Below are 227,200 nucleotides of genomic sequence, written 5' to 3'. Positions count from 1 at the left end.
GGTCGCGGACGACCACGTCGAAGCCGACCGCGACGGACTCGCCGCCGGTGGCCGGGACCAGTTCCCAGCCGAAGCGGACCAGGTCGTGGTGGCCGTCGACCGGCCCGTGCGGGCGCAGCACGTGCCCTGGGAAGGCCTGCTGTACCCCGGCGACGGCCGCCGCGATCTGCCCGTGGCCGCGCACGTCGGCCAGTGGGTCGACATAGGTGGCGTCGGGGGTGAAGAGGGCGGCGACCCCGGCCGCGCGGGCGTCGGCGTCGGTCTCGTTCCAGACCGCGAGGTAGCGGTCGACCAGCTCGGTGTACTCGTTCATGGGATGGTCCCTTCGTCGGTCGGTGACGCCGGGAACTCTGCCGCCGGCCGGGCCGGCGTGTCGATTACCTCTCGGGTAAGGCCCGCCGGCATGACCCCCGGGGTAATCGACACGGCGCGCGCCGTCCGGCAGGGTGGTGCCGAACCGCCCATTTCCGCAGACGGGGAACCGATGTCGACGTACCGCACCCCGCGCCCGCCCGCCCCGGTCGGCGCCCCCTCCGTCGGCGAGTCCCTGCGCCGGTGGCGGGATCTGCGCCGGCTCAGCCAACTCGAGCTGTCCATCCGGGCGGAGGTGTCGACCCGGCACCTGAGCTTCGTCGAGACCGGGCGCTCCCGGCCCAGCCGGGAGATGGTGCTGCGGCTGGCCGATCCGCTCGACCTGCCGCTGCGGGAACGCAACCGGCTGTTGCTGGCCGCCGGCTACGCCCCGGCGTACCCGGAGACCGCGCTGGCCGCGCCCCGGATGGCCGCGGTCCGCGCGGCGGTCCGGCAGGTGCTGGGCGGCCACGAGCCCTACCCGGCGGCGGTGGTGGACCGGGGGTGGCACCTGGTGGACGCCAACGACAGCCTGGCGGTGCTCACCGAGCGGGTGGCGCCCGAACTGCTGGCCGGCCGGGTGAACGTGCTGCGGGCCAGCCTGCACCCGGAGGGGCTGGCCCCGCACATCGTCAACCTCGGCGAGTGGCGCGGGCACCTGCTCAACCGGTTGGCCCGGCAGGTGGAGCTGACCGGGGACGCGGAGCTGGCCGCGCTGGAGGAGGAGCTGCGCGGCTATCCGGGCGGCGGGCCGGACCGGTCCGTGGACCAGCCCGGCCCGGACGAGCTGGTGGTGCCGCTGCGGGTGCGGCACGACGGCGGGGAGCTGTGCTTCCTCAGCACGGTCGCGACCTTCGGTACGCCGCTGGACGTCACGCTGGCCGAGCTGTCCATCGAGTCGTTCTATCCGGCCGACGAGCGGACCGCCGCCGTGCTCCGGGAGCGCGCCGGGAACTGACGGTCACGCCGTGGCCGGCGCCCGCCCGGCGGTGCCCGCCGGCGATCCCTCGCGCCGGGCCGGCCAGGGGATCTCGGGGGCGGGGTGGAACGTGATCCCGGCGGCGGTCCAGCGCGGGCCGTGGCCGGCGAGCCGCTCCCGGAACCCGGCCCAGTCGTGCGTCGAGCGGGGCGACCACCCCAGCTCGGCGACGGCGGGCAGGCGCGGGAACATCATGAACTCGATCTCGGCGCGGGTGGTGACCGACTCGGTCCACAGCGGCGCCTCCACCCCCAGCACGGCCTCCGCCGGTACGCCGTGGACGTGCGCGCCCGGGTCCCACTCGTACGCCCGGCGCACGTCGACGAGCCCGGCCCAGTCGTGCCCGATCGGGGTGTCCGGGGCGTACTTCATGTCCAGGTAGGCATGGTTGCCGGGGGAGAGGACGAGCCGGGCGCCCCGGCGGACCGCGTCGGCCGTCTCGGGGTCGTCGCCGTTGGTGCCCCACCACTGCACGACGCGCCCGTCGACGTGCCCGGCGGGGGCGATCTGGTGCCAGCCGACGACCGTCTTGCCGGTGGCGGCGACCAGCGCCTGGGCCCGGTCGACGAAGGCGCGGTAGCTCTCCGCCGGCACCTTGAACGCCTCGTCACCGCCGAGGTGCAGCCACGGGCCGGGGGTCAGCGCGGCCACCTCGCCGACCACGTCGGCGACGAAGGCGTACGTCCGCTCGTCGTCCGGGTCGAGGTAGCTGAACCCGACGTCGGTGCCGGTGTACGGCGGCGGCGCGGTCTTGCCGGGCGCCAGCTCGGGACAGGCGACGAGCGCTGCGTTGGTGTGCCCGGGGAGGTCGATCTCGGGCACCACTGTCACGTGCCGGCGGGCGGCGTACGCGACGATCCGCCGGTAGTCGTCCCGGGTGTACCAGCCGCCGGGCGCGCCGCCCACCGCGGTGGCGCCGCCGACCTCGGCGAGCCGGGGCCGGGAGTCGACCGCGATCCGCCAGCCCTGGTCGTCGGTGAGGTGCAGGTGCAGGTGGTTGAGCTTGTAGCGGGCCAGGTGGTCGACCACGCGCAGCACGTCGTCCACGCCGAAGAAGTGCCGGGCGACGTCGAGCATCGCGCCCCGGTAGGCGAAGCGCGGCCGGTCGACGATCGTGCCGCCGGGCAGCACCCAGCGCTCCGCGACCGGGGTGGCGCTCTCGATCGCCGCCGGCAGGAGCTGCCGCAGCGTCTGCGTGCCGTGGAACAGCCCGGCCGGGGTGGCGGCGGTGATCCGCACGCCGCCGCCGGTGACGTCGAGCCGGTAGCCCTCGTCGCCGAGCGCCGCGCGGTCGGCCGGCCCGGCGTCGCCCGCCGGCGCGCCGTCGGCGGGCGCGTCCCCGGCCGGTGCGGGTGGGGCGGTGGCCGGCGACAGCGTGAGCGTCAGCGGGGCGTCCGGCCCCGGCTCGGCGTGGTCGGTCACCGGGAGCGGGTAGCCGGTGGCCGGGCGCAGCCAGTCGGCGAGCTGCCCGGCCACGTCCCGGCCGGCGGGACCGACCCGGATCGCCGCGTCCGGCGGCAGCGTGAAGTCGCCGGACGGGTCGGGCCGCACCTGCGCGGGCGCCGGCACCACGTCCTGGAGGCGGACCGGCGCGGGCGGGGCGAGCTGCCCGGTGGCCCGGTCGGCGGCGACGCGGGCCAGCTCGGCGGCGGTGGCCGGCGCGGCGGGCAGGTCGACGCGGGGCGACGGGTCGGGCGCGTCGGCGGCGGGCCGGGGGCGCGGCTGCGGCCCGGTCTCGGGTACTGCGGGGTTGGTCGACACGGCGACGGCTCCGAGGGGGGTATTCGTGCGGGATATGGCAAAGGTCAGGTTCGGCGATATCCGGTGCCGTCAAGAGTACGAGGAAAATCGGAATTGCGTGATCGTGCTCGTGGAAGCGTTCCCAAAAACCCGTACGAACGCGGACTGTGGTGACCGTTGTGCCGAAAGTCACCGAACGCTCCCAGGTTTCTCGAAACTCGCCTAGCCTTCGCCCCACCGACGCTGACGAGCCGGGATTACCGGTGGTCACTACCGGGGTATGTCGGACTGAACCTTCGTTAAGTGTCAATGGCGCGCGTGGGAGGCTCTGGTGGCAGCGCACGATCCGGTCGAGCAGAAGTACGTCTACGACTTCGCCGAGGGCAACAAGGATCTCAAGGATCTGCTCGGCGGCAAGGGGGCCAACCTGGCCGAGATGACGAATCTCGGCCTGCCGGTTCCGCCCGGCTTCACGATCACCACGGAGGCCTGCAAGGCGTACCTGACGACCGGGCGCGAGCCGGACGGCCTGGCCGGGCAGATCGAGGCGCACCTGGAGTCCCTGGAGCGCGAGATGGGCCGCCGCCTCGGCGACCCGGACGACCCGCTGCTGGTCTCGGTGCGCTCCGGCGCCAAGTTCTCCATGCCCGGCATGATGGAGACAGTCCTCAACGTCGGCCTCAACGACCGCAGCGTCATCGGCCTGAGCGCCCAGGCCGGGCAGAACGACCGGTTCGCCTGGGACTCCTACCGCCGCCTGATCCAGATGTTCGGCAAGACCGTCTGCGAGGTGCCGGGCGAGGAGTTCGAGCACGCACTCGACGAGATCAAGCGGGCCAAGGGTACGCACGACGACCTCGACCTGGACGCCGACGACCTGCGCGGGCTGGTCGACGCGTACAAGAAGATCTTCGCCAAGCACACCGGCCGCGAGTTCCCGCAGGAGCCGCGCGAGCAGCTCGACCTCGCCATCCGCGCGGTCTTCGACTCGTGGAACGCGGAGCGGGCGATCCTCTACCGCCGGCAGGAGCGCATTCCGGCCGACCTGGGCACCGCCGTCAACGTGGTGGCGATGGTCTTCGGCAACCTCGGTCCGGACTCCGGCACCGGCGTCGCGTTCACCCGCGACCCGGGCAGCGGCGCGCAGGGCATCTACGGCGACTATCTGGCCAACGCCCAGGGCGAGGACGTGGTCGCCGGGATCCGCAACACGGTGCCGTTGCAGGAACTGGAGCAGCTCGACAAGACCTCCTACGACCAGCTGCTCGACATCATGGCCCGGCTGGAGGAGCACTACAAGGATCTCTGCGACATCGAGTTCACCATCGAGCGCGGCAAGCTCTGGATGCTCCAGACCCGCGTCGGCAAGCGCACCGCCGCCGCCGCGTTCGTCATCGCCGGGCAACTCGTCGACGAGGGCCTGATCGACCTGGACGAGGCGCTGCACCGGGTCAACGGCGCGCAGCTCGCCCAGTTGATGTTCCCGCGCTTCCAGCTCGACCACGAGTTCGAGGCGGTCGCCAAGGGCATCGGCGCCTCCCCAGGTGCGGCGTCCGGCAAGGTCGTCTTCACCTCGGCCCGGGCGGTCGAGCTGGCCGCCGAGGGGGAGCCGGTGATCCTGGTCCGCCGGGAGACCAACCCGGACGACCTCAACGGCATGATCGCCGCCAAGGGCATCCTCACCTCCCGGGGCGGCAAGACCAGCCACGCCGCGGTGGTGGCCCGCGGCATGGGCAAGACCTGTGTCTCCGGCGCCGACGAGCTGGACGTGAACGTGCCGGCGAAGAAGTTCACAGTGGGCGACCACGTGGTGAACGAGGGCGACGTGGTCTCGATCGACGGCACCACCGGCAAGGTCTACCTCGGCGAGGTGCCGGTCATGCCGTCCGAGGTGGTGCAGTACTTCGAGGGCGAACTCGACCCGGAGAACACCGACGACGCGCTGGTCCGCTCCGTACACCGGATCATGACGCACGCCGACGCCGCGCGGCGGCTGCGGGTACGCACCAACGCCGACACCGGCGCGGACGCGGCCCGGGCGCGGCGCTTCGGCGCCGAGGGCATCGGCCTGTGCCGCACCGAGCACATGTTCCTCGGTGACCGGCGGGAACTGGTCGAGCGGCTCATCCTGGCCTCCGGCGAGCGGGAGCGGGAGAACGCGCTCGCCGCGCTGCTGCCGCTGCAGCGGGCCGACTTCATCGAGATCTTCCGCGAGATGGACGGCCTGCCGGTCACCGTGCGGCTGATCGACCCGCCGCTGCACGAGTTCCTGCCCCCGCTGGAGCAACTCGCGGTCAACGTCGCGGTCGCGCAGGAGCGCGGCGAGGACGTCGCCAAGGAGGAGGCGTTGCTCGCCGCCGTGCGGCGGATGCACGAGGAGAACCCGATGCTGGGCCTGCGCGGCGTCCGGCTCGGCCTGGTCATCCCCGGCCTGTTCGCCATGCAGGTCCGCGCGATCGCGGAGGCCGCCGTCGCGGTCGTCCGCGACGGCGGCAAGGCCTGCCCGGAGATCATGGTGCCGCTCGTCGGGGCCGTGCAGGAGCTGGAGACGGTACGCGCCGAGGCCGAGCGGATCATCGCCGAGGTGGTCGGCGACAGCGGCGTCGAGGTGCTGATCGGCACGATGATCGAGGTGCCCCGGGCGGCGCTGACCGCCGGGCAGATCGCCGAGGCGGCCGAGTTCTTCTCCTTCGGCACCAACGACCTGACCCAGATGGGCTGGGGCTTCTCCCGCGACGACGTGGAGGGCGCGTTCTTCTGGCGGTACCTGGAGCTGGGCATCTTCGGCATCTCGCCGTTCGAGTCGATCGACACCGACGGTGTCGGCCGGCTGGTGCGCATCGCCGCCGAGGAGGGCCGGGCGGCCCGCCCGGGGCTGAAGCTCGGCGTCTGCGGCGAGCACGGCGGTGACCCGGACTCGGTGCACTTCTTCCACGAGGTCGGCCTGGACTACGTCTCCTGCTCGCCGTTCCGGGTGCCGGTGGCCCGGCTGGAGGCAGGCCGCGCGTCGATCACCACCACCGGTTCGGACTCCCGCTGACGCGGTCGCGGGGCCGCCGGTGCTCGCCGGCGGCCCCGCGTACGCCCGGCGCGCCTTTCCGGCCTCCTCGGCGTAACCTGAGCTTCCGCCACGTGTCGATCAGGAGGGGAGGCCGCATGACCGCCGTCTGGGAGAACCTGACCATCGACGCCCGGGATCCGTCCCGGCTCGCCAGTTGGTGGGCGGAGGCCCTCGGCTTTCAGGTGATCACCGACAAGCCGGACGAGGTGGAGATCCGCCGGACCCCCGACACGACGCCCGGTCTCGTCTTCGTCCCGGTCGTCGGGCCGAAGGAGGGGAAGAACCGGCTGCACATCGACCTGCGCCCGGCCGACATGGAGGCCGAGGTGGAGCGCCTCGTCGACATGGGCGCCCGGCACGTCGACATCGGCCAGGGGGACGTGGAGTGGACGGTGCTCGCCGACCCGGAGGGCAACGAGTTCTGCGTGTTGCGGGAGCGCGAGGAGTGAGCCGGTCCTGCGAGCCCCGCAGTCGCGACCTTGTCGGTACGGGAGCGCGAGGAGTGAGCCGGTCCTGCGAGCCCCGCAGTCGCGATGTTCCGCGTGTCGCGTCAACGCGGTGACCGGGGCTGACGACGCGGCGCGGCTGGTCGGCGAGGCGCCCAAGGACACCGGGTACGGCCGGTCGCCGTTCGAGCGGGACCGCGCCCGCGTGCTGCACTCGGCGGCGTTCCGCCGGCTCGCCGCGAAGACCCAGGTGCACACCGCCGGGACGAACGACTTCCTGCGTACCCGGCTGACCCACTCGCTGGAGGTCGCGCAGATCGCCCGCGAGATGGGCGCCCGGCTGGGCTGCGACCCGGACGTGGTGGACACCGCAGGGCTGGCGCACGACCTGGGCCACCCGCCGTTCGGGCACAACGGCGAGTACGCCCTGGACGAGCTGGCCGCCGACTGCGGCGGCTTCGAGGGCAACGCGCAGACGCTGCGGGTGCTCACCCGGCTGGAGGCGAAGGTGCTCGCCCCGGACGGGCGCTCGGCCGGGTTGAACCTGACCCGGGCCGCGCTGGACGCGGTGAGCAAGTACCCGTGGCCGCGCCGCCCCGGCGAGCGAAAGTTCGGCGTGTACGCCGACGACCGGCCGGTCTTCGACTGGCTGCGCGACGGCGCCCCGCCCGGGACCCGGCGATGCCTGGAGGCGCAGGTGATGGACTGGGCCGACGACGTGGCGTACTCGGTGCACGACGTCGAGGACGGCATCCACGGCGGGTACGTCGACCTGCGCCCGCTGCTGGCCGACGCGGACGAGCGGCGGGCACTCTGCGCCGACGTGGCCGCCGCGTACTCGGGTGAGGCGCCGGAGGATCTGGGCGAGGTGCTCGCCGGCCTGCTGGCCGATCCGGTGCTCGCCCCGCTGGCCGCGTACGACGGCAGTCACCGCGCGCTCGCCGCGTTGAAGGGCACCACGAGCGTGCTCACCGGCCGGTTCGTCGCCGGCGTGGTGGCCGCGACCGGGAAGCGCCACGGTCCCGGCCCGCACCGCCGCTACGACGCCGACCTTGTGGTGCCGCGCCGGATCCGGGCGCAGTGTGCGCTGCTCAAGGGCATCGCGCTGCGGTACGTGATGCGCCGCCCCGGCGCCGAGGACCGCTACGCGCGGCAGCGCGACGTCCTGACCGGGCTGGTCGCGGCGCTGCTGGACCGGGCGCCGGACGCGCTCGACCCGGTGTTCGCGCCGCTGTGGCGGGACGCGGCGGACGACGCCGCCCGGCTGCGCGTGGTGATCGACCAGGTCGCCTCGCTCACCGATCCGGCCGCGCTGGCGTGGCACGCCCGGATGGTGTCGCCGAGTTGACCGGATCACTCCTGCGGAGCTTAGGCTAGCCTAAGCGCATGACGGATCGCCCGAAGATGCTCACCGCCGCCACGGTCGTCCGAACCACGCGGCCCACCCCGCACCTGATCCGCCTCGTGCTGGGCGGGCCCGAGCTGGCCGGCCTGCCGGTGGGCGCGTACACCGACCACTACGTGAAGTTCGTCTTCCCGCCGGCCGGGGTCACCTACCCGTACCCGGTCGACCTGGCGACGATCAAGCGGGAGTTCCCGGCGGAGCAGTGGCCGCGCCTGCGCGCGTACACGGTCCGGGCCTGGGACGCCCCGGCCGGTGAGATGACTGTCGACGTGGTGCACCACGGCGACGAGGGCCTGGCCGGGCCGTGGGCGGCGGCGCTGCGCCCGGGCGACCGGGTGTTGTTCGCCGGCCCGGGCGGCGCGTACGCGCCGGACCCGGCTGCCGACTGGCACCTGCTGGCGGGCGACGAGAGCGCGCTGCCGGCCATCGCCGCCGCCCTGGAACGGCTGCCGGTGGGCGCGCCCGCGAAGGTGTACGTCGAGGTCGGCGGCCCGGCCGACGAGCTGCCCCTGACCAGCGCGGGTGAGGTCGAGGTGTGCTGGTTGCACCGCGATGGGCGTCCGTACGGCGAGCTGCTGGTCGAGGCGGTCCGGGCGCTGGAGTTCCCGCCCGGCCGGGTGCACGCGTTCGTGCACGGTGAGGCCGGGGCGATGAAGGAACTGCGGCGGCTGCTGCGCGTGGAGCGCGGCGTGCACAGGGGCGACCTGTCCATCTCCGGCTACTGGCGGCGTGGCATGGACGACGAGGGCTGGCGCTCCACCAAGCCGGCCTGGAACGCCGCGGTGGAGGCCGAGGAGGCCGCGGTCGTGTCCTGACGACTCCATCGCCCGTCCCGTAGTGAGCGGGTGTACCCCGAGATGTAGTAGAGGTGCTACATTCCGGGGTATGACTGCGGTCGAACTCCCGGGGGCCGTCGCGTCCCCCCGACCTCCCGACGAGGATCTCGTCCTCGACGTGCAGGATCTGCGCATGCGCTACGGCGCCGTCGACGTGCTGCACGGCGTCGACCTGACCGCCCGGCGGGGCGAGGTGGTGGCGCTGCTCGGGCCCAACGGCGCGGGCAAGACCACCACCATCGAGATCCTCGAAGGCTTCCGGCTGCCCTCGGCCGGCACTGTGCGCGTGCTCGGCACCGACCCGGCCCGCGGCGACGAGCGATGGCGCGCACGGTTGGGCGTGGTGCTCCAGTCCTGGCGCGACCACGGCAAGTGGCGGGTGCGGGAGCTGCTCGCGCACCTCGGCGACTTCTACGCGCCGTACGCCACCGACCGGATCCCGCGCCCGTGGCCGGTCGACGAGCTGCTGGAGACCGTGGGCCTGAACGCGCACGCCGACAGCCGGGTGGCCCGGCTCTCCGGTGGTCAGCGCCGCCGGCTCGACGTCGCGGTCGGCATCGTCGGCCGCCCGGAACTGCTGTTCCTGGACGAACCGACCGTCGGGTTCGACCCGGCCGCCCGGCGCGAGTTCCACGAGCTGGTGCACCGCCTGGCCGACCTGGACGAGACCACCATCGTGCTGACCACGCACGACCTGGCCGAGGCGGAGAAACTGGCCGACCGCATCCTCATCCTGGCCGGCGGCCGGATCATCGCCGAGGGGTCGCCCGACCAGCTCGCCCGGCGCGTCGCGGGGGACGCCGAGGTGCGCTGGACCCGCGACGGCGAGCGGTACGTGCACGCCACCCCCGACGCCACCGCGTTCCTGCGCGACCTGCTCCGCGAGCACGGCGACCGGGTACGCGAGCTGGAGGTGCGCCGGGCCAGCCTGGAGGACGCGTATCTGGCGCTGGTGCACGAGGAGGAGACCGGCATCCGTACCGGCCGGGCCGAGCGGGTGTGGCAGCAGGAGGCGAACCGATGAACCCCACCACCAACGCGCTGCGGGCCGGGCTGCGGCGCGGCGTGATCGAGCTGCGCGCCACGTTCACCAACGGCCAGGATCTCTGGACCTACTTCTTCCCCACTGTGGTGCTGCTGGTCGCCGTGTTCTGGATGCGCGGCTCGACGGTGCCCGGCACCGACTTCTCGCTCGGCGCCCGTACGCTGCCCAGCGCGCTCGGCATGGGCCTGCTCTTCGGCGGCCTGCTCGGGCTGGCCAACCAGCTCGTCATCGACCGGGAGGACGGCACGCTGCTGCGCGCCAAGGCCATCCCGGACGGCATGCTCGGCTACCTGGTCGGCAAGATCGTGCTGGTCTCGGCGGTCGCGCTGATCGGCGTGGTCATCCAGCTCACGCCCGGCCTGTTCTTCCTCGACGGACTGCGGCTCGGTGACCCCGGCGCCTGGCTCACGCTGGCCTGGGTGGTGCCGCTCGGGCTGGTGGCGACGCTGCCGCTGGGCGCGGTGATCGGCTCGCTGGTGGAGAACCCGCGCAACATGGGCCTGGTGGTGATGCCGATCTTCGGTCTCATCGCGCTGTCCGGCATCTTCTACCCGATCAACGGCCTGCCCGGCTGGCTCCAGGGCGTCGCCCAGGTCTTCCCGCTCTACTGGCTAGGCTTGGGCATGCGCTCGGCGCTGCTCCCCGGCGACCTGGCGGCTGTCGAACTCGGCGGCTCCTGGCGGCACCTGGAGACGGTCGGCGTGCTCGGCGCCTGGGCGGTGCTCGGGCTCGTGCTGGCCCCGGTGGTGTTGCGCCGGATGGCCCGCCGGGAGTCCGGCTCGCGGGTCGCGGCCCGGCGGGAGCGGGCCATGCAGCGGGTCGGATGAGAGGGCGTCGATGAGCGAGACCGTGCACAACCGGATCGCGGTGCTGCGCGCCGAACGGGGCATCTCCCGGCGGCAACTGGCCGACGCGCTCGGTGTGCACTACCAGACCGTCGGTTACCTGGAGCGCGGTGAGTTCCGGCCCAGCCTGCACCTAGCGCTGCGCATCGCCGCGTACTTCGAGGTGCCGGTCGAGGTGGTCTTCTCCATCGAGCCGTTCCCGCGTATCGGCGACCCCGCGGCGGCCCGCTCGGCCTGAGCCGGCGGGGCCGGGCGTGGTCGGCCACACGCCCGTCCCCCCGGCCGCCGGAACGTCGGTCCGGCAGGGCAGGATGTACGCCGAGGGGGGTGGCGGACATGGCGGGGCGGATCCGGGACGAGGACATCGCGCTCGTCCGCGAGCGCACCGCCATCGCGGACGTCATCTCCGAGGTGGTGACGCTCAAGTCGGCCGGGGGCGGCAACCTCAAGGGGCTCTGCCCGTTCCACGACGAGAAGAGCCCGTCGTTCAACGTCTCGCCCGCCCGCAACGTTTTCTACTGCTTCGGCTGCGGGGTCGGCGGCGACGCGATCAAGTTCCTGATGGACGCCGAGCACCTCAGCTTCGTCGAGTCCGTCGAGCGGCTCGCCGCCCGCGCCGGCATCCAGTTGCGCTACGTCGAGGACGACAGGTCCGCGCCGCGTACCCGGCCCCAGCAGGGGCAGCGGCAGCGTCTGGTGGCCGCGCACGCCGCCGCCGTCGAGTTCTACCGGGCGCAGCTCACCACCGCCGGCGCCCGCCCGGCCCGCGAGTTCCTCGCCGGGCGCGGCTTCGACCGGGCCGCCGCCGAGCGGTACGGCTGCGGCTTCGCCCCCGACGGGTGGGACCTGCTCACCAAGCACCTGCGCCAGCAGGGCTTCACCCACGACGAGCTGGTCACCGGCGGCCTGTCCCGTCCGGCCCGCTCCGGTTCGCTGATCGACCGGTTCCGCCGCCGCCTGATGTGGCCGATCCGGGACATCACCGGCGACGTGATCGGCTTCGGCGCCCGCAAGCTCTTCGACGACGACGACGGCCCGAAATACCTCAACACCCCCGAGACGCCGATCTACAAGAAGTCGCACGTGCTCTACGGCATCGACCAGGCCAAGCGGGAGATCGCCAAGCAGGGCAAGGTGGTGGTGGTCGAGGGCTACACCGACGTGATGGCCTGCCATCTCGCCGACGTGCCGACAGCGGTCGCGACCTGCGGCACCGCCTTCGGCGGCGACCACATCTCGGTGCTGCGCCGGGTGCTGTTCGACAGCGACGAGCGGGCCGGGGAGATCATCTTCACCTTCGACGGCGACGCGGCCGGGCAGAAGGCAGCGCTGCGCGCCTTCGAGGACGACCAGCGCTTCGTCGGGCGTACCTTCATCGCGGTCAGCCCCGACAACATGGACCCGTGCGATCTGCGCCTGGCAAAGGGCGACCTGGCCGTACGCGACCTGGTGGCCCGCCGCGAGCCGCTCGTCGACTTCGCGCTCCGGCACATTGTGAGCCGTTACGACCTGGACACCGTTGATGGGCGTATCGAAGCTATGCATCGTGCCGCGCCCGTCGTCGCCATGATTAAGGACCGCGAGAAGAGAGAAGGCTACGGCCGTAGGCTCGCTGAAGACCTACTAGGCATGGAGATCGATGTGGTGCAGCGCGCTGTGCGTGCTGCAAGCTCTCCGACTGCCGCCAAGGGCTCAACGCCCGTTGGCAAGTCAACTGCGACTGGCCCTGTTGTTGACAGCCCTCAGGCTAGGGTGGAGCGCGAGGCGTTGAAACTCGCACTCCAAGAGCCCGCCCTGGCTGGGCCGATGTTCGACGCGGTAGAGGCATCGGAGTATCGCGACCCCATTCATTCCTCGGTGCGTACCGCAATTGCGGCAGCTGGCGGTGCCTCCGCTGCGGCGAGCGGCGCAGTATGGATCGAGAAGGTCCGGGACTTGTGCGAGGACCTGGCGGGACAAGCCCTCGTAAGCGAACTTTCGGTTGAACCGCTTCGTTTGGACGGTCCACCGGACCCTCGTTACGTAGCGATCCAGCTGGCAGGCCTGCAGCGTGGGTCAGTCACTGCCCGAATCCGCGAGGTCAAGTCGAAGCTCCAACGGGTCAACCCGGTCAATAACAAGGACGAGTATTTCGCGTTGTTCGGAGAGCTGCTATCGCTTGAGCAACATGCGCGTGCGCTCGGCCAGCAAGCTGCCGGAGAGTTGTGATGGGTCTGTTCAACCGCCGGCCGAAACTGCCCTCGGCCGACCGACCGCCGCTGGCCGCCGACGAGCGGGTGCTCGCCTGGGCCGCCGCGGGCACCGGCGAGGGCGGCAACGACGGCGTGCTGGTCGCCAGCAACCGCGGGCTCTGGCTGCCCGGCCGGGTGGACCGCCTCGGCTGGCACGACATCCTCAAGGCGGTCTGGTCCGGCCGCGAGCTGACAGTCACCCCGGCCGAGCCGGTCGCCGAGCGCGACGGCTACCTGGTGGTCGCGGACGGCCTGCCCGAGACGTACCTGCTCGTCGACGCGGGCGACCTGCCGCACCAGGTCCGGGCGCGGGTCACCGGCTCGGTGGCGTACACCTCGCACCACGAGGTGCCCGGCGGCTCCGGGCGGATCGCGGCCCGGCGGGTGCCCGGGGTCGACGGCCTGACCTGGACGGTCCGCTACGACCCGGGGACGCCAGCCGACGACGAGCCGGTGGCCGCCGAGACCGCCCGGCTGGTCGCGGCGGCGCGGGCCGCCACCACCCCCGCCGACGCCTGAGGTCGCGCCAAATCCGGTTGTCGACCCGCCCAGCCGTCGTTAGCGTCGCGGCATGTTCGCCACCGACCGGGTCCGCCTGCGCCCGCCCACCCCCGACGACGCGCCGGACATGTTCCGCCTGCACGCCGACCCGGAACTGCACCTGGTCACCGACGACGAGCCGTTCCTGCCGCGCCACGTCGGCCAGGTCCGGGCCCGGCTGGAGAAGCGCGCGGCCGAGCAGCCGGAGGCCGGAGCCCCGGTGTCGCTGCTGGCCGAGACAGTGGCCGACGGCACGTTCCTCGGCAGCGGCGTGCTGTGGGGGATCAACACCTTCAGCGGGTACGCCCACCTCGGCATCACGCTGCTGCCGGAGGCGCGCGGCCAGGGCTACGGGACCGAGGTGATCCGGCTGCTCTGCCGGTACGGCTTCCGCAACCGCAACCTCCGCCGGCTGGAGATCGAGACGCTCGCCGGCAACACGGCCATGCGGCGCACCGCCGAGCGGTGCGGCTTCGTCCACGAGGGCACGCAGCGCGACCGCGAGTACGACGGCGACGGCTTCACCGACCTGGCGATCTACGGCCTGCTGCGGCGCGACTGGACGCCGTAGCCGGCGGCCGGGACCGCCGGGGGCGTCGCGACGCTTGCCGCCAATCCCGCGGACACTGATTGCCCGTGCCGCGATCAGGAGAGATCCCCTGTGGAGGGCGTGGCCGCCGGTCCGATTCCGTGGCGCTCGCCGATGCGACCGGAAGTGCCGGCCGAAAACGTGGTGCAGCGCGCGCGGGCAATCCGGAGTATGCATTAACACATTGACATCCCTGAACGGGTAATTCCTCGCGGCGCCCGCCGCCCCGGGCGGGGGTCACCCATGCCGGAGCGGCGGGTGCTCCGTCCACGCGGGCCGGACGGGCGGGCCGGCGGTGCCCGAACCGTGAGGTGGCAGATGCTTTGCGCGGCATGGACAAGTGATCCCAAGTCTCCCTGTGTGCAAGACCGGAGATATTGAAGGCCGCATGACCGGCCGATGGTCGATTCGGCAGAGTCTTTAATGAACGCCAATGCCGCACAACGCATCGCAAGCCCTTGGCCGGCCTTTTCCCCGGTGCTAGCGTGCCTTGCGATCTCGCGAATTGTGCGCCCCTTCCCGGAACACCGCCGTAGCCGGACAGGAGTTCTCCATGACCGCACACCAGGCGACGTTCCTGCTTCTCGATCTGGCCCTGATCCTTCTCCTCAGCCGGACCTTCGGCGCCCTGGCCGGCCGGCTCGGGCAACCAGCGGTCATCGGTGAGGTGATCGGCGGCATCCTGGCGGGCCCCACCCTGCTCGGCAACGGCTTGTCCACCGCGCTGTTCCCGATGGAGGTCCGGCCGTTCCTCGCCGGCCTGGCGAACATCGGCGTCGCCGTCTTCATGTTCATGGTCGGTCTCGAGGTGAACCGCAAGGCCATGCGGGGAAGGGGCCCGATCGCGGTGACGGTGTCCCTGAGCTCCATCCTGTTGCCGCTGGGCCTGGGCGTCGCGCTCGCCACATTCCTCTGGACCCGGCACCCCGGCGAGCACCGGCTCGGCTTCCTGCTCTTCGTCGGAGCGGCCATGTCGGTCACGGCGTTTCCCGTGCTGGCCCGGATCCTCACCGACCGTGGCCTGAGCCGGACGTCCCTCGGCGGGCTCGCCCTCGCCTGCGCGGCCGTGGACGACGTACTGGCCTGGACGTTGCTGGCCGGCGTCATCGCCATCGCCGGCACCGGCTCGTCCGATCAACTGCTGTTGCTGATGGTGGTGCCGTACCTCGGGGTGATGGTCGGTGTGGTGCGACCGCTCCTGCGGCGGATCCTCTCACCGTCGGCCGTGCTCACACCGGGGCTGCTCGCCACCGTCTTCATCGGCGCGCTCCTGTCGGGCGCCGCGACCGAGTGGATGGGCCTGCACTTCCTCTTCGGCGCATTCCTCTTCGGCGTCCTGGTGCCGAGAGAGGGCACCGACCGCCTGCGCGGCGAGATCCTCGGCAGTGTCGAGCGCTTCAACGGGACGCTGTTGCTCCCGGTCTTCTTCGTCGTCGCAGGCTTCAAGGTGGACCTGTCCGGCATCGGCGCCGGAGGGCTGGTGGAGTTCGCGCTCATCCTGCTCGTCGCCATCGCCGGGAAGTTCGGCGGCGCGTACGCGGCGGCCCGCCTGCACCGCCTGCCGGTGCGGCAGTCGGCGATGCTGGCGACGCTCATGAACACGCGAGGGCTCACCGAGCTGATCATCCTGAGTGTGGGACTCCAACTGGCCCTGCTGGATCAGGAGCTCTACTCGATGATGGTGGCCATGGCGGTGATCACGACGGCGATGGCGGGACCGCTGCTGCGGATCTGGCATCGCGACACCGACAACTCCGCGGATCCTCTGCCCGAACCACTCACCGGCGCCGGCCGGCCCGCCTGACCGGGCGAGGACTCAGCCGGTCCGATAGAACCGCTGCGCGCCCGGATGCAACGGGATCGGCCGGGTCGCGGCGGCACTGGACCGGTTGAAGTTCGCCGCCTCCGGGTGCACCTGGATCAGCTCGCCCTGCCAGGTGAACAGCACACGGGTCAGGTCGTACGCGAGCTGCTCCGGCATGTCCGCCCCCACCAGGATCACGTTCGCCACCGTGATGGTCGGCGTCGGCTCGGGTGTCCCGTAGACCTCCTTCGGCAGCGTCGCTGTGGTGTAGACAGCGCCGAAGCGGGCGCTCAACGGCTCGATCAGCTCGTCGATCGGCAGCAGCCGGAACGTGCCCGGTGCGGACGAGAGCAGATCCTTGACGCCCGGTGTGGGCAGGCCGCCGGAGAAGAACATGGCGTCCAGGCCCTTGGCCCGCATCCGCTTGACCGTCTCCGGCAGCGACAGGTTGAACCGCTGGATGTCCCGGCTCGGATCGATGCCACCGGCGGTGAGCAGGCGCCCGGCGATGATGTCGGTGCCGGACTTCGGCGAACCGGTGGAGATGCGCTTGCCGCGCAGGTCGGCGAAGCTGCCGATCTTTCCGTCGGCGCGGACGATCACGTGGGTGTAGTTGCTGTAGACCCTTGCCAGCGCCCGTACCGGCTGCGGCTGCCTGTCGAACGCCCCGCGCCCGTCGACAGCGTCCGCCGCCGTGTCGGCCAGGCTGAACGCGATCTCCATGTCCCCGCTCGCCACCCGGGTGATGTTCTCCACCGACGCGCCGGTCGGCTCCGCCCGCGCCTCGTACCCGGGCAGGTGGCGGGTGATCAGGTCGGCGTACCCGCCGCCGAGCTGGTAGTAGACGCCTGTGGTGTTGCCGGTGGCCAGGAAGATCCGCCCGCCGTGCCACGCCTCCGGCGCGGAGTCCTCGGCGGCGCAGCCGGCGACGAGCACCGCCGTCATCAGCGCGGCCAGCAGCCGCAGCGGGCGGCCGGTCACCGTCGGGCCGCCGGTTCCAGCGCCTCCGCCACCCGCTGCACGAGCGTCGCCGTCTCGTAACCGATCTGCCCCAGGTCGCAGCCGGGGGCGGCCAGCACGCCGAGCAGCGCCCGCTCACCCACCGCCATCACCAGCATCACCCCGCCGTCCATGTCGACGATCTGCTGGCGTACCCGGCCGGCGGACATCAGCCGGGCCGCGCCCACCGTCAGGCTCGCCAGGCCGCTGATCACCGCCGAGAGCTGGTCGACCTGGTCGGGGGCGAGGTCGGGTGAGGACGCCAGCCGCAGCCCGTCCTCGGAGACCGCGAGCGCGTGCGAGACGTCCGGCACCTGCTCGGCGAAGTTCGCCAGCAGCCAGTCCAGGCCCGCGGAGGACGGTGAGGTCATGGTCTTCTCCCGTTGGGTGTGGTGTTCGGGGCACGGCGGGTCGCGCTGGCCACCCCCTCGGCGAGGGCGGACAGCCGGGCACGTACCACTTCGGGGTCGAGCAGGTCGGTCGCCGGCGGCGGCGCGGTGGTGTCCGGCATCGGCTCGGGCAGGTGGCCGCCCACCTGCCGCCGGGGCAGCCCGGCGGCAGTGGTCGGGGCGGGCGTCGGCGGCACGCTCGCCGGCCGGATCCGCGCCGCGGTCGGCGCCAGCAGCGCGCCACCGGGCGTGCGGACCGCGGCGACGCCGCGCACCGGCCCGACGGTCGTGGCGCTGGTGACCAGGCTGCGGCCACCGGCAGGCCCGGACTTGAACCAGGCGGCGGCGCGCGGTCGCCGCTCGGCCGCCGGCCGGGAGGCCACCGACTCGACCCGGGTCAGCACCGACTCCGGTACGTCGACCTGCGCCACGGTGCCGGTGCCCGGGTTGTGCAACTGCACCCGGATCCCGTGCCGGGCGGCCAGGTGGGCGACCACGTGCAGGCCCATGCTGCCCGCCGCCGCGCTGGACAGCGTGGCGGGCGCGGCCAGCCGATCGTTGATCTCGGTCAGCCGGCTCTCGCTGACGCCGATGCCCTGGTCGCGGACGTGCAGCACCAGCCCGTCGACTGTGCGCCGGCCGTCGACGAGCACCCGGGCCTCCGGTGGCGAGTAGACGGTGGCGTTCTCCAGCAGCTCGGCCAGCAGGTGCACCAGGTTGCCGGCCGCCGTGCCGTGCACCGCAGCCGTCGGCACGTCGATCTCCACCCGCGGGTAGTCCTCGATCTCGGAGGCCGCCGCCCGCACCACGTCGTCCAGCAGCAACGCGCCCTCGTGCCCCCGGCCGGGCTCGCCACCGGCGAGCACCAGCAGGTTCTCCCCGTTTCGGCGCAACCGGGCGGCGAGGTGGTCCAGCGCGAACAGCCGGGCCAGCGCGTCCGGGTCGGTCTCCTCGCGCTCGAAGTCGTCGAGCAGCCGTAGCTGCCGGGTGATGAGCGTCCGGATGCGCCGGGCCAGCGCCTCCGCCATCCGGGTCACGTCCAGCCGCAACTCGGCCTGCTGACCGGCCAGCCGCAACGCGGCCCGGTTCACCGTGTCGAACGCCTCGGCGACCTGCGCCACCTCGTCCCGGCCCCGCCTGATCCCGTCGGTCATCCGGGTCGCCGGGCCCTCCGCCGGGGCCCGCTCGCCCGCCGCGATCGCGGTGATCCGTTCCGGCAGCTCCCGGTTCGCCATGGTCAGCGCGGCCACCCGCAGCCGGCGCAACCGGCGGCTCGTACGGACCGCCAGCAGCACGGCTGTGACGAGCGAGCCGAGCGCGACGGTGCTCGTCGCGCCGGCCGTCAGAACCGCACGCAACCGGGCCGCCCCGGCCAGGTCCGCCGCGTCCCGGTCCAGCTCGTCGGTCAGGTCCCGGCCGAGCAGGTTGTACCGGCGGATCGCGCCGCTCTGCGCCACGTACCAGGCGTCGCCGTCGGTCTTCAACGCGTCCGGCGCGCCGTCGGAGTCGAGCACGGCGTCGCGCATCCGCCGCGCGGTGGTCACGTCGGCGCCGTCGACCAGCCGGTACCAGGCCGTGCTCGCCGGCCCGGAGGCGATCCGGAGGAACTCGGCCTGCCGCTGCTCCAGGGCACCCCGCAGCCGGCCCAGCCGGGCCAGCTCGCCGCGTTCCAGTCCACCCCTGACGAACACCGCCCGCAGCAGGTCGCGTTCCAGCGCCGACAGGTGCTCCTGGGCGGCCACCGCTGCCACCTCGCGCGCCTGGTTGGCCAGCTCGGCGTCGCGAAGCTGGCTCGGCAGCGCGTCGGCGACCGCGAGCAGCGACTCCACGAGCGACACGTACGCCGGGTCGCCGCGCTCACCGGCGAGCGCCAGGTCCCGCGTCGGTGCGAGCTGCGCCAGGCGCCCGCCCACGTCGTCGAGCACCCGGCCCAGATCCGGGGCGGCCCGGCGCGCGTCACCCTGCGCCGAGCGGTAGCGCTCCACAGCCGTGTCCACCCGGCGGCGCTGCGCGTCCACGAGCGGGCGGCCGGACGTACCGCCGCGCTGGCGCAACGCGGCCGTCTCGCCCAGTTCGCGTTCCAGCTCGTGTACCAGCCGTACGGTCGCGGTGGCGGTACCGGCCAGCACGCGGGCCCGGTCGGCGTCGACTGACGCGTCGAGCGCGGCGCCGGTCTGCGCCGCCCCCAGCACGACCAGCCCGGCGGTGGCCACCAGGATCGGCGCCAGGAGTTGGACGCGGACCGAGCGGAGGCGTCCGGTGCGGTCCGCGGAGCGGTGATGCCGGCGTACGCGGGCCGGGTGGGGCAGCGGCACGGGGGTCTCCGGGTCGGGTCGGTGGGCCGGGCCCGGACGCACGTCCGTGCCCGGCCCGTTCGGGTCAGCTCGCGCCGAGGTCGCTCAGCGCCCGCTCCGCGCCGCGGTGCAGCGGCACCGGGTCCGTCTTGCGCGCGTTGCCCAGCTCGATGCCCTTCGCCGCCGGGTTCGCCTGGGCCAGGGCATCCTTGGAGTCGAAGACCGTCCGGGTGATCGCGCAGGCCACGTCGGCGTCCAGGTTGTCCCGCACCAGCAGCACGTTCGGCACCACGATGGTGGGTACGTCGGCCGGGGTCCGGTAGATGTCCTTGCCGATGGTGCCCGCCTGGTACGCCGGGTTCAGCTCGGCCATCTTCGGCAGCAGCGGGCTGATGTCGACGAACTTCACCTTGCCGCCGGACGTGGTGAACAGGTCGGTGACCCCGCCGGTCGGCACGCCGCCGGACCAGAAGAAGCCGTCGATGCTGCCGTCCTTCATGCCGTCGACGGTCTTGGTGAGGTCCAGCCGCTGCGCCTGGACGTCCTTGGCCGGGTCCAGCCCGGCGGCGGTGAGCAGCCGGTTGGCGATGACCTCGGTGCCGGACTTGGGCGATCCGGTGGAGATCTTCTTGCCCTTCATGTCGGCCACCGACGTGATCCCCGCGTCGGCGCGGACCACCACCTGCGTGTAGTTGTCGTAGATCCGGGCCAGCGCCTTCACCGGCTGCGGCGAGCTGAAGCTCCCCTTGCCCTGCACCGCGTTGACGGCGGTGTCGAACAGCGAGAACGCCACGTCGTACTGGCCGGCGACGAGCTGTTCGACGTTCTGCACCGAGGCGCCGGTCTCGGCGGCCGTTCCGGTGAGCTTGCCGTCGGTGGACTTGCTCAGTTCACCGGCGAGCGCGTTGCCGACCACGTAGTAGACGCCCGTGGCGTTGCCGGTGGCGATGCCGACCCGGGTGTCCTTGGTGACCTTGCAGCTGACCTCGCGGGCGGCGTCGTCCTTCGCCGCGCCGTCCTGACGGCCTCCGCAGCCGGCGGCACCGGCGGCGACCAGGACGAGCGCCCCGACACCCGCCACTATCCTCGCGTCGATCCGTCCCACTCTCTCTCCTCCCCAAGGTCCACGGATTCTTCGACCGCCGGGCGGCCGGGGTGTCCGGCGGCGCCACGTCGGACGTACACGCCCGCGACCGCGAGCGCGGCGAGCGCCGCGCCGATCGCCATGGGCAGCGGTTCCAGCCAGAGCAGCACCAGCCCGGCGACCGCGCCGAGGATGCGTTCCGGCACTCCGGCCGGGCCCACGCCGGGCAGCCAGCCGCCGGCCGCGACCGCCAGCACTGCCACGCCGAGCGCGGACACCAGACCGGCCGTCAGGATCCGGCCGGGCCCGCCGATGCCGAGCAGCCCGAGGCCGGTCGGCGTGATGACGAAGGCCAGCGGGATCAGGTACGCCGGCAGCGCGTACCGCAGGGTCTGCCACATGGTCGGCACCAGCCGGCCGCCGGTGACCGCGGCGGCGGCGACGGCGGCCAGCGCGGTCGGCGGCGAGACCTCGGACAGCACCGCGAAGTAGAAGACGAACATGGCCGCGGCGGGCGCTTCGACGCCCAGGTTCAGCAGCGCCGGTCCGATGATCACCCAGCCGATGACGAACGAGGCGGTGACCGGCACGGCGAGGCCGAGCAGGCTGAGCGCGACGGCGGCGAGCACGGCGGTCAGCGCCAGCACCACCGCCGGCTCGGAGCTGACCGCCTGCGCCCCGTCGATCAGCAGTGCGGCGGCCTGCGGCCCGAGGCCGGTCTTCGTGGTGGTGGCGGTGATGATGCCGGCCGCGGCGCAGACGGCGCTCACCGCGAGCACCCCGCGTACGCCGTCGCGCAGCGCCGTCACCAGCCGGGCCGGCGTGAGGCGGTGCCGGCGGTCCAGGAAGGACAGCACCGCAGCGACCGCCGTGGCGATGACCACCGCGCGCATCGCCGACGCGCCGAGCGCCAGCACCACGATGATCACGAGAAGCGAGAGGAAGTGGTAGCCGAAGCGGGCCAGCAGCCGCCACGCCGAGCCGGTGTCGATGACCACCGGCCGGACCCCGGAGCGCCGGGCGTCGATCTCGACGGAGAGCAGGATGCCCAGGTAGTAGAGGATCGTCGGCACCGTGGCCCAGCCGAGCACCTGCAGGTAGGACACGCCCAGGTACTCGGCGATGATGAACGCGGCGGCACCGAGCGTCGGCGGCGACAGGATCGCCCCCACACCGGCGGCGGCCAGCATGCCGCCCGCCCGTTCGGCCGGGTAGCCGGCGCGGCGCAGGATCGGCCAGGTCACCGCGCCGATGCTGACGGTGGTGGCGGCGCCGGAGCCGGAGACCGTGCCGAGCAGGAAACCCGAGGCGACTGCGGTACGCCCGGCGGCCGTCCGGGAGCGGCGGAACGCGGCGGCGGACAGCTCCACGAAGAACCGGCCCGCGCCGGACAGGTCGAGCACCGCGCCGTAGATGGTGAACAGCACGATGTACGAGGCGGCCACGTCCAGCGGGGTGCCGTAGAAGCCGCTGTCGGAGTTGTAGAACGCGTCGACGAGCTGCCCGAAGTCGAGCCCCGCGTGCGCCACCGGCCAGGACTGCGGCAGCAGCCCGCCGTAGTAGCCGTACCCGAGGAACAGCACGCACACCGCCGGCAGGATCCATCCGGTGGTACGCCGGCACGCCTCCAGCAGCAGGAGCAGCAGCCCGGTGCCGAACGCCACGTCCAGCGGATCCAGCAGGCCCTGCCGGTCGAGGAAGGCGTCGTATCCGCCGCCACCGGCGCCGATGGCGACCGGCAGCACCGGGTAGAGGCAGACGACGAGCGCCGCGAGGGCCAGCAGCCAGTCCACGGGAGTGGGTCCGCGCCGGTCGTCCGGGTCGGTCGCCGTGCGCCGCAGCCGCACCCCGGAGGGGTACGCGAGGAACACCACCGGCAGGACGCCGGCCAGGAAGAAGATGAGGTAGTACTTGCTGCCCTGGGACAGCGGGAGGAACACCTGCCAGAGCGTCAGCAGCCCGACCGCGACGGTGATGCCGGTGAAGAGGACACCGACCGGTCCGGCGAGTACGCGTCCCGGCTTCTCCTCCTCGAACCGGGCGGCCAGTTCGCGGGCGTCCTGGGTCTGTTCCGGGCTCTCGTTCTCGCCCGGGGTGTGGTGCTTGCCCACGGTGTCGCGCTCGTCCGCGGTGTGGTGCTCGCCCGCGGTGTGGTGCGCTGCTCGACTGTGATGGTGCGTCTCACCCGGCCCGTCGTCGGCCCACTCGGGTCCGCCGACCCTTCCTTCGTCCGGCGGTAGCGCCACCACCTCGGCGTCCACGTCGGACCCCGGTCGCCCGTCGGACGGCGGCCGGGGTTTGGGGGGAGTCGCGTCGGAGGGGCGAACGGGCGGCACGAGGGGGCACGATACGCGAATGGCGCGCATGTTGGGAACATTGCTGATCGTGATAGCAATGAGTGACGGAATGGAGCTTCGCTCACTCGCGTCGCACTTTCTTGAAACTGTTTCGCAATAGCGGGAGAAGGGGTTCTCCCGGCTCTCTCCCGATATCACCTACAACGATGAAGAATGGACGTGCCCGGGATGCTTGTCGTCACGCAACGTGTCCACTGAAGGTGGTGGCGTCTTCCGTGGCGGCTCGCGCGGACGGCGCCCGTAGCACCCCGCTCGCCCACCGCTGTGTGCGCTCGCGCACCCCGTAGGGAGATGGCCGGAAGGCGTGTTCGCCGTCTCGCGTTTCCACGATCGACTCCACTTCGCCGAGGTGGTGGCATCGGAAGACGGATCACGCGTCACCTCAGCGCCCCGGCCTTCGTCGCCCGTGCGCCTCCCTCTCGCTTCCGCACACGCTGGCCGGTCGACCGGTGGCCGGCCCTCGGTGAGTGGAACGTGATGGGTGCCTCCGGCCCCGTTTGACACCCATGACGTTCCACTCGTCGTGACGGTCGCCGAGACTTCGGCGATCGGTGGTCGCGGCGCAACGGCCGCTCGCCGAGATCTCGGGCGGGGTGCGGTGGGCCCGGTGGGAGTGGTGTCCTCGCCGCGTTCGCTCTGCATCCATCGCCGCACATGGTTACGGAGCGTGTCTGTCGCGCGCGTGGCTGCAGAGCAAAGGCGGCGGGGGAGCGGGTGGGTGCGGCCGGAACCGAGGGCCGGGCGCGCCTGCGGAAGGGGCCGGCAGGAAAGTGGGTGGGTACGGTCGCCGGCGGCAGAACGGCCGGTTTGCGGATGCGGTGGTTATCGCTGCCCTCGTCAGGGCATGTCGTGCGGGACGACATGACGACGAGGAGGTGTGCCATGGCCGCCCGCGACAACGCCCACGACGTCCACGACGACACCCGCGACGGGCGCGAGGACGCCCTCGCTGCGCGCGACGACGGCCCCGCCGGGCAGGACCGGCCGGACGGGCGGGAGCGCACCGGACCGGTGGGGCCGGACGACGGGCCGGACAGCCCGGCCGACCTGTCGGCCACGGGCTGGATGGCGACGCTCAAGCGGACCGTCCGGGAGTTCCAGGACGACAGCCTGACCGACTGGGCGGCCGCGCTCACCTACTACGGCGTGCTCTCCATCTTCCCGGGCGTCCTGGTGCTGATCTCGGTGCTCGGCCTGCTCGGCGACCGGGCCACCGAGGGGGTACGGGACACCGTCGGGCAGGCGGTGCCGGAGGAGAACATCCGCCGCATCATCGAGAGCGCGATCGACCAGGCCGGCCAGTCCGGCGGGCTGGCGAGCATCGCGGCGATCGTCGGTCTGGTGGCGGCGTTCTGGTCGGCCTCCGGCTACGTCGCCGCGTTCATGCGCGCCTCGAACAGCATCTACGACGTGCCGGAGGGTCGGCCGATCTGGAAGACGCTGCCGGTGCGCCTCGGTGTGACCGCTGTGATCGGCGTGATGCTGCTGATCAGCGCCGTGATCGTGGTGTTCACCGGCGGGCTGGCCGAGCAGGCCGGAAACGCGATCGGGCTCGGCGAGACCGCCGTGACGGTGTGGAACATCGCCAAGTGGCCGGTGCTGCTGGTGCTGGTGAGCCTGATGTTCGCGATCCTCTACTGGGCCTCGCCGAACGCCCGGCACGGCGGCTTCCGCTGGGTCAGCCCCGGCGGCGTGCTCGCGGTGGTGCTCTGGCTGGTGGTCTCCGGCCTGTTCGCGCTCTACGTGAGCAACTTCGGCTCGTACAACAAGACGTACGGCGCGGTGGCCGGCGTGATCATCTTCCTGGTGTGGCTGTGGCTGAGCAACGTCGCCATCCTGCTCGGCGCGGAGTTCGACGCCGAGTTGGAGCGCAGCCGCGCGATCGCGGCCGGGCACCCGGCCGACGAGGAGCCCTACGTCGAGCTGCGCGACGACCGCAAACTGCGCAAGAAGGGCCGCGCGTCCTCCCGCTGACCCGAGATCGCACCGCCCTGCCCGGAAGTCGCACGGGCAGGGCGGTGCGTTTTCATGATCCGGAACTCGCTTTTGTTCGGATGGACAAAAGTTTGCATCAGACGTGCCGAAACTATGGACATGCGGCCCGGAAGGCTCCTACTGTGTCGGACACAACACACATCGCCGACGTCGATGTGACGGACTTCCGATGCGGAGGTGACTGCCGGTGCGGACGGTCGACCCCCTGCACGTACGGCTTCTGCGGCTGCTCCGGGACGAGGGCGCGGTGTCCCGCGCCGAACTCGGCGACCGGCTCCAGATGCCCCGCCCGCGCCTGCTCGCCGAGCTGGAACGCCTGGTCTCCCTCGGCTACGTGGCCGAGGCCGGGCTGGCCGCCTCCCGGGGCGGGCGGCGCTCCACCCTCGTCGAGCTGAGCCCGCACCTGCGGTTCGCCGCCGTCGACCTGGGCGCCAGTTCGATCGACGTGGAGGTGGTGAACGGCCGGCTGGAGACGGTGGCCGCCTACGCCGAGACCGCCGACATCCGCTCCGGCCCGAAGGTGACGCTCCAGCGGGTCAACGAGCTGCTGCACAAGGCCAAGGTGGACGGCGCGTACGAGCGGCTCGACGCGGTGGGTATCGGCGTACCGGGGCCGGTCAGCTTCCGCGACGGCGTGCCGGTCTCCCCGCCGATCATGCCCGGCTGGGACCGGTTCCCGGTCCGCGAGCTGCTCACCCGCGAGCACGGCTGCCCGGCCGTGGTCGACAACGACGTCAACATCATGGCGATCGGGGAGCGGCACGGCGGCGTGGCCCACTCGGTCGACGACTTCCTGTTCATCAAGATCGGCACCGGCATCGGCTGCGGCATCTACCTGCACGGCGAGGTCTACCGGGGCACCGACGGCTGCGCCGGGGACATCGGCCACATCCAGGCCGACCCGAACGGCCCGATGTGCAGCTGCGGCAACCTCGGCTGCCTGGAGGCGGTGTTCAGCGGCGCCGCGCTGGCCCGGGAGGCGACGGTCGCGGCCCGCACCGAGGTGTCCCCGGCCCTCGCCGAGCGGCTCGCGGCCCGGGGGGTGGTGACCGCGCTGGACGTGGCGCAGGGGGCGATCGAGGGGGACGTCACCTGCATCCAGCTCATCCGCGACGGCGGCCGGCGGGTCGGCAGCGTGCTGGCCGGGCTGGTCAGCTTCACCAACCCGTCGATGATCGTCATCGGCGGCGGGCTCGCCCAGCTCGGCCACATCCTGCTCGCCGAGATCCGCAGCGTGGTCTACCGCCGCTCGCTGCCGCTCGCCACCGGCAACCTGCCCGTCGTCCTGTCCGAGCTGGGCCCGCGCGCCGGCGTCGCCGGTGCCGCGGTGCTGGCGAGTGACCTCGCATTCGGGGAGGCAGCGTGAGCGAGACCGGAAAGCCGCTCGTCGAGGCGCCCGCCGACGCCGTCGCGGGCGAGGTCGTGCTGCGCCTCACCGACGTGGTCAAGACGTTCCCGGGGGTACGCGCGCTCGACGGCGTGCAACTGGAGGTGCGGGCCGGAGAGGTCCACTGCCTGCTGGGGCAGAATGGCGCCGGCAAGTCCACGCTCATCAAGGTGCTGGCCGGGGTGCACCGGCCGGACTCCGGCGAGGTGATCTGGCGCGGCGAGCCGGCCTCGTTCGCCAACCCGCAGGCCGCCATGCGCGCCGGCATCGCCACGATCTACCAGGAACTCGACCTGGTCGACGACCTGTCGGTGGCGGAGAACGCGTTCCTCGGCCACGAGCCGCGCCGGTTCGGCTTCGTCCGGCGGGGGCACATGGCCCGGCGTACCCGGCAGATCCTGGCCCGGCTCGGCCACCCGGAGATCCCGCCGGGACGGCTGGTGCGGCACCTGCCCGCCGCCGGCAAGCAGATCGTCAGCATGGCCCGGGCGCTGTCCCACGAGGCCCGGCTGATCATCATGGACGAACCGAGCGCGGTGCTGGCCCACGACGAGGTGGCGAACCTGTTCCGGATCATCCGGGAACTCACCGCGCAGGGCATCGCGGTCATCTACATCTCGCACCGGCTGGAGGAGATCCGCGAGATCGGCGACCGGGTCACCGTACTCAAGGACGGCCGGACCACGGCGGCGAGCCTGCCGGCCCGCGAGACGCCGACCCGCGATCTGGTCGCCCGGATGACCGGGCGGACCATCGAGTACGTCTTCCCGCAGCGCCCGGCCGACCACGGGGGCGGAGCGGAGCTGTTGCGGGTGGACGGGCTGACCCGGCACGGCGAGTTCGCCGACGTCTCGCTCGGGGTCCGGGCGGGAGAGATCGTCGGCATCGCCGGGCTGGTCGGTTCCGGCCGGTCGGAACTGCTGGAGACCATCTTCGGCGCGCGCCGGGCGCACGCCGGTACGGTCCGGGTGGACGGCCGTGCGCTGCGTCCCGGCAGTGTGGGCGCGGCGGTACGGGCCGGGATGGGCATGGCGCCGGAGGAGCGCAAGAGCCAGGCGCTGCTGCTCGGCGAGCCGATCTACCGCAACGTCACGCTCGCCACGTTCAGCAGGTACGCCCGCCTCGGCTTCACCGACACCGGGCGGGAGCGCGCCGAGGCGGACCGGATCGCCGCGTCGCTGGAGCTGCGGCCCCGGGACGTACGCCGGCCGGTGCGCACGCTGTCCGGCGGCAACCAGCAGAAGGTGGTGGTCGGGCGGTGGCTGCTCGGTGACACCCGGCTGCTGCTGCTCGACGAGCCGACCCGGGGCGTGGACGTGGGCGCCCGCGCGGAGCTGTACCAGGTGATCCGCGATCTGGCCGCCCGTGGCGTCGGGGTGCTGCTGGTCTCCAGCGAGGTACCCGAGGTGCTGGGCCTGGCCGACCGGGTGCTGGTGATGCGGGAGGGCCGGGTGGTCCGCGAGGCCCCGGCCGGCGAACTGGACGAGAACACAGTGCTCGACCTCGTCATGGCGGGGTCTCTCATGGAAGGGGCGCCGGCATGAGCGACGTCACCGACACCTCGCTGCCCGCGCAGTCGCCGCCGGTGGAGCGGGCGGAGACCGCGAAGGCCGGCGCGCCGGCGAAGCTCTCCTGGTGGCGCGGCGACGGCGGGGAGGGCGCCAAGCGCAACCTCGGCCTGCTCGCCACGCTCGTCGTGCTGGTGGTCATCGGCATCCTGACCCGCCCCGACCTCTACGGCGACCCGAACTGGGTGTGGGGCAACACGCTCACCATCCTCAAGCTCGCCTCGGTGGTCGGCGTGGTCACAGTCGGCATGACGTTCGTGATCATCGGCGGCGGCATCGACCTGTCGGTCGGCGCGATAGTCGCGCTGGCAGGTGTCTGGTGCACCACCGTGGCGACGCAGAGCTACGGCGCGGGCGGCATGATCTTCACCGCGCTCACAGTCGGGCTCGCCGTCGGTGTGGTGAACGGGCTGCTCGTCTCGTACGGCCGGCTGGTGCCGTTCATCGCCACGCTCGCCATGCTCGTCGCCGCCCGGGGGCTGGCGGCGGAGATCTCCGACAAGCAGACCCAGGTGTCGGGCAACACGTTCATCAACGGCATCGCCAGCACGAACGTGCTCGGCATCCCGCTGCTGGTCTACATCCTGGTGGCGGTGGTGGCGGCCGGCTGGGTGCTGCTGAACCGGACCACGTTCGGCCGCCGTACGGTGGCGGTCGGCGGTAACCCGGAGGCGGCCCGGCTGGCAGGTATCAACGTCCGCCGGCACACAGTGCTCCTCTACGCGCTGTCCGGCCTGTGCTGCGGCATCGCCGCGGTCATGCTGACCGCGCAGGCCACCTCCGCGCAGGCGGCGATGGCCAACCTCTACGAGCTGGACGCGATCGCCGCCGCGATCATCGGCGGCACGCTGCTCAGCGGCGGGCGGGGCACGATCATCGGTTCCCTGCTCGGAGTGATCATCTTCTCCACCATCACCAACCTGTTCGCCATCAACAACCTCTCCGCCGAGGCCCAGAACATGGTCAAGGGCGGCATCATCGTCGCCGCCGTCCTGGTCCAGCAGGTGCAGTTCGGCAGCCTGACCCAGTTCCTCGCCCGCAACCGCGCCACCACCACCTGACCCCACCCGCGCACATCCCGGCTGCCGTCGTACCGACTGTGGTCCGGCCCGCCACACCCGAAACCACCCCACCACCTCATCCCAGGAGGCGTCATGAGAACACCGCGCCATGACCTGTCCCGTCGCCGGCTGCTCTTCGGCGGGGCCGCCGTCTCCGCCGGGGTGCTGCTCGCCGGCTGCACCGGCAACGAGCAGAACCCGACCGAGGCGCAGACCAAGGCGGCCGGTTCCGGCGCCAACACCGAGCCGGGCAAGAAGGTGAGCATCGGCTTCTCCGCCCCGGCCGCCGACCACGGCTGGATCGCCGCCATCACCAACAACGCCAAGGCGCAGGCCGGGGCGTACCAGGACGTGGAGCTGAAGTCGGTCGAGGCCGGCGCGGACGCGGCGGCCCAGCGGGCGGCGCTGTCCACGCTGATCTCGCAGAAGCCCGACGTGATCGTGCTGCTGCCGCACGACGGCAAGGAACTCAACGCGTTCGGCCTGGAGGCGATGAAGGCCGGCATCCCGGTGGTCAACCTGGACCGGGCCTTCCCGGACGCGCGCGCCTACCGGCTGCAGATCAAGGGCGACAACTACGGCATGGGGGTGGCCGCCGCCACCTACATCGCCGAGCAGCTCAAGGCCAAGGGTGTCAGCAACCCGGTGATCGGCGAGATCCCCGGCATCGAGTCGCTGGAGCTGACCCAGGAACGCTCCAAGGGGTTCGCCGACACGCTCGCCTCCTACGGGTTCAAGGTCGCCAACCGGCGGCCCGCGGAGTTCACGGTGGACTCCGGGCAGCAGGCCGCCACCGGCCTGTTCCAGGCGCTGCCGAAGATCGACGCGGTCTGGAACCACGACGACGACCAGGGCATCGGCGTGCTCGCGGCGGTCAACCAGGCCAACCGCAAGGAATTCCTGATGGTCGGCGGCGCCGGCTCCAAGAAGGCCATGGAGGACATCGCCGCCGACAACACCGTCCTCAAGGCGACAGTCACCTACAGCCCGTCGATGGCCTCCTCGGCCATCTCCCTGGCCCGCCTGATCGGCCAGGGCAAGGGCATGTCCGACCTGGTCGAACTCCAGGTACCGAAGGAGATCGTGCTCGCCTCCGAGACGATCACCAAGGAGAACGCGAGCGACTACCTGAAGCTCGGGTTCTGACACACGGGGGGAGACCCACCTTGTCCAGTCACGACAGCATCCTGCGGGTCGGCATGGTCGGCTACGCGTTCATGGGCGCCGCGCACTCCCAGGCGTGGCGCACCGTGAACCGGGTGTTCGACCTGCCGGCGCGGGTGCGGATGGCGCTCGTCTGCGGCCGCGACGAGCCGAAGGTGGCCGAGGCCGCCGACCGGCTCGGCTGGGACGGCTACACCATTGACTGGCGGCGGCTCGTCGAGTCCGACGAGATCGACGTGGTCGACATCTGCACGCCGGGGGACAGTCACCGCGAGATCGCACTCGCCGCGCTCGCCGCGGGCAAGCACGTGCTGTGCGAGAAGCCGCTGGCGAACAGCGTCGCCGAGGCCCGCGAGATGACCGAGGCCGCGGCCCGGGCACGCGAGTCCGGAGTACGCGCGATGTGCGGCTTCAACTACCGGCGGGTGCCCGCTGTCGCCCTGATGCGGCAGCTCGTGGCCGACGGGCGGATCGGCGAGATCCGGCACGTCCGGGCGACCTACCTCCAGGACTGGATCGTCGACCCGCAGTTCCCGCTGGTGTGGCGGTTGCAGAAGGACAGGGCGGGCTCCGGCGCGCTCGGTGACATCGGCGCGCACATCATCGACCTGACCCAGTACGTCACCGGTCAGCTCGTCACCGGGGTGAGCGCGCTCACCGAGACGTTCGTGCGTCAGCGGCCGCTCGTCGCCGGGTCGAGCGGCCTGGCCGCGCAGGCCGACGGCAACGGCAACGCGATGGGTCAGGTGACTGTTGACGACGCGGCGGTGTTCGTGGCCCGGCTCGACGGGGGAGCGCTGGCCACGTACGAGGCGACCCGGTTCGCCACCGGCCGCAAGAACGCCCTGCGGGTCGAGATCAACGGCTCGCGCGGCAGCGTCGTGTTCGACCTGGAACGCCTCAACGAACTGGAGTTCCTGGACGCCACCCGCCCCGCCGCCGAGCAGGGCTTCAACCGGATCCTGGTGACCGAGCCGGACCACCCGTACCTGGGTGCGTGGTGGCCGCCCGGCCACATCATCGGCTACGAGCACTCCTTCACCCACCAGGCCCGCGACTTCGTCGAGGCGGTCGCCACCGGCGCCGACCCGGCACCGTCGTTCGCCGACGCGTTGCAGGTCCAGCTCGTGCTCGACGCGGTGACCCGCTCGGCCGAGCGGGCCGCCTGGACGGAGGTGGAGCCCGCCCTGGCCGAAGCTTCCGCGTGACGCGAGACGGGCCCCTGCGGGGTCCGTCGACACTCACCGGCGCCGGCCGGCGAGGGCCCGCCGCGGTTGCGCCCCGCGGCGGGGACGAGGCCGGCTCCGGGGAGCGTGCCGCCGGTGTCCGCCGGCACGACCAGCACGGCCCTCCGGTGCGGCCGGACCGGGATTCCCCGGCCGCACCGGCGGACCGGCCATACCTGGGGAGGTAGCGCGAATGCGTACGGGTGTCTGGCTGGTGGGTGCGCGCGGCTCGGTCGCCACCACGAGCGTGGTCGGGGGACTGGCCCTGCGGGCCGGGCTCACCGCACCGACCGGCTGCGTGACCGAGCTGCCCGCCCTGCGCGGGCCCGCCCTGCCGGGCTTCGCCGATCTCGTCTTCGGCGGCCACGACGTGGTCGCCACCCCGCTGACCAAACGCGCCGAGGCGCTCGCCGCGGCAGGGGTGCTGCCCGCCCCGCTGGCCGACGCCGTGGCGCCCGACCTGGCCGTCGTCGAGGCGGCGTTGCGGCCCGCGCCGACCGAGGGTGGCCCGGGTGAGCGGATCGCCGCGGTGGTGCGCGACCTGACCGAGTTCCGCGCCCGGCACGGGCTGGACCGGGTGGTGGTGGTCAACGTCGCCGCCACCGAACCGGCACCCGCCCCGCACCCGGCCCACAGCGACCTGGCCGTGCTGCGCGACGCGCTGACCGGACCGGCCGACGTGCTGCCGCCCAGCTCCGGGTACGCGTACGCGGCGTTCACCGCCGGCTGCCCGTACGTGGACTTCACCCCGTCGACGGGCGCCCGGCTGCCGGCCCTGGCCGCGCTCGCCGCCGAACGAAAGCTGCCGTACGCCGGGCACGACGGCAAGACCGGCGAGACGCTGCTCAAGTCGGTGCTCGCGCCGATGTTCGCGATGCGGCACCTGGCCGTGCGCTCCTGGTCCGGCACGAACCTGCTCGGCGGCGGCGACGGCGCCACGCTCGCCGAACCGGCCGCCAACGCCGCGAAGGTGGGTAGCAAACAGCGGGTGCTCGCCGAGACGCTCGGCTACCTGCCGCAGGGCCACACCCGGATCGAGTACGTCGAGGAACTCGGCGACTTCAAGACCGCGTGGGACCTGGTCACGTTCGCCGGTTTCCTGGGCACCGGAATGCGGATGGAGTTCACCTGGCACGGCTGCGACTCGGCGCTCGCCGCGCCGCTCGTGCTGGACCTGGCCCGGCTCACCGCCGCCGCGCACGCGGCCGGTCGCCACGGCCCGCTGACCGAGCTGGCGTTCTTCTTCAAGGACCCGCTCGGCGCGACCGGCCACGCGCTCGGCGAACAGTGGACGGTGCTGCGGGAGTTCGCCGCCGGCCTTCACGCCCGGGTGACGCCGTGACCCGCCTGACCGACCTGGCCGAGCTGGTCCGGGCGCCCGCCGCGCTCTCCGTACCAGGGGACGTGCTGTCCGGCGCGGCGGCGGCCGGTGCGCTCGGTTCGCGTACACCGGCACTGGCCGGCGCGTCGGTGCTGCTCTACTGGGCCGGGATGGCCGCCAACGACTGGGCCGACCGGCGGCTGGACGCGGTCGAGCGGCCGGAGCGGCCGATCCCGTCCGGCCGGGTGCGCCCGTCGGTGGCGCTCGGCGTCGCGTCCGGCCTGACCGCCGCCGGGCTCGCCGTCGCCACCGCCGCCGGGGGCCGCCGAGCGGCAGCTGTCGCGCTGCCACTCGCGGCCACCATCTGGGGGTACGACCTGCGCGCGAAGAACACCGCCGCCGGCCCGGCGGTGATGGCCGCCTGCCGGGGGTTGGACGTGCTGCTCGGCGCGTCCGGCGGGCGGGTGGTCCGGGCACTCCCGGCCGCGCTGACTGTCGCCGCGCACACCTGGACCGTGACCGCGCTGTCCCGCCGCGAGGTGACCGGTGCGGACCGGCGTCTGCCCGGCCTCACGCTCGCCGGCACCGCGCTGATCGCGCTCGCCACCCCGGCCCGGCCGACTCCACCGGCCACTGCCGCTCACACCGGCCGCGCCGCTCATCGGGGCCACGCCGGCGCCTCCGGGCGCGCCGCCCGGCTCGGGGAGCTGGTGCCGGTGGTGCTGGCCGCCGGGTACGCCGCCCGCTACGGCCGGGCACAGGCCCGGGTGCTCGCCGACCCGTCACCGGCCCGGGTACGCGCCGCCGTGGGCGCCGGGATCACCGGGCTGCCCGCGTTGCAGGGCGCGCTGACCGCCCGCGCCGGGGCCCGGCTGCTCGGCCTCGCCGTGGCCGGCGCGGCCCCGCTCGGCCGCCGCCTGGCCCGACTGATCTCACCGACATGACAGCCGCGCCGGCCACCCGGGCCACCGCCGGCCCGCTGCCCGGGCCGGGCGGGCTGCGTTTCGGGTACGGCACCAACGGCTTCGCCAACCACCGGCTCCGCGACGCGCTGACGGTGCTCGCCGACCTCGGGTACGTGGGCGTCGCGCTCACCCTCGACCACGACCACCTGGACCCGTTCGCCCCCGGCCTGGCCCGCCGGGTCGCCGCCGTCCGTCGCCGGCTGGACGCGCTCGGGCTCGCAGTGGTGGTCGAGACCGGCGCCCGGTACCTGCTCGACCCGCGGCACAAGCACGCGCCGACGCTGCTGCACGACGACCCGGAGCGGCGGGTGGGGTTCCTGCGCCGGGCCGTCCGGATCGGCGCCGACCTGGGCGCGGAGGCGGTCTCCTTCTGGGCCGGCGTACGCCCGCCCGGCGTACCACCTGACGTCGCCGCCGACCGCCTGGTAGCGGGCTGCGCGGTCGTCTGCGCCGAGGCGGCGGAGGCGGGCGTGCCGCTGGGCTTCGAACCGGAGCCGGGCATGCTCGTCGAGGACATCGCCGGGTGGTGGCGGCTGCGCGAGGCGCTCGGAGCGCCACCAGGCTTCGGCATCACGCTCGACATCGGGCACTGCCGCTGCCTGGAGCCGATGCCGGTGCCGCAGTGCGTGTCGGCGGTCGCCGAGCACCTGGTCAACGTGCAGATCGACGACATGCGCCGGGGCGTGCACGAGCACCTGGAGTTCGGCACCGGCGAGATCGACTTCCCGCCGGTGCTGCGTGCCCTGACCGACGCCGGCTACCGCGGGCTGGTTGCCGTGGAGCTGCCCCGGCACTCGCACGCCGCCCCGGCCGTCGCCGCCCGCTCACTGGACTTCCTGCGCGCCGCCGCCTCGCGCGGCGAGGGGCGGTGACCGACCACCTTCCACCCGGCAGAGGGGAGACGGCATGACACCCGACCGACTGCGCGCCGCGCTTCGGGGCGTACCCGATCCGCAGTGGCTGGACGCGGCGCTGCGCCGCGTCGCGACCGAACCCACGGCGATCGGGCGGTTCTTCGCCACCGCCGCCCGGCGGTGCGGTCGCCTGCCGCTGCCCGGTCCGCCCGGCTGGACCGCGGACGAGGCGGCCCGGGCGCTGCTGCTGACCGCGCTGCCCGACGGCCACGCCGCAGCAGCGGAGACGCTCTACCGGCAGGGCGACGCCGCCGAGAAACGCGCCGTGCTGCGTGCGCTGCCGCTGCTGCCGATCGGCGCGGAGTGCGTGCCGCTGCTGCACGACGCGACCCGCACCAACGACACCCGGCTCGTGGCCGCGGCGCTCGGCCCGTACGCCCGGCACCTGGAGCAGGCGGCCTGGCGCCAGGCGGTGCTCAAGTGCGTGTTCACCGGCGTGCCGCTGGCGGTTGTCGACGGCCTGCCGGAGCGGGCCGACGGCGAGCTGGCCCGGATGCTCGCCGCGTTCGCCGCCGAACGGCACGCCGCCGGCCGCGACATGCCCGCCGACGCGGCCGACCTGCTGCGCCGGCTGACCATCCCCACCACGGAGGCGTGACATGCGCATCTTCGACCCGCACATCCACATGACGTCCCGCACCACCGACGACTACGAGCGGATGGCCGCCGCCGGGGTCCGCGCGGTGGTCGAGCCGGCGTTCTGGCTGGGCCAGCCGCGTACCAGCGTGGACAGCTTCGTGGACTACTTTGACTCGCTGATCGGGTGGGAGCCGTTCCGGGCCGGCCAGTTCGGCATCCGGCACCACGCCACAGTGGCGCTGAACCCGAAGGAGGCGAACGACCCGCGCTGCCGCCCGGTGCTCGACCTGCTGCCCCGCTACCTGGACAAGGACGGCGTGGTGGCGGTCGGCGAGATCGGGTACGACGCGATGACGCCGGCCGAGGACGCCGCGCTGGCCGGTCAGCTCGCCCTGGCCGTCGCGCACGACGTGCCCGCGCTGGTGCACACGCCGCACCGGGACAAGGCACGCGGCGTCGAGCGCACGCTCGCGGTGGTCGCCGAGTCCGGCATCGCGCCCGGACGGGTGCTCGTCGACCACCTCAACGAGGTGACAGTGGAGCTGGTCCGCGACACCGGCTGCTGGCTGGGCTTCTCGATCTACCCGGAGACGAAGATGTCGCCGCCGCGGATGGTGGAGCTGCTGAGGCGGTACGGCACCGAGCGGATGCTGGTGAACTCGGCGGCCGACTGGGGCCGGTCGGATCCGCTGCTGACCCGGGCCACCGGGGAGGCGATGCTGCTGGCCGGGTTCGACGCCGACGACGTGGACCGGGTGCTGTGGCGCAACCCGGTGGAGTTCTACGGCCAGTCCGGCCGGCTCGACCTGACCGACCTGGAGGCGAGTGACCCCACCTTCGCCGGCAACTCGATAGCGCGCGGGGGGCAGTGATGCGGCTGCGCCACACCGACGGCACGACCGTCCATCTCGGCTACTGCACGAACGTGCACCCGGCCGAGGACCTGCCGGGCATCGTCGCCCAGCTCGACACGTACGCGGTGGCGGTCCGCCGGGCACTCGACGCCGACCGGCTGGGGCTCGGCCTCTGGCTGGCCGCGCCGGTGGCCGCCGCGCTCGCCGCCGACCCGGCGGCCCGCCGCCGGCTGCGTCACGAACTGGCGGTACGCGGGCTGGAGGTGGTCACGCTCAACGGCTTCCCGTACGCCGCGTTCCAGGCCCCGGTCGTCAAGGGCGCCGTGTACCACCCGGACTGGACCACGCCGCAACGGTCGGCGTACACGCTGGACCTGGCCCGGGTGCTCGCCGACCTGCTGCCCGACGACGCCGTCCGAGGTTCGATCTCGACGCTGCCGATCGCCTGGCGCACCCCGTGGGACGCCGGGCGGGCCGCCGTCGCGCGGCGCCGGCTGGACACGCTGGCAGCGGGCCTGGCCGCCGTGCAGCGGGAGACCGGCCGGGTGATCCGGGTCGGCTTCGAACCGGAACCGGGCTGTCTGGTGGAGTCGACGGGACAAGCACGCGAGGTGTTCTCGGACATGGATACCGACCGGCTCGGGATCTGCCTGGATCTCGCGCACCTGGCGTGTGCCTGGGAGCAGCCGGCGGATTCCCTGGCCGGGCTGCGCGCCGCCGGGCTGCCGCTGGTGAAGGTCCAGGTGTCCGCAGCGGTCGAGGCGCCCGACCCGGTCGGCGCGAGCGCTGCGCTGCACCGCTTCGTCGAACCGCGTTTCCTGCACCAGACGCGGGCTGCCGGTTGCGCAGGCGCCGCCGATCCGGCCGATCCGGCGTACGCGGCCGACGACCTGGACGCCGCACTCGACGCGCGGCTGCCCGGGGCGTGGCGGGTGCACTACCACGTGCCGTTGCACGCCCCGCCCGAGCCGCCGTTGCGCTCCACGGTGCCGGTGCTGCGTGAGGCGCTCGCCGCGTTGTTCGCCGGTCCGGTCGCCGGCTGCGACCACCTGGACGTCGAGACGTACACCTGGGGGGTGCTGCCGGAGGCGCGGCGGCCGCGCGGCGACGCGGAGCTGGCCGCCGGCATCGCCGCCGAGCTGGCGTTCGCCCGCGACGAGCTGACCGCCCTCGGCCTGGACACGACGGTGGGGGCGCCCTCATGAGCCGGCGGCTCGTGGTGCTCGACGTGGTCGGGCTGACGCCGCGGCTGCTGGCGCACATGCCGCGGCTGCGCGCGGTGGCCGACGCCGGGTTCGCCGCCGAGCTGGGCACCGTGCTGCCGGCGGTGACCTGCTCGGCGCAGTCCACGTTCCTCACCGGTGAGCTGCCCGCCGGGCACGGTGTGGTGGGCAACGGCTGGTACTTCCGTGACCTGGGCGAGGTGCTGCTCTGGCGGCAGCACAACGGGCTCGTCGGCGGCGAGAAGGTGTGGCAGGCGGCCCGTCGCGTCGAGCCGGGCTACCGGGTGGCGAACGTCTGCTGGTGGTACGCGATGGGCGCGGACGTGGACTGGACGGTCACGCCGCGCCCGGTCTACCGCGCCGACGGGCGCAAGGAGCCGGACTGCTGGACCGACCCGCCCGAGCTGCGGGACACCCTCACCGACGCGCTCGGCACGTTCCCGCTGTTCAGCTACTGGGGGCCGGGCGCCGGGCTGCCGTCCTCGGCGTGGATCAGCCGGGCGGCGCAGCGCATCCTCGCCGACCACGCCCCCGACCTGACGCTGGTCTACCTGCCGCACCTGGACTACGACCTGCAACGCTTCGGCCCGTCCGGCCCGCAGGCCGCCGCCGCGGCGGCCGAGCTGGACACCGTGCTCGGTCCGCTGCTCGACGCCGCGCGGGAGCGGGACGCCACAGTGGTGGCGCTGTCCGAGTACGGCATCACCGACGTGTCCCGCCCGGTGGACGTGAACCGGATGCTGCGCGCCGAGGGGCTGTTGCGGGTCTACACCCAGGCCGGGATGGAGTACCTCGACCCGTGGACGTCGCGGGCGTTCGCGGTGGCCGACCACCAGGTGGCGCACGTCTATGTCAAGGACCCGGCGGACGTGCCGGCGGTGGCGAAGCTCTGCGCGTCGCTTGCCGGCGTGGCCGAGGTGCTCGACGCCGCCGGGCAGGCCGGGTACGGGCTGGCTCACCCCCGCTCGGGTGAGCTGGTGCTGGTGGCCGAGCCGGACGCCTGGTTCACGTACTACTACTGGCTCGACGACGCGCGGGCACCCGACTTCGCCCGGCTGGTGGAGATCCACCGCAAGCCCGGCTACGACCCGGCCGAGCTGTTCTTCGACCCGGCCGCGCCGGGTGCGGCGAAGCGCCGGGCGGCGGTGGCGCTGGCCCGTAAGAAGCTCGGGCTGCGTTACCTGATGACAGTGGTGGGGCTGGACGCGGGCGCGCGTGCGGTGCGTGGTTCACACGGGCGCCTGCCCGCCGACCCGGCGGACGGCCCGGTGCTGCTCTGCTCCGACCGGGCCGCGATCCGGCCCCGGGTGGAGGCCACCGACGTGAAGGCGTTGCTGCTCGAACTCGCCGGACTGGCCAGGGGGGCACCATGACCGTAACCGTCGGATGCGCCCGCTGTTCTGCTACTGGGGCTGGCGGGGGTTCGGCGGCCCGGACGCCGCAACGATCGTGGTCGCCGCGGCGTCGCTGGAGCTGTTCCACGCGTTCGCGCTGATCCACGACGACATCGTGGACCGCAGCGAGCGCCGCCGGGGCGCGCCGACGCGGCACTGGTCGCGCTGGACGCGTTGCCGCTGGCGGAGCCGGCGCGACGGGTACTGGCGGCGCTCGCCGAGCGGGCGGTCGACCGCCATGAGTGACACCTACTTTTGTCGTAGAGCGTCGAAAGTCAAAGCCGATCGATCAGAAGCTATGGACAGGCTGATCGAAAGGTCTTACTGTCGTGCACAGCACAACGCTGTTTCGCCGAGGCGACCGCCCCGCACCAGATCGCCCGCACCGCCCGCCTCGGCGAGGTGACCTCCGGTCCCGACCGGAGGTCGCGGCCCGCCGACCTCCCCGGCAGGCCGGCGCAGCATCCCCCTGCTCGGCATCCGGCGCGACGCGCGCCCGGTCCTGGCTGCGCGCGTCAGGAAGGGACAGCACAGCATGTCCAGCCACCACCACCCCCGTGCCCGACGACCGTTCGCCGCTGCCGCAGCGCTGCTGCTCGCGGCCACCGCCGGCACCGTCACACTGGCCGCGGCGTCCGTCCCGGCGTCCGCCCACCCGATCTCGGCGAGCGACTTCCAGCAGGTCGAACTCGCCCGCGGTGTCGCCGAGACCGGCGAACCGATGTCGCTCGCGGTACTGCCCGACCGGTCGGTCCTGCACACCGCCCGCAACGGCACGCTGCGCCGCACCGACGCGGCCGGCGCCACCACGGTCATCGGCACGCTGCCGGTCTACACCCACGACGAGGAGGGGCTCCAGGGCGTCGGCGTCGACCCCGGCTTCGCCTCCAACCGGCACATCTACCTCTACTACGCGCCGCCGCTGTCCACCCCGGCCGGCGACGCACCCGCCACCGGCACCGACTTCTCCGCCTGGCAGGGCGTCAACCGGCTCTCCCGGTTCACGCTCAACGCCGACTTCACGCTCAACCAGGCCAGCAAGGTCGACGTGCTCGACGTACCGGCCGACCGGGGGCTGTGCTGCCACGTCGGCGGCGACATCGACTTCGACGCCGCGGGCAACCTCTACCTGTCCACCGGCGACGACACCAACCCGTTCGACTCCGCCGGCTACGCGCCGATCGACGAGCGCACCAACCGCAACCCCGGATACGACGCGCAGCGCAGCGCCGGCAACACCAACGACCTGCGGGGCAAGATCCTGCGGATCAAGGTGAACGCCAACGGCACGTACTCGATCCCGGCCGGCAACCTCTTCGCGCCCGGCACCGCGCGGACCCGCCCGGAGATCTACGCGATGGGCTTCCGCAACCCGTTCCGGATCAGCGTCGACAAGGCCACCGGCATCGTCTACGTGGGCGACTACGGGCCGGACGCCGGCACCACCACGGCACGCGGCCCGTCCGGGCAGGTCGAGTTCAACCGGGTCACCGGGCCCGGCAACTACGGCTGGCCGTACTGCACCGGCACCAACACGGCCGCCGAGACGTACGCCGAGTGGGACTTCGCCACCGGCACCGCCGGCCCGAAGTTCAACTGCACCGGCGGCCCGACGAACAACTCGTTCCGCAACACCGGCCTGGCCACGCTGCCGGCGGCGAAGCCGTCCTGGATCCGCTACGCCGGTGACGCGGGCAGCCCGCCCGAGTTCGGCGGCGGCTCCGAGTCGCCGATGGGCGGCCCGGTCTACCGCTACGACGCGGCGAACCCGTCCACCACGAAGTTCCCGCAGTCGTTCGACGGGCAGTTCTTCGCCACCGAGTTCGGCCGGGGCTGGATCAAGCCGATCCACGTCAACGCGGACGGCTCACCCGGCACCATCGACAGCTTCCCGTGGACCGGCAAGCAGGTGATGGACTCGGCGTTCGGCCCGGACGGCGCGTACTACGTGCTCGACTACGGCACCGGCTACTTCAACGGCGACGCCAACTCGGCGCTGTACCGCTTCGACTACCTGGGCGGCGCCAACCGCGCCCCGGTGGCCCGCGCCGCCGCCGACCGGACCTCCGGCGCCGCGCCGCTGACCGTGGCGTTCTCCTCGGCCGGCTCGTCCGACCCGGAGGGCGGCGCGCTGACGTACGCCTGGACGTTCGGCGACGGCGGCACCTCGACCGCCGCGAACCCCTCGCACACCTACACCGTCAACGGCAGGTACACCGCCACGCTCACCGTGCGCGACCCGCAGGGCGCCACCGGCACCGCGAGCGTGACGATCACAGTGGGCAACACCGCGCCGACCGTGGTGATCGAGATGCCCGGCAACGGCAAGCTGTTCTCCTTCGGCGACACCGTGCCGTTCCGGATCACCGTCACCGACCCGGAGGACGCCACGATCGACTGCACGAAGGTCAAGATGACCTACGTGCTCGGCCACGACCAGCACGGCCACCAGATCACCTCGGCGACCGGCTGCACCGGCTCGATCGCCGTACCCGTCGACGGTGAGCACGACGACGCGGCGAACATCTTCGCCGTCTTCGACGCCGAGTACACCGACTCCGGCGGCCTCACCACGCACACCCAGCACACGCTCCAGCCCCGGCACCGGCAGGCCGAGCACTTCAAGACCTCGTCCGGGATCAACACGTTCGACAAGGCCACCGCCGAGGGCGGCAAGACCGTCGGCGACATCCACAACGGGGACTGGATCGCGTTCCAGCCGTACCTGCTCGCCGACGCCACCGGGTTCACCGCCCGGGTCTCGTCCGCCGGGGCCGGCGGCACGCTCCAGGTGCGGGCCGGCTCGGCCACCGGCACCGTGCTCGGCTCGGCCACCGTCCCGGTCACCGGCGCCTGGGACACGTTCACCACGGTCACCGGCACGATCGCCAATCCGCCGGCCGGCACCACCACGCTCTACCTGACGTTCGCCGGTGGCACCGGGGCGCTCTACGACCTGGACGCGTTCACGCTCACCACGTCGGCGGTCCGCACCGGCCCGGTGAAGGGCCTGGCCGGGAAGTGCCTCGACGTACGCAACGCCGCCACCGCCGACGGCACCCAGATCCAGCTCTACACCTGCAACGGCACGACGGCGCAGTCGTGGACGGTGACGCCGAACGGGCCGGTGAAGGCGCTCGGCAAGTGCCTGGACGTGTCCGGCGGGGCCAGCGCGGACGGCACGAAGATCCAGCTCTACACGTGCAACGGCACCGGGGCGCAGAACTGGTCCGCGCAGGCCGACGGCACGGTGCGTAACCCGCAGTCGGGCAAGTGCCTGGACGTGTCCGGCAACAACTCGGCCGACGGCACGGCGGTGCACCTGTGGACCTGCACCGGCGCGGCGAACCAGCGCTGGACCCTGCCGTGAGGATGAAGGAGAACCAGATGAAACTCGTGCGTACCGCGCTGGGGGCGGTGACCGCCGTCCTCGCCACCATCGCCTGCACCGTCCCCGCGGGCCCGGCAGCCGCCGCCGACGCCCCCTACGACGTGCTCGTCTTCTCCAAGACCGCCGGCTTCCGCCACGACTCCATCGCGGTCGGCACGCAGGCGGTACGGGAGCTGGGCGCGGCCAACAACTTCACCGTCACCGCGACCGAGGACGCCGCCCAGTTCACCACCGTCAACCTGGCCCGCTTCGAGGCGGTGATCTTCCTCAACACCACAGGGGACGTCCTCAACGCCAGCCAGCAGTCGGCGTTCGAGGCGTACATCGGCGCCGGCGGCGGGTACGTCGGCGTGCACTCCGCCGCCGACACCGAGTACGACTGGCCGTTCTACGGCAACCTCGTCGGCGCCTGGTTCGCCTCCCACCCGGCCATCCAGCCGGCCACCGTCAAGGTGGAGGACCGGGCCCACGCGGCCACCGCGCACCTGCCCCAGCGGTGGAACCGCACCGACGAGTGGTACGACTACCGCACCAACGCCCGCTCCACCGCCCACGTGCTGGCCAGCCTGGACGAGTCCACGTACTCCGGAGGCTCGATGGGCGGCGACCACCCGCACGCCTGGTGCAAGACGTACAGCGGCGGCCGGTCCTTCTACACCGGCGGCGGCCACACCCAGGCGTCCTACGCCGACGCGGCGTTCCGGGCGCACCTGCTCGGCGGCATCCGCTACGCCGCCGGGCGCGCGAAGGCCGACTGCCGGCCGGAGACCGGCTACACCGCGCTGTACAACGGCAGCACCACCGGCTGGTCGCAGGCCGGGCCGGGCAGCTTCACCAACACCGACGCCACGCTCACCTCGGTCGGCGGCATGGGTCTCTACTGGTACAGCGCGAAGCAGTTCACCAACTACTCGCTGAAGCTGGACTGGCGGCTGGCCGGTGACGACAACTCGGGCGTGTTCGTCGGCTTCCCGCCGTCGAGCGACCCGAACTCGGCTGTGAACAACGGCTACGAGATCCAGATCGACCCCACCGACGCGGCCGACCGGACCACCGGCGCGATCTACGGCTTCAAGTCCGCCGACCTGGCGGCCCGGGACGCGGCGCTCAACCCGGCGGGGGAGTGGAACACCTACGAGATCCTGGTCGAGTCCGAGCGGCTCCAGGTCTTCCTCAACGGCGTACGCATCAACGACTTCACCAACACCGACCCGGTCCGGTCGCTCGCCGGGCACGTCGGCATCCAGAACCACGGCACCGGCGACGACGTGTCGTTCCGCAACATCCGGATCAAGGAACTCGGCGGCACGCCGCCGCCGACCGGCAACACCACCGTCCAGGCCGAGGCGTTCGGTTCGGCGAGCGGCGTCAGCGCGTACCCCAAGGCCGGCGCCAACGGCGGCCAGACCCTGGGGTACGTGGACCCGGGCGACTGGGCCGCGTACCCGGGGCTGGACCTCACCGGTGTGACGTCGCTGCGCGCCCGGGTGGTCTCCGGCGGCCCGGGCGGCACGCTCCAGGTGCGGACCGGCTCGCCGACCGGCCCGCTGCTCGGCCAGGTGGCGGTGCCGAACACCGGTAGCTGGACCACGTTCGCCGACGTGAGCACCGCGCTCACAGGTGTGCCGTCCGGTACGCAGACGGTCCACCTGACGTTCACCGGCAGCGGCTCCGGGCTGTTCGACGTCGACGACTTCACGCTGGTCCGCTCGACCGGGACCGGCGGCGCCGGCCCGGTCAAGGGCCTGGCCGGCAAGTGCCTGGACGTGCGGAGCGGGTCGTCGGCCGACGGCACCCAGATCCAGCTCTACACCTGCAACGGCTCGGCGGCGCAGTCGTGGACGGTGACGCCGAACGGGCCGGTGAAGGCGCTCGGCAAGTGCCTGGACGTGTCCGGCGGCGGCAGCGCGGACGGTACGAAGATCCAGCTCTACACGTGCAACGGCACCGGGGCGCAGAACTGGTCCGCGCAGGCCGACGGGACGGTGCGTAACCCGCAGTCGGGCAAGTGCCTGGACGTGTCCGGCAACAACTCGGCCGACGGCACGGCGGTGCACCTGTGGACCTGCACGGGCGCGGCGAACCAGCGCTGGACCCTGCCCTGACGGAGGCCATAGAGTGGAGGCGGCGACCGCGAGGTGGCCGGTGACCCGGCGGGAGGCGCAACCCGTCCGGGAGCAGACGCTCCGGCGTCCACCGGTTCCCACGCGCCGCCGCCTCCGGTCGTCCTCGCCCCGGTCCGCGACGGAATCCCCCATCACCACAGGGGAGAAGGACAATGGCGCGACCCATCACGCTCTTCACCGGCCAGTGGGCCGATCTGCCGTTCGACGAGGTCTGCCGGCTCGCCGCCGAGTGGGGCTACGACGGGCTGGAGATCGCCTGCTGGGGCGACCACTTCGAGGTGGACAAGGCGCTCGCCGACGACTCGTACGTGGAACGCAAGCGGGCCACCCTCGCCAAGCACAACCTCCAGGTGTTCGCCGTCTCCAACCACCTGGTCGGCCAGGCCGTCTGCGACCACCCGATCGACGAGCGGCACCAGGACATCCTGCCGTCCCGGATCTGGGGTGACGGCGAGCCGGAGGGCGTGCGGCAGCGGGCCGCCGAGGAGATCAAGGACACCGCGCGGGCGGCCGCGAAGCTCGGCGTACGCACAGTCGTCGGCTTCACCGGCTCGTCGATCTGGCACACGGTGGCGATGTTCCCGCCGGTGCCGCCGGCCATGATCGAGCGCGGCTACCAGGACTTCGCCGACAGGTGGAACCCGATCCTCGACGTGTTCGACGAGGTGGGGGTGCGGTTCGCGCACGAGGTGCACCCCAGCGAGATCGCCTACGACTACTGGACCACGAAGCGCACGCTGGAGGCGATCGGGCACCGGGAGGCGTTCGGGCTCAACTGGGATCCGTCGCACTTCGTCTGGCAGGAGCTGGACCCGGTGAACTTCATCTTCGACTTCGCCGACCGGATCTACCACGTGGACTGCAAGGACGCGAAGGTCCGTACCGGCGACGGGCGGCGCGGCCGGCTCTCCTCCCACCTGCCCTGGGCCGACCTGCGGCGCGGCTGGGACTTCGTCTCCACCGGCCACGGCGACGTGCCGTGGGAGGACTGCTTCCGGGCGCTGAACGCGATCGGCTACGACGGCCCGATCTCGATCGAGTGGGAGGACGCCGGCATGGACCGCCTGGTCGGCGCGCCGGAGGCACTCCAGTTCGTCCGCCGCCTGGCCTTCGACGCCCCGAGCGCCGCCTTCGACGCCGCCTTCAGCACCCGCACCTGACCCCCACCCCACCCCGTCCCCGCCCCTCACCCCGCGATCTTGCAGTTTCTGTCCTCCCAAAACGGGTGTAACCGGCATATCGCGGGCCGCAACCGCAAGATCGCCGGGGTGGGGCGGGGTGGGTTAGCGGGCGGCGTAGGACTGGTCGCTTACCAGGTGGGCGGCGCCTATCAGGGCGGCGGTGTCGCCGAGGTCGGACAGGACGATCGGCATGCTGCCGGTGGCCAGCGGCGTGGAGCGCCGGTAGACCACGCCCCGGATCTCCGCGAGCAGCACCGGCCCGCACGGCGCTCACCGCCTCGCGCACCAGTGCGACATCCCCGCAGTACGCCTCGACGCACCCGTTGTTGCCGCAGCCGCAGAGCGGCCCGTCCTCGGTGAGCTGGAAGTGGCCGATGTCGCCGGCCCCGCTGGCCGCGCCCCGGTAGAGCGCGCCGGCGAGCACCAGCCCGCAGCCGATCGACTCGCCCAGCTTGACGTAGAGGAAGTCGTCGAACGGGCGGCCGGTGCCCGCGTGCCGTTCGCCGAGGGCCATCGCGTTGGCGTCGTTGTCCACCTGCACCGGGCAGCCCAGCTCGGCGGCGAGCGTGTCGCGTACCGGGAAGCGGTGCCAGCCGGGCAGGGCCGGCGCCGAGACCGGCGAGCCGTCGCGGACCTCGACCGGCGCGGGCAGCGCCACGCCGACGCCGGTGAGCGAGGACGGTCCCGCCTCGACGCGCAGCTTGCCGAGCAGTTCGCCGATGCGCCCGACCACCACGTCCGGGCCGAGCCGGACGTCCACCGGCTCGTCGTGCCGGGCGAGCGGGTTCAGTTCGCCGTCGGTGAGCGCCACCCGCAGGAGGCCGTCGCCGACGAGCACCGCGCCGAACCGGACCTGCGTGCCGACCCGCAGCAGCGACGACCGGCGGCCGCCCCGCGACGCGGCCGGCCCGGCGCTCTCCACCAGGCCGAGCGTGGTCAGCCGGTCCACCTCGGCGGCGAACCGGGCCCGGGGCAGGCCGAGGAGGTCGGCCAGCTCGACCCGGGAGCGTGGGCCGTCGTCGCGCAGCAGGCGCAGCAGCCGCGCCTGATCCGCCGTCTCCGGTCCGACCATCGGCATGTGGTCACCTCCCCCACGGAGAATGTGCCACATCCGTGCCCGCGCACACGGGAGCGGGCCGGTCACCCGGAGGTGACCGGCCCGCTGCCCGCTGGTGTCAGAGCGTGTTGCCGGTGCTGGACGGCTTGGTGCTGGTGCCGGTGGTGGTCGAGCCGGACGCGCTCGTCGAGCCCGTCCCGTTGGCGCTGCGGCTGCCGACCGCGGCCGGCGTGCCGGCGAACGGCTTGTCGGCGTCGGTCATGCCCGGCTTGCCGCCGTTGGTGGCGAGCTTCTCACCGAGCTTGGTCTGCCCCAGCTTGTCCTTGCCCTCCGAGTAGAGCCGGGTCGCCTGGGCCTGCGCGACCCCGGCCGCCTCCTGGACGGTCGGGTGGTCGAGCACCTTGCGCCCGCGGACCACCAGCTCCTCGTACTTCTCCCGGCCGGCACGGGCGCCCAGGACGAATCCCGCAGCCAGCCCGCCAAGAAACATGATCTTTCCGCGCATGGCGGCTCCTTCCGTACCTGACGCTCTCGCCGGTTTCCCGCCAGCTCGGCGGAACGACCGTCTCGCGCCTGCTTTCTCTGTCGACGGCTAACTACCCATCCTGCTCTCCGCTCATGCCTCCCTGTGCCGAGATGACGATTTGTCCGTAATCCTGGCGCGTCAGCCGGTCAGGTCCTCCTCCGGTAACCCCCTGGCGCACCACCCCCCGATGTCCTGTACTCTTGTCCCCGTCGCACGGAGCGGAGAGATCCGAACCGAGCGGTTCTCGGTCCCCTGTAGCTCAATTGGCAGAGCAGCCGGCTGTTAACCGGCAGGTTATTGGTTCGAGTCCAATCGGGGGAGCTTCGCTCCACGTCACGCCCGTCGGCATCACCGACGGGCGTTCGTCGTTCCGGTGGCCGCTGCGAATGCCCGGCTGCCCGGTTTCCGCCCCCGAGTCCTCGTTCGCCCGGCAGGATGGTCGGCGTCGACTTAGACTTCCGCTGCGTCGATTGATGCGTCGATTCGAGGACGGTGGAGATGGCCGCAGGACGCAGCCGCTGGACCGCGACGCTGATCGCGCTGGCTGCTGGTGCCCGCGCTCGCGTACGACATCGGGCCGAAGGTCTGGTGGCCGGGCCGGTTGTCGCGGTCGCACCGCGAGGGCGACCGGGCCGGGGCGGGGTGGACCGTGCCTGACACGGACGTGGTGATCGTCGGCGGCGGCCTGGCCGGTCTCGCCGCGGCCCGGCGGCTGCACCGTGCCGGCGTGCCGTGGCGGCTGCTGGAGGCGGGCGACCGGCTCGGCGGGCGGGTCGCCACCGACCGCGTCGACGGGTTCCTGCTGGACCGGGGGTTCCAGGTGCTCAACACCGCCTACCCGCGGCTCACCGGCCTGGTCGACGTCGGCACTCTCACGATGGGCTGGTTCACCTCCGGCGTGCTGGTGCGCCGCGGCGACCGGCTGGAACGCCTGGTCAACCCGCTGCGCGAACCCACCGGCGCACCAGGCACGCTCACCGCGGGCATCGGATCGCTGACCGACCGGTTGCGGTTCGCCACGCTCGCCGCCGGCTGTGCCACTGTGCCGGTCGGGCGGCTGCTCGACACGCCCGAGACCAGCGCCGAGAAGGCGTTGCGCCGGGCCGGGCTCTCCGACGCGATCATCGAGGAACTGCTCCGGCCGTTCCTGTCCGGCGTGCTGCTCGACCGCGAGCTGGCCACCTCCAGCCACGTCCTCGCGGTCGTCATGCGCTCCTTCGCCCGCGGCCGGATCGGTCTGCCCGCGGACGGCATGCGGGCGCTGCCCCGGGCGCTCGCCGCGCCGCTGCCCGCCGAGCTGATCGAGCTGAACACCCCGGTCACCGAGGTCGCGCCCGGCCGGGTCCGCACCCCGGCCGGCGAGATCACCTGCCGCGCCGTCGTGGTCGCTGTGGATCCGCCCGCGGCGGCCACGCTGCTGCCAGGGCTGCCGAGGGTACGCATGCATGCCTACACCACCTACTACCACAGCACCGGCACGGCGCCGCTGGACGAGCCGATCCTGCTGCTCGACGGCGACCGGCGCGAAATGATCGCCAACACGGTGGTGGTGAGCCGGGCCGCGCCCACGTACGCGCCGGACGGCCGGCACCTGGTCGCCACCTCGGTGGTCGGCCCGCAGGCCCCGCCGGAACCGGTGATCCGGCGCGAACTGGACCGCCTCTACGGCCGCTCCACCGCCGACTGGACCCACCTCACCACGGTCGCCGTGCCGGACGCGCTCCCGGCGGCACCGCCACCACAGGGCCGGCTGCGCAAGCCGGTCGCGCTCGGCGACGGCCTGTACGTGGCCGGCGACCACCGGGACAGCCCGTCCATCCAGGGGGCGCTCGCCAGCGGATGGCGTACGGTCGGCGCGGTCCTCGCGCAGTTGCGGCGCGGGTGAGCGGTCGGCGGGTAGCGCGTTGTTATCCTCGCGTTGCCCATCGTGCTGTCGCGGCCGTGTTTCCGCCCGGTAGGTGGTGGTCCACGCAGCGATCGGCGGGTTACGATCCGGCGCGGTCAGGGGGCGGTAGCTCAGCCGGTTAGAGCAGGGGACTCATAATCCCTCGGTCGCGGGTTCGAACCCCGCCCGCCCCACCACTTTTACCAGGGCAGACGTAGATCGCCATAGCCTTCCGTCTATCGTCCGAAGATCCTTTCCGCTGAAGTTCCGGTCTCGTGCTTCCCGAACCGTCCGGAAAAGTTGATCATGATCTCTTCCGAAATATGCAATTCGTCCGCGAGGATCCTTTTCAGGAGTTGATCAACTTCGGGAGGGACCGACGATGGCGAACGGGCATCCGGCCTGGTGCGAGACCGATGAGAACGGCGTCCACCGCTCGCGGCTCTGGCGCACTTCTCGACCGGGAGACCGGGCGGTGGAGGTTCACGCGTTCTTGTGGGCGTCCGGCCCGCTCCTCGGCATGGGGCTCGACTTCACAACCGGCACCGAGCGGGACACGTACCACCTCGACCTCGGGCAGGCGCGCGTACTCTGCCACGTTCTGATGCGGTTGCTCGACCTCGCCCGCCGGGTGGGTTAGGTCCATACTGGTCGGCATGTCTCGTGACGCTGAGGATGACGACCACACGACCTTCATCCAGCTTGGAGGCCTGTACAACGAAAGCGGCGAGGAGCCGGTGTTGTCGCGGGCTGCCTTTCAGCTCCACGGCTTTGGGGTTGTCAACAGCGTCCGCGACGGTCACCCCGGATTCATCTCCGGCGACTACCTCAACGCCATATCTGCCGAGACCTCCGTCACCGCGACGGAGCTGTGCATGGCCGGAATGTGGCGTCGCGTAAAGGGCGGCTATGAGGTCCTGGACCGCACGATGTTGGACGTGGCGGTAAAGGCGGACCGCCAGCAGACGGAGATGGCCGAGAAGTGCCGGGAGACCGGCGGGCACGAGCCGGATCCGGAGGAGCCGAGCATCTGCCACAAGTGCCTCGCCCGGCTCCCCTGATCGTCGTCGCGGCGAGGGTGCCCTAGCGTGGAGCCTCCTGTGCCGGGAGCGCTCCGTACGCTCTCGGGCTAACCGTCGCTAGACCTTGCGCGGCAGGATTCGCTCCTCGGCCGTCTTGCTGCCCAACGGTGACAGGGTCACGTCGCCCGTGGTCTCGTTGTACTCCACTAGCCGGGTTTGGTGTAGCTGCCTGAGTACCCGCCTGTAGTTGGGGAGCCGGCCTTGTTCGAGGTGTTTCGCCAGGGTCTTGTCGTTCAGCGGCGACGTGGACGAGTGCAGCAGTAGCAGCGTCGCGTCGGCGAGCTTCATGGTTGGATCCAGCACCCGCTTCACGTCGCCGACCTCCCAGATCAACGGCACGGTCCGCTCCACGAGCGCATCGACGATGCGCGTCGCGGTCTGGAGATCAGTGCCGTGAAAGATCCGCACGAACTCGGCCATCACCCACTGCGCAGCGTGCAGCACAAACTCGGAATCCATGTGGTTTGCGCTCACGTCGCCGCCAACGTGCCCGACACCTCGGTTGTTGCGGATGTCGTACAGGGCAACAAGAACACGCGGCACGGTCACCCGCGCAGACTTCGGGTAGCCGCTTGTCGACTCCAGCGCCTTGCAGGCTTGATCGAACTTGGCGGGCTTGCTGGCGGTCGGCGGATAGTTGCCACCGTTGAGGTAGCCCGCAACGACCGTGTAGGCGACCTCGGAGAAGCGTCCGCCGTCCAGCTCGGCGGCCTCCCACCTCCGCTCCCGATAGTTGGTGACGATCTTCTGAAACTCGGCGAGGAGCTCATCTCGAAGGGTGACGGGTAGGTGAGCGAGAGCAGTCGTGGCGTCCAGCTTCACCGCTTGCTCTTCTTCGCGGCCGGCTCCTTCACGATGGGCATGTCGTGCTCGACAGCAACCCGGCCGCCGTGGGTCGTCCTGATCGCCTTCATGTCTCCTGTGTCGAGCCATCGCGTCCGGCTGGCGGTGGACTGAAGCGAGTTCTCAGGGTTGCTAGCCTCGCGCCACCTCACGGCCTTGTAAGCGGCAAGAACATGCCCAGTCCCGATAGCCTCCGCCTCGGCGATCTGTTCGAGCCAGTACACGGCCACCAGGTTCTTCTCGTCGAAGTTGGTCGGCTTCTTCTCTTGGACGAAGTCCGGAAACGCCTGCTTGTTCGGCGGCCAGAAGTTGAAGTCTCGTACCGGCGTCACTGGCTTGGCCTTGGCTTTCGCCTTGCGCGGGGACGCTTTCGTGGCGCTGCTCGCGGTGATGGTCTTTCGCGCCCGGCCGTTCGACGTTGGCTCCACGTCGTCATCGACCGAGTCGGGCTCGCTGCTCTCAAGCTCCACATCTGGTGCAGGCGATGGCTTGGGGACCGCTGCCGGCCGCGACGGTGCCCCCTTGTACGCGGCCATCATGTCGTCATACGCGGCTTGTCGTACCTCTGGCGGGAACGCCTGCACGGCCTCGGCAATCTTCGCGGTGACTGCCAGCAGCCGGTCCAAGTCCTCCTCGGGCACCGAACCCCCTCGATCTAGGCGACATTCCGTCACCAGACCCCCCTAGTGACGTGAGAGACAAGGTACGCCGACAGACAGCCGTGCGGAAACCGACCAATTCGGACTTTGCCAAGAATCTCACTCTGTGAATTAGTCCAAAACAGACAATTAGTCGAAGAAGTGTGGCCGCGATCACTTGCGCTATCTGGAAAATTATGAACGCGCATGCGCAGCTGCGCCCCGTGTCGCTCGATGCAGGCGGCGTGAGCGGGTGCTATATGCCGGGCTCTGATTCGCCCACATCTACCCGGCTCAGGCGGGGCGGAGCTGGCGGACGTTGGCCGGGGCGGCGAGTTGCCCGCTGAGCCAGGCGTCCGCACGCTGCGCATCCTCCTCGGCCCGGGTGTGTAGCTGGTGGATGTAGGTCCGGCGGGTGAAGTTGATGTCGGCGTGGCCGAGCCGCGCGCTCACGGTCTCCAGCGACACCCCCGCCTCGATCCACCAGCTACCGGCCGTGTGCCGGAGGTCGTGGAACCGCACCCGCGGCAACCCCAGCTTTATGGCGGCCGGCTTGAACACCCGCTTGTAGAACGTCCCAGGGTCAAACCGCCGGTCTGGATCCGGCCGGGCGTTGTTGTCCCGCCCGTAGAACAGGGGAGCGGTGGGGATGTCGCCTCGCGGGTGCTCCTCCAAGTACGGCTTGAGCCGGTCGGCCAGCGCCGCGCCGTAGTCCACCCGCCGGTCCCGACTGCGGCGACTCTTCGTGCCGCGGACGGTCAGGAAGCGGTGGAGTGTGTTGAGGTCCGCCAGGTCTACCCGCGCCAGCTCTCCGGCTCGGACGTCGGTCAACGCCACGAACCAGACCACCAAGTCTCCGGCGTCGCGATGGGCGCCGCACTCGGTAGCGATGGCCTGGACCTGCGCCGGGGTGAGCGCGATGCCTCAAACTCCTCCTGGCCGAGCGTGGCCGGCTCCGGGTTGGCGACCTTCCGCGCCGGGTTGCGGATGATGTACCGCTCGATCCCGCCGGCTGCGTGAGGCTGGCCAGTCGCCGTCGTGTACAGCGACTCCACGAACCGCCCGACGTCAGCGGCGGTGATGCTGGCGATGCGCCGGGAGCCGAACATGGGGATGGCGTGGTTCTCCAACTGCGCGCGGTACTTGGCCCGGACGGCCTACCGGGATCCCGGCGGAGACGGCGTCACTCCCACGGCGAGGGATGCCGGTTCACGTAGTCGCGGGCGCGCGTGCCGGTCTGAACCGGATTGACACGCGGGGCGGTCCGCAGGGGAGAGTCGGGCATGCGCTTTCCGTTGTCGACGCCGCCCGCCGTTCCGGCGGGCACGCTCACCACCGGTCCGCAGCCCAAGCTGTTCGCGGCCGACGGCCTGGTCCTGCGCCCCTGGGCGGACGAGGACGCACCGGCTGTGCTGTCCGCGTACCGGGATCCGGAGATCCGCCGCTGGCACATCCGGCGGCCCGCGTCGCAGGAGCAGGTCCTGGAGTGGTTCGCGCACTTCCGCCGGGCGTGGCGGCAGGCGACGGGCGCGAGCTGGGCGGTGACCCGCGACGGCGGGGTGGTGGGCCGCATGGTGCTGGGCGGTGTGGACCTCGACGACGGAGTGGCCGGGTGCGCGTACCGGGTGGTTCCGGCTGGAGGGCACCAAGCGCAGCGCGGCCGTGCACGACGACGGACGGCACGACATGCACCTGCACGCCCGCGTCCGCGGGGACGACTGACGCGGGTCGTCGAAGACGTCCCAGCACCGGCCCAGGTCCGCGCCGATCGCCTGCGACCGGCTCAGCGCCGGCCAGCTCATGGTCGCGTCCGTCCTGGTCAGCCGCCCGGTTCGAGGTACGCGGCCAGGTGCGCCAGCGAGGACGCGATGCCCTCCTCGTGCACCGCCTGGTCGATGCCCGGCGGCACGCCGGTGGCGGTCACAGTCACAGCGGTGCCGTCGCCTGCCGCCGCGAGGTGCCAGGTCATGGTCATGGTGCCCGCGTACGCCGGGTCGTCGGCCTGGAACACCGCGGTCTGCACCACCCGGAGCGCCGGTACGAGTTCGGCGAACCCGACGTCGACCACGTCCGTCGCGTCCGACGTCTTGCCGGGGCTGCCGGCCGGGTCGAGGTAGGTGAGCACCATCCGGAACCCGCCGCCCGGCCGGGGATCCCAGTGCTCGATCCGCCCGCGCATCCCGTCCGGCGGCAACCACGCCTCCAGGGCGGCCCGGTCGACGAGCGCGTCGTACACAGTTGTCGGTGGCGCGGCGATCGTCCGCCCGGCCCGATCGATCCTGCTCACCCCCCAACCCTAGGCCCCCGCGCCCTCCCCGCCCGCGGATGTGCTCGTCGATCTCGGAGTTGTGGCAGGTGACGGGCGCGGCCGAGGAGGGCGGTTCAGGCGCCACAACTCCGAGATCGGCGGGGAGCGGGAACGGGCCGCGCCCGGTACGCTGCCGCGAATGCCGGTACGACAGCACCCCGACGACTCGCTGCTGCTCGGCGACGACGACACCCCGCTGGCCCGGATGCGGCTGCGGGACGACGACGGCACGCGGGTCGCGGCCGACGTCCGGCCGCTGCCCGAGGCACCGCTCACCCGGCTCGTCGCGCAGGTGCGGTGCGACCTGGCCGGGTACCGGCTGGAGACGCCGGACGAGGCGCTGGCGGCGGCACTGGTGGCCGACGGGCTGCGCCTGGACCGGGCCGCCACCGACATGCGGCACGATCTGACCGACGTACCCGAACCGGTGGCGCTGCCGGACGGCTGGTCGCTCGGCGCCCCCGGCTGGGACGACGACCTCGCCGCAGGGCTGGACGCGGCCTACGGCCCGGATCACCCGGATGGCCGCTGGCAGCCGAGCGACACCGACGAGGTACGGGCGATGTTCGGCACCGGCGAGCCGGTGCCGCCCCTGGTGCCCGCCTCGGCCCGGCTGATCGACCCGGACGGCCGCAGCGCCGGGCACATGCTGTGCGCCGGGCCGGTGCCGTGGACCGACGACGACTGCGTCTGGATCCTCAACCTGGGTGTGGCGCCCCGCGCGCAGCGTCGCGGGTTCGGCCGGGCGCTGCTCGTGCACGCGTTGCGCGGCGCGCGTGAGGTCGGGCTGCCGTCGGTCGGCCTGTCGGTGGTCGACGGCAACCCGGCCCGCAGGATGTACGACGCCGCCGGCTTCCGCGTCCTCACCCGGGTGCTCACGGTCCGGATCCCCGAGGCGTAGGCCGCCCCGACCGGCGGCGCGGCACCGGTCGCGGTCGCCGCGCCGTTCCGCTGCGGTCCCTTCCCCGCCGGTACGAGCCGCGGCAGCGGGCGGGGCACACTCGTCACCCCCGCGATCTTGCCACCATCGGGTCGGCGGGGGATGAGAGAGTGGCACGGTGCGGGTGGGGATCCTCGGGCCGCTTGAGGTCCGCGACGGCGATCGGCCGGTCGACGTCGCCGGGGCGCGGCTGCGGGCGCTGCTGATCCGCCTCGCCCTGGACCCGGGCCGGCCGGTGAGCGTGCCCGCCCTGGCCGAGGCGCTCTGGGGTGACGAGCCGCCGACCGACACCGCCAACGCCGTGCAGACGCTCGTGTCCCGGCTGCGCCGGGCGGTGCCCGGGCTCGCGGTACGCAGCAGTCCGGCGGGCTACCGGCTCGACCTCGACCCGGACGACGTGGACGCCGGGCGGTTCGAGCGGCTGACCCGGCAGGGGCGGGCGGCGTTGCGCGACGGGGACGCGGCGACGGCGCGGACGACGTTGCGCGACGCGCTCGGGCTGTGGCGAGGGGCGGCGCTGGCCGAGGTCGCCGACGCGCCGTACGCGGCGGCGGCCGTGGCGCGGCTGGCGGAACTGCGGCTCACCGCGCAGGAGGACCGGATCGAGGCGGAGCTGCGGACCGGGCGGCCGGAGCTGCTGGTCGCCGAGTTGGACGAGCTGACGGCCGCGCATCCGCTGCGGGAGCGGCTGGCCGAACTGCACCTGCGCACGCTCGCCGCCGCCGGGCGGCCCGCCGAGGCGCTGGCGGCGTACGAGCGGATCCGGCAGCGGCTCGCCGACGAGCTGGGCGTGGATCCGTCGCCGCAGTTGCGGGCCGCGCACCTGGAGCTGCTGCGCGGCGAGGCGGCCCCGCCGCCGCCGACGGCCGGGACGCGGGGCAACCTGCGGTCGGCGCTCACCACGTTCGTCGGGCGCGACGGGGACCTGCGGCGGCTCACCGAACTGCTCGCCGGCAACCGGCTGGTCACCCTGCTCGGGCCGGGCGGAGCCGGCAAGACGCGGCTGGCGAGCGTGGCGGCTGCCCGGCTCGCCGACGGCGTACCCGGCGGGGCCTGGCTGGTCGAGCTGGCGCCGATCACCGACCCGGCGGACGTGCCACGGGCCGTGCTCGACACGCTGGGCCGCCGGGACCGGACGCTGGAACCGGTACGCCCACCGGCCCGCGACACGCTCGGCCGCCTGCTGGAGACGATCGCCACCGACGAGACGCTGATCGTGCTGGACAACTGCGAACACGTCGTCGAGGCCGCCGCCCGGCTCGCCGAGGAGCTGCTCGGCCGCTGTCCGGGACTGCGCGTGCTGGCCACCTCGCGGGAGCCGCTGGGCATCGTCGGCGAGGCGCTGGACCCCGTACCGCCGTTGCGCCTGCCACCCGCGGACGCGACGCCGGGCGACGCGCTCGCGTACCCGTCGGTGCAGTTGCTGCGCGACCGGGCCGCCGCCGTGCGGGCCGGGTTCGCGGTGACCGGCGACAACGTGGCGGCCGTGGTGGAGATCTGCCGGCGGCTCGACGGCCTGCCGCTGGCCATCGAACTGGCCGCGGCGCGCCTGCGGACGCTGTCGCCGCAGCAGGTCGCGGCCGGTCTGGACGACCGGTTCCGGCTGCTGACCGGCGGCAGCCGCACCGCGCTGCCCCGGCACCGCACGCTGCGGGCGGTGGTGGACTGGAGCTGGGGGCTGCTCACCGACGACGAGCGCCGGCTCGCCGAACGGCTCGCGGTCTTCCCGGCGTCGGTCACCGCCGACTCGGCGGCCGGCGTCGCCGGCCCGGCCGCCGCCGCGCTGCTCGACGCGCTCGTGGACAAGTCGCTGCTCCAGGTGGTCGGCGACGGGCGGTTCCGGATGCTGGAGACCATCCGGGAGTACGGGCTGGAACGGCTCGCCGCCGCCGGGGCGACGGCCGGGGCGCGCGCCGCGCACGCGGCGTACTTCCGGGAGCTGGTCCGGACCGCGGAGCCGCACCTGCGGACGGCCGGTCAACTGCCGTGGCTGCGGCTGCTGGAGGCGGAACGGGAGAACATCGTCGGCGCGCTGCACTACGCGTGCGACGCCGGTGACGCCGACACCGCGCTGCGGATCGGTGCGGGGCTCGTGTTGCCGCTGGTGATCTGGGGCGACGACGGCGGCATCGGCGGCGACGTGCTGGCCCGCGCGCTGGCGCTGCCGGGCCCCGCTCCGGCGGAGGAGCGGGCAGTGGTGCTCGCCGTCCGCATCGGCGCGGAGCTGGTACGCGGCGAGCACGGGCCGACGCCGGAGCAGATCGCCGAGCTGACCACGGCCCTGCGGGCGGCGGAGGGGACCAAGCACCCGATCGTGGGGCTGCTGGCACCGATGCTGTCGATCTTCGGTGGCGACACGGCGGCCGGGATCGCCGCGATCGACCGGGCGCGGGGGCACCCCGACCCGTGGACCGACGGCACGCTGCTGGCGATACGCGGCAAGTTCAAGGAGAACGACGGCGACGCCGAGGGCATGCTGCGCGACCTCACCGGCGCCGCCGCGGAGCTGCGCGCCGTCGGCGAGCGCATGAGCCTGTCGCACGTGCTCAGCGAGTACGCGGACGCGCTCACCAAGCGCGGCGACTTCGACGCGGCGACCGCGGCGCTGGAGGAGTCGGTGCGGCTGGCCCGGGAACTCAACCCCGCCTCCGAGCCGGGCTTCCAGCTCATCTGGCTCGCGGCCATCCGCGCCCGCTCCGGCGACGTGGCCGGCGCCAAGGCCGAACTGCGCCGGTTCGTGACCGACCGGGACGGCCGGGACGGCGCGTTCGGGCTGATGATGCTCGGCAGCATCGCCCGCTGCGACGGCTCGCTGGACGAAGCCGACGAGTGCCTCGCCGAGGCGATGCGCCGCCAGGCCGAGACGCCGCTTGTCGCCCCGCAGTTCCGCGGCCTGCTGCTGGCCGAGATGGGCCACCTGGCGCTGGCCCGCGGTGATCTGCCGGGCGCGCGCCGGTGCCTCGACGAGGCGACCACGCGGACCCTCGCCGCCCGGGACATGCCGGTGGTCGCGATCATCGCGGTCGGCTGGGTGGCGCTGGCCGCCGCGGAGGGCCGGTACGAGCGGGCCGCCGAACTGCTCGGCGTCTCCGACTCGCTGCGCGGCCGGCCGGACCGCTCCAACCCGGACGCACAGCGGCTCGCCGAGCGGCTGCGCGCCGAGCTGGGCGAGGACGGATACGCCGCCGCGTACGCCCGGGGTCACGGCCTGAGCCGGGCCGACGCCCTCGCGTTCGTGGGCGGCGACCCGGCTCGGTGATCGTCGTGCCGCCCGGTCAGGGTCGGCGCGGCCGGTCAGGCCCGGCGGCGGTAGGCGCGGACGGCGAGCGGCGCGAAGACCGCGATGATCGCCACGGTCCAGAGCAGCGACCGGGTCACCGGCCCGGCCACCGGGCCGCCGACCATCAGGCCCCGGGCCGCCTCCATCACGTCGGCGACCGGGTTGACCCCGACCCACCACTGCAACCAGCCGGGCAGCGTGTCCGTCGGCACCATCATGTTGGTGCCGAAGGTCAGCGGGAACAGCAGTAGGAACGCCGTGCCCTGCACCGCGCCCGGGCTGCGCATCAGCACCCCGAGCAGCACGCCGATCCAGCTCACCGCGAACGCGAACGCGATGGTCAGCAGGCACGCGGCGAGCGCGGACAGCGGATCGGTGCCGATCCGGAAGCCGAGGGCGTAGCCGAACCCCAGCAGGACCACGATGGAGACGACGAACCGGACCAGGTCGCCGACCACCGAGCCGACGAGCGGCGCGGACCGCGCGATCGGCAGGCTGCGGAACCTGTCGAAGACGCCCTTCTCGACGTCGGTGTTCAGGCTGACGCCTGTCGCGATGGACGCGAACAACACGGTCTGCACCATGATCGCGGGGAGCAGGAACTGGAGATAGTCGTGCTGCGAGCCGGAGATCGCGCCGCCGAGCAGGTAGACGAAGATCAGCACGAAGACGATCGGCTGGAGCGTGACGTCCAGCAGTTGCTCCGGAGTCCGGACCGTCTTGACCAGGCTGCGGCCGGCCAGCGCGAGACTGTGCCGGGCCAGCCCGAACGGACGGCCGGCGGCGTGGGCGGTGCCGGTCCGGGGCGGCGTCGCCGCCGCCGTACGAGTGGTCGTGGTCATGCCGCCACCTCCGTGGGCTCCTCGGCGCCGTGGCCGGTCAGCGTGAAGAACACCTCGTCGAGGCTGGGCAGCCGTAGCGCCAGCTCGACCACCCCGATGCCGGCGTCGTCGAGCCGGCGGACCACTGTGGTGAACGTGGCGTCGCTGTCCACCGGCACGGTGAGCAGACCCGGCCGGGGCAGCTCGGGATCCGCCCCGGTGCTGGCGCGCAGGATCTCGGCGACAGCGCCGATCCGGCCCGGATCGGTCGGCCGGACCACGATCGTCTGACTGCCGGCGATCCGCTTCAGCTCGCCGGGCGTACCGTGCGCGATGACCCGGCCGTGGTCGATCACCGAGATCTCGTCGGCGAGCGCGTCGGCCTCGTCCAGGTACTGCGTGGTCAGCAGCACCGTCGACCCGTCGTCGACGAGCGAGCGGACCACGCCCCACATCTCCTCCCGCTTGGCCGGGTCCAGGCCGGTCGTCGGCTCGTCCAGGTAGATCACCTCCGGCCGGCCGACCAGGCTCGCGGCCAGGTCCAGGCGGCGGCGCATGCCACCGGAGTACGTCTTGGCCGGGCGCCCGGCCGCGTCGGTCAGGCCGAACCAGGCGAGCAGTTCCGCCGCCCGCGCCCGCGCCTCGCGGCGGTTCAGGTCGAGCAGCCGGCCGATCAGCACCAGGTTCTGCGTACCGGTCAGGTCCTCGTCGACCGAGGCGTACTGGCCGGTCAGCCCGATCAGCCGGCGTACCCGGGCGGCGTCGGTGACCACGTCGTGGCCGCCGACAGTGGCGCGCCCCTCGTCCGGGCGCAACAGTGTGGCGAGGATCCGCACCGCTGTGGTCTTGCCGGCGCCGTTGGGCCCCAGCACCCCCAGCACGGTCCCCCGGCGTGCGGCGAGGTCGATCCCGGCCAGCGCGGTCGTCGTACCGAACCGCTTGACCAGGCCCTCCGCCTCGAATGCGTAACTCATGACGCCGACGATGACCGGGCCCGCTGGCACCGGGCGCACACGCGGCGCACACCGCCGTGTGCGCGGGGCGGAATCGAGTACGCGTGCTCATTCGCCCGCCCCGCCGACCGGGGGAGGATCGGAGGCGTGACGACGAGACGTACGCTGCTCGGCGGTCTGCTCCTGGCGCTGGCCACGGCCGGTGCCTGGGTGGCCTGGCTGAGCTGGGAGTCCGGCTGGACCGTGGACCCGCAGACCGGCGACATGAGCGGGCCGTACGCGGTCTGGCAGGTCGCCGCAGCGGTGCTGACCCTGGGCGCGCTGGCCGCGGTCGGCGGCTGGTGGCTGAACATCTGGCTGGTGGCAACAGTGATGACAGTGGCGTTCACCGTGCCGTGGGCGGTGCACGCCGCCTCGACCGACGACACCGGCCTGTGGGCGGTCGGGGCGGCGCTGGTGGCTATCGGCACGACCATCGGGACGACCCTGGTCGGCGGCGCCGCCGGGTGGCTGCGCCGCCGGACCGCGTGACTGCCGTCGTCAGCCGGCGCGGGGCCCACACCTTCTCCGGCGGGTGCCGAAGGTCGCGGTGCCCCGGCCCGGCGGGCTCCATATGCTCGGGGGATGGAACTGCGGATCTTCACCGAGCCCCAGCAGGGGGCCACGTACGACCAGCTCCTCGCCGTGGCCCGCCGCGCGGAGGAGACCGGCTTCGCCGCGTTCTTCCGCTCCGACCACTACCTGAAGATGGGCTCGGTGAGCGGCGACCCCGGCCCGACCGACGCGTGGACCACGCTCGCCGGGCTGGCCCGCGACACCACCCGGATCCGGCTCGGCACGCTGATGAGCGCCGCCACGTTCCGGCTGCCGGGCCCGCTGGCGATCACCGTGGCGCAGGTCGACCAGATGAGCGGCGGCCGGGTCGAGCTGGGCATCGGCACCGGCTGGTACGCCGAGGAGCACTCCGCGTACGGCATCCCGTTCCCGGCCCTGGGGGAGCGGTTCGACCGGCTGGAGGAGCAGCTCGCCGTCATCACCGGGCTCTGGTCCACCCCGGAGGGCGCCACGTTCGACTTCCCCGGCAGGTACTACCCGGTCAGCGACTCGCCCGCGCTGCCCAAGCCGGTGCAGCGCCCCCGCCCGCCGATCCTGCTCGGCGGCATGGGACCGAAGCGCACGCCCCGCCTGGCCGCCCGGTACGCCGACGAGTTCAACCTGCCGTTCGCCTCGGTCGAGGACACCGTGGCGCAGTTCCGGCGGGTGCGCGACGCGTGCGCCGAGATCGACCGCGACCCGTCCACGATGACCTGGTCCAACGCGCTCGTGCTCTGCTGCGGCCGCAACGAGGCCGAGGTGAAGCGCCGCGCCGAGGCGATCGGCCGTGAGCCCGACGAGCTGCGCGCGAACGGTGCCGCCGGCACGCCCGCCGAGGTGGTCGAGACGCTCGGCCGGTACGCCGAGGCGGGCAGCTCGCGCATCTACCTCCAGGTGCTGGACCTGAGCGACCTGGACCACCTGGAGCTGGTAGCCGCCGAGGTGATGCCCCAGGTCTGACCCCCGGCTATCCTATTTCGCGGAACGCCAATCTCATATGGCGGGAGGCGCCCAGTTGCGTCAGCGGCGGTGCGTCAGCGTGGGGTTGCGCGGCGGACGGTGTCGAGGCGGCCGTCGCGGTCGCTGTCCAGGTACGTCACGTCGGGCACACCGTCGCCGTCCAGGTCGACCTGCACCACGTCGGCCACGCCGTCGCCGTCCAGGTCGGTCACCACCTCGACGGAACCGTCCAGATGCCGGGTCACGATCGACCGGCCCGAAGCCTGGCGCGGCGGCGGCCCCGGGTGGGGCACCGGGTCCGGCTCGGGCTCCGGCGTGGGCCCCGGCACCGGCGCGGTCGCGGCGGGCCACACCTCCGCAGCGGCAGGCGGCATCTCCGCAGCCTCGGGGTCTACGCCGGTCGGGTCGATCTCCTCCTCCGACGGGTACACGTCGCCGCGGAGGCTCGGGTCGCGGTAGCTGCTCATCCCGCCTGGATTCCCGCTGGGCGGCCGGGGCAACCCTGCCGCCGCATGATGGCGGATGATGCAGCGCATGGCGGACACCAACTGGGCCGGAAACGTCGGCTGGTCGGCGCGTACCCGATCGCGGCCGACCTCGACCGACGAGCTGCGCCGGCTGGTCGCGGAGGCCGACCTGGTCCGGGCCGTCGGTACCGGGCACTCGTTCAACCGGCTCGGCGACACCACCGGCACGCAGGTCGCGCTGGACGGCCTGCCGCCCGCAATCGCGCTCGACCCCGACCGCGGCGCCGTCACCGTCGCGGCCGGCCTGCGCTACGGCGACCTGGCCACCGCGCTCCAGGCTCAGGGGTACGCGCTGGCGAACCTCGCCTCGCTCCCGCACATCTCGGTGGCCGGCTCGGTCGCCACCGCCACCCACGGATCCGGCGCGCGGAACCGCAACCTGGCAGCCGCCGTCGCCGCGCTGGAACTGGTCACCGCCGACGGCGACCTGATCACCGTCGACCGCGGTGACCCGCGATTCGCCGGGCTGGTGGTCAACCTGGGCGCGCTGGGCGTTGTCACCCGGCTCACGCTCGACGTGGTGCCCACGTACGCGGTGCGTCAGCATGTGCGTCTCGGCCTGCCCCGCGCGGTGCTGGACGAGGCGCTCGACGCCGCGTACAGCGTCAGCGTCTTCACGTCGTGGCGCTCGGAGCGTTTCGACCAGGTGTGGGTGAAGCAGCTCGCCGACCAGGCGCCGCCGCCCGCCGACTGGCTGGACACGGTGGCCGCCGACTCTGCCCGGCACCCGGTGCCGGGCATGTCGCCGGAGCACTGCACGGCGCAGTTCGGCGAGCCCGGGCCGTGGCACGAGCGGCTGCCGCACTTCCGGCTCGGCTTCACCCCGAGCAGCGGCGACGAGTTGCAGTCCGAGTGGCACGTGGCCCGGGCCGACGCGGCGGCCGCGCTCGCCGCGCTCGATCCGGTCGCCGACCGGATCGCCGCCGTGCTCCAGATCTGCGAGCTGCGTACGGTGGCCGCCGACGATCTGTGGCTGAGCCCGAACTTCCGGCGCGACTCGCTGGCGCTGCACTTCACCTGGATCGGTGACCCGGTGGCTGTGGCGCCGGTGCTGGCCGAGGTGGAGGCGCGGCTCGCCCCGTTCGCGCCGCGCCCGCACTGGGGCAAGCTGTTCGAGCGCGATCCCGCCGCCGTGTACCCCCGGCACGAGGACTTCCGCGCCCTGCTGCGCGAGTTCGACCCGAAGGGGAAGTTCCGCACCGCCGAGCTGGACCGCTACTTCCCCCGGGACTGACGGGGCTGACCGGGCATGCGCTCCCGGCCCTCGCTTCGCTCGGTGCGGTCGCTCATGCGGGGCCGACCGGGCATGCGCTCCCGGCCCTCGCTTCGCTCGGTGCGGTCGCTCATGCGGGGCTGACCGGGCATGCGCTCCCGGCCCTCGCTTCGCTCGGTGCGGTCGCTCATGCGGGTCACCGCCCCGCCGGCACCTGCTGGCGCAGGCTGCCGCGTTGCACCGCGCGGCTGATGTCGCTGGGCGAGACGATGCCGACAAGCTGGTCGTCGACCACCACGAGCGCCCGGCCGTCGGTGCATTCGTTCAGCCGGGGGAGCAGGTCGGTGAGCTGCTCGTCCGGGCGGGCGAGCACCAGTTCGTCGGCCCGGCAGGACACCTCGGCCAGCGTGGTCGAGGCGCGGCGGTCCGCCGCGATGCCGCGTACCCGATCGAGCGTGACCAGACCGACCGGCCTGCCGTCGACTGTGAGCGGCAGCGCCGAGTGCCGGTACGCGAACAGGTAGTGGTCGACGAAGTCGGCCACTGTGAGGTCGCCGGACGCGGTCTGCGGCTGCGGGGTCATCACGTCGCCGACCCGGATGCCGCGCAGCGCGTCGCCCATTCGGGCGGCGCGTTCCTCCTGGCCGGCGGCCCCGAGCAGGAACCAGCCGATCAGCGCCAGCCAGAGCCCGCCGAACCCGGCGCCGGTGAAGAACCGCCACAGCCCGAGCCCGATCAGCACGACGCCGAGCACCCAGCCCGCACGGGCCGCCACCACAGACGCCTTGGTCCGGTCGCCGGTGAACTTCCAGACCGCCGCGCGCAGCAGCCGCCCGCCGTCCAGCGGGGCGGCGGGGAGCACGTTGAAGATCGCCAGCAGCACGTTGATGCCCGCCAGCCAGGCCAGCGCGCCGAGCAGCAGCCCGTGCCCGCCCGCCGCGGCGACCGCCACCGCGATCGCCGCGAAGACCATGCCGATGATCAGGCTGACCAGCGGCCCGACCCCGGCGATCCGCAGCTCGGCGCCCGGGTCCTTCGCCTCGCCCTTCAGCTCGGCGACGCCGCCGAACAGCCACAGCGTGATGCCCTCGACCTCGATGCCGTTGCGCTTGGCGACCACCGCGTGCGCCACCTCGTGGGCGAGCAGGCCGAGGAAGAAGACCACAGCGGCGGCCAGGCCGGCCGCGACGTAGGCGACGGGCGAGTGACCGGGGTACGAGGCGGGGAACAGGCTCGCCGACAGCGCCCACGCGATCAGCACGAAGATGACCAGGACACTCCAGTTGACGCCGACCGGTACGCCGGCGATTCGACCCAGACGGAAACTCGCCCTCATGTTCCCGTCATACCCGGCGGACCCACCCGCACACCAGGGCCGGGTGGCATCTCACAGGGCACCAGGGCAGAGCCATCAGGGCGTCAGCGGCGGAACGACCGCTGTTTGACGCTCGCGATGAAGGTCGACCAGGCTGCCTGGTCGAAGGCGAGGGCCGGACCGGCGGGGTCCTTGCTGTCGCGCAGCCCGACCACGCCGGGGAGGTTGTCGGCGACCTCGACGCAGTTTCCGGAACCGTTGCTACGGGTGCTCTTGCGCCAGGTCATCGTCGCCTGGTTGACCTCTTCCACCTGCGCCGTCCCTCTCATAGCTCGTCGATCGCCCCCAGGATGAGGTCGCGCGACTCGCGGGCACCGGCCGCCGTGGCGACCAGGTGCTCGAAGACGCGGCTGTACTCCCGGACCTGTTGGCCTTCGAGATAGAGGCTACCCGCGCGGGTCTCGACGTAGACGACCCCCGGATCGGCCGGCTCGGGGAAGGCCAGCACGCTGAAGGCGCTGCCCATCGACCCGTACTCGCCCGCGCCGAAGGTCAGGATCTGGATGGTGCGGCCGGGCCGGTCCGCCTCCTCGGCCAGCCGCCGCAACTGCGCCGCGAACAGCTTCGTGCCGCCGACCGGCCGCCGCAGGGCCGCTTCGTCCAGCACCACCCAGAGCTTCGGCGGAGTCTCGGTCTCCTGACGGCGCATGCGCAACTTCACCCGCCGGTCCACCTCGTCGCCCGGGGCGTCCGGGTGCTCGGCGCGGATGACCGCGCGGGCGTAGTCGGCGGTCTGGAGTAGGCCCGGAACCAGTTGGGGCTCGAAGGCGCGGATCTCCGACGCCTCGGCCTCCAGCCCGACGTAGACCTCGAACCAGTCCGGCAGCACGTCGTCGTACGCCTGCCACCAGCCGCGCTTGCGGGCGTCGCGGGCGACCTGGACGAGCGCGTCCACCTCGTCGCCCTCCACGCCGTACAGCTCAAGGAGTCCACGGGCGACCGGCGGCAGGACGGACACCTGCGCGTTCTCGATGCGGCTGATCGCCGACTTCGAGATCCCCACCTCCTTGGCGGCCTGGTCGGCTGTCATGCCGGTCTGCTCACGGAGGCGGCGGAGGGCAGCGGCCAGTCGTCGACGTCGGACGGTCGGGCTTCCAGTCATGCCGGTCAGTGTGGCGGAACCGGACGAGCTTCGCAATGACACTCTCCCTAATCGGGAGTTGCGCAGAGGCTGTGGTCCGTTGCACGATGAGTGAGTGGCCGGATCGCCTGAGTCACCGGGTGTCGACCTGGGCCACGCGTTGTGCCCTGCTGACGTACTGCTGGTCGAAGGCTGCGGTGGCAGGTGCCGGGGTGGGTCCGCCGGTGCGCGGCGGATCGGCGGGCCCGCCCTTCCACGGTTCGATCTCGATGGTGAGAGGCAGGTCTTGTCATGCGCGTCTTCCTTGGGCGGGTCCGAGGTCGCCGCCGGTCGGTCCTCGGATCGACCTGCTACCGCTCGTCGGCCTACCACCCGCTACGCCCCTGGCAGGTGCGTGAGCGGAGCTTCCGGCCGGCCCCGCTGGGCCGGCGCGGGCTCGACCCGCAGGAGGTGCGGGAGTTCCTCGACCGGGTCGCCGGTGACCTGGCCGTCGTCTACGACGCACTGGCGCAGAGCCGCCGGGAGACCGACCGGATCAAGAACGCGCTGCGCCGCTGGCAGTCGGCACAGGCCCAGGCGCGCAACGAACGGGGATACGACAGGTGACCGAGCGCTGGGTGATCCACCTGCCGGTCGTCGTCAACGACCTGCTCTCCGCTCAGCGGCTGGCCCGGGTGGTGGCGCACTGGACCCACGTCCTGCCACAGACCGAGCCCGGCGGCACCACCGTCTCGGCGGAGGACGACCAGAACGTCCGCCACTGGGTGTTCTGCGACCGGTTGCTGCCCGGTGGGCAGCGGTGTCTGCTCCGGCCCGAACACGACGGTGAGTGCTCGCGGCGGTTCCGGCCGCGATGAGCATGCGCCGGAGCGGGGTCGGACGCCCGCGTGCCGCACCGGAAGCGGCGTATGCACGAGCCGCGGCCGAGAACGTCGGTTGTTCGGTTACCGACGACGACGTCGAGCGGGCCCGCCGGAGGCTGGCACAACAGCCGCCGATCACCGACGAGCAGCACGATCGGAACATGGAGTGGCTGCGCCAGTTCGGGGGCGACGGGGCGGCCGGCGCGTGAATGGGCTTGTCCTGGACACCTCGGCGCTGATCCCGGCGGCCCACCCGACATCGAGGACCGGAGTCGGTCAGTCGGCCGTTCCGGCCGGGACGACCCACGTCGTCGGCTGGCCGGTGATCGCGGTGATCAGGTCGAAGTCACCGTCGTAGTGCAGAACTGTCACGCCATGCCGTTCGGCCGTCGCGGCGATCAGCAGATCGGCCATCGAGAGCGCGCGGTGGTTGCCCTTGTGCAGCGCCTGCACCTGGACGTCGATCGCACGATCCCAGATGTCGTCGGGCATGGCGAGCCAGTCGAAACCGCGGAGCAGCCATCGAGCGCGCTTCGCGTCCTTGGCCGAGCGGGCGCTGTGTACGACCTCGATCTCGATGGCGCCGCAGACCGCCAGCAGACCGCGATCGGACAACTCGTCCAGGACCGGCGCCACGGCGGGCTTCGGCCACCTGGCCAGCGCCGACTTGTCGAGGAGGTAGCGCTCCCGCGTCACGCCGCTTCGGGCTTCGACGCCCGCCCCGGGTCGGTGAGGTCCGGCAGGCCGCCGCTCTTGAGCCAGTCGGCGAACTCCCGGCGCTTCTCCCGGTTGACCACTTCCTGCAGCGCGGCGTTGACAGTGGCCTTCTTGGTGCCCGTGCCGAGGATCTCGGCGGCCTCGGCCAGGAGGTCGTCGTCGACATCGAGAATGGTGCGGGACATGGCGTGCCTCCTCGTCCAGCAGGCGAACGAGGCGATGATATCAATTTCTCGGCTTCTTGATATACCTCTGCGGCGGTGTCGGGCGTGGTCAGCGGCGTCGAGGGGCTTCGGCGACCACCGTCGGGGAGAACTCGTTCGCCGCCTCGACCGCCCACTCCAGCGCGAAGTCCGCCTCCTCCTCCCAGCCCGGCTCACCGCCGACGAAGTGCGACCGGCCGGGGAACTCCCGGTAGCCGGTGAGCGCCGTGGAACTCCGGTAGAGGTTGGCGATGCTGGTGGCCAGCGACGCGGGCACCACGTGGTCCTCGCCGCCCGCGGTGATGAGCAGCGGGGCACGGTCGCTGCGCCTCTTGTCGATCTCGGTGGCGGCGCCCGGGTCCAGGTTGGCGAACGCGGCCTCGAACAGCACGTGCCCGGCGCCCGGTACGGCGTACCGCTCCCAGGCCGCGTCGGACTGCTCCTGGCTGATCGTGTTGCCGAAGGCGTACCGGAAGTCCTCCGGGGTGAACGGCACCGCCCGGTGCCGGTTCGCCGGGTTGTGCAGGATGGAGTACCCGGAGCGCAGCGTGCTGGGCGGCAGCTTGAGCACGCCCCGTACCGGCGCGGGGTGCACGGCGACCACTGCGGCGCCGAGGCGCCGGTCCGCCAGCAGCTGGGCGATCAGGCCGCCGAACGAGTGGCCCATGATGATCGGCGGGCGCGGCAGGTCCCTGACGATCGCCTCGTAGTGGCCGGCGATGTCGGCGATGCGCTGCGCGGCGATCGGCGCCGGATCGGCCCGCAACTCCTCCACCTCGCGGTCCATGCCGGGCCAGGCGGGCGTGAGCACCTGGAAGCCGCGCCCGGCGTACCGCTGCGCCCAGTGCTCCCAGCTCCGCGAGGTCATCCAGAGCCCGTGGATGAGCACGATCGTGTCGACCCGTCCCGTCGGTGCGCTCATGTCTGACCTCCCGGGTTCGCCGCTGGACGGCCCGCGCGTACCCGGACTGGCTGCCTGCAATCCTGCCTGATCGAACGGACAGGAAATGGACCGGTGACCCGGATGATCGCTGTCCTGAGTCGACTGTCAGGATGACGACATGACGGTCAGACTTGCCGACAGGGTCGCCCTGGTGACGGGCGGGAGCCGGGGTATCGGTGCCGCCGTCGCGCGCCGGCTGGCCGAGGACGGCATCCACGTCGCGTTTACCTACCGCACCGCGGTGGACAGCGCGAAGTCAGTGGTGGCCGAGATCGAGGCGTACGGCCGGACCGGCCTGTCGATCAACGCGGACAGTGCCGACGCGACGGCGGTGGTCGGCGCCGTGGAGCGGACCGTCGCCGAGTTGGGGCGGTTGGACATCCTGGTCAACAACGCCGGGGTGTTCGCGGGTGGGCCGATCGACTCGGTCGGCCTCGACGCCCTGGACCGGGCTATCGCGGTGAACGTGCGCGGGGTCTACCTCGCCACTCAGGCGGCGGTACGCCACATGGGCGCGGGCGGGCGGATCGTCAACATCGGCAGCAGCTTCGCCAGCCGTGTCCCGGCTCCCGGGGTGAGCGCGTACGCGATGACCAAGAGCGCCGTGAACGGGCTGACCCGGGCGCTCGCCCGCGAACTCGGTCCGCGTGGGATCACCGTCAACCTGATCCTGCCCGGCTCGACCGACACCGACATGAACCCGGCGGACAGCGCCGGCGCGGACGGGCAGCGGTCGCACATCGCCCTCGGCCGGTACGCGACTCCGGACGACGTGGCGGCGACGGTCGGTCACCTGGTGGGCGACGGCGGACGGCACATCACCGGCGCGTCGATAGCGGTCGACGGCGGCGCGACAGCCTGAGCGGATCCCGGGCGTCCGGCAGAACCGTGGCAGGGCCGCCGGTAGGGGCACGAGGACTGCTCGCCTGACAAATGTCACGGCCGGAAGGTGACTGCCGCTCCGGGGAGCCGGACCCCGTACGCCGGAGCATCGTGGGCATGACCGAACCCGCACCGGCCGTGGACCTGGCCGGACTCACCAAGACCTTCGGCCCGGTGACCGCCGTCGACGGGCTCGACCTGCGGATCGCCCCGGGCGAGGTGGTGGCGTTCCTCGGCCCCAACGGCGCCGGCAAGACCACCACCGTCGACATGCTGCTCGGCCTGGCCCGCCCGGACGCCGGCACGGTCCGCCTCTTCGGCGGCGACCCGGCCGACGCCGTCCGGCTCGGCCGGGTCGCCGCCGTCATGCAGACCGGCGGCCTGCTCAAGGACCTCACCGTCGCCGAGACGGTACGGATGACCGCCCACTTCTACGGCCACACCCGGCCGGTGGCCGAGGTGCTGGAGCGCGCCGGCATCGCCGGGATCGCCGACCGTGCGGTGGGCAAGTGCTCGGGCGGGCAGCAGCAGCGCCTGCGGTTCGCGCTCGCGCTGCTGCCCGACCCGGACCTGATGGTGCTGGACGAACCGACCACCGGCATGGACGTCGAGGGCCGCCGCGACTTCTGGCAGGCGATCCGGACCGACGCCCGCTCCGGCCGGACCGTCCTGTTCGCCACCCACTACCTGGACGAGGCCGACGCGTACGCGGACCGGATCGTGCTGATCCGCCAGGGCCGCGTGGTCGCCGACGGCACCACCGCCGAGATCAAGAACCTGGCCGCCGGCCGGGTCGTGCGGGCCACGCTGCCCGGCGCCGACCAGGCCGCACTCGCCGCGCTGCCGGGCGTGCGGTCGGTCGAGGTACGCGGCGACGTGGTGCTCGTGCACGGCGAGGACTCCGACGTGGTGGCCCGGCACCTGCTGACCCGCACCGGCGCCCGGGACCTGGAGATCACCTCACGCAACCTCGAGGACGCGTTCCTCACCCTGACCGCCTCCGCCTGAACCGACCCTCGGGGAGTCCTGCCATGACGGCCACGACCACCGCCACGACCTCGTCCACCACCGGCACCCGCGCGGCCGACCGCCGCCCGCCCGCGCTCGGCGGCTTCTGCGCGCCGGTGCTCGGCATCGAGATACGCCGGGTGCTGCGCAACCGCCGTACGCTGCTGTTCATCCTGGTCATGCCGGCCGTGTTCTTCCTGCTGTTCGGGCTGCCCACGCGCGGGGAGAAGCTGGACAACGGGCTGCCGGTCACCGGCTGGATCATGATCAGCCTGGCCGTGTACGCGGCCATGGTCGCCACCACCAGCGCCGGCGCGGCTGTCGCCACCGAACGCGCGCTGGGCTGGAGCCGGCAACTGCGGCTCACCCCGCTGCGCCCGGCCGCGTACGTGGCGACGAAGGTGGCCACCGCGATGGTGCTCGGCCTGTTCGGCGTCCTCGTGGAGTTCGCTGTCGGCGCCGCATCAGGGGTCCGGCTGCCGGCGCACGTCTGGGTGGAGTCCGGCCTGACCGCCTGGATCGGCGCGCTCGTGTTCGCCGCGTTCGGGCTGTTCGTCGGCTATCTCGCCCCGGCCGAGAACGTCATGCAGTTCATGGGCCCGGTGCTGGCGATCCTGGCCATGCTGGGCGGCCTGTTCGTCCCGCTGGAACTGCTGCCCGACGTGATGCGGCAGATCGCCGAGTTCACCCCGGTGTACGGGGTCGGTCAGCTCGCCCGCGCGCCGCTGACCGGCACCGGGGTGGACTGGGCGGCGGTGGCGAACGTGACCGCCTGGACCGTGTTCTTCGGACTCGGCGCGGCCCGGCTGTTCCGCCGGGACACCACACGGGTCTGAGCGAGGGCTAGCGTGATCGGCGTGACGTCGCCGCCCGTACCGGCCCGGCCGGTGAACCGCCACTGGCGGTTCACCGGCTGGCTGCTGGCGGCGGTCTGGCTTTTCTTCCTCAACATCCCGTTCGCCACCGCACTGCACCAGCCGCAGGTGTGGCGGCGGCTGGTCGGGATCGGCGCGCTCGTCGCGTTCGCCGTGGCGTACGTGCTGATCTTCGAGTGGTCGCGGGCCCGCAGGCAGCGCCACCAGCCGGTGCCGCCCGGCCGGGCCCGGCTGCTGATCGCCGTGCTGCTCGCGCTCGGACTCGCCGGGATCCCCGGCACCGGCGGCGACTGGCTGACCACGCTGGTCTTCGTCGCGGCAGCCGCGGTGTTCCTGCTGCCGTCGGCGGAAGCGCTGGTCGTGGTGGTGCTCGCCGCGGCGGCACCGCCGGTGACCGCGCGTCTGGTGCCCGGCTGGGAGCACGAGAGCACGCTGGTCTTCGCGGTGCTGCTCGCCTCGTTCGCGATGTTCGGGGTGAGCCGGCTGGCCCAGCGCAACGGCGAACTCCAGGCCGCGCAGCAGGAGATCCGCCGGCTGGCGGTGGCGGAGGAACGCGCCCGCGCCGCCCGGGACCTGCACGACATCCTCGGGCACTCGCTGACCGTGGTGGCGGTGAAGGCCGAGCTGGCCGGCCGGCTGATGGAGCTGGACCCGGCCCGCGCCGCCGCCGAGATCGCCGACGTGGAGCGGCTGGCCCGGGAGGCGCTGGCGGACGTGCGGGGCACCGTCGGGGCGTACCGCGGTGTGGATCTGGCCTCCGAACTGGCCGGCGCCCGGTCGGCGCTGGCCGCCGCGGGCGTCGTCGCGGAGCTGCCGGAGTCGGTGCCGCCGCTGCCGGTGGACCGCGACGAGTTGTTCGGCTGGGCGGTCCGCGAGGGGGTGACGAACGTGGTGCGGCACAGCGCCGCCCGCCGGTGCGTCATCCGGGTGGAACCGTCGGCGGTGGAGGTACGCGACGACGGCCGGGGTCCGGCGGACCAGCGGGGCACGACGGCCGGGCACGGCCTGGCCGGGCTCCGGGAGCGGGCCCGGCGGCTGGACGCGACGGTGACGGTGTCGCGGCCGGACGACGGGCGTGGTTTCCTGCTCCGGGTGGCGGTGCCCGGGGCGGTTGCGGACGGAGGGGCGCACCTGTGACCGAACCGATCAGGCTGCTGCTCGCCGACGACCAGGCGCTGGTCCGGGGCGCGCTGGCCGCGCTGCTGTCGCTGGAGCCGGACCTCACAGTGGTGGCCGAGGTGAGCCGCGGCGACGAGGTGGTGCCGGAGGCGCTGCGCACCGGCCCGGACGTGGCGTTGCTCGACGTGGAGATGCCGGGCCTGGACGGGGTGGCCGCGACCGCCGCGCTGCGGGCCGCGCTGCCGTCCTGCCGGGTGCTCGTGGTGACCACGTTCGGGCGGCCCGGCTACCTGCGCCGGGCGATGGAGGCGGGTGCGAACGGCTTCGTGGTCAAGGACACCCCGGCGCGGCAGCTCGCCGACGCGGTCCGCCGGGTGCACGCCGGGCTGCGGGTGGTCGACCCGGCGCTCGCCGCCGAGACGCTCGCCACCGGGCCGAGCCCGCTCACCGAGCGGGAGACCGAGGTGCTGCGGACGGCGCGCGGCGGCGGCACTGTGGCCGAGCTGGCGGCGACGTTGCACCTGTCCGAGGGGACCGTCCGCAATCATCTCTCCGCCGCGATCGGCAAGACCGGCGCCCGCAACCGGGCCGACGCGGTGCGGGTGGCGGAGGCCAACGGCTGGCTGCTCGGGTGAGCCCGGTCAGGGCAGGCGGTCGACCACGACGAAGGCGGTGCCCGGCTCGACCTCGGCCAGCAGCAGGCGCTGGGCGCTGCGGGTCAGCCGGATGCAGCCGTTTGTGACGTTCTTGCCGAGCGTGTCGTCGTTGTACCAGCTGTGCAGTCCGATGTGGGCGCCGCGCAGCCCGGTCGGCACCGCGCCCGGGTCGTCGGGGATCGCGCCGAGGGCGAAGATGTCGACGCCGCCGTAGACGGCCTCCGGGGGCGGGGTGCGGCCCAGCACGAACGTGCGGCCCAGCGGCGTGAGCTGCCCGGACATGCCGAGGCTGACCGGCCAGGTGCGCATCGCGCGCCCGTCCCGGCTCCAGGTGAGGCGGTGGGTGCGCCGCTCCACCACGATCTGGTCGCGCAGCACCACAGTGGTCCAGCCACCCGACGGCAGCCAGGCGATGGTGCGGTTCGCCGACGGCAGCAGCACAGCGGTCCAGCCGGAGCGGCGGTCGACGATCGGCACCGTCAGCCGTACGCCGCTGATGGTCGGCGCGAGGAACGCCAGCGGGCGGCCGCCCGGTGCGTCGTACGCGGCCACGTTCCGGTTCGGGCGCAGCCCCTCGCTCAGCGGGCGGGTGCCGGCCGGGTCCGGGTCGGGCGGGAAGCCGCGGGGCGCCGGGTCGTAGGTGACCACCGGCAGGTCGTCCGGCGGCGGCGCGGCGGGCGGCACCGACTCCATCGGCGACGGGCTCGGCGCGGCGGTCGTGGCCGGGGGCGCGGCGGCGGGTGGCGCCGACTGGCGCGCGGGCGTGGCGGTGAGCGCGCGGCCGACCAGCAGCGCGGTGACGAGCAGCAGCGGTACGGCGAGCGCGGCGATCAGCCAGCCGGGAGGCCGGCGCGTGGCGAACCGGTCGAACAGCACAAAACCGACTGTAACCGACCGGAAGCCCCCGTACCCGGTACTACGGGTACGGGGGCTTCGCGGCCCGGGTGGCTCAGCTCAGCTTCGCGCCGACGTGGATGGCGACCGCGTCGTGGGCGGGGACGTTCGCGGCGAACCAGCCGGCCGAGTCCACGGTGATCACCGGGCCGCTGCACGAGCCGTTGCTGAACGTGCCGTGGATGACGTCGCAGTAGCGGCCCGCGGGCAGCCCGGTGTAGTACGACCGGCCGTTCACCGCGCCGTCCTCGTCGTTGACCGTCAGGTAGCCCTTGCCGGTACGGCTGAACGCGATGTGCTGGTAGCCGTTGTCGTACCAGTTGGAGACCCCGGCGCCCTCGGTGGCGTTGCGGAAGCCGACCATGTTGGCGATGACCGGCCAGCGGTGCTCGCACTCCCAGCCCGAGTAGCAGGTGACGTTGGTGATCCGGTTGCTGCCGTCGGCGGGCGGTCCCTGGTCCCGGCCGCTGTAGGTGAAGCTCGACATGACCGCCGGGGTGCCGTACGGCCAGGCCAGCATGAACGCGTTGGCGAGCGCGTACGTGCCGCGGTTGCGGTAGGTGAGCACGCCGCCCTCGCGCTGCGTGTCGTGGTTGTCGGTGAAGACCACGGCGGAACCGCCCGGCAGGTAGCCCCAGGACTCGCCGAAGTTCCTCAGGTACGCCAGGCGCTCGTTGTTGAACATCCGGGCCAGGTCCTTGCCGTACCGGAACTCGTGCACGTCACCGTTGCCGGTGTACTCGGTCGGCTGGATCGGCTCACCGGCGCCGTAGATGACCTCCTGCACCAGGTACGCGCTGCGGTTCAGCTTGGCCTTGATCGCCGCGATGTCCGCGGCCGGCATGTGCTTGCTGCCGTCCAGCCGGAAACCGTCGACGCCGAGCGAGAGCAGGTCGTTGAGGTACGCGGCCAGCCGGCCGCGCACGTACTCCGACTCGGTCTTGAGGTCGGCGAGGTTGACCAGCTCGCAGTTCTGCACCTCGTACCGGTCGTTGTAGTTGGCGATGTCGTTGTTGCCGTTGCGGCCGCAGTAGTGGAAGTCCTGCGCCGAGTAGACACCCGGGTAGTTGTAGTGGCCGTACGACGAGCCGGCCCAGCCGGTGCCGCCGTTGTCCTGGCCGGACATGTGGTTGACCACGGCGTCGACGATCACCTTGACGCCCGCGGCGTGGCACGTGTTCACCATGGACTGGAACTGCGCGCGGGTGCCCTTGCGGGACTCGATCCGGTAGCTGACCGGCTGGTACGACACCCACCAGGGGCTGCTGTTGACGTGTTCCTGGGGCGGGGACACCTGCACGTAGCCGTAGCCCTTCGGGCCCAGCGTGCTGGTGCACTCGGCGGCCACCGAGGTCCAGTTCCACTCGAAGAGCTGGACGATGACCTTCTTGGCGCCGGGGGTGGCGGCGGCGGCCGGGGGTGCCGCCGCGGTGAGGGGGACGAGCAGGCTCGCGGCCAGACCCAGGGCGAGCGCGGCGGCGCGGCGTCGGCGTCGATGCATCAGGACTCCTGCGGGGTGCGGGGGATGCGGGGGAGTGGAGCCTGTATCAGTGCCGGCTTCTTGCAACCAGCCTGAAATTTTGCGGCAAGGTTACGAGGCTGTTGCAAAGTCTGTCAACGCATGGGCATCCGTCGTTGCGTCAGGCGCTACACGCGCGTCCGGTGCGGACGGTTCGAGAAACCGGCCGAGAAATTCGCCACCGGAGGTGATCCGTCCGCGCCGCCCCTCCGTACCTGAGGTGGGAGCAGGGTCGGCCGGTGGGGGCGCCGCCGCGAGACGATCGAGGAGCAGATGGCCCGGGCACAGCAGAACGAGAAGGCGACGACCGTCCGGACCACCACCACCAGTCGTGGTGCCCGGACGATGTCGAAGTCCGCGATGGTGGCGCTGACCGCCTCCGCGCTCGGCCTCGCGTGGGCCGGTGTGGAGCTGGCCGGCGCCGGCGGCGTCATGTACTCGTACGGATTCTTCTTCACCGAGTTCTTCGCCGGGGTGGTCGCCCTGGTCTCGCTCAGCATCACCGTGATGCTGGGCCTGCTCGCCACCGACCGCCTGGTGCTGCTCATCCGGCACCGCGTGCTGCTCCAGTCGGCGCACCGCGCCACCGGCGTGCTCGGCGTGGCCGGGCTGGTCTTCCACGTCATCACCAAGGTCGCGATCGGCCGGGCCGGGCCGACCGACGCGGTGGTGCCGTTCATCAGCGGCAGCGGCCTCTACATCGGGCTCGGCACCGTCGCCGCGCTGCTGATGGTGGGCGTGCTCTGGACCGGCCTGATCCGGGTCCGGTTCGCCGGCGTCGGCCCGAAGTGGTTCTGGCGCGGACTGCACTCGATGGCGTACGTGTCCTGGCCGTTCGCGCTCGTGCACGGCCTCAACGCCGGCCGGCCCGCCGCCGGCTGGGTGGTGCTGAGCTACCTCGCCTGCGTGGTGCTCGTGGTGATGGCGCTGCTGGTCCGCGTCTCGGTCCACCTCGGCAAGCGCAGCCGCGAGCAGCACCAGGCCGTCGCGCTCAACAAGGCGATGGCCGGCAAGGGCGAGGAGCGTACCGGCGTGTTCGCCGCGCTCACCCGGAAGAAGGCCGCCGACAAGGAGGACAGCGGCGCCGGCCGGGGCCGCTGGGCCGAGGCGACAGCCACCTGGACCGCACCGGCGGGCACCGCCCGGCGGCGCGACCCGGAGCGGTTCGCCGTACCCGTGGTGCCGGAACCCGGGTCGCTGCGCGAGCCGGTCCGCGCGGCCGCCGCCCGGCGGCGCGACGCCGAACCGGACGCGCCCGCCCGGCCTGCCCGCACCCAGGAGACCACCCGCCGCCGTCGCCGCGACGACGAGGAGCGCGTGACCCGCCGGCCCCGGAACGAGGAGCGGGTCGCCCGTCGCTCCCGGGACGACGAGGATCCGGCCGCCCGGTACTCCGCGCCGCCGGAGAGTGGCGGCCGGCACTCGGCGCCGCCGGACACCGGCGGTCGCCACTCCGCACCCCCGGACAGCGGCCGGTACGCCACCGCGGCCGAGGTGGCCCGCTACTCCGCGCCGCCGCGCGCCACCGACGAGCCGGAGGAGCCGTGGGACAGCCCGCGCCGCTGGGAGACCCGCCCGGTCTCCGGTGAGCCCATCTCGGCCGGCCCGATCTCCGGCACCCCGCTCTCGGCCGAACCGCTCAGCGGGTCCGGCCGCCGCTACCGGGACGAGGAGGACGTGCCGGAGGAGCCGGACTACTGGCGCCCGCCGGCCCGCTACGCAGCCGACGAGGCGTTCGTGGACGACACCCCGACGCTCGTCGACCTCGCCTCCCGCCGGGCGATGCGCGCGGGCAAGGAGAGCCGCTCCGGCCGTCGCAAGCGGGCCGACGCGGACGCGGTCGACGGCGCGTACTGGGCCGGGCTGCGCGGTGAGGCCCGGTGACGCGCACGACGGTCCCGCCGGTCGCCTGTGTCGGCGAGCCCCGCCTGACCGCCGGGTTCGCCGAGTTCGGCCGGCTCGACCTGCCGGCCCACGAGGAGGTGCACGGCCCGATCGGCCCGATGGAACCGGCGGCGCTGCTGCGGCTCGCCGAGGCGATCGACCTCAAGGGCAAGGGCGGTGCGGGCTTCCCGTTCGCCCGCAAGCTGCGCGCCGTGCTGGAGTCCTGCGAGCGGCAGGACCTCGGCGCCGTGGTGGTGGTCAACGCCACCGAGGGGGAGCCGGCGAGCTGGAAGGACAAGGTGCTGCTCACCCGCGCCCCGCACCTCGTCCTGGACGGCGCCGCGCTCGCCGCGTTCGCGCTCGACGCCGAGGAGATCGTGATCGGGGTGGCCGACGACGACGTGGGCCGGCCCTCGCTGACCGCGGCGTTGCAGGAACGGCGGATGCCGGTGCCGACCACCGTCGTCACGGTGCCGCACCGGTTCATCTCCGGTGAGGGCGGCGCGCTGGTCAACGGCATCAACGGCCTGCCGCACATCCCGCCCGGCACGAAGAAGCGCTCCAGCGACTCCGGCGTCGGCGGCCTGCCCACGCTGCTGTCGAACGCCGAGACGTACTCCCAGCTCGCCGTCGCCGCCCGGATCGGCCCGTACGAGTACGCCGCGCTCGGCACCGACGACGAGCCGGGCACCGTGCTGCTCACAGTCACCGGGTCGGCGAAGCGCCCCGCCGTGGTGGAGTGCGCCGCGGGCACCCCGCTGCGCGAGATCCTCGACCTGTGCGAGGTGCCGCCCGGCCCGGGCATCCTGATGGGCGGCTACCACGGGAAGTGGATCACCGCAGCGGCAGCCGAGCGGGCCGAGGTGTCCCGCAAGGGACTCACCGCGGTCGGCGGCACGCTCGGCGCCGGCATCATCGTGCCGCTCGGCGCAGACACCTGCCCGCTCGGCGAGGCCGCCCAGGTGGTGCGGTACCTCGCGGGCGAGTCCGCCGGGCAGTGCGGCCCGTGCAAGATGGGCCTGCCCGACCTGGCCCGCTCGGTCGACCTCGCGGTCTCCGGCAGCGCACCGGTCGAGCTGGTCCGGGCCGCCGCGGGCGACGTCAAGGGACGCGGCGCGTGCAGCCACCCGGACGGCACCGCCCGGTTCGCGCTGTCCGCCATGGAGGTGTTCGCCGACGACCTGCGGCTGCACGCCACAGGCGAGGGCTGCGGCAAACGGGTCAAGGGCATGATGGGCCTGCCCGGCGCGCCGGACGCCAACCCGCAGAAGCTCACACTGGACTGGTCGCGCTGCGACGGCCACGGGCTCTGCGCGCACGTCGTACCGGACTTCATCCGGCTCGACGGCAACGGCTACCCGGCGTTCCCGCCCACACCGGTGCCGACGTGGCTGCGCGAGGGCGCGCTCAAGGCGGTCAAGGTCTGTCCCGAACTCGCGCTCCGCCTGGTCCGGGCCGAGTAGAACCAGGAGCCGCCGATGCGTACCGCCGTTCGTGTGACAGCCGCCGCCGTCCTGACGCTTGCCGCCGCGACCGCCTGCGCCGCCGGGCCCGAGCCCGGGGCCCGGGCCGGAGCGGTCGCCCCGGCGCCCCCGGCCGCCGCGTCCCCGTCCGGTCCGGCGTCCGCGTCACCGGTCGCGGTGCCGGCCGCGCTGTCGTTCACCGGCAAGACCCTCGACGGTACGGCGTTCGACGCCGCCGCCCTGGCCGGGCGGCCGGTCGTGCTCTGGTTCTGGGCGCCCTGGTGCGCCACCTGCGCCGGCCAGGCATGGACGGTGGCCGAGATCGCCCCGGCCTACCGCGACACGGTCCCCATCGTCGGCGTCGCCGGGCTCGGGGAGCAGAAGGCCATGAAGTCGTTCGTCACCGAGTTCGACCTGGGCGGCACGACACAGATCGACGACCGGGCGGGCGCGCTGTGGCGCCGGTTCAAGGTGGCCGAGCAGAGCACGTTCGTCGTCCTGGACCGCACCGGCCGGGTCGTCCACCAGGGATTCCTCGACGGCGAGGCACTGACCCGGCAGGTCGAGACGCTGGCCCGGGGATGACCGGCGCGCTGCTGCTCGCGCTCACCGCGGGCATGCTCGGCGCGGTCAACCCGTGCGGCTTCGCGATGCTGCCCGCGTACCTGTCGCTGCTCGTCGCCGGCCCCGACGGCGGACGCGGCGCGGTCGGCCGCGCGCTCACCGCGACGGCCGGGCTCACCCTCGGGTACGTGCTGGTGTTCGGCGCGTTCGGGCTCGCCCTGGCACCGGCGGCGGACTGGCTGCGGCCCCGGCTGCCGTGGCTGACAGTGACGCTCGGCGTGCTGCTGGCGCTGGCCGGTTGCTGGCTGCTCGCCGGCCGGCGGCTGCCCGCGCCGCGCCCGCTGCGTGTCGCGCCCCGGCTCACCCGCACCTGGCCGTCCGTGGCGCTGTTCGGCGCGGCGTACGCGCTCACGTCGCTGACCTGCGCGATCGCGCCGTTCCTGGCGATCGTGGTGACCAGCCTGCGGGCCGGGTCGCCGCTGCGCGGGCTGGCGCTGTTCGGCGCGTACGCGCTGGGGATGGCGCTCGTGGTCGGCGTGGCCGCGCTCGCCGTGGCGCTGTTGCGCGGTCGGGTCGTGGCGCGGCTGCGTGGTGCGGGCGCGTGGGTGCCGCGGCTGAGCGGCCTGGTGCTGCTGATCGCGGGCGGTTACGTCGCCTGGTACGGCTGGTACGAGGTACGCCTCGCCCAGGGCCGCTACGACGCCTTCACCGACCCGGTCATCCGTACCGCCGCCGGTATTCAGCAGACCTTGGTGAGCGCCGTCGCCACCACAGGCCCCGCCGTCCTCACGGCGCTGCTCGCCGCGCTGCTCGTAACAGCCCTCGCCGTCTCCCGCTCCCGCCGCCCCCGCGATCTTGCACTTGGTGCCCGGGCAGAAGGGGTGAACCGGACTTCCCGGGGGTCGAACGTGCAAGATCGCGGGGGAGCGGCGGGGACGCGGGTCAGCGCGGGGTGAGGCGGTCGGTGCCGAGCTTGTCGCGGAGGACCTCCGGGACCACCACCGAGCCGTCGGGCTGCTGGCACTGCTCCAGGATGGCCGGGAACAGGCGGCTGGTGGCGAGCGCCGAGCCGTTGAGCGTGTGCACGAAGCGGGTCTGCTTCGCGCCCGGCTCGCGGTAGCGGATCGCCGCCCGGCGGGCCTGGTAGTCGCCGGCCCAGGAGACCGACGACACCTCCTTGTACTTGCCGGTGCTCGGCATCCACACCTCGACGTCGAGCGTCTTCTTCATCGACGCGCTCGCGTCACCGGCGGCGAGCAGGCTGGTCTGGAAGTGCAGACCGAGCTTGCCGACCAGGCCCTCGACGTGCCCGACCATCGCCTCCAGCGCCTCGCCCGCCTGCTCCGGCAGCGTGAACTGGAAGATCTCCACCTTGTTGAACTGGTGGCCGCGCACGGTGCCGCGCTCGTCGGAGTGCGAACCGGCCGCCTCGCGCCGGTAGCACGGCGTGTACGCGAACGCCTTCAACGGCAGCTTGGGCGTCTCCAGGATCTCGTCCTGGTACGCGCCGAGGATCGCCGTCTCCGCCGTGGGCAGCAGGAACTGGCCGCGCGAGGACGACTGCTTGTCGATGTGGTAGACGTCGTCGTGGAACTTCGGGAACTGCCCGGCGGCGAAACCGGCGCTGTCCAGCAGCAGGTGCGGCGGGAGCAGGAACTCGTAGCCGGCCTGGATGTTCTGCTCGATCAGCCAGTTCACCAGCGCCCACTCCAGCCGGGCGCCCAGACCGGTGTACATCCAGAAGCCCGAGCCGCCGAGCTTCACGCCCCGCTCGTGGTCGACCAGGCCGAGCGCGCGGCTCAGCTCCACGTGGTCGCGTACCTTCTCGATGGCCGGCGCCTCGCCGAACGTCCGCACCACCCGGTTGGCCTCCTTGCCGCCGGGGACCACGTCGTCGGCGGGCAGGTTCGGCAGCTCGCTCATCGCCGAGCGGAGCCGGGACTGCACCTCGTCGAGCTGGGACTCCAGCTCCGCGAGCTGCTTGCGCTCGGCCTCCGGGGCGACCGGCTGCGGCGTGCCGCCGGACCGTTTCGCCTCCGCGTACGCGCGCGCCTCGGCCTTGCGGCGCTGCCGCTCGGCGTCGATCTCCGTGATCAGGGCGCGTCGTTCCTGGTCGAGCCGCTGGATGTCGTCCAGCGCCCGGGTGACCTCGGCGGGATCCAGACGCTTCGCCAGCGCGGTCGCCACCGCCTCGCGATCCTTCCGGATCAACTCCATGTCGAGCATGCTGCTCGTACGCCTCCGTCCAGGCAGTCAGGTGGGACCTCCAGATGCTACCGTCGCGCCCCCGCCGCCCCGGCCCGGCCCGCGCAGCCCGCCGCCGCGCTCCCAGAGGGCGAGCCCAGCGAGGTGCCGCCCGACGCCGGCACCGGCGCGCGGAACGTCAGAGGCGTACCGGCATCAGCACCGAGAAGGCGTGCGCGTCGTCGGGCCGCCGCACGGCCAGCGGGGCGATCGGGCCGTCCAGCTCCAGCACGAGCTGACCGTCGCCGGACCCCAGCGCGTCCAGCAGGTACTCCCGGTTGACCGCCACCCGAAGCGCATCCTGCCCGCCCGCGCCCGCGCCCGCCGCGCCGTCCACGCCGCCGGCGTCGACCGCGCCGTTCGGGTCGACCAGGCGCAGCTCACCCCGGCCGTCCAGGCCGAGCGCGACCACCTCGTGCTCCACGCCCTCGTGCGCGCGGTGACAGACCGGGACGCCGTCGGCGGTGAGCGCCGCGCGCAGCGCCGCACCGTCGAACGGGATCCGGTACGCGGGCACGTCGCCGAGCTGCGCCCGCAGCAGCCGCCGGTAGTCGGGGAAGTCGTACGGCAACGGGACGGCGGTCAGCGGCCGGCCCGCCACCGTGACAGTCACCCGGTCGGTGGCGACGACGACCTCGGCGGCGTCGGCGCCGTCGAGGTCCAGCAGCGCCCGCAGGTCGTCGACGGCGGCCACCGGCAGCAGCGCGCTCACCGGCGGACCGTCGACGGTGCCGCCCACCCGGGCCACGGCGAGCCGGTGCCGGTCGGTGGCGACCAGCCGGACACCGTCCGGCTCGACCTCCACCAGCACGCCGGACAGCACCGGCAGGCCGGGGTCGGCGCCGACGGCGAAGCGTACGGCGTCCACGGCGGCGGCGAGGTCGGTGCGGGACAGCACGAGGCGGGTGGTCACGATGGTCTCCTCCGGGTCGATCAGGCTGCGGATCCGGGAGAGTTCGCGACGCGCGTCGGCCAGGCCGTCCTCCAGACGGCGCAGGTGCGCGTCCAGCAGCCGGTGCACCTCGGCCGGCCGGTGCCGGTGCCGCAGCGCCTCGGCGATGCCGGCCAGCGGCATCCCCACCCGGCGCAGCCCGGCCACCAGGCGGGCCGGGCCCACCTGCTCCTCGGTGTACCAGCGGTAGCCGGTCACCGGGTCCACCCGGGCCGGGGCCAGCACGCCGGAACGGTCGTAGAACCGCAGCGCGCTGACCGTCAACCCGCTGGCCCGGGCCAGTTCGCCGATGCTGCGAAGCTCGCTCTCCACGGCCGTCATCCTGTGACCTCAAGCGGGTCGAGGGTCAACCTCACGCCGGCAGCGTGCGGAACGTGATGCCCGCGCGTACCAGCCGGTCCAGCAGCGCGTCACCCATCGCCGCGACCGGCGTGACCTGCCCGGCGGTCTCCGGCAGGTCGTCGAAGGCCAGGCAGAGGGCCGACTCGGCGAGCATCTTGGCCGTCTCGTCGTAACCCGGGTCGCCGCCGGCCACCTCGGTCACCACGCGCCGGTCGCCGGCGGTGCCCACGAACCGCACCCGGAACCACGACTCGGCCCGCTGCTCGGCGGTCGGGCCCTGCCCGGAGGCGAGCCGCCCGAGCAGCCAGCGCCGCGTCGGCGCCACCTTCACCAACCCCACCACACCGGCCAGCCCGACGCCGGCGACCAGCACAGTGGGCAGCCGCTTCATCGCCGCGAAGTGCCGGTAGCGGAAGTCCGGGCCGTACTCCGGGCGGGCCGCCGCGGACCGGCGGACCACCTGCGGGTCGATGGTGGGCAGCGGAACCGCCCACTGGCCGAACTCGCGTACCCGGCCGACCTTGCCCGGCACCGCGCGGACACGGCGTCCGTCCGGGCCGGGCTCCATCGCCCGGCGGGCCCGCGCCGCCCGGCTCATCTCACCGGTACGGGAGAACGCGGTGAGCGCCGAGTGGTACGTCCCGGCGGAGAACCGGCCACCGGCCCGCACGTAGCCGTCGACGGCGATCGGCCCGTCGGCCGGCAGTTGCTTGACCGTGTACCAGACGCCCAGGTCGTGCGGGATCGAGTCGAAGCCGCAGGCGTGCACCAGGCGTGCCCCGGTGCGCACCGCCTCGGCGTGGTGCCGCACGTACATCCGGTCGACGAACTCCGGCTCACCGGTGATGTCGAGATAGTCGGTGCCGGCCGCGGCACAGGCGGCCACCAGCGGCTCGCCGTGGTGCACGTACGGGCCGACCGTCGTGGCGACCACCCGGGCGCTCTCCGCCACCGCCCGCAGCGACGCCGGGTCGGTCACGTCGGCGGTGAGCAGCGGCAGGTCGGCCAGGGCCGGGTCGATCGCGGCCAGCCGGTCCCGCACCGCGGCCAGCTTGTCCGGGTTGCGCCCGGCGAGTGCCCAGCGCAACCGGTCCGGCGCGTGCCGAGCGAGGTACTCGGCGGTCAGCCCGCCGGTGAAGCCGGTGGCGCCGAACAGGACGAGGTCGTACGGACGGTCTGCGCGCATCCGCCGAGTGTGCCATCCACGGCGCTCACCTTCACGGGGTGAAGACCACCCGGACGCAGCCGTCGGCCCGGTCCCGGAACAACGCGTACCCCTCGGCGCCGCGCTCCAGCGGCATCCGATGGGTGGCCAGGTGCTCGGTGACCAGCTCGTCGCGGGCCATCCGCTCCAGCAGCGCCGGGATCGCGGCACCGCCCCGGCGCCGGGCGGCGCGGACGGCGAGCCCCTTGCCGGTGAACGCGCCGAGCGGGAACCGGTCCACGAACCCGGGCCGGGCGTCGAGCACCACCACCACGCCGCCCTTGCGGCAGGCGTGCACCGCCTCGCGCAGCGCCGCCCCGCCGTCCGGCTCGGCCACCGGCCACCGGCCCGGCGCGGCCGGCACCCCGGAGGCGTCGACGCACACGTCCGGGCCCCGGCCGCCGCTGCGTTCGCGCAGCTCGGCGAGCACGTCCACGTACCTGTGGTTGAGCGCCTCCACGCCGTCGTGCCCGGTGACCATCCGCAGCCGGTCGTCCCGGTCGTCGACCACCACCACCCGGTCCGCGCCCCGGGCCACTGCCGCGTCGGCGGTGAGCTGACCGACCGCGCCCGCACCCCACACCGCCACCACGTCGCCGGGGGCGACCTCGCCCAGCTCGGCGCCGTACCAGCCGGCCGGTGCGGCGTCGGCGGCGAACACCGCCCGCTCGTCGCTCACCGACTCCGGCACGGCGAACGCGCCCACGTCGGCGTACGGCACCCGCACGTACTCGGCGTGACCACCGGCGAAGCCGCCCAGCCGGGCCGGCAGGCCGTAACCGCCGGCCGGGGGTTGCCCCCACTCCGGCTCGGCCGCCACGCCGCTCGTGCCGTTGTCGCAGCAGGCGGGCAGCCCACGGCGGCAGAACCAGCACGCCCCGCAGGCGACCGCCGCGCCCACCACCACGCGGTCGGCGACCCGGTGCCGGCGTACCTCCGGACCGACCTCGACCACGTCGCCGAGGAACTCGCGTCCGAGCACCTCCCCGGCGGACGCCTCGGGCACCTGCCCACCGAGAAGCGGCAGGTCCGCGCCGCAGGTAGTGCTCCGCCGGACCCGGACGATCATGTCCTGGGCGTTGCGCAGCTCCGGGTCCGGCACGCGGCGCACCTCGACGAGGCCGGCTCCGGCCCAGCACAGCGCCCTCACGTCACGGTTCCCGGCCGGTCCAGCGGCGAGCGGTCCGCCCGCAGCACCTCGCCGGTCTCCAGGAGCTGCTTGGTCTGCCGCAGCACGTGGCGCAGGAACCGGCCCGGGTCGTCGCCGACCAGGTGTGCGGCGAACCCCGGGAGCGTGCACTCCCCGCCCAGCGGGCGGGCCGCCAGCTCGGTGCCGCGACCGCCGGGGGCCGGACGGGCCCAGACCTCGATCGCGCCGTCGAGGCGGCGCAGCGGCTCGGGCCACCGCCCGGCCGGGAGCACCTGTTCGGGCGCCCCGGTCACTGTCACCACCTGCCACCGGCCCGGCCGCGGATCGGCGCCGGACCGTCGCGCGCGACGACGGGCCAGCACCCGCGCGCCCGCCGGAGCCAGCAGCCGTACCCCCGCCAGCGCCAGCGCGCCCGCCGCCAGCCGTCTGCTCCGCGCCACCTGACCTCCCGCCGTCCCCGGGCGGCCGGCCAACCCGGCCGGTCGCCCCGCGTGCCTACAGGGTGCGCGCCGCCCGGGTGAGCGGGGTTCGCCCCGAAGGGGTGAACCGGCGCGGTGCGGGTAACCGCTGCCCGCACCGACGGGGGGAGGGACGCATGCCGGAGGAGGCAGACCAGGTCGTCACCGCACCGAGCGGCACGAGCGACATCACCGGTACGCCCGATCTGCCCATCACCGGCCTCGATTCACCCGATGTCGCCGGTGGTGCGCTGCCGGGTGGCCCGCCGCTGCTGGCGTCCCGGTTGACGCCGCCCGCGCCACCCGAGCCGGTCCTGCTGCGTCCCCGGCTGCTCGACCGGCTGGAACGGGGCGCGTCCGGGCCGGTGACGCTCGTCTGCGCGCCGGCCGGCTGGGGCAAGACGACGCTGCTGTCGACCTGGGCGCAGGGCGAGCGGGACGGGCCGGCACCGGCCTGGGTGACGGTGGCCGAGGGCGAGACCACCCGGCGGCTCTGGGGCTATCTCGCGGCGGCCCTGCGTACCGCCGCCGCCGACGACCCGGACGACGGGCCGCCACCGGTGCCGGACGGGCCGCCCCGGCCCGAACAGCTGGAAACGCTCGCCGCCGCGCTCGCCGCACGGGAACGACCCGTGCTGCTGGTCCTGGACGACCTCCACCGGGTCACCGACCCGGCCGCCCTGACCGGGCTGGAGTTCCTGCTCCGGCACTCCGACGGCCGGCTGCGGCTGGTGGCCGGCGCGCGGGGCGAACCACCGCTGGCGCTGCACCGCTGGCGGCTGGCCGGCGAGCTGACCGTGATCGGCGCCGACGACCTGGCGTTCAGCGCCGACGAGGTGGCCGACCTGCTCGTCGCGCACGGCGTGGCCGTACCCGCCCCGGCCGTGACCCGGCTCGTCGAGCGGACCACCGGCTGGCCGGCCGGGCTGCGCTTCGCCGCGCTCGCGCTCGGCGACGGTGCCGACCCGGCGCGCGCCGTGGAACGGTTCGCCGGTGACCAGCCGGACGTCGCCGCGTACCTGCGGGACGAGGTGCTCGCCCCGCTGGAACCGGCGACCCGCGACGTCCTGCGCCGGGTGGCGGTGGCCGTCGCGGTCCACGCCGACCTGGCCGCCGCGCTGACCGGGCGGCCCGACGCCGGGCACCTGCTCGCCGAGGCGGCCCGGGAGGGTGGTTTCCTCCACCAGGACGGCGGAAGCCCGCCCTGGTACCGGCCGCACCCGCTGCTGGCCGACGTGCTGCGCGACGAACTGGACCGGCTGCCCGCCGACGAGGTGCGCGAGCTGCACCGGCGGGCGGCCGGGTGGTACGGCACCCACGACCGCCCGGCCGAGGCGCTGCGGCACGCGCTTCTCGCCGGTGAGTGGGCCGGCGCCACCGAGCTGCTCGTCACCCGGTGGCCCGAGCTGGCCCCGGACGAACCCGCCGCCGCGCCGGCTCCACCCGAGCCGCCCGCCGAGGCGGTCCGCCGGGATCCGGAGCTGGCGCTGGCCGCGGCCGCCGAACGGGCGTACGCCGGGGATCGGGCCGCCGCCGACGCACAGTTGCGGCGGGCGCTGGCCGAGGCCGCCGGCCTGCCCGCGCCGCGCCGTGACCGGTTCGGCCGGCTCGCAGCCGCCGTGGAGCTGAGCCTCGCCCGGCTCGGCGGCGACCACGAGGAGGTACGCCGGGCCGCCGACCGCCTGCTGGCCACCATCGCCGCTGACGAGTCCCCGGGCGGCCCGGACGCCGACAGTGCCGTTGCCGGTGATGCCGGCGATCCGCGCGCCGGGACGGCCGAGCGGGACGACGTGCGCGCGGTCACCGGCGCCGCGCACGGGCTGGCCGCGCTTGCCGAGGGGGAGCTGTCCACCGCCCGGGACCGCTTCGCCAGCGCGCGGGAGGCGGCGCGGCGGGCCGGGCGACCGCGTACCGAACTGCTCTGCGTCAGCCGCTCGGCGCTGCTGGAGGCGGCCCGGGGCGCGCTGCGGGCCGCCGAGGAGCTGGCCCGGGAGGCGCTGGCGATGCCGCCCTGCCAGGGCTGGTCGTCCCGGTCCGACTGCGGCTACGCGTACCTGGCGCTGGCGTTCGTGGACTGGGAGCGGGACCGGCCGGCGGAGGCCACGGCCCACCTGGCGTTCGCCGGGCCGGCCGGCGCGGAGCCGGGCGGCGCGGCGCTCACCGCACTGTGCCGGGCCGGGCTGCTGGCCGACGGCGGTGACCCGGGCGGCGCGCTGCGCACGCTCGCCGGGGCGCGCACGGTCGCGCCGCCCGGCCCGGAGCTGGGCGAATGGCTCGCCGCCGACGAGGCCCAGGTACGCGCCGCCGTCGGCGACGTCGACGGCGCCCGGACGCTGCTCGACGCGGCGGGCGACGGGCCGGCGCCGGCGCTGGTGGCCGCGCGGCTGCGGCTGCGCGCCGGTGACGCCCGCGCGGCCGAGCGTGCGCTGCCCGACTGGACCGCGTCCGGCGCGGCGGACTGGCCGCTGCCGGTGCGGCTGGGCGCCGGGCTGCTCGACGCGGCGCTCGCCGACGCCTCCGGTGACGCCCGGCGCGCCGGGCGGCTGCTGGAGGAGGTGCTGGCGCTCGCCGAGCCGGACGGCTTCCGGCGCGTCTTCACCCGGGCCGACCCGGGGGTACGGAATCTGCTCGCCGCACGCCTGGACTCGGGCACCGCGTACTGGGCCACTGTGAGCGAGCTGGTCCGGGGCGTGGACGCGCAACCGGCGGCAGCGACTGCCGACGGTCCGGCCCGGACGCTCGACGAGCCGCTCACCGAGCGGGAACTGACCATCCTGCGCTACCTGCAGAGCATCCTGTCCAACGTGGAGATCGCCGCCGAGCTGTCACTGTCGGTCAACACGGTCAAGACGCACGTGCGCAACATCTACCGCAAGCTCGACGCGACCCGCCGGCGGGACGCCGTCCGGCGGGCACGCGAGCTGCGGCTGATCTGACTGTCAGCCGTCGTCGGTGGCGGCGTCCACCACTGCCAGCAACTCGGCCAGGTCGTAGCCGCCGTCGTGCCGGACGTCGTTGACGAACAACGTCGGGGTGCCGTTGACGCCGCTGCGGATGCCGCCGACGAAGTCCTGCCGGACCCGGTCGGCGTACTCCTGCCGGCCGACCTCCGCGGCGATCTCCTCCGGCGACAGGCCGACCTGCTCGACGCCCAGCGACAGGTGCACCGGGTCGAGCTGGTCCTGGTGCTGGTAGAGCCAGTCGTACATCTCCCAGAACCGGCCCCGGGCGGCGGCGGCCTCGGCGGTCTCCGCGGCGCTCTCCGCGTACGGGTGGACGTTGGTGATCGGGAAGTGCCGGTACACCAGACACACCATGTCGGCCCGCTGGCGCAGCACCTCGGCCAGGTTCGGGTACGCGGCGCCGCAGAACCGGCACTGGAAGTCGCCGTACTCGACGACGGTGACCGGCGCGTCCACCGGCCCGCGGACATGGTCGCGTTCGGTCACCGGGATCCGCAGCCGCGCGGTGGTGACCTGGAGGGGCGTGGTCATCCGGCACTCACCCGCCGATCCGTGTCCAGCCGAACCAGCGTGTCGAGCCCGTTCGGATCACTCATGCCCTCCACCATGGCCGCGGCCCGGGTGAGGCGGGCTCACCCGGGCGGGGTGGTTCCGTCAGCGCACGGCGAGGTGGTTGCGCACCTCCCGGATGCCCGGGGCGTTCCACACCACCCGCTCGATCTCCTCGCGCTCGCCGGCGGAGTGGACCTGCCCGTCCAGCAGCACCGTGTCGCCGTGCACCCGCACGCCGACCTCCTCGGCCTCGGTGGCGGCGTTGCGGGCCAGCGCGTCCACGATCCGCTCGGCCAGGTCGCGGCCGTCGGCGTGCACGGCGGGACGTACCGCGATGCCGTTGCTCACCCCGCACACGCCGGTGAGCCGGGCGACCGAGCGTTCGGCGGCCCGCCGCTGGTACTCCCACTCGACCTCGCCGTGCAGCGTGACCCAGCCGTCGGCCACCGTCACCTGCAACGCCTCGATCGGCACGAACGCGTCCCACTCCAGCGCCCGTACGGCCGCGACCGCGATCTCCGGGTCCTCCCGCCCGGCCGCGGTGTCGATCCGGACGGCGAGGTCGTTGGCGACCGCGCGGACGCGGGCGACCCGGTGCGCGGCCCGCTCGGCGGCCCACTTCTTGGCGTAGCTGTCCACCCGGCCGGTGAGCGTCACCACCCCCTCGGTGACTGTCACCCCGATCTCGTCCGGGCCGACCCGGGGCTCCCAGGTCAGCTCGTCGAGCACGGCGGACTGGATGTCCCGGTCGGTACGCGTGATCGTGTCGGTGGCCATCCGGCTCCCCCTCCCGTCGATCGCGGCGCGGGCACGTGGTCCCGCACCAGCGATCCTGCGCGCGCCCCGGGTGAGCGGGCCTCACCCGGCCCGGGTGAGGCTGCACGACGGCCGTCCCCGGGAGTCGCGGGGGCGGCCGTCGTCGTGTCGTACGGGCGGGTCAGCCGTCCAGGTCGGCCGGGGAGTTCGGCCGGTCCACGTCCACGAACTCGATCTCGTCCGCGGCGCGGTCCCGGCTGCCGGCGGCGCGTGCCGCCGTGCCGGCGGCCCAGCCGATCGCCGCGCCGGCGAGCGCCGCCGCGATCAGCAGCGTCCACGGCAGCGCGGGCCGGCGGCCGGCGAGCGCGTCGAACGCGAGGCCGGCCCGGCGGCGTGCCTCCTCGGCGGCGGTGCCGACCATGTCGGTGGCGTCGTCGGCGAGGCCGGAGGAACTGCGGCGGGCGGTCCGGGTGGCGTCGCGCACGCTGTCACCGGCGGAACCGACGGCCGAGACCAGGTGCTGCCACGCCTGGTCGGCGACCCGCTCGGCCTTGCCCCGGCGGTCCAGCAGGTTGGATCCGAACATCGTTGTACCTCCTCGGGTGCCGAAGGCCGGCGGCCACTTCGGACTCCGGTGTCCATCCGGCGGGTTCACTGTCTCCGGCAGTGCCCCACCGGCGCGCCCGGCAAACCATGCCGCGTTCGCGGCCCGCGAGCGGCGAACGGGACGAACCACCCTAACGTGCCGGGACCGGTGCCCGCGGGACGTGCGTGCGCCCGCTACCCTGGTCGGCGGATCGGCGGGTCCGCCCGGCCGCACGGCTGGTCGTGACCCGCCTTGAAGGGGAAACTGGAACCCGGAGGTCCGGATTGGGTACGCCCAGGTGTGCCCAGTTCGCGAATTGCTCATCCCGGGGGGTGGCGACCGGGCCGTTGGAGGAATACTCTCGGTCGCGGCCCGCGTACTGATGAGGCGCCCGTTTCGGGCGAGTGGAGGTGCTCGCGTGAGCCTGTCGATCGTGAAGTCGGTGCGGCCGGGTGGTGTCGTCCAGATCGCGCCCCGTGGGGAGATCGACGTCGACACCGCGTACGAGGTGCGGGAAGCGATCGCCGAGGTGCTCGCGAAGGGCCGCCCGGCGCGGATCGAGCTGAACATGCGGCTCGTCACGTTCATCGACTCGGTCGGCATCAGCGCCATGGTCGCCGGCTTCCAGACCTGCGAGGTCAGCGGCGTCAAGCTCGTGGTCACCGAGCCGAGCCGGTTCGTGCACCGGCAGCTCTGGGTGACCGGCCTGCTCGGCCTGTTCGGCGCGCCCGAGCCGTGGTTCGCCGACGACACCCCCGAGGTGCTGCCCGGCGCCTGAGCGTGCCGCTCACACCCCCTGCGGCCAGGGGACCTTCTACCCGTTGCCAGTCCGGCGTCGGTACGGGACGATCGTCGCGACGCACGACGGCGAGGGGGCCCCGCTTGCAGAGCAGCGACAGCTTCAGCTACACCGTGCAGGCCCGGTGCAGCCGGGCCGAAGCGGTGGCCCTGCTCGGTGACCTGAGTCGCCAGGGTGAGCTGCATCCGCTGATCGTCCGGGTCCGGAAGCTGCCGTCCCGGCCGGGCGCGCTGGCCAGCTACGCGATCACCGACCGGCTGCAACTCGGCCCGCTGCACTTCCCGGTCACGTACCAGGCGGACGTGCTGATCGCCGGCGAGGACGAGGTGGTCACGGTGGCGCGGCAGCAGCCCGCGACGACCGTCCGCAACCACACCCGGCTGCGCGACGAGCCCGACGGCACGGTACGCATCGACGTGGAGATCACGCTCACCGCGCCGGCGCCACTGTTCGGGTACGCGTTCCGCCAGGCCCGGGCGGCTCACCTGGGCCTGGCGGCGCGTCTCGGAGCGACCCTGGAGGGTCGGCCGGCCTGATCCGGCCGGCCCTCTCGGGGCGGCTCAGTACACCGACAGGTGCACGTGGTTGGTGTGGTCGCTGGACGGGTCGCCGTTGCCGCCGCTGTACGACTTCCACCCGCTGCTGGGCAGCCAGATCTGCTTGAACCAGATCACGTAGAGCACGGCGAGCGGGTCGGCGTTGCGCACGAAGTACGCGGCCAGGTTGTTGCCGTACGTCCGGTCACCGCCGGTGGCCACGCCGCCGAAGCCGTTCTTCTGCGCGGCGAAGTCGCAGGCCCGCCCCTTCGGGTGCTCACCCGAGCCGCTGGGCCGGTGGCACGAGACGTACCTGGTGAAGCCCGCCGCCTTGGCCTGTTGCAGCGCGTGCAGCGTGCGCGGGGTGATGCAGCCGTTCGCCGGGGTGGGGTCGTTGACGCTGCACGACTCCGACGGCCAGGAGCCGTCCGAGTTGCGCGGTGCCGGCTTCGCGTTCTTGCCGGAGGTGCCCTGGACGCTGCCACCGCCGCTGCTGCTGCGCGAGGTGCTGTCGTTCGCCACCTCCAGGGCGCGCTCGGCCTGCTCCTTGCGCTTGGCCATCACCGTCACCTGCTTGCGCTGTTCGCGGATCTCTGCGTCGAGCTGGGCGCGGGTGCGGGTGGCCTCGTCCCGGGTGGTGATCAGGTCGCGCAGCGTACGGTCCTCGTGCGCGGCGACCTGCTCCAGCGCGGCGGCCCGGTCCATGAAGCCCTCCGGGCTGCTGCTGCCGAGCAGCGCCCCGGCGGTGCCCAGGCGGCCGTTGCGGTACGCCACGACGGCGATCTCGCCGACCTTGGCGTCGCGGACGGCCAGTTCGGCGCCGACCGTCTTGAGCTGGTCGTTGAGCTGCTTCTGGCGGGTCACCGACCGGTTGAGCGCGGCCTTCGCCTCCAGCCAGCCCTTGCCGGCCGCGTCGAGCTGGGCACGCAGTTCGGGCGTGCCACCCTCGTCGTCGCCGGGCGCTGCGGCGAGCAGGCCGGTCACCGGCGCCGCGGAGGCGGGGGAGGCCGGAACGGTCGCGACGCCGAGGGCCAGCGTCGCGACGAGCAGGGCCGCCAACCGGGCGGCCGTCCGTCGTACAGGTGCCACTGCGGGCATGCACACGTCCTTCCGTCAACGCCGACCGGGTTAGCTGACGGGTTCGGGACGGAAAATCCCTACCGCTGACGCGGATGCACCCCACGTACGTGGTTCCCCGGCTCGTCCCTGCGGACGATTAGGCGACGGCCGCCCCACCGGGGCCGGGTGGCGTCCGCGGGTGCGGCCGCGACCGAGACTACCGGCGCTGCCCGGGCGCGGCTCCGTCGAGCAGCGCCACTAGGCGGGGCAAAACCGGCATAAGACTACATTAGCCACAGGGATTTAAGTGTGTCCTAATCACCACTCGGTCTGTCCGCACACTCCGGCCGACGCTCCGGGTTCGACCTGCAACGTGGCGTGATCGATGGAGAAGTCCTCGTGCAGGGCGGCCCGCGCGGCGGCCAGCACCACGCCCGGGTCCACGCCCGGGTCGGTGGTCAGGTGCGCCGAGGCCACCTCCATGCCCGAGGTGAGCGTCCAGACGTGCAGGTCGTGCACCTCGGCCACGCCGGGTACGGCGGCCAGCCGGTCGTGCACGGCTGTGACCTGGAGGTGCTCCGGCGCGGCCTGCACCAGGATGCGCAGCGCGGCCCGGCCGAGCCGCCAGGTGCGCGGCAGGATGAACAGGCCGATCCCGACGGCGACCAGCGGGTCCGCCCACCACCAGTCGGTCACCGTGATGACCAGCGCGGCGGCGATCACGCCGAGCGAGCCGAGCAGGTCGCCGAGCACCTCCAGGTACGCCCCGCGCAGGTTGATGCTCTCCTTCGACCCGGCGCGCAGCAGCGCGAACGCGATGATGTTGGCGAGCAGGCCGAGCACCGCCACCACGAGCATCGGGCCGGCCAGCACCTCCGGCGGCTCGCCGAACCGGCGTACCGCCTCGACCAGGACGTAGATCGCGACGGCGCCGAGCAGCACGGCGTTGGCGAGGGCGGCGAGCACCTCCAGCCGGTAGAGCCCGAACGTGCGCTGCGGGTCGGTGCCGGCGCGGCGGGTGGCGGTGATCGCGGCCAGCGCCATGCCGATGCCGAGGACGTCGGTGAACATGTGCCCGGCGTCGGAGAGCAGGGCCAGCGAGCCGGTTGTGAACGCGGCCACCGCCTCGACCACCATCAGGGCGGCGAGCAGCGCGAAGGCGGCCCAGAGGCGGCCCCGGTGGCGGTGTGCCGCGTTCGTCACCGCGCCGCTGTGGTCATGACCTGCGCCCACGCCAACACCCTTCCTGCCCCGTACCGGCCAGGCTCAATGTATGTTCACATCGCTATGTATGCAACTGAACTGTGGGTGACTTCCGGATCACTGCCGGGTCTCCGTCAGGTGGGGTCGAGCGTGGTGAGACGCTGGGTGGCCCGGGACAGCGCCACGTAGAGCGTGCGCACGCCCGAACCGGGATCGGCCCGGATCTCGCTCGGCGCCACCAGCACCACGCCGTCGTACTCCATGCCCTTGGCCTGCAGGCTGGTCACCACCTGGAGGCGGCCCGCGCCGAGCCCGCCCAGCCAGCCGGCCACCTCGTCCCGGCGCGGCACCGGCGTGATCACGCCGACGGTGCCCTCCACCTGCGCGAGCAGCGCCTCGGCCGCCTCGACCGTGGCCGCCGGCAGGTCGGCGGCGGGCACCGTGCGCTCGACCGGCGGCACGCCGGTGGACCGCACCGCGTCGGGCAGCGGCAGGTCCGGGTAGAGGCGGCGGATCTCCGCCGCCGCCACCGCGAAGATCTCCGCCGAGTTGCGGTAGTTGGTGGTCAGCTCGTAGCGGTGCCGCTTGCGCCGGCCCAGCGCCTGGTCACGGGCCCGGTCCAGCTCCTGCGGGTCGCCGGTCCAGGCGGTCTGCGCCGGGTCGCCGACCACCGTCCAGGACGCCAGCCGCCCGCGTCGGCCGATCATCCGCCACTGCATCGGCGAGACGTCCTGCGACTCGTCCACCACCACGTGCGCGTAGTCGCGGTAGTCGTCCGGACGCTCCCGCGCCGCCGCGCGGGCGGCGCGCTGCCGATCGGCGTACGTGCTCAGCTCACGCACGCCACCGGCGAGCTGGTACGGGTCGCGCTTGGGCCGGGCCCGCCGCACCGGCTTGCCGAGCAGCGCGTCCAGCTCGTCCAGCAGCGCGATGTCGGCCACCGTCAGTCCCTCGGCCGCCAGCGTCCGGTACGCGTCGCCGAGCAGCCGGATCTCCGCCGAGGAGAGGATGCCCCCGGCGTAGCGGCGCAGCCGGTCCGGGCGGGCCAGCCAGTCCAGCACGTGCCGCGGGTGCAGCCGGGGCCACCACGCCTTGAGGAACTCGCGGAACTCGGGCCGCTCGATGATCTCGTCCTCGAACGCGGGCTGCTCCGGCAGGCGGCCCACCCGCAGCGTGCGGGCCTGCGCGTAGAGCGCGGCGAGCACCGCGTCGAACGCCGCCCGGCGTACCTCGTTGCGGCGCGCCCCACGGGCCAGCGTCCGGTCCCGGACGGCGTCCAGCGCGGGGCGTTCCAGGCGCAGCAGCTCGCCCCGGTAGAGCAGGCGCAGCTCGGCGGGGGAGTCCGGCACCGCGTCGCGTACCGCGCGTTCCAGCACCCGGCGCATCCGCAGCGATCCCTTCACCGCCGCCACGTCCGGCGGGTCGGTCCGGGACGCGGACAGTCCGGGGAACAGCGAGCCGAGCGAGTGCAGCGTGGCGGTCTCCTCGCCCAGCGAGGGCAGCACCGAGGCGATGTACTCGACGAACACGCCGGACGGGCCGACCACCAGGATGCCGCCGCCGGCGTACCGGGCCCGGTCGGAGTAGAGCAGGTACGCGGCGCGGTGCAGCGCCACCGCCGTCTTCCCGGTACCCGGGCCGCCGGAGACGATCGTGACGCCGTTGCCGGGGGAACGGATCGCCTCGTCCTGCTCGCGCTGGATGGTGGCGACGATGTCGCGCATACCTCGGCCGGTGGCCCTCGACAGCGTGGCCAGCAGAGCCCCGTCACCGACCACCGCCATGTCCGGCGGGGCGGCCTCCGGGTCCAGCAGGTCGTCCTCGATCCGGGTGACCTTCTCGGACGCGGACTGGATCGTGCGCCGCCGCACCACGCCGCGCGGCTCGGCGGGCGTGGCCTGGTAGAACGCGGCGGCGGCGGGTGCCCGCCAGTCCACCACCAGCGTCTCCGCGTCCACGCCCCGCACACCGAGCCGGCCGACGTGCAGCACCTGCCCGGTACGCAGGTCCAGCCGGCCGAACACCAGCCCCTCGTGCTCGGCGTCCAGCACGTGCCGGCGCTGGGCGGCGTGGAAGACCATCGCGTCCCGCTCGACCAGCGCGCCGAAGTTGCCGACCCGGGCCAGCTGGTAGCCCTCCCGCTCGGCGTCGGCCGCCGACCGGCGCAGTTCGGCCAGCCGGGCGTACACCCGGTCGAGGTGGCGCTGCTCGGCGGCGATCTCCCGGTCCAGCGTGGTCTGGTCGGTCAACGCGGATGCTCCTGTGTTCGGAGGGCACGACGGGCTGAATGAGGGTACGGGCCGCCGGCAACCGCCACGCCGGGGCATGCCGCGCACGTGGCGTACGTCAGTGCCGTCGCGAGCCGGAGACGGTCAGAGACGGGTCGCCGGGCGTCCGGCCAGCACCCGGTCCAGCACGCCGGCGAGGGCCGCGTTCACCTCGTCGGGGCGCTCCATCATCAGCATGTGCCCGGCACCAGGGCAGACCGTCAGCTCCGTGGTGGGCAGCGCCGCCGCGATCGACTCGGCGCAGGGCGGCGGGGTGAGCCGGTCCCGGTCCCCGACCAGCGCGGCGGCCGGCAGCCCGCCGAGCGCGGCGAGCGTCTCCAGCCGGTGCTGGGCGCCGATCGAGGCCCGGAAACCGCCGATCGAGCGCAGCGTGGCCCGAGCCACCGCCGAGGTGACCAGGCGGATGTCGGCCGGGTCGCAGCGGTCGCCGAACAGCATCCAGCGGATGCTCGGGCGCAGCGCGCGCAGCAGCGCGTGCGGGGGCCGCCAACCGCCGCAGCGGGCCAGCACCCCGGCGCCGGCGGTCTCGGCCAGGCGGATCAGCCGGGTGATCCGGGGGGACAGGCCGTACGCGGTGTGCGTGTGCCCCTCGGCGGTGGTGGAGACGAAGACCAGCCCGGCGGTACGCGTGGCGAACCGGTCGGGGTGGCGGTGCGCGTACTCCATCACCGTCATCCCGCCCATCGAGTGCCCGACCAGGACGATCGGACCGGACGGGACGATCTCGTCGACCACCGCCGCCAGGTCGTCACCGAGCTGGGCGAGGGTGGCGTCGCGCAGCGCCAGGCAGCTCGACCGGCCGTGGCCGCGGGCGTCGTACGTGACCAGGCGGACCCGGCCGCCGAAGCGTTCCCGCAGCTCGGCGACCTGGCGGTGCCAGCTCCGCCCGTCCAGCGTCCAGCCGTGCAGCAGGACGGCGGTGACCTCGGCGTCGACCGGCCCGGTGACGCTGACGTGCAGGCGTACGTCGTCGGGGAGCCGCAGTTCCAGGTCCGGCATCGTCCACCTCCCGGGCCCGCCGATGTGTGTCCACCGGATGACCCGGCGGTGACACCGGCGTTACCCGCCATGAGACCACGGCAACCGGCCCGGAGAGAAGATCCCGGTCCGCCCCCGCGGCGTCGGATCGGTGACCAGGCTGGGAGGCATGCCGTCCACCGTCCGCACGCCGCGCGCCGCGCTGGCCGAGCTGCTCGCCGGCAACCGCCGCTTCGTCAGCGGCCAGCCGGTGCACGGGCACGACGTCACCGCCGCCGCCGCGGTGGCCTCCGGCGACCAGCAGCCGTACGCGGTGGTGCTGGGCTGTATCGACTCGCGGGTGCCGTTGGAGGCGATCTTCGACCAGACGTTCGGTTCGATCTGCGTGATCCGTACCGGCGGGCACGTGCTGGACCGGGCCGTCCGGGGCTCGATCGAGTACGTGGTGGAGCAGCTCGGCGTACGCCTGGTGATGGTGCTGGGGCACGAGCGCTGCGGCGCGGTCGGCTCGACCGTCGAGACGCTGCGCACCGGGCGGCGGCCCGGCGGCGACCTGGCGTACGTGGTGGACCGGATCGCCCCGGCGGTCGCCGACGTCGGGGTGGACGACCCGGACGCGCACCCGCTGGCGATCCGCCGCCACGTCCGGCGCACGGTGGCCGCGTTGCGCGGCGACGACCGGCTGGCCGGGCCGGTGGACGCCGGTGAGCTGGCAGTGGAGGGCGCGCTCTACGACCTGGCCACGGGCGAGGTGACGCTGTTGCCGCAGGAGCAGACGCGAAACCGCCCGCCGGGGTGATCCCGGCGGGCGGTCGCGGTGGTGCGGGTGAGGGCGCTCAGCCCTCGAAGACGCCGGCCTCGACCAGGCGCTTCTCGGTGGCGTCCCAGCCGTGGTCCGGGTAGGACGCGGCCAGGCCGTTGATCTCGGCGCGGATCTTGGCGGCGTGGCCGGCGGCGGCCAGCACGCGGATCTCCTCGACGAAGGCGTCGGAGTCGGTGCGCAGGTGCGCGGTCTTGCCGTTGGTCAGGTTGCGCACGTAGGCGTGCTTGCCGCCGTTGAGCGGGATCAGGTACTTGAACTCGCCCAGCACGCTGAGGGCGCCACCCTGGCCAGCCTGGCCGGCCCGGACGGACGCGCGCGCGGTCTTAGAGGTGTTGCTCGCCACGGAGGTACTCCTTGCAGACGTACGGTGGGGACGGAAGCCGTCCGGGGGCTGTGCGGATGACGCCCGGGTGGGCGCCGGCCCGCGAAGATGTACGGCGGCACAGAACCGCCCAGAGAACTGTACACGACCACGACACCTGGCTGGTCGTCGCGGCGTCAGAGGGCACAACCAGGTCCACCCTCCGGGTATTTCCCGCCCCGGGGCCCGGCGGATTTTCCGATTCGCTGGCGCACCACCAGTCACACGGGTCATCATGTGTGCCAGGTACCACTCGGTAGGACGAGGTCGTAGGGGAAGACGCACCTCGGCTCACCGGGAGGTCACCGTGCCAACGCGTGGCGTCGTATACGTCCACTCGACCCCGCTCGCCGTGTCCTCGCACGTCGAGTGGGCGATCGCGCGCGTCCTCGCTGCGCCGGTCAACCTGCACTGGACGGCGCAGCCCGCCGACCCGGGCGCCCGTCGCGCCGAGTGCGGCTGGACCGGCAGCCCGGGGACCGGCGCGGAGCTGGCCGCTGCCCTCCGGCAGTGGCCCATGATCCGTTTCGAGGTCACCGAGGAACCCAGTCCCGGCGTCGACGGCGAGCGCTTCATGTACGTACCGGGCCGCGGCCTGTTCCGCGCCGCTGTCGGCGCGGCCGGCGACATCCAGCTCGGCGAGGACCGGCTCCGCAGCCTGATGACCGCCGCGCGCAGCCCGGAGGCGCTGGCCCACGCCCTGGACAAGGCGCTCGGCACCGCCTGGGACGCCGAACTGGAGCCCTACCGGTACGCCGGAGACGGTGCGCCGGTGACGCTGCTCACCCAGGTCGGGTGACGGCGGCCGAGTTGCCCCGATACGGTGGGCCGCGTGTCGATTTCCCCGCGGCGCTCCGCCGTCGCGCTCGCCGCACTGACCGCGCTGCTCGTCTCCGGGTGCTCGGACGGGCCGGACCGGCCCCGACCTGCCCCGTCGAGCCCGGCACCGTCGTCGGTCGCACCCGCGCCGAGTGAGCCGCCGGCCGCCGATCCGGCCGCCCGCGCGGCCGCGCTCGTCGGCACGCTGAGCGACGAGGACCTGGTCGGGCAGGTGCTGATGCCGTACGCCTACGGCAGCTCCGCCACCCAGGTGTCAGCCGCCTCGGCGGCCGGGAACCGGGCGCTCGCCGGCGTCGACACCCCCGCCGAGATGGTGGCGAAGTACCGGCTCGGCGGGGTGATCCTGGTCGGCTTCAGCGCCGACGACCCCACCTCGGGCAACCAGGCCACCACGAACGTGGACAACCCCAGGCAGGTCCGTGCGCTCACCGACGGACTGCGCGCCGCCGCCGGCAAGCTGCCCGCCGGTGCCGCGCCCTTCCTGATCGGCACCGACCAGGAGTACGGCGTGGTCACCCGGATCACCGACGGGGTGACGCTGCTGCCCAGCCCGCTCGCCGCCGGCGCCGCCGGGAACCCGGCGCTGACCGAGGCCGCCTGGCGGGCCGCCGGGGCCGAGCTGGCCGCCATGGGCGTCAACCTCGACTTCGCCCCGGTCGCCGACGTGCTGGCGACCCGCAGCGCGGTGATCGGCTCCCGGTCCTTCGGCGCCGACCCGGCGACCGCGTCCCCCCAGGTGGCGGGCGCGGTACGCGGCCTGCAGGCCGAGGGCGTCGGTGCCGCGGTCAAGCACTTCCCCGGACACGGCCTGAGCGCCGAGGACTCGCACACCGAACTACCAGTGATCAAGCAGTCCCGCGCCGAGCTGGACCGCCTCGCGTTCCCGCCGTTCCGCGCCGGCATCGGCGCCGGAGCCATGGCGGTGATGTCGGCCCACCTGGACGTCAAGGCGGTCGACCCGGGCACCCCTGCGACGTTCTCCCGCAAGCTGCTCACCGACGTGCTGCGCGGCCAGCTCGGCTTCCAGGGCGTGGTGATCACCGACGGGATGAACATGGCCCCGGCGAAGAAGTGGTCGCCGGGCGAGGCCGCCGTACGCGCGCTCGACGCCGGCAACGACCTCATCCTGATGACCCCGAACGTCACCCAGGCGTACGACGGGCTGCGCGCCGCGCTCAAGGACGGCTCGCTGCCCCGCGCCCGCCTGGTCGAGGCGGTCACCCGGGTGCTGACCATGAAGTTCCGGCTGGCCGGGCGGGACACCCCGGCGCTGTCCACGCTCGACGGCGCCGCCCACCGCAAGGCCGCCGACGACCTGGCCACCGCCGCCGTGACGGTGCTGCGCGGCAAGTGCGGCGGCGCGGTGAGCGGCCCGGTGAGCGTGACCTCCTCCGGTGGCCGGGAGCGCACCCGCAAGCTGCTGACCGAGGCGCTCACCGCCGCCGGGGTCAGGGTGGTGCCCTCCGGCGGCACGGTGGTGCACCTGGTCGGATACGGCGACGGCGCGAAGGACCTGAACGCCGACGCCGCCGTGACGGTGGCGATGGACACGCCGTACGTGCTGTCCGGGGCGAAGTCCCCGACGCTGATGGCGACCTACTCGTCCACCCGCGCCTCGATGACCGGGCTCGCCGCGGTGCTCGCCGGCAAGGCCCGCCCGGCGGGCCGCTCCCCGGTGCCGGTCGCCGGCCTGCCGGCCACCACCTGCCGCACCTGACCCGGCCGCCCGCCCGGATCGCGCCGAAACCCGGATGCGTCCGGGCGGCCCCGGCTGGCAGGGTGGCGCCCATGGGAGAGGCAGCACAGGGTTTCCGCTACGTCGAGCGCGCCGACGGCACGGTGGTCATCACGCATCACGGCCGGGTCGCCGGCACGTTGCGCGGCGGCCGGGCCGCGCAGTTCCTGGCCGAGGTCGGCGACGACCCGCAACTGACCATGGCCCGGTGGACCGGCAACTACCGGCGCGGCAACGAGCGGACCGCCCGGCAGCACCCCCGCAACCGCGGCTGAGGTGTAAGGAAGGGCCCCCTCTTAACGCCTGCGGTAGAGGAAGGGCCCCTTCTTAACACGGAGCTGTTAAGAAGGGGCCCTTCCTTACATCCGATCAGGGGCGGGTGAAGACCAGCGCCACGTTGTGCCCGCCGAAGCCGAACGCGTTGTTCAGCGCCGCCGGGATCTCCATGTGACGCGCCTTGTGCGCTGCCACGTCCAGGGTCAGGCCCTCGTCCGGGTCGTCCAGGTTGATCGTCGGCGGGATCACACCGTCCCGGATGGCCAGGATGGTGGCGATCGACTCCAGCGCGCCGGCCGCGCCGAGCAGGTGCCCGGTCATCGACTTCGTGGCGGTGAGCACCGGGTGGTCGCCGACCGCCTGACGCAGCGCGCCGATCTCCAGCATGTCCCCGACCGGGGTGGAGGTGGCGTGCGCGTTGACGTGCACGATGTCGGTACGGGCCACGTCCGAGTCGGCGACCGCCCGGGCGATGGCGCGGATGGCGCCCTCGCCCTCGGCGTGCGGCTGCACGATGTCGTACGCGTCCGAGGTGATCCCCGCGCCGGCCAGGCGCGCGTACACCCGGGCGCCCCGGGCGGCGGCGTGGTCGGCGCGCTCCAGGATCACCACGCCCGCGCCCTCACCGAGCACGAAGCCGTCGCGACCGGAGTCCCACGGCCGGGAGGCCCGCTCCGGCTCGTCGTTGCGGGTCGACATGGCCCGCATCGAGCTGAAGCCGGCGATCGGCAGCGGGTGGATGACCGCCTCGGTGCCGCCGGCCACCACCACGTCGGCCCGGCCGGCGCGGATGATGTCCAGGCCCAGCGCGATCGCCTCCGCGCCGGTCGCGCAGGCGCTGGCCACCGTGTGGACGCCGGCCTTGGCGCCCAGCTCCAGACCGACCCAGGCGGCCGGGCCGTTCGGCATCAGCATCGGGATGGTGTGCGGGGAGACCCGCCGCGGTCCGGACGCCTCCAGGATGTCGTCCTGGGCGAGCAGGGTGGTGGCGCCGCCGATGCCCGAGCCGACGCTCACCGCCAGGCGCTCCGGGTCCGGACCGGCCTCGTCCAGACCGGCGTCTGCCCACGCCTGCTTGGCGGCGATGATGGCGATCGCCTCCGAGCGGTCCAGCCGGCGCAGCTTCACCCGGTCCAGCACCTCGGACGGGTCGACCGCCAGCTCGGCGGCGATCCGGACGGGCAGTTGCGCGGCCCACTCCTGGGTGAGCGCACTCACCCCGGAGCGGCCGGCGAGCATGGCGTCCCAGGTCGACGCGACGTCCCCGCCGAGCGGGGTCGTCGCGCCGAGCCCGGTGACGACGACGTCGGGACGACTCATGATCAGGACTGCGCCTCGATGTAGCTGACCGCGTCCCCGACGGTCTTGAGGTTCTGCACCTCGTTGTCCGGGATCTTGACACCGAACTTCTCCTCGGCCGCCACCACGACCTCGACCATGGAGAGCGAGTCGACGTCGAGGTCGTCGGTGAAGGACTTCCCCTCGGCCACGTCGTCCGGGTTCACCCCGGCAACCTCTTCGAGGATCTCGGCGAGGCCGGCGGTGATCTCGTCACGGGTCATTGCGGTTGGTTCCTCTCATCGGGGGTTACCGGTGACCGGCGTCGCCGGTCACACACCTCGGCGCGTTCGCGCCCGAGGGGGTCTCAGGGGCAGCGCACGACCTGACCGGCGTAGGTCAGGCCGCCGCCGAAACCGAACAGCAGCACCGGGGCGCCCGAGGGCACCTCCCGCCGCTCGACCAGCTTCGACAGGGCCAGCGGGATGCTCGCCGCCGACGTGTTGCCGGACTCGACGATGTCCTTGGCGATGATCGCGTCCGGGATGTTCAGCCGCTTGGCGATGCCGTCGATGATCCGGGCGTTGGCCTGGTGCGGCACGAACGCGGCCAGCTCCGACGGGTCCACCCCGGCGCGCTCGCACGCCTGGAGCGCGAGCGGGGCCAGCGCAGTGGTGGCCCAGCGGAACACCGACTGCCCCTCCTGGCTGATGTAGGGCTGCCAGCCCTCGATCCGGACGGCGTCGCTCTTCTCCGGCGCGGAACCCCAGACCACCGGCCCGATCCCGGCCGGCTCGTCGTCGGCGGTCGCGCTGACCACCGCCGCTCCGGCGCCGTCGGCGAAGATGATGCAGGTCGAGCGGTCGGTCCAGTCGGTGAACTCGGAGAGCTTCTCCGCGCCGATGACGATCGCGTTGCGCGCCGCGCCGGCCCGGATCGCGTGGTCCACAGTGCCCAGCGCGTACGCGAAACCGGAGCAGGCGGTGTTGAGGTCGTACGCCCCGGGCGCGTTGATGCCCAGCTTGGCCGCGACCCGGCAGGCCACGTTGGGGCTGCGGTCCACGGACGTGCAGGTCGCCACCACGACCAGGTCGATGTCGGCGGCGGTCAGCCCGGCGTTGGCGAGCGCCTTACCTGCGGCGGCGGTGGCCATGTCGGCCACCGTCTCGTCGCCCGCGATCCGGCGGGTGACGATGCCGACCCGGTCCCGGATCCACTCGTCGTTGGTGTCGACCATCTGGGCGATCTCGTCGTTCGTGACGACGCGGGAGGGCTGGTAGTGCCCCATCGCGACGATCCGGCTGCCGGCCATTAGTGCGTTCCTCCGATACGGACGAGGGGCTGGCCCGGTGCGACCGGGTCGTCGTGCTGTGCGAGCCACTCGACGAGCGGCCCGTTGTCGTGTGCGGTCACCTCGACCGGCCCCCGGACGCCGGTGACGTGGCCGAGGACCTCACCGGCGCGTACCTCGGCGCCCTCGGCCGGTCCGGCCGACCGGTCGAGGCGGCCGGCGGCGGGGGAGACGACCACCCGGAACGGCGGCGCGGTCGGCCGGGCGGCGGGGCCGGCGTGCCGGGCGATCAGGCGGCGCGCGGCGGGCAGGTCGGCCGGGTTGTTCAGGGTGACGATCTCGGGTGCGCCCTCGCCCTTGAGTTCCCGCTTGACCAGCCCGGCCAGGGTGCCGGCCGGTGGCAGCTCGATCACGCCGGTGACGCCGAGGTCGGCCAGCGTGCGCACGCACAGGTCCCAGCGGACCGGCGCGGTCACCTGCCGGACCAGACGCCGCACCGTCTCGGGGCCGTGCGTGACCGGCGTGCCGTCGAGGTTGGACAGCAGGATCCGGGCCGGGGCGGAGGCCGGGACACCGGCGGCCACCGCGGCGAGAGCGGTCTCGGCCGGCGCCATGTACGGCGTGTGGAACGCGCCCGCGACCTGGAGCCGGATGACCCGGGTCCGGGCGGGCGGTTCGGCGGCGAGCTTGTCCAGCGCGTCGGCGGCGCCGGCGGCCACGACCTGACCGGCGCCGTTGCGGTTGGCCGGGTGCAGCCCGTGCGCCGTCAGCGCGGCGATCACCTCGTCCGGGTCACCGCCGAGCACGGCGGCCATCCCGGTCGGCTCCAGCGCGCAGGCGGCGGCCATCTCCCGTCCGCGTACGCTGGCGAGCGTCACGGCGGCCTCGGCGGGGAGCACCCCGGCCAGCGCGGCGGCGCCCAGCTCACCGACGCTGTGCCCGGCGACCAGCCCGACGTCGTGCATGGGCAGGTGCTCGGCGGCGAGCAGCGCGGCGGCGACCAGCAGCGGCTGGGTACGGGCCGTGTCCTTGATCTCGTCCGCGTCCGCCCGGGTGCCCAGGTGGATCAGGTCCACCCCGGCCAGCGCGGACCACCAGCGCAGACGCGCCTCGGCGCCGGGGAGGTCGAGCCACGGCGCGAGGAAGCCGGGCTTCTGCGAACCCTGTCCGGGAGAGAGTACGGCGAGCACGTGTACGACTCTGACGGATACCGGCGTGCCGCGCTGTAACGTACGGCACCAAACCGCACTAGAACCTTTAGAGGAAACCTACAAAGATCGTCGGTGATCATCGCCGGTCGGATACCGTCGGCACCACCGGGTCGAGGCGTCCCACTGTCAGCGCGACCTGCAACGCGAACGCGTCGCGCGGGGCCAGCGGCGAGAAGCCGGTCACCTCGGCGATCCGCTTCAGCCGGTAGCGCACGGTGTTCGGGTGCACGAACAGCGCCCGGGCCGCGCTCTCCAGCGTGCCGCCGGCGGCGAAGAACGCGTCGAGCGTCTCCAGCAGCTCGCCGCCGGAGCGGGCCAGTGCCGCGTACACGTCGTGACGCAACCGGCGGCGGGCCTCGGTGTCACCGGCCAGCGCGCGTTCCGGGAGCAGCTCGTCGGCGGCGACCGGGCACGGCGCGGTCGGCCAGGCCGGCGCGGCCCGGAACCCGGCCAGCGCCGCCCGCGCCGACTCGGTGGCCTCGTCCAGGCTGGGCACCGCCGGGCCGACCACCACCGGCCCCTCACCGAAGGCGGTACGCAGCTTCTCGGTGGCCGCCACCGGCTCGGCCGCCCCGCCCAGCACGATGACCAGGCGGTCGCCGTGCACGCCGCCGATCACCTCGACGCCGATCCGCCGGGCCTGTCGGTAGACGGTGTGCAGCACGGCCGCCACCTCGCCGCCGGGGGAGCGGCCCACCGCCACCGCCACCGGCGGCGCGTCCGTCCAGCCCAGGGCGGCGGCGCGGCTGGCCAGCACGTCCGGGGAGTCGCCCCGCAGCAGCGCGTCGACCAGCAGCGCCTGCAACCGGGCGTCCCAGGAGCCGCGGCTCTCGGCGGCCCGGGCGTAGACGCGCGCGGCGGCGAACGCGATCTCCCGGGAGAAGCGCAGCACCGCCTCCCGCAGCGACTGCTCCTCGCCCGGTACGGCCAGCTCCGACACCTGCTCCTCGACCACGTCGATGGTCACCTTGATCAGCGCCACGGTCTGCTGGAGGCTGATCGAGCGGGCCAGCGCCTGCGGCGCGGCGGCGAAGACCTCGTCCGACACCTCCTGGGTGCGGTCGGTCGCGCCGCCGCCCTGGCGCAGCCACTGCACCAGCGAGCGCACGCCGGCCTGGGCGACGAGCATGACCCAGGAGCGCTGGTCGGCGGGCAGCTCACGGAACCACGGCAGCGTCTCGTCCATCCGGGCCACGCTGGCGGTGGCCAGGCCGCCCGCCGCCCGCTCGACGCGGCGCAGCGTCGCCGACGTCTCCGTTCCGCCCGGTTCGCTCACCGCATCAGCGTGACACGGCGTGGCCAGCGGATCCACTTCGAGGTGACGCCTCGCCGCGGCGTGACGATCTCCACCGGTACGCGCTGACGATCTCGTCCGGCCGGGCCAGTACGGTGTCAGGGCACGCCGGGCCAGACTCCGGCCGGGCGGGCGAGGGCGACACGTGAAGGGGGCCGGGGATGGCGCAGGGGGAGGCCGAGCACGGTTGCGCCCAGGGTGAGGCCTGCCGGCGGGGTCACGACCAGCCGGCGACTGCCACGCATCCGCGCCGGCCGTGCCTGAACCACCAGGGGGAGCAGCCGGCCGGCCGGGTGCCGGAGCGTGCCGAGGACGAGCCGGGCGTGCCCCGGCAGCGGGCGGCGGAGCCGGCGCACCTGGCCGACGACGAGCCGGCCGACCGGAGCTGCCGCAGCGACCTGTCGGGCTGGGCGGGTGCCCACCGTCACGGCGCGGTACGCCCGCGCAACCGCACCGCACGCCGGGAGCGCCCGCCGCGCCGCTGGTGCTGACGCGCCGCCTGCCGGCGACCGGGTGCGGCCGGGCTCAGCGGGTGCGGCGGCGGACCAGCAGCGCGATGCCGGCCAGCCCGGCGGTGATGACGAGCACGATGCCCACGTTGAGCAGCAGCAGCCGCTGGAGTTCGCCGAGCGCGGTGTCGATGTTCTGCACCGGGTCGAGCGCCTCCTCCGGAAGCACCCGCTCGCCGCCGCCGATGCCCCCGGCGAGCGTGTCGAACTGCGCCGGCATCGGCACGCCGACCGAGCGCAGCGTCTCGGGCATGTTGAGCCGCCCGAAGAACCAGCCGGCCCGGGTGCTGCTCAGGTCCGGCTGCTTGCCCGGCCGGTAGATCCGGGGTCCGCCCTTGGCCAGCGGGAACAGGTCGTAGGTGCGCTGCGGGCCGGCGGCGGCGAGCACCACCACCGTGTACTTCGGACCGAGATCCTTCGCGGCCGGGCCGCGCAGCTGGCCCGTCGTGCCCAGCCACTTGACCTGGTCGATCACCAGGTTGACCTCGTTCGGGCTGGTGTCGGAACGCAGTTTCAGCGGCGCGTCGAGCCGCTCGCCGCTGATGTCGACACCGGTCGGGGCCGGCTTCGGCTTGGGCGCGGCCTGGGCCGCCGCCGTGCCGGCCAGGGCCAGCGTGCACGCCAGGGCCGCCACGCTCCCGGTCACGGCGCCAAGCAGCCGTCTCACCCTTCGGACCATCGCCGCCTCCTCGCCCCGTTCGATGGCTGGCTTCCGCTGCAGGTCACACTGGACCGGTGTCCACCACAAAGACTCCGCAGAACGGCGCTCGGTTGCAGCTGGTGGAAGAGTATTTGGAACTATCTGCGAGCTGAGACCGACCAATGAGCGGCCGATGATCATCGGCCGGATCCTACCCGGACGGAGGGAACCATGGGGGGCAGGGTCGCCCGTGTGGCACGTACCTGGGCGGTGGTGCTCGGGGTGGTGGCGGCGTTCGCGCTGCTGCCGGCCGCGCCGGCCGCCGCGCACAACTCGCTGACCGGCAGCGATCCGCGCGACGGGGCCCGGCTGACCGCCGCGCCGGAGCGGATCGAGCTGCGGTTCCTCGCCACGCCGAAGGAGGCCACGACCGAGGTCACAGTCACCGGCCCGGACAATGTGGCCGCGACCGGCGGCGCGCCGACCTTCTCCGGCAAGCGCGTGATCGTGCCGTTCCGGCCGGGCGCGGCCGGCCTCTACATCGTGACCTACCGGCTGGCCTCCGACGACGGCCACCCGATCAAGGGGGAGGTCCGGTTCACACTGACCACCGGCACCCCGGCGGAGGCGCCGTCGGCGAGCGCGACGCCCACGGAGACCGCCCCGACCGCGACGCCCACCGCCGTGCCCACCAGCGCCGCGCCGTCCCCGGCGAGCCCGACCCCGGCCGCCGCCGAGGCGGACGACGACGGGGGTACGGGCTGGCTGTGGGCGGCCGGCGCGGTGGTGGTGCTCGCCGCGCTCGGGGGCGGGCTGCTGCTACGCCGCCGCGCCGCCCGGCGCTGAGCGGCTCAGACCAGGCGTACGCGGGCGGCGCGCAGCCGGGTCAGCGTACGGTCGCGGCCGAGCACCTCCAGCGACTCGAACAGCGGCAGGCCGACGGTGCGTCCGGTGACCGCGACGCGCACCGGCGCCTGCGCCTTGCCCAGCTTCAGCCCGCGCTCCGCGCCGACCGCCTCCAGCGTGGCCTTCAGCGACTCGGCGTCCCAGGACTCCAGCGCCTCGAACGCGACGATCGCCGCGTCCAGCAGGTCGGCGGCGCCCTCCTTCATCGCCTTGGCCCAGGCCGCCTCGTCGATCAGCGGGTCGGCCAGGAACAGGAAGTCGACGTTCGGCACGATCTCGCTGAGCACCGCGATCCGGGTCTGCGCCAGCGGGGCCACCGCCGCGAACGCGGCCGGGTCGAACTCGTCGGGCTGCCACGGCGGCGGGGCGATGGTCCCGGTGCCGGTGAGCCACGGCCGGCACGCCCCGACGAAGTCCTCCACCGGCAGCGCCCGGATGTAGTCGCCGTTGAACGCGCGCAGCTTCTTCTCGTCGAAGAAAGCCGGGGACGGGTTCACCTCGTCGAGCCGGAACTCCTCCTCGATCACCGACCAGGGCACGATCTCCCGGTCGCCCGACGGCGCCCAGCCCAGCAGCATCAGGTAGTTGCGCATCGCGTCGGCGAGGTAGCCCTCGTCCCGGTACGCCTCCAGCGCGACCTTGTCCCGCCGCTTGGACAGCTTCTGCCGCTTCTCGTTCACCACCACCGGCACGTGCGCCCAGATCGGCGGCTTGACGCCGAGCGCGTCCCACAGCAGCTGCTGCTTCGGGGTGTTCGGCAGGTGCTCCTCGGCCCGGATCACGTGGGTGATCCCCATCGACATGTCGTCGACCACGTTCGCCAGCAGAAACACCGGGGAGCCGTCACCGCGGGCGATGACGAAGTCCTCGATCAGCTTGTTCTCGAACGTCGGCTCGCCGCGGACCAGGTCGACCACCACTGTCTCGCCCTCGTCGGGCGTACGGAAGCGCAGTGCCCGGCCCTCGCCCGGCGGAAGGCCGCGGTCGCGGCAGAAGCCGTCGTAGCCGCGCTGCTGCGGGCCGGTACGCGCCTGCACGTCCTCGCGGGTGCAGTCGCAGTAGTAGGCCCGGCCGCCCTCGTACAGCCGCTGCGCGGCGGCCCGGTGCTCGCCCGCGTACGAGGACTGGAAGTACGGGCCCTCGTAGCTGCCCCGGGTGATGCCGATCCAGTCGAGCGCGGACAGGATGCCCTCGGTCCACTCGGGCCGGTTACGTGCCGCGTCGGTGTCCTCGATGCGCAGCACGAACACCCCGCCCTGCTGCTTGGCGAAGATCCAGTTCTGCAGCGCCGAACGGGCGCCGCCGACGTGGAACATACCGGTCGGGGAAGGGGCGAAGCGTACACGTACCGTCACGCCCCCAGCCTACGGCGGACCGCCACCGAGTAAGGAAGGGCCCCTTCTTAACGTCTGCGGAGGTGAAGGGGCCCCTTCTTAACACGGGCGGCGGCCAGCGGACGTCACGGCACGGAGCGGATCTTCACGACCAGGGCGCTGCCGAGCAGGGTGACCGCCGCGGTGACCGCGTACAGCGTCGGGTAGCCGCCGAGGTGCACGACGATCGGCGCGGACAGCGCCGGCCCGAGGACCTGCGGCGCCGAGTTGGCGATGTTGATCACGCCGAGGTCCTTGGCCCGGTCGGTGGCGGCGGGCAGCACCTGGGTGATCAGCGCGGCGTCCACGGCCAGGTAGACGCCGTAGCCCGCGCCGAGCAGCAGCGCCGCCACGATCGCCATCGGCCAGGTCGGCGCCGCCGCGAGCAGCACCGCCGCCACCGCCATGATCAGGCCGGAGGTGATCACGAAGACCTTGCGCCGGCCGGAGCGGTCGGACAGCCGCCCGGCGACCACCGCGGTGAGCATCATGCCCAGCGTGTAGAGCAGGATCAGCACCAGCAGGGAGCCCTCGGGATCGGCCACCCGTACCCCGTCGGTGAGGAAGTAGAGCAGGTAGAGCGTGCCCAGCGCGTTGCCGGTCTGCACCAGGAACCGGGTGAACCACGCCCAGGCGAAGTCGGGGTGGCGGCGCGGGTTGATCCACATCGAGGCGAACAGCGAGCGCAGCCGCAGCGGTGAGCGGTGCTCCCGGGGCAGGTGGTCGTCCTTGGTCAGCAGCGCGAACGGCAGCGACAGCAGCAGCACGGCGAGCGCGATCGCCGCGTACCCGGCCGCGTTGCCGGTGACCACGGCGGTGACCAGCACCGCGCCGAGCACCAGACCCAGCGCCTGCGGGATGCCCACCCAGCCGGACACGCCGCCGCGCTGCGCCACCGGCACCCGGTCCGGGATCGCGGCGGTGAGGCTGGCAAGCATCGCGTTGAAGCAGACCTGCGCGGCGACCCAGGCCACCGCCACCCCGGCGATGGTGTTCTGCCGGGCCAGCAGCACCAGGGCGAGCGCGCCGATGACCGCGCCGAGCGCGGTCCAGACGTGCCGGCGGCCGAGGTGCCGGTTGGCCAGCCGCAGCGAGGTGCGGTCGGACAGCGCCCCGGCGAGCGGGTTCGCCAGCACCGCGGCGAGCGCGCCGAGGCCGGTGACCACCGCCAGCATGGCCTCCTTGTCGGCCGGGGCGATCCGTTCCACCTGCTGTGGCAGCAGCACCTGGATCGGGGTGAAGAACGCCATCCAGACGCCCAGGTTGGCCGCGAAGATCAGCGCGATCCAGCTCCGCCGTACCGGGACGGTCGGCTCGGCGAGCGCCGCCGGCAGCGAGGCCGGCGTCGGGTTCACAGTGGTCACCGCCGGACCAGATCCCGGAACCAGGTGTACGACGACTTCGGCGTCCGCCGCTGGGTGTCGAAGTCGACGTGCACCAGGCCGAACCGCTTGGTGAAGCCCTCGGCCCACTCCCAGTTGTCCAGCAGCGACCAGACGAAGTACCCGGTCACCGGCACGCCCCGGGCCATCGCCTGGTGCACCGCGCGGATGTGCCCGTCCAGGTACGCGATCCGCTCCGGGTCGTGTACCCGGCCGTCGGCGTCCGGCACGTCGTCGTACGCGCAGCCGCTCTCGGTGACCTGGATCGGCGGCAGCGCGTCGCCGTACCGCTCGTGCAGGTGGAGCAGCAGTTCGCGCAGGCCGTCCGGGGCCACCGGCCAGTCGAACGCGGTGCGCGGGTAGCCCTCCAGCGGCACGATCTCGAACGGCAGCGGCGAGTCCGCCTCCGGCGCCCGGATGCCGGTCGGGTTGTAGTAGTTGACGCCGAGCACGTCGATCGGGGCGGCGATCACGTCCAGGTCGCCGTCGCGGACCACTGCGGGCTCGGGGCCGAGCGCGTCCGGGTAGCCGCGTCCGAGCAGCGGATCGGTGAACAGCCGGTTGTGCAGCGCGTCGTACGCCGCCGCGGCGGCCCGGTCCGCGTCGGTGTCGCCGGCGAGCCGCACCGGTGAGTAGTTGTTGGCGATCGCCACCGGGGACGTGCTGCGGGCGCGCAGCGCGGCGACCGCGAGACCGTGCCCGAGGAGCTGGTGGTGGGCCACCGGGAAGGCGTCGAACAGCAGCGTGCGGCCGGGCGCGTGCTCGCCCACGCCGTGGCCGAGGCTCATGTGGATGAACGGCTCGTTGAGCGTGATCCAGAGCTTCACCCGGTCGCCGAGGCGGGCCGCGGTCAGGTCGGCGTACTCGGCGAAGCGGGCGGCGGTGTCCCGGTTGAGCCAGCCGCCGGCGTCCTCCAGTGCCTGTGGCAGGTCCCAGTGGAACAGCGTGGCGACCGGGTCCACGCCGGCGGCGAGCAGGCCGTCCACCAGCCGGTCGTAGAAGTCCAGCCCGGCGGCGTTGGCCGGGCCGGTGCCTGCCGGTTGGATCCGGGGCCAGGCGATCGAGAAGCGGTACGCGGACACCCCCAGCCCGGCCAGCAGCGCGGTGTCCTCGGCGTACCTGTGGTAGTGGTCGCATGCCTGGTCGCCGGTGCTGCCGTCGGCGATGCGGCCCGGGTCGTGGGCGAACGTGTCCCAGATGGACGGACCGCGCCCGTCGACTGTGGTCGCGCCCTCGATCTGGTACGCGGAGGTGGAGACCCCCCAGCGGAAGCCGGCGGGGAACTCGGGCATCGGCGCGGTCGTCAAGTCACCCTCCAGGAACATGAAGCGTGCTCGCGACTCTAGGGCTCCGCGGACTGCCGCGCCATAGGCCGTCATGGGTGGATGACGCAAGGGAGTTCGGCGTGTCTTTTCCGAACCCGTCCGCTTAAGTCCGATTTACACATAGAGTGCCAAATATCGCGGATGTGATTTAAGTGGGGGAAAGATACTCATGATCCTCGTGGAACGAAGCGCGCACGTGGCGGCGCCGGTGGATGTGGTCTGGGACGTCGTGCAGCGCGCCGAGCAGCTGCCGGCCTGGCTGGCGGGAGTCCGCGCGGCCGAGGTCCTGTCCGGGGAGGGATTCGGGCGGCGGCAGCTGGTCCAGGCCGGACGCGGCGCCGCGCACGAGGCCGAGGTGATCGCCTTCCAGGAGCCGACCCTGATCGGCTGGCGCGAACGCGCGAAGGGTGCCGGTGCCCGGGCCGAGGCGCGCACCGAGATCTACGTCCAGCTGACCCCGGACGAGGAGGGCGGCGGCACCGTCGTACGCCTGATCGTCGTGCGGTGGCCCGCCGGACCCGTCAAGGCGGCCCTGCTCCGGCTCGGCCTGCGCCGGGTCGGCGCCGACCTGGAGGACTCGCTGGCCCGGCTGACCGACCTGGCCGCCGTCGGCTGACCGAGCCCGTCCCGGCGTCGCCCGCGATGGTGACGGCCCGGCGTTCCCGCCAGGGACGCCGGGCCGTCGTCGTCTGTGCCCGAGGTGTTAAGAAGGGGCCCCTCCTCTACCGGAGGCGTTAAGAAGGGGCCCTTCCTTTCAGCTGTCGCCGCCGGTCTCGCCGACCGGGGCGGCGTTGACGTCGTCCAGCGCGTACTTGCGGGCCGCGTCGGCCGGCACGTGCGCCGGCACCACGCCGCGCAGCGCGAGCTGGCGCAGCGTGGCCACGGCCACCGACTCGGCGTCCACGTGGAAGTGGCGGCGCAGCGCGTGCCGCGTGTCCGACATGCCGAACCCGTCGGTGCCGAGCGAGGTGTAGTCCCCGGGTACCCAGCGGGCGATCAGGTCCGGCACCGCGCGCATCCAGTCGCTCACAGCGACCTTCGGCCCGTCGGCGTCGGCCAGCTTCCGCGCGATGTACGGCACCCGCGGCTCCTCGCCCGGGTTGAGCAGGTTGTGCTCCTCGCACTCGACCGCGTCGCGGCGCAGCTCGGTCCAGGACGTCACCGACCACACGTCGGCGGACACGCCCCAGTCCTCGGCGAGCAGCTGCTGGGCCTTGAGCGCCCACTGCATGCCGGTGCCGGAGGCGAGGATGTTCGCCTTCGGCGCGTCGTCGCCTACCTGCGGCGCGGGGGAGTAACGGTGGATGCCCTTGACGATGCCCTCGACGTCCACGCCCTCCGGCTCGGCCGGCTGGAAGATCGGCTCGTTGTAGACGGTGAGGTAGTAGAAGATGTTCTCCTGCGCCTCGCCGTACATCCGGTGCAGGCCGTTCTCCACGATGTGCGCCAGCTCGAAGGCGAACGCCGCGTCGTAGGAGACCACCGCCGGGTTGGTGGCGGCGAGCAGCAGCGAGTGGCCGTCCTCGTGCTGGAGGCCCTCACCGTTGAGCGTGGTCCGGCCGGCTGTCGCGCCGAGCACGAAGCCCCGCGCCATCTGGTCCGCCGCCGCCCAGAACCCGTCGCCGGTGCGCTGGAAGCCGAACATCGAGTAGAAGATGTACAGCGGGATCATCGGCTCGCCGTGGGTGGCGTACGCCGTGCCCGCGGCCGTGAACGAGGCCACCGACCCGGCCTCGTTGATCCCCTCGTGCAGGATCTGGCCGGTGGTCGACTCCTTGTAGGACAGGAACAGCTCCCGGTCCACCGAGGTGTAGCGCTGGCCGTGCGGCGAGTAGATCTTCTGGGTCGGGAACAGCGAGTCCATACCGAAGGTACGGGCCTCGTCCGGGATGATCGGCACCCAGCGCTTGCCGAACTCCTTGTCCTTCATGATGTCCTTGAGCAGGCGGACGAACGCCATCGTGGTGGCGACCTTCTGCTTGCCCGAGCCGCGCTTGACGTCGGAGAACCGCTCGGTGCCCGGGATGACCAGCGTCTTGTGCGCGGTGCTGCGGGTGGGCAGGTAGCCGCCGAGCTGCTGACGCCGGTCCTTCAGGTAGGCGATCTCGTCGGACTTCTCGCCCGGGGTGTAGTACGGCGGGAGGTACGGGTTCTCCTCCAGAGACTTGTCCGGGATGTCCAGGTAGAGGCGGTCGCGGAAGAGCTTCAGGTCCTCCAGCGTCAGCTTCTTCATCTGGTGCGTGGCGTTGCGGCCCTCGAAGTGCGAGCCGAGCGTCCAGCCCTTGATCGTCTTGGCGAGGATCACCGTCGGCTGGCCGGTGTGCTCCATCGCCGCCTTGTAGGCCGCGTAGAGCTTGCGGTAGTCGTGGCCACCCCGCTTGAGGTTCCAGATCTCGTCGTCGGACAGGTGCTCGACCATCTTGCGGGTCCGCGGGTCGCGGCCGAAGAAGTGCTCCCGCACGTACGCCCCGGACTCCGCCTTGTAGGTCTGGTAGTCACCGTCGGGCGTGGTGTTCATCAGGTTGACCAGCGCGCCGTCGGTGTCCGCGGCGAGCAGCGGATCCCACTCGCGGCCCCAGACCACCTTGATGACGTTCCAGCCGGCGCCCCGGAAGAACGCCTCCAGCTCCTGCATGACCTTGCCGTTGCCGCGGACCGGTCCGTCCAGGCGCTGGAGGTTGCAGTTGATCACGAAGGTGAGGTTGTCCAGCTCCTCGCGGGCGGCCACGCCGATCGCGCCGAGCGACTCGACCTCGTCCATCTCACCGTCGCCGAGGAACGCCCAGACGTGCTGCTGGGAGGTGTCCTTGATGCCGCGGTGCTGCAGGTAGCGGTTGAACCGCGCCTGGTAGATCGCGTTCAGCGGCCCGAGGCCCATGGAGACGGTGGGGAACTCCCAGAAGTCCGGCATCAGCCGGGGGTGCGGGTACGACGGCAGCCCGCCGCCGGGGTGCGACAGCTCCTGCCGGAAGCCGTCGAGCTGGCTCTCGCCGAGCCGGCCCTCCAGGAACGCCCGCGCGTACATGCCGGGGGAGGCGTGACCCTGGTAGAAGATATGGTCGCCGCCGCCCGGGTGGTTCTTGCCCCGGAAGAAGTGGTTGAAGCCCACCTCGTAGAGGGACGCCGAGCTGGCGAACGTGGAGATGTGCCCACCGACGCCGATCTCCGGGCGCTGCGCCCGGTGCACCAGCATCGCGGCGTTCCACCTGATGTACGCGCGCAGTCGCCGCTCGACGTGCTCGTCACCCGGGAACCACGGTTCGCGCTCCGGCGGGATCGTGTTGATGTAGTCGGTGGTGGTCAGGGACGGCACCCCGACCTGCCGCTCGCGGGCCCGCTCCAGCAGGCGCAGCATGACGTACCGGGCTCGCTTTGTCCCGCGCTCGTCGATGACACCGTCGAGTGACTCGACCCATTCGCTGGTCTCTTCAGGGTCGATGTCCGGAAGCTGGCTCGGCAGACCAGCGGTGATCACCGGGCGCTTGCGTTCCGTAGCCACAGGCGTTCCCTCGGTTTCGTGTGGGATAGGTCTCTAGCGCCATCCTGCCCTCTGTTGGCGCGTGTCGTCACCTCTCCCACCCCCAGACGCGACGCTGAACACAGGTACCCATCAGTAACTTTGCGCGATCACCGGATGCGCTAACGGCGGGTGGGGCGGCGAACCGGGCACTGCGGCAGAATGCGCCGTATGCGCAGTGAGGTGATCACCGTCCGGACCGGCTCCCGGCCGACCGTCCGGAACATCACGGGCGAGGCCGAGCGGTTCGTGTCCGGGGCCGGCGACGGCCTGCTGCACGTCTTCGTCCCGCACGCCACCGCCGGGCTGGCGATCGTCGAGACCGGCGCCGGGTCCGACGACGACCTGCTCCGGGCGCTCGACGACCTGCTCCCCACCGACGACAGGTGGCGGCACCGGCACGGCTCACCCGGGCACGGCCGCGACCACGTGCTGCCGGCGTTCGTGCCGCCGTACGCGACGCTGCCGGTGCTCGGCGGGCGGCTCCAGCTCGGCACCTGGCAGTCGATCTGCCTGGTCGACACCAACGGCGACAACCCCGACCGTCAGGTGCGCTTCTCGTTCCTGGCCGGCTGACCGGCCGGACCGGGCGCGCGACGCCCGGCCCGGCCGCGCCGTCACGGGCGGACCGTCTCCGCCTCCACCGTCTGCCGGCCCCGGTCGACGCCGGGGGGCGGCGGTGCGCGCCGCGGCCGGCGGCCGGTCGTACGTCAGGTTCAGCCCGGGTACGCGGTCCTCGATCACGAACGTGGCCCGGGTGTACGCGGGCGCGTCCGGCCGGCTCACGTACGGCAGCACGTCGAAGCCGGCGGTCAGCTCGGTCGGGGTGATCGTGGTGCGGACGTACCCCCGAAGGTTGTTCTGGAAGCGCAGGTGCGGGTTGAACGCCAGCCACGGGTGCGAGCCGGTCGGCGGGTACGTCGGGACAGAGCCACGGTTTCCTCCCCGGAGTCCGGTTCGTCGACTCCCGGCAGCCTCACGGACGTCGATGGCCGGAAGGTGACGCGCGGACGACCGGCCGGGAATTCCCGCCGAACAGCGCTTCATGATCGGCAATCGGTTGCACGAGGTGCCTGACCGTTCGGCTGATCGAAGATCGACTCGCCCATACGATGATCGGATGGCGCGATCCACCGTTCCCATCGTCCGTGACCGGGCGGACCTGGCCGGGGAGACAGTGCGCCGGATCCTGCGCGTCGCCGCCGCGATGCGGCACCACCAGGACGAGGGGATCGCGGCACTGGGCCTCACCCCGGCGGTCGCCCGGGCGCTGCACGAGCTGGACCCGGACCGCCCGCTCCCGGCCCGTGACCTCGCCGAGCAGCTCGGCTGCGACAGGTCCAACGTCACCGGCCTGGCCGACAAGCTGGAGCAGGCCGGGCTGGTGGAACGGCGTACCGACCCGGCCGACCGGCGGCAGAAGGCGCTCGTGGTCACCGGGCGGGGGCGGCAGGTACGCGACCGGGTCCGCCAGGTGATGTCGGACTCCCGACTCCTCGACGCCCTGAGCACCGACGAACTGGCCACACTGCGGGACCTGGTGCTGAAGGTCTCCGACGGAGGCTGCCCGCAGGAGTGTGGCCAGGTCTGAGCCACACCGGGCGGAACGTGTCCGAGTGGGCGAGGCGGGCCCGAGTCGGTAATGCTGTCCGCGTGAGCACCCCGCACGATCTCGACGACCGGCTCCGAGCCGAACTGGCCGCGCTCGGGGCGCCCGACCAGCGGCGCGACCTGGGCGAACCGCTGCCCGACGGCGGGCCGTTGACCGGGGCGCAGGCGCTGGCCCTGTTCGACGCGCAGCTGACCAGCCGGCTGCTCGACCTGGCCGGGCGGTGGCTGTCGGGCTTCGGTGAGGGGTACTTCACTGTCGAGTCGGCCGGTCACGAGGGCGACGCCGCGGTAGCAGCCGCGCTGCGGCCGACCGATCCCGCGCTGCTGCACGCCCGCTCCGGCGCGTTCTACTGCCTGCGCGCCGCCCAGGCCGCCGGCGCCTTCCCCGCCGCCCCCACCCCACCGGACCGGCCGCCTGCGACCGACGCCGACGCCGACGCCGGGGAGGCGGAGGCGGGGAGCCTTCCCGTGGGCGCCGGGATCGTCGTGGACGCGGACGGGGACGCGACTGTCGTCGTACCCGATCTGCCGCAGCCCGCGCCCGACGACGCCTTCGCGGCGGCGGCGCGCGACGTGCTGCGCGGCATCGTCGCGTCCGCCGAGGAACCCGCCGCCGGCGGGCGGGCGAAGGTCTTCGGCCGCGCGGACCTGGCGGTCGTGCCGACCACCTCGGCCGCCGGTTCGCACCTGCCGCGCGCCGTCGGCCTGGGGCTCGCGCTGGAGCGGCTGCGCCGCGGCGCGCGGCCCGCCGACGGCGAGGCCGGGGCGGCGCCCTGGCCCGCCGACGCCGTGGTGGTCTGCGCCTTCGACGACGCCGCTGTCGACCACGCCTCGGCCACCGCCGCGCTGAACACGACCGGCTGGTACGACCACACCGGCCTGCGCATCCCGGTGCTGTTCGTCTGCGCGGACAGCGGCGCCTCCGCCGAGGGCTGGGTGGCCGCCACGCTGCGGGCCCGGCCCGGCATCAGGTACTTCGCCGCCGACGCCACGGACGTGGTCGCGACCCACCGGGTCGCGGCGGAGGCGGCGGAGTGGGTACGCCGGCAGCGCCGGCCCGCCGTGCTGCACCTGAGCGCGGTCCGGCTGATGGCACAGGGTGACGGCGACGCGGCCCGCGACCCGCTGCTGGCCACCGCGCGGCTGCTGGTGACCTCCGGGTACGCCGGTGGCGAGGAACTGCTCGCCCGCTACGACGAGCGGGGCTGGCAGCTGCGCCGCGTCGCCGAGGAGGTGCTGGACGAGCCGAAGCTCGCGTCCCCGGTCGAGATCGTGCGGGAGCTGGCGCCGCGCCGGCCGGTGCGGGTGTCCCGCGCGGTCGCCGAGGCGGCGGAACACGCGGCCGGGCCGGGCGCCGGGGCGCGGGCGGAGGCCTTCGGCGGCAAGCCGCCGGAGCTGACCGGCCCGCTGACGCTGGCGCAGAGCATCAACGCCGCGCTCGCCGACGGCATGCTCGACCACCCCGGGACGGCTGTGTTCGGCCACGAGGTCGCCGCACAGGGCGGGGTGTACGGCGTGACCGAGGGGCTGCGGGACCGGTTCGGGGCGGCGCGCGTGTTCGACACGCTGCCGGACGAGACCTCGATCCTCGGGCTCGGGCTGGGCGCCGGGCTGGCCGGTCTGCTGCCGGTGCCCGAGATCCGCCACCTCACGCTGCTGCACGGTGCCGAGGACCAGCTCCGCGGCGAGGCGGCCACCATGCGGTTCCTGTCGCGGGGCGCGTTCCGCAACCCGATGGTGGTGCGGGTGCCCGGCCTGGCGAGCCCGGAAGGACTCGGCGGCCACGACCGCAACGACGACTCGCTGGGGGCGCTGCGGGACGTACCGGGGCTGGTGGTGGCCGTGCCGGCCCGGCCGGACGACGCCGCGCCGATGCTGCGGACCTGCCTGGCGGCGGCCCGGGTGGACGGCGGCGTCTGCGTGTTCGTGGAGCCGATCGCGCTCTACCACGTGCGTGACCTGTACACGGACGGTGACGACGAGTGGGCCGCCGAGTACGCCGAGCCGGGCGCCTGGGCGGACCGGCACGTGCCGATCGGGCGGGCCCGCGTCTACGGGATCGGCTCCGCCGAGGATCTCACCATCATCACGTTCGGTAACGGAGTGCGGATGTCGCTGCGCGCCGCCGCCACGCTCGCCGAGGAGGGCGTGGGCAGCCGGGTGGTGGACCTGCGCTGGCTGGCCCCGCTGCCGGTGGCCGACATCATCAGGGAGTCCTCGGCGACCGGCCGGGTGCTGGTGGTGGACGAGACGCGGCGAACCGGCGGGGTGGGCGAGGGCGTGCTGTCCGCGCTCGTCGACACCGGGTACGTGGGCGCCGCACGCCGCGTAGCCGCACTTGACTCGTTTGTACCATTAGGTCCGGCTGCCCGTCAGGTGCTGGTCTCCGCGGAGGCCATCACCCAGGGTGCCCGTACGCTGCTGGCACGGTAAATTCCGTTCCACCCGGTGCGCCACTTGCGCGGCGAGCCGCAACTGTGTGGACTGAGCCCGACGGTGTCACCCGACGCCACGAGCAGGGATAGATGAGGAGGCACTCGACAGTGAGCGCGACCGCTGGCCAGGCCGACGGGGTACGCAGCCTGGCGGACCGGTTCGGTATCGAGCCGGGCATGGTCGTCATGGAGATGGGCTACGACGACGACGTCGACACCGATCTCCGGGACGCCCTGACCGACCGCTGTGGCGAACTCGTCGACGAGGACACCGACGAGGTGGTCGACGCGGTTCTGGTCTGGCACCGCGACGGCGACGGTGACCTGTTCGAGCTCCTCGTCGACGCCCTCGGGCCGCTCGCGGACAACGGCGTGGTCTGGCTCCTGACCCCGAAGGCCGGCCGCGACGGTCACGTCGAGCCGAGCGAGGTCGCGGAGAGCGCGCAGACGGCCGGGCTCCAGCAGACCTCCACCGTCAACGCCGGCCGCGACTGGAGCGGGGCACGCCTCGTCATGCGTCGCGGATCAAAGAGCAAGAAGTAGGGCGGCGCCGCACACCCGGCGACCGCGGTCGCCGGGTGTGGCAGGCTGATCATCTCCAGACCCGATCCCCGAGGGAGCACGCATGCCCATCGAGGTTGGCGCCGAGGCGCCCGACTTCCTGCTCAAGGACCAGAACAACCAGGAGGTCCGGCTCTCCGACCTCCGCGGTCGCAAGACCGTGCTGCTGGTCTTCTACCCGCTCGCCTTCACCGGCATCTGCCAGGGCGAGCTGTGCGAGGTGCGGGACAACCTCAACGAGTACGTCAACGACGACGTCCAGGTGCTGACGGTCAGCGTCGACTCCGTGTACGCCCACAAGATCTGGGCCGACCGGGAGGGCTACCAGTTCCCGCTGCTGTCCGACTTCTGGCCGCACGGCGCGGTGGCGCAGGCGTACGGCGTCTTCAACGACGTCGCGGGCATCGCCAACCGGGGCACCTTCGTCATCGACAAGGCCGGCGTGGTCCGGTTCGCCGAGATGAACATGCCCGGCGAGGCGCGCGACCAGCAGGGCTGGCGCAAGGCGCTGGCCGAGGCCGTCGCCGCCTGAGTCCCGCACCCCAGGCACGTCGTTTCGCGGGGCCGGAGGCGGGCAGGTAAGCTGGCCGCTCCGGCCCGCCGTACGGGCGTTCCGGGCGCGTAGCTCAGTGGGAGAGCACTCGCCTTACAAGCGAGGGGTCGCAGGTTCGAAACCTGCCGCGCCCACCATCCTGCTCGGGAAGCGAAACGGGCACCGACGCGGAGGGTGAACACCGCGCCGGTGCCCGGTTCGATCGGATCTTGACGGCGTTCCGGGCCGGTCAGCCCCGAGACGCCGCCGCCGTCACCAGCGGATGCCGACGACGGACGGCCCGGCCGGACCGGAGACCGTCGCGTTCAGGGTGCCCTTCGGCGCGTTGTAGCAGACCCAGGAGCGGACGCCTCCGGCGGCCGGGAACGTGGTGCTGCACTTGTAGCCGTTCGGCCCGTTGATGCCCCAGATCGCGGTCCCCGTGCCGCCGGTGTCGGCGTCGATCGACACCGTGCCGCCGGGGAAGCCGTACCCACTCGTCTGGCAGGTGGCGCCGGTGCAGTTGGCGCTACTGCCGGCGGCGAGTGCCACCTGCGGGAACGCGCCGACCGCCAGGGACACCGCGGCAACCACCGAACCGGCGCGGACAAACGTCTTTCGCACAGAATCTCCTTAGTGAGAGGGCGATCGAGAATTGTCAGTCGAGTTCAGTGCGGCTCTTCACCAGCGCAGGCCGACCGCACTGGGCCCGGACGGCCCGGACACACTTGCGGCGTAGACGCCCGCCGGAGCGTTGCGGCAGACATAGGACCGGACCCCGCCGGAAGCCGGAAAACTGCCACTGCACTTGAAGTTGTTCGGGCCGCTTACCACGAACACTCCGGTCCCGCTACCCGAAACGTCCACGTCAACGGAGATCGTGCCTCCCGGGAAGTCCGCGACGCCGACGCTGCACTTGTTGGCGGTGCAGTTCGAACTTCCGCCGCCGGCGAGCGCGGCCTGCGGAAACAGTGCCACCCCCGCAACCGCGATCGCACCGATGACGCCCGCACGCACTGATCTTTTCCGCATGTGGCTCCTCTCCCCCGATTCCTGATCGACGATGACCGTCGATCATGCAACGTCGTCGATGCTAACAACGATTTCGGTGAATGCGGCACGAAGAATCATGAAAAGTATTTCCACCTTCGGGAAATTCGATTTGTTCCCTGCTCAGGACACGGTTCCGGAACTTGGAAACACCTGGGCCCGGAGTAAGTATGAACATTGAGTAATTTCTATTGTGATCAAGGGGCCTGAGCGAGTAGGCAGAGGCCTGTCGGCCACGCCTCGGGGTAGCTCTGCGCGAGTTTCGGAAGCGGCGTGGCCTGTCGCTTCGGTCACCGCACCGCCGCTTCGCCGGGTGGACCCGGGAGGCCGGTCCGCCGGAGCGGTGACCGCTCAGCCGCGCCGCTCCCGTAGCCGCCGCCGGAACCGCATCCACTCGGCCGGTACGACGAGGCAGCCCGCCACCGTGGGTGGCACGGTCACCAGGAAGTCCGGCCACCGCCAGATCGGCGCGTCCGCCTCCCGCAGGTGGGTGGGGTGCCGTGGGTCGTACCGGACCGCTATCACGTCGCCGGCGGCCGGCCGGTGCACCGGGTTCTCCAGGATCGCCGTCGTGCCCACCGGTCCCGAGACGTAGACGACGTTCAGGGACTTGCTCCGCCCCTCGTGGTTGGCGCGCACCACCTGCGCCTCGCCGACCCGGCCCCGGGCCTCCAGCATGCGGTTCTCCCACACCTGCCACCCGACGAAGGTCATGAAGAGCGCGGTGAACAGGGACGTGACGAGCAGCCAGAGGCCGGCTGTCAGCACGGTCGCGCCCTCGCCCCGCAGCAGGCCGAGGACGACCTCCTCGTAGCGCGAGGGGCGGCCGGCAGGGGCATCGTCCGCTCCGTCGACAGCCATCCTGCCGCTCCTTCTCCGCCTGTCCCGGGCATCCCCACAGTAGCCAGCCGGTCCCGCCCCGCACCCGGCTGGCGAGTCCGCTCCAGCGGTGGCGGGGACAGCGCCAGCCGGGGTGAGAAGTGGTGACGAGAGGTATCAGTCTTCCGGCCGGGCGTCAGTCTCCGTGACTGAACGCCCCCGCGTCGCGGGAGGAACGAACGACGTCACCCGCCGCGCGGGGGCCGGGGCGGTGAGCGGCAGTGCCGGCCAGGCCGCGAGGTCGTGGAGCATCTGCCGGTCGTGGGTGGCGACGACCACGGCGGCCCTGGTCGTCAGCAGGGCCGCGGTGAGGTCGTCGACCAGCGGTGCCGACAGGTGGTTCGTGGGTTCGTCGAGGATCAGCAGGTCGGGACGTTCGGCCAGGCGCAGCGCCAGGTTCAGCCGCCGTTGCTGTCCGTGCGACATCCGGCCGACCGGGGTACGCCGGGCCTCGGCGTCGAGCAGGTTCGTCGCGCCCAGCGGCAGGGCCGTGCCGGAGCCGAGGCGCCCGATGGAGCGCAACCGGCCCACGTGCTGCTCGTACAGGTCGTGGGCGAGCATCAGGGGCGGCCAGTCGGGCACCTCCTGACCGAGGTACGCCACCCGCGCGCCGGACGGGTGACGGACCTCGCCGGTCGACGGCACGAGGTCGCCGGCCAGCACGGAGAGCAACGTCGACTTGCCCGCGCCGTTGGGCCCGGTCACCAGCAGGCGGTCCCCGCCGTCGAGCGTGAGCGTGACCCGGGTACGCAGACGCCCGGTCACCGTCACGTCGTGGCACCGCAGGATCGGCAGTCCGGCCCGGGTGTCCAGCGGCGGCCAGCGCAGCGGCTGCGGTGGCTCCGGGACGGTGATCCGGTGCTCGTCGAGCGCCTCCTGCCGGCGTCGTAGCGCCTGGACCAGGCCGGGGGCACGGGACTGGCGCTGGTGCTTGCCGTGACCCTTCTCCGGACGCCAGCCGGTGCTGAGCCGGCCCTGTGCCTCCCGGACCGCGTCGGCCAGCCGCTGGTGCTCGGCCTGCTGCGCCTCGTGGTCGCGTACCCAGTTCGCGAAGTCGCGTCGGCGCCCGTCCTGCCAGGCGGTGTAGTCCCCGGCGTAGCGGCGCGGGCGGCCGTCCGCGCTGGGGTCGAGGTCGAGGAACTCCGTGGCCACGTCCCGCAGCAGGGCGCGGTCGTGGGTCACCAGCACCACGCCGCCCGGGTGCTCGCGCAGCCGTGCGGTGAGGAAGGCCAGGCTGTCCGCGTCGAGGTGGTTCGTCGGCTCGTCCAGCATCAGCAGGTCGACCCGGGCCCCCAGCAGGCACGCCAGCCGGACCCGGTAGCGCTGGCCGACCGACAGCGTCGCCAGCGGGCGGTCCCGGTCCGGGCAGGCGTCGAGACCGGCCAGCGCCACGTCGACGCGACGCTGCGCGTCCCAGGCGTCCAGCCGGGTCGCCGCGTCGAGCGCTGTGGCGTACGCGTCGTCCGCGCCCGCCCGGCCCTCGGCCAGCGCGTCGGCGGCGTCGTCCAGCGCCCGCAGTGCGCGTTCGGACTCCCGGATCGCCCCGTGGACGAGCGTGCCCACCGTCTCGCCGTTGCGCGCCTCCAGGTTCTGCCGGGCGACGCCGATCGTGCCCAGCCGTTCCACGGTGCCCTGGTCGGGCGCGAGGATGCCGGCCAGCACGTGGAGCAGTGTGGTCTTGCCGCGGCCGTTCTCGCCGACGACCGCCAGGCGGGATCCGGCGGAGACGGTCACGCCGACGTCGGACAGCACGACCCGGCCGCCGCGTACGACGCGGACGCCGTCGGCCCGGACGTGCGCCCGGTGCCCGGCGGGCAGCGAACCGCCTGAGGTGGATGGGGAAGAAGAAACGTGGTCGAGGTTGTTCACAGTCCGCTCTCGGCTCGTCGTGGAGCCGGGCAGCGCGAGGACACCGCCCGGCGGGAACGCCAGGACGGCGGAGCAGAGCTGGTACGTCAGAAGAAGCCGGTCACCCTGCCGCCGTCAGCGGAGGGACCAGGGCTTCATGACGGTGGCGTGGAACCTCATGGGGCAATCCTACCCGGGGCCGGGCCGGAGATCACCGGAGTTACCGGCGGAGGCGGGCGTCGGCCTCGGCGTCGAGCAGGTCGTTCACCGCCAGCGCCGAGTTGATCAGCGCGAGGTGGCTGAACGCCTGCGGGTAGTTGCCGATCTGCTCACCGGTGGAGGCGATCTCCTCGGCGTAGAGGCCGAGGTGGTTGCTGAAGGTGAACATCTTCTCCAGGGTGAGCCGGGCGTCGTCCAGCCGGCCGGAGCGGGCCAGCGCCTCGACGTACCAGAACGTGCACATGTTGAACGTGCCCTCGTGGCCGGGCAGCCCGTCGGGGGAGTGCAGCGGGTCGTACCGGTGGACGAGGCTGTCCGAGACCAGATCCCGCTCGATCGACTCCAGGGTGGACAGCCACAGCGGGTCGCTGGGCGTGACGAAGCCGACCGCCGGCATGTAGAGCAGGGCGGCGTCGAGCACGTTCTCGTCGTACGCCTGCACGAAGCTGCCGCGTTCCCGGTGGAAGCCGCGGGCCATGACCTGGTTGTAGATCCGGTTGCGCTGCTCGGTCCAGCAGCTCATGTCTCCGGGCCGGCCGGTGCGGTTGGCCAGCCGGATCGCGCGGTCCAGCGCCACCCAGGACATCACCCGGCCGAACGTGTAGTTGCGGGGGTGGTGCCGGCTCTCCCAGATCCCGGCGTCGCGCTTGTCCCAGTTGTGGCAGAGCCAGTCGACCAGGCGCACGGTGCTCTTCCACACCTGGTGCGACACCCGGATGCCCTGCTCGTCGGCGAGGTGCATGGCGTAGAGCGCCTCGCCGTGGATGTCGAGCTGGAGCTGGTCGGCCGCGCCGTTGCCGATCCGAACCGGGCGGGAGCCCCGGTAGCCCTCCAGGTGGTCGAGCACCTCCTCGTGCAGGTCCGAGGAGCCGTCCACCCGGTACATGATCTTCAACGGGTCCTGGTGGTCGCCCGCTTCGCGGATGCGCTCGTCCAGCCAGTTCATGTACCGGCTGACCTCCTCGGTGAACCCGAGGCCGAGCAGCGCGTGCACCGAGAACGAGGTGTCGCGTACCCAGGTGTAGCGGTAGTCCCAGTTGCGGGTGCCGCCGACCAGCTCCGGCAGCGCGGCGGTCGGCGCGGCGATCATCGCGCCGGTCGGCGCGTACGTCATGAGTTTGAGTGTGATGGCCGAGCGCTCGACCATCTCCCGCCAGCGCCCGGTGTAGCGGGAGCGTTCGACCCAGCGCCGCCAGTAGTCCCGGGTCCACTCGAACATGCCCTGGACCTCTTCCGGCGGGATGATCCGGGGTTCGTCGCTGCCCGTCTCCAGGATCACCCCGCCGGTGTCGCCCTCCTTCAGCGTGCCGTACGCGATCAGGTCGCCGTCCTCCACGCGGATCTCGCCGGTCTGGGCCCAGAGCTGCCGTACCGGGTCGATCGGGTTGAAGGAGAGCGTCGATGACGGGCTGCGGAACAGGTAGCCGTTGCGGTGCCGCTCCACCTCGTGGCGCTCGCGGGCGTAGTCGAACCGGGGGCGGCACTCCACCCGGAAGCGCATGCTGCCGCGCACCATGTTGACCATGCGGACCAGGCGGTGCGAGTCGGTGACCCGCTCGCCGGTGACCGGCATGAAGTCCATCACCTCGGCGACGCCGTCGGCGCTGATGAACCGGGTGATCAGGATCGGTGTGCCGGGCAGGTAGAGCTGCTTGGTGACGTACCGGACATCGTGCGGGGCGATCTGGAAGAAGCCGCCCTTGTCCTTGTCCAGCAGCGCGGCGAAGATGCTCGGCGAGTCGAAGCGCGGCGCGCAGAACCAGTCGACCGTGCCGTCACAGGTCACCAGTGCGGCGGTCTGGAGGTCGCCGATGAGCCCGTGATCCTCGATCGCCGGATAGCCCTTCACATCGCCCCCCAGGTTCCGACTGCCCTCTCCGACTCAACCTAAGGGAAGAATTGTCAGGTTAGGGGTGATTCGTGGTCACCCACCCTCCCGCGCGCCGCGCCTCGACCGCCCGGCGGGTCTCCGCCTGCACCAGGTCCGCGTTGATCATCGCCGCGGTCCGGGCACCCGCCGCCGCGGCCGCGCCGACCTGTGCCGACAGGTCGGTCACGTTGCCCGCGACCCACACCCCGGGGACATCGGTACGGCCCGACCCGTCGGCCGGCAGGTACTCGCCCATCCCGCTGGGGTGCGGTTGCGGGCGCAGGCCCAGCCCGGCCAGGAAGCCGGTGCGCGCGACCATCCGGGGCGCGACTGTGAGCACCTCGCGGCCGACAGTGCGGCCGTCGCGCAGGCGTACCCCGGCCAGCCGGTCCCCGGCGGTCTCGACGGCCGCGATCTCGCCCTCGACCACCGGTACGCCGCGCGCGGCGAGCTGCTCCGCCTGCTCGTCGGTGAGCGGTGGCGCGGTGTGCCGCAGGTAGACCACGTCGTCGCTCCACTGCCGGAACAGCAGCGTCTGGTGCACCGACATCGGGCCGCTGCCGATCACCCCGATCGGCCGCTCACGCACCTCCCAGCCGTGGCAGTACGGGCAGTGCACCACGTCCCGTCCCCAGCGCTCGCGCAGGCCGGGCACCTCCGGCAGCTCGTCGACCAGTCCGGTGGCGACCAGCACGTGGCCGGCGCGCACCCGGCGGCCGTCGGCGAGCGCCACCTCGAACCCGGTGCCGTCGCGGTCCACCGTCTCGACCCGGCCCTCGGTTAGGTGTCCGCCGTGGCGGCGTACCTCGTCCCGGCCGCGCGCCAGCAGCTCGGCCGGCGGCACGCCGTCCTGCCCCAGCAGGCCGTGCACACCGTCGGCGGGCGCGTTGCGGGGCTCGCCCCCGTCCACCACCAGCACCGACCGGCGTGCCCGGGCCAGCATGAGCGCGCCGTTGAGCCCGGCCGCGCCGCCGCCGACCACCAGTACCTCGTAGTTCTCGGTCATCGTGACCACCTCCCCGGCCAGACTGCGACCGGACCCGGCAGAACTGCAAACGCTCTTGCTGATGTGGCAAACTTGCGGACATGGACGACGACCTCGACCAGGCCCTCGACGCGGTCGGCCCCCGGCTGCGCGCGCTCCGCCGCGAGCGCGAGACCACACTCACCGACCTCTCCGCCGCCACCGGCATCTCGGTGAGCACGCTGTCCCGGCTGGAGTCCGGCGGCCGCAAGCCGACGCTGGAACTGCTGCTCCCGCTGGCCCGCGCGCACGGCGTCACGCTCGACGAACTGGTCGGCGCCCCACCCACCGGCGACCCCCGCGTCCACCTGCGGCCGGTCGCCGCGTTCGGGATGACCATGCTGCCGCTCACCCGCCGCGCCGGCGGCATCCAGGCGTACAAGCTGATCATCCCGGCCGGCGGGCGGTCCGAGCCCGAGCCGAAGACCCACGAGGGGTACGAGTGGGTCTACGTGCTCAACGGGCGGCTGCGGCTCGTGCTCGGCGAGCACGACCTGGTGCTCGAACCCGGTGAGGCGGCCGAGTTCGACACCCGCGTACCGCACTGGTTCGGCCGCGCCGACAGCGAGGGGGTGGAGTTCCTCAGCCTCTTCGGCAGCCAGGGCGAACGCGCCCACCTGCGCGCCCGCCCCCGCGCGTCCCGCTGAGCGGCGTCCGCGAACGCGCCCGCCACGGCGCCGGGGGCGCGACGATCGGCGGGTGACCTATGCGGACGTCGGCGGGCTGCGGATCTGGTACGAGGAGTACGGCACCGGCAAGCCGCTGGTCCTGCTGCACGGCGGATACGGGTCGACGGAGACGTTCGCGCCGGTCCGGCAGGCGCTGGGCGCGCGCCGCCGCCTGATCGCCGTGGACCTGCGGGGCCACGGCCGCACCGGCGGTCTGGACCGGCCGCTGCGGTACGAGTCGATGGCCGACGACATGGCCGGGCTGCTGCGCCACCTCGGCCTGCCACGGGCCGACGTGCTCGGCTACTCGCTCGGCGGCGGGGTGGCCCTGCGTACCGCGATCCAGCACCCCGCCCTGGTCCGCCGCCTGGTGCTCGTCTCCACGCCGTTCCGGCGGCGCGGCTGGTACCCGGAGACGCTGGCCGCGATGTCCACCCACGACGAGCACGCCGCCGAGCGCACGCGCGGCACCCCGCCGTACGAGCGGTACGCGCGGGTCGCGCCCCGCCCGCAGGACTGGCCCCTGCTCTGGGCCCGCAGCGGGGAACTGCTGCGACGGGACTACGACTGGTCCGCCGAGGTGGCCGCGCTGCCGATGCCGGTGCTGCTGGTCCTCGCCGACGCGGACGAGATCCCGGTGAGTCACGCGGCGGAGTTCTTCGGCCTGCTCGGCGGCGGCCACCGGGACGCGGGCGGCGACGGCGCCGACCGGCCCGCGTCCCGGCTCGCGGTGCTACCCGGGCTCACCCACTACGACGTGGTGGCCTCGCCCGCCCTGCCGGCGGCGGTGCTGCCGTTCCTCACCCATCCGGCGCGTGCCCCCGGCTGACTCACCCCACGAGCACCGGGGCGTCGGCACGCTCCGCCGTGCGCGGGCGCAGGTGACCGGCGGCCAGCCCCTCCAGCGCGTCCACGGTCACCACCATCGTCGTCTTGTCCATGTCGCCCGTCTCGGCGAGCGCCGCCGCCACCCGGGTACGCAACACGTGGCTGGTGTGGTCGAGTAGGTACGACCGGTCCGGGGTGCTCATCCGCCCAGCGTACCGATGATTCCATGGCGGATGATCCGGCTCGGATCCGGCCCGGGCCCGGATACGATCTTGTGAGATGTCGTCGGTGAGAGAGGTTGGGTGCGGTGAGCGACGAGCACGGCAGGCAAGTGGTGGTGGGGTACGACGGGTCTCCGGCCGCTAGCGCCGCCATCGAGGTGGGCGCGCTGCTGTTCCCCGGCGCGCACGCGTGGATCGGGCATCTGTGGACGCCCCCGTTCGCCAGCGAGGAACTGCGCAAGCGGCTCTGGACCGGCACCCGAAACATCAACGTGTTCGTGGAGGCGATCGAGCGCGAGGGCGGCCGGGAGGCCGACCGGATGACTGCGGTCGGCGTGATGCTGGGCCGGGCCGCCGGCTGGGACGCGGAGCCGCTCGTGTGCCGCAGCTACGGCGGCGAAGGGCTCCGGCTCGCCGAGCTGGCCGACGAGAAGCAGGCCGACGTGCTGCTGCTCGGCTCGCGGGGCCTCGGCGGCGCCCGCGCGGTGCTCGGCAGCGTCTCCGACATGGCCGTGCACTACAGCCCGCGTCCCGTGCTGGTCGTGCCGCACCCGCTGCTGACCGACGAGTACGACGCGCTCGCCGCCGGGCCGGTGGTGGTCGGCTGGGACGCCTCGGCCGGATCCGAGGCCGCGCTCGCCGCCGCCCGTCGTCTCTTCCCGGAGCGTGAGGTCGTCCTGGTCGCCGTCGACGGCGACGAGGGGGATGCGCCGGAGACCGTCGACGGGCAGCCGGTGACCACCGTGCGCGTCCGCGCGGGCGGCGGCGCTCCGGGCCGCGCGGTGGCCGACGCGCTCTCCGCCGTCGCCACCGAGCGCAAGGCGAGCGTGGCAGTGGTCGGCTCGCGCGGCCGCACGGCGGTCCGCAAGATCCTGCTCGGCAGCGTCGCCATGGCCACGCTGCACCGCACCCACCGGCCGGTGATGGTGGTGCCGCAGAGCCCGGTCCGCGAAGCCGAGTGACCCTCCGCGCCGACTGGAACGTCACGGGTGTCTCCCCGCCCGGGAGACACCCGTGACGTTCCACCCGCGTCACCGACGCGCGCGGCGCAGCCGCCGGTACGCCGCCAGGCCGCCGAGCGCCAGCGCCACCAGGCCCGCCCCCCACCACGCCCGGCCGCCCGGGCCCGACGGCGGATCGGCCTCGCGGACCCGGCCGGCGCGCACCACCGAGTCCGCCACGTCGACGGCGAGCACCTGATCTGGCGCGGTGAGCACGGTGACCGGGGCGGCGGCACCCGGTGCCAGGCTCAGAACTCGGACCGACAGCACGTTGCCGTACGCGGTCCGCTGGTCCATCGCCAAGCCGTCGGCGTACCGGGCCGGCGCGTTCGGCTCGGGCCGGTACGCGACCACCCACGCGCTCCCGTTCGGCAGCCAGCCGAGCAGCCGGATCGCCGCCACGCCCGAGACGGCGGCCAGCGCGGGCGGCGGCAGCTCCCGCCCGTCGGTGCCGACCCGGCGCAGCCGCCACCGGTCGCCCGACGCCTCGTGGGCGACCAGCGCCAGCGAGCCGTCCGGTAGCCAGGCCCCCTTGCCGGCGAGCGCGGTGTCGGGCGGCAGCGCGAACGAGGAGATCTGCCGCCCGTCCACGCTGCTCACGAGGACCTTCGTGCCGACCTGGTAGGCCAGCCGCGACCCGTCGGCGGCGAACGCCACCGGCGAGCCGAACCCCGGCACGTGGGTGGTCTCCAGCAGGCGGACCGCCCGGCCGGTGTCCAGCCGCACCAGGCTGAGCGTGTTGACGTACGAGCTGCGCTCCGGATCCGCCGGTGTCGTGTCCACGACCGCCAGCGCGGACCCGTCCGGCGCCCACCCGGCCGGTGCCGTCCCCACACTGCCCGGCCGGAGGCTGGGCAACCGCCGCACCGTGCCGCCGGCCAGGTCGATCACGTCCACGCCGGGGCTGGTGGGCGACCCGTCGGGCGCCGCGAGGAACCGTCCGTCGGGGGAGAGCAGCACTCCCTCCCCGGCCGGGGCCTCGAAGCCCACCGTCCACGTCCGGTACCGGTCCGCGTCCGCCCCGACGATGCCGACAGTGCCGTTCTCGTCGAACAGGCCGGTGAGCCCTCGCGCCTGCCCGCTGAACACCACCGACGCCGGGCCGAGCGCGGGCCGGTCGGTGGCCCGCAACACGCCGAACGGCGGCAGCCCGAGCCGGTCCGGCAGCGCCGCCCCGCCCGCGCCCGCCGGCGCGGCCCGGCCGTCCCCGCGTACCGTCAGCGGCACTGCTGCCACCAGCGCCAGCACCGCCGTGACCACCGCGGCGGTCCGCCACCGCGTGCGCCGCGCGGTCCGCACCGCCCGGTCGTGCACCGGGTACGCGGGCACCCCGGCCGCCGCCTCCCGCAACGCCTCCCGCAGCCGTACGCTCACCGCTCGCTCCTCTCCGGAGTCCGCTCCAGAAGCTCGGGGGCCAGATCGCGGAGCCGGCGTACGGCGTCGTGCCCGTGCCGCTTCACGGTGCCCACCGAGCAGCCCAGCACCTCGGCCACCTGCGCCTCGGTCAGATCCTCGTAGTACCGCAGCACCACCACGGCCCGCTGCCGCGCGGTGAGCCGCCGCAGTGCCGCCACCACGCTCAGCCGCAACGCCGTCTCGTCGGTGTGGTCGCCGCCGCCGCGCTCGGCCGGCGTCGCGTCCAGCCGCTCGGCCACCCGTCGACGGCGCCACCAGGAGACCTGCTGGTGGTACATGACCCGGCGCACGTACGCCTCCGGATCCCCGTCCCGGATCCGCCGCCAGTGGCGGTAGCTGCGGGCCAGCGCGCTCTGCAACAGATCCTCGGCGAGCTGGTGATCGCCGGTCAGCAGGTACGCGGTCCGCGACAACGCGGGTGACCGCTGCACCACGAACTCGCGGAACGACTCCGACATGCCCACCCCCTCACCCGCAATGAACGCCGGTCGGGCCCAGGATGGTTGAGACGGCCGTCCCGTCGGCGGGCGCTGGCACCCGTCGATGTGCGGGAACTATCCTCGGGCCACGAGCCAGTCGCCGTCCGACGGAGTGGTCGATGCTGAAAGGTCTGGCAGCAGACCGGCACGCGCAGGGGGACAGCCGCCGGCTCAACCTCGGCGCGCTGCTGCGGCGCGTCCACCTGACCGGCCCGGTCACGCGCGTCGAGCTGGCCGACTGGATGGGCGTCAACCGCAGCACGGTCATGGCACTGACGGCGGAACTCGCGGCGGCCGGCCTGGTCCGCGAGGTGACGTCCGCCGGAAGTGGACGGGCCGGGCGTCCCTCGCGTGTGGTGCGTCCCGCGTCCGACACCGTCTACGTCCTCGCCTTCGACATCGCTGTGGACCGGCTCGTGGCCGCCCGCGTCGGGCTCGGCGGTGTGGTGGCGGCGCGGCTGGAGGCGGAGCGGCCTCGGGCCGGGGCCGACCTGGACTCCGTGGTCTCGGTGCTCGCCGACTTCGGGCGGGCGCTGCACCACGCCGCGCCACCCGGGTCGGTGTGCGTCGGCGTGGGCGCCTCCTACTGCGGCATGATCCGGCCGGGCGACGGCATGGTCCGGTTCGGACCGGACATGGGATGGGTCGACCAGGCGTTCGGCGCCGAACTGGCCCGGCGGCTGGATCTGGGCCTGCCGGTCCTGGTCGGCAACGAGGCGCACCTCGGAGCGCTGGCCGAGCATCAGCGCGGTGCCGGTGTCGGCGTGCGGAACCTCGTCTACCTGCACGGTGACGTGGGCGTCGGGGGCGGGATCATCGTGGGCGGCGAACTGCTCGACGGCGACGGCGGGTACGCCTCCGAGGTCGGGCACATGCTCGTGAACCCGTACCAGGGGCGGCCCTGCGGCTGCGGCTCGCGCGGGTGCCTGGAGGCCGAGGTGGGGGAGCGGGCGCTGCTCGACGTCGCCGGCCGCCCGGAGCGGGAGAAGGGGCGCGAGGCGGTACGCGCTGTGGTCGCCGCCGCCGCTCAGGGGGAACCGGCCGCCCGGGACGCGCTGCGGCACATCGGTGACTGGCTGGGCATCGGCGTGGCGAACGTGATCAACCTGTTCAACCCCGGCGTGGTGATCTTCGGGGGCACGCTCCAGGAGGTCTTTCCCGCCTCGGCCGCCCACGTCCGCAGCCGGATCGCCGCCAACGTGCTGCCGATCTCGCGGGACAAGGCCCGCCTGCGCGTGTCGGCGCTCGGCTACGACGCGACCTTGATCGGCGCCGCCGAACTGGGCTTCGCCCCGTTGTTCGCCGACCCCCTCGGCACCCCGGCCCGCCGGTAACCCCGTGCGCGCCCGTTGACCTTGCAGTTTCGGCCCTCACAAAGCGTGCCAAGAGGGGCATCCCGGGGACCGCAACTGCAAGATCGCCGGGGTGGGGTGGGTGGGTCAGGGCTTTAGGCGGTGGGTCAGCCACGGGAGGAGGGAGTCGCCCTGGAGGCGCTGGAATGCCCGTACGGTCGGGATGCCGGGTGGTGGGGGCTGGCGGGCGCCGTCGAGGAAGAACCCGGTGAAGCCGGCGAGCACTCCGGTCAGGTCGGCCGGGTCCACGTCGGCGGTCACCGCTCGGGCGGCCAGCAGGGCGTCCGGGTCGTGTCCGCCGTACACCTGCACGTTGACGACTGTGAGCAGCGTGTCCAGCCAGGCGGGCCCGCGGCAGGCCCAGGGCCAGTCGACGACTGTGACCGATCCGTCCGGGCCGAGCAGCAGGTTGTCGGCGCGCACGTCGACGTGGCAGAGCGTGTCGCCGCCGAGCGCGGCCAGCCCCCGGTCGGCGGCGGCGCACAGCTCGGGCAGGTGGGACCGGGCCCACGGGTCGAGGTCGGGCGGCGGGCTGGCCGCGAGGCGCCGCCAGCCGCCGAAGTCGCCTGCGAGCCGTTCGGCGGCGGTGGGTGTGGTCGCGGCTGCGGGCGCCGGGGTGAGCGCGGCGGCCATCGTCTCCAGTGTGGACAGCACGGCAGCCAGCTCGTCGCCCCGCCACGGGGTGGCCGGGTGCCGGCCCTCCACGTCGGCGAAGACGAGCGCGATCCAGTGGCCGTCGTCGTAGCTGCCGAGCAGCCGGGGCGCGGGCGTGTCCGGCGGCAGGGCGGCAGCGATCCGGGCCTCGGCGCGGTGCAGGTCGGGGCTGCGGTCGTTCTGCGCCGGGCTGACCGCCTTGACGAAGGCCCGGCCACCGCCTGCGGTACGGACCCGGTCGGCGGTGCCGGGGGAGAAGCCGCCCGGCTGGGACCGCGCCGCGACCACCCGGTCGCCGAGGACGGCCTCGACCCCGTCGCGGACGTGCGTGGGCAGTTCGTGCCAGTGCAGCCGGGTCTTCGTCACCGTTCCACGGTGCGTGCCGCCCGCCGTCCGGGCAACCGGGTTAATCGTTGCCCGTGTAGTGCGGGACGACCACGCCGGTGTCGGACGGGCGCGCCGACTTCGGGCGGGCGCTGCGCCACGCCGTACGAGGTGGCGCTGCTGCACCACACGGTCGACGGGCCCCTGCTCGACCTGCTCGCCACCTCGATCGACGCCGGGTTCGGCACCGATCGGGTGGTCTCGGCCCTCGTCTCCCGTCTGGCCGGCGACGCCACCGGTTGAGCCTCCTCGCCGTGCGTTAACCCGGGGCGGCCAGCGGGAACCCTGGCGCGGACGCCCCTGGGAAGGAGCAACGGATGAGGGAACGCACCGGACTGACCATCGGCGTGCTCGGCTCCTACGGCGGTCGCAACCTCGGCGACGAGGCGATCCTCACCGGTCTGCTGGACGATCTGCGCCGCCACGAGCCCCATGCCCGGATCATCGTCTTCTCCCGCAACCCGGCGCACACCGCGCTGGCCCACCCCGAGGTCGAGGCGGTGCCGTGGGAGGGCGTCAGCCGGGTCGACTCGTCCCCGGTGCTCAACCAGCTCGACCTGCTCATCCTCGGCGGCGGCGGGATCCTCTACGACAAGGAGGCCCGGCGCTACCTGCGGGTGGTCCGGGTCGCCCAGGAGCGAGGACTGCCGCTGATCACGTACGCGGTAGGGGTCGGCCCCCTCACCGACACGCTCGACAGCGGCATGGTGCGCGAGACGCTGGCACAGGCCGTCGAGGTGACAGTGCGCGACCAGGAGTCGCGGATGGTGCTGGAGGAGGCCGGCCTGGTCAACCCGATCACCGTCACCGCCGACCCGGCGTTCCTGCTCGAACCGGAGGAGTTCCCCCAGCAGTGGCTGCGTGAGGAGGGCGTCCCGGCCGGCTCCCGGCTGGTCGGGCTGAGCGTGCGCGAACCGGGCCGGGCCGCCGAACGGCTCGACGTGGACGGCTACCACCGCCTGCTCGCCCAGATCGGTGACTTCCTGGTGCACCGGATCGACGCGTACGTGCTGTTCGTGCCGATGGAACGCGACGACATCCGGCACTCGCACGGCGTGCTGTCGCACATGACCGCCGCCGACCGGGGCCGGATCCTGCACGGCGACTACCGTCCGGCGCAGATCCTCGGGCTGATGCGCCACTTCGACCTCGCGGTCGGCATGCGGCTGCACTTCCTGATCTTCGCGGCCATGATGGGCACGCCGTTCCTGCCGCTGCCGTACGCCGGAAAGGTCTTCGACCTGGCCCAGCGGCTCGGTGTGCCGGCGCTGCGCGGCGTGGAGCGGGAGGTGGAGGGCCCGTTGCTGGCCGAGGTGGACCGGCTATGGGACGAACGGGCGGCCCGGGCCGACGAGACCGCACGCCGGGTCGCTGAGGTCTGCGAGCAGGCGCGCGGCACCTCGCAGGTGACCCGCAGCGTGCTGGACAGCATCCGGGCCCGCACGCTGACGCACGCGTTGTGAGCCGGGCCGTCAGACCGCCGGGCCGCGCCAGGCGTAGACCCACTCCCGGCCCGGCTGGTCGTCCGACTCCAGCTCGTAGATCTGCGCCTCCGCGAGGCCCTTCGACCCGAGGTGGTGGTGGGTCAGCGGCGGACGGCCGTTGACGTCCAGCTCGACGGTGACGGTCTCGCCGTCGGCCGCGCCGCCCACCAGAGGGATCTGCACCGTGGAAGCCATGCGCCCATCCTGCCCCGGCCGGCCCGCCCGCGCAGGGGATCACGCGGGGCGGCGGACCGTACACACCGCGTACTAGGGTCCGGGGATGGCGCACCCGACGATCGATCCGGCACTCGGTCCGGTCCTCGCCCGCACGGGCGACGAACGGGCGATCCTCGACGCGTTCCTCGACTTCCACCGTGCCAACGTGCTGCGCAGGGCGCGCGGCCTGACCGACGCCGACGCCGCCCGGCGCCTGGTGCCCTCGCTGACCACACTGGCCGGGCTGCTCAAGCACCTGACCCTGGTCGAGGGGAACTGGTTCCGCTGCCTGTTCGCCCCCGAGCCCGGCGACGTCTACGTCACCTCCCAGGCCGACGCCGACGCCAGCTTCACGCTGGGCGCCGGCGAGACGGTCGAGACACTCGCCGCCGCGTACGAGGCGGCCTGCGACCGGTCCCGCCGGGTCGCCGAGCGGTTCGACCTCGACCACGTCGTGCCGCACCCGCAGCTCGGCGAGGTGTCGCTGCGCTGGGTGCTGGTGCACCTGGTCGAGGAGACCGCCCGGCACGCCGGGCACGCCGACATCCTGCGCGAGCTGACCGACGGCGAGACCGGCTCGATCTGACGGGTCACTCGCGGGGCAGCAGCCCGTCCGGGTACTCCATCCCGTCGTACGTGCACGCGGCGGCGGCCACCCGGGCCGCGTACCGTGCCGCGTCGAGGACGCCCGCGCCACGCAGCCGGGCGGCGATCACCCCGGCGGCGAAGGCGTCCCCGGCACCGTTGGTGTCCACCACCGGCCCCGGCGGGGTGGCGGCGGGCACGTGCGCCGGAGGGGCGCCGGGAGTGTGCAGCGTCGCGCCGGCCGCCCCGCCGGTGACCAGCACCGTGCGCGGCGCCAGCTCGGCCGCCTCCTTCGCGGCCCGCTCGCCGAGCCGCGTGTCGCTGACGAAGACCAGGTCCGCGATCCGGGCGAACGGGCGGTGGTAGTCGTTCTCGCCGTCCCAGTCGTGCAGGTCGGTGGAGATCGACGTGGCGGTGCGCAGCACCGGCAGCGCGTCCCGGGCCCAATCCATGATCGACAGGTGGACGTGGGTCGCCTCGGCGAGGAGCGCGGCAAGCTCCGCCTCGCCGAACGGCGCCGGCCCCGACCAGGGACGCGGATCGTGCAACGACATCCGCCGCCCCGCCGGGTCGACCAGGTTCACCGAGCGGCGGGTGCCGGCCGGCGCGTCGGCGAGCGTGGTCCGGATCGAGGTACGCGCCAGCGCCGCCCGCACCACGTCGCCGGCCGGGTCGGTGCCCAGCACGTCGACGAGCGCCACCCGCAGGCCGAGCGCGTGCGCGGCCAGTGCGACCCCGGCGCCGGTGTTGCCGATCCGCAGGTCGATCGGTGGCACCAGCAGCGAGTCGGCGACGGGCGGCGGCAGGGCGGGCACCCGGGCACGGATGTCCACGCCGAGCCCGCCGATCACGAGAAGGTCGACCATGGCGCCGACGATAGCGGCGTCCGGCGGCCTATCCTGGCTCCCCGGGCGCCGTCTTCCGGCCCCGGGACGTCGTCGAGGGGGAGCAGTGCTGGTCATCCACGGGTTGTGGCTGCCCGGCGCCGGGCTCGCCCTGTGGGCCGAGGACAGCACGCTTCCGGCCCGCGCGCCCCGCCGACCAGGCCGCGCCCCGCGCGAGCGCCCGCACCCGTTCGCCGCCGGCCACGCCACGCTCGCCGCCGCGCTCGACGGCCCGCCCGGCGAGCCGATCTCCGTCCGGCTGGACCTGCCGACCCGGGCCGGCTCGCCGCTGGACTCGCCGGAGCTGGTCCGGGCCACCGTCGGGGAACCGGTCCGCGGCCCGGTCACCCGCGCCGGATGGCGGGCTCCCGCCCTGGGGTACGCCCCGGACGCCGCGTACGCGTTGCTGCGCGCGCCGCTGCCGGGCCCGGCCGGGGCGAGCCTGCGCCACCTGTGCGAGCTGGCCGACTTCGCCGCCGACCTGGTCGTACGCGGCCGGTTGCTGCCGGGCGTGCTGGAGGCGTACCCCGGTGGTGGACCCGACGGAGGGCCGGCCGGGACCGGCGGGCGGACCTCGGCGCGGCGGTCATCGGCGGCCTCGGGCGCGGCGTGGCCGGCCGGCTCGGGCGCGGGTGTCGGGGAGGCCGGCCGGCGGTTGCGGGCCGTAGGGGCGGGCGTGGCGGAAGCGGCCCCGGGTGCGGCCGGCTCGGGCGCGGGCGTCGCGGGGGCCGGGCGGCGGTTGCGGGCCGTGGGGGCGGACGACGTGGCGACGGGGTGGGCGCTTTGGCGGCCGCTGCTCACCGGCACCGACGCGGGCTGGGCACGCGACCTGGCGCTGGCGTCGCCACCGGCGGCCCGCGCCGCCCGGGAGTGGCGGCTGGAGTCCTGGAGTGCCCCTGGCGGCGAGGGTCCGGGCGCTGTCGTCGACCCGGCGTCGGCGGACGCACGGACGGGCGCCGCCGGGCCCGGGCCGGGGAGGTCCGCCCTGGGCGGCGGGCGCTCGCCGGGAGGGGCCGTCCGGGACGGCGGCGATCACGGCGCGGCGAGCGGCCCGGCGGACGACGTGTGGGGCGGGCGGGCCGCCGACATCGGGGCCGGTGAGCTGGTCGCGGAGGCGCTGGACGCGCTCGTCGACGCCGCCGCCCGGGTGGCGCTCGCCGACACCCGGCTGCACCGGGGGATGCGCCCGGTCGGCGCGGTGCCGCGCTGGCTGGCCGCGCTCACCGGACCCGAGCGCGCCTTCCCGGCCGAGCCGGCCGCGCTGGCGACGCTGCGCGAGGAACTGGACGCCTGGCAGCGCGACGCCGCGGGCGGCGCGGTACGGGCCACGTTCCGCCTCGTCGAGCCGGCCGTCGACCCGGTCGCCGAACTGGTCGAGGACGCCGTCTGGCGGGTCGATTTCGGCCTGCACCCGGCCGACGAGCCGGGGCTCGTGGTGGACGCCGCGCACATCTGGCAGCGGCCCGCGCCCGCGCTCGCCGCCCGGGGCGTGGAGCCACAGGAGACGCTCCTGGCCGAGCTGGGCCGGGCCAGCCGGCTGTGGCCCGAGGTGGACACCGCGCTGCGTACCGCCGCGCCCGAGGGCATGGAGCTGGACGCCGAGGGCGCGCACCGGTTCCTGCGCGAGGGCGCGCCGGTGCTGCACGCGGCCGGGTTCGGGGTGCTGCTGCCGTCGTGGTGGCGGCGTTCCTCGTCGCGGCTGGGGGCGCGGTTGCGGGCGCGCAGCCGTACCGCCCCGGGCGCTGTCGCCACCGCCGCCGGGAAGCTGGGGCTGGACGCGCTCGTCGACTACCGCTGGGAGCTGGCGCTCGGCGACCAGCCGCTGACCGCCGAGGAACTGGCGTCGCTGGCCGACCTGAAGTCGCCACTGGTCCGGCTGCGCGGCCGGTGGGTCGAGCTGGACCCGCAGCGGCTGGAGGCCGGGCTGAAGCTGCTGCGCTCCTCCGGTGAGCTGACGGTGGCCGACCTGCTGCGGATGGGACTGTCCGGTGACGACCGGGCCGCTGAGCTGCCGGTGCTGGACGTGGTCGCCGACGGCGCGCTGGGCGAACTGCTCGCCGGTGAGGCGGAACGGCGGCTCACCCCGGCCGACCCGCCGCCGGGCTTCAGCGGGACGCTGCGGCCGTACCAGCGGCGCGGGCTGGCCTGGCTGGCGTTCCTCCAGTCGCTCGGACTCGGCGGGATCCTCGCCGACGACATGGGGCTGGGCAAGACCGTGCAACTGCTCGCGCTGCTCGCCGGTGACCCGCCGGAGGCCGGGCCCACACTGCTGGTCTGTCCGATGTCGCTCGTCGGCAACTGGCAGCGCGAGGCCGCGAAGTTCGCGCCGGGGCTGCGCGTGCACGTGCACCACGGCGCCGAGCGCGCCCGGGGCGAGGGCTTCGCCGCCGCCGTGCAGGAGGCGGATCTGGTGCTCACCACGTACTCGGTGGCCGCCCGGGACGCGTTCGAGCTGGCCGGTGTCGACTGGCACCGGGTGGTGGTGGACGAGGCGCAGGCGATCAAGAACGCCGCGACCCGGCAGGCCGAGGCGGTCCGGTCGCTGCCCGCGCGGCACCGGGTCGCGGTCACCGGTACGCCCGTGGAGAACCGGCTCGCCGACCTCTGGTCGATCATGCAGTTCGCGAATCCGGGTCTGCTCGGACCGGCCGCGACGTTCCGCAAGCGCTTCGCCGAGCCGATCGAGCGGCACGGCGACGCCGAGGTGGCCGAGCGGCTGCGCCGGATCACCGGCCCGTTCGTGCTGCGCCGCCTCAAGACCGACCCGACGATCATCACCGACCTGCCGGAGAAGCTGGAGATGGAGGTGGTCTGCAACCTCACCGCCGAGCAGGCCGCGCTCTACCGCGCGGTGGTCGACGACATGATGGCGAAGATCGAGTCCAGCGACGGGATCGAACGGCGCGGGCTGGTGCTGGCCACCATGACCCGGCTCAAGCAGGTCTGCAACCATCCCGCCCAGTTGCTGCACGACGGCTCCGCGCTGGACGGCCGGTCCGGCAAGCTGGAACGCCTCGACGAGATCGTCGACGAGGTGCTCGCGGCGGGGGAGAAGGCGCTGCTGTTCACCCAGTACGCCGAGTTCGGCGGCATGCTGCGCGGGCACCTGTCGGCGCGTACCGGTCGGGAGGTGCTGCTGTTGCACGGCGGCGTCGGCAAGGCCGAACGGGACGCCATGGTGAACCGGTTCCAGTCGCCGCAGGGTCCGCCGCTGTTCGTCCTGTCGCTCAAGGCCGGCGGCACCGGGCTCACCCTGACCGCCGCCAACCACGTGGTGCACGTGGACCGGTGGTGGAACCCGGCCGTCGAGGACCAGGCCACCGACCGGGCGTTCCGGATCGGACAGCGCCGCCGCGTCCAGGTACGCAAGTTCGTCTGCGCCGGCACGGTCGAGGAGAAGGTGGCCGCGATGATCGCCGACAAGCGCAGCCTGGCCCGGTCGGTGGTGGGCAGCGGCGAGCAGTGGGTCACCGAGCTGTCCACGGACACACTGCGTGACCTGTTCCGGCTGGAGTCCGGGGCGGTGGTCGAGTGAGCCCCGGTTTTGACGACTACGGTCCGCCGGTACGGGTCGAGGGCGGCCTGCGGGCACGCAGCACCCGGGGCGCGATCGGGCAGTCCTGGTGGTCCCGGCGGTTCGTGGAGGTGCTGGAGTCGTTCGCGCTCGGCTCCCGGCTCACCCGCGGCCGGGCGTACGCGCGGCGGGGGCAGGTGCTCCGGCTGGACGTGTCGCCGGGGACTGTCACCGCCGAGGTGCAGGGCTCCCGGCCGCGGCCCTACCCGGTGCGGATCGGGCTGGCCGCGTACCCGGAGGAGACGTGGCGGCGGATCGAGGCCGAGCTGGCCGGGCAGGCGTTCTTCAGCGCCCGGCTGCTCGCCGGTGACCTGCCGGCCGAACTGGAGGAGCTGTTTGCCGAGGCGGGCGCGCCGCTGTTCCCGGCCGCGATCGGCGAGCTGGACCAGAGCTGCGGGTGCCCCGACTTCGCGGTGCCGTGCAAACATCTGGCGGCCACGTTCTACCTGCTCGCCGAGGCGTTCGACGCGGACCCGTTCCACCTGCTGCACTGGCGCGGCCGGTCCCGGACCGAACTGCTCGACCGGCTGCGTACGCTGCGCGGCGCCGACGCCGGTGGCGCGGGCGGAACCCGCGGCTCGGGCGGAGCCGGTGGTGCGGGCGGGGCCGGCGGGGCCGGCGGCTCGGGCGGGGCCGGTGGTGCGGGCGCGGAGCCGGCCGGTGTGCCGGTGGTCGGCGCGGCGCGGGCCCTGGCCGGGTTGCCGCCGGTCGAGGCGGACACCGAACCGGACCGGTTCTGGCTGGCTCCGGTGGCGCTGCCGGACCGGCCGCCCACGCTCGCCACCGGCCCGGAGCTGCTGCTGCGCCAGCTCGGTTCACCCGGTGCCGGGATCGGCGGGCCGGGCCTGGCCGAGCGGTTGCGCCGGGCGTACCGGGAGTTCGGCCGCGGCGAAGCCGCGCCCACCAGGGAGTTCGGTCGCGGCGAGGCCGCGCCCCCCAGGGAGTTCGGTCGCGGCGAGGCCGCGCCCCCCAGGGAGTTCAGCCGCGGCGAGGCCGCGCCCCCCAGGGAGTTCAGCCGCGGCGAGGCCACGTCCCCCAGGGAGTTCGGTCGCGCCGAGGGCGAGCGTTAATAAGGGGCCCTTCCTCTACCGGAGGCGTTAATAAGGGGCCCTTCCTTTCACCTAAAGGAGGCGGCGGCGGAAGTGCCACATCACCGCGGCGTTGGCGAGGAGCACCACCGCGCAGATCGCCCCGGCCAGCCGCCCGACGAGCACTGTCATCGCCGGCAGCGAGGCCCACAGCACGATCGTCAACAGCATCATGTATCGGCCCCGGCGGCCCTTGATCCGGTTGTCCAACCGGGCGAAGAAGCGTGGATCACTCTCCCGCAGACGACGGGTGATCTGTTCGAACCTGCGCTGATCCTCTTGGCTGAGCATGGCGGTGCCCTTCCCCTCACGGCTTCAGCGGTTCGGCGGCATACCCGGATCGGAGGCCGGTCACGCGCCGCCGCTGCTGCTGTTTCGGCGGACCGGACAGGCGGGACGGGGTTCTCAGCGCAGGCTTATCCGTACCTTAATTTTCGGTGAGGCGATGAACGCTCCCGGCGGCGTCGCCCGGGTGTGAAACCTCGCATCCGGGCGGTGCGCGCCCGGGTCGGCCCTGCTCCGGCGGCCCGCGGCGCCCCCGCCTCGGCGACGGGCCCTCCCCGGCGGGCCTGAGCACCGTCTTAAGTGCGCTCACGAGCGCGTTCGGCGCGCCTTGAGCGGCCGCGACGGCATGGCTACTTTCCCGTAGGCAACTCCTCCGGCAACCGTCGCCGCCCCTGCGCCACCCGGCCCCCCGGGTGGCAGGCGTGCCGGCGCTCGAAGAAAACGGGATAGGTACATGGCCGACCTGAACGTGCCACCGCGTCGACCCCGGGACGACCGCGGCTGGGACGGATACCAGCACCCCCATCCGGACGGGTACCGCGACCCGCACGCCGCGCCGTACGGCGGCGCTCACCCCGCCCCCTCGGGCCCGCAGTGGGTCGGGCCGAACGGCTTCGCCCCCGCCGCGCCGGCCCCCGCCGGCTACCCCCAGCCCGGCGGCTACGCCCAGCCCGCCGGCGGGTACGGCCCGCCGCCCGGCGGCGGACTGCCCGACCTGGACGACGACGGCGACGAGCCCCCGAAGCGTGGCCGCCGCCGGGCGCTCGCCACCCTCGGTGGCGCCGTCGTGGTCGCCGGTGGCGCCGCCCTGACCATGTCCCCGCAGGTGCGCGGCCTGTTCAGTGACGCGCCGGCCGGTGACGCCACCGGCACCGTCACCACCGACGGCAACGCGGCCCGGCCCAGCGGCCAGCAGCCCAGCACGGTACGGACCTACACCGAGCAGAACGAGAGCTACATGGGCTCCCGGGCCGGCGAGGCGCTCAAGCGCAACGCGCCGTCCGGTGGCCGGCTCTACGGCAGCCCGGCCGCCGCCGCCGAGGCGACCACGGTGACCGTCAAGACGGTGCTCGCCAAGGACCCGATCCGGCACCTCGCCACCCGCACCACGTTCGGCGCCACCCCGAAGGTGATGGCCGACATCAAGCGGCTCGGCATCGACGACTGGCTGCGCCAGCAGCTCGAACCGGAGAAGATCGCCCCGACGAAGGCCGAGCTGAAGCTGGCCGAGCTGCAGTCGCTCAAGCTCAGCCCGACGCAGCTGCGCGACCAGCGCGAGCAGCTCAACGAGAAGGGCGTCGACCCGGCCCGGGAGACGGTGGACGCCACCATCGCCCGGCAGATCTGGTCCGACCGGCAGCTGTTCGAGGTGATGGTCGACTTCTGGAACGACTTCCTGCACGTCGCTGCCGACTTCGACGGCGGGGAGAACTACCGCAACGCGTTCGACCGGGACGTCGTCCGCAAGCACGCGCTGGGCAGCTACCCGGAGATGCTCGTCGCCGCGAACAAGCACCCGGCGCTGCTGCTCTACCTGAACCAGGTCGACTCGCGTAAGGACGCGGTCAACGAGAACCTGGCCCGGGAGAACCTGGAGCTGTACTCGGTCGGCGTCGACGGCGGCTACACCGAGAAGGACGTCCGCCAGGCCGCGCTGCTCCAGACCGGACGCGGTGTCGCCGACGGCAAGTACAAGTTCTTCGCCGAGCGGCACTACCTCGGCAAGGTGAAGATCCTCGGGTTCAGCCACGCCAACAACTCCGACGACCCGGTGGCCGCCGACAAGGTCATCGACTCGTACATCCGCTACATCGCGATGCACCCGTCGACCGCGCGGTACGTGGCACAGAACCTCGCCACCCGGTTCGTCTCCGACACCCCGCCGAAGTCCGTGGTGGACCGGCTGGCCAAGGCGTACACCACCAACAAGGGGCAGATCCGGCCGGTGCTGGCGACGCTGTTCAGCTCCTCGGAGTTCTGGGCCGCGATCGGCCAGAAGGTACGCCGCCCGATGGAGTACCTGGTCGCCACGTACCGGGCGCTCGGCGTCTCGCCGGACGCGGCCCCCGGCTTCACCGGCGACAACCGGCGGACCCCGTTCGCGCAGGGCCTGCGGCAGGTCCAGGACAAGATGCGCGAACTCGGCCAGTACCCGATGGGCAAGCCCACCCCGGACGGCTACGCCGACGTCTACCTGGCCTGGACCTCCGCCGGCACGATGATCGACGGCTGGAACGAGGCCGGTGACCTGATCGGCGGCTGGCGCAAGCAGTTCACCTTCGTCAAGCCGGAGAAGCTGGTGGCGAAGCCGCCGGCCACCGCCGGGGCGTACGTGGACGCGCTGGCCCAGCGGCTGGTGCAGCAGAAGCTCAGCGCCAAGGAGAAGAAGCTGGTGCTCGCCGTGGCCGGCGTGGCCGAGAGCGCCAAGGTCGACGCCACCTTCAACGGGGCCATCGCCGCTGTCGCGCGGACGATCCTCGCGTCCCCCCAGCACCACCTCCGGTGAGGCATTCGATGGAGATGACCGTGAACCCGTACCCCCTGCACCCCGAATGCCCCGACCTGCGGCGGCTGGCCGACAACCCGGCCGAGGCGCTGCTGCGCGCGGAGGCGGACATCGTCGCGGCCGAGAACGCGGCCGAGACCGACCGGTACCGCCGGCTGGAGGAGATCGAGGAGGCGCAGCAGGACGGCCGGGGCGTCACCCGGCGTACCTTCGTCGCCGGTGCCGCCGCGACCGCGACCGCACTCGCGACGGCGCAGTTCGTCACCACCTCGGCGTCGTTCGCCGCGACCAAGACCGGCACGCTGATCCACGTCTTCCTCTACGGCGGACTGGACGGGCTGAGCCTGGTCGCACCGGCGAACGACCCGGTGCTCGCCAAGGCGCGCCCCGACCTGCTGCTGGGCGACGACTCGCTGGCGCTGGCCCGCGGCTTCAAGCTCACCAGCGCGTTCGCCCCGCTGGACAAGTGGCTCAAGGCCGGGCAGCTCGGCTTCGTGCCGGCCGTGTCCGACCCGCGGCTGTCCCGCAGCCACTTCCAGGCCGCCGACGCGTGCAACCTGGGCGGCCTGCCGGGTGAGACCGGCGGCCGGGGCTGGCTGGACAGCCTGGTCGACTCGCTCGGCAAGGGCACCGCGTTCCGCAGCGTCGGCATCGGCAGCACGCTGCCCCGCTCGCTGGTCGGCGTGAACGGCGCGATCTCCCTCAACAGCGTCGGCGACCTGCGGCTCAACGGCGACGACAAGTACCGGGCGGCCACCGAGAAGGCCATCCGCGGCCTGTTCACCGGCATCAACCACCCGGTCGAGGAGGCGGTGCAGGAGGGCATGGGCGCGCTGGCCACCGCGCAGAAGCTCGCCGCGAAGCCGTACGCCGCCGCCGAGGGCGTCGAGTACCAGGGCGTCGGGAACGCGTTCAAGCAGCTCGCCCAGCTCATCAAGGGCGGCGCGAACGTGCGGGTGGCGACGGTCGGCATGGGCGGCTACGACACCCACGAGAACCAGGGCACCCGCGAGGGCGGCCAGCTCTGGCGGCGGCTCAACGAACTCGCAGGCGCGATGGCCGCGTTCTTCACCGACCTGGGCGACCGGGCGGCGGACGTGACCATCATGGTGTCCAGCGAGTTCGGCCGGCGGGTCGGCTCGAACGGCGGCGGCACCGACCACGGGCACGGCGGCGTGGTCACCGTGCTGTCTGGCCGCAAGCTGGCCGGTTCGCTGCTCGGCACCTGGAACGGGCTGGACAAGCTGGACAGCGGCGACGTGCCGGAATACAACAACATGTTCAACGTCTACGGATCCGTCGCGCAGGGCCGCTTCGGCCTGACCACCGCCCAGGTGGACAAGGTCTTCCCCCGGCAGAAGTTCACCCCGGTCAAGATCTACGCGTGACGTACCAGGACACCCGCGGCGCCGGCCGCCGTACCGGGCATCCCGCCCCGTACGGCGGCCGTCCGGCTGCCCCCGTACCCCCGGGTCGTCCGCGCCGCGGACCCGGCGGCCGGCGTGCGCTCGCCGCGGTCTTCTGGCTGGGCCTGGTCGCCGCGGTCCTGCCGTGGTGGCTGGACACCCCGGCCGGATCGCTCGCCGACACCGCCGACCTGCTCACCGCGGGCGGCCGGATCACCGGGCTGCTCGCCGGTTACCTGCTGCTGGTCCAGGTGCTGGTGATGAGCCGGCTCGGCGTGCTGGAACGCGCGCTCGGCGGCGAGCGGATCTCCCGGCTGCACCGGGACCTCGGCGCGACGCTGCTGGTGGCGGTGCTCGCGCACATGTCGCTGCTGGTGGTCGGCTACTCCCGCCAGGAACGCAAGACGGTGCTCGGTGAGGTCGGCGCGCTGCTGACCGACTACGAGGACATGGTCTCCGCGTTCGTCGCCGCGGGCATCCTGGTCGCCGTCGCGTTCACCGCGGTACGCGCCGTGCGGCGCCGCCTGCCGTACGAGCTGTGGCACCTGCTGCACGCCGCCAGCTACCTCACGCTGCTGCTCGGCTACGCGCACCAGTTCAGCAACGGCGCGCAGCTCTACGAGCCCGGCCCGGTGCGTACCGGCTGGATCGCCGCGTACCTGCTGGTCGTGGCCGCGCTGGTGTGGGGCCGGATGCTCGCCCCGCTGGTGTTCAACCTGCGGCACCGGCTGCGGGTCGCCGACGTGGTGGCGGAAAGCCCGGACACCGTCTCGGTCTACCTGACCGGGCAGCGGCTCAACCAGATCGACCTGCTCGGCGGCCAGTTCTTCCGCTGGCGCTTCCTCAACCCCGGCTGCTGGTGGCAGTCGCACCCGTTCTCCGTCTCCGCCGCCGCCAACGACAGGTGGCTGCGGATCACCGTCAAGGTCGTCGGCGGGTACACCGCCGAGCTGCGCGACCTCACGCCCGGCACCCGGGTCTGGGCGCAGGGCCCCTCCGGTACGTTCACCGCCGCGCACCGCACCCGGGAGCGGGCGCTGCTCATCGCCGGGGGCAGCGGCATCGCGCCGCTGCGGGCGATGCTGGAGGAACTGCCGCCCGGCGCGGCGCTGATCTACCGGGCGCGTACCCCGGCCGACGTGCTGCTGCACCAGGAGCTGGACTGGCTCGCGCAGGCCCGGCAGACCTCCGTCTGGTATGTCGTCGGCAGCCGCGACGACCCGGGCCCCCGCCAGGTGATGAACCCCGAGGGCCTGCGCCGCCTCGTGCCCGACCTGACCCGCCGCGACGTCTACCTGTGCGGCCCGGGCGGCCTGGTCGACGAGGCAGTCGCCGCGCTGCGGGCGGCGGGCGTGCCCCGCCGCCAGATCCACCTGACCGCGTTCGAGCTGTAGGAGAGGCACCGCCATGCGTCGCGCGCTGCTCGCGATCACCGGCCTGGCCGCCGGCACCACCGCGCTGGTGGTGCTCAAGGGCGCGCCGGGCGCCGGGCAGGCCGGAGCGGACGTACCGGCCGCGCTGGCCCCGGTCGCCCCCGGCGGCTCGGCCGCGCCCGAACCGCCGTCGCCCACCGGCTCCGCGCCCGGCGACGTCACCCCGTCGCCGCGCGCCTCGTCGAAGCCGGCACCCAAGCCGTCCGCCGACCGCAGCGCGGCCAGCCGGGGCGGCACGCGCACCACGCCCGCCGCGCCGCGGACCACCACCAGCGCGCCGAAGGTCACCACCCGCACGGTGACCGGGCCGTCGGTCACCTACGAGTACGGCTCGCTCCAGGTCCGGATCACGCTCAGCGGCAGCCGGATCGTCGACGCCACGGCGATCGGCCTGCCGCTGGGCGGACAGTCCGGGCAGCGCAGCGACGACGTGCAGGCCCGCTACAGCGGCACCTCCGGTGAGGTGGTGGCCCGGCAGAGCGCCAACCTGAGCACCGTGTCCGGGGCCACCTACACCAGCACCGCGTACAAGCAGTCGTTGCAGGCCGCGCTGGACAAGGCGTGACCGTGCCGGTTCATGCCGGTGCCGCCGCCGTCGGTCCCGGTCCGTCCGCCCGGCGCGGCCTTCGCCGGGTCGAACACGTCATGGGTACGGCGATCAGCCTCGACCTGGCCGACGACCTGCCCGCGCCCACGCTGCACGAGCTGGCCGAGGACACGTTCGGCTGGCTGCGCGAGGTGGACGCGCGGTTCAGCACGTACCGCGACGACAGCGAGGTGTGCCGCATCGACCGGGGCGAGCTGCGGGTTGCCGACGCCTCCGCCGACCTGCGGGCCGTGCTGGCCGCCTGCGCCGACCTGTGGACCGCCACCGACGGCTTCTTCGACGCGTACGCGACCGGTCGCCTCGACCCGTCCGGCTACGTGAAGGGCTGGGCGGCGCAGGTCGCCTCGGACCGGCTGGTCGCCGCGGGCGCGCCGAACCACTGCGTGAACGCGGGCGGCGACGTGCGGGTACGCGGCCACGACGCGACAGGCGAGCCGTGGCGGATCGGGGTGCGGCATCCGTGGGACGCGGCGGCGACCTGTCTGGTGCTGACCGGCACCGACCTGGCGGTCGCCACCTCCGGCGTGTACGAGCGCGGCCACCACGTGCTGGACCCGCGCCGGGGCGTACCGGCGACGGGGCTGCGCTCGGTGACTGTGGTGGGTCCGGACCTGGGGGTGGCCGACGCGTACGCGACAGCGGCGGTGGCGATGGGCGAGCCGGGCCTGGCCTGGCTGGACCGCCTACCGTCCCCGTGGCGGCACGCCGTGGTAACGGACGAAGCCCACCAACACCACTCCCGCACCCTCCCCACCTGATCCCCGTCCGGCCCCGCCTCTGCGCGGTGATCAAGGAGTTTGTGTCCTCCAGAGCGTGCTGGGTGGACACAAACTCCTTGATCAACTGGCGGTGGGCGGGGGTGCGGGCGACGACGGATGGAGAGACAGGGGGTGGGTCAGCGGAGGGGGCGGTGGAGGATGGCGGGGCGGGAACCGGTGGGGCGGGGACGGCCGGGGCGCACGCCCAGCGGCCGGGTGAAGGCCCACGGGTGCAGGCGGCGGCGGGGCCGCGCCGGCTCGGTACCGCCGGTGTGGCGGGCAGCGTCGTCCCTGGACATGGTCAAACCCCCGCTCTGGCGCACGCGCGCCTTCGCCAGGAACAACGAGCCCGGTGCAGGGGAGGTCGCTGTCGGCCACCCGTCCGGGTCACCGAACCCGCCGTGACCAGGGAGGACGCTCGGCGTCGGGGGCGCGCACCGCAGCCCATCGGACGGGTGCTGGGACGTCAGCGGCCCCGGCGGGGCAGCGGGAGATGGCCGGGGAACAGGTCGGCGCCGAACGTGACGCCGGCCGCCCGTAACGCGGCGATCAGCGCGTTCTGCACCAGGTAGGAGTCGGGTAGCTGCCAGCGTGCCTGCTCCGGGGCGACCACCCAGCGCACCGGCCCCTCGGGCAGCCGGGTCGGTGGCGCCGGGATCCACGAGCCGGGTCCGTGGCGTACCACGTGGAAGCAGTGCTCCAGCTCGGGCCGCAGCGGGTCGCCGGGGCGGACCAGGAACATCCAGCGGCCGGTCGGGGTGACCAGCGCCGGGCCGCGTACGCCGAAGCCGGCGGGGTGGGTGGCGACCATTTCCAGGACCTGCCGGCCCAGGTGGGCGGCGACCTCCAGGACGTCGAAGGCGCGGCCGGTGGGCAGCAGGATGCCGTGCGGGCGGTTGCGCCACCAGGTGGCCACCCGGGCCGGGTCGGCGGTGGCGGCGTGCTCCCAGTCCTCAAGCGCCGGGTGGCAGCCCACTGTGGGACAGCCGGCCCGGCCGCAGACGAAGCGGCTGTTCGCCAGGCAGGCGCCGGGGGTGACCGGCCAGCCGTGCAGCGCATACCGCACCGCGACGCGGCGCAGCCGGACCCGCTCCAGCGGCGACAGGTGAGCGACGTGCGGTCGGACGTTCCTCCACATGTCTGCCGTCCTCTCTGGTCCTGCCGAAGCGTCCACAAGCCACACGTCGAAAGCCGTCACTGCCGTAACCCACGCTCGTTGAGGTGACTAACGGTCGGTGCAACTTGCACGAAAACTACGAGAACTGGCTGGACGGTGGACGCACAACCTGTGCGATCGGCGCGAGCCTGAGGGACGTGGGGGGACCGGCTGGCGCCGTGAGGGGGAGGGAGCGGGGATGGACGAACTGCCCATAGGCCGGCGGGTGGCGTACTGGCGGAGCCGCCGCAAGATGTCCCAGCAGGTCTTCGCCGACCGGCTCGGGAAGTCCAAGAGCTGGGTGGACAAGGTGGAGCGCGGCGTCCGCCGGCTGGACAAGTTCTCCGTGCTCTACGAGATCGCCGACATCCTCCAGATCGACGTGCAGTTGCTGCACGGCAAGGACCCGGAACGGCGTATCGACGCGCTCAACTGCATCGACCAGGTCGAGGTGGAGGAGATCCGCACCGCCCTGGAGCGGTACGACTCGATGAGCGCCTACTTCGACGCGGCGCCCTACCCTCCGCCGCTGGCCGACATGCGCAAGGCCGTGAACCACGCCTGGCTCACCTACCAGTACGGCCGCTACGGCATGCTCACCCGCGCGCTGCCCAAGCTGCTGCGCGACGCCCAGGCGGCGGACGCCGGATACGCCGCCGACGACCAGGTACGCGAGGCCGCCCACCTGCTCGGGCAGGTCTACCAGATCGCCTCCTCGGTGCTGCGCAAGCTCGGCGAGTGCGACCTCGCCTGGCTCGCCGCCGACCGGTCGATGGCGGTGGCCCAGCGCGCCGACGACCCGCTGCTGGCCGGCATCGCCACCACGCGGGTCTGCAACGCGCTCGTCGCGATGGGCCGCCCCCGCCCCGCGCTGGAGCTGAACGTCCGCATCGCGGGCCGGCTCGCGCCCGGCGGCGACAACGACGTCCGGCCGGAACGGCTCTCCGTGTACGGGATGCTGCTGCTCCAGGGCGCGATGGCGGCCGCCCGGATCGGTGACTCGGCGACAGTGGACGACCTGCTGGCCGGGGCCGGCGAGGCGGCCGTCATGCTCGGCGGCGACCACAACCACTACTGGACCTCCTTCGGCCCGACCAACCTGGAGCTGCACCGCGCGGCGGCGGCGGTCGAGCTGGGCGACGGCGGCCGGGCGGTGGAGACCCACATGCGGCTGTCCGAGCCGGCGTTCAACGCGCTGCTGCCGGAGCGGCGCGCGCACCACCTGCTCGACCTGGCCCGGGGCTACTCCCAGATCGGTGACGTCGCCAACGCCGGGGACATGCTGCTGCGCGGTGACCGGCTCGCGCCCTCCGAGATCCGGTGCCGGCCGATAGCGCACGAGTTGATGTCCGAGATTCTCCGTCGCACACGTGGTGCGCCGCCTCCGCCGATCGCGGAGTTGGCTGAGCACATGGGAGTCGGAGTATGAGCGGTCCGGAGACCGCCAACGGGCACCGGCGGGTGCTCTACGTCATCGCCTGCGGTTCGCCGCTGGCCCGTCACGTCGGCCGGCTGGTCGACCTCGCCCAGCGGGAGGACTGGACGGTCTGCGTGGTCACCACGCCGGACGGCGCGAAGTTCGTCGACCGGACGGAGCTGGCCCGGCAGACCGGCCACCCGGTCCGTACGCACTACAAGAACCCGGGTGACCCGGATGTGCTGCCCCCGGCCGACGCGATGCTGGTGTGCCCGGCCACCGTCAACACGATCAACAAGTGGGCGGTCGGCATCACCGACACCCTGGCGCTCGGGCTGCTGGTCGAGGCGCAGGGGATGGGGGTGCCGATCGCTGCCGTCCCGTACACGAACGAGGCGATGGCCGCGCACCCGGCGTTCCGGGCCAGCCTCGACCGGCTCGGGCAGTGGGGCGTCCGGGTGGTGTTCGGCGACCACGTCGTACGCCTGCACCCGCCCGGCACGGGGGACCGGCGCGCGGACGCCTTCCCCTGGGACGCCGGCCTGGCCGCCCTGCGCGGCGCGGACCGGCCGGTCGCCCCGGTCGGCTGAGAGGCGCGATGGGCACGGCCCTCGGCGGACGCCGGGGGCCGCGCCCGGCGGCGGTCGGCGTGTACCGGCCCGGACGCCGGTAAGCTGGCCGCCCGTGAGCACAACCGGATCGCCGCACACCGTCGCCGACGTGGTGGCCGCCCTGGACCGCCGTTACCCGCCCGCCTGGGCCGAGGAGTGGGACCGGGTCGGCCTGGTGCTGGGCGAGCCCGACCACCCCGTACGCCGGGTCGCCTGCGTGGTCGACGTGGTCCCGGAGACCGTGGACGAGGCGCTCGACGCCGGCGCGGACATGATCGTCGCGCACCACCCGCTGCTGCTGCGCGGCGTCTCCTCGGTGGCCGCCACCACGTACAAGGGCCGGATCGTGCACCGGTTGATCAAGGCGGACGTCGCGCTGCACGTGGCGCACACCAACGCCGACGTGGCCGATCCCGGCGTGTCCGACGCGCTCGCCGCCCGGTTCGGGCTCACCGGGCTGCGCCCGCTGGCCCCGCCCCGCCCCGGCTCGCCCGCCGCCGGGCCCGGCCGGGGCATCGGCCGCATCGGCGAACTGCCCACCCCGATGACGCTCGCCGAGCTGACCCGGCTGGCCGCCGCCGTGCTCCCGGTCACCGCCTGGGGAGTTCGCGCCGCCGGGGATCCCGGGCGTATGGTTCGTACCCTCGCCGTCAGCGGCGGCTCGGGGGACGGCTTCCTCGCCGAGGCGACCGCGGCCGGGGTGGACGCGTTCCTCACCGCGGACCTGCGCCACCACCCGGCCGGGGAACACCTCGCCGCCGGTGGCCCGGCGCTGCTGGACGCCGCCCACTGGGCGACGGAGCGACCCTGGCTGGACGACCTGGCCGCCTACCTGGCCGCCGAGCTGGACGTCGAGACCGTGGTGTCCGACCTGGACACCGACCCGTGGACCGTGCACGCCGCCGCGCCCCGGCCGGACGACAAGGAGCCCCGACGTGAAGGCTGACCCGAAGGTGCAGCGCCGCCTGCTCGACCTCCAGGCGATCGACACCGCGCTGGCCCAGCTCGCGCACCGCCGCCGCACCCTGCCGGAGCGCGCCGAGCTGGAGGCCCTCGCGCGTGAGCTGTCCGCGCTGGAGGACGAGCGCGTCCGCGCCCAGGTGGCAGTCGACGACCTGGACCGGGACATCGCCCGGATCGAGAAGGACGTCGACCAGGTGCGGGCGCGCAAGAGCAAGGACGAGGCCCGGCTGGCCTCGGGCAGCGGCCCGGCCCGCGAGCTGGAGGCGATCCAGCACGAGCTGGTCTCGCTGAACCGCCGGCAGAGCGACCTGGAGGACGCCGAGCTGGAGCTGATGGAGCAGCGGGAGACCGCGCAGGGCGTGCTCGACGGCATCGAGAGCCGGCTTGCCGAGGCCCGCGAGCGCCGCGCCGCGACCGAGCAGCGCCGCGACGACACCCTGGCGGAGATCGCCAAGGAGGAGGAGTTCAAGCGCACCTCCCGCCAGCCGCTCGCCGGTGACCTCCCGTCGGACCTGGTCGGTCTCTACGACAAGATCCGTGAGGACACCGGCATGGGCGCCGCGCTGCTCACCGGAGGCCGCTGCGGCGGCTGCCGGCTGGAGCTGTCCGGCGCCGACCTGGCCCGGATCCGCAAGGCCGACCCGGACGACGTGGTCCGCTGCGAGGAGTGCCGGCGGATCATGGTCCGGACCAACGAGTCGGGACTGTAGCCGTCGTGGCGGTGCGCGCGGTCGTGATCGAGGCCGACGGCGGCTCCCGTGGCAATCCCGGCCCGGCCGGCTACGGCGCCGTGGTCCGCGACCCGGGCACCGGCGAGGTGCTGGCCGAACGGTCCGAGTCGATCGGTACGGCGACGAACAACGTGGCCGAGTACCGGGGCCTGATCGCCGGGCTGGAGGCCGCCGCCGAGCTGGGCGCGGCCGAGGTCGAGGCGCGGATGGACTCCAAGCTGGTGGTCGAGCAGATGTGCGGCCGCTGGCAGATCAAGCACCCCGGGCTGCGTCCGCTCGCCGCCCAGGCGGCCGGGCTGGTCAGCCGGTTCGCCGCCGTACGGTTCACCTGGATCCCCCGGGAGCGCAACCGGCACGCCGACGCCCTGGCCAACGCCGCCATGGACGCCGCCGCGTCCGGCGCCGCACCGGCAGCGGTGGCGGCCGAGGCGCGGGAGGCGACTGTCGTACGCGCCACCGGCACCGACCCGGCCACCACGCCCGCCTCCTGGGAGCCGCGCCCGACCGAGGAGGCCACCCGGCTGATCCTGGTGCGGCACGGGGAGACCGAGCGCACCGTGCAGAAGCGCTACTCCGGCCGGGGCGACGTGCCGCTCACCGAGCGGGGCCGGGCCCAGGCCCGGGCCACCGCCGCCCGGGTGGCCGCGCTGGCGCCGTCCGTCGCCGCAGTGGTCAGTTCCCCGCTGTCCCGGTGTACGGCCACCGCCGAGGCGGTCGCCGCGCAGGTCGGCAACCCGCCGGTACGCACCGACGACGACCTGATCGAGTGCGACTTCGGCGTCTGGGAGGGGCACACGTTCGCCGAGGTACGCGAGGGCTGGGCGGCCGAACTGGACGCCTGGCTCGCCTCCACCGGGGTCGCGCCGCCGCGGGGCGAGTCGTTCGTGACAGTCGCCGAGCGGACCGGCCGGGCGGTCGACCGGCTGCGGTCGGCGTACCCGGGGGAGACGGTCGTGGTGGTCTCCCACGTCTCGCCGATCAAGCTGGTGCTGCGCGACGCGCTCGCCGCCGGCGACGCGTTCCTGCACCGGCTCTACCTGGACACGGCCGGTATCTCGGTGCTGGACCTGTACCCGGACGGCGGCGTCGCGGTCCGCTCGGTCAACGACACCTCGCACCTCACGCACGTCTGAGGCCGCTCGGCGCATGCCGGCGGCCGTTCGGCGCATCAGCATCCTCCGATCGGACGTGACCCCTGTCACAGGGTCGTAGCCTCCGGCCGTCACATGGCCCGCTACGAATGCCCGGAGGGTGTCACATGGCCGAACCGGAACCGGAGGCGCTCGACACGGCGCGATCCAGGGCGAAGGACAAGAGTCCCTGGAACTGGTTGCTCTTCATCCCGATCGTGGTGCCGCTGATCCCGGCACTGTTCAACGCCGACTCGCCCCGGCTGTTCGGGTTCCCGCGTTTCTACTGGCTGCAACTGGCCTGGATCCTGCTGGGCGTCGGCACCACCACGCTGGTCTACCAGATGACCAAGAAGCGGGGTGACCACTGATGTGGCGGGACCACCTCACCGAGATCATCGTATTCACGCTGCTGTTCCTGCTGGTCAGTGCCATGGGTTTCGTTGCTGCCCGGTGGCGCAGACCGACGGACATGGCCCACCTGGACGAGTGGGGACTGGGCGGGCGCAGCTTCGGCGGCTGGATCACCTGGTTCCTGGTCGGCGGTGACCTCTACACCGCGTACACGTTCGTGGCGGTCCCGGCGCTGATCTTCGGGGCCGGCGCGGCGGGCTTCTTCGCGGTGCCGTACACGATCGTCATCTACCCGCTGGTGTTCCTGGTGCTGTGCCGGCTCTGGTCGGTCTCGCACCGGCACGGATTCGTCACCCCGGCCGACTTCGTCCGCAACCGGTTCGGCTCGCCGATCCTGGCGCTGCTGGTCGCGATCACCGGCATCGTGGCCACCATGCCGTACATCGCGCTGCAACTGGTCGGCATCGAGGCGGTGCTCAAGACCATGGGCGTCACCGGGGACAGCGCGCTGGCCCGGCACCTGCCGATCATCATCGCGTTCGCCATCCTGGCCGCGTACACGTACCAGTCCGGGCTGCGCGCCCCGGCGCTGATCGCGTTCGTCAAGGACTCGCTGATCTACATCGTGATCCTGGTCGCGGTGATCTGGCTGCCGTACAAGCTCGGCGGCTGGGGCGCCATCTTCGACGCGGCCGACGCGAAGTTCCAGGCGTCACCCGCGCCCGGCGACGGCATCCTGCTCAACCAGAACAACCAGATCCAGTACGTGACGCTGGCGTTCGGCTCGGCGCTGGCGCTGTTCCTCTACCCGCACAGCATCACCGGCGTGCTGGCCAGCCGGAACCGCGACGTGATCAAGCGGAACATGTCCGCGCTGCCCGCGTACAGCCTGCTCCTGGGGTTGATCGCGCTGCTCGGCTACATGGCCATCGCGGCGAACGTGAAGCCGCTGCCCGGTGCGAAGGAGGGCACGACCGACGGCAACACTGTGGTGCCGCTGCTGTTCGACCAGCAGTTCCCGGACTGGTTCGCCGGGGTGGCGTACGCGGCCATCGGCATCGGCGCGCTGGTCCCTGCGGCGATCATGTCGATCGCGGCGGCGAACCTGTTCACCCGCAACATCTACAAGGAGTATCTGAAGCGGGACGCCACCCCGGCGCAGGAGGCGAACGTCTCGAAGATCACCTCGCTGGTGGTGAAGGTCGGGGCGGTGGCCTGCATCGTCTTCCTCGACCCGCAGTTCTCCATCGACCTCCAGCTCATCGGCGGCGTGATCATCCTCCAGACGCTGCCGGCGGTGGCGCTGGGCCTCTACACCCGCTGGTTCCACAGGGGCGCGCTGATCGCCGGCTGGGCGGCCGGCATGGGCCTGGGCATGTGGATGCTCTACCAGATCGGCAACCCGGCGACCGGGAAGAAGCACTTCGCCGGGTCGGCGTTCCCGCTGGAGAAGTTCGGCTTCGACACGCCGAAGACCATCTACGTGGGCATCGTGGCGGTGCTGGTGAACCTGGTGGTGGCCGCGCTGCTCACGCTGGTGCTGCGTGCCGCGAAGGTGGCCGACGGGCCGGACGGCACCGCGCCGGACGACTACTTCGCCGACGAGGGCGACCCGCGCGTCACACCCACCGCCGATCGCACCGACTCCGCCCCGGAACCGGTCGCGTGAAAGGAAGGGCCCCTTATTAACGCATTCTGCATAATAAGGGGCCCTTCCTAACACCTCAGCGGCGACGGTTGCGCGTGTCGAGCGCCTCGTTGAGGCGGTGCAACATGTCCGCCAGCGTCTCCCGGTCCGCCTCGGGCCAGGCGGCGAGGATGTCGCCGTACAGCCGGGTGCGTGCCGCCCGGACGGCGGCCATCCGCTGGAGCCCGGCCGCCGTCGCGGAGATCACCGTGCCGCGCCCGTCGGCCGGGTCGGGGGTACGCGAGATCAGCCCGTCGCGCTGGAGCGCGGAGACCTGCCGGGTGACAGTGGAGCCGTCCAGGTTCAGCCGCGCGGCGAGCGCCGAGACGTTCTGCGGGCCGGCCGCGTCCAGGTGGCGCAGGATCACGTACGCGGCGCGGTCCAGCAGCCGGTGCTCCGTGGTGCCGGTGCCCCGGCGGGTGGCCTCGCCCAGGCGCATCAGCAGCGCGACCTCTGTTTCGATCCGGCCGAGGGTGACCTCGGCTGCGTGGACGTCCTCGCTCATAGCTGTATGATACAAGAAAAATGCCTGTACCATACAGCTATCTGGGAGGTTGCGGAGTGGATCGCCGATCCGAGCCCAACCGCAGTGCCATCTACGCCACCACGCTCGTGGCGTTCCTCGCCATCGCCGGCATCGCCGTGGTCGACCCGATCCTGCCCGCCATCGGCGAGGCCATCGGCGTCACCGCCTGGCAGGTCGAGCTGCTCTTCACCGCGTACATCGCGGTCATGGCCGTCGGCATGATCCCGGCGACGCTCGCCAGCGGACGGTTCGGTTTCAAGCCGGTGCTCGTCACCGGCGTCTCGGTGGTCGGCCTGGCCGCCATCGGCGCCTCGTTCAGCAACGACATCGTGCAACTCTCCGTGCTGCGCGGCGTCTGGGGTCTGGGCAACGCGATGTTCTTCGCCACCGCCATGGTGGTGCTGGTCAACCTGGCGAACGACAGGGAATGGGTGGTCGGCCTGTTCGAGACCGCCCTCGGGCTCGGCTTCGCGGTCGGCCCGCTGATCGGCGGCCTGCTCGGCGAGGTGAGCTGGCGGCTGCCGTTCTTCGTCTGCGGCGTGTTCATGGTGCTGGCGCTCGGCGTCGCCGCCCGCAAGCTGCGCGAACCGGCGAACAAGCAACAGCCGGTACGCCTCGGCCAGATCTTCGCCACCTACCGCAGACCCGCGTTCGTGACGCTGTGCGTGGTCACCGCCGCGTACAACTTCGTCTTCTTCGTCGTGCTCGGCTACACGCCGCTGTTCCTGCGCCTCGACGTCATCCCGCTGGGCCTCGCGTTCACCGGCTGGGGTCTCGGCCTGGCGGCCGGCATCCTGCTGATCGGGCACCGGCTCGCCCACCGCATCGGCGCGGTGCAGACAGTCGGCGTCGCCCTGCTCGGCCTGCTGGTCTGCATGGTCCTGTTCGCCACCTCCACCGGCACCGCCATGTCGCTCGTCGTCCTCGTCGTCACCGGCCTGTTCATGGGCCTCGCCAACGCCAACCTGACCGACCTGGCACTGGGGCTCGGCTCCGCCGACCGGCGCGTCGCCACCGGCGCGTTCAACCTGGTCCGCTGGGGCGCCGCCGCGCCCGCGCCGATCATCTCCGGCAAGCTGGCCGAGCACGGCCTCGCGCTGCCGTTCTGGGTCGGCTTCGGTGTGCTCGCCGCCGGTGTGCTCGCCTATCTCGCGTTCGGTCACCTGATGGCGGCCGGTTACGGCGAACGGGTCATCTGGAACCGGGCCGCCCGCCGGGCCGAACACGCACCGGAGGAGCCGGTGGGGGAGGCCTACTGACCGGAGCCGGTCGCGCCCTTGTCCGGGCTGGACCTGAGGCCGCCGGCGCGGCCCCGGCCCGGCCCTCGGTCCGGCCCGGCGGGGTCAGGTCAGCGCACGCCACAGCAGGTAGAACCCGATGGCCGTGCCGAACACCACGATCACCGTCTTCAACACCACCTGCGGAAGCCGGCGGGCCAGCCGCGCGCCCGCGTACCCGCCGAACAGGGTGGCCGGCGCGACCACCGCGACGGCCGCCCAGTTCACCGGGCCGAACAGGGCGAACACCACGAGCGTGGTCAGCCCCACCACGGCCGAGAGCAGGTTCTTCACCGCCGACACCCGGGCCAGCGTCGCGTCCAGCACCAGCGCCAACCCGGCCACCAGCATCACCCCGAGGGCCGCGCCGAAGTAGCCTCCGTACACAGTGCCGAGCGCGACCATGATCTGCACCGTGACGGTACGGCGGCGCGCGCCCAACCGTTCCGGATGGCCGACCAGCCGGCGCAGCGGACCCTGGAACGCGAGTACGGCGGTCGCGCCCAGCACGAGGAACGGCACCACCAGCTCGAACGCGCGCGCCGGGGTCGCCAGCAGCAGCGCGCACCCGGCGATCGTGCCGATGACGGCGGTGGGCAGCAGCGACCACAGCTCCCGACCGCGCGGCAGGTCCACCCGGCTGCCCGCCACGCTCGCCACGTACCCCGGGAAGACCGACACCGAGTTCGAGACGTTCGCCGCCACCGGCGGCAGGCCGGTGGCGATCATCGCCGGGAAGGTGATCAGGGAGCCCCCACCGGCCACCGCGTTCACAGTGCCCGCGGCGAGACCGGCGGCGAGCAGGAGCGCGGCGTCGGAGAGATCCATGGTCCCCCGAGGCTAGTACGCTCGCGGCCCGGTCGAACGCCCCGGCCCGGCCTCGGCCCGGCCCCGGCCCGGGCTGCCGGGGTGGCTGGCCTGCCCGGGCGGCTGGGCCGCCCGGGCGGCTGGCGGCCGCCAGTTCGGGGAAGTGGCTGTATCGCGGGCCGGTTGATGCCGCCACCTCGCCGAAGTGGCGGACGCGCGATGGCGTGCCGGGGCGGAAATGGGCGCGACCGGTGCGTCGTTAGGATGAGAGCGCGACGGACGAGTCGACCGGGCGGTCGCGTCGACGGGCTCCGGCCTGTCGCCGAGGAACGTCCGGACTCCACAGGGCAGGGTGGTTGCTAACGGCAACCCGGGGTGACCCGCGGGACAGTGCCACAGAAAACAGACCGCCGGCCCGTAACGGGACGGTAAGGGTGAAACGGTGGGGTAAGAGCCCACCAGCACCCCGGGTGACCGGGGTGGCTCGGTAAACCCCACCCGGAGCAAGGCCAAGAAAGGGCCGTCACCGCAAGATGACGACCCGCGCAGACGCTTGAGGGCTGCCCGCCCGATGTCTGCGGGTAGGCCGCTGGAGCCTGCCGGCAACGGCAGGCCGAGATGGATGGCCGCCGCCGGTGCGCCTACGGGCGTGCCGGGCACAGAATCCGGCGTACAGGTCGACTCGTCCGTCGCCCCTGCCTCGCGGACGAGGCCGAGTTCCCGCCGTCCCAGGGGGCGCCACAGCACCGTCGTTACGTCGCTGGTCACGTCGCCCCCGCTGCCGTTGTCGGTCGTGATACCGGACAGCCCCGCCGGATCGAACATTCGCAGCACCTCGTGCCCGTTCAGTGTGAGGTTTGCAGATGACCGCGCCGCCTGGAGGAGCGGAACTGAGCGCGTGACGGAGACTTCCGGATCTTGCCCCGACCACCGACCACTGTCAGGCTTCGAAGATGACCTTGCTCAGACTGATCGAGACCACTCCCGGACAGTATTCGCTGCTGCTGGATGCCGGGACTACTCCAGTCGACAGTGTGATCGGGGAGCTTGGTCACGAGCCCAACGGGTACTTCTGGGCAGGCGTCGCGGCGGTTCTTGTCAGCACCGAGGCTCCGACGCTCGAAGGTCGATTCGCCTACGACCCCGAGGCCGGCATGTTCTGCGCCTACGGTGCCGATCGAGGCGCGCTGCAAGAGCTGGAGGCCTTGATGAACGCGGTCGCCACCAACGGCCGACGCATGCGGCGGCTGGTCACTGACGCCGAAGCGCGCGGGTTCGAGTTCGACGACTGACAGCTGAAGCCGGCGGCTGACGAGGGAGACGTGGCGCTCCACGCAATGTCCACCCGGCAACCTCCTCGACGATCACGAGGCCGTGGCTCCGGAGTGGCCGCCGAATTCGCAGGAGTGCCAGGCGGTTGTGGCGCTGGCATCGACCGCCCGTCACTTGTCGCGGCGGGCTGACGGGAGGAGAGGCGATGGCGGACGTGCCGGTCGACGTGCCGTCGCCCCTGCGCGGGTGCATCGCCTTCTGCGAGGTCGAGTCACGTCGGACTTCTTGAACCACCGCACACATGACGAGGTCGCGCGGCGTGAGTTGCTGGACTTCCCGGCCGCGCTCGACGTCGGACTGGTTGCCGGCGATGCGTCCGTCAGCGGTGCTGACACCTAGGGAGCCGGTGGTCGGTCCGGGAGCGGCCGGGCGCCCCGGGGCCGTCAGGACTTGCGATGATCCGGTGATGACCTCCTACGTGTCCCACACCACCGTGGACTGTGCCGACGCCTTCGCCCTGTCCCGCTGGTGGGCAGCCGTCCTCGACTACCGGGAGGACCCGGACGACCCGAACGAGCCGGGCCACGAGGAGTGCATGATCTATTCGCGGGACGGGCGGCACCGGCTGCTGTTCATCGAGGTGCCGGACGCGAAGCAGGTGAAGAACCGTATCCACCTCGACCTGCGCCCGGTCGAGGGGACGTGCGACGAGGAACTGGCCCGGCTGACCGGGCTGGGCGCGGCAGTGGTGGCCGACCGGCGTGAGCCCGACGGCACCGGCTGGGTGGTGCTCGCCGACCCGGAGGGCAACGAGTTCTGCATCCTCCGCAGCGACGCCGAGGTGGCCGCCACCCGATCGTGACAGCGACCGAACGGTCGCCCGCCCCCAGCCCCAGCCATCGATCTTGGAGTTGTGGCACCTCTCGAACTTCGCGGATGGGGGCGTTCTGGGCGCCACAACGCCCAAGATCGACGGGCGCGGGCGGAGAGGGGAGCCGGCGACGGCGGGGATGGCGCGGGGAGTGAGGGCTCGTGTGGCACGCTGCGGTGGTGATCGAGCTTGCGGACATCCAGGCGGCCGCCGACCGGATCGCCGACGTCGTCGTGCACACCCCGACCGTGCCCAGCCCGGGACTGACCGAGCTGCTCGGCGTACCGGTCACCGCCAAGCTGGAGCTGCTGCAACGTACCGGCTCGTTCAAGGCCCGGGGCGCGGCGGCGAAGCTGCTCGCGCTGGACGACGCGGAGCGTGCGGCCGGGGTGGTAGCGGTCAGCGGCGGCAACCACGGCATCGCGGTCGCGGTGATGGCCGGCGCGCTCGGGGTGGCGGCGACAGTGGTCATGCCCCGGACGGCGCCCGCCCGCGCGGTCGAGGTGGCCCGCGCCGCGGGGGCGGACGTACGGCTGACCGAGGACATGGTCGGCGCGTTCGCGCTGATGAACCGGCTGCGGGACGAGGGCGTCACGCTGCTGCACCCGTTCGACGACCCGATTGTGCTCGCCGGGCAGGGCACTGTCGGGCTGGAGTTCGCCGACGACGCCGGTGAGCTGACCGACGTGCTGGTCAGCATCGGCGGGGGCGCGCTGATCTCGGGTGTGGCGGCGGCGCTGCGGGCGCGCCGGCCGGGGGTACGGATCTGGGGTGTGGAGACCGACGGCGCGCAGGCGATGTCGCAGGCACTGGCGAAGGGCGGCCCGGTCGAGGTGCCGCTGTCGTCGATCGTCACCACGCTCAGCGCGCCGAGCGTCTCGCAGCTCACCTACGACCATGTGACGGCGCTGGTCAGCGACGTCCTCGTGGTCTCCGACGCCGAGGCGGTGCGGGGCACGCTGGAACTGGCCGAGCGCGCCAAGGTGTGGGCCGAGCCCGCTGCCGGGTGCCTGCTTCCTGCCGCCCGCCGGGTGGTCGAGCGGGTGGGCGACGACGCCCGGATCGGCCTGGTGGTCTGCGGCGGGAACGCCACGGTCGCCGACGTGACCGCGTGGGCCGGCCGGTTCGGCGTCTGACAGGCGTACCCACCGCCGAGCCGCGCGACCGCCGAGGCAAGCGCGCGACCGCCGCGCCACATCAGCGACGGAACCCGGGGGTACGCCGGTCGCCTCCGGTCCGGACGGGTGGCACCGGGACGACCGGCGTACGTCAGGACGTGGCCGGGCTGACGCCGTCGAGCAGTTCGGCGAGCCGGGCCGCTGTGGTCGGGGCGTGCAGGTGCAGCCGCGCCACGTTGATGCTGTCCGTGCCGATCACGGCGAGCAGCGCCTCTCCGTTGATCGCGTAGACGCTGAGGTAGCCGCCCGCGTTGCGCACCGTGGACTGCTGGAAGTCGCCCTGTCCGAGCCGGAACCCGACCTGGCGGCCGAGTCCGTACATGGTGGCGGCGAGCGCGGCCAGGTCGTCCGGGTCGGCGCCGTTCTGCAGGTTGTGCGTGACGAGCAGGCCGTCGACGCCACCGAGGACGCAGCCGTGCACGCCGGGGATCTGCAACCGCAGCACGGAGAGTTCCTGGCCGATGGCCGGGTACGGCAGCGCCGGATTGCCGGCCAGCGACTGTGGCAGCGCGCGCGGCGGCGGCAGAGTGCCGGCCTGGGGGCGGGTACGGCGGGGGAGGTCGTCCACCCGGCTCACAGTTCCAGGCTCTCCTCGATCGTGCGCAGTTGGTGCCGCGCCATCGCGAGGTTGGCCCGGCTCTTGCTCACCATCAGGTAGAGGAACAGGCCCTTGCCGGTGCGGTTGCTCAGCGGGCGGATCAGGTGGTACTGGCTGCCGAGCGTGATCAGGATGTCCTCGATCTCGTCGTCGAGCTTGAGCATCTCGATGGTGCGCAGCTTGGCGCGTACGACGTCGGTGTTGCCGGCTGCGGCGACGGTCAGGTCGATCTCGCCGGTGCCCCCGGCGACGCCGAGTGTCATGCCGCTTGTGTAGTCGACGAGCGCGGCCCCGATCGCGCCGTCGATGTTCATCGCGTTCTTCAGCGCGATGTCAAGGTTGCCCACGATTTTCTCTCCCCAGCTCGGGCCGCTGTCCGCCGGAGCGGGCGGGCAGCGGATACGGTCCGTCGAGGCTCGCATATGGAGTCGCGACCTGCATCCGGACCGCTGATGATCCACCTGAGCGGTCCCTCCCGGACCGGCCACCGGTCCCCGCAAAGGGGACGCGCCGCCCGATGGCCGATTTCCGGCTGGGCTGCTACGACGCCGTCCTCAGCGGGTTGGGAGGCGTAGATCGCGCAGGCCCGACCAGGACGCGAGCGCGGCCATCTCGGCGTGCACGGCGGTGGTCAGCTCCGGGGTGAAGGGCACGTCCGGGTGGATCGCGTCGACCCGCAGCACCGACGCCCTGCGGTCGGCGGTCGCGTCGACCTTGCCCACCAGCCGGTCGTGGTGCAGCACCGGCAGGGCGAAGTAGCCCCAGCGCCGCTGCGCCTTCGGCACGTACATCTCCAGCCGGTAGTCGAAGTCGAACAGCTCCTTGGCGCGGACCCGGTCGTGCACGAGCCGGTCGAAGGGGGAGAGCAGTGCGGTGCGGCCGGTGAACGGCGCGTCGTCCAGCGCGGCCGGGGCGACCCGCCAGACGCCGGACGTACCCTCGATCCGCGCCGGCTCGCCCGCGTCGCCGACCACGGCCGCCCGGGCGACGCCGAGCGAACCCAGCCGCCGTTCGGCGCGTCGCCGCGCGGCCTCCTCGGCGGAGACCGCGGCGGTGGCCGGGTAGACCCGTTCGGCCAGGTCCCAGGTGCGTTGGCGGCCGGCCCGCCCGGCGACGGCGACCTCGCCCCGGGCGGCGAGGAACTCCAGCATCTGGGTGACGTTGCGGTTGTTCGTCCAGCCGGTGGACGGCCACGGCACGACGCTGCGGTCCTCGATGTCCCGGCTGAGCCGGGGGCCGGCGTCGCGCAGCACGTCCAGCACGTAGCGGTGGAAGCTGTCGTTGGCGGCCAGCCAGTCCCGGCGTCGGGCGTCGGGGGGCCAGGCGGCCATCTCGGCGAGGTGCAGGGCCAGGTCGGCCATCGGCCTGATCATGGCCCGGTGCTCGAAGAGGCTGCGCTCCTGTTCGAGGGCGCGGACCAGATCGCTCGGGTGGTAGCCGGCGCCCAAACGGGTCCAGGCCACCAGGTCGGCGTTGGGTGCGACCGCGGCGGTCGGGTCGATCTGCAGGAACGTCAGCCGGTCCACAGTCGACAGCAGGTCGGCCGGCCGGTGGGCGTCGAGCAGTTGAGCGCGGACGGCGATCCGGCGGGCGGTGGCGCGGTCGAGCAGGTGCGGGGTCACAGCCGCGAGGCTAGTCCGTCGGCCCGTCGAGGACCGCACCCTATGTAGAGTTCCGATAGAGTCCGGATGTGCGACTGACCATCCCGGTGGCGAAGGTGCTCTCGGCGCTGCTCGCCGAGCCCGAGGCGCCGCGCTACGGCCTCGACCTGATGCGGCTCACCGGCCTGCCCAGCGGGACGCTCTATCCGGTGCTGCACCGCCTCCAGGCGGCCGGCTGGCTCGCCGCCGACTGGGAGGACGTCGACCCGGTCGTCGCCGGTCGTCCGGCCCGCCGCTACTACCGCCTGACCGGCGAGGGCATCCGGTCGGCCCGGCTGGCACTGGCCGAGCTGCGTGCCCTCGTACCCTCCGAACGGGCCGGCGGCGCCGACCCGGCCGGGGCGCCGGCGTGGTGACCTGGCGGGTGGCGGCGCTGCTGCTACGGGTCGCGGTGCGCAGGTGGCCGGCGGAGCTGCGTACCGACCTGGCCCGGGAGTGGGCCGCCGAGCTGCACGAGCTGGCCCGCACCGGCCGCCGCTGGGGGATGGTCCGGTTCGCCGCGAGCCTGGCCGCGCGCCGGGCGGCCACGCCGCTGACCGGCCGGACCGGGTCGCGGCGTTCGGGGCGTACCGCGGGGGTGTTGCTGCTCGCGCCGCCGGCGTGCGTCGCCGTCCTCGTGCTCGCCGGGGCGGTGATGGCCCTGACCCACGGATGGCTGGAGATGCGCGTGCCGTGGGCTGCCGCCGCGCAGTTGCCGACCTGGTCGGCGCTCACCGCGCTGTTCGGCACGGCGCTCGCGCTCGGAGTCACCCGGGCCGCGCGCCGGACCGTACGCGTGGGGGCGCTGCCCACCGCGCTCGGCGTGGTGCTGCCGATCGCCGCGACGGCGACCGCGACGCTCGCGCTGCTCGCCGCGCGAGGTGAGAGCCGGGCGTGGGAGACGGTGCCCGGGCTGCTGCTCTGGCTGGCGCTGCTGACGGCGGCGCTCTGGGCCGCCGGGGCGCTGGCGCGCCGGGGCCGGGTCCGGCTCGCGTGGTCGGCCGGGCTGCTCGGCGCGCTTGTGGCGGCCGACGCGGCGGTGGTGCTCGCGGTGGTCACCTCGATCCCGGCCACCGCGCCGGTGGCGGACGGCCTGCCACCGGACGCGTGGACCGGATCTCCGCGCCGCTCTGGCTGTTCACCTGCTGGACCGACTCGTCGTTCGGGCTGCCCCGGCCGACCGGGTGGGAACGGTTCCTCATCACCGACCGGGTGCTCGTCGAGCCGATGTTCCACCTGGCGTGCACGCCATACGCGCTGGCGTACGCGATCGCGGCGGCCCGCCCGGCACCCGCCGCCGTACCCGGTCCGGAGCCCGTCCCGGCACCCGCCTGACGGTCAGGCCCAGCTCAGCGCCCGGCGTCGCGCCGCATCGCGGACAGACCCCGGTGCCCGTCGTCGTGGTGATCACGAGCGCCGATCCTGTCCGGTTCGCACCCGCGCCGGTACCGGCCGTTCGGACGAGGGCGGGCATCTCCGGGTCTTCCGCCGTTCCCCGCCGTAACCGCCCCGACCAGGTCTAATGTGGAGAAGGCCGTGACTATTTGTGCCGTTCCGGTGGCGGCCGGGCGGTTCCCGGTGCACAGTGATCGCATGAGCGACGACGGAAGTGGTGGGCACTACTACTGGTGCACGCGACACCACCGGGTCGAGACCGATGCCGACGTGTGCCCCGCCAAGCACGTTCTCGGACCGTACGCCTCAGCCGCCGACGCGGACAACGCCCTGCAGACAGTGCGGGAGCGTAACGACGCGTGGGACGCCGAGGACGCCCGTTGGGCCGGGGAGGGCCGCTAGACGGCGCGGGAGGGCCCGCGTCGAGGTGATCCGTGCTCCGCGAGGGCGAGAGCACGTCCCCAGGAAAGGGAACCGAGATGGCCGAAGCACAGCAGGCCACCCGCCCGGCCGCGAAACGGACGACCGCGAAGAGGACCGCCGCGGGCAGGACGACGACGGTCACCAAGGCGTCGCCGAACGCCTCGGGCGCCGGCGCCGGACGGACACCGGCGAAGAAGGCGGCGGCCAAGAAGGCGGCCGCCAGGAAGGTCGTGTCGGCGGCTCGTAAGGCGCCGGCCACCAAGGCAACCACCAGCAGGACGACGGCGAAGAAGACCACAGCTCGTACGGCGCCGGCCGGCCGGGCCACCGCCAAGACCGCGCCGGCGAAGAAGACCACGGCGAAGAAGGCGACCGCGACGAAGAGCACGGCGGCCAAGAAGACGGCGGCGAAGAAGGCCACGGCGGCCCGGAAGACCACGACGCCCCGGACCACCGCGACCGCGAAGAAGGCGCCGGCCCGCAAGACGACGGCGGCGGCGAAGAAGACGACGGCGGCCAAGAAGACCACCGGCGCGCGGAAGGTCACCTCGGCGGCGAAGAAGACCACCGCCTCGACGCGCCCGACGGCGCGTAAGGCGGCGGCGAAGAAGGCGCCGGCGCGCAAGACCACGACCGCGCGCAAGACCACCACCACGGCGAAGAAGACCACCGCCGCGAAGAAGGCGCCGGCTCGCAAGAGCACCGCCGCCAAGAGCACCACCGCACGTAAGGCGCCGGCCCGCCGCGCCTGACGCCGCGGACACCGCTCCCTCCCGGGGAGCGGAACGTGCGGGGCGCTGTCAGGATTGACCGCGTGGTGATCCGACGCGTACTGGCGCCCCGTATCGACTTCGGCGCGCTGCGCCGCGAGCTGGGACTGCCCGAGGACTTCCCGGCCGCGGCGCAGCGCGAGGCCGACCTGGCTGCCGCCGCGCCGCCACCGGCGGTCGCCGACCGGACCGACATCCCGTTCGTCACCGTCGACCCGGCGACCTCGCGCGACCTCGACCAGGCCATGCACCTCACCCGCCGTCCCGGCGGCGGCTACCGCGTCCGGTACGCCATCGCGGACGTCCTGACCCACGTACGCCTCGGCGGTGACCTGGACGCCGAGACGTGGCGCCGCGGGCAGACGGTCTACCTGCCCGACGGCAACGTGCCGCTGCACCCGCACACGCTCAGCGAGGGGGCGGCCAGCCTGCTGCCCGACGTCGACCGGGCCGCCGTGCTCTGGACCGTCGACCTGGACGCCGACGGCGCCACGGTGGCGGTCACGCTGGAGCGGGCGCTGGTGCGCAGCCGGGCCAAGCTCGACTACGGCGGCGTGCAGCGCGACGCCGACGCCGGCCGGCTGCCCGAGCCGATCGCCCTGCTGCCCGAGATCGGGGCGCTGCTCACCGCCCGCGGCCTGAGCCGGGGCGCGATCAATCTGCCGCTGCCCGAGCAGGACGTCGAGCCCGACGGTGACGGGTGGCGGCTGGTGCTGCGCGGCCCCGGCCCGATGGAGGAGCACAACGCGCAGATCTCGCTGCTGACCGGGATGGCCGCGGCCGGCATCATGCTGGCCGGCCGGATCGGGCTGCTGCGCACCATGCCCCGACCCCGACCGGAGGCGGTCGAACGGCTGCGGCTCGCCGCCGGGCCGCTCGGCGTGCCCTGGCCGGACGGCACACCCGTGGGTCAGGTGCTCGACGGGCTGGACACCTCCCACCCCCGGGTGGCCGCCTTCGTCGACCAGGCCGCCGAGCTGATGCGCGGCGCGGCGTACACCGCTTTCGACGGCGCGCCGCCCGAGCAGCCGGAGCACGGCGGGGTGGCGGCCGCGTACGCGCACGTCACCGCGCCGCTGCGCCGCCTCGCCGACCGCTACGCCACGGAGGTCTGCCTGGCGCTGCACGAGGGCCGCGAGGTGCCCGAGCAGGTCCGGGCCGCGCTGCCGAAGCTGCCCGAGGTGATGGCCGCGACCGACCGGACCGCCGGGGCGGCCACCCGGGGCGCCGTGGAACTGGCCGAGGCGGTGCTGCTCGCGCACCGGGTGGGGGAGACGTTCGAGGCGGCAGTGCTCGACGTGGACGAACCGCGCCCGGCGGGCAACGGCCGCCCCGGCCGTCCGCCCGCCGGCACGATCGCACTCGACGAACCGCCGGTGCGCGCCCGCTGCACCGGTGAGCTGCCGCTTGGCGAGCGCGTCCGGGTGCGGCTGACAGTCGCCGACCCGGTCCAGCGCCGGGTCGCCTTCGAACGGGCGTGAACAGCGCGGCGATTGTCACAGCATCGGGACGCACCGCACGCCGTCGCGCTTTGCGAGGATGAGCCCATGGTTTACGACGAGACCACGCTGCCCGACGTCTCCGGGCTGACCGTCGGCATCATCGGTGGCACCGGCGACCAGGGACGGGGTCTCGCCTACCGGTTCGCCCGGGCCGGGCAGACCGTGCTGATCGGCTCCCGCACCGCCGAGCGGGCCGTCCAGACCGCCGCCGAGATCGCCGCCCTGCCGCACGTACCGGAGGGTGCCGTCGTCTCCGGCGGCGACAACGAGGACGTCGCCCGGCGCAGCGACGTGGTGATCGTGGCGGTGCCGTGGGACGGGCACGCGGCCACAGTCGCCGCGCTCGCCGGACCGCTGGCCGGCAAGATCGTGGTGGACTGCGTCAACCCGCTCGGCTTCGACAAGCAGGGCCCGTACGCGCTCACCGTCGCCGAGGGCAGCGCCGTGCAGCAGGCCGCCGCGCTGCTGCCCGAGTCCCGGGTCTGCGCCGCGTTCAACCACGTCAGCGCGCCGCTGCTGGCCGACCCGGAGATCGACCGGATCGACCTGGACGTGCTGATCTGCACCGAGGACCGCGAACTCGTGGGCGTGGTCGGCGCGCTGGCCGCGCGGATCCCCGGCATGCGGGGCATCTACGCCGGGCGGCTGCGCAACGCCCACCAGATCGAGGCGTTCACCGCCAACCTGATCGCGATCAACAAGCGCTACAAGGCGCACACCGGCATCCGGGTCACCGACCTCTGACGTGCCGCGCGCCGTCGCGGCGGCGCGTGTCAAGAAGGGGCCCCTTCTCTACGCGAGGCGTTAAGAAGGGGCCCTTCCTTACCTCTCAGAAGGTGTGCTCGGCCGCCGGGAACTCGCCGCCGCGCACCTCGTCGGCGAACCGGCGGGTGGCGTCGGTCAACGCGCCTGCCAGGTCGGCGTACCGCTTCACGAAGCGCGGCGCCCGGCCGGTCCGCAACCCGGCCATGTCCTGCCAGACCAGCACCTGCCCGTCGGTGTCCGGGCCGGCCCCGATGCCGACTGTGGGGACGGACAGCTCGGCTGTGACCCGCTTGGCCACCTCACCCGGCACCATCTCCAGCACCACCGCGAACGCGCCCGCCTCGGCGACCGCCCGCGCGTCGGCGAGCACCTCCTCGGCGGCCTCGCCCCGGCCCTGCACCCGGTAGCCGCCGAGCGTGTGCTCGCTCTGCGGGGTGAATCCGATGTGTGCCATCACCGGGATGCCGGCGCCGGTGATCGCCTCGATCTGGGCGGCGCAGCGCCGCCCGCCCTCCAGCTTCACCGCGTGGCAGCCGCCCTCCTTCATGAACCGCACAGCGGTGCGCAGCGCCTGCGCCGGGCCCTCCTCGTACGAGCCGAACGGCAGGTCACCGACGATCAGCGAGTGCTTCGTGGCGCGGACCACGGCACGCACCAGCGGCAGCAGCTCCTCGGCGGTCACCGGCAGCGTGGTCTCGTAGCCGAAGACGTTGTTCGCCGCCGAGTCGCCGACCAGCAGCACCGGGATCCCCGCCTGGTCGAAGATCGAGGCCGTGTACTGGTCGTACGAGGTCAGTATCGCCCAGCGCTCGCCGCGCTCCTTGGCGGCGATCAGGTCGCGAGCGCGGACCCGGCGGGTGGCCGGCCCGCCGTAGAGGGCGGTCACCTCGGCCGGGGTGGACTCCACCATGACAATCTCCTTCCTCGAGGCCGCGCACGCGGTCCCCGGGTTCCCCGCGATCGTCGCACCGGGCGGCGGGCCACGGGCAGGTCGGAGTGGAGGATGTCACTCCCCGGCCGGGGGAGCGGTCAGCCGTCCTCGCGCCACCGGTTGGTGATCGGCAGCCGCCGGTCCCGCCCGAACGCCTTCATCGAGATCTTGGTGCCGGGCGCGGACTGCCGTCGCTTGTACTCGGCGGTATCCACCATCCGCAGCACCTTGTCCACCACGGCCGGGTCGTGGCCGGACTCGACCAGGCCGTCACGGCCCAGGTCGCCGTCGACGTAGCCGATCAGGATCGGGTCGAGCACGTCGTAGTCGGGCAGCGTGTCGCTGTCGAGCTGGCCGGGGCTCAGCTCGGCCGACGGCGGCTTGCCGATCGAGTTCTCCGGGATCGGCGGCGTCTGCCCGCGCCGTACCGCGTCCGCGTTGCGCCACTTCGCCAGCCGCCACACGAGCGTCTTCCAGACGTCCTTGACCGGGTTGTAGCCGCCCACCGAGTCGCCGTAGAGCGTCGAGTAGCCCACCGCCAGCTCGCTCTTGTTGCCGGTGGTGAGCACCAGGTGGCCCTCCTGGTTCGACAGCGCCATCAGGATCACGCCGCGTACCCGGGCCTGGAGGTTCTCCACCGCCACCCCGGACAGCGACATGTTCGCCAGGAACGTGTCCACCATCGGCTGGATCGGCTCGACCCGGTAGTCCAGGCCGGTCCGCTTCGCCAGGTCCTCGGCGTCGGTGCGGGAGTGCTCGGAGGAGTGCTGGCTGGGCATCGAGACGCCGACGACCCGCTCCGGCCCGACCGCGTCCACGGCGATGGCCGCCGCCACCGCCGAGTCGATGCCGCCGGACAGGCCGAGCACCACCGAGGGGAAACGGTTCTTGTCGACGTAGTCGCGCAGGCCCAGCACCAGCGCGTGCCACACCTCGGCCTCGTCGGCGACCGGCTCGATGGTGCCGCCGTCCACAGCCGGTCCGGCCGGCGCGGCCGGGATCGCCGGGATGTCGTGACGGGTCACGCGCATCCCGTCGCTCAGCGCGCCGGTCCCGCCGGGCGCACCTGCTGCCGCCGGCAGCTCCAGGTCGTGCACCAGCAGGTGCTCGACGAACTGCGGCGCCCGGGCCAGCAGCGTGCCGTCCGCGGCGACGATCATCGAGTCGCCGTCGTAGACCAGCTCGTCCTGGCCGCCGACCATGTTCACGTACGCGATGGCGGCCCCGGCCTCGGCGGCGCGCCGGCGCACCAGCGGCAGCCGCGCGTCGTCCTTGTTCAGCTCGTACGGCGAGCCGTTGATGCTCAGCACCAGCCCGACGCGCGCCTCCCGGGCCACCGCGAACGGGCCGCCGGCCTGCCACAGGTCCTCGCAGATGGTCAGCGCCACGTCCACCCCGCCGACGCGCACCACGCTGAGCGTGTCACCGGGCACGAAGTAGCGATCCTCGTCGAAGACGCCGTAGTTGGGCAGGTGGTGCTTGAAGTAGGTGGCCACCACCTCGCCCCGGTGCAGCACCGCCGCCGCGTTGCGGGCGCCCCGGCCCGGCTGGGCGTCGGAGCTGACCTGCGGCGGGCCGTCCGCGTCCAGGTAGCCGACCACCACCGGCAGCTCACCGAGGCCGTCGGCGGCCAGGTCGGCGGCGAGCCGGTGCAGCGCGGCGCGGGACGCGGCCACGAACGAGCGGCGGAACACCAGGTCCTCGACCGGGTAACCGGTGAGCATCAGCTCGGGGAACAGGACGAGCTGGGCGCCGGCGTCGGCGGCCCGACGGGTCCACGAGCGGACCAGGCCGGCGTTGCCGGCGAGGTCGCCTACCGTCGGGTTGACCTGGCACAGGGCGAGACGCAGGGTGGGCATGCCTCCATCTTCCCTCAGCCGTCCGGGCCGAATCCGACAGGTCGCGGGATACCGGGGCGGCACCGCGCGCGTCCGGCGGGCCGGACACGGCGGGACGGCCGGCCGGGAAAGGCGTAACGTCGGCGTAACGAGCCCGGTGGAGACTGGGCGGTCAGGCCGGGCCGGCCCGACCGGTGCGGACGTACGTGTCACGAGGGGTGGAAGTGGACCGTCAGCAGGAGTTCGTCCTCCGCACGCTGGAAGAGCGGGACATCCGTTTCGTCCGGCTGTGGTTCACCGACGTGCTCGGCACGCTCAAGAGCGTCTCGGTGGCCCCCGCGGAACTGGAGGCGGCCTTCGACGAGGGCATCGGTTTCGACGGCTCCGCGATCGAGGGCTTCGCCCGGGTCTTCGAGTCGGACATGGTGGCGATGCCGGACCCGACCACGTTCCAGGTCTTCCCGTTCGAGGGCGGGGTCAGCGGCGAGAGCGCCCGGATGTTCTGCGACATCTCGCTGCCCGACGGCAGCCCGTCCTGGGCCGACCCGCGGCACGTGCTGCGCCGGATGCTCTCCCGGGCCGCCGACAAGGGCTTCACCTTCTACACCCACCCGGAGATCGAGTTCTTCCTGCTGGAGAACGGCCCGCAGGACGGCTCGGTGCCGATCCCGGTGGACACCGGCGGCTACTTCGAGCACACCACGCACGCCGTCGCGCGGGACTTCCGCCGCCAGGCCGTGCTGGCGCTGGAGCGGATCGGCATCTCGGTGGAGTACAGCCACCACGAGGTCGCCCCGGGCCAGCAGGAGATCGACCTGCGCTACGCCGACGCGCTCACCACCGCCGACAACATCATGACGTTCCGGCACGTGGTGAAGGAGGTCGCGCTCTCCACCGGCGTGCAGGCCAGCTTCATGCCGAAGCCGTTCACCGACCAGCCGGGCAGCGGCATGCACACGCACCTGTCGCTGTTCGAGGGGGAGCGCAACGCGTTCCACGACGCCGGTGACCCGATGAAGCTCTCCAAGGTCGCGAAGTCGTTCATCGCCGGGCTGCTCACCCACGCCCGGGAGTACACCGCCGTCACCAACCAGTGGGTCAACTCGTACAAGCGGCTGTTCCCGCAGGCGCTGCCGGACCGGATCACCGAGAGCCCCGCGTACGTCTGCTGGGGTCACCTGAACCGGTCCGCGCTGGTGCGGGTGCCCGCGTACGGCAAGCCGAACTCGGCCCGCGTCGAGGTCCGCTCGCTGGACTCCGCGACCAACCCCTACCTCGCGTTCGCGGTCATGCTCGGCGCCGGCCTCAAGGGCATCGAGGAGGGCTACGAGCTGCCCCCCGGCGCGGAGGACGACGTCTGGTCGCTGAGCAGCGCCGAGCGCCGCGCCATGGGCTACGAGGCGCTGCCGGAGAACCTGGCCGAGGCGATCGACGTGATGGCCGGTTCCGAGCTGGTCGCCGAGGTGCTCGGCGAGCACGTCTTCGACTTCTTCCTGCGCAACAAGCGCTCCGAGTGGGAGCAGTACCGCCGCGAGGTCACCCCGTACGAGCGGCAGCGCTACCTCTCGCTCTAGATCACGCTGGCGCGGTGCCGCTATCGTCTGCGGCACCGCCCCGGCACCACCGCCGGGCGGGCGTGAGCCGGGGAGGCGTTGGTGCTGGAAGATCTGCTCGACGGGGCGTGGCAGAGCATCGTGTTCGGGATCGTCGGGGTCGCCCTGATGGCCGCCGGATTCCTGCTCGTCGACCTGCTCACCCCGGGCAAGCTGCGGGAGCTGATCTGGGTACGCCGCAACGGCAACGCCGCGCTGCTGCTCGCCGCCAACCAGCTCGGCATCGCCGGCATCGTCTTCACCGCCGTGCTGACCAGCTACAGCTCGTTCACCAAGGGGCTCGCGTCCACTGTGGTGTTCGGGCTGGTCGGCCTGCTGGTGATGGCGCTGGCGTTCCTGGTGCTGGACCTGCTCACCCCGGGCAGGCTGGGCGACGTCATCGCCGCCGACGAGCCGCACCCGGCGGCCCGGGTCAGCGCCGCCACCCACTTCGGCGCCGCACTGATCGTCTGCGCCTGCATCGCCTGAGCGGTGTCGTACCCCCGGGTTAGCGTCCGGGGGTGAACCGCACCGACCGTCTCTACGCCCTGGTCGAGGAGCTGCGGGCGGTGTCGCCGCGCCCGCGCAGCGCGAGCTGGCTGGCCCGCCGCTTCGAGGTGAGCACCCGCACCGTCGAGCGTGACATCTCCGCGTTGCAGGGCGCCGGGGTGCCGATCTGGGCCGAGCCGGGCCGCACCGGCGGTTACGTGGTCGACCGGGCCCGCACCCTGCCGCCGGTCAACCTGACAGCGGCCGAGGCGGTGGCGATGGCCGTCGCGCTGCACCGGCTCGGCGGCTCACCGTTCGCCCCGGCGGCCGGTGCCGCGCTGCGCAAGCTGGTCGCGGTGATGCCGCCGGCTGCGGTGGCCGAGGCGCACCGGCTCGCCGGCCGGGTGCACCTGGTCGGCGACGGGCCGGGCACGCCCGTTCCGGCCGCCGTCGCCGACGCGGTCGCCGCCGGGCGGGTGCTGCGCCTGCGGTACGCCGACCGCGGCGGCGTCGATTCGGCGCGCGATGTGGAGCCGCTGGCCTACCTGGGCAACTCGGTGCACTGGTACCTGGTCGCCTGGTGCCGGCTGCGCGACGGTCTGCGCTGTTTCCGCACCGACCGGATCCTGTCGGTGCATCCGCTGGCCGAGCCGGTGACCCGGGAGCTGCGTCCCGGCGACCTCGACGTGCCGGTCGACCGGGTGCGCCCGCTCAGCCTGGTCTGATCCGGGTGGAAACACCGACAGGACGCTGTCGTGACCCGGTAGCACGCTGAATCCTGACGACGCCGGCGACCGCCGGCGCGGATCGCAGGAGGAAGCATGTCCAGCACGCCCGTGACCTGGTTCGAGATCGGCTCCGACCGCCCGGACGAGGCGCAGCGGTTCTACACCGAGCTGTTCGGCTGGAGTTTCGACGAGCAGGGCGGCCCGGGCGGGTCGTACCGGCAGACGGCGGCCGGCGGTGAGCGGGGGATCGGCGGCGCGATCCGGGACACCGGCACCGGCAACTACGCGATCTTCTACGCCGAGGTGGCGGACGTGCCGGAGACCTGCCGCCGGGCGGAGGCGACCGGCGGCACCGTTCTGACGGCGCCGGTGACCACGCCTGCCGGTCTGGTGCGTGCCCTGCTGCGCGACCCGTCGGGCAACCTGCTCGGCGTCTTCACCCCGCCCGCCCAGGGCTGAGCGCGCCCTTGCTCCCGGACTGGCCGGTCGCCGGCCGGGAGCAGGGCGCCCGGATCGACTGCGGGCCGACCTGCCCGCCCGCCACTACCGGCCGGGCCTACTACGGCGACCACCTGGCCGGCACCGTCACGGCCGGCGACTTCGGGGTGGGCGGCTCGGCCGGTGCCGGGCACGGTCGGCGTGGACGGGCCGTACCTGCGCTGAGACGACCGCGGCGGGGTGGCGGTGCGAGTGCACCACCACCCCGCCGCGATCCGAGGGGATCAGGCGTGGGTGGCCCCGCCGGGCGCCGGCCAGGAGGAGGGAACGGCCGGTGAGGGGCGGCGGGGCCACCGCGTCACTTGCCGCCCTGGCCCTCCTGCCCGGCCTCGGCGCCCTGGTCGGCCTTGCCCTCCGGACCGCCCTTGTCGCCACCCTTGCCGTGGTGGCCGGGCTTGCCGTCCGGACCGCCCCAGCCCGGGCCCGGGAACACGCCCGCCTCGGCGGCCTTGAGCACCGCGTCGGCCTGCTCCTGGGTGAGCTTGCCGTCGGTGACGGCCTGGTCCAGACGCTCCTTCAGCGCGGCCTGCCGGTCCTCGGTCGACGGCCGCTCCGGGCGGTCACCCTGGCGCTGCTCGTGCAGCTTCTCCAGCGCCGCGGTGACCTTGTCGGTCGAGACGCCCAGCTCCTTGGCGAGCGCCTCGGCGAACTCGGCCCGCCGGTCGGCGTGCTTCTGGCTGCGGTCGTCACCCTGGTCGGTGGTGCTGCTGGCGCTCGAAGACGGGTTCGGGCTCTTGTCGTCGGCGAGCGCCACCGTCGGGGCGGCGATCCCGACGCCGAGCACGCCGGCGGCGGCCAGGCCGGCCAGCAGGTGCTTCTTCGACATCGTGCGGATCATGCGATTCTCCTGTTCGGTGGTGGTGCGATGACGTCACCGACAGTGGTCGCCGGAACTGAGGGCCACCCGTGGCGAACCTGTCAGCGAGCTGGAAATCCCGTCCGGAAGGCCCGTTTTATTTGCGTTGCCGCGGCGCGGGTAAGCCCGCAAGGCTGGGCGAAACCCGACGAAAGGCCACTCGATGACACAGCCCGCCATCCGTGAGATCCCGCTCACCGGGCCGGGCTCCGGGCCGTACTCGATCACGGTCGGGCCCGACGGCGCGCCCTGGCTGGCGCTGGCCGGCTCCGGCGGCGTCGCCCGGCTCGGCCTCGACGGTGAGGTACGGACCTACCACGACGACCCGCCGGGCAGCCGCCCGCTGATCATCGTCGCCGGTCCGGACGACGCGCTCTGGTACACCCGCTCGGGCGACGACCGGCTCGGCCGGATCACAGTCGACGGCGAGACCGGCTCGGTGGTGCTGCCGCCCGGCTGCGGCCCCTGCGGGCTGGCGGCGGGGCCGGACGGCGCGCTCTGGTACGCCGGCATGGGCGACGACACGGTCGGCCGGGTGAGCGTCGACGGGGAGGTCACGTCCTTCCCGCTGCCGGTGACCAAGGGCTTCCCGTCGATGCTGGCGGCCGGTCCGGACGACGCGCTCTGGCTCACGCTCAACCAGGCGAACGCGATCGCCCGGGTCGGCCTGGACGGGTCGGTGACAGTGCATCCGCTGCCCACCGAGGCGGCCGGACCGGTCGGCATCACCCGGGGCGGTGACGACGCGCTCTGGTTCGTCGAGATCGTCGCCGGGCAGATCGGCCGGATCACGCCGGACGGGCGGGTCGACGAGATCCCGTTGCCGGACCGGGCGGCGCGCCCGCACGCGATCGTCGCCGATCCGGCCGGCGGCTGCTGGTTCACCGAGTGGGGCGCCAACCGCATCGGCCACGTCGACCCGGACGGCCACATCACCGCCCACACCCTGCCCATGCCGGCCTCCGAACCCCACGGCCTCACGGTCACCCCCGACGGCGCCGTCTGGGCGGCCCTGGAGACCGGCGCCGTGGCCCACCTCCCCCCACCCTCGGCGCGTTGATCATGAGGTTGGCGGCAGTTGTGGATCTCTGAACTGCCGCCAACCTCATGATCGCCGGGGCGGGGCGGGGCGGGGCGGGGCGGGGCAGGGCGGGGCGGGGCAGGGCAGGGCGGGGCAGGGCAGGGCGGGGCAGGGCGGGGCGGGGCAGGGCGGGGCGGGGGCTCAGCGGACGGCGGCGGTTGCCGTCAAGGTGCCTGTGGTGGCGTCCAGGGTGGCGGGGGTACCCACCGGGACGGTGAGCTGGTTGGGGCCGTGGCCGATGGGCAGGCCGCCGAGGATCGGCACGCCCAGGTCGCCCAGGCGGTCGGTGAGCACGTCCACGACAGTGGTGTCCCAGTCGTCCGCGCACTCGGTGAACTGGCCGACCGCCACCCCGGCGATCTCGTCCAGCGCGCCGCAGCGGCGCAGGTGGGTGAGCATCCGGTCGATCTTGTAGGGCGGCTCCTGCACCTCCTCGACCAGCAGGATCGCCCCGGTCAGGTCGGGCATGTCCGGCGTGCCGATGGACGCGGTGATCAGGCACAGGTTGCCGCCGAGCAGCCGGCCCTCGGCCCGGCCGGGCACCCGCACCGGGTACGTCTCCTCCGCCTCGACCGCCGTCACCGTCACCGGCTCGGTGCTGGTCAGCGCGGCGTGCAGCGACTCCGCCGAGCGGAGCGGCGTGCGCTCGTCCCGCCACGCGGCGCCCGGCCCGTGCACCCCGGCCAGGCGGGCGCCCCGCCAGAGCGCGAACTGCAACGCGGTGATGTCGGAGAACCCGGCCACCACCTTCGGATCCCGGCGTACCGCCGCCATGTCGATCAGGTCGACCACCCGCTGCGCGCCGTAGCCGCCCCGGGTGCAGATCACCCCGCGGATCTCCGGGTCGGCGAACGCCGCGTTCAGGTCCGCGGCCCGCAGCGCGTCGTCGCCGGCCAGGTAACCCCGCCTGGCGTACGCGTTGGGCGCGGGCACCGGCCGCAGCCCCCAGCCGGTGAGCAGATCGATGCCGCGGGTCACCCGTTCGGGACGGGTCGGTCCGGACGGGGACACCAGCATCACCGCGTCCCCGGGACGCAGGGCCGGTGGGCGCAGGCAGTCGTCAGGCACGATCGGAGCCTAGGGCCTGCCGGACCGTGCCCTGTCGGGCGTACCGGCTAGCCTCGACGTCGTGGCGACCGCGCTGGTGATCGAGAACGACCCGACAGACGACCTCCGCCGCCTGGGGGAGTGGCTCACCGAAGGGGGCCTGGAGCTGCGCGTGCTGCGTCCGCACGCCGGTGACCCGCTCCCCGCCGACCTGGAGGGGTACGCCGCGCTCGTGGTGCTCGGCGGCGACCAGCAGGCATACCCGGGGCCGGACGGCGGCCCCGGCGCGCCCTGGTTCCCGGCGCTGGAAGGGCTGCTGCGCAAGGCGGTCCGCAGGCGGGTGCCCACGCTCGCCGTCTGCCTCGGCGCGCAACTTCTGGCCACCGCGCACGCCGGCCGGGTCGAACGCAGCCCGTCCGGTCCGGAGGTCGGTCCGGCGCTCGTCGGCCGGCGCGACGCCGCCGAGGACGACCCCCTGTTCCGGTACGTGCCGTTGATGCCCGACGTGCTCCAGTGGCACGCCGACGAGATCACCGAGCTGCCGCACGGCGCGACGCTGCTCGCCGCGTCCACCCGCTACCCGCACCAGGCGTTCCGCCTCGGCGACCGGGCCTGGGGCCTGCAGTTCCACATCGAGTGCGACACCGCGATGATCGCCGAGTGGTCCCGCGACTCGGCCGTCCTGGCCGAGCTGGGCTACGACCCGGAGCTGGTGGTGGCCGCCTGCGACCGGGTGATGGCCGACGTCGAGGAGGCGTGGCAGCCGTTCGCTATCCGGTTTGCCGCGCTCGCGCTCGGCGAACTCGGCGACGACAACCCGCGCCGCAGCCTGCCGCTGCTCGGGGCCTGACGGTGACCCGGCCGGCCCGCGGGCGCCTGGCCCGTTACGGATTCGCCGAGGGCGACGGCGCCACCCGCGCCGCGGACCTGCTCGGCCCGGACGGGCTCGCCCTGTGGCGGCCGGACACCCAGGAACCCGCCGGCGAACACGCCGCCGAGATGCTCGCCGCGCTGTCCCGCGCCGCCGACCCGGACCTGGCCCTGCGTCAGCTGCACCGGCTGGTCGAGTCCGAGCGGCGTTCCGGCGACGAGGTGGCCGTACGCGACGCCCTGGCCGCCGACCCCGGGCTGCGCCGCCGGCTGGTCGCGGTGCTCGGCGCCTCGTCCGCGCTCGGCGACCACCTGGTCGCCAACCCCGGGCAGTGGGCCGCGCTGGCGACCGAGCCGGACGGGCTCGCCCCCACCGCTGAAGGGCGGCTCGACCTCGGCGTCGCCGCCCGGCTCACCACCGTCACCGGCGCGGTTCCGCTGCTGCGGCAGGCGTACCGGCTCGCACTGCTGCGGGTCGCGGCGGCCGACCTGACCGGCGGGCGCGGCCTGGAGCAGACCATGGCGGCGCTGTCCGGGCTGGCCGACGCCACGCTGGCCGCCGCCCACGACATCGCCGCCGATGAGCTGCCCGAGGGCACCCCGCGCCCCCGGCTGGCAGTGGTGGCGATGGGCAAGTGCGGTGGCGACGAGCTGAACTACGTCTCGGACGTCGACGTCATCTTCGTCTCCGCCACCGACGACGACCTGCCCGCCGCGACCCAGATCGCCACCCGGCTGATCCAGATCTGCGGGCTGGTGGCCTGGCCGGTCGACGCGGCGCTGCGACCCGAGGGCAACCGGGGCCCGCTGGTCCGCACGCTCGCCAGCCACCTCGCCTACTACAAGCGCTGGGCCCGCACCTGGGAGTTCCAGGCGCTGCTCAAGGCCCGCCCGGCCGCCGGTGACCTGGAGCTGGCCAAGGAGTGGATCGACGCGCTGGCCCCGCTCGTGTGGACCGCCGCCGAACGCCCCGAGGCGGTCGAGGACGTCCGGTCCATGCGCCGCAAGATCCTCGACAACGTGCCGGCGAAGGAGCTGGAACGCGAGATCAAGCGCGGCCCGGGCGGGCTGCGTGACATCGAGTTCGCCGTCCAGCTGCTCCAGCTCGTGCACGGGCGGGGCGACGAGTCGCTGCGCGTGCCCGGCACCGTGCCGGCGCTGCGCGCGCTCGTCGCCGGCGGCTACGTGGGCCGCGCCGACGGGGAGGCGCTGCTGCGCGGCTACCGCTTCCTGCGCGCCGTCGAGCACCGGCTCCAGCTCCAGGCCCTGCGCCGCACCCACACCGTGCCGACCGAACCGGCCGCGCTGCGCTGGCTCGCCGCCGCGCTCGGCTACGCGGCCACGCCGGGCCGCAGCGCCGTCGAGGAGTTCCGCGCCGAGTGGGTCACCCATGCCACCGAGGTACGCCGGCTGCACGCCAAACTGCTCTACCGGCCGCTGCTGGAATCCGTGGCCCGGGTGCCGGCCGAGGGTCTGCGCCTCACGCCCGAGGCGGCCCGGCACCGGCTGGAGGTGCTCGGCTTCGCCGACCCGGCCGGCGCGCTGCGGCACCTCCAGGCGCTCACCGGCGGGGTCAGCCGGACCGCCGCCATCCAGCGCACGCTGCTGCCGGTGCTGCTCGACGAGTTCGCCGACGCCCCCGAGCCGGACCGCGGCCTGCTCAACTACCGGCAGGTGTCGGACAAGCTCGGCAGCACCCCGTGGTACCTGCGCCTGCTGCGCGACTCCGGCCCGGTGGCGCGCCGGCTGGCCCGGGTGCTGTCCTCGTCCCGGTACGCGGCCGACATGCTGGCCCGCGAACCGGAGGCGCTGCGGCTGCTCGCCGAGGACGGCGAGCTGACCCCGCGTCCACGGGAGACGCTCGTCGAGGGGTTCGCCGCGGCTGCCGCCCGCCACGACGACCCGGTGGAGGCGATCCGGGCGGTCCGGGCGCTGCGCCGCCGGGAACTGGTCCGGATCGCCGCCGCCGACGTGCTCAGCCGCGCCGGCTCGCTCGCCCCGCTCACCCCGCGCCCGGTCGGCGGCGGGGAACGCCGGCCCACAGTGGTGGACGTGACGGCTGTCGGCACCGCCTTGTCGCACGTCGCCGACGCCACGCTGGCGGCCGCGCTGCGCGCCGCCCGTACCGTCCACCCCGGACCGCCCGGCCTGCGCTTCGCGGTGATCGGCATGGGCCGGCTCGGCGGGTACGAGTCGAACTATCTCTCCGACGCCGACGTGCTGTTCGTCCACGACCCGCCGCCCGGGGTGGAGGAGAGCGCGGCGAGCGCCGCAGCGCACGCCATCGCCGAGGAGCTGCGCCGGCTGCTGTCCGCGCCCGCCCCCGACCCGCCGCTGGGCGTCGACGCCGACCTTCGCCCCGAGGGCCGGCAGGGCCCGCTGGTGCGCAGCCTGGCCGCGTACGCCCAGTACTACGCGCGCTGGTCCCGCGTGTGGGAGGCGCAGGCGCTGCTGCGCGCCCGGTTCGTCTGCGGCGACGCCGACCTGGGCGCCGAGTTCGAGGCCATGATCGAGCCGGTGCGCTACCCGGCCGAGGGGCTGAGCCGCGAGCAGGTGGTCGAGATCCGCCGGATCAAGGCGCGGGTGGAGACCGAGCGGCTGCCCCGCGGCGCCGACCCGGCCACCCACACCAAGCTGGGCCGGGGCGGGCTGGCCGACGTCGAGTGGGCGGTGCAGTTGCTCCAGCTCCGGTACGCCGGTCAGGTGCCCGCCCTGCGCGGCACCCGTACGCTCGACGCTCTCGCCGCCGCCCGCGACGCCGGTCTGCTCGACCCGTCCGACGCCGCCGAGCTGGCCGCCGGCTGGACGCTCGCGGCCGAGGTGCGCGACGCGCTGATGCTGGTACGCGGCCGGGCCGGCGACCAGTTGCCCCGGCACGGGGTGGAGCTGGCCGGTGTGGTGCGGTTGCTGGGGCGAGAGGACCAGGGCGAGTTCCTCGACGAGTACCTGCGCACCGGCCGCCACTCCCGCACGGTCGTCCAGCAAATCCTGGAGTCCCCGCTGTAGCCCCCTCCCGCCCCGCCCCACTCTCGGCGCAGATCTTGCACTCATGGCCCCGGCGAAAGGGCCATTTCCGGCTAACGAGCGGCCACAAGTGCAAGATCGACGGGACAGGTGGGCGGGGGCGGGTGGGTCAGCTTGTGAGGGTGTAGGTGCCCTTCCGGGGGACTGTCACCGTGGTCCATCTGCCGCTCGGTGTGACTGTGGCGCCGTTGGAGGCGGTCAGCCAGCGGTCGTGGCGTACCCGGACCGGGACCGGGCCGGCGGCGGAGGCGCGGAACGTGATCGAGGCGCCGTCCTGGCGGACCAGCTCACCCGGTGCGCCGACCAGCGGCGTGGGCTCGGCGACGGCGTACAGCTTCCAGTGCCGGTCCGACCAGACCTCGGTCAGGTACGGCTGGCCCGCCTCCACCAGCTTCGCCTCCGACGCCCCCACCCAGGAGAACTCGGCGTCGGGCACCGCCACGTACTGCACCGCGTTGTCGGCCAGCCAGTCCCGGTAGGTGATCGGGGTCAGCGGGATGCCGGTGCCGTCCGCGCCGGGCACGGTGGTGAAGAACAGCGCGTTGCGGTCGATGTCGGCCTGCCGCAGCCAGCCCCGGGCGAGCGGCACGTCGCCCATGTGGGCCGCCTCCCAGTAGTTGCGGGTCGGCGGCACCTCCACTCGCCCGGTGAGCCCGCGCCGGGCCAGCTCCGCGCGCAGCGGCGCGAAGTACGCCGGGTCGGCCGTCGGGTCGTCGGCGCTGCGCAGGTCGGCGGTGACCACCGGCGGCTGCCACCAGCAGACCACCGCCAGCAGCGCGGCCAGCCCGACCGCGCCGACGACCTTGGAGCGCCGACCGGCGGCGCGCAGCCGATCGGACAGCGGGGCGGGGAGCGTGGCGGCGGCGGCCAGCACCGGCAGCGCGAACATCACCACCAGGCGGGTGGCGTTCAGCCCGACCGGCGTGTGCAGCAGCGCCGACGCCAGCACCCCGGCCGCGGACAGCAGCGCGCCCACCCGCACCGGCCGGTACGCCACGAGAGCCGCCACCACGAGGCTCGTCACCACGGCGTGCACGGTGTCGGCAGTGCTGATGTTCATCCAGCCGCCCTCGCCGAACAGCAGCCCGGTCACTGCCAGCGGCACGGCGGCCGGTACGGCGAGCAGCAGGCCGTCGGCGTACCGGCGGGTCAGCAGCAGCGCGACGCCGGCGAGCCCGACGAACAGCCCGGCCACCGGGCTGGCCGCCGAGGCGAGCAGCGCGGCGGCGGCAGCGGCGACTGCTGCCCCGACGCTCCGGCCACCACCGGCAGCGCCGGGACCGGCCGGCCCGGCAGCGGCACCGCCAGGACCGGCCGGCTCGGTAGCCGATCCAGCCGCACCGGCGACGGCGCCGCCCGGGCCGGCCGGCGCACCGGCGGCGAGGCGGGTGCGGCGGGCGGGAACGGTGAGCGCCAGCAGCGCGGCCAGGCCGAACGCGACGCCGAGGGCGTACGTGACCCGGCCGGAGACCAGATTGCCGGCGATCGTGACCACGCCCACCAGGCTGCCGAGCAGCGGACGGGGCACCCGGGTCCGCACCAGCAGGGCGGCGAACGCGGTGGCGGAGGCGAGCAGGGCGAGCGCGCCGGTGACGCGTACCCCGAGCAGTGCCATCAGCGGCGGCGAGACGAGGCTGTAGCCCCACGGGTGCACGCCGCCGTACCAGCGCAGGTCGACCAGGGCGGCCCCGTGCTCGGCGAAGAAGCCGGCGCGGGCGACCTGCGCGGACAGGTCCGAGCCGGTGGCCGGCAGCGTGAGGTAGAGCACGGCGAGGACGAGCGCCGACACGGCGGAGACCGCCATCACCCGACCGCCCCGCATGCCCACCTCCTGATCGCGAACCACCGTACTGGCAGCATGTCGGACGTGCCTCACCACCTCTCGCGCTGGATCGGCCTGGCGGGTTCGGTGCTGCTCGCCGTGGCCGCGTTCCTCGGCGGCGCCCTGCCCGACGGCGAGCTGCGTCCCACCCCGGTCAGCATCTGGCAGGGCCCGAACGGGCCGCTGATCATCGGGTTGTGGCTGGTCGGCACCGCGCTGCTGGCGTGGGCCTGGTGGTCGCTGCGGGACCGGGTGCCGTCGTCCCGGTGGGTGCTGGTCACCGTCGCGCTGTGGCTGCTGCCGATGCTGGTCGCGCCGCCGCTGGGCAGCCGGGACGTGTACGCGTACGCCTGCCAGGGCGCCAGCTTCTCCGCCGGGATCAACCCCTACGAGCAGGGCGTGTCGGCGCTGCCCTGCCCCTGGCTGGACACCATCTCCTACATCTGGCGGGACACACCGGCGCCGTACGGGCCGCTGTTCGTGCTGCTCGCCGGCGCGGTGGTGGAGGCCACCGGGTCGCTGCTCGCCGCCGTCGCGCTGTTCCGGGTGCTCGCAGTGGCCGGGGTGGCGCTCACCGCATGGGCGCTGCCGGTGCTGGCCCGCCGCTGCGGGGTGCCGCCGCGGCGGGCGCTCTGGCTGGCGCTGGCGAGCCCGCTGGTGCCCGTGCACCTGGTGTCCGGCGCGCACAACGACGCGCTGATGATCGGCCTGCTGGTGGCCGGGCTGGCGGTGGTGGCGGCCCGTCCGGGCCGGCCCGGACCGCTGCTCGCCGGTGGTGCGCTGCTCGGACTGGCCGCCGCCGTCAAGATCACCGCGCTGGTCGTGATGCCGTTCGCCGCGCTGGCCGCGATCGTCGGGGCGTACCGGATCAGGACGCTGGTGCGCGACGGCGGGTGGGTGGTCGGCGGCTCGCTCGCCGCGCTCGCCGCCGCGACCCTCGCCTCCGGCCTGGGGCTGGGGTTCGTCGGCGGGCTGGAACAGGGCGGGCTGGTGGTGGCCTGGACCTCGCCGCCGACGGCGGTGGGGCAGACCGTCGGCTACCTGCTGGCGCCGTTCGGCGTGCACGTCGACGCGCTGCCGGTGACCCGGGCGATCGGCATGGTGGTGCTGGTCGCCGTGCTGATCTGGCTCTGGTTCCGGTCGTTCCGTCGCGGCGAGCCGTTCTGGCACGCCGGGCTGGCGCTCACCGCCACAGTCGCACTGTCCCCGCTGTTCCACCCGTGGTACTGGCTGTGGCCGCTGGCGGTGCTCGCCGCCACCGCGCACCGCACGCTGTGGTTCTCGATCGTCACAGTGGTGTCGTCGTTCCTGGTGCTGGCCGACGGCACCGGTCTACCCCGGTACACCAAGATGCCCGGTGCGCCGCTGATGACCCTGTTCGTGATCGCGGTGGTCGTGTGGTTGGTACGGTCGGCTCGCAAGGGCCGGCAGCCGGTTCCCGTGGACTGAGGAGTGTGCCGGTGAGCGAGCCCGACGGACCCGTCCGGCCGATCGCCGCCGGTCTCGCCCGCCACACCGGCCTCGCCGGTGCCGCGCTGCTCACAGTCGCCGGATGGCTCGGCGGCGCGCTACCAGGCACGCCCCCGCGCGGCACGCTCGCCGCGATCTGGTCCGCGCCGCACGGGCCGGTGACGCTCGGCTGCTGGCTGGCCGGAACGCTGCTGCTGGTGGGAGCCTGGTGGTCGCTGCGGTGGGGCGCGCCGTCCGGCCGGTGGGCGTACGTGACCGCCGGGCTCTGGTCGCTGCCGCTGCTCGCCGCGCCGCCGATCGGCAGCCGCGACGTCTACTCGTACGCCTGCCAGGGCTGGACGTGGACGCAGGGGCTCAGCCCGTACCGGGTGGGTGTCGCCGCGGCCGGCTGCCCGTGGACCGACTCGGTGTCGCCGATCTGGCGGGACACCCCGGCGCCGTACGGGCCGTTCTTCGTCCTGCTGGCCGGGCTCGCCGTCCTCGCCGGTGGCGGCCTGATCGGGACGATCGTGGCGCTGCGGCTGGTCGCGGTGGCCGGGGTGCTGCTGGCCGCGCTCTGCCTGCCCGGCCTGGCCCGCGCCGCCGGGGTGCCCACCCGCCGGGCCGCCTGGCTGGTGCTCGCCTGCCCGCTGGTCGGGATCCACCTGGTGGCGGGCGCGCACAACGACGCGCTCGCGCTCGGTCTGCTCCTGCTCGGCCTGCTGGTGCTGGTGCGCCTGCCGGGCAAGCCGCGCGCGCTGCTGGTGGCCGGGGTGCTGCTGGGCCTGGCCGTCGCGGTGAAGTCGGTCGCGGTCGTGGCGCTGCCGTTCGCCGCGCTCGCCGCCGTGCTCGGCCGCTACACCTGGCGGGCGCTGCTGCGCGACGGCGGGCAGTTGGCCGCGTCGGTGCTCGGCACGCTGCTGGTCGTGTCGCTCGCCACCGGCCTCGGGCTGGGCTGGGTGGAGGGGCTCGGCCACAGCGGCGACTCGCAGCAGTGGACCTCTCCGCCCACAGCCGTCGGCTTCGTGATCGACTACGCCGGTGAGCTGGCCGGGCAGCGGCCCGCGGCGGTGCCGGTGGCCCGTACGGTCGCGCTGGTGCTGCTGGCCGTGGCGCTCGTCGCGCTCTGGTGGCGGGCGTGGACGGCGCTGCGGCGGCTCAACGACGCCCGGCAGCGGGTGGCCCGGATGACGCTGGCCCGCCCCCGGGTGGCGCTGCTCGGCGCGGGCCTGGCGCTCGCCGCCACGGTGCTGCTCGCCCCGGTCTTCCACCCCTGGTACGCGGTCTGGCCGCTGACAGTGCTCGCGGTCGCGGCGGTGCCGCTGGCCCGGCAGGTCTGGTTCGTGGCGCCCTGCGCGGTGGCCTCGCTGCTCACCCTGCCGGACGGATCCAACCTGGCCCGGTTCAGCAAGGCGCCGGGCGCGGTGCTGATGACGGTGCTGGTGCTGGTCGTGGCGGTGACCGGCGTCCGGGCCGCGTCGCGCCGACGGGTCGCGTAGACGGCCGGGCCGGCTCCGCCATCGCGGAGCCGGCCCGGCCGGTGCTGACGAGCGTGCTCAGCAGTCGAAGTACATCGCGAACTCGTGCGGGGTCGGGCGCAGGCGCACCGGGTCGACCTCGTTGGCCCGCTTCCAGTCGACCCAGGTGGAGATCAGGTCCGGCGTGAACACGCCGCCGTCGAGCAGGTAGTCGTGGTCGGCCTCGAGCGCGTTGAGCACCTCCGGCAGCGAACCCGGGACCTGCTTGACGTCGCCCCACTCCTCCGGGGGTAGGTCGTAGAGGTCTTTGTCGATCGGGGCGGGCGGCTCGATCTTGTTCTTGATGCCGTCGAGGCCGGCCATCATCATGGCGGAGAAGGCCAGGTACGGGTTGCTGGACGGGTCCGGCACCCGGAACTCGACGCGCTTGGCCTTGGGGTTGCTGCCGGTGACCGGGATGCGGGTGCAGGCGGAGCGGTTGCGCTGGGAGTAGACCAGGTTCACCGGCGCCTCGAAGCCCGGCACCAGACGACGGTAGGAGTTCACCGTCGGGTTGGTGAAGGCCAGCAGCGACGGGGCGTGGTGCAGGAGGCCGCCGATGTACCAGCGGGCGGTGTCGGACAGGCCGGCGTAGCCGGTCTCGTCGTAGAACAGCGGTTCGCCGCCGCGCCAGAGGCTCTGGTGGGTGTGCATGCCGGAGCCGTTGTCACCGAACAGCGGCTTGGGCATGAACGTGGCGGTCTTGCCGGCGGCCCAGGTCTCGTTCTTGACGATGTACTTGAACAGCTGGAGCTGGTCGGCGGCGTGCAGCAGCGTCGAGAACCTGTAGTTGATCTCCGACTGGCCGGCGGTGCCGACCTCGTGGTGCGAGCGCTCGACGGTGAAGCCGCCGTCGACGAGGCGCCGCACGATCCGGTCGCGCAGGTCGGCGTAGTGGTCGACCGGCGGCACCGGGAAGTAGCCGCCCTTGTAGGCGGTCTTGTAGCCGCGGTTGCCGCCGTCCTCGATCCGGCCGGTGTTCCAGGCGCCTTCGATCGAGTCGATGTAGTAGAACGACTGGTGCGCGGAGGTTTCGTGGCGGATGGAGTCGAAGATGTAGAACTCCGCCTCGGCGCCGAAGTAGGCGGTGTCGGCGATGCCGCTGGCGGCGAGGTACGCCTCGGCCTTCTTCGCGACGTTGCGGGGGTCGCGGGAGTACGCCTCGCGGGTGAACGGGTCGTGGATGAAGAAGTTGAGTGCGAGCGTCTTCTGGGCCCGGAACGGGTCGATGAAGGCGGTGGCGACGTCCGGTAGCAGGAGCATGTCGGACTCGTGGATGGCCTGGAAGCCGCGGATCGAGGATCCGTCGAAGGCGAGGCCGTCGGTGAAGACGCTGTCGTCGAACGACTCGACCGGCAGGTTGAAGTGCTGCATCACGCCGGGCAGGTCACAGAAACGTACGTCGACGAACTTCACGTCCTCGTCGGCGAGGTATCGCAGGAGTTCCTCGGAATTGGCGAACACACGTCCTCCTGGCAGGTCCAGTCCGGTAGCTGGCTACTGGCGACGCTATGGCCGGGGGGTTGCCCGGCCGTGTCTCGTCTGTTTCCGCCGTGTTACGTCGCTCGCGGAGCGTCATCCCGGCACACTCTGGTGCCGAATGTCGTATTTTTCGGCAGGGGTCGCGGCGGCGCTACCCTGGCCGCTGTGACCGATACCGCCGCCACACCGGTGCCGCCCGCCACCGACCCCGCGTTCACCCCGCCCAGCCTCGGCCGCCGCTTCGGCGCCCTGATCATCGACTGGGTGCTGTGCCTGATGGTCGCCCGGGCCTTCTCCGACCCGGTCCGCGACGGCTGGCCGCCGGTCCTGGTGCTGATCCTGGAGTACTGCTTCTTCATCGGCCTGTTCGCCCAGACCCCCGGCATGTACCTGACCCGGCTGCGCTGCGTGTCCTGGGCCGACGGCGGCCGGATCGGGCTGCTCCGCGGACTGCTGCGCGGATTCCTGCTGGCCCTCGTGGTGCCGGCCCTGCTGATGGACGAGCACCGGCGCGGCCTGCACGACCGGCTCGCCGGGTCGGTCGTCACCGACGCCCCGCGCCGCTGACCCCACACGACGAAGGAGCCGGCCCCGCACGGGACCGGCTCCTTTCGCGTACGCCGGAGGTCAGCGACCCCGGGTCTGCCGGAACGCGCCACGCGCCGGCCGCATGTTCTTCGGGATCGCGCCCTTGGGCATCTGCGGCCGCGCGGTGAGCGCCTTGAGCCGCTTGTCGAGCGCGTTCACGTCCTTCGGGGACAGGGCGCGCGGCAGCCGCATCAGCGTCATCCGCAGCTTGCGGACGGGCAGCTCACCTTCGCCCTGCCCGATCACGTAGTCGTGCAGCGGAGCGGTGCCGATCACCTTCGCCAGGCGGCGCTTCTCCTGGCCGAGCAGGCCGCGTACGCGCTGCGGGTTGCCCTCGGCCAGCAGGATCACGCCCTGCCGGCCCACCACGAGGTGCACCATGTCCATCTGGGTGGTGGAGCTGACCGCCGGGGTGACCCGCCAGTCGCCGCGCATGCTCTCCATGATCTGCGCCGCCGCGCCCGGCTGCCCCTCGGCGGCGTTCATCATCGCCTTGTTCGAGCGCAGGTTGAGCACGATCAGCACGGCCAGCAGGGCGAGCAGGATGCCGATCGGCAACCAGATCCAGCCCCAGGCGATCACCGCGACCACTGTGAGCGCGAGCGGGATCAGCACCGCCGCCGCGGTCAGCGGCGCGAACCACTTGTCCTGCTTGGCGGTGAACCGGAACACCATCCCGATCTGCTTCAGCCGCTGGCCGAACGAGACCTTCTCCTGGGGCTTTGCCATACCGCAGAGTCTAGTGGTCGGCGCGCACCACGTTGATCCGTGGCCGCCCCTGCGCCGAGGGCTGAGTACCTTACCGCCGCGCCGTCCCGAATCGGCCCGCCGGTAAGGAGGCCGGGCGGGCGAAGATCAGGCGGCGTACCCATGCCCCGGGGGCACCTTCGCGCGGAGAGTCGATCTCGACAGGGACGACACCGCACGACAGGGAGATCCGAGATGTTCGGCAACGACGCAGACCTCATCCTCAGCATCCACCGCAGCCACGCCGCCGAGCTGCAGGCCGACGCGGCCCAGGACCGGCTCGCCCGGTCGCTGCCACGCCGGCACCCGCGCGGCTGGCTCAGCCGCCGCCAGCACCAGGCCCGCACCACCGACGCCCGCCGGTGACCGGACCAGCGGCCGTCGCCGGGCTCGTGGGCGCGGCCGGTGTCGTGGGGGAGTTCGCCGGTCCGGCCGTCGCCGGGTCCGTGGGTGCGGCCGGTGTCGTGGGGGAGTTCGCCGGTCCGGCCGTCGCCGGGTCCGTGGGTGCGGCCGGTGTCGTGGGGGAGTTCGCCGGTCCGGCCGTCGCCGGGTCCGTGGGTGCGGCCGGTGTCGTGGGGGAGTTCGCCGGTCCGGCCGTCACGGGGGCGGCCGGACCGGCGGCCGTCCGCGGTCCGATCGGCCCGGTCGGGCCGTCGGAGGGCCGTGGCATGCTCGACGGCGTGACCGTACGCGCTGCCAGCACCGTCCTCGTCGGCCGCCGGCCCGAGCTGGCCGCGCTCGGAGACGCGCTGGCCCGATCCCGGACCGGCGAGCCGGCGACGGTGCTCGTCGGCGGCGAGGCGGGCGTCGGCAAGACCCGGCTGCTGGAGGAGTTCGGCACGCAGGTGGACGCCGCCGGCGCACGCCTGCTCGTCGGCCAGTGCCTGGAGCTGGGCGAGGCGGGCCTGCCGTTCGCCCCGTTCGCCGCCGCGCTGCGCGACGTGCTGCGCCACGACGGGCCGGCCGCCTTCGCCGGCTACGAGGCGGAGTTCGCCCGGCTGCTGCCGGAGCTGGCCCGGATGCCCGCCGGGGTCGCCGCGCCCGCCGGGCCGGCTCTCGCCGACACCCCGCGCGGCTACCTGTTCGACCTGGTCGCCGAGCTGTTCCGGCGGATCGCCGAGGAACGCCCGCTGGTGCTGGTGATCGAGGACCTGCACTGGGCCGACCGGTCCACCCGAGATCTGATCGGCTTCCTGGTGCGGGCCGCCCGCGCCACCCGCCTGCTGGTCGTCTGCACGTACCGCACCGACGAGCTGCACCGCGGGCACCCGCTGCGGCCGTTCCTCGCCGAGCTGGACCGGGTCCGCGGCGTCGACCGGATCGAGCTGGGCCGCCTCGACCGCGACGGCACCGCCGCCGTGCTGGCCGACCTGCTCGGCACCGAGCAGATCGCCCGGACCGTCGACGACGTGCACGAACGCACCCAGGGCAACCCGTTCTTCATCGAGGAACTGGCCGCCGCCGGTGGCCCGGTCGGCTGCGCGGCCATCCCGGAGACGCTGCGTGACCTGCTGCTGGCCCGCGTCGACCGGCTGCCCGAGCCGGCCCAGCGGGTGCTGCGGATCGCCGCCGCCGGGGGCACCCGCTTCGCCCACCAGCTCCTCGCCGAGGTGGCCGGCCTGCCCGAGGCCGAACTGGAGGACGCGCTGCGCGCCGCCGTCGCCGGTCAGCTCGTGGTGGCCGACCCGGACGGCGACTACGAGTTCCGGCACGCGCTGGTCCGCGAGGCCGTGCACGACGACCTGCTGCCCGGCGAGCACGCGCGGCTGCACGCCCGGTACGCCGCGGCGATCGAGGCCCATCCGCACCTGGTCGCCGCCGGTCGCGCGCCGGCCGAGATCGCCCACCACTGGTACGCGGCACACGACCATCCGCGCGCGCTCACCGCCGCCCGGATCGCCGCCGAGGCGGCGGCCGAACGGTACGCGTACGCCGAGCAGAGCCGGCTGCTGGAGCGCGTCCTCGAACTCTGGGAGCAGGTGCCCGACGCCGCCGACCGGCTCGGCATGGACCACCTGCGGGTGCTGGAGGACACGCTCACCGCGGCGGTCACCGCCGGCGACCTCAGCCGGGCACTCACGCTCACCCGGGCCGCGCTGGCCGAGGTCGACTCCGACGCCGAACCCCTGCGCGCCGCCCGCCTGCTCGACCAGCGGGGCCGGCTGTTCGCGCTGCTCGGCAAGAGCGACGGCGCGGCCGAACTGCGCGAGGCGTACCGGCTGGCGGCGGGCGCGCCGCACGGCCCGGAACGGCTCGGCGTGCTCGCCGACATCGCGTCACACCTGATGAAGGTCGACCCTCGGGAGGCCGCCTCGGTCGCCACCGAGGCCGCGGCCGGCGCGTCCGAGATCGGTACCGACCTGGTGCTGCTGCCCACCCGGATCGCCCTGCTGCACCGCATCGACGGCACGCCGGAGCGCGGGCTGGCCGAGCTGCGCCGGGTGGAGGCGCGGGCCCGGGCGGCCGACGACTCGTGGGCCCTGGTCAGCGCCCTGGTCTTCCTCTCCGACGTGCTCCACGAGCTGGGCCGCTACGACGAGTCGGAACAGGCAGCCGCGGCCGGGGTGAGCGAGGCGCGCCGGGTCGGCATCAGCCGCTCGATCGGGGCGTACCTGCTGTCGAACCGCGCCGAGGCGCTGATCGCGCTGGGCCGCTGGGACGAGGCGGACGCCACCTGCGCCGAGGCGGCCCGCATCGACCCGCCCGGCGTGTCCGGGCTGCACTGGCTGCAACTGCGCGCCGGACTCCACCTCGCCCGCGCCCATCCCGGCGCGGACGAGATCGTCGGGCGGGCGCTGGCGTTCCTCGGCCGGCCGTACCTCTGGCCGAACCACCGGCTGCCGCTGCACGAGCTACGCGTGGAGGCGGCGCTCGCCGCCGACGACAAGCCCGAGGCGGTACGCGCGGCGCGCGCCGCCCTGGCCGACGCGCACCTGGCCGACCTGCCCCGCGAGGGCTGGCCGGTGCTGAACGTGCTGGCGCGTACCGCCGCGCTGACCGGAGACGCGACGCTCGCCGCGGAGGTGTCGGCGGTGGCCGCCGCGCTGCCGGTCCGGCACCCGGCTGAGCACGCCCACGCCGCCCACGTCGCCGCGATCCTCGGCGGCACGGTGCCCACCGGTCCCGCCGGCGCGCTCGCCGCGTGGCGGGCGGCCGTGGCGGCGTGGCGGGCGGCCGGGCAGCCGTACCTGCTGGGCCGGGCGCTGCTCGGGCTGGCCGAGGCGGCCGCGGCGGCGGGCGAGCGGGACGAGGTGGCCGCCGCGGTACGAGAGACGGCCGAGCTGGCCGCCCGGCTGGGCGCCGCCCCGCTGGGCGAGCAGGCGGCGACGCTGGCCCGCCGGGTCGGGCTGCGCGGCACCGGGCGACCCGGACCGGACCTGCTGACCCGCCGGGAGCAGGAGGTGTTGCGGCTGGTCGCCGAGGGGCACAGCAACAGCCGGATCGCCGAGCGCCTGTTCATCTCACCGAAGACGGCGAGCGTGCACGTGTCCCGGATCATCGCCAAGCTCGACGTGACCAACCGGGTGGAGGCCGCCGCGCTGGCGCACCGCCTGGGCCTGCTCGACCGGCCGTCACCCGCCCCGGCCCAGCGTCGCGCCAGGTAGCGCGCCGGTCCGGCCCGCGTCGCGCTACCTGGCGCGCCAGGCCGGTCGAGGGTCTGGCGGGTCGAGGGTCTGGCCGGTCGAGGGTCTGGTGGGTCGAGGGTCTGGCGGGTCGAGCGTCAAGCAGTTCGACCGCTAGGCCGGCCGAGCAACGGGCCAGCCGACCCACAGCCGGGCGCCACAGCCGGGCCGGTAGCCGGCCGGGCCTGCGTCAGCGGCGCGGCAGGTAGATCCGCCAGCCGGCCACGGTGACGACGTCGAAGGCCCCCGATTCGGCGCCGAGGCGCTCGTCCAGCCGCGCGGCCAGCGGCGAGCCGGCCGGCGCCACCCATGCCGCGTCCGGGTCGGCGGCCACCTCCCGCCGGTACGCGGGCAGCCTGTCGAAACCGTGGGTCAGGTCGTCGTCGACCACGGCGCAGACCACGTTCTCGCCGGTCGCGTAGGTGAGCCGGTTGCACGTCCAGTAGCCGCCGCGGACGTTCCGGACGTCGAGCGCGCCGAGTGTGTCCACGAGCGACCGGTGCCGGTCGGCTTCGGCGTGCACGGCCGGCGCCATCCGGATCACGTCCACCGTGGCCGCCACGCCGGTGCCGAGCACTCCCGCGAGCACCGCCAGTGCCCCGGTACCCGCCACTCTGGCCCTCGCCCCGGCCGCCCGCTCGCCGGCCGCCCGCTCGCCGGTCGCCTTGATCGACTCCACTTCGGGGAGATCGCGGTATCCACCCTCCTCCGATGCCGCCACTTCGGCGAGCCGGCGTTCGGCGGGTCGGTCCGATGCCGCCACCTCGGCGAGCTGGCGTTCGGCGGGTCGGTCCGATGCCGCCACTTCGGCGAGCTGGCGCTGCCCCGTCAGCCGGTGGGCGGCGAGCGGGCGGGCGGCCTGCCACAGTGGCCAGAGCAGGGCCGGTACGGCGACCGCCAGGCACGACAGGTACCGGCTGCTCTCGATCGGCGTCTGCCCGGCCGCGTTGCTGAGCGCGTACACGGCGAGGATCCCCGCCGCGCCGCCGAGCAGCGCCAGCCGCACCCCGGCCGACACCCGCTCCGCCGAGCGTGGGCCGCCGGAGGCGCGGCGGACGGTGTGCCACGCGGCGAGTGCGGCGAGCACCAGCAGCACCGGGAACGCGACGGCCCACCAGAGCTGCCAGGTGGCGCACCGGCCGGGGGAGCAGAAACCCGACGCCAGCGGCGGCCCGAGGACCAGCGCGCCGTGCAGCCGGTCCGCCCAGTCGGCGGGTGCGCCGGTGCCGCCCGCTGCCAGCACCGCGGTCACCGGGTTGCGGCCGTGCCGGATGCTGTCCACGAGCATCGGCGCCGCGCCCAGCAGCAACGCACCCGTCAGCACCGCCCCGGCCCGGCCGGCCAGCTCCCGCCACCGCCGGGCCACCAGCAGCGCGCCGAGCGTCAGCACGTACGGCAGGATCAGCGGGTCCACCCAGAGCAGCACCCCGGCGATCAGCCCCCAGGCCGCCCAGCGGGGCAGCCGCGCGCCCGCCCCGGTCACGCAGAGCCCGACCGTCAGCAGCGCCAGCGCCGCACCGGCCGGGTTCAGCTCCGGATAGCCGCCACCGGCGATGAGCTGGTTCTTCACCACCCGGTCCGCGCCGAGCGCCAGCACGGCGACGACGAGCAGGGCGTACCAGCGGTCACCGCCGAGCCGCCGGGTCAGCCGCCAGGACAGCAGCAGGAACAACGCGTACAGCGCCAGCGTGGGCAGCCGCAGCACGAGCACCGACGGCCCGGCCAGCGCGACCAGCGGCGCGGCCAGGTACGCCTCCAGCGTGCCCATGTACGCCTGGCCGTAGAACCAGACCGGGAAGCCGTCGCCGCGGGCGATGTGCAGGGCGGCCAGCCCCATCGTCGCCTCGTCGCTGTTAGTGGGCGGCACGTCGGCGAACAGCAGCGCCAACCGGTAGCCCACACCGGCGAACCCGACGAGCAGGGCGAGCAGCGTCGGCAACGGCAGCCGCCGGGGCGTACGAGGGCGCACGGCTTCGCGTGGCTCCTCGCGTACCCCGGCGGTCATGCCTGTGATCATGGCATCCGGCAGGCGGCCGGCGGTGGGTGACGCGGTGGCCGGCCGGCCTCAGCCGGCGACGGTGACCTCCCGGCGGGCGTCGAGCGCCTGCTGGTAAAGGCGGCCCGCGCGGTACGACGAGCGGACCAGGGGACCGCTCATCACGCCCGCGAAGCCGATCTCCTCGGCCTCCTCGCGCAGCTCGACGAACTCCTCCGGCTTGACCCAGCGGGTCACCGGGTGGTGCCGGGGGGAGGGGCGCAGGTACTGCGTGATGGTGATCAGCTCGCAGCCCGCCTCGTGCAGGTCCCGCAGCGCCTGGGACACCTCGGCGCGCTCCTCGCCCATGCCGAGGATCAGGTTGCTCTTGGTGACCAGGCCGTCGGCCCGCGCCTGGCGGATCACGTCCAGCGAACGCTCGTAGCGGAACGCAGGGCGGATCCGCTTGAAGATGCGCGGCACCGTCTCCACGTTGTGGGCCAGCACCTCGGGCCGCGAGCCGAAGACCTCGGCGAGCTGCTCGGGCACGGCGTTGAAGTCGGGGATCAGCAGCTCGACACCGCAGCCGGACTGAAGCGCGTGGATCTGCCGGACCGTCTCGGCGTAGAGCCAGGCCCCGCCGTCGGGCAGGTCGTCGCGGGCGACACCGGTGATGGTCGCGTAGCGCAGGCCCATCGCGGCGACCGACTCGGCGACGCGCCGCGGCTCGTCGGCGTCGAACTCGGCCGGCTTGCCGGTGTCGATCTGGCAGAAGTCGCAGCGCCGGGTGCACTGGTCACCACCGATGAGGAAGGTGGCCTCCCGGTCCTCCCAGCACTCGTAGATGTTGGGGCAGCCGGCCTCCTGGCACACGGTGTGCAGCCCTTCGCGCGAGACGAGCCCGCGCAACTGGGTGTACTCCGGGCCCATCTTGGCCTTGACCTTGATCCACGGCGGCTTGCGCTCGATCGGCGTCTCGGCGTTGCGCGCCTCGATCCGCAGCATCCGCCGCCCCTCCGGGGCGGCGGTCGCGGTGCGCGCTGGCTGCTCAGTCGTCGGCGCGGATTGCTCGATCGTCACAAAACCGAGCGTACGCCGGTCGGCGCCGGTCGATGAACGAGGGCGACGGCCGTCACGCCGGAATGGCTGTGACACCGGACACCGGGGGCGAAAAAACCCGGTCACAGTGCGGCACGCGTGGTGTTAGCGTGCCGGGCAGAGCTGTGACGGAGCCGAGTAACGGGCCGATCCGCCAGTCGAGAGAGCCGCCGGTTGCTGTGAGGCGGTCTGGCGCCGGACCGCGAAGACCCTCCCGAGCTGCGGGAAGAACGGCGTTTCGCGCCCAGTAGAGCCCGCCCGGCCGGCCCCGGTGAAAAGGCGACGAACGAGGCTCCCGCCCAGGCGGGGGCGAAGGTGTGGTGGCACCGCGAGGTTCCCGCTCGCCCACACCTCCCTGGGGATCGCGTTGCGATTGGTCAAGGAGGTAGTCGTCGTGCAACGCATCCTGTCCACAGAACTCCCCGCCCGTGTGGGCGCCACAGTGCGGCTCGCCGGCTGGGTCCACCGCCGCCGGCTGCTCAAGTCGGTGGCCTTCCTGATCGTCCGGGACGCCGCCGGGCTCGCCCAGGTGGTGGTCGCCGCGCCCGCCGTGCGGGAGCAGGTCGAGGCGCTCACCGAGGAGACTGTCGTCGAGGTGGTCGGCACCGTGGTCGCGAACGCCACCGCGCCCGCCGGGGTCGAGGTCGTCGAGCCGACGGTACGTCCGCTCGGGCCGCCCGCCGTCCCGCCCCCGTTCGACCTGTACCGGCCGGTGCTCACCGCCACCCTGCCCACCCAGCTCGACCACGCGCCGGTCGCGCTCCGGCACCCGGTCCGCTCCGCCGCGCTGCGGATCTCGGCGGCGGCCGTGTCCGGCTTCCGGGCCACGCTCGACGGGCGGGGCTTCGTCGAGGTGCACACGCCGAAGGTGGTCGCGTCGTCCACCGAGAGCGGCGCGAACGTGTTCGCGCTGGACTGGTTCGGACGGCCCGCCTACCTGGCCCAGTCGCCGCAGTTCTACAAGCAGCTCATGGTCGGCGTCTTCGAGCGGGTGTACGAGGTGGGGCCGGTGTTCCGCGCCGAACCGCACGACACGGTGCGCCACCTGGCCCAGTACACGTCGCTCGACGTGGAGCTGGGCTTCGTGGCCGACCACCGGGACGTGATGGCGGTGCTGCGGGACACCCTGGCCGGGATGGTGGCGACCGTCGGCGACCGGGCCGGTGGCCCGCTGGCGACGCTCGGCGTGACGGTGCCGGAGGTGCCGGCCGAGATCCCGGCTGTGCACTTCACCGACGCGCTGAAGATCGCCGGAGCGCCGGCCGACGAACCCGACCTGGCGCCGGCGCACGAGCGGGCGCTGGGGGAGTGGGCGCGCCGCGAGTACGGAAGCGACTTCCTCTTCGTCACCGGGTACCCGATGGCGAAACGCCCGTTCTACACCCACCCGGACCCGGCCCGGCCCGCGTACTCCAATGGTTTCGACCTGCTGTTCCGGGGCGTGGAGCTGGTGACCGGCGGGCAGCGGCTGCACCGGCACGCCGACTACCTGGCCGCCCTGGCGGCGCGCGGCGAGCCGGTGGAGCCGTACGCCGGGTACGTGGACGCGTTCCGGCACGGCATGCCGCCGCACGGCGGTTTCGCGATCGGGCTGGAGCGGTTCGTCGCGCGGCTGACCGGCGCGGCGAACGTCCGCGAGGTGACCGCCTTCCCGCGCGACCTGCACCGTCTCACGCCCTGACGGCGGCGGCCGGCGCGGCTTGCTCCGTGCCGGCCCCGGCGGCGAGGTGGTCCGGCGGGCGTACGACCACCCAGCGCTTGGGACGGCCGTCGTTCGTCAGCGACGGCTTGTCCTCGGCCAGCTCGAACCCGAGCACCTCGGTGAAGAAGACGATCGCCGGGTCGTACTCGGCCACGACGAGCGTGACCAGGTCGAGCCGCACCCTGCTCAGACCTGCGTCAGCGTCGGCAGGTGCCGCTGGACCACCGGCAGCACGTCGGCCACGGTGATCGGCCGGCCCAGCTCGGCGGTCAGCGAGGTGACCCCGGCGTCGCGGATGCCGCAGGGCACGATCCGGTCGAAGAAGCCCAGGTCGCAGTCGCAGTTGACGGAGAAGCCGTGCAGCGTGACGCCGCGCGCCACCCGGATGCCGATGGCGGCCACCTTGCGGGCCGGGCCCCGGTCGTCCTCCGGCACCCACACGCCGCTGCGCCCCTCGACCCGGCCGGCGGCCAGCCCGAACTCGGCGCAGACGTCGATCAGGAGCTGCTCGGTGCGCCGGACGTACGCGACCACGTCGACCGGGTCGGGCAGCCGGACGATCGGGTAGCCGACGAGCTGCCCCGGACCGTGCCAGGTGATCTTCCCGCCGCGGTCCACGTCCACCACCGGGGTGCCGTCCATCGGCCGGTCCCACGGCTCGGTGCGCTTGCCGGCGGTGTAGACGCTGGGGTGCTCCAGCAGCAGTACGGTGTCGCCCTGCTCGCCGGCCACCACCGCCTCGTGCAGCCGGCGTTGCTCGTCCCAGGCGGCCTGGTAGTCGAGCAGGCCGGCGCGGACGGCGGTCAGCCCGGAAGTCGTCACGCTCACCCGTCCAGCCTAGTCCCGTCCTCCGGGAACCGGACCCGTGAGCCTCGTCGCGTCAGGCAGCCGGCACCCGCCACAGCCACACGTCCTCCACCCGCTCGGGCGGGCCGAGCAGCGCGGTGGCGGTGCGCCGCAGCGCCTCCTCGTCGACGTCGAACTTCGCGCCGTGCACCCGGTCGGGGAGCACGACCGCCTGGACGCCCCAGTAGCGCAGGTCCGCCCGGGACTCGCGGATGCTGCCGTCGGTGATGATCGGCACCAGCCCGGTCCGGCCGGCCTGGTCCATCAGCGAGTCGAAGGTGCGCGGCACCGGCCCGATCCGGCCCCGGCCCTCCGGGCCGCCCGGCCCGAGGAAGAAGCCGGACGGGATCCGGAACTCACCCTGCCGGTGGGCGAGCGCGTACGCCTGCCACCGCTGCCCGTCCGGGTAGACGTCCAAGGTCAGCGGCAGCGGGGTCAGCACCCCGTCGGGCGGCACGTGACGCTGCCAGGCGCCGCCGGTGATGAACTGCGGGATCGGTTCCCGGACGCTGGTCAGCAGCGGGGTGGGCACCAGCGGCAGCAGCGCGGCGACGAAGCCGAGCGTCCAGGCGAGCCCGCTCACCCGGTGCCGGGGCGGCCGGGCGCGCAGCGTGTCGATCGCGTACGCCAGCAGCAGGCCGACGACCGGCGCGACGACGAGCGCCAGCCGGGACGGCAGCGCCGCGTTGATCACCGGCAGGTTGTCCAGCACCCCGAACGGCAGCGTCTGGTCGAAGCGGCGGCCGTTCCACTTCACAGTCGGCCCCCACGACAGCACCGCGAAGACCACGGCGGTCACGCCGAGCGCGGACAGCGTGGCCCGGAACGCGCGGTCCGCGCGCCACCACAGCAGCGCGAAGCAGGCGAGGGCGAGCAGGAGCAGCGGTACGCCGAAGAACGAGTTCTCCTCGGTGGGGTTGGGCGCCAGCGAGGTGCCCCACCCGGCCCAGCCGGCAAGCGACCGGCGTGGGTACGACCCGTACGCGGCGATGTCCTCGGAGTGGATCAGCGGGTCGAACCCGGTGCCGTGGAACCGTTGCGGTCCGAGGAAGTGCAGCCAGAGCGGGTACGCCAGCAGTGCCCCGGCGACGAGCGCTGTCACGCCCAGCCCGGCCGCCATCCGGGGCAGCGCGGCACGTACCTCGGACCGGCGGGCCGGGTGCAGCGCCCACACCGCGAGGAACACGCCGAGCGCCAGCGCGGTGAAGAACAAACCCTCGGCGGCGATCGAGAACGCGACAGCCACCAGCAGGCCGAGCACGATCCCGCCGGTGACCGCCCGGCCCGGACGGCGCAGCCGGAACACGCCCCAGATCAGCAACGGCACCAGCCAGCCCGCGGTCCAGTTCAGGTGCGCGTTCGCGTGCGACACCATCGCCGGGCAGAAGGCGATGAACAGCGCGCCCACACCGGCGGCCGGCCGGCTGCGCACCAGGTGCCGGCTGAGCAGCCAGTACCAGGCCACCGCCGTGGCGGCCAGGTTGAGCGTGAGGATCACCAGGAACGTCGCGGGCGGCCCGATCAGGTACGTCAGCGGCGCGAAGACCGCCGCGTACACGGTGATCGAGGTGTTGACCGCGAGGTTCACCCCGTCCGGGACGTTGATCAACGTGGTGTACAGCGGGTTCTGCCCGTGGGTCAGCGCGTGCCCGCCGAAGGCCAGCAGCCACTCGAACAGCGCCTGGTCGCTGGAGTTGACGGTGATCGCGCGGCTGTTGGGATCCCGCCACATGCCACTCGTCACCCAGAGGGCCAGGGCCAGCGCGGCGAGCGTGACCAGCAGGTCGGCGCGCCGGTCGCGGACGCGCGTCGGCGCCGGGCCGGTGGCCGGGGACGGGGAGGAGGGCACGCAGCGGACGTTACCAACCGGACCTGGGCAGACCGCCCGGACACGGAACTCGCCGCACACTTCGGTGGTCGTGAATGTGTGAGCGGCGGCCATTCCGGTGTGACGAAACACGGCCGTAACGTCTCGGCAACTCGGAGGTGACTCAGTTCACATTCCACGATCGGGAGGTCCCCGTGCCCCGCTCCTCATCCCTCATCGCCCGCGTCGCCGGGGCGGCGGCCGGGGTCGTGCTGGCCGCGGCCACCGCGCTGGTCGCCGCCCTCCCCGCCCAGGCCGCCACACTGACCCAGGTCACCGGTTTCGGCTCCAACCCCGGCAACCTGGCCATGTACGCGTACCGCCCGGACGGCCTGCCCGCCGGCGCGCCCGCCGTGGTGCTGCTGCACGGCTGCGTGCAGAACGCCTCGACGTACGTCGCCAACTCCGGCTGGCAGAAGTACGCCGACCAGTGGAAGTTCACGCTCATCGCGCCGCAGCAGCCCAGCGGCAACAACGCCAACTCCTGCTTCAACTGGTTCGAGACCGGTGACACCGCACGCGGCCAGGGCGAGGCGCTGTCGATCAAGCAGATGGTCGACTACGCCAAGACCACGTACGGCACCGACGGCGCCCGGGTCTACGTCAGCGGCCTCTCCGCCGGTGGCGCGATGAGCGCGGCCATGCTCGCCGCCTACCCGGACGTCTTCGCCGCCGGCTCGATCATCGCCGGCATCCCGTACCGCTGCGCCACCAGCACCGTCAGCGCGTTCAGCTGCATGAACCCGGGCGTGGACAAGACCCCGGCGCAGTGGGGCGACCTGGTCCGCGGCGCCTACGCCGGATACACCGGCAAGCGCCCCCGGGTGGCGATCTGGCACGGCACCAGCGACACCACCGTGGCGACCGTGAACGCCGCCGAGTCGCGGGACCAGTGGACGAACGTGCTGGGCCTGTCGACCACCCCGACCAGCACGTCCACGCTGCCGGCCGGCACCAGCCTGGAGGTCTACGGCAGCGACCAGGTCCGCCTCTACCGGATCTCCGGGATGGGCCACGGCACCCCCGTCGACCCGGGTTCGGGCGCGGACCAGTGCGGCACCGCCGGGGCGTACTTCCTGGACACCATCTGTTCGACGTACCGGGACGCGGTCTTCTTCGGGCTCGGCGGTGGCGGCGCCTCGCCGAGCCCGACCCCGACGGCCACCGCGTCGCCCAGGCCGACCGCCTCGCCCACCGCCTCGCCCAGCCCGACCGGCGCACCGGTCTGCGTCACCGCCAGCAACTACGCGCACGTCGTGGCCGGGCGGGCCTACCAGTCCGGCGGGTACGCCTACGCGCTCGGCAGCGGGCAGCGGATGGGCCTGTACAACACCTTCTACACGAGCACGCTGAAGCAGACCGGGCCCGCGTACTGGGTGATCGGCTGCTGATCCGTCCCGCCGCGCCGCCCTCGCCCGCTCACTCGGTGAGGGCGGCGCGCAACGCGCCCGCCAGGTCCGGGTGCGCCCAGGAGAAGCCGGCCTTGTCGAGCACGGCGGGCAGCACCCGCGCGCTGGTCAGCGCCTCCTGGGCGAAACCGCCGAGCGCCACCTTCAGCGCCACCGCCGGGATCGGCATGATCGCCGGGCGGTGCAGCTGCCGGGCCAGCTCCCTGGTGAACTCGGCGTTGGTGACCGGCGCCGGGCCGACCACGTTCACCGGGCCGGCCACGTCGTCGCGGGCCAGCAGGAACGTCGCGGCGTCGAGCCAGTCCCGCATCGAGATCCACGGCAGCCACTGCCGCCCGTTGCCCAGCTTGCCGCCGACGCCGAGCCGGAACGGCAGCAGCTGCGGCTTGAGCAGGCCGCCGTCGCGGTGCAGCGGCAGTCCGGTACGCAGGCGCACCACCCGCACGCCCGCGTCCTCGGCCGGGCGGGTCGCCGCCTCCCAGACCCGGCAGACGTCGGCGAGGAACCCCTCACCGGCCGGCGCCTCCTCGGTGACCGTCCGGTCGCCGGTGTCGCCGTACCAGCCGACGGCGGAGGAGTTCAGCAGCACCGCCGGCCGGTCGGCGGCGGGCAGGCCGGCGATCGTGATGGCGAGCGTGGTGGTGCTGTCCACACGGCTGGTCCGGATCAGCTTCCGGTACTCGTCGTTCCAGCGCTTGTCACCCACCCCGGCCCCGGCCAGGTTCACCACCGCGTCGGCGTCGGCGACGCACTGCGGGTCCAGCTGCGCGGCGGACGGGTTCCACTGCCGTTCGACGGGGGTGCGTGGCGGGCGGCGGACCAGGCGGGTGACCTGGTGGCCGTCCGCGGTGAGGCAGTTGACCAGTCGGGTGCCGAGGAAACCGGACGCGCCGGCCATGAGGATCCGCATGCTCACATCTTCGAGTACGCAGCGCGATTCGGATGCGTTGAGCGAAATCACTCACTCGTCACGCCCGCCGTCCGCGCAGCGGCAGGCGGCCTCAGCCGGTCGGCCTGCCGACCGGATGCACGGTGACCAGACCGTCGAGCCCGAGGAAATCGCCCGGGTTCGTGGTGTAGAGAGGGAGCGCGTCGGCGTGTGCGACGGAGGCGATCATCAGGTTCGCCACCCGGCGTCGCGTTCCTCGTCCGGCGGCGGGCATCGCCGCTGGTACGCACCGACTCGTCGTCGTCCACCTCGCCCCAGCCGAGCGGTTGGGTGCCGTCCCAGAGCGGGCCGCCGATCGCCCAGCAGCCCATGCCGATCGCGCTGACCTCGATGCCGCTGCGGCCCAGCCGTCGTGTCGTCGTCATGTGCCCGGTGCTCACTTTCGAGCGTGCTCGAAGTCCAGCTCTCTTCCCGCCAGCCGGGGCAGGAGCGGGGCGAGCGCGTCGACGGCTCCGGCGCGTACCACGAAGCGGGTGACGCCCCAGCGGCGCCGGTGCCCGGCGACCGCCGAGACGATCTCGTCGGGCGTGCCGGCCAGCACGAACGGGGTGGCCAGCACCTCCGCGGGGGTGAGGCCGGTCTCGGCGGCCGTCCCTGCGGCGGCCGCCTCGGCGTCGTCGGTGACGGCGACGTGCTGGACCAGCGCCTCCAGGACCGGCGGTGTGTCCCGGCCGGCCGCTCCGGCCGCCACGTGCGCGAGCTGCGCCTCGATCTGGTCGGCCCGCCACCGGACGGTGTGCTGGTGGCCGTCGGGCAGCGTCCGGCCCAGGCCGGCCAGGCCGACCACGTCGGCGTGCCTCCCCGCCCAGCGCAGCAGCGTCGAGTTGGCGGTGCCCACCGTCAGCGGGATCCGGTCCTGCACCGGGCGGGGCCGGTCGAGTCGTGCCGAGTACGTCGTCAGGTCCCCGGTGTCCACCGTGACCTCGTCGCCGGCCAGCAGCGCCCGTACCGCCTCGGTCACCGCGACGCAGCGGCGGACCCGGCCGGCGACGTCCGGGCGCTCGCGCCCGACGGCCCGCCACTCGGCCGGCGTGTGGCCCGCGCCGACGCCGAACCGGGCCCGCCCGCCGGAGACCACGTCCAGCGTGGCGACGTCGGCGGCGAGCAGGATCGGTTCGCGGACGCCGGCGTTGGAGACGTACGAGCCGAGGCCCAGCGTGCCGGTCACCGCCGCCGCGGCGGCCAGCGCGACGAACGGCGAGGCGCAGGCGCCGGGGTGGTCGGCCGCGAACAGTGCGTCGAAACCGGCCGCCTCGACGGTACGGGCCAGCTCGGCCCAGCTCGCCGCGTCGGTGGGTTGGGCCTGTACGGAGAAGGTCGCCATCGCCTCAGCATCGGCGCACGCCGTGCCGCCGGCCACCCGGCACGCGCCGATTCTGCCGACGGCCGAACGGTAAGGAAGGGCCCCTTCTTAACGCATGAGGAGGTGAAAGGGCCCCTTCTTAACACGTCACACGTCACACGGCGTCGAGGCGGGCCAGGTCGGCGGGGGAGAGGCGCAGCGTGCCGGCGGCGACGTTCTGTTCCAGGTGCGCGGGGTCGCCGGTGCCGGGGATGGCCAGCACGTTCGGGCCCCGGGCCAGCGTCCAGGCCAGCCGGACCTGGGCCGCCGTCACGCCGTGCTCCCGGGCCACCGCCTGCACCTCCGGGTGCTCCTCGCCGGTGGCGCCGGCCTCCCGGCCGCTGGTGACGAGGGAGAAGAACGGCACGAACGCGGTGCCGTGCGCCGCGCAGTCGCGGATCAGCTCGTCGTGCGTACGGCGGTAGCCCAGGCCGTACGAGTTCTGCACGCACACCACCGGGGCGATGGCACGCGCCTCGGCGACCTGGTGCGGGCGTACGGCGGAGACGCCGAGGTGCCGGATCAGCCCGGCGTCGCGCAGCTCGGCCAGCGCGCCGAAGTGCTCGGACAGCGGCTCCGGGCCGTGTACCCGCAGGTTCACCACGTCCAGGTGGTCGCGGCCGAGCTGGCGCAGGTTCTCCTCCACCTGCCCGCGCAGCTGGTCCGGCCGGGCCGCCGGCAGCCACTGCCCGGACGGGTCCTTGCCCGGCCCGACCTTGGTCGCGATGACCAGATCCTCCGGGTACGGCCACAGCGCCCGGTTGATCAGCTCGTTGGCCGAGCGCAGCGGCGAGAAATAGAACGCGGCCGTATCGATGTGGTTGACGCCCAGCTCGACGGCGCGGCGCAGTACGGCGACGGCCCGGTCCCGGTCGCTCGGGCTGCCGTCGGCGTTCGCGGTCAGCCGCATCGCGCCCAGGCCCATCCGGTTGACGGTCAGGTCGCCGAGCTGCCAGGTGCCGGCCGCGCCGGCGTGCACGGTGTCGATGGTCATGTGTCTCCGTATCCTTCGTCTGCGGCCCCTCGGCGGGGCCGACGGGTACCACGGGGGTGGCGGGCAGCCGGTTCACTCGCCTTCGTCGCGGTCCTCGGGTTTCTCGTGCCAGCGGGCCCGCCAGGCCGCCTCGTGCGCCTCGTGGCTGGTGCGCTCCTCGAAGACCAGCTTGCGCAGCGCCTGCCGGCCCTCGGCGAAGACGATCACCTCGACGGCCACCATACCCACGGTGATCGCGGTCAGCGTGCCCAGCGCGGCCAGCCCCGGCACCCGCTCGGCGACCGGGATGGTCACGCCGAGCAGCAGCGCGGTCCCGACCCGGGTCCAGCTCACCGTGCGCAGGGTACGCAACTGGAACAGCATGTTGCCGCACAGGTAGCAGATGACGCCGCCGTACAGCAGCGGTACGCCCGGACCGTGCGCCGGCTCGCTCGGCGGCACGTTCGGGTCGGCGATCCCGTGCACGATCGTCTCGGCGCCGAGCGCGAACAGGATGATCCCGGCGATCATCGGCAGGAAGGAGTACGCGTACGCGTCCCGGGCCATCGCCACCCGGGGACCGTCCTGCGCGGCGTGCAACGCGATCCGGGCGGCCGGCCCGACCATGTCGTAGTGCGCCCACCAGAGCGCGGCGGTGAAGAAGATGCCGAGCACCGCCGCCGCCACGGCCGGCCAGGTGGGCGGCTGACCGAGCAGGTTGCTGCCCACACCGACGGAGATGACCGACTCGCCGAGCGCGATGATCAGGATGAGGTCGTACCGCTCGGTCCAGTGTTCGGCGGACGCGACTCCCCAGCCCCAGGTGCCGGCGAGGATGCCGGTGCCGTACTGGAGCAGGATGACGGCGGCCCACAGCACGTCCCGCAGCACCGCCGCCGAGAACAGGTCGTCGATCCTCGGCGGCAGCAGCGCGGCGACCAGCAGCAGCGCGGTGCTGCCGACCGCCTCGGGGGCGAACCGGATCAGTTGCCGGCGCTCGTTCGGGCTGTCCCGGACGGCGTGCCGGTAGAGCAGCAGGTGCACCAGCCGCAGGACGGTGTAGCTGAGCGCCGCGACCATCGGCCCGGCCTCGTTGCCGCGCGGGTCGCGGAACGCGTGCGGCAGCGACAGCGCGAACGTGAACAGCGCGGCCATGCCGACTGTCATGAGCACCGGGACGAAGCCCTCGCCGAGGCGTACCCGGGTGGCGACCACGCTGTGCACCACCCACGACCACCAGAGCACGGCGAGGACCAGCAGCGCGTGCAGCAGCGCCCCGCCGGTCACCTGGAGGGCGGTGGCCCGGGTGATGATGAAGAACGAGAAGACGAAGACCAGGTCGAAGAAGATCTCGAACCGGTCGACCCGGGCGCCCGGGGCCACCGGCACGGCCGGCCCCAGGCGTCCCCGCCAGCCGTACGAGCCCACCGGCCGAGTCTGTCAGCGCCGGTCCGGGCCGCGGGCCGATTCCGGTCAGCCCGGCCGGTGGCGCAACCCGTCCATCAGCAGGTCGAGCAGGCGCCCGGCCTGGGCACGCTGGTCCGGCTCGCCCGCCACCAGGGAGACCCCGCTGAGACTGGCGAGCACGTCGGCGGCGGCCACGTCGGCGCGTACGACGCCTGCTGCGGCGCCCGCCGCGAGCAGCTCTCCGAGCGCGGCGAGCAGCCGGTCGCGGCTCTGCGCGTACGGGTTGGCGCCGGAGGCGATGACCAGCCGCAGCGCGTCGGCCATGCCCCGCTTGGTGGCGAGGTAGTCGACGAACCGGTCCATCCAGGCGCGTAGCGCCGCGTCTGCGGGCTGGGCCGCGAGCAGCGCCGGGGCGGCGTCGCAGAGCTTCTCCAGCTCGTTGCGGTACGCCGCCTCGATCAGCGCCTCCCGGCTCGGGAAGTGGCGGTAGAGCGTGCCGATGCCGACGCCGGCGTCCTTGGCGACCCGGTCCAGCGTTACCTCCGGGCCGTCCTGGGAAAACGCCTGGACCGCGGCGTCCAGCAGCCGCTGCCGGTTGCGCAGCGCGTCCGCGCGCAGCTGTCGGTCGGGCACGGGCTCTCCTCCCTCGGCCGGGTCGCCGGCCCGGCACGATGGTAACCGGAGCCCCCTCCGATTATGCTGGCAGAGTAACGGAGGATCCTCCGCTTCTCATCGTAGCGGGCGGACATCGGTCCGCGTCGCCGTCGACAAGGATGGACCATGACCAGCCCGACACCAGTCACCACCCCGTTCTCCGCCGAGACAACGGCCCTGGAGGTGGTCCGCGACCTGGACCTGACCGACCGCCGGGCCGTCGTCACCGGCGGCGCCTCCGGGATCGGCGTGGAGACCGCCCGCGCGCTCGCCGCCGCCGGAGCCGACGTCACACTCGCCGTCCGCGACACCGATGCCGGACAGCGCGCCGCCGACGACATCATCGGCACCACCGGCAACGACCGGATCCTGGTCGCGCCGCTCGACCTCGCCGACCTCGCCTCGGTGGCCACGTTCGTCCGCACCTGGGACGGGCCACTGCACATGCTCGTGGACAACGCCGGGATCATGGCCTCGCCCGAGATGCGCACCGAGCAGGGCTGGGAGATGCAGTTCGCGACCAACCACCTCGGGCACTTCGCGCTCGCCACCGGGCTGCGCCCGGCGCTCGCCGCGGCCGACGGCGCGCGGATCGTCTCGGTCAGCTCGGCGGCGCACCTGCGCTCGCCGGTGGTGTTCTCCGACATCCACTTCCGGCAGCGGCCGTACGACCCGTGGCTGGCGTACGGGCAGTCCAAGACCGCGAACGTGCTGTTCGCGGTGGAGGCGACCCGCCGCTGGGCCGACGACGGCATCTACACCAACGCGCTGATGCCGGGCGCGATCCGGACCAACCTCCAGCGCTACATCACCGAGGAGGAACTGGCGCGGATGCGCAGCGGCAACGCGGCCGCCTTCAAGACCCCGGAGCAGGGCGCGGCGACCTCGGTGCTGGTCGCCACCTCGCCGCTGCTCGACGGCGTCGGCGGCCGGTACTTCGAGGACTGCCAGGAGGCCGGACCGAACCAGCCGGGAACGCGCACCGGCTGGGCCGCGTACGCCCGGGACCCGGAGGCCGCCGAGCAGCTCTGGACCGTCTCCGAGAAGCACGTGCGCGGCTGACACACGGAAACGACGAAGGGGGCGCGCGGCATGTCGCCGCGCGCCCCCTCGCCGTCTCGGATCTACAGACCCAGCTCGGCCTCGAAGTTGCCGCCCTCCAGCCGCTCCTTCACAGCGGTGAGGAAGCGGGCCGCGTCGGCACCGTCGATCAGCCGGTGGTCGTACGACAGAGCCAGGTAGACCATCGAGCGGATCGCCACGACCTCGCCCAGCTCCGCGTCGTTCACCACGACCGGGCGCTTCACCACGGCACCCGTGCCGAGCATCGCCGACTGCGGCGACGGCACGATCGGGGTGTCGAACAGGGCGCCCCGGCTGCCGGTGTTGGTGAGCGTGAACGTCGCCCCGGCCATCTCGTCCGGGGTGATCTTGTTGGCCCGGGTGCGCTCGGCCAGGTCGGCGATCCGCTTGGCCAGGCCACCCATGTTGAGGTCGCCGGCGTTGTGGATGACCGGCGTGAGCAGCCCGCGCTCGGTGTCCACAGCGATCCCCAGGTGCTCGGCGCCCGGGTAGGTGATCGTCCCGCCGTCCAGGTCCATGCTGGCCTGGATGATCGGGTACGTCTGGAGCGCCTCGATCGCGGCCACCGCGAAGAACGGCAGGAAGGACAGCTTCACGCCGTGCTTGGCCTGGAACGAGTCCTTGGCCCGCGCCCGCAGCCTGGCGACCTTGGTGACGTCGACCTCGACGACGGTGGTCAGCTGCGCGGTCTCGTGCAGCGACTGCTGGAGACGCTTGGCGATGATCGAACGGATCCGCGGCAGCTTCTCCGTGGTGCCCCGCTTGGCGCTCGGCTCCGGCTTGGCGGCCGGCTTGGCCGGGGCCGGTGCGGACGGGGCAGCGGCGGCGGCCGGCGCGGGCTTGGCGGCCTTCGCCTTCTCGGCCGCCTCCAGCACGTCCTGCTTGCGGATGCGGCCACCCACCCCGGTGCCCTTGATCGAGCCCAGGTCCACGCCGTGCTCGGCGGCGAGCTTGCGCACCAGCGGCGTCACGTACCCGGCGGCGTCCTCGCCGTACTCGGCCGGAACGCTCGGGCGCTGCGCGGCGGCCGGCGCGGCCGGCTGGGCCGCCTGCTCGGCCTTGGCCGGCTGCGCGGCCTGCTCCGCCTCGGCGGCCGGCTCGTTGTAGGACGCGCCCGGCGTGGGCTCCTCGACCTTGGGCTCGGGCTTGGGCTCGGCCTTCGCCTCGGGCTTGGCCTCGGCCTTCGGCTCCGGCTTGGGCTCGGGCTTCGGCTCCGCCTTCGCGGGCGCGGCCCCGGCCACCCCGACGATCGCCAGCACGGCGCCGACGTCGGCGGTCTCGTCCTCGGCGACCTTGATCTCCTGCACCGTGCCGGCGACCGGCGAGGGGATCTCGGTGTCGACCTTGTCGGTGGAGACCTCCAGCAGCGGCTCGTCCACCTCGACGGTCTCGCCGACCTGCTTGAGCCAGCGGGTGACGGTACCCTCGGTGACGCTCTCGCCCAGGGCCGGCATGGTCACAGGCGTACCCTCGCCCGACGGTGCGGCGGGCTCGGCCGGCGCCTCGACGGCCGGCTGCTCGGCCTCGGCGTCCGGCTCGGCGGCGGCCTCCTCGGCCTCCTCGGCCTGCTCCGGCTCGGGGCCGGTGCCCTCGGCGGCGGCCGTCGGCTCGGTGGCCGGCTCGGCCTTCTCGGTGGGAGCCGCGCCCGCGTCCTCGCCCTCGCCGGCGATGACCGCCAGCTCGCTGCCGACCTCGGCGGTCTCGTCCTCGCCGACCACGATCCGGCTCAGCACGCCCGCCGCGGGGGACGGGATCTCGGTGTCGACCTTGTCGGTCGACACCTCGAGCAGGGGCTCGTCGACCTCGACGGTGTCACCCTCCTGCTTGAGCCAGCGCGTGACGGTGCCCTCGGTGACGCTCTCGCCGAGCCGGGGCATGGTGACCGATACCGGCATGTTCTCCAGACTCCTTCATTCCCCTGGTGGGATCATCGCCCGTCGCCGGACGCCGCGGTTGTCGTGTCAGGCGTGCGCGTGCAGCGGCTTGCCGGCCAGGGCCAGGTGCGCCTCGCCCAGAGCCTCGTTCTGCGTCGGGTGGGCGTGCACGAGCTGCGCCACCTCGGCCGGGTACGCCTCCCAGTTGTAGATGAGCTGCGCCTCGCCGATCAGCTCGCCGACCCGGGCGCCGACCATGTGCACGCCGACCACCGGGCCGTCGTCCACCCGGACCAGCTTCACGTGGCCGGCGGTCTTGAGGATCTGGCTCTTGCCGTTGCCGCCCAGGTTGTAGTTGTAGGTCTTGATCTTGTCGGCGCCGTACTGCTCCTTGGCCTTCGCCTCGGTCAGGCCGACCGACGCCAGCTCCGGGTCGCAGTAGGTGACGCGCGGGATGCCGGCCTCGTCGATCACGGCCGGGTTCTTCCCGGCGATCTCCTCGGCGACGAAGATGCCCTGCTGGAAGCCGCGGTGCGCGAGCTGCAGGCCGGGCACGATGTCGCCGACCGCGTAGACGTTCGGCACGCTGGTGCGCAGCCGCTCGTCGGTCAGCACGTAGCCGCGGTCCATCTTGACGCCCTGCTCCTCGTAGCCGAGGCCGGCGGTGTTCGGGCCGCGGCCCACGGCGACCAGCAGCAGCTCGGCCTCGACCGTGTCGCCGCCCTGGATGGTCAGCTTCACGCCCTTGTCGGTCTTCTCGACCTTCTCGAACGGCTTGCCGACCTTGAAGTTGATCTTCCGCTTGCGGAACGCCCGCTCCAGCGCCTTCGACGACTCCTCGTCCTCGGCGGCGACCAGGCGGGGCAGCGCCTCGACGATGGTCACGTCCACGCCGAAGGACTTCCAGACGCTGGCGAACTCGACGCCGATCACGCCGCCGCCGAGCACGATCGCCGACGACGGGATCCGGTCCAGCGTCAGCGCGTGGTCGCTGGTGATGATCCGCTCGCCGTCGACCTCCAGGCCGGGCAGGCTCTTGGCGTACGAGCCGGAGGCCAGCACGACGTTGCGCCCGGTGTAGCGCTTGCCGTCGACCTCGACGACGTTCTTGCCGACCAGCTTGCCGGCGCCCGCCACGAAGGTGATCTTCTTGTTGCCGCCCACCAGACCCTGGAGGCCCTTGTACAGCCGGGAGATCACGCCGTCCTTGTACGAGTTGACGGCTTTCATGTCGATGCCGACCAGCTCGGCCTTCACACCGAACTGCTCGGACTCGCGGGTCTGGTCGGCGATCTCGGCGGCGTGCAGCAGCGCCTTGGTCGGGATGCACCCGTTGTGCAGGCAGGTCCCGCCCAGCTTGCTCTTCTCGACGAGCGCGACGGAGAGGTCCAGCTGGGCGGCACGCAGCGCCGCCGCGTAGCCGCCGCTACCACCTCCGAGGATGACGATGTCGAAGGTCGTGTCGTTCGGCTCGCTCACATCCAACTCCCAGGTCGCGTCACTGCATCGGGGGTTACGGCGGAGTAACAGGCACACCCCACCTCGGTCATCTTGTCACCACCACGGACCGAGCGCGTACCGAGGTGCCCAACGACACGTCGGTGACACGTACCCTTGGCACCGTCTTCGATGACGGCGCTGGGGGAGGAGTGGAATCGGTGGGGCTGTTCCGACGACGTAAGCGGGCGGTCCCGGCGAGCCGCGGCCGCGCCGCCGACCGCGCCGATCTGGACCATCTGGAGAACTTCGTCCGGACCCGCAAGGGCGTCGAGGCGTACATCGAGCCCCGCACGACGGTCACCGAGACCACGATCATGCTGATCGCCGACGACGGCGAGTGGACCCGGCGGCGCGTCGGCGGGCCGGACGAGGCGCGCCGCTGGGCGCACCGGACCGCCATCCCGATCTACGACGTGCGGCTGATGGGCTACCCGCAGCGCATGCGCGACTACAACGAGCGCCGCAAGCGCCGCCCCGAGCTGTACTGAGCCGTCTGAACCCAGGTGTTAAAAAGGGCCCCTTCTACAACGCCAGGCGTTAAGAAGGGGCCCTTCCTTACCCGTCAGCCGTTGGTGGCGACGTCCTCGACCAGGTGCACGAGCGTGCGCACCGGCACGCCGGTGCCGCCCTTGGTCCAGTAGCCGGTCGCCTCGCCCGAGTGGTAGCCCGGACCGGCGATGTCGATGTGCGCCCACGCCACGTCGTCGGTCACGAACTCGCGCAGGAACACGCCGCCCTGGAGCATGTGCCCGGCCCGGTCCATCCCGGCGTTGACCTGCGAGATGTCCGCGACGTCCGACTCCATGCCCTTGCGCACGTCGTCCGGCAGCGGCATCGGCCAGGCCGGCTCGCCGGTCGCGTCACCGGCCACCCGCACCCGCTCGCACAGCTCCGGGGTGCCCATCACACCGGCGATCCGCTTGCCCAGCGCGATCACCTGCCCGCCGGTCAGCGTCGAGGTCTCGAACAGGTAGTCCGCGCCGTCCGCGCAGGCCCGCGCCATCGCGTCGGCCAGCACCATCCGGCCCTCGGCGTCGGTGTTGAGCACCTCCACCTTCTTGCCGTTGAACATGCTGATCACGTCGCCCGGCCGGTAGCTGGTGCCCGACGGCATGTTCTCCGCCATCGGCAGGTAGCCGGTGACGGTCACCGACGGCTTGAGCGCCGCGACCGCCAGCATGGCCGCGCCGACCGCCGCCGCGCCGGCCATGTCCGACTTCATCTCCCACATGCCCTGCGCCGGCTTGATCGAGATGCCGCCGGTGTCGAACGTGATGCCCTTGCCGACCAGCGCGACCCGCTTGCCGTTGCCGCCGCCCGCGGGCGTGTAGGTGAGCTTCACCAGCCGCGGCGGGGCCTCCGAGCCCTGACCGACGGCGAGGATGCCGCCGTAGCCGCCGGCCTTCAGCGCCTCGTCGTCCAGCACCTCGACCTCCAGCCCCGCCTCGCGGGCGGCGGCGGAGACGACGTCGGCGAACGCCGGGGGACGCAGCTCGTTCGGGGCGGTGTTGACCCAGTCCCGGCTGGTCCGCACCGCACCGGCCACCGCCTGCGCCCGCGCGATCTCGGCCTGGGCGGTCGCGTCGGCCGCGTCCGGCACCGCCACCAGCACCTCGGCCACCGGCTCGCGCCGGGCCGGCTGCGGCTTGGTCTTGTAGCCGGCGAACCGGTAGCCGCCCAGCAGCGCGCCCTCGGCGACCGCGCGCAGCGCGGCCGGGGCGTCGGCGTCGTCGGGCAGCGGCAGGGCCAGGGCGACGCGCGGGGCACCGGCCAGCGCCCGCACCGCGGCACCGGCGGCCCGGCGCAGCGACTCCGGGGCCGGAGCGGCGCCCGAGGGCTCCGGGCCGAGGCCGACGGCCACGACCAGCGGCGCGGTCACGGTACCCAGCGTGGCCAGCTTGATCACCTCGCCCGGGCCACCTGTCGCGCCGAGCAGGGCCAGCGTCTCGGTCAGCTTTCCGTCGAACGCGGCGGCGATGCTCTCCCCGCCGCTGGCCACCAGCAGGGCGTGGGCGGGTGCGCCGCTGCCCGGCTCGGTGGTCTGGCTGTGCACGCCGATCACGATCGCGTCGACGGCGAGTTCGGCGGGGTCGGTGTCGACCAGGCTGAGGGTGGTGCGGGGCGATGTCACGAAAGCTACTCCGGGCGGGCCGGGCCGGCCGCGTCGTCGCGTACCGGCGATGAAGGTCTCTCCGGCGGCAACCTACCCGCCGGGAGGCGTGGCTGTCCCGCCGATGCGTGCCGGCGGGATCCCGCCGATGCTAACCACAGCGGTCCGGGCCGGTAAGTTGCCACCCATGACCGAGGTGACCTCCGACGCCGCCGAGACCCGGCTGCGCCGATCCCCGCTGCACGAGCGGCACACCGCGCTCGGCGCGAAGTTCGCCCCCTTCGGGGGCTGGCAGATGCCGCTGGAGTACGCCGGTGGCGGCGTGCTCAAGGAGCACACGGCCGTCCGCGAGGGCGTCGGCGTGTTCGACGTCTCGCACCTGGGCAAGATCCGGGTCACCGGGCCGGGCGCGGCGGACTTCGTCAACGCCTGCCTCACCAACGACCTCGGCCGGATCGCCCCCGGCCAGGCGCAGTACACGCTGTGCTGCGACGACGCCACCGGCGGCGTGGTGGACGACATCATCGCCTACCTGCACGCCGACGACCACGTCTTCCTGGTGCCCAACGCGGCCAACACCGCCGAGGTGGCCCGCCGCCTGCGCGCCGCCGCGCCCGAGGGCGTCACAGTCACCGACGAGCACGAGGCGTACGCGGTGCTCGCCGTGCAGGGACCGCGCTCGGCGGAGCTGCTGGGCGCGCTCGGCCTGCCCACCGGGCACGACTACATGAGCTTCTCCACCGCCACCCTGGACGGGGTGGAGCTGACCGTGTGCCGCACCGGCTACACCGGCGAACTGGGCTACGAGCTGGTCGTTGCGTCCGAGCACGCGGTCGCCGTCTGGGACGCGATCCTCGCCGCGGCCGGCGACGTGCGCGCCTGCGGCCTGGCCGCCCGGGACACGCTGCGCACCGAGATGGGCTACCCGCTGCACGGGCAGGACCTGTCCCCGGAGATCACCCCGGTGCAGGGCCGCTCCGGCTGGGCGGTGGGCTGGGACAAGGCGGCGTTCTGGGGCCGCGACGCGCTGCGCGCCGAGAAGGCCGCCGGCCCGCCCCGTACGCTGCGTGGCCTCACCGCCGTCGACCGGGCCATCCCGCGCCCCGGCATGGCCGTCTACGCGGGCGGCAGGCAGGTCGGCGCCGTCACCAGCGGCACCTTCAGCCCGACGCTCAAGCACGGCATCGCCCTGGCGCTCGTCGACACCGACCCGAAGCTGCCCGACGGGGACGAGCTGGAGGTGGACATCCGGGGCCGCCGCGCCCGGATGCGCCTGACCCGGCCGCCGTTCGTCGAGCCCTCGGTGCGCTGAACCGCGCGGGTCAGTCCTCGCCGCGCTCCCCGGCGTCGAGGACTGCCTGCGTCCAGCCGCCCTCCAGCACGCCGGTGCCGTCCAGCACGGCCCAGTCGACCACGTCCGACGCCTCCACCACCACCGGCGAGCCGATCCGCACGCTCGGGTCGGTGTTGGCGTCGCTGGCGCTGGCGCCGACGATCCGTTCCGGGGTGTCCCACGAGGTCACCCCGGCCCAGACGTACTCGGGGCCGTCGTCGCCGGGCAGGCCGTACTTGACCACGAGCTGGCTCTCCTCGGGCAGCCGCCCGGCCAGGAAGCGGGCCCGGATGTCGCCCAGCGCGGCGCGGGCGGTCTCCACCGCGCGGCTCATCGCGTCGCCGGTGCGGGTGTAGCGCACGTCCGGCTGGATGCCGTTGAACAGCGTCGCGCAGGCGGCGGCGAAGTAGCGGCCGGGCGGACCCGGATGCCCGGGCGGCGGGTTGAGGCTCAGGAACGAGTCGGCGTCCGGGTCGGTGGCCGGGTCCAGCTCCAGCCGCAGCAGCACCGGCGCTGTCGCGCCGTGCTGCTCCGGATTGCCGTACGCCACGGCGATGTCGTGCCCGGTCACCGTGGCCAGCACCGGAAGCTGTACGAACGCCGGCACCTCCTCGCCGGCCAGCCCGTCGGTCCAGTCCCGCAGCAGCCGCCGCGCCGCACCTGTCATCACCGCGCCCCACGCCCGGGTCAGGTGGTCCGGTACGCCCTGCGCCTGCAACTCCAGCAACCCGAACCGGCGCAGCCCCTTGGTGGTGAACCACAGCCCGTCGGAGTCGGAGGAGTAGGGCACCAGCACCCAGTCGACGAGCCGGATCCGGCCCTGCTCGTCCGGCAGCGAGCGCAGCGCCGCCGCCGGGTCGAGGAACTGGAGCCCGAAGACGTCCACCACGTCCCCGCCGACCGTCTCGGCGACCGCCGCGGCCACCGCGCGGGCGGCCCACTCGTGCGCCGGCGGCCAGCCCGGCCGGTACTCGGCCTGCACCACCACCAGGTGGGTGGCGGCGGCCAGCCGGGCCAGCTGCTCCTCGGTGGCGCCGAACGCGGTGAGCAGGTCCGGTGGCAGTTCGGGGAACTCGTCGACGGTGCGGGTGTCCACCGTCATCAGCGGGCTGTCGAGCATCTGCCGGGCCAGCCCGTGTACCGGTTCGGCGAGCCGGCCCGCCAGCCCCTCCACGGCTGTCTTCGGGCTCACCTTCGGCAGCCCGGTGATCGGCACCAGATAGGTCGCGTCGAGCGACTCGGGCACCGGTACCGGCAGGAAGTCGTCCGTGATGAGCATGCCGTCCCCCTCGACCGCGCCGGTGCACCCGCCCCGAACGCTACCCGCCCGGACCGGTGACGCTCAGCCGGTCAGCACCAGTCCCAGGTAGGACAGCGTGGTGACGATCTCCACGAGCGCCCCGAGCACGTCGCCGGTGATGCCGCCGAAGCGGCGTACCAGGTGCCGGAGGAGCCCGGCGGCGACGGCGAGCGCGCCGAGTACGGCGAGCGGCCCCTGCCACGGACGGCCCGGCACCGCGGGCACCGCCGCCAGCGCGACGGCGACCGCGCCGAGCGCCAGTGGGGCCCACCCGACCGTGCCGGCGACGAGCGCGCCCAGGCCCTCCGGCCGGGCCGCCGGCACGCCGCGCCGGCAGGCCAGGCCGACGGCGAGCCGACCGGCCGCGGTGGCCGCGACCACCGCGGCGAGCGCGGCGAGCGCGTCCCGGCCGGCCAGCTCCGCGAGCACCGCGCTCTGGAGCAGGAGTACGACCACGAGCGCGACCACCCCGAACGGGCCGACGTCCGGCTGCTTCATGATCTCCAGCGCGGCCGGACCGCGCCGGTACGAGCCGAGCGCGTCGACGGTGTCGGCCAGCCCGTCCAGGTGCAGGCCCCGGGTGAGCAGCGCGCCCAGCCCCACTGTGACCACCGCGGCGACGAGCGGTGGCGCGAGCACGCCGGTGAGCAGGAGCACCCCGCCGAGTACGGCGCCGAGCAGCGCGCCGACCAGCGGGGCGAGCGCCATCGCGGTGCCGGCGGCGGCCCGGTCGACGCGTCCGGCGCGTACCGGGAGGGTGGTGAACGTGGTGAGCGCGAGCCGGATGCCGTCGGCGAGCCGCGCCTCAGTCGGCACGCCGGCCGGGGGAGACCGGCTCGTCGGCCCCGATCGTGGTCGGTCCCGGCCCGGCCGGCTCCGGCTCGGCGAAGTCCGGTTCGTCGTCGCTCCGGCCGTCGTCGCCGGTGCCGGTGCCGGTGCCGTCGTCGGTGTCGCTGTCGCTGTCGTCGGGGCCGCCCAGCGACGGGTGCACCGGCAGCGTGGCGGCGAGCGTCAGCGCGGAGCGCAGCAGCGGCAGCGCGGCCAGCGCGGTCGCCCCCTCGCCCAGGTCGAGCCGCAGGTCCACCAGCGGGGTCAGGCCGAGCACGTCGGCGGCGAGCCGTACGCCCGGACGGCCGCCGTGGTCGGGCAGCAGGCACCAGTGCCGGGCCTGGCCGGCCAGGTCGCGGCTGACCATGGCGGCGGCGGTGCCGACCGGCCCGTCCAGCAGCACCGGCACCTTGCGGGCGGTGGCGCCCAGCAGCACGCCGGTGGCCAGCGCGATGTCGCCACCGCCCAGCTCGGCCAGGACGTCCTTGGCCTCCCGGGCGGAGCGCCGGGTGCGGTGCAGCGCGTCCCGCACCGCCGCGCAGCGGACCATCCACGCGGTGTCGTCGATCTCGCCCTGCTCGGTGACCACCCGGCCGAGCACCGTCGGCGGCTCCGCGCCCGCGGTCGCCGCGAGCACCGCCGCGGCGGCGGCCTCGGCCCCCGCACCGCACGCGGCGAGCACCAGCAGCTGCACCCCCGCGTCGGCGGCCTGCTCGGCGAGCCGCCAGCCGTAGCGCAGCGCCGCCTCGACGTCGTCGGCGGACAGGGCCGGGCCGTCCTCCATCGGCGCGGAGACGGGCGCCTCGACGATCTGCAGGCCGGCCCGGTTCTCGGCGGCGAGCCGGGCCAGTGCGCCCCGGCCGGCACGGGCCTGCCGGGCGCGGCGCGCCGACTCACCGGGCGTCGCGCCGGCCGACGCGCCGCCCTCGTGGTCGCCCTGGATCAGCAGGACGCGCACCGACTCCCACGGACGCGGCGTCGAGGTGCCCTGGGTGGCGGCGGCGAAGCCGACCACCTGTTCCAGCGCGCCCAGACCGGCGCCGGCGATGTCGAGGGTGGCGAGCCGGTCGACCGCCTGCGGCCCGGTGTAGTCGTCGGGCATCGGCAGTTCCATGCCCGGCTGGATGACCAGACCGGTGGCGATCATCGGCAGCGCCATGGTGGGTGCGGCCCAGTCGCCCGTACTCGACGAGTCGTGGGCGGCCGGGGCGGGCACCGGGGTGGCGGCCGGGGTGAGCACCTCGGGCAGCGTCACGTCCCCGGCGCCGAGGTCGGCCGGTACGGCCTGAGCCGGCGCGGTCTGGTTCGGTGCGGCCCGGTTCGGTGCGGGCCGGGGTGCCGTGGTCCAGGGTGCCGCGGAGAAGGGGGCTGCGGTCTGGGGTGCCGCGGGCTGGGCCACCGCGTGGTGGGGCGCCGCGGCGCGGCCGGGCTCGGCCTCGGGCGACGTGGGCGTGGGCGGCACGGCGTGCGCGGGGGCCGAAGTGGCCCGCTTCAGCCAGGCGGTCTGACCGGCCACCACGAGCGCGACCGCGTCGCAGGCGTCGGCGACCGCGCGATTGGTCGCGCCCAGCGCGTCGGTGAACGCCCGGCCCAGTGGCGTGGTGGGCACCAGGGACAGGCCCACCTCCGGGCTCACCAGCACCAGCCGGGCCGTGCTGGAGCGCACCGCCGCGGCCAGCTCGGCGATCGTCGCGGTGTCGTCGGCCGGCTGGTGGGCCGGGTCGAGCAGCACCGTCACCCAGCCGCCCAGGTCGTCCACGAGCAGCGTCTCGTTCGGTCCGGCGGCGGCGATCACCTCGACCAACCGGCCCGGATCCGCAGCGGTCTCCTCGGTGCTCCAGCTTCCCGGGCGGCGGGCGCGGTGCGCCGCGAGGCGGGTCGCCCACTCGGTGTCCTCCGGATCCCCGGCCGGGGCGGTGGCCACGTACCGGACCGTGGGCGCGTCGGCGACCAGTGACTCGGCGAACTCGGACTTGCCGGAGCGGATACCGCCGAGCACCAGGAGGGTGTGCCACCCGTCAACGGACATGCCCGTACCTTAGTTCGCCCGCCCGCGTTCCGGGCAGCTCGCCCCTCCCCACCCCCTCCCCGCCCCCTCGCAGCGCTGATCTTGCACTTGTGGCCCCCGGTATGCCGGGAATGACCGACCTGTCGGGGCGGAAACCGCAAGATCGCGGGTGCGGCCCGGCGGTGGGGGTGGGCATGATCCATGTGGTGGCGGGCCGTCGTCGGCGGGGCCGACTAGGCTTGCGGAGGTTTGGCGTCCCGCGGGACGACGGCGGCGAGGGGAGACGCGGCATGGCGTGGAGCTGGCGGTACGAGGGCACGAACGGCGACGCGGCCGACGGGCCGGCCGAGTCGTTCACGAGCCAGGCGGACGCCGAGTCGTGGATCGGCCAGAGCTGGCGGGAGCTCGCGGCATCCGGCGTCACCACGGTCGTGCTGGTCGAGGACGACCGGGAGGACTACCGGATGAGCCTGCAACCTCCGGCCGAATGACCGGCTACGACCGCCCGGGCGAGCCGCTGGTCCTCGGCGTGCCCCGGGCGGCGTTCCGGCCGAGCCCGATCTTCCTGGTCCTGGTGGCGCTGTTCGTCGCCTCCGGGGTGATGACCTGGAACCGGTACGGCAACGTCGGCTTCGACGTGTTCCTCTTCGTCGTCTCGGGCTGGCTGGTCTCGCTGTGCCTGCACGAGTACGCGCACGCGGTGGTCGCGTACCGGGCCGGTGACCGGGACATCGCACACCGGGGCTACCTCACGCTCAACCCGCTGAAGTACACCAGCCCGCTGCTGTCGATCGTGTTGCCGGTGGTCGTGGTGCTGCTCGGCGGTATCGGCCTGCCCGGTGGCGCGGTCTGGGTGGACCGGCACGCCATCCCCGGCCGGCTGCGGCACACGCTGGTCAGCCTGGCCGGGCCGGCCACCAACGTGCTGTTCACGCTGGTGCTGGTGGCGGCGGTGGCGTGGGGGCCGGAACTGGGCGGGCCGCTGGAGTTCTGGGCCGGCGTCGGGCTGCTCGCGTTCCTCCAGCTCACCGCCAGCGTGCTCAACCTGCTGCCGGTACCGGGCCTGGACGGCGGCAACATGCTCCAGCCCTGGCTCAGCCCCGCCTACCGGCGGATGTACGACCTGTTCGCCCCGTACGGCTTCATTCTGCTCTTCGCGCTGCTGTGGAGCCCGCAGATCAACCGGGCGTTCTTCGGCGCGGTCTTCGCCGTCGGCGACGCGCTCGGCCTGCCGCGCGAGCTGTACCAGATCGGCTACGCCCTGATCCGCTTCTGGGAGTAGCCGGCCCGGTCGTTCCCGGGCCGGTCCGAGCCGGCCCGGGAACGACGCGACGTCACGGGCGCTGAGCCGGGCTCTCGGTCTTCGCCGGATCCCGCTCGGTGACCGGCTCGACGATCTCGTCGATCGCCTTGAGCAGGTCGGCGTCGAGCTTCACACCCGCAGCCTTCACGTTGTCGTGCACCTGCTCCGGCCGGGACGCGCCGACGATCGCCGAGGAGACGTTCGGGTTCTGGAGCACCCAGGCGACGGCGAGCTGCGGCATGGTCAGCCCGGCCTGCTCGGCCAGCGGCTTGAGCCGCTGCACCCGGGTGAGCACGTCGTCGGTCATGAAGCGGGCGATGAACCCGGCGCCGGACTTCTCGTCGGTGGCGCGGGAGCCCGCGGGCGGCGGCCGGCCCGGCAGGTACTTGCCGGACAGCACACCCTGGGCCATCGGCGACCAGACGATCTGGCCGATGCCCAGCTCCTCGCTGGTGGGGACCACCTCGGTCTCGATGACCCGCCACAGCATCGAGTACTGCGGCTGGTTCGAGATCAGCGGGATGCGCAGCTCACGGGCCAGCGCGTGCGCCTCGCGCAGCTGGGACGCCTTCCACTCGGAGACGCCGATGTAGTGTGCCTTGCCGGAGCGTACGACGTCGGCGAAGGCCTCCATCGTCTCCTCCAGCGGGGTGCTGTAGTCGTAGCGGTGGGCCTGGTAGAGGTCCACGTGGTCGGTCTGGAGGCGGCGCAGCGAGCCGTCGATCGACTCCATGATGTGCTTGCGGGACAGACCCCGGTCGTTGCGGCCGGGACCGGTCGGCCAGTAGACCTTCGTGAAGATCTCCAGCCCTTCGCGACGCTCGCCCTTGAGCGCGCGGCCGAGCACCGACTCGGCGCGGGTGCCCGCGTACACGTCCGCGGTGTCGAAGGTGGTGATACCGCTGTCGATCGCGGCGCGGACGCACGCGACCGCCGCGTCCTCCTCGACCTGCGAGCCGTGGGTGATCCAGTTGCCGTACGAGATCTCGCTGACCATCAGGCCGGAGCGGCCCAGGTGACGGAATTCCATGCTCCCGACCCTAGACCCGCCCGGTCCCGGACGTCGTCCGGCGCTCCCCGCCTGCGGCGTGACCCGCGGGTCAGAGCACCGGGCTGGCGTCGGCGAGCAGCCGGTCGATCTCCGCGACCACCGCCGCGCGGCCCGGGTGCACCGGGTCGATGAGCGGCTCGCCGCGCCGGTCCAGCGCGCCCCACCGGCCCGACTCGGTGGCGACCAGGAACGCCACCGGATGCACCACCACCGTCGGGTACGCCGGTGTCACCACCACCCGGCCGGCCCGGTCCACCACGCCCCGGCGGCCGGCCAGCTCGACCACCGCCAGTCCGTCGGCGGTGAACCCGTCGACCTCCCGGCCGTCCGCGAGCGGCGTGCCGAGACTGTGGTAGCGGGTCGGCACCACCACCTCGCCGGTGAGGTCCACAGCGCCCCAGCCGCCGTTCTGCCGTACCGCCGCCAGGCCGTTGCGGAACGGCCGCGCCTCCTCGTACCCGGGCGGGATCTTCACGATGTTCATCCGGTCGACTGCCATCCACCGGCTCCTGCCGTCCATCGACACCCAGGACAGCCCTTCCGAGAAGGGCACCACCGCCCGGTAGCCGTTGTTCGCCTCGATCAGCGCCGCGCCGGACGTGTCGACGAGCGCCCACCGGGACGCCTCCGGCCGCCGTACCCAGGCCATTCCCTCGTGGAACGGCTGCGCCTCGGCGTACCGGTGCGCGATGACCATCTCCCCGCCGGCATCCGCGTACCCCCAGAGCTGTTGCTCCTCGTCGAACGTCGCCACCGGCGGACGCGGCGTGCCGAGCACCTCCTCGGGCCGGCGCGGCGCGGGCCCGAAGCCGTCGGCGGCGGCCCGCTGCGCGACCGCGTCCAGCGCGACCTCGACCCGGGCGTTGAGCTGCGCGTCCCCGCCGTGACGCAGGTCCAGCGCCCGCTCGAAGTGCAGGCACGCCTCGGTCAGCCGGCCCTGGTCGAAGCAGCACCGTCCGGCGTGCTCGTGCAGCAGCGCACGCAGCCGGTCCGGCAGCTCCGGCGAGTTCGCCTCGGCGAAGAGCCGGTCGGCCTCCGCGTGGTCACCCCGCCACCGCAGCGCCTCGGCGAGGCGCGCGCGGGCCAGCGCGGTCCGCCGGAACTCGCCGGTGGCCTCCGCGTACGTGACGGCGAGCCGCGCGTCCCCGAGCGCGTCGTCCAGGTCACCGAGGATCCGGGACGCCACCGCGCGCAGGCTGAGCAGCCGGGACCGGCTGCGGTTGTCGAGCGTGGTGTCGAGTTTGCCGGTGAGCCCGTCCCGGATGGCCCGCAACTGGGCCGGGTCGGGGGCCTGCTCGCGCAGCGTCCGCGGATCCAGCTCCCAGCCGACCGCGGCGAGGGCCTGCTCCGGGTCGACAGGAGGCGGCGGCTCGGCGTCCGCCGCAGGTTCGGCGCCGTCGTCGGTCCCGGCTTCTTCGGGGGTACGCCGATCCTGCGCGTCGTCGGCGTCGGCGTGCTCGGTGCTGCCGGCGTGCTCGGTGCCGGTCGGGGCCGGTCCGGCGTCTTCGGTCTGCGCCTGTCGCGCCGGCGCGGCACCGGTGCCGTCCACGTCGGCGACCGTGTCGACCGGTTCCGGGGTGGACGATGTGGGCGCGGAGTGGTCGGCACCGGCGATGCCGTCGACCGCCGCTGGTTCCTCGGCCGTGTCCTCGGCAATGGCCTCGCGTGCCGTCTCGTCGGCAGTGGTCTCTGGTGCCGCGCCGTCCTGCCGGGCCTCGGCGGTGCCGGAGGCTGCGACATCGTTCGGGGTGCGTTCCGGACCGGGGACGGGCCGCTCGGGTGTGGTCGCTGCGGCTGCCTGCGGCGACGGGCCGGCGGCCGGTCCGTCGGGTGCGGGGACGCTGGTGTCCGCCGTCGTCGGCTCGACCGCCGACGGTGTGATCGGCGCGTGCACGGGTGCGGCCGGCGAGCCGGTGGTCGTTGCGGCATCGGCCGATGCGCCGGCGGCTGGCGCGTCCACGGCGGAGGCGGTGACGATCGGTGCCGGTGCCGGTGCCGGTGCCGGTGCCGGTGCCGGTGCGGGTGCGGGTGCCGGCGGTGCGGCGAGGGTGTCCGCGGGTTCGCTGGTGCTGGTGCTGGTGCTGGTGCTGGTGCTGGTGCTGGTGGGTGCGGGTGCGTTCGCGTCGGCAGTGGGCGCCGGTGCCGGACCGCCGCTCGAACCGGGCACGGCGAGCACTGCAGCGCCTGGCGGTACCGCGGCATCGAGTTCCGCAGTCCTCCTCGCGTCCGCTGCGTTCGTCTCCGCCGCGTCCGCTGCGGCTTCCGGCCCCTTCGCCGGGAGCACGTCGTCGACTGTCGGGTGCGCGCTTGGCAGTGGTACCCCGAGGGCAGTCGCCGACATCTCGACGGACGGCACCTCACGGCGATCGCCACCCGAGGTCGCGTGGCCGGGCAGAGATCTTGGTACGAAAGGGCCCTCAGAGGGGCCGAAATCGTCCAAGATCTCCGGCGGTTTCGGGGTTTCCGCGGGCTGGTTCGGGCGGAACCACGCCTCGGCGCCGGGGGACGGTTGAGGTGTCCTCTCCGCCGGTCGGCCGTTCTCCGACGGCTTGTCGCCCCGGTCGGAGGACGTGTCGGCTCCGAGGCGGTCCGTGCCCTGTGCGGGCCCTGTGTCCGCGTCGGCTTGCGGACGGGTGATGTCCGCCCCGGACACGGCTTGGACGTCCACTTCGGCATCGGGCCGGCCGGTGGTCGGCGTGGCGTGGGTGGCGGTCCGGGACGTCGTCTCGGCGTGCGCGTCGACCGCCGGACGGTCGGCGTCGGTGCTCGGCGTGATCGGGGCGCCGGGAGTGGTCCGGGGAGGCGGGTCGGCTACGGGGCGATCGGCGTCCGCGTCCGGGACCGCAGGGGCGCTCGTGTCGGGCGTCGCTCCGGAGTACGCGCCGGATCCGGGACCGTCCGTGCCCGTGCCCGTGCCCGTATTCGTGCCCGTGCCCGTGCCCGGCGCGGGTCGGATGCCCACTCCGGGGGTCGCTCCGGACTCGGCTTCCAGACGGTTGGCGTCCGTGTGCGGAACGGGACGGCTGCCCGTGCCGGTCGTGGGCGGAGCCGTCTGTGCCTCCGGGCCGGCAGGGCCCGTCGCCGGGACGACCGGTGGTGGCGCTGTCGGCCGGGTCGGGGCAGGGCCCGGATAGGTGGGCGGCGCGGGACGAGCCGGCGCGGCCCCGGTCGGCTGGACGGGACCGGCCGGCGGAAGCTCCTGACGTTCCTCGGTCCGACCCGGCGCCGGCATCCGGTGCTGCTCGTCCGTACCAGCCGGTGGCACGGGCCGCAGCGGGGCCCGGCCGGTCGACGGCGAGCCGTCACCGGAGTGCGTGGGCGTGCGCGGTGTCGACAGCGGATCCGGCACCGCCTGGCCAGGGCGGGGACGGTCGTCGGGGCGCGGCTGCCCGGCCGGGACCGTGCTCCGGCCCTCGGCGCCTCGGACCGGCTGAGTATCGGGCCATCGCCCAGGCCGCGTCGTCCCCGGTGCGTCCGGAGGCGTCCGGCGCTCGTCCGGCAGCGCCGTCCGGGAATCGTCGGAACGCGCGGCGATCTCGTCCGGCCGGCGATGGTCCTGCTCCGGCTGCCCTCGACCGGCTTCCGGGCGCGACGGGGCGGCGTCGGGGCGGGACGGGGCGATGGGCG

The 227,200-nt window shown here is 73.6% G+C and carries 203 protein-coding genes, 3 tRNA genes, 1 other RNA gene, 5 pseudogenes and 1 riboswitch (1 of these 213 only partly in view); of the genes and pseudogenes, 119 read left to right on the top strand and 93 right to left on the bottom strand.

Translation table 11 applies throughout. The annotated features are described in order from the left end of the window. On the bottom strand, positions 1-313 hold the 5' portion of the coding sequence (locus O7622_RS26600) for a nuclear transport factor 2 family protein (protein WP_282310871.1). The gene continues 59 nt to the left of window position 1, outside the view; 313 of the gene's 372 nt are visible here — the first part of the coding sequence; its start codon is at positions 311-313; its stop codon lies beyond the left edge, outside the window. 171 nt (positions 314-484) lie between these two features. Here O7622_RS26600 and O7622_RS26595 point away from each other — a divergent pair, with 171 nt between their 5' ends. Then, the gene (locus O7622_RS26595) at positions 485-1,309 is read left to right on the top strand and encodes a helix-turn-helix transcriptional regulator (RefSeq protein ID WP_282310870.1); all 825 of its coding nucleotides are present in this window, start codon (positions 485-487) and stop codon (positions 1,307-1,309) included. 3 nt (positions 1,310-1,312) lie between these two features. Here the strand turns inward: O7622_RS26595 and O7622_RS26590 are convergent, their stop codons facing one another. Next, positions 1,313-3,091 carry a beta-N-acetylhexosaminidase gene (locus tag O7622_RS26590; protein WP_282310869.1) on the bottom strand — a complete coding sequence of 593 codons (1,779 nt, stop codon included), beginning with the start codon at positions 3,089-3,091 and terminating at the stop codon, positions 1,313-1,315. Between the two features lie 310 nt (positions 3,092-3,401). On the opposite strand from O7622_RS26590, the gene ppdK reads away from it, so the two are divergent. The 11 genes from ppdK (at position 3,402) to O7622_RS26535 (ending at position 15,872) form a co-directional block, all read left to right on the top strand. Then, entirely contained in the window at positions 3,402-6,110 is a 2,709-nt protein-coding gene (gene ppdK, locus O7622_RS26585) for a pyruvate, phosphate dikinase (protein ID WP_282310868.1), read from the top strand. Between the two features lie 116 nt (positions 6,111-6,226). Next, positions 6,227-6,580, top strand: a complete 354-nt coding sequence (locus O7622_RS26580; RefSeq protein ID WP_282310867.1) for a VOC family protein — start codon at positions 6,227-6,229, stop codon at positions 6,578-6,580. 109 nt (positions 6,581-6,689) lie between these two features. Then, positions 6,690-7,925, top strand: coding sequence for a deoxyguanosinetriphosphate triphosphohydrolase (locus O7622_RS26575; protein WP_282310866.1), 1,236 nt, complete (start codon positions 6,690-6,692; stop codon positions 7,923-7,925). A 38-nt stretch (positions 7,926-7,963) separates the two neighbouring features. Next, the gene (locus tag O7622_RS26570; protein WP_282310865.1) at positions 7,964-8,797 is read left to right on the top strand and encodes a siderophore-interacting protein; all 834 of its coding nucleotides are present in this window, start codon (positions 7,964-7,966) and stop codon (positions 8,795-8,797) included. Between the two features lie 70 nt (positions 8,798-8,867). Next, positions 8,868-9,842, top strand: coding sequence for an ABC transporter ATP-binding protein (locus O7622_RS26565; RefSeq protein WP_282310864.1), 975 nt, complete (start codon positions 8,868-8,870; stop codon positions 9,840-9,842). Next, complete coding sequence (locus tag O7622_RS26560; protein ID WP_013287929.1) at positions 9,839-10,690, top strand: ABC transporter permease; 852 nt, start codon at positions 9,839-9,841, stop codon at positions 10,688-10,690. Before O7622_RS26565 ends, O7622_RS26560 begins: the two co-directional genes overlap by 4 nt. Before the next feature lie 10 nt (positions 10,691-10,700). Further along, the gene (locus O7622_RS26555) at positions 10,701-10,946 is read left to right on the top strand and encodes a helix-turn-helix transcriptional regulator (protein ID WP_013287928.1); all 246 of its coding nucleotides are present in this window, start codon (positions 10,701-10,703) and stop codon (positions 10,944-10,946) included. Positions 10,947-11,044: 98 nt separating this feature from the next. After that, on the top strand, positions 11,045-12,916 hold the full coding sequence (dnaG, locus tag O7622_RS26550; RefSeq protein WP_282310863.1) for a DNA primase: 1,872 nt from the start codon (positions 11,045-11,047) through the stop codon (positions 12,914-12,916). Further along, positions 12,916-13,458 (top strand): hypothetical protein, encoded by a 543-nt coding sequence (locus tag O7622_RS26545; RefSeq protein WP_282310862.1) that lies wholly within the window; start codon positions 12,916-12,918, stop codon positions 13,456-13,458. Before dnaG ends, O7622_RS26545 begins: the two co-directional genes overlap by 1 nt. A gap of 52 nt (positions 13,459-13,510) precedes the next feature. Further along, positions 13,511-14,050 carry a GNAT family protein gene (locus O7622_RS26540; RefSeq protein WP_282310861.1) on the top strand — a complete coding sequence of 180 codons (540 nt, stop codon included), beginning with the start codon at positions 13,511-13,513 and terminating at the stop codon, positions 14,048-14,050. Between the two features lie 571 nt (positions 14,051-14,621). Then, the gene (locus O7622_RS26535) at positions 14,622-15,872 is read left to right on the top strand and encodes a cation:proton antiporter (protein ID WP_282310860.1); all 1,251 of its coding nucleotides are present in this window, start codon (positions 14,622-14,624) and stop codon (positions 15,870-15,872) included. A 12-nt stretch (positions 15,873-15,884) separates the two neighbouring features. On the opposite strand, the gene O7622_RS26530 is transcribed toward O7622_RS26535, so the two are convergent. The 5 genes from O7622_RS26530 to O7622_RS26510 all read right to left on the bottom strand — a co-directional run bounded on the left by O7622_RS26530 (position 15,885) and on the right by O7622_RS26510 (position 22,899). After that, positions 15,885-16,853: a TAXI family TRAP transporter solute-binding subunit gene (locus O7622_RS26530; RefSeq protein WP_282310859.1), complete on the bottom strand. Its 969-nt coding sequence runs from the start codon at positions 16,851-16,853 to the stop codon at positions 15,885-15,887. After that, positions 16,850-17,242 carry a roadblock/LC7 domain-containing protein gene (locus O7622_RS26525; protein ID WP_282310858.1) on the bottom strand — a complete coding sequence of 131 codons (393 nt, stop codon included), beginning with the start codon at positions 17,240-17,242 and terminating at the stop codon, positions 16,850-16,852. Before O7622_RS26525 ends, O7622_RS26530 begins: the two co-directional genes overlap by 4 nt. Further along, on the bottom strand, positions 17,239-19,575 hold the full coding sequence (locus O7622_RS26520; protein WP_282310857.1) for a nitrate- and nitrite sensing domain-containing protein: 2,337 nt from the start codon (positions 19,573-19,575) through the stop codon (positions 17,239-17,241). Before O7622_RS26520 ends, O7622_RS26525 begins: the two co-directional genes overlap by 4 nt. 64 nt (positions 19,576-19,639) lie before the next feature. Then, positions 19,640-20,659: a TAXI family TRAP transporter solute-binding subunit gene (locus tag O7622_RS26515; RefSeq protein WP_348774044.1), complete on the bottom strand. Its 1,020-nt coding sequence runs from the start codon at positions 20,657-20,659 to the stop codon at positions 19,640-19,642. Then, on the bottom strand, positions 20,635-22,899 hold the full coding sequence (locus tag O7622_RS26510; RefSeq protein ID WP_282310855.1) for a TRAP transporter fused permease subunit: 2,265 nt from the start codon (positions 22,897-22,899) through the stop codon (positions 20,635-20,637). Before O7622_RS26510 ends, O7622_RS26515 begins: the two co-directional genes overlap by 25 nt. 978 nt (positions 22,900-23,877) lie before the next feature. Here O7622_RS26510 and O7622_RS26505 point away from each other — a divergent pair. From O7622_RS26505 to O7622_RS26425, 17 genes are all read left to right on the top strand, one after another. Continuing rightward, complete coding sequence (locus O7622_RS26505) at positions 23,878-24,969, top strand: YihY/virulence factor BrkB family protein (RefSeq protein ID WP_282310854.1); 1,092 nt, start codon at positions 23,878-23,880, stop codon at positions 24,967-24,969. A 208-nt stretch (positions 24,970-25,177) separates the two neighbouring features. Then, complete coding sequence (locus O7622_RS26500) at positions 25,178-26,356, top strand: ROK family protein (RefSeq protein WP_282310853.1); 1,179 nt, start codon at positions 25,178-25,180, stop codon at positions 26,354-26,356. Further along, positions 26,353-27,921, top strand: coding sequence for a sugar ABC transporter ATP-binding protein (locus tag O7622_RS26495; RefSeq protein WP_282310852.1), 1,569 nt, complete (start codon positions 26,353-26,355; stop codon positions 27,919-27,921). Before O7622_RS26500 ends, O7622_RS26495 begins: the two co-directional genes overlap by 4 nt. Continuing rightward, on the top strand, positions 27,918-29,006 hold the full coding sequence (locus O7622_RS26490) for an ABC transporter permease (RefSeq protein ID WP_282310851.1): 1,089 nt from the start codon (positions 27,918-27,920) through the stop codon (positions 29,004-29,006). The genes O7622_RS26495 and O7622_RS26490 overlap by 4 nt, the downstream gene beginning before the upstream one ends. Positions 29,007-29,099: 93 nt before the next feature. After that, on the top strand, positions 29,100-30,152 hold the full coding sequence (locus O7622_RS26485) for a substrate-binding domain-containing protein (RefSeq protein WP_282310850.1): 1,053 nt from the start codon (positions 29,100-29,102) through the stop codon (positions 30,150-30,152). A gap of 20 nt (positions 30,153-30,172) precedes the next feature. Continuing rightward, positions 30,173-31,378, top strand: coding sequence for a Gfo/Idh/MocA family oxidoreductase (locus O7622_RS26480; protein ID WP_282310849.1), 1,206 nt, complete (start codon positions 30,173-30,175; stop codon positions 31,376-31,378). A gap of 211 nt (positions 31,379-31,589) precedes the next feature. Then, complete coding sequence (locus O7622_RS26475) at positions 31,590-32,738, top strand: inositol-3-phosphate synthase (protein WP_282310848.1); 1,149 nt, start codon at positions 31,590-31,592, stop codon at positions 32,736-32,738. Continuing rightward, positions 32,735-33,661, top strand: coding sequence for an SCO3242 family prenyltransferase (locus O7622_RS26470; protein WP_282310847.1), 927 nt, complete (start codon positions 32,735-32,737; stop codon positions 33,659-33,661). The genes O7622_RS26475 and O7622_RS26470 overlap by 4 nt, the downstream gene beginning before the upstream one ends. Beyond that, positions 33,658-34,554 (top strand): sugar phosphate isomerase/epimerase family protein, encoded by an 897-nt coding sequence (locus O7622_RS26465; protein ID WP_282310846.1) that lies wholly within the window; start codon positions 33,658-33,660, stop codon positions 34,552-34,554. Before O7622_RS26470 ends, O7622_RS26465 begins: the two co-directional genes overlap by 4 nt. Before the next feature lie 34 nt (positions 34,555-34,588). Next, entirely contained in the window at positions 34,589-35,194 is a 606-nt protein-coding gene (locus tag O7622_RS26460) for an EboA domain-containing protein (RefSeq protein ID WP_282310845.1), read from the top strand. 1 nt (position 35,195) lies between these two features. Continuing rightward, positions 35,196-36,047 carry a TatD family hydrolase gene (locus O7622_RS26455; RefSeq protein WP_282310844.1) on the top strand — a complete coding sequence of 284 codons (852 nt, stop codon included), beginning with the start codon at positions 35,196-35,198 and terminating at the stop codon, positions 36,045-36,047. After that, entirely contained in the window at positions 36,047-37,234 is a 1,188-nt protein-coding gene (gene eboE, locus O7622_RS26450; RefSeq protein ID WP_282310843.1) for a metabolite traffic protein EboE, read from the top strand. The genes O7622_RS26455 and eboE overlap by 1 nt, the downstream gene beginning before the upstream one ends. Next, positions 37,231-38,625, top strand: a complete 1,395-nt coding sequence (locus tag O7622_RS26445; RefSeq protein WP_282310842.1) for a nucleotide pyrophosphatase/phosphodiesterase family protein — start codon at positions 37,231-37,233, stop codon at positions 38,623-38,625. The genes eboE and O7622_RS26445 overlap by 4 nt, the downstream gene beginning before the upstream one ends. 13 nt (positions 38,626-38,638) lie before the next feature. After that, positions 38,639-39,052 (top strand): polyprenyl synthetase family protein, encoded by a 414-nt coding sequence (locus tag O7622_RS26440; RefSeq protein WP_282310841.1) that lies wholly within the window; start codon positions 38,639-38,641, stop codon positions 39,050-39,052. A 129-nt stretch (positions 39,053-39,181) separates the two neighbouring features. Continuing rightward, positions 39,182-42,016 carry an RICIN domain-containing protein gene (locus tag O7622_RS26435; protein WP_282310840.1) on the top strand — a complete coding sequence of 945 codons (2,835 nt, stop codon included), beginning with the start codon at positions 39,182-39,184 and terminating at the stop codon, positions 42,014-42,016. Positions 42,017-42,033: 17 nt separating this feature from the next. Continuing rightward, on the top strand, positions 42,034-44,142 hold the full coding sequence (locus tag O7622_RS26430; protein ID WP_282310839.1) for a ThuA domain-containing protein: 2,109 nt from the start codon (positions 42,034-42,036) through the stop codon (positions 44,140-44,142). Positions 44,143-44,315: 173 nt separating this feature from the next. Further along, on the top strand, positions 44,316-45,323 hold the full coding sequence (locus O7622_RS26425) for a sugar phosphate isomerase/epimerase family protein (RefSeq protein WP_282310838.1): 1,008 nt from the start codon (positions 44,316-44,318) through the stop codon (positions 45,321-45,323). 123 nt (positions 45,324-45,446) lie between these two features. Here O7622_RS26425 and O7622_RS26420 read toward each other — a convergent pair. Then, positions 45,447-46,422: pseudogene (locus tag O7622_RS26420) on the bottom strand (ROK family transcriptional regulator). 97 nt (positions 46,423-46,519) lie between these two features. Further along, on the bottom strand, positions 46,520-46,906 hold the full coding sequence (locus O7622_RS26415; protein ID WP_013287896.1) for a hypothetical protein: 387 nt from the start codon (positions 46,904-46,906) through the stop codon (positions 46,520-46,522). 269 nt (positions 46,907-47,175) lie between these two features. On the opposite strand from O7622_RS26415, the gene O7622_RS26410 reads away from it, so the two are divergent. From O7622_RS26410 to O7622_RS26395, 4 genes are all read left to right on the top strand, one after another. Then, positions 47,176-47,248 (top strand) — tRNA-Asn (locus O7622_RS26410). A gap of 328 nt (positions 47,249-47,576) precedes the next feature. Continuing rightward, a complete protein-coding gene (locus O7622_RS26405; RefSeq protein ID WP_282314234.1) occupies positions 47,577-48,812 on the top strand; it encodes an NAD(P)/FAD-dependent oxidoreductase in 1,236 nt (411 codons plus the stop codon). A 120-nt stretch (positions 48,813-48,932) separates the two neighbouring features. Beyond that, positions 48,933-49,009 (top strand) — tRNA-Ile (locus O7622_RS26400). A 459-nt stretch (positions 49,010-49,468) separates the two neighbouring features. Further along, positions 49,469-49,873, top strand: a complete 405-nt coding sequence (locus O7622_RS26395) for a hypothetical protein (protein WP_282310837.1) — start codon at positions 49,469-49,471, stop codon at positions 49,871-49,873. 78 nt (positions 49,874-49,951) lie between these two features. Here O7622_RS26395 and O7622_RS26390 read toward each other — a convergent pair whose 3' ends face one another. The 3 genes from O7622_RS26390 to O7622_RS26380 form a co-directional block, all read right to left on the bottom strand. Next, positions 49,952-50,716 (bottom strand): hypothetical protein, encoded by a 765-nt coding sequence (locus O7622_RS26390; RefSeq protein ID WP_282310836.1) that lies wholly within the window; start codon positions 50,714-50,716, stop codon positions 49,952-49,954. Further along, positions 50,713-51,378 (bottom strand): hypothetical protein, encoded by a 666-nt coding sequence (locus O7622_RS26385; protein WP_282310835.1) that lies wholly within the window; start codon positions 51,376-51,378, stop codon positions 50,713-50,715. The genes O7622_RS26390 and O7622_RS26385 overlap by 4 nt, the downstream gene beginning before the upstream one ends. Before the next feature lie 291 nt (positions 51,379-51,669). Next, positions 51,670-52,296 carry a site-specific integrase gene (locus O7622_RS26380; protein WP_282314233.1) on the bottom strand — a complete coding sequence of 209 codons (627 nt, stop codon included), beginning with the start codon at positions 52,294-52,296 and terminating at the stop codon, positions 51,670-51,672. A 362-nt stretch (positions 52,297-52,658) separates the two neighbouring features. Between O7622_RS26380 and O7622_RS26375 the strand changes: the two are divergent. After that, positions 52,659-52,937 (top strand): annotated as a pseudogene (locus O7622_RS26375) (GNAT family N-acetyltransferase); the annotation flags it as partial. Between the two features lie 22 nt (positions 52,938-52,959). Then, complete coding sequence (locus O7622_RS26370) at positions 52,960-53,097, top strand: hypothetical protein (RefSeq protein WP_282310834.1); 138 nt, start codon at positions 52,960-52,962, stop codon at positions 53,095-53,097. A gap of 97 nt (positions 53,098-53,194) precedes the next feature. On the opposite strand, the gene O7622_RS26365 is transcribed toward O7622_RS26370, so the two are convergent. Beyond that, complete coding sequence (locus O7622_RS26365) at positions 53,195-53,662, bottom strand: SRPBCC family protein (RefSeq protein WP_282310833.1); 468 nt, start codon at positions 53,660-53,662, stop codon at positions 53,195-53,197. Between the two features lie 160 nt (positions 53,663-53,822). Between O7622_RS26365 and O7622_RS26360 the strand changes: the two genes are divergently transcribed. Both O7622_RS26360 and O7622_RS26355 read left to right on the top strand, forming a co-directional pair. Then, positions 53,823-54,584 (top strand): GNAT family N-acetyltransferase, encoded by a 762-nt coding sequence (locus O7622_RS26360; RefSeq protein WP_282310832.1) that lies wholly within the window; start codon positions 53,823-53,825, stop codon positions 54,582-54,584. Positions 54,585-54,741: 157 nt separating this feature from the next. Continuing rightward, complete coding sequence (locus O7622_RS26355; RefSeq protein ID WP_282310831.1) at positions 54,742-57,882, top strand: BTAD domain-containing putative transcriptional regulator; 3,141 nt, start codon at positions 54,742-54,744, stop codon at positions 57,880-57,882. A 35-nt stretch (positions 57,883-57,917) separates the two neighbouring features. On the opposite strand, the gene O7622_RS26350 is transcribed toward O7622_RS26355, so the two are convergent. After that, the gene (locus O7622_RS26350; RefSeq protein ID WP_282310830.1) at positions 57,918-58,745 is read right to left on the bottom strand and encodes an ABC transporter permease; all 828 of its coding nucleotides are present in this window, start codon (positions 58,743-58,745) and stop codon (positions 57,918-57,920) included. After that, positions 58,742-59,698: an ATP-binding cassette domain-containing protein gene (locus O7622_RS26345; protein WP_282310829.1), complete on the bottom strand. Its 957-nt coding sequence runs from the start codon at positions 59,696-59,698 to the stop codon at positions 58,742-58,744. Before O7622_RS26345 ends, O7622_RS26350 begins: the two co-directional genes overlap by 4 nt. 126 nt (positions 59,699-59,824) lie before the next feature. Here O7622_RS26345 and O7622_RS26340 point away from each other — a divergent pair, with 126 nt between their 5' ends. After that, a complete protein-coding gene (locus O7622_RS26340; protein WP_013287882.1) occupies positions 59,825-60,208 on the top strand; it encodes a hypothetical protein in 384 nt (127 codons plus the stop codon). A 93-nt stretch (positions 60,209-60,301) separates the two neighbouring features. Continuing rightward, positions 60,302-61,231: an LLM class F420-dependent oxidoreductase gene (locus O7622_RS26335; RefSeq protein ID WP_282310828.1), complete on the top strand. Its 930-nt coding sequence runs from the start codon at positions 60,302-60,304 to the stop codon at positions 61,229-61,231. Between the two features lie 74 nt (positions 61,232-61,305). On the opposite strand, the gene O7622_RS26330 is transcribed toward O7622_RS26335, so the two are convergent. Continuing rightward, positions 61,306-61,698 carry a hypothetical protein gene (locus O7622_RS26330; RefSeq protein WP_282310827.1) on the bottom strand — a complete coding sequence of 131 codons (393 nt, stop codon included), beginning with the start codon at positions 61,696-61,698 and terminating at the stop codon, positions 61,306-61,308. A 67-nt stretch (positions 61,699-61,765) separates the two neighbouring features. Between O7622_RS26330 and O7622_RS26325 the strand changes: the two genes are divergently transcribed. Next, positions 61,766-62,992 carry an FAD-binding protein gene (locus tag O7622_RS26325; protein ID WP_282310826.1) on the top strand — a complete coding sequence of 409 codons (1,227 nt, stop codon included), beginning with the start codon at positions 61,766-61,768 and terminating at the stop codon, positions 62,990-62,992. A 175-nt stretch (positions 62,993-63,167) separates the two neighbouring features. Here O7622_RS26325 and O7622_RS26320 read toward each other — a convergent pair whose 3' ends face one another. The 3 genes from O7622_RS26320 to O7622_RS26310 all read right to left on the bottom strand — a co-directional run bounded on the left by O7622_RS26320 (position 63,168) and on the right by O7622_RS26310 (position 65,448). Then, positions 63,168-64,307 carry a site-2 protease family protein gene (locus O7622_RS26320; RefSeq protein WP_282310825.1) on the bottom strand — a complete coding sequence of 380 codons (1,140 nt, stop codon included), beginning with the start codon at positions 64,305-64,307 and terminating at the stop codon, positions 63,168-63,170. 83 nt (positions 64,308-64,390) lie between these two features. Further along, complete coding sequence (locus O7622_RS26315; RefSeq protein WP_282314232.1) at positions 64,391-64,573, bottom strand: DUF397 domain-containing protein; 183 nt, start codon at positions 64,571-64,573, stop codon at positions 64,391-64,393. A gap of 38 nt (positions 64,574-64,611) precedes the next feature. Then, positions 64,612-65,448, bottom strand: a complete 837-nt coding sequence (locus tag O7622_RS26310) for a helix-turn-helix transcriptional regulator (RefSeq protein WP_282310824.1) — start codon at positions 65,446-65,448, stop codon at positions 64,612-64,614. A gap of 270 nt (positions 65,449-65,718) precedes the next feature. On the opposite strand from O7622_RS26310, the gene O7622_RS26305 reads away from it, so the two are divergent. Genes O7622_RS26305 through O7622_RS26295 form a run of 3 tightly spaced genes read left to right on the top strand, consistent with a single transcriptional unit; the run spans position 65,719 to position 66,499 of the window. Beyond that, positions 65,719-66,033: a DivIVA domain-containing protein gene (locus O7622_RS26305; RefSeq protein ID WP_282310823.1), complete on the top strand. Its 315-nt coding sequence runs from the start codon at positions 65,719-65,721 to the stop codon at positions 66,031-66,033. Continuing rightward, complete coding sequence (locus tag O7622_RS26300; RefSeq protein WP_282310822.1) at positions 66,030-66,284, top strand: hypothetical protein; 255 nt, start codon at positions 66,030-66,032, stop codon at positions 66,282-66,284. The genes O7622_RS26305 and O7622_RS26300 overlap by 4 nt, the downstream gene beginning before the upstream one ends. Then, positions 66,281-66,499 (top strand): hypothetical protein, encoded by a 219-nt coding sequence (locus O7622_RS26295; protein WP_282310821.1) that lies wholly within the window; start codon positions 66,281-66,283, stop codon positions 66,497-66,499. Before O7622_RS26300 ends, O7622_RS26295 begins: the two co-directional genes overlap by 4 nt. 67 nt (positions 66,500-66,566) lie before the next feature. Here the strand turns inward: O7622_RS26295 and O7622_RS26290 are convergent, their stop codons facing one another. The 3 genes from O7622_RS26290 to O7622_RS26280 all read right to left on the bottom strand — a co-directional run bounded on the left by O7622_RS26290 (position 66,567) and on the right by O7622_RS26280 (position 68,132). Further along, positions 66,567-66,986, bottom strand: coding sequence for a PIN domain nuclease (locus tag O7622_RS26290; RefSeq protein WP_282310820.1), 420 nt, complete (start codon positions 66,984-66,986; stop codon positions 66,567-66,569). Next, complete coding sequence (locus O7622_RS26285; RefSeq protein WP_282310819.1) at positions 66,983-67,192, bottom strand: type II toxin-antitoxin system VapB family antitoxin; 210 nt, start codon at positions 67,190-67,192, stop codon at positions 66,983-66,985. Before O7622_RS26285 ends, O7622_RS26290 begins: the two co-directional genes overlap by 4 nt. A gap of 88 nt (positions 67,193-67,280) precedes the next feature. Beyond that, positions 67,281-68,132, bottom strand: a complete 852-nt coding sequence (locus O7622_RS26280; protein WP_282310818.1) for an alpha/beta fold hydrolase — start codon at positions 68,130-68,132, stop codon at positions 67,281-67,283. Positions 68,133-68,271: 139 nt separating this feature from the next. Here O7622_RS26280 and O7622_RS26275 point away from each other — a divergent pair, with 139 nt between their 5' ends. From O7622_RS26275 to O7622_RS26255, 5 genes are all read left to right on the top strand, one after another. After that, positions 68,272-69,015 (top strand): SDR family oxidoreductase, encoded by a 744-nt coding sequence (locus O7622_RS26275; protein ID WP_282310817.1) that lies wholly within the window; start codon positions 68,272-68,274, stop codon positions 69,013-69,015. Between the two features lie 137 nt (positions 69,016-69,152). Further along, positions 69,153-70,043, top strand: a complete 891-nt coding sequence (locus O7622_RS26270) for an ABC transporter ATP-binding protein (protein WP_282310816.1) — start codon at positions 69,153-69,155, stop codon at positions 70,041-70,043. Between the two features lie 23 nt (positions 70,044-70,066). Then, positions 70,067-70,879, top strand: a complete 813-nt coding sequence (locus O7622_RS26265; RefSeq protein ID WP_282310815.1) for an ABC transporter permease — start codon at positions 70,067-70,069, stop codon at positions 70,877-70,879. A gap of 21 nt (positions 70,880-70,900) precedes the next feature. Next, entirely contained in the window at positions 70,901-72,055 is a 1,155-nt protein-coding gene (locus tag O7622_RS26260) for a histidine kinase (protein ID WP_282310814.1), read from the top strand. Continuing rightward, the gene (locus O7622_RS26255) at positions 72,052-72,672 is read left to right on the top strand and encodes a response regulator transcription factor (protein ID WP_043329150.1); all 621 of its coding nucleotides are present in this window, start codon (positions 72,052-72,054) and stop codon (positions 72,670-72,672) included. The genes O7622_RS26260 and O7622_RS26255 overlap by 4 nt, the downstream gene beginning before the upstream one ends. A 6-nt stretch (positions 72,673-72,678) precedes the next feature. On the opposite strand, the gene O7622_RS26250 is transcribed toward O7622_RS26255, so the two are convergent. After that, positions 72,679-73,569: a L,D-transpeptidase gene (locus tag O7622_RS26250; RefSeq protein WP_282310813.1), complete on the bottom strand. Its 891-nt coding sequence runs from the start codon at positions 73,567-73,569 to the stop codon at positions 72,679-72,681. 73 nt (positions 73,570-73,642) lie between these two features. Then, positions 73,643-75,088 (bottom strand): alpha-amylase family protein, encoded by a 1,446-nt coding sequence (locus O7622_RS26245; protein ID WP_282310812.1) that lies wholly within the window; start codon positions 75,086-75,088, stop codon positions 73,643-73,645. 291 nt (positions 75,089-75,379) lie between these two features. Here O7622_RS26245 and O7622_RS26240 point away from each other — a divergent pair, with 291 nt between their 5' ends. Genes O7622_RS26240 through O7622_RS26225 form a run of 4 tightly spaced genes read left to right on the top strand, consistent with a single transcriptional unit; the run spans position 75,380 to position 79,973 of the window. Beyond that, entirely contained in the window at positions 75,380-76,990 is a 1,611-nt protein-coding gene (locus tag O7622_RS26240; RefSeq protein WP_282310811.1) for a hypothetical protein, read from the top strand. Continuing rightward, positions 76,987-78,453, top strand: coding sequence for an NADH-quinone oxidoreductase subunit NuoF family protein (locus O7622_RS26235; protein ID WP_282310810.1), 1,467 nt, complete (start codon positions 76,987-76,989; stop codon positions 78,451-78,453). The genes O7622_RS26240 and O7622_RS26235 overlap by 4 nt, the downstream gene beginning before the upstream one ends. 15 nt (positions 78,454-78,468) lie before the next feature. Further along, positions 78,469-79,038, top strand: a complete 570-nt coding sequence (locus tag O7622_RS26230; protein ID WP_282310809.1) for a redoxin family protein — start codon at positions 78,469-78,471, stop codon at positions 79,036-79,038. Beyond that, complete coding sequence (locus tag O7622_RS26225) at positions 79,035-79,973, top strand: cytochrome c biogenesis CcdA family protein (protein ID WP_282310808.1); 939 nt, start codon at positions 79,035-79,037, stop codon at positions 79,971-79,973. The genes O7622_RS26230 and O7622_RS26225 overlap by 4 nt, the downstream gene beginning before the upstream one ends. Here the strand turns inward: O7622_RS26225 and serS are convergent. The 5 genes from serS to O7622_RS26200 form a co-directional block, all read right to left on the bottom strand. Beyond that, positions 79,960-81,243, bottom strand: a complete 1,284-nt coding sequence (gene serS, locus O7622_RS26220) for a serine--tRNA ligase (protein ID WP_184975299.1) — start codon at positions 81,241-81,243, stop codon at positions 79,960-79,962. The genes O7622_RS26225 and serS overlap by 14 nt on opposite strands. 157 nt (positions 81,244-81,400) lie before the next feature. Beyond that, positions 81,401-82,534: a MerR family transcriptional regulator gene (locus tag O7622_RS26215; protein ID WP_282310807.1), complete on the bottom strand. Its 1,134-nt coding sequence runs from the start codon at positions 82,532-82,534 to the stop codon at positions 81,401-81,403. A 31-nt stretch (positions 82,535-82,565) separates the two neighbouring features. After that, positions 82,566-83,741 carry a saccharopine dehydrogenase NADP-binding domain-containing protein gene (locus O7622_RS26210; protein ID WP_282310806.1) on the bottom strand — a complete coding sequence of 392 codons (1,176 nt, stop codon included), beginning with the start codon at positions 83,739-83,741 and terminating at the stop codon, positions 82,566-82,568. 31 nt (positions 83,742-83,772) lie between these two features. After that, positions 83,773-84,909: an alcohol dehydrogenase catalytic domain-containing protein gene (locus tag O7622_RS26205; protein WP_282310805.1), complete on the bottom strand. Its 1,137-nt coding sequence runs from the start codon at positions 84,907-84,909 to the stop codon at positions 83,773-83,775. After that, positions 84,906-85,349 carry a hypothetical protein gene (locus O7622_RS26200; protein WP_282310804.1) on the bottom strand — a complete coding sequence of 148 codons (444 nt, stop codon included), beginning with the start codon at positions 85,347-85,349 and terminating at the stop codon, positions 84,906-84,908. The genes O7622_RS26205 and O7622_RS26200 overlap by 4 nt, the downstream gene beginning before the upstream one ends. Before the next feature lie 155 nt (positions 85,350-85,504). Here O7622_RS26200 and O7622_RS26195 point away from each other — a divergent pair, with 155 nt between their 5' ends. After that, positions 85,505-88,303: a LuxR C-terminal-related transcriptional regulator gene (locus O7622_RS26195; protein WP_282310803.1), complete on the top strand. Its 2,799-nt coding sequence runs from the start codon at positions 85,505-85,507 to the stop codon at positions 88,301-88,303. 3 nt (positions 88,304-88,306) lie between these two features. On the opposite strand, the gene O7622_RS26190 is transcribed toward O7622_RS26195, so the two are convergent. The 3 genes from O7622_RS26190 to O7622_RS26180 all read right to left on the bottom strand — a co-directional run bounded on the left by O7622_RS26190 (position 88,307) and on the right by O7622_RS26180 (position 90,224). Beyond that, the gene (locus O7622_RS26190) at positions 88,307-88,861 is read right to left on the bottom strand and encodes a DsbA family protein (RefSeq protein ID WP_282310802.1); all 555 of its coding nucleotides are present in this window, start codon (positions 88,859-88,861) and stop codon (positions 88,307-88,309) included. Between the two features lie 123 nt (positions 88,862-88,984). Continuing rightward, a complete protein-coding gene (locus O7622_RS26185) occupies positions 88,985-89,659 on the bottom strand; it encodes a BON domain-containing protein (RefSeq protein ID WP_282310801.1) in 675 nt (224 codons plus the stop codon). 160 nt (positions 89,660-89,819) lie between these two features. Continuing rightward, entirely contained in the window at positions 89,820-90,224 is a 405-nt protein-coding gene (locus O7622_RS26180; RefSeq protein ID WP_282310800.1) for a hypothetical protein, read from the bottom strand. Between the two features lie 418 nt (positions 90,225-90,642). On the opposite strand from O7622_RS26180, the gene O7622_RS26175 reads away from it, so the two are divergent. Both O7622_RS26175 and O7622_RS26170 read left to right on the top strand, forming a co-directional pair. After that, positions 90,643-91,002: an STAS domain-containing protein gene (locus O7622_RS26175; RefSeq protein WP_013475611.1), complete on the top strand. Its 360-nt coding sequence runs from the start codon at positions 90,643-90,645 to the stop codon at positions 91,000-91,002. Between the two features lie 104 nt (positions 91,003-91,106). Then, on the top strand, positions 91,107-91,559 hold the full coding sequence (locus O7622_RS26170) for an SRPBCC family protein (RefSeq protein ID WP_282310799.1): 453 nt from the start codon (positions 91,107-91,109) through the stop codon (positions 91,557-91,559). Between the two features lie 24 nt (positions 91,560-91,583). Here O7622_RS26170 and O7622_RS26165 read toward each other — a convergent pair whose 3' ends face one another. The 4 genes from O7622_RS26165 to O7622_RS26150 all read right to left on the bottom strand — a co-directional run bounded on the left by O7622_RS26165 (position 91,584) and on the right by O7622_RS26150 (position 97,108). Further along, on the bottom strand, positions 91,584-92,657 hold the full coding sequence (locus O7622_RS26165; protein ID WP_282310798.1) for a hypothetical protein: 1,074 nt from the start codon (positions 92,655-92,657) through the stop codon (positions 91,584-91,586). A gap of 4 nt (positions 92,658-92,661) precedes the next feature. Next, positions 92,662-92,792, bottom strand: a riboswitch (cyclic di-AMP (ydaO/yuaA leader). A gap of 144 nt (positions 92,793-92,936) precedes the next feature. Continuing rightward, on the bottom strand, positions 92,937-93,851 hold the full coding sequence (locus tag O7622_RS26160) for a cation diffusion facilitator family transporter (protein ID WP_282310797.1): 915 nt from the start codon (positions 93,849-93,851) through the stop codon (positions 92,937-92,939). A gap of 104 nt (positions 93,852-93,955) precedes the next feature. Next, positions 93,956-96,070, bottom strand: a complete 2,115-nt coding sequence (locus O7622_RS26155) for an AAA family ATPase (protein WP_282310796.1) — start codon at positions 96,068-96,070, stop codon at positions 93,956-93,958. Between the two features lie 123 nt (positions 96,071-96,193). After that, positions 96,194-97,108 (bottom strand): alpha/beta hydrolase, encoded by a 915-nt coding sequence (locus tag O7622_RS26150; RefSeq protein WP_282310795.1) that lies wholly within the window; start codon positions 97,106-97,108, stop codon positions 96,194-96,196. Positions 97,109-97,256: 148 nt separating this feature from the next. On the opposite strand from O7622_RS26150, the gene O7622_RS26145 reads away from it, so the two are divergent. After that, positions 97,257-97,886: a carbonic anhydrase gene (locus O7622_RS26145; RefSeq protein WP_282310794.1), complete on the top strand. Its 630-nt coding sequence runs from the start codon at positions 97,257-97,259 to the stop codon at positions 97,884-97,886. A gap of 37 nt (positions 97,887-97,923) precedes the next feature. Here O7622_RS26145 and O7622_RS26140 read toward each other — a convergent pair whose 3' ends face one another. Continuing rightward, on the bottom strand, positions 97,924-98,253 hold the full coding sequence (locus tag O7622_RS26140) for a hypothetical protein (RefSeq protein WP_013287842.1): 330 nt from the start codon (positions 98,251-98,253) through the stop codon (positions 97,924-97,926). A 325-nt stretch (positions 98,254-98,578) separates the two neighbouring features. On the opposite strand from O7622_RS26140, the gene O7622_RS26135 reads away from it, so the two are divergent. The 3 genes from O7622_RS26135 to O7622_RS26125 all read left to right on the top strand — a co-directional run bounded on the left by O7622_RS26135 (position 98,579) and on the right by O7622_RS26125 (position 101,121). After that, the gene (locus O7622_RS26135) at positions 98,579-99,070 is read left to right on the top strand and encodes a DUF3145 domain-containing protein (RefSeq protein ID WP_282310793.1); all 492 of its coding nucleotides are present in this window, start codon (positions 98,579-98,581) and stop codon (positions 99,068-99,070) included. Positions 99,071-99,103: 33 nt separating this feature from the next. Beyond that, positions 99,104-100,828, top strand: a complete 1,725-nt coding sequence (locus O7622_RS26130; protein WP_282310792.1) for a glycoside hydrolase family 3 protein — start codon at positions 99,104-99,106, stop codon at positions 100,826-100,828. Between the two features lie 71 nt (positions 100,829-100,899). Continuing rightward, a complete protein-coding gene (locus O7622_RS26125; RefSeq protein WP_091421374.1) occupies positions 100,900-101,121 on the top strand; it encodes a hypothetical protein in 222 nt (73 codons plus the stop codon). Between the two features lie 94 nt (positions 101,122-101,215). Here O7622_RS26125 and fabF read toward each other — a convergent pair whose 3' ends face one another. From fabF to O7622_RS26100, 5 genes are all read right to left on the bottom strand, one after another. Next, on the bottom strand, positions 101,216-102,442 hold the full coding sequence (fabF, locus tag O7622_RS26120) for a beta-ketoacyl-ACP synthase II (RefSeq protein WP_282310791.1): 1,227 nt from the start codon (positions 102,440-102,442) through the stop codon (positions 101,216-101,218). 2 nt (positions 102,443-102,444) lie between these two features. Then, entirely contained in the window at positions 102,445-102,684 is a 240-nt protein-coding gene (locus O7622_RS26115; RefSeq protein ID WP_007072348.1) for an acyl carrier protein, read from the bottom strand. Between the two features lie 83 nt (positions 102,685-102,767). Then, on the bottom strand, positions 102,768-103,712 hold the full coding sequence (locus O7622_RS26110; RefSeq protein ID WP_282310790.1) for a beta-ketoacyl-ACP synthase III: 945 nt from the start codon (positions 103,710-103,712) through the stop codon (positions 102,768-102,770). Then, positions 103,712-104,881 (bottom strand): acyltransferase domain-containing protein, encoded by a 1,170-nt coding sequence (locus O7622_RS26105; protein ID WP_282310789.1) that lies wholly within the window; start codon positions 104,879-104,881, stop codon positions 103,712-103,714. The genes O7622_RS26110 and O7622_RS26105 overlap by 1 nt, the downstream gene beginning before the upstream one ends. 97 nt (positions 104,882-104,978) lie before the next feature. Continuing rightward, positions 104,979-106,214 carry a helix-turn-helix domain-containing protein gene (locus tag O7622_RS26100; protein WP_282310788.1) on the bottom strand — a complete coding sequence of 412 codons (1,236 nt, stop codon included), beginning with the start codon at positions 106,212-106,214 and terminating at the stop codon, positions 104,979-104,981. Between the two features lie 143 nt (positions 106,215-106,357). Here O7622_RS26100 and O7622_RS26095 point away from each other — a divergent pair, with 143 nt between their 5' ends. Beyond that, positions 106,358-106,687: a hypothetical protein gene (locus tag O7622_RS26095; RefSeq protein WP_282310787.1), complete on the top strand. Its 330-nt coding sequence runs from the start codon at positions 106,358-106,360 to the stop codon at positions 106,685-106,687. A gap of 34 nt (positions 106,688-106,721) precedes the next feature. On the opposite strand, the gene O7622_RS26090 is transcribed toward O7622_RS26095, so the two are convergent. Then, on the bottom strand, positions 106,722-107,384 hold the full coding sequence (locus O7622_RS26090) for a hypothetical protein (protein ID WP_282310786.1): 663 nt from the start codon (positions 107,382-107,384) through the stop codon (positions 106,722-106,724). Between the two features lie 213 nt (positions 107,385-107,597). On the opposite strand from O7622_RS26090, the gene O7622_RS26085 reads away from it, so the two are divergent. Beyond that, positions 107,598-108,191: a copper resistance CopC family protein gene (locus O7622_RS26085; protein WP_282310785.1), complete on the top strand. Its 594-nt coding sequence runs from the start codon at positions 107,598-107,600 to the stop codon at positions 108,189-108,191. A gap of 5 nt (positions 108,192-108,196) precedes the next feature. Here the strand turns inward: O7622_RS26085 and gltX are convergent, their stop codons facing one another. The 3 genes from gltX to O7622_RS26070 all read right to left on the bottom strand — a co-directional run bounded on the left by gltX (position 108,197) and on the right by O7622_RS26070 (position 112,298). Beyond that, complete coding sequence (gene gltX, locus O7622_RS26080; RefSeq protein WP_282310784.1) at positions 108,197-109,606, bottom strand: glutamate--tRNA ligase; 1,410 nt, start codon at positions 109,604-109,606, stop codon at positions 108,197-108,199. 104 nt (positions 109,607-109,710) lie between these two features. Next, positions 109,711-110,988 carry an MFS transporter gene (locus O7622_RS26075; protein WP_282310783.1) on the bottom strand — a complete coding sequence of 426 codons (1,278 nt, stop codon included), beginning with the start codon at positions 110,986-110,988 and terminating at the stop codon, positions 109,711-109,713. Continuing rightward, complete coding sequence (locus O7622_RS26070; RefSeq protein WP_282314231.1) at positions 110,985-112,298, bottom strand: GH1 family beta-glucosidase; 1,314 nt, start codon at positions 112,296-112,298, stop codon at positions 110,985-110,987. Before O7622_RS26070 ends, O7622_RS26075 begins: the two co-directional genes overlap by 4 nt. A gap of 202 nt (positions 112,299-112,500) precedes the next feature. Here O7622_RS26070 and O7622_RS26065 point away from each other — a divergent pair, with 202 nt between their 5' ends. Next, positions 112,501-112,947: an SRPBCC domain-containing protein gene (locus tag O7622_RS26065; RefSeq protein WP_013287829.1), complete on the top strand. Its 447-nt coding sequence runs from the start codon at positions 112,501-112,503 to the stop codon at positions 112,945-112,947. A 138-nt stretch (positions 112,948-113,085) separates the two neighbouring features. Here O7622_RS26065 and aceE read toward each other — a convergent pair whose 3' ends face one another. Then, positions 113,086-115,830, bottom strand: coding sequence for a pyruvate dehydrogenase (acetyl-transferring), homodimeric type (gene aceE / locus O7622_RS26060; RefSeq protein ID WP_348774041.1), 2,745 nt, complete (start codon positions 115,828-115,830; stop codon positions 113,086-113,088). Between the two features lie 189 nt (positions 115,831-116,019). Between aceE and O7622_RS26055 the strand changes: the two genes are divergently transcribed. The 6 genes from O7622_RS26055 (at position 116,020) to O7622_RS26030 (ending at position 121,145) form a co-directional block, all read left to right on the top strand. Beyond that, on the top strand, positions 116,020-116,424 hold the full coding sequence (locus tag O7622_RS26055; RefSeq protein WP_282310782.1) for a YjbQ family protein: 405 nt from the start codon (positions 116,020-116,022) through the stop codon (positions 116,422-116,424). Between the two features lie 544 nt (positions 116,425-116,968). Further along, on the top strand, positions 116,969-117,439 hold the full coding sequence (locus tag O7622_RS26050) for a MarR family transcriptional regulator (protein WP_282310781.1): 471 nt from the start codon (positions 116,969-116,971) through the stop codon (positions 117,437-117,439). A gap of 62 nt (positions 117,440-117,501) precedes the next feature. Next, positions 117,502-119,892, top strand: a complete 2,391-nt coding sequence (locus O7622_RS26045) for a transketolase C-terminal domain-containing protein (protein ID WP_282310780.1) — start codon at positions 117,502-117,504, stop codon at positions 119,890-119,892. Positions 119,893-120,002: 110 nt separating this feature from the next. Further along, positions 120,003-120,437, top strand: a complete 435-nt coding sequence (locus O7622_RS26040) for a DUF3052 domain-containing protein (RefSeq protein ID WP_269704715.1) — start codon at positions 120,003-120,005, stop codon at positions 120,435-120,437. Between the two features lie 82 nt (positions 120,438-120,519). Further along, positions 120,520-120,987 carry a peroxiredoxin gene (locus tag O7622_RS26035; protein ID WP_120568631.1) on the top strand — a complete coding sequence of 156 codons (468 nt, stop codon included), beginning with the start codon at positions 120,520-120,522 and terminating at the stop codon, positions 120,985-120,987. An 83-nt stretch (positions 120,988-121,070) separates the two neighbouring features. Next, positions 121,071-121,145 (top strand) — tRNA-Val (locus O7622_RS26030). A 115-nt stretch (positions 121,146-121,260) separates the two neighbouring features. On the opposite strand, the gene O7622_RS26025 is transcribed toward O7622_RS26030, so the two are convergent. The 6 genes from O7622_RS26025 to O7622_RS26000 all read right to left on the bottom strand — a co-directional run bounded on the left by O7622_RS26025 (position 121,261) and on the right by O7622_RS26000 (position 127,859). Beyond that, complete coding sequence (locus tag O7622_RS26025) at positions 121,261-121,611, bottom strand: hypothetical protein (RefSeq protein WP_282310779.1); 351 nt, start codon at positions 121,609-121,611, stop codon at positions 121,261-121,263. A 57-nt stretch (positions 121,612-121,668) separates the two neighbouring features. Next, entirely contained in the window at positions 121,669-121,965 is a 297-nt protein-coding gene (locus tag O7622_RS26020) for a hypothetical protein (RefSeq protein WP_282310778.1), read from the bottom strand. 423 nt (positions 121,966-122,388) lie between these two features. Continuing rightward, positions 122,389-122,898, bottom strand: a complete 510-nt coding sequence (locus O7622_RS26015; RefSeq protein WP_282310777.1) for a DUF3592 domain-containing protein — start codon at positions 122,896-122,898, stop codon at positions 122,389-122,391. Positions 122,899-123,033: 135 nt separating this feature from the next. Beyond that, a complete protein-coding gene (locus O7622_RS26010; RefSeq protein WP_282310776.1) occupies positions 123,034-124,785 on the bottom strand; it encodes an ABC-F family ATP-binding cassette domain-containing protein in 1,752 nt (583 codons plus the stop codon). A 199-nt stretch (positions 124,786-124,984) separates the two neighbouring features. Then, positions 124,985-126,832 carry a glycoside hydrolase family 15 protein gene (locus tag O7622_RS26005; RefSeq protein ID WP_282310775.1) on the bottom strand — a complete coding sequence of 616 codons (1,848 nt, stop codon included), beginning with the start codon at positions 126,830-126,832 and terminating at the stop codon, positions 124,985-124,987. A gap of 58 nt (positions 126,833-126,890) precedes the next feature. After that, positions 126,891-127,859, bottom strand: coding sequence for an NAD(P)/FAD-dependent oxidoreductase (locus O7622_RS26000; RefSeq protein WP_282310774.1), 969 nt, complete (start codon positions 127,857-127,859; stop codon positions 126,891-126,893). Between the two features lie 80 nt (positions 127,860-127,939). Between O7622_RS26000 and O7622_RS25995 the strand changes: the two genes are divergently transcribed. Together O7622_RS25995 and O7622_RS25990 are read left to right on the top strand one after the other, a co-directional pair. Then, positions 127,940-128,524: an XRE family transcriptional regulator gene (locus O7622_RS25995; protein WP_091421325.1), complete on the top strand. Its 585-nt coding sequence runs from the start codon at positions 127,940-127,942 to the stop codon at positions 128,522-128,524. Positions 128,525-128,576: 52 nt separating this feature from the next. Continuing rightward, complete coding sequence (locus O7622_RS25990; RefSeq protein WP_282310773.1) at positions 128,577-129,374, top strand: alpha/beta hydrolase; 798 nt, start codon at positions 128,577-128,579, stop codon at positions 129,372-129,374. A gap of 1 nt (position 129,375) precedes the next feature. Here the strand turns inward: O7622_RS25990 and O7622_RS25985 are convergent, their stop codons facing one another. Next, the gene (locus O7622_RS25985) at positions 129,376-129,576 is read right to left on the bottom strand and encodes a hypothetical protein (protein ID WP_282310772.1); all 201 of its coding nucleotides are present in this window, start codon (positions 129,574-129,576) and stop codon (positions 129,376-129,378) included. Positions 129,577-129,680: 104 nt separating this feature from the next. On the opposite strand from O7622_RS25985, the gene O7622_RS25980 reads away from it, so the two are divergent. After that, positions 129,681-130,556 carry a universal stress protein gene (locus O7622_RS25980; protein WP_282310770.1) on the top strand — a complete coding sequence of 292 codons (876 nt, stop codon included), beginning with the start codon at positions 129,681-129,683 and terminating at the stop codon, positions 130,554-130,556. Positions 130,557-130,625: 69 nt separating this feature from the next. On the opposite strand, the gene O7622_RS25975 is transcribed toward O7622_RS25980, so the two are convergent. Both O7622_RS25975 and O7622_RS25970 read right to left on the bottom strand, forming a co-directional pair. Further along, positions 130,626-131,969, bottom strand: coding sequence for a hypothetical protein (locus O7622_RS25975; RefSeq protein ID WP_282310769.1), 1,344 nt, complete (start codon positions 131,967-131,969; stop codon positions 130,626-130,628). After that, positions 131,966-132,469 carry a SigE family RNA polymerase sigma factor gene (locus O7622_RS25970; protein WP_282310768.1) on the bottom strand — a complete coding sequence of 168 codons (504 nt, stop codon included), beginning with the start codon at positions 132,467-132,469 and terminating at the stop codon, positions 131,966-131,968. Before O7622_RS25970 ends, O7622_RS25975 begins: the two co-directional genes overlap by 4 nt. Before the next feature lie 140 nt (positions 132,470-132,609). Here O7622_RS25970 and O7622_RS25965 point away from each other — a divergent pair, with 140 nt between their 5' ends. Then, the gene (locus O7622_RS25965; RefSeq protein ID WP_282310767.1) at positions 132,610-133,824 is read left to right on the top strand and encodes an ROK family transcriptional regulator; all 1,215 of its coding nucleotides are present in this window, start codon (positions 132,610-132,612) and stop codon (positions 133,822-133,824) included. A 105-nt stretch (positions 133,825-133,929) separates the two neighbouring features. On the opposite strand, the gene O7622_RS25960 is transcribed toward O7622_RS25965, so the two are convergent. Then, entirely contained in the window at positions 133,930-134,862 is a 933-nt protein-coding gene (locus O7622_RS25960; RefSeq protein WP_282310766.1) for a phosphotransferase, read from the bottom strand. Between the two features lie 129 nt (positions 134,863-134,991). Here O7622_RS25960 and O7622_RS25955 point away from each other — a divergent pair, with 129 nt between their 5' ends. Both O7622_RS25955 and O7622_RS25950 read left to right on the top strand, forming a co-directional pair. Further along, positions 134,992-135,123, top strand: a complete 132-nt coding sequence (locus O7622_RS25955; RefSeq protein WP_282310765.1) for a hypothetical protein — start codon at positions 134,992-134,994, stop codon at positions 135,121-135,123. 74 nt (positions 135,124-135,197) lie between these two features. Beyond that, the gene (locus O7622_RS25950) at positions 135,198-136,343 is read left to right on the top strand and encodes a polysaccharide pyruvyl transferase family protein (RefSeq protein ID WP_282310764.1); all 1,146 of its coding nucleotides are present in this window, start codon (positions 135,198-135,200) and stop codon (positions 136,341-136,343) included. A 9-nt stretch (positions 136,344-136,352) separates the two neighbouring features. On the opposite strand, the gene O7622_RS25945 is transcribed toward O7622_RS25950, so the two are convergent. Then, the gene (locus O7622_RS25945; RefSeq protein WP_128138808.1) at positions 136,353-136,559 is read right to left on the bottom strand and encodes a hypothetical protein; all 207 of its coding nucleotides are present in this window, start codon (positions 136,557-136,559) and stop codon (positions 136,353-136,355) included. 85 nt (positions 136,560-136,644) lie between these two features. Between O7622_RS25945 and O7622_RS25940 the strand changes: the two genes are divergently transcribed. Continuing rightward, positions 136,645-137,166, top strand: a complete 522-nt coding sequence (locus O7622_RS25940) for a DinB family protein (protein ID WP_282310763.1) — start codon at positions 136,645-136,647, stop codon at positions 137,164-137,166. Positions 137,167-137,170: 4 nt separating this feature from the next. Here O7622_RS25940 and O7622_RS25935 read toward each other — a convergent pair whose 3' ends face one another. Next, on the bottom strand, positions 137,171-138,031 hold the full coding sequence (locus O7622_RS25935; RefSeq protein WP_282310762.1) for a carbohydrate kinase family protein: 861 nt from the start codon (positions 138,029-138,031) through the stop codon (positions 137,171-137,173). An 85-nt stretch (positions 138,032-138,116) separates the two neighbouring features. Between O7622_RS25935 and O7622_RS25930 the strand changes: the two genes are divergently transcribed. Together O7622_RS25930 and O7622_RS25925 are read left to right on the top strand one after the other, a co-directional pair. After that, positions 138,117-141,584 (top strand): DEAD/DEAH box helicase, encoded by a 3,468-nt coding sequence (locus O7622_RS25930; RefSeq protein WP_282310761.1) that lies wholly within the window; start codon positions 138,117-138,119, stop codon positions 141,582-141,584. Then, positions 141,581-142,498: pseudogene (locus O7622_RS25925) on the top strand (SWIM zinc finger family protein); the annotation flags it as partial. The gene O7622_RS25930 and the pseudogene O7622_RS25925, both read left to right, overlap by 4 nt. 246 nt (positions 142,499-142,744) lie before the next feature. Here O7622_RS25925 and O7622_RS25920 read toward each other — a convergent pair. Then, positions 142,745-143,002, bottom strand: coding sequence for a DUF3040 domain-containing protein (locus O7622_RS25920; protein ID WP_282310760.1), 258 nt, complete (start codon positions 143,000-143,002; stop codon positions 142,745-142,747). 448 nt (positions 143,003-143,450) lie between these two features. Here O7622_RS25920 and O7622_RS25915 point away from each other — a divergent pair, with 448 nt between their 5' ends. The 5 genes from O7622_RS25915 to O7622_RS25895 all read left to right on the top strand — a co-directional run bounded on the left by O7622_RS25915 (position 143,451) and on the right by O7622_RS25895 (position 149,706). Further along, on the top strand, positions 143,451-145,502 hold the full coding sequence (locus O7622_RS25915; protein ID WP_282310759.1) for a DUF1800 domain-containing protein: 2,052 nt from the start codon (positions 143,451-143,453) through the stop codon (positions 145,500-145,502). Positions 145,503-145,516: 14 nt separating this feature from the next. Next, positions 145,517-146,890: a DUF1501 domain-containing protein gene (locus tag O7622_RS25910; RefSeq protein ID WP_282314229.1), complete on the top strand. Its 1,374-nt coding sequence runs from the start codon at positions 145,517-145,519 to the stop codon at positions 146,888-146,890. Beyond that, positions 146,887-148,302 carry a ferric reductase-like transmembrane domain-containing protein gene (locus O7622_RS25905; RefSeq protein ID WP_282310758.1) on the top strand — a complete coding sequence of 472 codons (1,416 nt, stop codon included), beginning with the start codon at positions 146,887-146,889 and terminating at the stop codon, positions 148,300-148,302. Before O7622_RS25910 ends, O7622_RS25905 begins: the two co-directional genes overlap by 4 nt. A gap of 13 nt (positions 148,303-148,315) precedes the next feature. Further along, a complete protein-coding gene (locus O7622_RS25900; RefSeq protein WP_282310757.1) occupies positions 148,316-148,906 on the top strand; it encodes an FMN-binding protein in 591 nt (196 codons plus the stop codon). A gap of 80 nt (positions 148,907-148,986) precedes the next feature. After that, positions 148,987-149,706 (top strand): FAD:protein FMN transferase, encoded by a 720-nt coding sequence (locus tag O7622_RS25895; protein WP_282310756.1) that lies wholly within the window; start codon positions 148,987-148,989, stop codon positions 149,704-149,706. A gap of 466 nt (positions 149,707-150,172) precedes the next feature. Here the strand turns inward: O7622_RS25895 and O7622_RS25890 are convergent, their stop codons facing one another. Continuing rightward, complete coding sequence (locus O7622_RS25890) at positions 150,173-150,844, bottom strand: bifunctional DNA primase/polymerase (protein ID WP_282310755.1); 672 nt, start codon at positions 150,842-150,844, stop codon at positions 150,173-150,175. 217 nt (positions 150,845-151,061) lie between these two features. On the opposite strand from O7622_RS25890, the gene O7622_RS25885 reads away from it, so the two are divergent. From O7622_RS25885 to O7622_RS25855, 7 genes are all read left to right on the top strand, one after another. Next, entirely contained in the window at positions 151,062-152,291 is a 1,230-nt protein-coding gene (locus tag O7622_RS25885; protein WP_282310754.1) for a helix-turn-helix domain-containing protein, read from the top strand. Then, the gene (locus O7622_RS25880; protein WP_282310753.1) at positions 152,288-152,869 is read left to right on the top strand and encodes a flavoprotein; all 582 of its coding nucleotides are present in this window, start codon (positions 152,288-152,290) and stop codon (positions 152,867-152,869) included. Before O7622_RS25885 ends, O7622_RS25880 begins: the two co-directional genes overlap by 4 nt. Positions 152,870-152,963: 94 nt before the next feature. After that, a complete protein-coding gene (locus tag O7622_RS25875; protein ID WP_282310752.1) occupies positions 152,964-153,836 on the top strand; it encodes a Nif3-like dinuclear metal center hexameric protein in 873 nt (290 codons plus the stop codon). Beyond that, on the top strand, positions 153,826-154,563 hold the full coding sequence (locus O7622_RS25870; protein WP_282310751.1) for a C4-type zinc ribbon domain-containing protein: 738 nt from the start codon (positions 153,826-153,828) through the stop codon (positions 154,561-154,563). Before O7622_RS25875 ends, O7622_RS25870 begins: the two co-directional genes overlap by 11 nt. A gap of 5 nt (positions 154,564-154,568) precedes the next feature. Further along, entirely contained in the window at positions 154,569-155,717 is a 1,149-nt protein-coding gene (locus tag O7622_RS25865) for a bifunctional RNase H/acid phosphatase (protein ID WP_282310750.1), read from the top strand. Positions 155,718-155,842: 125 nt separating this feature from the next. Next, positions 155,843-156,085 (top strand): DUF3311 domain-containing protein, encoded by a 243-nt coding sequence (locus tag O7622_RS25860; RefSeq protein WP_282310749.1) that lies wholly within the window; start codon positions 155,843-155,845, stop codon positions 156,083-156,085. Next, a complete protein-coding gene (locus tag O7622_RS25855; protein WP_282310748.1) occupies positions 156,085-157,737 on the top strand; it encodes a sodium:solute symporter in 1,653 nt (550 codons plus the stop codon). Before O7622_RS25860 ends, O7622_RS25855 begins: the two co-directional genes overlap by 1 nt. A 55-nt stretch (positions 157,738-157,792) precedes the next feature. On the opposite strand, the gene O7622_RS25850 is transcribed toward O7622_RS25855, so the two are convergent. Next, complete coding sequence (locus O7622_RS25850; RefSeq protein ID WP_282310747.1) at positions 157,793-158,260, bottom strand: MarR family transcriptional regulator; 468 nt, start codon at positions 158,258-158,260, stop codon at positions 157,793-157,795. A 56-nt stretch (positions 158,261-158,316) separates the two neighbouring features. Between O7622_RS25850 and O7622_RS25845 the strand changes: the two genes are divergently transcribed. Further along, a complete protein-coding gene (locus O7622_RS25845) occupies positions 158,317-159,540 on the top strand; it encodes an MFS transporter (protein ID WP_282310746.1) in 1,224 nt (407 codons plus the stop codon). A gap of 84 nt (positions 159,541-159,624) precedes the next feature. Here the strand turns inward: O7622_RS25845 and O7622_RS25840 are convergent, their stop codons facing one another. Continuing rightward, positions 159,625-160,386, bottom strand: coding sequence for a sulfite exporter TauE/SafE family protein (locus O7622_RS25840; protein ID WP_282310745.1), 762 nt, complete (start codon positions 160,384-160,386; stop codon positions 159,625-159,627). Positions 160,387-160,645: 259 nt separating this feature from the next. On the opposite strand from O7622_RS25840, the gene rnpB reads away from it, so the two are divergent. The 4 genes from rnpB (at position 160,646) to O7622_RS25820 (ending at position 163,644) form a co-directional block, all read left to right on the top strand. Further along, an RNA gene (gene rnpB / locus O7622_RS25835) (RNase P RNA component class A) lies at positions 160,646-161,054 on the top strand. Positions 161,055-161,318: 264 nt separating this feature from the next. Next, positions 161,319-161,657: an immunity 51 family protein gene (locus tag O7622_RS25830; protein WP_282310744.1), complete on the top strand. Its 339-nt coding sequence runs from the start codon at positions 161,319-161,321 to the stop codon at positions 161,655-161,657. Between the two features lie 446 nt (positions 161,658-162,103). After that, complete coding sequence (locus O7622_RS25825) at positions 162,104-162,499, top strand: VOC family protein (RefSeq protein ID WP_282310743.1); 396 nt, start codon at positions 162,104-162,106, stop codon at positions 162,497-162,499. A 188-nt stretch (positions 162,500-162,687) separates the two neighbouring features. Further along, positions 162,688-163,644, top strand: coding sequence for a threonine/serine dehydratase (locus tag O7622_RS25820; protein WP_282310742.1), 957 nt, complete (start codon positions 162,688-162,690; stop codon positions 163,642-163,644). A gap of 133 nt (positions 163,645-163,777) precedes the next feature. Here the strand turns inward: O7622_RS25820 and O7622_RS25815 are convergent, their stop codons facing one another. From O7622_RS25815 to O7622_RS25805, 3 genes are all read right to left on the bottom strand, one after another. Beyond that, entirely contained in the window at positions 163,778-164,263 is a 486-nt protein-coding gene (locus O7622_RS25815; RefSeq protein WP_282310741.1) for a roadblock/LC7 domain-containing protein, read from the bottom strand. Continuing rightward, positions 164,260-164,631: a hypothetical protein gene (locus O7622_RS25810; RefSeq protein WP_013287772.1), complete on the bottom strand. Its 372-nt coding sequence runs from the start codon at positions 164,629-164,631 to the stop codon at positions 164,260-164,262. The genes O7622_RS25815 and O7622_RS25810 overlap by 4 nt, the downstream gene beginning before the upstream one ends. A 207-nt stretch (positions 164,632-164,838) precedes the next feature. Next, entirely contained in the window at positions 164,839-165,906 is a 1,068-nt protein-coding gene (locus tag O7622_RS25805; RefSeq protein ID WP_282310740.1) for a crosslink repair DNA glycosylase YcaQ family protein, read from the bottom strand. Between the two features lie 68 nt (positions 165,907-165,974). Here O7622_RS25805 and O7622_RS25800 point away from each other — a divergent pair, with 68 nt between their 5' ends. The 6 genes from O7622_RS25800 to npdG all read left to right on the top strand — a co-directional run bounded on the left by O7622_RS25800 (position 165,975) and on the right by npdG (position 170,758). After that, positions 165,975-166,301, top strand: coding sequence for a PadR family transcriptional regulator (locus O7622_RS25800; RefSeq protein WP_282310739.1), 327 nt, complete (start codon positions 165,975-165,977; stop codon positions 166,299-166,301). Continuing rightward, on the top strand, positions 166,295-167,428 hold the full coding sequence (locus O7622_RS25795) for a hypothetical protein (protein ID WP_282310738.1): 1,134 nt from the start codon (positions 166,295-166,297) through the stop codon (positions 167,426-167,428). Before O7622_RS25800 ends, O7622_RS25795 begins: the two co-directional genes overlap by 7 nt. 89 nt (positions 167,429-167,517) lie before the next feature. Next, positions 167,518-167,721 (top strand): hypothetical protein, encoded by a 204-nt coding sequence (locus O7622_RS25790; RefSeq protein ID WP_030273123.1) that lies wholly within the window; start codon positions 167,518-167,520, stop codon positions 167,719-167,721. Positions 167,722-167,798: 77 nt separating this feature from the next. After that, a complete protein-coding gene (locus tag O7622_RS25785) occupies positions 167,799-168,494 on the top strand; it encodes a histone (protein ID WP_282310737.1) in 696 nt (231 codons plus the stop codon). A gap of 62 nt (positions 168,495-168,556) precedes the next feature. Then, positions 168,557-169,993 carry an RNB domain-containing ribonuclease gene (locus tag O7622_RS25780; RefSeq protein WP_282310736.1) on the top strand — a complete coding sequence of 479 codons (1,437 nt, stop codon included), beginning with the start codon at positions 168,557-168,559 and terminating at the stop codon, positions 169,991-169,993. Between the two features lie 66 nt (positions 169,994-170,059). Beyond that, complete coding sequence (gene npdG / locus O7622_RS25775; RefSeq protein WP_282310735.1) at positions 170,060-170,758, top strand: NADPH-dependent F420 reductase; 699 nt, start codon at positions 170,060-170,062, stop codon at positions 170,756-170,758. Between the two features lie 85 nt (positions 170,759-170,843). Here npdG and panB read toward each other — a convergent pair whose 3' ends face one another. Then, on the bottom strand, positions 170,844-171,689 hold the full coding sequence (panB, locus tag O7622_RS25770; RefSeq protein ID WP_282310734.1) for a 3-methyl-2-oxobutanoate hydroxymethyltransferase: 846 nt from the start codon (positions 171,687-171,689) through the stop codon (positions 170,844-170,846). Between the two features lie 119 nt (positions 171,690-171,808). Continuing rightward, positions 171,809-173,569 carry an NAD+ synthase gene (locus O7622_RS25765; protein ID WP_282310733.1) on the bottom strand — a complete coding sequence of 587 codons (1,761 nt, stop codon included), beginning with the start codon at positions 173,567-173,569 and terminating at the stop codon, positions 171,809-171,811. 203 nt (positions 173,570-173,772) lie between these two features. Here O7622_RS25765 and glnA (O7622_RS25760) point away from each other — a divergent pair, with 203 nt between their 5' ends. The 4 genes from glnA (O7622_RS25760) to O7622_RS25745 all read left to right on the top strand — a co-directional run bounded on the left by glnA (O7622_RS25760) (position 173,773) and on the right by O7622_RS25745 (position 176,816). Then, positions 173,773-175,122, top strand: a complete 1,350-nt coding sequence (gene glnA / locus O7622_RS25760; RefSeq protein WP_120568707.1) for a type I glutamate--ammonia ligase — start codon at positions 173,773-173,775, stop codon at positions 175,120-175,122. 81 nt (positions 175,123-175,203) lie between these two features. Then, entirely contained in the window at positions 175,204-175,629 is a 426-nt protein-coding gene (locus O7622_RS25755; protein WP_282310732.1) for a DUF350 domain-containing protein, read from the top strand. Positions 175,630-175,661: 32 nt separating this feature from the next. Beyond that, positions 175,662-176,354 (top strand): WYL domain-containing protein, encoded by a 693-nt coding sequence (locus O7622_RS25750; RefSeq protein ID WP_282310731.1) that lies wholly within the window; start codon positions 175,662-175,664, stop codon positions 176,352-176,354. A 96-nt stretch (positions 176,355-176,450) separates the two neighbouring features. After that, positions 176,451-176,816: a VOC family protein gene (locus O7622_RS25745; protein ID WP_282310730.1), complete on the top strand. Its 366-nt coding sequence runs from the start codon at positions 176,451-176,453 to the stop codon at positions 176,814-176,816. Positions 176,817-177,153: 337 nt separating this feature from the next. On the opposite strand, the gene O7622_RS25740 is transcribed toward O7622_RS25745, so the two are convergent. Further along, entirely contained in the window at positions 177,154-177,693 is a 540-nt protein-coding gene (locus O7622_RS25740) for a hypothetical protein (RefSeq protein WP_282310729.1), read from the bottom strand. 181 nt (positions 177,694-177,874) lie between these two features. On the opposite strand from O7622_RS25740, the gene O7622_RS25735 reads away from it, so the two are divergent. Continuing rightward, positions 177,875-178,771: a virginiamycin B lyase gene (locus tag O7622_RS25735; RefSeq protein WP_282310728.1), complete on the top strand. Its 897-nt coding sequence runs from the start codon at positions 177,875-177,877 to the stop codon at positions 178,769-178,771. Positions 178,772-178,933: 162 nt separating this feature from the next. Here the strand turns inward: O7622_RS25735 and O7622_RS25730 are convergent, their stop codons facing one another. Beyond that, positions 178,934-179,863, bottom strand: coding sequence for an LD-carboxypeptidase (locus O7622_RS25730; RefSeq protein ID WP_282314228.1), 930 nt, complete (start codon positions 179,861-179,863; stop codon positions 178,934-178,936). A 58-nt stretch (positions 179,864-179,921) separates the two neighbouring features. On the opposite strand from O7622_RS25730, the gene O7622_RS25725 reads away from it, so the two are divergent. After that, the gene (locus O7622_RS25725; protein WP_282310727.1) at positions 179,922-180,689 is read left to right on the top strand and encodes a type 1 glutamine amidotransferase; all 768 of its coding nucleotides are present in this window, start codon (positions 179,922-179,924) and stop codon (positions 180,687-180,689) included. Positions 180,690-180,691: 2 nt separating this feature from the next. Next, positions 180,692-183,715 (top strand): bifunctional [glutamine synthetase] adenylyltransferase/[glutamine synthetase]-adenylyl-L-tyrosine phosphorylase, encoded by a 3,024-nt coding sequence (locus O7622_RS25720; RefSeq protein ID WP_282310726.1) that lies wholly within the window; start codon positions 180,692-180,694, stop codon positions 183,713-183,715. A gap of 127 nt (positions 183,716-183,842) precedes the next feature. Here O7622_RS25720 and O7622_RS25715 read toward each other — a convergent pair whose 3' ends face one another. Further along, a complete protein-coding gene (locus O7622_RS25715; protein ID WP_282310725.1) occupies positions 183,843-185,555 on the bottom strand; it encodes a hypothetical protein in 1,713 nt (570 codons plus the stop codon). Positions 185,556-185,600: 45 nt separating this feature from the next. Between O7622_RS25715 and mptB (O7622_RS25710) the strand changes: the two genes are divergently transcribed. Further along, positions 185,601-187,004 carry a polyprenol phosphomannose-dependent alpha 1,6 mannosyltransferase MptB gene (gene mptB / locus O7622_RS25710; RefSeq protein ID WP_282314227.1) on the top strand — a complete coding sequence of 468 codons (1,404 nt, stop codon included), beginning with the start codon at positions 185,601-185,603 and terminating at the stop codon, positions 187,002-187,004. Positions 187,005-187,015: 11 nt separating this feature from the next. After that, positions 187,016-188,503: a polyprenol phosphomannose-dependent alpha 1,6 mannosyltransferase MptB gene (mptB, locus tag O7622_RS25705; protein ID WP_282310724.1), complete on the top strand. Its 1,488-nt coding sequence runs from the start codon at positions 187,016-187,018 to the stop codon at positions 188,501-188,503. Positions 188,504-188,560: 57 nt separating this feature from the next. Here the strand turns inward: mptB (O7622_RS25705) and glnA (O7622_RS25700) are convergent, their stop codons facing one another. Next, positions 188,561-189,985, bottom strand: a complete 1,425-nt coding sequence (glnA, locus tag O7622_RS25700; RefSeq protein ID WP_282310723.1) for a type I glutamate--ammonia ligase — start codon at positions 189,983-189,985, stop codon at positions 188,561-188,563. Between the two features lie 207 nt (positions 189,986-190,192). Here glnA (O7622_RS25700) and O7622_RS25695 point away from each other — a divergent pair, with 207 nt between their 5' ends. Next, entirely contained in the window at positions 190,193-190,570 is a 378-nt protein-coding gene (locus O7622_RS25695; RefSeq protein ID WP_282314226.1) for an RDD family protein, read from the top strand. A gap of 60 nt (positions 190,571-190,630) precedes the next feature. Here O7622_RS25695 and O7622_RS25690 read toward each other — a convergent pair whose 3' ends face one another. Continuing rightward, positions 190,631-191,320: a DUF4191 domain-containing protein gene (locus tag O7622_RS25690; protein WP_013287747.1), complete on the bottom strand. Its 690-nt coding sequence runs from the start codon at positions 191,318-191,320 to the stop codon at positions 190,631-190,633. A 213-nt stretch (positions 191,321-191,533) separates the two neighbouring features. On the opposite strand from O7622_RS25690, the gene O7622_RS25685 reads away from it, so the two are divergent. Together O7622_RS25685 and O7622_RS25680 are read left to right on the top strand one after the other, a co-directional pair. Beyond that, positions 191,534-191,704, top strand: a complete 171-nt coding sequence (locus O7622_RS25685; RefSeq protein ID WP_282310722.1) for a hypothetical protein — start codon at positions 191,534-191,536, stop codon at positions 191,702-191,704. Continuing rightward, positions 191,701-194,943, top strand: coding sequence for an AAA family ATPase (locus tag O7622_RS25680; RefSeq protein WP_282310721.1), 3,243 nt, complete (start codon positions 191,701-191,703; stop codon positions 194,941-194,943). The genes O7622_RS25685 and O7622_RS25680 overlap by 4 nt, the downstream gene beginning before the upstream one ends. 208 nt (positions 194,944-195,151) lie before the next feature. Here the strand turns inward: O7622_RS25680 and O7622_RS25675 are convergent, their stop codons facing one another. Together O7622_RS25675 and lipA are read right to left on the bottom strand one after the other, a co-directional pair. Next, positions 195,152-196,966 (bottom strand): DUF423 domain-containing protein, encoded by a 1,815-nt coding sequence (locus O7622_RS25675; protein WP_282310720.1) that lies wholly within the window; start codon positions 196,964-196,966, stop codon positions 195,152-195,154. Between the two features lie 60 nt (positions 196,967-197,026). Continuing rightward, positions 197,027-198,016, bottom strand: a complete 990-nt coding sequence (gene lipA / locus O7622_RS25670) for a lipoyl synthase (RefSeq protein ID WP_282310719.1) — start codon at positions 198,014-198,016, stop codon at positions 197,027-197,029. 412 nt (positions 198,017-198,428) lie between these two features. Here lipA and aspS point away from each other — a divergent pair, with 412 nt between their 5' ends. Then, positions 198,429-199,715 (top strand): aspartate--tRNA(Asn) ligase, encoded by a 1,287-nt coding sequence (gene aspS, locus O7622_RS25665; protein WP_282310718.1) that lies wholly within the window; start codon positions 198,429-198,431, stop codon positions 199,713-199,715. 52 nt (positions 199,716-199,767) lie between these two features. Here the strand turns inward: aspS and O7622_RS25660 are convergent. From O7622_RS25660 to O7622_RS25650, 3 genes and pseudogenes are all read right to left on the bottom strand, one after another. Next, a pseudogene (locus O7622_RS25660) lies at positions 199,768-199,917 on the bottom strand (VOC family protein); the annotation flags it as partial. 5 nt (positions 199,918-199,922) lie between these two features. Beyond that, entirely contained in the window at positions 199,923-200,564 is a 642-nt protein-coding gene (gene lipB, locus O7622_RS25655; RefSeq protein ID WP_282310717.1) for a lipoyl(octanoyl) transferase LipB, read from the bottom strand. 52 nt (positions 200,565-200,616) lie between these two features. Beyond that, positions 200,617-202,431 carry a DUF2079 domain-containing protein gene (locus O7622_RS25650; RefSeq protein ID WP_282310716.1) on the bottom strand — a complete coding sequence of 605 codons (1,815 nt, stop codon included), beginning with the start codon at positions 202,429-202,431 and terminating at the stop codon, positions 200,617-200,619. A 173-nt stretch (positions 202,432-202,604) separates the two neighbouring features. Between O7622_RS25650 and O7622_RS25645 the strand changes: the two genes are divergently transcribed. Continuing rightward, positions 202,605-203,840, top strand: coding sequence for a PHB depolymerase family esterase (locus O7622_RS25645; protein ID WP_282310715.1), 1,236 nt, complete (start codon positions 202,605-202,607; stop codon positions 203,838-203,840). 28 nt (positions 203,841-203,868) lie between these two features. Here O7622_RS25645 and O7622_RS25640 read toward each other — a convergent pair whose 3' ends face one another. From O7622_RS25640 to O7622_RS25610, 7 genes and pseudogenes are all read right to left on the bottom strand, one after another. Continuing rightward, positions 203,869-204,768, bottom strand: a complete 900-nt coding sequence (locus O7622_RS25640; protein WP_282310714.1) for a TIGR01777 family oxidoreductase — start codon at positions 204,766-204,768, stop codon at positions 203,869-203,871. 91 nt (positions 204,769-204,859) lie between these two features. Beyond that, entirely contained in the window at positions 204,860-204,988 is a 129-nt protein-coding gene (locus O7622_RS25635) for a hypothetical protein (RefSeq protein ID WP_282314274.1), read from the bottom strand. A gap of 40 nt (positions 204,989-205,028) precedes the next feature. After that, positions 205,029-205,172: pseudogene (locus O7622_RS25630) on the bottom strand (aldo/keto reductase); the annotation flags it as partial. 11 nt (positions 205,173-205,183) lie between these two features. Beyond that, entirely contained in the window at positions 205,184-206,131 is a 948-nt protein-coding gene (locus O7622_RS25625) for an LLM class flavin-dependent oxidoreductase (RefSeq protein ID WP_282310713.1), read from the bottom strand. A gap of 133 nt (positions 206,132-206,264) precedes the next feature. Beyond that, on the bottom strand, positions 206,265-207,143 hold the full coding sequence (locus tag O7622_RS25620) for an oxidoreductase (protein ID WP_282310712.1): 879 nt from the start codon (positions 207,141-207,143) through the stop codon (positions 206,265-206,267). Positions 207,144-207,215: 72 nt separating this feature from the next. Continuing rightward, complete coding sequence (locus tag O7622_RS25615) at positions 207,216-208,550, bottom strand: low temperature requirement protein A (RefSeq protein WP_282310711.1); 1,335 nt, start codon at positions 208,548-208,550, stop codon at positions 207,216-207,218. A 45-nt stretch (positions 208,551-208,595) separates the two neighbouring features. Further along, a complete protein-coding gene (locus O7622_RS25610; RefSeq protein ID WP_091331082.1) occupies positions 208,596-209,162 on the bottom strand; it encodes a TetR/AcrR family transcriptional regulator in 567 nt (188 codons plus the stop codon). Positions 209,163-209,309: 147 nt separating this feature from the next. On the opposite strand from O7622_RS25610, the gene O7622_RS25605 reads away from it, so the two are divergent. Beyond that, positions 209,310-210,245, top strand: a complete 936-nt coding sequence (locus O7622_RS25605; RefSeq protein ID WP_282310710.1) for an SDR family NAD(P)-dependent oxidoreductase — start codon at positions 209,310-209,312, stop codon at positions 210,243-210,245. Between the two features lie 62 nt (positions 210,246-210,307). Here O7622_RS25605 and sucB read toward each other — a convergent pair whose 3' ends face one another. Both sucB and lpdA read right to left on the bottom strand, forming a co-directional pair. Further along, positions 210,308-212,161 (bottom strand): 2-oxoglutarate dehydrogenase, E2 component, dihydrolipoamide succinyltransferase, encoded by a 1,854-nt coding sequence (gene sucB / locus O7622_RS25600; protein ID WP_282310709.1) that lies wholly within the window; start codon positions 212,159-212,161, stop codon positions 210,308-210,310. A gap of 66 nt (positions 212,162-212,227) precedes the next feature. Beyond that, a complete protein-coding gene (gene lpdA, locus O7622_RS25595) occupies positions 212,228-213,619 on the bottom strand; it encodes a dihydrolipoyl dehydrogenase (RefSeq protein ID WP_282310708.1) in 1,392 nt (463 codons plus the stop codon). A gap of 179 nt (positions 213,620-213,798) precedes the next feature. On the opposite strand from lpdA, the gene O7622_RS25590 reads away from it, so the two are divergent. Then, complete coding sequence (locus tag O7622_RS25590) at positions 213,799-214,128, top strand: hypothetical protein (RefSeq protein WP_282310707.1); 330 nt, start codon at positions 213,799-213,801, stop codon at positions 214,126-214,128. Between the two features lie 74 nt (positions 214,129-214,202). Here the strand turns inward: O7622_RS25590 and O7622_RS25585 are convergent, their stop codons facing one another. Continuing rightward, on the bottom strand, positions 214,203-215,771 hold the full coding sequence (locus tag O7622_RS25585) for a leucyl aminopeptidase (protein ID WP_282310706.1): 1,569 nt from the start codon (positions 215,769-215,771) through the stop codon (positions 214,203-214,205). A 166-nt stretch (positions 215,772-215,937) separates the two neighbouring features. Here O7622_RS25585 and gcvT point away from each other — a divergent pair, with 166 nt between their 5' ends. Beyond that, positions 215,938-217,062 (top strand): glycine cleavage system aminomethyltransferase GcvT, encoded by a 1,125-nt coding sequence (gene gcvT / locus O7622_RS25580; protein ID WP_282310705.1) that lies wholly within the window; start codon positions 215,938-215,940, stop codon positions 217,060-217,062. Positions 217,063-217,072: 10 nt separating this feature from the next. On the opposite strand, the gene O7622_RS25575 is transcribed toward gcvT, so the two are convergent. The 3 genes from O7622_RS25575 to O7622_RS25565 all read right to left on the bottom strand — a co-directional run bounded on the left by O7622_RS25575 (position 217,073) and on the right by O7622_RS25565 (position 221,240). Next, on the bottom strand, positions 217,073-218,362 hold the full coding sequence (locus O7622_RS25575; RefSeq protein WP_151013767.1) for a DUF2314 domain-containing protein: 1,290 nt from the start codon (positions 218,360-218,362) through the stop codon (positions 217,073-217,075). 63 nt (positions 218,363-218,425) lie between these two features. Continuing rightward, positions 218,426-219,199, bottom strand: coding sequence for an adenosylcobinamide-GDP ribazoletransferase (cobS, locus tag O7622_RS25570; protein WP_282310704.1), 774 nt, complete (start codon positions 219,197-219,199; stop codon positions 218,426-218,428). Then, positions 219,189-221,240 (bottom strand): bifunctional adenosylcobinamide kinase/adenosylcobinamide-phosphate guanylyltransferase, encoded by a 2,052-nt coding sequence (locus O7622_RS25565; RefSeq protein ID WP_282310703.1) that lies wholly within the window; start codon positions 221,238-221,240, stop codon positions 219,189-219,191. The genes cobS and O7622_RS25565 overlap by 11 nt, the downstream gene beginning before the upstream one ends. Positions 221,241-221,509: 269 nt before the next feature. Between O7622_RS25565 and O7622_RS25560 the strand changes: the two genes are divergently transcribed. Together O7622_RS25560 and O7622_RS25555 are read left to right on the top strand one after the other, a co-directional pair. Continuing rightward, positions 221,510-221,710, top strand: coding sequence for a hypothetical protein (locus tag O7622_RS25560; protein ID WP_282310702.1), 201 nt, complete (start codon positions 221,510-221,512; stop codon positions 221,708-221,710). After that, the gene (locus tag O7622_RS25555) at positions 221,707-222,501 is read left to right on the top strand and encodes a site-2 protease family protein (protein WP_282310701.1); all 795 of its coding nucleotides are present in this window, start codon (positions 221,707-221,709) and stop codon (positions 222,499-222,501) included. The genes O7622_RS25560 and O7622_RS25555 overlap by 4 nt, the downstream gene beginning before the upstream one ends. 52 nt (positions 222,502-222,553) lie before the next feature. On the opposite strand, the gene O7622_RS25550 is transcribed toward O7622_RS25555, so the two are convergent. Next, positions 222,554-223,552 carry an aldo/keto reductase family protein gene (locus O7622_RS25550; protein ID WP_282310700.1) on the bottom strand — a complete coding sequence of 333 codons (999 nt, stop codon included), beginning with the start codon at positions 223,550-223,552 and terminating at the stop codon, positions 222,554-222,556. A 70-nt stretch (positions 223,553-223,622) separates the two neighbouring features. Further along, the gene (locus O7622_RS25545) at positions 223,623-225,740 is read right to left on the bottom strand and encodes a WG repeat-containing protein (protein ID WP_282310699.1); all 2,118 of its coding nucleotides are present in this window, start codon (positions 225,738-225,740) and stop codon (positions 223,623-223,625) included. Positions 225,741-227,200: the final 1,460 nt, after the last annotated feature.

Origin of the sequence: Micromonospora sp. WMMD1076 (assembly GCF_029581475.1) — a bacterium.
Taxonomy (GTDB): Bacteria; Actinomycetota; Actinomycetes; order Mycobacteriales; family Micromonosporaceae; genus Micromonospora; species Micromonospora aurantiaca.
The sequence above is the reverse complement of the archived record's forward strand: the minus strand, read 5'-3'. Positions and strand labels throughout refer to the sequence as shown.

What these genes read in the sequence shown, in the direction of transcription:
- O7622_RS26015 (WP_282310777.1), bottom strand. Translation starts at nt 122,898, where the DNA reads ATGGCTGTCGACGGAGCGGACGATGCCCCTGCCGGCCGCCCCTCGCGC.
- O7622_RS26360 (WP_282310832.1), top strand. Translation starts at nt 53,823, where the DNA reads ATGCCGGTACGACAGCACCCCGACGACTCGCTGCTGCTCGGCGACGAC.
- O7622_RS25675 (WP_282310720.1), bottom strand. Translation starts at nt 196,966, where the DNA reads ATGACCGCCGGGGTACGCGAGGAGCCACGCGAAGCCGTGCGCCCTCGT.
- O7622_RS26095 (WP_282310787.1), top strand. Translation starts at nt 106,358, where the DNA reads ATGGCGCAGGGGGAGGCCGAGCACGGTTGCGCCCAGGGTGAGGCCTGC.
- O7622_RS26395 (WP_282310837.1), top strand. Translation starts at nt 49,469, where the DNA reads ATGTCTCGTGACGCTGAGGATGACGACCACACGACCTTCATCCAGCTT.
- O7622_RS26325 (WP_282310826.1), top strand. Translation starts at nt 61,766, where the DNA reads ATGGCGGACACCAACTGGGCCGGAAACGTCGGCTGGTCGGCGCGTACC.
- O7622_RS26455 (WP_282310844.1), top strand. Translation starts at nt 35,196, where the DNA reads ATGCGCATCTTCGACCCGCACATCCACATGACGTCCCGCACCACCGAC.
- O7622_RS25920 (WP_282310760.1), bottom strand. Translation starts at nt 143,002, where the DNA reads ATGCTCAGCCAAGAGGATCAGCGCAGGTTCGAACAGATCACCCGTCGT.
- serS (WP_184975299.1), bottom strand. Translation starts at nt 81,243, where the DNA reads ATGCTCGACATGGAGTTGATCCGGAAGGATCGCGAGGCGGTGGCGACC.
- O7622_RS26490 (WP_282310851.1), top strand. Translation starts at nt 27,918, where the DNA reads ATGAGCGACGTCACCGACACCTCGCTGCCCGCGCAGTCGCCGCCGGTG.
- O7622_RS26065 (WP_013287829.1), top strand. Translation starts at nt 112,501, where the DNA reads ATGATCCTCGTGGAACGAAGCGCGCACGTGGCGGCGCCGGTGGATGTG.
- O7622_RS26210 (WP_282310806.1), bottom strand. Translation starts at nt 83,741, where the DNA reads ATGCGCGCAGACCGTCCGTACGACCTCGTCCTGTTCGGCGCCACCGGC.
- O7622_RS26445 (WP_282310842.1), top strand. Translation starts at nt 37,231, where the DNA reads ATGAGCCGGCGGCTCGTGGTGCTCGACGTGGTCGGGCTGACGCCGCGG.
- O7622_RS25745 (WP_282310730.1), top strand. Translation starts at nt 176,451, where the DNA reads ATGTCCAGCACGCCCGTGACCTGGTTCGAGATCGGCTCCGACCGCCCG.
- O7622_RS26090 (WP_282310786.1), bottom strand. Translation starts at nt 107,384, where the DNA reads ATGGTCCGAAGGGTGAGACGGCTGCTTGGCGCCGTGACCGGGAGCGTG.
- O7622_RS26415 (WP_013287896.1), bottom strand. Translation starts at nt 46,906, where the DNA reads ATGCGCGGAAAGATCATGTTTCTTGGCGGGCTGGCTGCGGGATTCGTC.
- O7622_RS25605 (WP_282310710.1), top strand. Translation starts at nt 209,310, where the DNA reads ATGACCAGCCCGACACCAGTCACCACCCCGTTCTCCGCCGAGACAACG.
- O7622_RS25945 (WP_128138808.1), bottom strand. Translation starts at nt 136,559, where the DNA reads ATGGCTTCCACGGTGCAGATCCCTCTGGTGGGCGGCGCGGCCGACGGC.
- O7622_RS26115 (WP_007072348.1), bottom strand. Translation starts at nt 102,684, where the DNA reads ATGACCCGTGACGAGATCACCGCCGGCCTCGCCGAGATCCTCGAAGAG.
- O7622_RS26330 (WP_282310827.1), bottom strand. Translation starts at nt 61,698, where the DNA reads ATGAGCAGCTACCGCGACCCGAGCCTCCGCGGCGACGTGTACCCGTCG.
- O7622_RS26440 (WP_282310841.1), top strand. Translation starts at nt 38,639, where the DNA reads ATGCGCCCGCTGTTCTGCTACTGGGGCTGGCGGGGGTTCGGCGGCCCG.
- O7622_RS25735 (WP_282310728.1), top strand. Translation starts at nt 177,875, where the DNA reads ATGACACAGCCCGCCATCCGTGAGATCCCGCTCACCGGGCCGGGCTCC.
- O7622_RS26000 (WP_282310774.1), bottom strand. Translation starts at nt 127,859, where the DNA reads ATGACCGAGAACTACGAGGTACTGGTGGTCGGCGGCGGCGCGGCCGGG.
- O7622_RS25910 (WP_282314229.1), top strand. Translation starts at nt 145,517, where the DNA reads ATGACCGTGAACCCGTACCCCCTGCACCCCGAATGCCCCGACCTGCGG.
- O7622_RS26535 (WP_282310860.1), top strand. Translation starts at nt 14,622, where the DNA reads ATGACCGCACACCAGGCGACGTTCCTGCTTCTCGATCTGGCCCTGATC.
- O7622_RS25715 (WP_282310725.1), bottom strand. Translation starts at nt 185,555, where the DNA reads ATGCGGGGCGGTCGGGTGATGGCGGTCTCCGCCGTGTCGGCGCTCGTC.
- O7622_RS25935 (WP_282310762.1), bottom strand. Translation starts at nt 138,031, where the DNA reads ATGGTCGACCTTCTCGTGATCGGCGGGCTCGGCGTGGACATCCGTGCC.
- O7622_RS26150 (WP_282310795.1), bottom strand. Translation starts at nt 97,108, where the DNA reads ATGCCGGACCTGGAACTGCGGCTCCCCGACGACGTACGCCTGCACGTC.
- O7622_RS25555 (WP_282310701.1), top strand. Translation starts at nt 221,707, where the DNA reads ATGACCGGCTACGACCGCCCGGGCGAGCCGCTGGTCCTCGGCGTGCCC.
- O7622_RS26165 (WP_282310798.1), bottom strand. Translation starts at nt 92,657, where the DNA reads ATGCCCGCAGTGGCACCTGTACGACGGACGGCCGCCCGGTTGGCGGCC.
- O7622_RS26215 (WP_282310807.1), bottom strand. Translation starts at nt 82,534, where the DNA reads ATGACGGCCGTGGAGAGCGAGCTTCGCAGCATCGGCGAACTGGCCCGG.
- O7622_RS26055 (WP_282310782.1), top strand. Translation starts at nt 116,020, where the DNA reads ATGCGCAGTGAGGTGATCACCGTCCGGACCGGCTCCCGGCCGACCGTC.
- O7622_RS26425 (WP_282310838.1), top strand. Translation starts at nt 44,316, where the DNA reads ATGGCGCGACCCATCACGCTCTTCACCGGCCAGTGGGCCGATCTGCCG.
- O7622_RS26435 (WP_282310840.1), top strand. Translation starts at nt 39,182, where the DNA reads ATGTCCAGCCACCACCACCCCCGTGCCCGACGACCGTTCGCCGCTGCC.
- O7622_RS25890 (WP_282310755.1), bottom strand. Translation starts at nt 150,844, where the DNA reads ATGTGGAGGAACGTCCGACCGCACGTCGCTCACCTGTCGCCGCTGGAG.
- O7622_RS26430 (WP_282310839.1), top strand. Translation starts at nt 42,034, where the DNA reads ATGAAACTCGTGCGTACCGCGCTGGGGGCGGTGACCGCCGTCCTCGCC.
- O7622_RS25860 (WP_282310749.1), top strand. Translation starts at nt 155,843, where the DNA reads ATGGCCGAACCGGAACCGGAGGCGCTCGACACGGCGCGATCCAGGGCG.
- dnaG (WP_282310863.1), top strand. Translation starts at nt 11,045, where the DNA reads ATGGCGGGGCGGATCCGGGACGAGGACATCGCGCTCGTCCGCGAGCGC.
- O7622_RS26580 (WP_282310867.1), top strand. Translation starts at nt 6,227, where the DNA reads ATGACCGCCGTCTGGGAGAACCTGACCATCGACGCCCGGGATCCGTCC.
- O7622_RS26195 (WP_282310803.1), top strand. Translation starts at nt 85,505, where the DNA reads ATGCCGGAGGAGGCAGACCAGGTCGTCACCGCACCGAGCGGCACGAGC.
- O7622_RS26335 (WP_282310828.1), top strand. Translation starts at nt 60,302, where the DNA reads ATGGAACTGCGGATCTTCACCGAGCCCCAGCAGGGGGCCACGTACGAC.
- gcvT (WP_282310705.1), top strand. Translation starts at nt 215,938, where the DNA reads ATGACCGAGGTGACCTCCGACGCCGCCGAGACCCGGCTGCGCCGATCC.
- O7622_RS25685 (WP_282310722.1), top strand. Translation starts at nt 191,534, where the DNA reads ATGTTCGGCAACGACGCAGACCTCATCCTCAGCATCCACCGCAGCCAC.
- O7622_RS26050 (WP_282310781.1), top strand. Translation starts at nt 116,969, where the DNA reads ATGGCGCGATCCACCGTTCCCATCGTCCGTGACCGGGCGGACCTGGCC.
- O7622_RS26475 (WP_282310848.1), top strand. Translation starts at nt 31,590, where the DNA reads ATGCGTACGGGTGTCTGGCTGGTGGGTGCGCGCGGCTCGGTCGCCACC.
- O7622_RS25985 (WP_282310772.1), bottom strand. Translation starts at nt 129,576, where the DNA reads ATGAGCACCCCGGACCGGTCGTACCTACTCGACCACACCAGCCACGTG.
- O7622_RS26570 (WP_282310865.1), top strand. Translation starts at nt 7,964, where the DNA reads ATGACGGATCGCCCGAAGATGCTCACCGCCGCCACGGTCGTCCGAACC.
- O7622_RS26305 (WP_282310823.1), top strand. Translation starts at nt 65,719, where the DNA reads ATGCGCGTCTTCCTTGGGCGGGTCCGAGGTCGCCGCCGGTCGGTCCTC.
- O7622_RS25885 (WP_282310754.1), top strand. Translation starts at nt 151,062, where the DNA reads ATGGACGAACTGCCCATAGGCCGGCGGGTGGCGTACTGGCGGAGCCGC.
- O7622_RS25995 (WP_091421325.1), top strand. Translation starts at nt 127,940, where the DNA reads ATGGACGACGACCTCGACCAGGCCCTCGACGCGGTCGGCCCCCGGCTG.
- O7622_RS26545 (WP_282310862.1), top strand. Translation starts at nt 12,916, where the DNA reads ATGGGTCTGTTCAACCGCCGGCCGAAACTGCCCTCGGCCGACCGACCG.
- O7622_RS25575 (WP_151013767.1), bottom strand. Translation starts at nt 218,362, where the DNA reads ATGCTCATCACGGACGACTTCCTGCCGGTACCGGTGCCCGAGTCGCTC.
- O7622_RS26125 (WP_091421374.1), top strand. Translation starts at nt 100,900, where the DNA reads ATGGGAGAGGCAGCACAGGGTTTCCGCTACGTCGAGCGCGCCGACGGC.
- O7622_RS26145 (WP_282310794.1), top strand. Translation starts at nt 97,257, where the DNA reads ATGCCGTCCACCGTCCGCACGCCGCGCGCCGCGCTGGCCGAGCTGCTC.
- O7622_RS25915 (WP_282310759.1), top strand. Translation starts at nt 143,451, where the DNA reads ATGGCCGACCTGAACGTGCCACCGCGTCGACCCCGGGACGACCGCGGC.
- O7622_RS26270 (WP_282310816.1), top strand. Translation starts at nt 69,153, where the DNA reads ATGACCGAACCCGCACCGGCCGTGGACCTGGCCGGACTCACCAAGACC.
- O7622_RS25565 (WP_282310703.1), bottom strand. Translation starts at nt 221,240, where the DNA reads ATGTCCGTTGACGGGTGGCACACCCTCCTGGTGCTCGGCGGTATCCGC.
- O7622_RS25840 (WP_282310745.1), bottom strand. Translation starts at nt 160,386, where the DNA reads ATGGATCTCTCCGACGCCGCGCTCCTGCTCGCCGCCGGTCTCGCCGCG.
- O7622_RS26350 (WP_282310830.1), bottom strand. Translation starts at nt 58,745, where the DNA reads ATGACCACGACCACTCGTACGGCGGCGGCGACGCCGCCCCGGACCGGC.
- O7622_RS26555 (WP_013287928.1), top strand. Translation starts at nt 10,701, where the DNA reads ATGAGCGAGACCGTGCACAACCGGATCGCGGTGCTGCGCGCCGAACGG.
- O7622_RS26285 (WP_282310819.1), bottom strand. Translation starts at nt 67,192, where the DNA reads ATGTCCCGCACCATTCTCGATGTCGACGACGACCTCCTGGCCGAGGCC.
- O7622_RS26185 (WP_282310801.1), bottom strand. Translation starts at nt 89,659, where the DNA reads ATGGCCACCGACACGATCACGCGTACCGACCGGGACATCCAGTCCGCC.
- O7622_RS26525 (WP_282310858.1), bottom strand. Translation starts at nt 17,242, where the DNA reads ATGACCTCACCGTCCTCCGCGGGCCTGGACTGGCTGCTGGCGAACTTC.
- O7622_RS25550 (WP_282310700.1), bottom strand. Translation starts at nt 223,552, where the DNA reads ATGGAATTCCGTCACCTGGGCCGCTCCGGCCTGATGGTCAGCGAGATC.
- O7622_RS25625 (WP_282310713.1), bottom strand. Translation starts at nt 206,131, where the DNA reads ATGGCGACCTTCTCCGTACAGGCCCAACCCACCGACGCGGCGAGCTGG.
- O7622_RS25740 (WP_282310729.1), bottom strand. Translation starts at nt 177,693, where the DNA reads ATGATCCGCACGATGTCGAAGAAGCACCTGCTGGCCGGCCTGGCCGCC.
- npdG (WP_282310735.1), top strand. Translation starts at nt 170,060, where the DNA reads ATGGTTTACGACGAGACCACGCTGCCCGACGTCTCCGGGCTGACCGTC.
- O7622_RS25765 (WP_282310733.1), bottom strand. Translation starts at nt 173,569, where the DNA reads ATGCCCACCCTGCGTCTCGCCCTGTGCCAGGTCAACCCGACGGTAGGC.
- O7622_RS26265 (WP_282310815.1), top strand. Translation starts at nt 70,067, where the DNA reads ATGACGGCCACGACCACCGCCACGACCTCGTCCACCACCGGCACCCGC.
- O7622_RS25640 (WP_282310714.1), bottom strand. Translation starts at nt 204,768, where the DNA reads ATGCGGATCCTCATGGCCGGCGCGTCCGGTTTCCTCGGCACCCGACTG.
- O7622_RS26465 (WP_282310846.1), top strand. Translation starts at nt 33,658, where the DNA reads ATGACAGCCGCGCCGGCCACCCGGGCCACCGCCGGCCCGCTGCCCGGG.
- O7622_RS25880 (WP_282310753.1), top strand. Translation starts at nt 152,288, where the DNA reads ATGAGCGGTCCGGAGACCGCCAACGGGCACCGGCGGGTGCTCTACGTC.
- O7622_RS26485 (WP_282310850.1), top strand. Translation starts at nt 29,100, where the DNA reads ATGAGAACACCGCGCCATGACCTGTCCCGTCGCCGGCTGCTCTTCGGC.
- O7622_RS25620 (WP_282310712.1), bottom strand. Translation starts at nt 207,143, where the DNA reads ATGACCATCGACACCGTGCACGCCGGCGCGGCCGGCACCTGGCAGCTC.
- O7622_RS25825 (WP_282310743.1), top strand. Translation starts at nt 162,104, where the DNA reads ATGACCTCCTACGTGTCCCACACCACCGTGGACTGTGCCGACGCCTTC.
- O7622_RS26230 (WP_282310809.1), top strand. Translation starts at nt 78,469, where the DNA reads ATGCGTACCGCCGTTCGTGTGACAGCCGCCGCCGTCCTGACGCTTGCC.
- O7622_RS26460 (WP_282310845.1), top strand. Translation starts at nt 34,589, where the DNA reads ATGACACCCGACCGACTGCGCGCCGCGCTTCGGGGCGTACCCGATCCG.
- O7622_RS26565 (WP_282310864.1), top strand. Translation starts at nt 8,868, where the DNA reads ATGACTGCGGTCGAACTCCCGGGGGCCGTCGCGTCCCCCCGACCTCCC.
- panB (WP_282310734.1), bottom strand. Translation starts at nt 171,689, where the DNA reads ATGGTGGAGTCCACCCCGGCCGAGGTGACCGCCCTCTACGGCGGGCCG.
- O7622_RS26280 (WP_282310818.1), bottom strand. Translation starts at nt 68,132, where the DNA reads ATGAGCGCACCGACGGGACGGGTCGACACGATCGTGCTCATCCACGGG.
- O7622_RS26070 (WP_282314231.1), bottom strand. Translation starts at nt 112,298, where the DNA reads ATGCCCGAGTTCCCCGCCGGCTTCCGCTGGGGGGTCTCCACCTCCGCG.
- O7622_RS25855 (WP_282310748.1), top strand. Translation starts at nt 156,085, where the DNA reads ATGTGGCGGGACCACCTCACCGAGATCATCGTATTCACGCTGCTGTTC.
- O7622_RS25850 (WP_282310747.1), bottom strand. Translation starts at nt 158,260, where the DNA reads ATGAGCGAGGACGTCCACGCAGCCGAGGTCACCCTCGGCCGGATCGAA.
- O7622_RS26320 (WP_282310825.1), bottom strand. Translation starts at nt 64,307, where the DNA reads ATGAGGGCGAGTTTCCGTCTGGGTCGAATCGCCGGCGTACCGGTCGGC.
- O7622_RS25900 (WP_282310757.1), top strand. Translation starts at nt 148,316, where the DNA reads ATGCGTCGCGCGCTGCTCGCGATCACCGGCCTGGCCGCCGGCACCACC.
- O7622_RS26240 (WP_282310811.1), top strand. Translation starts at nt 75,380, where the DNA reads ATGGCCCGGGCACAGCAGAACGAGAAGGCGACGACCGTCCGGACCACC.
- O7622_RS26275 (WP_282310817.1), top strand. Translation starts at nt 68,272, where the DNA reads ATGACGGTCAGACTTGCCGACAGGGTCGCCCTGGTGACGGGCGGGAGC.
- sucB (WP_282310709.1), bottom strand. Translation starts at nt 212,161, where the DNA reads ATGCCGGTATCGGTCACCATGCCCCGGCTCGGCGAGAGCGTCACCGAG.
- O7622_RS26245 (WP_282310812.1), bottom strand. Translation starts at nt 75,088, where the DNA reads ATGCATCGACGCCGACGCCGCGCCGCCGCGCTCGCCCTGGGTCTGGCC.
- O7622_RS26190 (WP_282310802.1), bottom strand. Translation starts at nt 88,861, where the DNA reads ATGACCACGCCCCTCCAGGTCACCACCGCGCGGCTGCGGATCCCGGTG.
- O7622_RS25965 (WP_282310767.1), top strand. Translation starts at nt 132,610, where the DNA reads ATGCTGAAAGGTCTGGCAGCAGACCGGCACGCGCAGGGGGACAGCCGC.
- O7622_RS26180 (WP_282310800.1), bottom strand. Translation starts at nt 90,224, where the DNA reads ATGTTCGGATCCAACCTGCTGGACCGCCGGGGCAAGGCCGAGCGGGTC.
- O7622_RS26225 (WP_282310808.1), top strand. Translation starts at nt 79,035, where the DNA reads ATGACCGGCGCGCTGCTGCTCGCGCTCACCGCGGGCATGCTCGGCGCG.
- O7622_RS25690 (WP_013287747.1), bottom strand. Translation starts at nt 191,320, where the DNA reads ATGGCAAAGCCCCAGGAGAAGGTCTCGTTCGGCCAGCGGCTGAAGCAG.
- O7622_RS25790 (WP_030273123.1), top strand. Translation starts at nt 167,518, where the DNA reads ATGAGCGACGACGGAAGTGGTGGGCACTACTACTGGTGCACGCGACAC.
- fabF (WP_282310791.1), bottom strand. Translation starts at nt 102,442, where the DNA reads ATGAGTCGTCCCGACGTCGTCGTCACCGGGCTCGGCGCGACGACCCCG.
- O7622_RS25830 (WP_282310744.1), top strand. Translation starts at nt 161,319, where the DNA reads ATGACCTTGCTCAGACTGATCGAGACCACTCCCGGACAGTATTCGCTG.
- eboE (WP_282310843.1), top strand. Translation starts at nt 36,047, where the DNA reads ATGCGGCTGCGCCACACCGACGGCACGACCGTCCATCTCGGCTACTGC.
- O7622_RS25950 (WP_282310764.1), top strand. Translation starts at nt 135,198, where the DNA reads ATGAGGGAACGCACCGGACTGACCATCGGCGTGCTCGGCTCCTACGGC.
- O7622_RS26110 (WP_282310790.1), bottom strand. Translation starts at nt 103,712, where the DNA reads ATGGCCGGCAGCCGGATCGTCGCGATGGGGCACTACCAGCCCTCCCGC.
- O7622_RS25895 (WP_282310756.1), top strand. Translation starts at nt 148,987, where the DNA reads ATGGGTACGGCGATCAGCCTCGACCTGGCCGACGACCTGCCCGCGCCC.
- O7622_RS26310 (WP_282310824.1), bottom strand. Translation starts at nt 65,448, where the DNA reads ATGACTGGAAGCCCGACCGTCCGACGTCGACGACTGGCCGCTGCCCTC.
- O7622_RS26505 (WP_282310854.1), top strand. Translation starts at nt 23,878, where the DNA reads ATGGCCGCCCGCGACAACGCCCACGACGTCCACGACGACACCCGCGAC.
- O7622_RS26035 (WP_120568631.1), top strand. Translation starts at nt 120,520, where the DNA reads ATGCCCATCGAGGTTGGCGCCGAGGCGCCCGACTTCCTGCTCAAGGAC.
- O7622_RS26595 (WP_282310870.1), top strand. Translation starts at nt 485, where the DNA reads ATGTCGACGTACCGCACCCCGCGCCCGCCCGCCCCGGTCGGCGCCCCC.
- O7622_RS25560 (WP_282310702.1), top strand. Translation starts at nt 221,510, where the DNA reads ATGGCGTGGAGCTGGCGGTACGAGGGCACGAACGGCGACGCGGCCGAC.
- O7622_RS26540 (WP_282310861.1), top strand. Translation starts at nt 13,511, where the DNA reads ATGTTCGCCACCGACCGGGTCCGCCTGCGCCCGCCCACCCCCGACGAC.
- O7622_RS25785 (WP_282310737.1), top strand. Translation starts at nt 167,799, where the DNA reads ATGGCCGAAGCACAGCAGGCCACCCGCCCGGCCGCGAAACGGACGACC.
- O7622_RS25940 (WP_282310763.1), top strand. Translation starts at nt 136,645, where the DNA reads ATGGCGCACCCGACGATCGATCCGGCACTCGGTCCGGTCCTCGCCCGC.
- O7622_RS26295 (WP_282310821.1), top strand. Translation starts at nt 66,281, where the DNA reads ATGAGCATGCGCCGGAGCGGGGTCGGACGCCCGCGTGCCGCACCGGAA.
- O7622_RS26315 (WP_282314232.1), bottom strand. Translation starts at nt 64,573, where the DNA reads ATGACCTGGCGCAAGAGCACCCGTAGCAACGGTTCCGGAAACTGCGTC.
- O7622_RS26560 (WP_013287929.1), top strand. Translation starts at nt 9,839, where the DNA reads ATGAACCCCACCACCAACGCGCTGCGGGCCGGGCTGCGGCGCGGCGTG.
- O7622_RS25970 (WP_282310768.1), bottom strand. Translation starts at nt 132,469, where the DNA reads ATGTCGGAGTCGTTCCGCGAGTTCGTGGTGCAGCGGTCACCCGCGTTG.
- O7622_RS26345 (WP_282310829.1), bottom strand. Translation starts at nt 59,698, where the DNA reads ATGAGTTACGCATTCGAGGCGGAGGGCCTGGTCAAGCGGTTCGGTACG.